This window comes from Microbacterium sp. 22242 (assembly GCF_052045495.1).
Taxonomy (GTDB): domain Bacteria; phylum Actinomycetota; class Actinomycetes; order Actinomycetales; family Microbacteriaceae; genus Microbacterium.
The window spans coordinates 1-227,437 of the sequence record NZ_JBQEOZ010000006.1; the positions used below are offsets into that span (position 1 = coordinate 1).

Annotated in this window: 196 protein-coding genes, 1 tRNA gene, 2 pseudogenes and 1 riboswitch (1 of these 200 cut by a window edge); of the genes and pseudogenes, 95 read left to right on the top strand and 104 right to left on the bottom strand. The window is 70.0% G+C overall.

The window, feature by feature from the left end; all coding sequences use genetic code 11:
* The 3 genes from ACTJJZ_RS08240 to ACTJJZ_RS08250 all read right to left on the bottom strand — a co-directional run.
* Positions 1–1,015, bottom strand: a 1,015-nt coding sequence (locus ACTJJZ_RS08240) for an IS110 family transposase (protein ID WP_440719754.1), incomplete at its 3' end; no start/stop codon positions are given.
* A 231-nt stretch (positions 1,016–1,246) separates the two neighbouring features.
* On the bottom strand, positions 1,247–2,224 hold the full coding sequence (locus ACTJJZ_RS08245; protein ID WP_440720698.1) for an SRPBCC family protein: 978 nt from the start codon (positions 2,222–2,224) through the stop codon (positions 1,247–1,249).
* 1 nt (position 2,225) lies between these two features.
* The gene (locus ACTJJZ_RS08250) at positions 2,226–2,618 is read right to left on the bottom strand and encodes an ArsR/SmtB family transcription factor (RefSeq protein ID WP_440720699.1); all 393 of its coding nucleotides are present in this window, start codon (positions 2,616–2,618) and stop codon (positions 2,226–2,228) included.
* A gap of 224 nt (positions 2,619–2,842) precedes the next feature.
* On the opposite strand from ACTJJZ_RS08250, the gene ACTJJZ_RS08255 reads away from it, so the two are divergent.
* The 5 genes from ACTJJZ_RS08255 (at position 2,843) to ACTJJZ_RS08275 (ending at position 8,356) form a co-directional block, all read left to right on the top strand.
* On the top strand, positions 2,843–3,493 hold the full coding sequence (locus ACTJJZ_RS08255; RefSeq protein WP_440720700.1) for a DUF2510 domain-containing protein: 651 nt from the start codon (positions 2,843–2,845) through the stop codon (positions 3,491–3,493).
* Between the two features lie 391 nt (positions 3,494–3,884).
* Entirely contained in the window at positions 3,885–6,029 is a 2,145-nt protein-coding gene (locus ACTJJZ_RS08260) for an MMPL family transporter (protein ID WP_440720701.1), read from the top strand.
* Positions 6,030–6,063: 34 nt separating this feature from the next.
* Positions 6,064–7,260, top strand: coding sequence for a sensor histidine kinase (locus ACTJJZ_RS08265; protein WP_440720702.1), 1,197 nt, complete (start codon positions 6,064–6,066; stop codon positions 7,258–7,260).
* Positions 7,257–7,874 carry a response regulator gene (locus ACTJJZ_RS08270; RefSeq protein ID WP_440720703.1) on the top strand — a complete coding sequence of 206 codons (618 nt, stop codon included), beginning with the start codon at positions 7,257–7,259 and terminating at the stop codon, positions 7,872–7,874. Before ACTJJZ_RS08265 ends, ACTJJZ_RS08270 begins: the two co-directional genes overlap by 4 nt.
* Before the next feature lie 41 nt (positions 7,875–7,915).
* Positions 7,916–8,356 (top strand): DUF2871 domain-containing protein, encoded by a 441-nt coding sequence (locus ACTJJZ_RS08275; RefSeq protein WP_440720704.1) that lies wholly within the window; start codon positions 7,916–7,918, stop codon positions 8,354–8,356.
* Positions 8,357–8,537: 181 nt separating this feature from the next.
* Here the strand turns inward: ACTJJZ_RS08275 and ACTJJZ_RS08280 are convergent, their stop codons facing one another.
* Entirely contained in the window at positions 8,538–8,837 is a 300-nt protein-coding gene (locus tag ACTJJZ_RS08280; RefSeq protein WP_440720705.1) for an antibiotic biosynthesis monooxygenase family protein, read from the bottom strand.
* 100 nt (positions 8,838–8,937) lie between these two features.
* Between ACTJJZ_RS08280 and ACTJJZ_RS08285 the strand changes: the two genes are divergently transcribed.
* The 7 genes from ACTJJZ_RS08285 (at position 8,938) to ACTJJZ_RS08315 (ending at position 16,163) form a co-directional block, all read left to right on the top strand.
* Positions 8,938–9,576 carry a TetR/AcrR family transcriptional regulator gene (locus ACTJJZ_RS08285; protein ID WP_440720706.1) on the top strand — a complete coding sequence of 213 codons (639 nt, stop codon included), beginning with the start codon at positions 8,938–8,940 and terminating at the stop codon, positions 9,574–9,576.
* Positions 9,573–11,246 (top strand): DHA2 family efflux MFS transporter permease subunit, encoded by a 1,674-nt coding sequence (locus tag ACTJJZ_RS08290; protein WP_440720707.1) that lies wholly within the window; start codon positions 9,573–9,575, stop codon positions 11,244–11,246. The genes ACTJJZ_RS08285 and ACTJJZ_RS08290 overlap by 4 nt, the downstream gene beginning before the upstream one ends.
* Positions 11,247–11,339: 93 nt before the next feature.
* Complete coding sequence (locus ACTJJZ_RS08295) at positions 11,340–11,852, top strand: DUF3817 domain-containing protein (RefSeq protein WP_440720708.1); 513 nt, start codon at positions 11,340–11,342, stop codon at positions 11,850–11,852.
* 38 nt (positions 11,853–11,890) lie between these two features.
* Positions 11,891–12,379 (top strand): hypothetical protein, encoded by a 489-nt coding sequence (locus ACTJJZ_RS08300; protein ID WP_440720709.1) that lies wholly within the window; start codon positions 11,891–11,893, stop codon positions 12,377–12,379.
* Positions 12,380–12,481: 102 nt separating this feature from the next.
* A complete protein-coding gene (locus ACTJJZ_RS08305) occupies positions 12,482–14,437 on the top strand; it encodes an ABC1 kinase family protein (protein WP_440720710.1) in 1,956 nt (651 codons plus the stop codon).
* 818 nt (positions 14,438–15,255) lie between these two features.
* Positions 15,256–15,762 (top strand): Lrp/AsnC family transcriptional regulator, encoded by a 507-nt coding sequence (locus ACTJJZ_RS08310; RefSeq protein ID WP_440720711.1) that lies wholly within the window; start codon positions 15,256–15,258, stop codon positions 15,760–15,762.
* 68 nt (positions 15,763–15,830) lie between these two features.
* Positions 15,831–16,163: a hypothetical protein gene (locus tag ACTJJZ_RS08315; protein WP_440720712.1), complete on the top strand. Its 333-nt coding sequence runs from the start codon at positions 15,831–15,833 to the stop codon at positions 16,161–16,163.
* A 60-nt stretch (positions 16,164–16,223) separates the two neighbouring features.
* Here the strand turns inward: ACTJJZ_RS08315 and ACTJJZ_RS08320 are convergent, their stop codons facing one another.
* From ACTJJZ_RS08320 to ACTJJZ_RS08330, 3 genes are read right to left on the bottom strand one after another with little or no spacing between them, the layout of a single operon-like run.
* Complete coding sequence (locus ACTJJZ_RS08320; RefSeq protein ID WP_440720713.1) at positions 16,224–16,802, bottom strand: DUF6262 family protein; 579 nt, start codon at positions 16,800–16,802, stop codon at positions 16,224–16,226.
* A complete protein-coding gene (locus tag ACTJJZ_RS08325) occupies positions 16,792–18,945 on the bottom strand; it encodes a tyrosine-type recombinase/integrase (protein ID WP_440720714.1) in 2,154 nt (717 codons plus the stop codon). Before ACTJJZ_RS08325 ends, ACTJJZ_RS08320 begins: the two co-directional genes overlap by 11 nt.
* The gene (locus ACTJJZ_RS08330) at positions 18,942–20,060 is read right to left on the bottom strand and encodes a tyrosine-type recombinase/integrase (protein ID WP_440720715.1); all 1,119 of its coding nucleotides are present in this window, start codon (positions 20,058–20,060) and stop codon (positions 18,942–18,944) included. The genes ACTJJZ_RS08325 and ACTJJZ_RS08330 overlap by 4 nt, the downstream gene beginning before the upstream one ends.
* A 120-nt stretch (positions 20,061–20,180) precedes the next feature.
* On the opposite strand from ACTJJZ_RS08330, the gene ACTJJZ_RS08335 reads away from it, so the two are divergent.
* On the top strand, positions 20,181–20,918 hold the full coding sequence (locus tag ACTJJZ_RS08335) for a GmrSD restriction endonuclease domain-containing protein (protein ID WP_440720716.1): 738 nt from the start codon (positions 20,181–20,183) through the stop codon (positions 20,916–20,918).
* A gap of 62 nt (positions 20,919–20,980) precedes the next feature.
* Positions 20,981–21,451, top strand: a complete 471-nt coding sequence (locus ACTJJZ_RS08340; protein WP_440720717.1) for a hypothetical protein — start codon at positions 20,981–20,983, stop codon at positions 21,449–21,451.
* 45 nt (positions 21,452–21,496) lie between these two features.
* Here ACTJJZ_RS08340 and ACTJJZ_RS08345 read toward each other — a convergent pair whose 3' ends face one another.
* Together ACTJJZ_RS08345 and ACTJJZ_RS08350 are read right to left on the bottom strand one after the other, a co-directional pair.
* Entirely contained in the window at positions 21,497–23,287 is a 1,791-nt protein-coding gene (locus tag ACTJJZ_RS08345; protein WP_440720915.1) for an ABC1 kinase family protein, read from the bottom strand.
* A 143-nt stretch (positions 23,288–23,430) separates the two neighbouring features.
* Positions 23,431–24,027, bottom strand: coding sequence for a PadR family transcriptional regulator (locus tag ACTJJZ_RS08350; protein ID WP_440720718.1), 597 nt, complete (start codon positions 24,025–24,027; stop codon positions 23,431–23,433).
* A 226-nt stretch (positions 24,028–24,253) separates the two neighbouring features.
* Between ACTJJZ_RS08350 and ACTJJZ_RS08355 the strand changes: the two genes are divergently transcribed.
* Positions 24,254–25,039: a ribonuclease H family protein gene (locus ACTJJZ_RS08355; protein WP_440720719.1), complete on the top strand. Its 786-nt coding sequence runs from the start codon at positions 24,254–24,256 to the stop codon at positions 25,037–25,039.
* A gap of 25 nt (positions 25,040–25,064) precedes the next feature.
* Positions 25,065–25,361, top strand: a complete 297-nt coding sequence (locus tag ACTJJZ_RS08360; protein ID WP_440720720.1) for a DUF503 domain-containing protein — start codon at positions 25,065–25,067, stop codon at positions 25,359–25,361.
* Positions 25,362–25,480: 119 nt separating this feature from the next.
* Here ACTJJZ_RS08360 and panB read toward each other — a convergent pair whose 3' ends face one another.
* From panB to ACTJJZ_RS08380, 4 genes and pseudogenes are all read right to left on the bottom strand, one after another.
* A complete protein-coding gene (gene panB / locus ACTJJZ_RS08365; protein WP_440720721.1) occupies positions 25,481–26,350 on the bottom strand; it encodes a 3-methyl-2-oxobutanoate hydroxymethyltransferase in 870 nt (289 codons plus the stop codon).
* A gap of 173 nt (positions 26,351–26,523) precedes the next feature.
* Positions 26,524–26,874 (bottom strand): annotated as a pseudogene (panD, locus tag ACTJJZ_RS08370) (aspartate 1-decarboxylase); the annotation flags it as partial.
* Positions 26,874–27,725 (bottom strand): pantoate--beta-alanine ligase, encoded by an 852-nt coding sequence (gene panC / locus ACTJJZ_RS08375; protein ID WP_440720722.1) that lies wholly within the window; start codon positions 27,723–27,725, stop codon positions 26,874–26,876. The gene panC and the pseudogene panD, both read right to left, overlap by 1 nt.
* A complete protein-coding gene (locus ACTJJZ_RS08380) occupies positions 27,722–28,585 on the bottom strand; it encodes a DUF2520 domain-containing protein (protein ID WP_440720723.1) in 864 nt (287 codons plus the stop codon). The genes panC and ACTJJZ_RS08380 overlap by 4 nt, the downstream gene beginning before the upstream one ends.
* Before the next feature lie 324 nt (positions 28,586–28,909).
* Between ACTJJZ_RS08380 and ACTJJZ_RS08385 the strand changes: the two genes are divergently transcribed.
* From ACTJJZ_RS08385 to ACTJJZ_RS08400, 4 genes are all read left to right on the top strand, one after another.
* Positions 28,910–29,140, top strand: coding sequence for a FitA-like ribbon-helix-helix domain-containing protein (locus tag ACTJJZ_RS08385; protein ID WP_440720724.1), 231 nt, complete (start codon positions 28,910–28,912; stop codon positions 29,138–29,140).
* On the top strand, positions 29,137–29,529 hold the full coding sequence (locus tag ACTJJZ_RS08390) for a type II toxin-antitoxin system VapC family toxin (protein WP_440720725.1): 393 nt from the start codon (positions 29,137–29,139) through the stop codon (positions 29,527–29,529). The genes ACTJJZ_RS08385 and ACTJJZ_RS08390 overlap by 4 nt, the downstream gene beginning before the upstream one ends.
* A gap of 785 nt (positions 29,530–30,314) precedes the next feature.
* The gene (locus ACTJJZ_RS08395) at positions 30,315–30,881 is read left to right on the top strand and encodes a hypothetical protein (RefSeq protein WP_440720726.1); all 567 of its coding nucleotides are present in this window, start codon (positions 30,315–30,317) and stop codon (positions 30,879–30,881) included.
* A gap of 47 nt (positions 30,882–30,928) precedes the next feature.
* Entirely contained in the window at positions 30,929–32,551 is a 1,623-nt protein-coding gene (locus ACTJJZ_RS08400; protein ID WP_440720727.1) for a TIGR02391 family protein, read from the top strand.
* 120 nt (positions 32,552–32,671) lie between these two features.
* Here ACTJJZ_RS08400 and ACTJJZ_RS08405 read toward each other — a convergent pair whose 3' ends face one another.
* From ACTJJZ_RS08405 to ACTJJZ_RS08425, 5 genes are all read right to left on the bottom strand, one after another.
* Entirely contained in the window at positions 32,672–33,775 is a 1,104-nt protein-coding gene (locus ACTJJZ_RS08405) for a DNA cytosine methyltransferase (RefSeq protein ID WP_440720728.1), read from the bottom strand.
* Between the two features lie 96 nt (positions 33,776–33,871).
* On the bottom strand, positions 33,872–35,704 hold the full coding sequence (drmB, locus tag ACTJJZ_RS08410; protein WP_440720729.1) for a DrmB family protein: 1,833 nt from the start codon (positions 35,702–35,704) through the stop codon (positions 33,872–33,874).
* On the bottom strand, positions 35,685–38,873 hold the full coding sequence (locus tag ACTJJZ_RS08415; RefSeq protein WP_440720730.1) for a helicase-related protein: 3,189 nt from the start codon (positions 38,871–38,873) through the stop codon (positions 35,685–35,687). The genes drmB and ACTJJZ_RS08415 overlap by 20 nt, the downstream gene beginning before the upstream one ends.
* Positions 38,870–40,387 carry an NERD domain-containing protein gene (locus ACTJJZ_RS08420; protein WP_440720731.1) on the bottom strand — a complete coding sequence of 506 codons (1,518 nt, stop codon included), beginning with the start codon at positions 40,385–40,387 and terminating at the stop codon, positions 38,870–38,872. Before ACTJJZ_RS08420 ends, ACTJJZ_RS08415 begins: the two co-directional genes overlap by 4 nt.
* Positions 40,384–45,150, bottom strand: coding sequence for a sacsin N-terminal ATP-binding-like domain-containing protein (locus ACTJJZ_RS08425; RefSeq protein WP_440720732.1), 4,767 nt, complete (start codon positions 45,148–45,150; stop codon positions 40,384–40,386). The genes ACTJJZ_RS08420 and ACTJJZ_RS08425 overlap by 4 nt, the downstream gene beginning before the upstream one ends.
* 101 nt (positions 45,151–45,251) lie before the next feature.
* On the opposite strand from ACTJJZ_RS08425, the gene ACTJJZ_RS08430 reads away from it, so the two are divergent.
* The 4 genes and pseudogenes from ACTJJZ_RS08430 to ACTJJZ_RS08445 all read left to right on the top strand — a co-directional run bounded on the left by ACTJJZ_RS08430 (position 45,252) and on the right by ACTJJZ_RS08445 (position 49,309).
* Complete coding sequence (locus ACTJJZ_RS08430; protein ID WP_440720733.1) at positions 45,252–45,653, top strand: very short patch repair endonuclease; 402 nt, start codon at positions 45,252–45,254, stop codon at positions 45,651–45,653.
* A 230-nt stretch (positions 45,654–45,883) separates the two neighbouring features.
* A pseudogene (locus ACTJJZ_RS08435) lies at positions 45,884–46,201 on the top strand (nucleotide pyrophosphohydrolase); the annotation flags it as partial.
* A 113-nt stretch (positions 46,202–46,314) separates the two neighbouring features.
* Positions 46,315–48,057 (top strand): DNA/RNA helicase domain-containing protein, encoded by a 1,743-nt coding sequence (locus tag ACTJJZ_RS08440; RefSeq protein ID WP_440720734.1) that lies wholly within the window; start codon positions 46,315–46,317, stop codon positions 48,055–48,057.
* Between the two features lie 127 nt (positions 48,058–48,184).
* Complete coding sequence (locus tag ACTJJZ_RS08445) at positions 48,185–49,309, top strand: nuclease-related domain-containing protein (RefSeq protein ID WP_440720735.1); 1,125 nt, start codon at positions 48,185–48,187, stop codon at positions 49,307–49,309.
* 48 nt (positions 49,310–49,357) lie between these two features.
* Here the strand turns inward: ACTJJZ_RS08445 and ACTJJZ_RS08450 are convergent, their stop codons facing one another.
* The 8 genes from ACTJJZ_RS08450 to ACTJJZ_RS08485 all read right to left on the bottom strand — a co-directional run bounded on the left by ACTJJZ_RS08450 (position 49,358) and on the right by ACTJJZ_RS08485 (position 54,465).
* Complete coding sequence (locus ACTJJZ_RS08450) at positions 49,358–50,215, bottom strand: PKD domain-containing protein (protein WP_440720916.1); 858 nt, start codon at positions 50,213–50,215, stop codon at positions 49,358–49,360.
* 38 nt (positions 50,216–50,253) lie between these two features.
* Positions 50,254–50,835 (bottom strand): hypothetical protein, encoded by a 582-nt coding sequence (locus tag ACTJJZ_RS08455; protein WP_440720736.1) that lies wholly within the window; start codon positions 50,833–50,835, stop codon positions 50,254–50,256.
* Positions 50,836–50,979: 144 nt separating this feature from the next.
* A complete protein-coding gene (locus tag ACTJJZ_RS08460) occupies positions 50,980–51,105 on the bottom strand; it encodes a hypothetical protein (protein ID WP_440720737.1) in 126 nt (41 codons plus the stop codon).
* Between the two features lie 23 nt (positions 51,106–51,128).
* Positions 51,129–51,731, bottom strand: coding sequence for a dihydrofolate reductase family protein (locus tag ACTJJZ_RS08465; RefSeq protein ID WP_440720738.1), 603 nt, complete (start codon positions 51,729–51,731; stop codon positions 51,129–51,131).
* Positions 51,732–51,823: 92 nt separating this feature from the next.
* A complete protein-coding gene (locus ACTJJZ_RS08470) occupies positions 51,824–52,885 on the bottom strand; it encodes a carboxylate-amine ligase (RefSeq protein ID WP_440720739.1) in 1,062 nt (353 codons plus the stop codon).
* A complete protein-coding gene (locus tag ACTJJZ_RS08475) occupies positions 52,886–53,173 on the bottom strand; it encodes a CDGSH iron-sulfur domain-containing protein (RefSeq protein WP_440720740.1) in 288 nt (95 codons plus the stop codon). It lies immediately after the preceding gene.
* Positions 53,080–54,177 carry an iron-containing redox enzyme family protein gene (locus ACTJJZ_RS08480; RefSeq protein WP_440720741.1) on the bottom strand — a complete coding sequence of 366 codons (1,098 nt, stop codon included), beginning with the start codon at positions 54,175–54,177 and terminating at the stop codon, positions 53,080–53,082. Before ACTJJZ_RS08480 ends, ACTJJZ_RS08475 begins: the two co-directional genes overlap by 94 nt.
* A gap of 78 nt (positions 54,178–54,255) precedes the next feature.
* Entirely contained in the window at positions 54,256–54,465 is a 210-nt protein-coding gene (locus ACTJJZ_RS08485) for a hypothetical protein (RefSeq protein WP_440720742.1), read from the bottom strand.
* Positions 54,466–54,677: 212 nt separating this feature from the next.
* Between ACTJJZ_RS08485 and purL the strand changes: the two genes are divergently transcribed.
* From purL to ACTJJZ_RS08520, 7 genes are all read left to right on the top strand, one after another.
* Positions 54,678–57,026: a phosphoribosylformylglycinamidine synthase subunit PurL gene (purL, locus tag ACTJJZ_RS08490; RefSeq protein WP_440720743.1), complete on the top strand. Its 2,349-nt coding sequence runs from the start codon at positions 54,678–54,680 to the stop codon at positions 57,024–57,026.
* 33 nt (positions 57,027–57,059) lie between these two features.
* Complete coding sequence (locus ACTJJZ_RS08495; protein ID WP_440720744.1) at positions 57,060–57,284, top strand: hypothetical protein; 225 nt, start codon at positions 57,060–57,062, stop codon at positions 57,282–57,284.
* Positions 57,285–57,339: 55 nt separating this feature from the next.
* A complete protein-coding gene (locus ACTJJZ_RS08500; protein WP_440720745.1) occupies positions 57,340–58,467 on the top strand; it encodes a LacI family DNA-binding transcriptional regulator in 1,128 nt (375 codons plus the stop codon).
* 145 nt (positions 58,468–58,612) lie between these two features.
* Positions 58,613–59,992 (top strand): APC family permease, encoded by a 1,380-nt coding sequence (locus ACTJJZ_RS08505; RefSeq protein WP_440720746.1) that lies wholly within the window; start codon positions 58,613–58,615, stop codon positions 59,990–59,992.
* A gap of 7 nt (positions 59,993–59,999) precedes the next feature.
* Complete coding sequence (locus tag ACTJJZ_RS08510) at positions 60,000–61,622, top strand: amidohydrolase (protein ID WP_440720747.1); 1,623 nt, start codon at positions 60,000–60,002, stop codon at positions 61,620–61,622.
* A gap of 135 nt (positions 61,623–61,757) precedes the next feature.
* Positions 61,758–62,591 carry a hypothetical protein gene (locus tag ACTJJZ_RS08515; RefSeq protein ID WP_440720748.1) on the top strand — a complete coding sequence of 278 codons (834 nt, stop codon included), beginning with the start codon at positions 61,758–61,760 and terminating at the stop codon, positions 62,589–62,591.
* Positions 62,591–63,547 carry a Gfo/Idh/MocA family protein gene (locus ACTJJZ_RS08520; protein ID WP_440720749.1) on the top strand — a complete coding sequence of 319 codons (957 nt, stop codon included), beginning with the start codon at positions 62,591–62,593 and terminating at the stop codon, positions 63,545–63,547. Before ACTJJZ_RS08515 ends, ACTJJZ_RS08520 begins: the two co-directional genes overlap by 1 nt.
* 106 nt (positions 63,548–63,653) lie before the next feature.
* Here ACTJJZ_RS08520 and ACTJJZ_RS08525 read toward each other — a convergent pair whose 3' ends face one another.
* Both ACTJJZ_RS08525 and ACTJJZ_RS08530 read right to left on the bottom strand, forming a co-directional pair.
* On the bottom strand, positions 63,654–64,244 hold the full coding sequence (locus ACTJJZ_RS08525; protein ID WP_440720750.1) for a TetR/AcrR family transcriptional regulator: 591 nt from the start codon (positions 64,242–64,244) through the stop codon (positions 63,654–63,656).
* 67 nt (positions 64,245–64,311) lie between these two features.
* Positions 64,312–65,649 (bottom strand): MFS transporter, encoded by a 1,338-nt coding sequence (locus ACTJJZ_RS08530; protein ID WP_440720751.1) that lies wholly within the window; start codon positions 65,647–65,649, stop codon positions 64,312–64,314.
* A 227-nt stretch (positions 65,650–65,876) separates the two neighbouring features.
* Here ACTJJZ_RS08530 and ACTJJZ_RS08535 point away from each other — a divergent pair, with 227 nt between their 5' ends.
* Positions 65,877–68,132 carry a glycoside hydrolase family 3 C-terminal domain-containing protein gene (locus ACTJJZ_RS08535; protein ID WP_440720752.1) on the top strand — a complete coding sequence of 752 codons (2,256 nt, stop codon included), beginning with the start codon at positions 65,877–65,879 and terminating at the stop codon, positions 68,130–68,132.
* 55 nt (positions 68,133–68,187) lie between these two features.
* Here ACTJJZ_RS08535 and ACTJJZ_RS08540 read toward each other — a convergent pair whose 3' ends face one another.
* From ACTJJZ_RS08540 to ACTJJZ_RS08560, 5 genes are all read right to left on the bottom strand, one after another.
* Entirely contained in the window at positions 68,188–69,690 is a 1,503-nt protein-coding gene (locus ACTJJZ_RS08540; protein ID WP_440720753.1) for a lipase maturation factor family protein, read from the bottom strand.
* A gap of 193 nt (positions 69,691–69,883) precedes the next feature.
* Positions 69,884–70,267, bottom strand: coding sequence for a RidA family protein (locus ACTJJZ_RS08545; RefSeq protein ID WP_440720754.1), 384 nt, complete (start codon positions 70,265–70,267; stop codon positions 69,884–69,886).
* Positions 70,268–70,298: 31 nt separating this feature from the next.
* A complete protein-coding gene (locus tag ACTJJZ_RS08550; protein ID WP_440720755.1) occupies positions 70,299–71,030 on the bottom strand; it encodes an IclR family transcriptional regulator in 732 nt (243 codons plus the stop codon).
* A gap of 3 nt (positions 71,031–71,033) precedes the next feature.
* Complete coding sequence (locus tag ACTJJZ_RS08555) at positions 71,034–72,620, bottom strand: N-acyl-D-amino-acid deacylase family protein (RefSeq protein WP_440720756.1); 1,587 nt, start codon at positions 72,618–72,620, stop codon at positions 71,034–71,036.
* Between the two features lie 17 nt (positions 72,621–72,637).
* Positions 72,638–73,891: an alanine racemase gene (locus ACTJJZ_RS08560; RefSeq protein WP_440720757.1), complete on the bottom strand. Its 1,254-nt coding sequence runs from the start codon at positions 73,889–73,891 to the stop codon at positions 72,638–72,640.
* A gap of 70 nt (positions 73,892–73,961) precedes the next feature.
* On the opposite strand from ACTJJZ_RS08560, the gene ACTJJZ_RS08565 reads away from it, so the two are divergent.
* Together ACTJJZ_RS08565 and ACTJJZ_RS08570 are read left to right on the top strand one after the other, a co-directional pair.
* Positions 73,962–74,882: a sugar kinase gene (locus tag ACTJJZ_RS08565; RefSeq protein ID WP_440720758.1), complete on the top strand. Its 921-nt coding sequence runs from the start codon at positions 73,962–73,964 to the stop codon at positions 74,880–74,882.
* Between the two features lie 55 nt (positions 74,883–74,937).
* The gene (locus tag ACTJJZ_RS08570; protein WP_440720759.1) at positions 74,938–75,540 is read left to right on the top strand and encodes a bifunctional 4-hydroxy-2-oxoglutarate aldolase/2-dehydro-3-deoxy-phosphogluconate aldolase; all 603 of its coding nucleotides are present in this window, start codon (positions 74,938–74,940) and stop codon (positions 75,538–75,540) included.
* A 185-nt stretch (positions 75,541–75,725) separates the two neighbouring features.
* On the opposite strand, the gene ACTJJZ_RS08575 is transcribed toward ACTJJZ_RS08570, so the two are convergent.
* Positions 75,726–77,078, bottom strand: coding sequence for an MFS transporter (locus ACTJJZ_RS08575; RefSeq protein WP_440720760.1), 1,353 nt, complete (start codon positions 77,076–77,078; stop codon positions 75,726–75,728).
* 130 nt (positions 77,079–77,208) lie between these two features.
* Here ACTJJZ_RS08575 and ACTJJZ_RS08580 point away from each other — a divergent pair, with 130 nt between their 5' ends.
* Together ACTJJZ_RS08580 and ACTJJZ_RS08585 are read left to right on the top strand one after the other, a co-directional pair.
* Positions 77,209–77,934 carry a helix-turn-helix transcriptional regulator gene (locus tag ACTJJZ_RS08580; RefSeq protein WP_440720761.1) on the top strand — a complete coding sequence of 242 codons (726 nt, stop codon included), beginning with the start codon at positions 77,209–77,211 and terminating at the stop codon, positions 77,932–77,934.
* Between the two features lie 20 nt (positions 77,935–77,954).
* A complete protein-coding gene (locus ACTJJZ_RS08585; protein WP_440720762.1) occupies positions 77,955–78,392 on the top strand; it encodes a rhodanese-like domain-containing protein in 438 nt (145 codons plus the stop codon).
* A 219-nt stretch (positions 78,393–78,611) separates the two neighbouring features.
* Here ACTJJZ_RS08585 and ACTJJZ_RS08590 read toward each other — a convergent pair whose 3' ends face one another.
* From ACTJJZ_RS08590 to ACTJJZ_RS08600, 3 genes are read right to left on the bottom strand one after another with little or no spacing between them, the layout of a single operon-like run.
* The gene (locus ACTJJZ_RS08590; protein WP_440720763.1) at positions 78,612–79,541 is read right to left on the bottom strand and encodes a glycine betaine ABC transporter substrate-binding protein; all 930 of its coding nucleotides are present in this window, start codon (positions 79,539–79,541) and stop codon (positions 78,612–78,614) included.
* The gene (locus tag ACTJJZ_RS08595) at positions 79,534–80,481 is read right to left on the bottom strand and encodes an ABC transporter permease (protein WP_440720764.1); all 948 of its coding nucleotides are present in this window, start codon (positions 80,479–80,481) and stop codon (positions 79,534–79,536) included. The genes ACTJJZ_RS08590 and ACTJJZ_RS08595 overlap by 8 nt, the downstream gene beginning before the upstream one ends.
* The gene (locus ACTJJZ_RS08600; RefSeq protein ID WP_440720765.1) at positions 80,478–81,770 is read right to left on the bottom strand and encodes a quaternary amine ABC transporter ATP-binding protein; all 1,293 of its coding nucleotides are present in this window, start codon (positions 81,768–81,770) and stop codon (positions 80,478–80,480) included. The genes ACTJJZ_RS08595 and ACTJJZ_RS08600 overlap by 4 nt, the downstream gene beginning before the upstream one ends.
* A 480-nt stretch (positions 81,771–82,250) precedes the next feature.
* Here ACTJJZ_RS08600 and ACTJJZ_RS08605 point away from each other — a divergent pair, with 480 nt between their 5' ends.
* Positions 82,251–83,588 (top strand): DUF222 domain-containing protein, encoded by a 1,338-nt coding sequence (locus ACTJJZ_RS08605; protein WP_440720766.1) that lies wholly within the window; start codon positions 82,251–82,253, stop codon positions 83,586–83,588.
* 218 nt (positions 83,589–83,806) lie between these two features.
* Here ACTJJZ_RS08605 and ACTJJZ_RS08610 read toward each other — a convergent pair whose 3' ends face one another.
* Positions 83,807–84,958 (bottom strand): class I SAM-dependent methyltransferase, encoded by a 1,152-nt coding sequence (locus ACTJJZ_RS08610; RefSeq protein WP_440720767.1) that lies wholly within the window; start codon positions 84,956–84,958, stop codon positions 83,807–83,809.
* 55 nt (positions 84,959–85,013) lie between these two features.
* Here ACTJJZ_RS08610 and ACTJJZ_RS08615 point away from each other — a divergent pair, with 55 nt between their 5' ends.
* Positions 85,014–86,972 carry a DUF5107 domain-containing protein gene (locus ACTJJZ_RS08615; RefSeq protein WP_440720768.1) on the top strand — a complete coding sequence of 653 codons (1,959 nt, stop codon included), beginning with the start codon at positions 85,014–85,016 and terminating at the stop codon, positions 86,970–86,972.
* Between the two features lie 45 nt (positions 86,973–87,017).
* Here the strand turns inward: ACTJJZ_RS08615 and ACTJJZ_RS08620 are convergent, their stop codons facing one another.
* Positions 87,018–87,710 (bottom strand): M15 family metallopeptidase, encoded by a 693-nt coding sequence (locus tag ACTJJZ_RS08620; RefSeq protein WP_440720769.1) that lies wholly within the window; start codon positions 87,708–87,710, stop codon positions 87,018–87,020.
* An 87-nt stretch (positions 87,711–87,797) separates the two neighbouring features.
* On the opposite strand from ACTJJZ_RS08620, the gene ACTJJZ_RS08625 reads away from it, so the two are divergent.
* Together ACTJJZ_RS08625 and ACTJJZ_RS08630 are read left to right on the top strand one after the other, a co-directional pair.
* The gene (locus tag ACTJJZ_RS08625; protein ID WP_440720770.1) at positions 87,798–88,511 is read left to right on the top strand and encodes a response regulator transcription factor; all 714 of its coding nucleotides are present in this window, start codon (positions 87,798–87,800) and stop codon (positions 88,509–88,511) included.
* Positions 88,504–89,652 carry a sensor histidine kinase gene (locus ACTJJZ_RS08630; protein WP_440720771.1) on the top strand — a complete coding sequence of 383 codons (1,149 nt, stop codon included), beginning with the start codon at positions 88,504–88,506 and terminating at the stop codon, positions 89,650–89,652. Before ACTJJZ_RS08625 ends, ACTJJZ_RS08630 begins: the two co-directional genes overlap by 8 nt.
* Positions 89,653–89,837: 185 nt before the next feature.
* Here ACTJJZ_RS08630 and ACTJJZ_RS08635 read toward each other — a convergent pair whose 3' ends face one another.
* Positions 89,838–90,125: a hypothetical protein gene (locus ACTJJZ_RS08635; RefSeq protein WP_440720772.1), complete on the bottom strand. Its 288-nt coding sequence runs from the start codon at positions 90,123–90,125 to the stop codon at positions 89,838–89,840.
* A 355-nt stretch (positions 90,126–90,480) separates the two neighbouring features.
* Between ACTJJZ_RS08635 and ACTJJZ_RS08640 the strand changes: the two genes are divergently transcribed.
* The gene (locus ACTJJZ_RS08640; protein WP_440720773.1) at positions 90,481–90,795 is read left to right on the top strand and encodes a hypothetical protein; all 315 of its coding nucleotides are present in this window, start codon (positions 90,481–90,483) and stop codon (positions 90,793–90,795) included.
* Positions 90,796–90,868: 73 nt separating this feature from the next.
* Here the strand turns inward: ACTJJZ_RS08640 and ACTJJZ_RS08645 are convergent, their stop codons facing one another.
* Positions 90,869–91,723 carry a helix-turn-helix transcriptional regulator gene (locus tag ACTJJZ_RS08645; RefSeq protein ID WP_440720774.1) on the bottom strand — a complete coding sequence of 285 codons (855 nt, stop codon included), beginning with the start codon at positions 91,721–91,723 and terminating at the stop codon, positions 90,869–90,871.
* Positions 91,724–91,826: 103 nt separating this feature from the next.
* Between ACTJJZ_RS08645 and ACTJJZ_RS08650 the strand changes: the two genes are divergently transcribed.
* On the top strand, positions 91,827–92,588 hold the full coding sequence (locus tag ACTJJZ_RS08650) for an SDR family oxidoreductase (RefSeq protein ID WP_440720775.1): 762 nt from the start codon (positions 91,827–91,829) through the stop codon (positions 92,586–92,588).
* Between the two features lie 130 nt (positions 92,589–92,718).
* On the opposite strand, the gene ACTJJZ_RS08655 is transcribed toward ACTJJZ_RS08650, so the two are convergent.
* Positions 92,719–92,916, bottom strand: a complete 198-nt coding sequence (locus ACTJJZ_RS08655) for a hypothetical protein (RefSeq protein WP_440720776.1) — start codon at positions 92,914–92,916, stop codon at positions 92,719–92,721.
* Between the two features lie 91 nt (positions 92,917–93,007).
* Here ACTJJZ_RS08655 and ACTJJZ_RS08660 point away from each other — a divergent pair, with 91 nt between their 5' ends.
* The gene (locus tag ACTJJZ_RS08660; RefSeq protein WP_440720777.1) at positions 93,008–93,811 is read left to right on the top strand and encodes a nuclease-related domain-containing protein; all 804 of its coding nucleotides are present in this window, start codon (positions 93,008–93,010) and stop codon (positions 93,809–93,811) included.
* A 25-nt stretch (positions 93,812–93,836) separates the two neighbouring features.
* Here the strand turns inward: ACTJJZ_RS08660 and ACTJJZ_RS08665 are convergent, their stop codons facing one another.
* The 8 genes from ACTJJZ_RS08665 to ACTJJZ_RS08700 form a co-directional block, all read right to left on the bottom strand.
* A complete protein-coding gene (locus tag ACTJJZ_RS08665; protein WP_440720778.1) occupies positions 93,837–94,613 on the bottom strand; it encodes a DeoR/GlpR family DNA-binding transcription regulator in 777 nt (258 codons plus the stop codon).
* Entirely contained in the window at positions 94,610–95,503 is an 894-nt protein-coding gene (locus tag ACTJJZ_RS08670) for a class II fructose-bisphosphate aldolase (RefSeq protein WP_440720779.1), read from the bottom strand. The genes ACTJJZ_RS08665 and ACTJJZ_RS08670 overlap by 4 nt, the downstream gene beginning before the upstream one ends.
* Complete coding sequence (locus ACTJJZ_RS08675; protein WP_440720780.1) at positions 95,500–96,519, bottom strand: 1-phosphofructokinase family hexose kinase; 1,020 nt, start codon at positions 96,517–96,519, stop codon at positions 95,500–95,502. The genes ACTJJZ_RS08670 and ACTJJZ_RS08675 overlap by 4 nt, the downstream gene beginning before the upstream one ends.
* A complete protein-coding gene (locus ACTJJZ_RS08680) occupies positions 96,516–97,565 on the bottom strand; it encodes an ROK family protein (protein ID WP_440720781.1) in 1,050 nt (349 codons plus the stop codon). The genes ACTJJZ_RS08675 and ACTJJZ_RS08680 overlap by 4 nt, the downstream gene beginning before the upstream one ends.
* Positions 97,566–97,576: 11 nt before the next feature.
* Positions 97,577–98,491, bottom strand: coding sequence for an SIS domain-containing protein (locus ACTJJZ_RS08685; RefSeq protein ID WP_440720782.1), 915 nt, complete (start codon positions 98,489–98,491; stop codon positions 97,577–97,579).
* A 304-nt stretch (positions 98,492–98,795) separates the two neighbouring features.
* Complete coding sequence (locus ACTJJZ_RS08690; protein ID WP_440720783.1) at positions 98,796–99,095, bottom strand: chorismate mutase; 300 nt, start codon at positions 99,093–99,095, stop codon at positions 98,796–98,798.
* Between the two features lie 184 nt (positions 99,096–99,279).
* Positions 99,280–99,711, bottom strand: coding sequence for a carboxymuconolactone decarboxylase family protein (locus ACTJJZ_RS08695; RefSeq protein ID WP_440720784.1), 432 nt, complete (start codon positions 99,709–99,711; stop codon positions 99,280–99,282).
* A gap of 16 nt (positions 99,712–99,727) precedes the next feature.
* Positions 99,728–100,117, bottom strand: coding sequence for a MerR family transcriptional regulator (locus tag ACTJJZ_RS08700; protein WP_440720785.1), 390 nt, complete (start codon positions 100,115–100,117; stop codon positions 99,728–99,730).
* Positions 100,118–100,297: 180 nt separating this feature from the next.
* Here ACTJJZ_RS08700 and ACTJJZ_RS08705 point away from each other — a divergent pair, with 180 nt between their 5' ends.
* Together ACTJJZ_RS08705 and ACTJJZ_RS08710 are read left to right on the top strand one after the other, a co-directional pair.
* On the top strand, positions 100,298–101,506 hold the full coding sequence (locus tag ACTJJZ_RS08705) for an AI-2E family transporter (protein WP_440720786.1): 1,209 nt from the start codon (positions 100,298–100,300) through the stop codon (positions 101,504–101,506).
* A gap of 67 nt (positions 101,507–101,573) precedes the next feature.
* Positions 101,574–102,197, top strand: a complete 624-nt coding sequence (locus ACTJJZ_RS08710) for a histidine phosphatase family protein (RefSeq protein ID WP_440720787.1) — start codon at positions 101,574–101,576, stop codon at positions 102,195–102,197.
* A 158-nt stretch (positions 102,198–102,355) separates the two neighbouring features.
* On the opposite strand, the gene ACTJJZ_RS08715 is transcribed toward ACTJJZ_RS08710, so the two are convergent.
* Positions 102,356–103,759, bottom strand: a complete 1,404-nt coding sequence (locus ACTJJZ_RS08715; RefSeq protein ID WP_440720788.1) for an aspartate aminotransferase family protein — start codon at positions 103,757–103,759, stop codon at positions 102,356–102,358.
* Positions 103,760–103,808: 49 nt separating this feature from the next.
* Positions 103,809–105,308 carry a CoA-acylating methylmalonate-semialdehyde dehydrogenase gene (locus ACTJJZ_RS08720; protein ID WP_440720789.1) on the bottom strand — a complete coding sequence of 500 codons (1,500 nt, stop codon included), beginning with the start codon at positions 105,306–105,308 and terminating at the stop codon, positions 103,809–103,811.
* A gap of 354 nt (positions 105,309–105,662) precedes the next feature.
* Here ACTJJZ_RS08720 and ACTJJZ_RS08725 point away from each other — a divergent pair, with 354 nt between their 5' ends.
* Complete coding sequence (locus ACTJJZ_RS08725) at positions 105,663–107,279, top strand: PucR family transcriptional regulator ligand-binding domain-containing protein (protein WP_440720790.1); 1,617 nt, start codon at positions 105,663–105,665, stop codon at positions 107,277–107,279.
* A 33-nt stretch (positions 107,280–107,312) separates the two neighbouring features.
* On the opposite strand, the gene ACTJJZ_RS08730 is transcribed toward ACTJJZ_RS08725, so the two are convergent.
* The gene (locus ACTJJZ_RS08730; RefSeq protein ID WP_440720791.1) at positions 107,313–107,780 is read right to left on the bottom strand and encodes an Lrp/AsnC family transcriptional regulator; all 468 of its coding nucleotides are present in this window, start codon (positions 107,778–107,780) and stop codon (positions 107,313–107,315) included.
* 294 nt (positions 107,781–108,074) lie between these two features.
* Here ACTJJZ_RS08730 and ACTJJZ_RS08735 point away from each other — a divergent pair, with 294 nt between their 5' ends.
* Positions 108,075–108,845 carry a dienelactone hydrolase family protein gene (locus tag ACTJJZ_RS08735; protein ID WP_440720792.1) on the top strand — a complete coding sequence of 257 codons (771 nt, stop codon included), beginning with the start codon at positions 108,075–108,077 and terminating at the stop codon, positions 108,843–108,845.
* Positions 108,846–108,944: 99 nt separating this feature from the next.
* On the opposite strand, the gene ACTJJZ_RS08740 is transcribed toward ACTJJZ_RS08735, so the two are convergent.
* The 7 genes from ACTJJZ_RS08740 to ACTJJZ_RS08770 all read right to left on the bottom strand — a co-directional run bounded on the left by ACTJJZ_RS08740 (position 108,945) and on the right by ACTJJZ_RS08770 (position 115,368).
* Positions 108,945–109,862 carry an ABC transporter substrate-binding protein gene (locus ACTJJZ_RS08740; RefSeq protein ID WP_440720793.1) on the bottom strand — a complete coding sequence of 306 codons (918 nt, stop codon included), beginning with the start codon at positions 109,860–109,862 and terminating at the stop codon, positions 108,945–108,947.
* A gap of 35 nt (positions 109,863–109,897) precedes the next feature.
* Positions 109,898–110,632, bottom strand: coding sequence for an ABC transporter permease (locus tag ACTJJZ_RS08745; protein ID WP_440720794.1), 735 nt, complete (start codon positions 110,630–110,632; stop codon positions 109,898–109,900).
* Complete coding sequence (locus ACTJJZ_RS08750; RefSeq protein ID WP_440720795.1) at positions 110,629–111,315, bottom strand: ABC transporter permease; 687 nt, start codon at positions 111,313–111,315, stop codon at positions 110,629–110,631. Before ACTJJZ_RS08750 ends, ACTJJZ_RS08745 begins: the two co-directional genes overlap by 4 nt.
* 1 nt (position 111,316) lies before the next feature.
* A complete protein-coding gene (locus tag ACTJJZ_RS08755) occupies positions 111,317–112,243 on the bottom strand; it encodes an ABC transporter ATP-binding protein (protein ID WP_440720796.1) in 927 nt (308 codons plus the stop codon).
* Positions 112,244–112,256: 13 nt separating this feature from the next.
* Positions 112,257–112,589 (bottom strand): DUF427 domain-containing protein, encoded by a 333-nt coding sequence (locus tag ACTJJZ_RS08760; RefSeq protein ID WP_440720797.1) that lies wholly within the window; start codon positions 112,587–112,589, stop codon positions 112,257–112,259.
* A gap of 221 nt (positions 112,590–112,810) precedes the next feature.
* On the bottom strand, positions 112,811–114,229 hold the full coding sequence (locus ACTJJZ_RS08765; protein ID WP_440720798.1) for a dihydrolipoyl dehydrogenase family protein: 1,419 nt from the start codon (positions 114,227–114,229) through the stop codon (positions 112,811–112,813).
* Between the two features lie 140 nt (positions 114,230–114,369).
* Positions 114,370–115,368 (bottom strand): LacI family DNA-binding transcriptional regulator, encoded by a 999-nt coding sequence (locus ACTJJZ_RS08770; protein ID WP_440720799.1) that lies wholly within the window; start codon positions 115,366–115,368, stop codon positions 114,370–114,372.
* Between the two features lie 161 nt (positions 115,369–115,529).
* On the opposite strand from ACTJJZ_RS08770, the gene ACTJJZ_RS08775 reads away from it, so the two are divergent.
* The 7 genes from ACTJJZ_RS08775 to ACTJJZ_RS08805 all read left to right on the top strand — a co-directional run bounded on the left by ACTJJZ_RS08775 (position 115,530) and on the right by ACTJJZ_RS08805 (position 123,495).
* Positions 115,530–116,354, top strand: a complete 825-nt coding sequence (locus ACTJJZ_RS08775) for an ABC transporter permease (RefSeq protein WP_440720800.1) — start codon at positions 115,530–115,532, stop codon at positions 116,352–116,354.
* A complete protein-coding gene (locus ACTJJZ_RS08780) occupies positions 116,351–117,148 on the top strand; it encodes an ABC transporter permease (protein WP_440720801.1) in 798 nt (265 codons plus the stop codon). Before ACTJJZ_RS08775 ends, ACTJJZ_RS08780 begins: the two co-directional genes overlap by 4 nt.
* The gene (locus ACTJJZ_RS08785) at positions 117,145–118,137 is read left to right on the top strand and encodes an ABC transporter ATP-binding protein (RefSeq protein ID WP_440720802.1); all 993 of its coding nucleotides are present in this window, start codon (positions 117,145–117,147) and stop codon (positions 118,135–118,137) included. The genes ACTJJZ_RS08780 and ACTJJZ_RS08785 overlap by 4 nt, the downstream gene beginning before the upstream one ends.
* Before the next feature lie 23 nt (positions 118,138–118,160).
* A complete protein-coding gene (locus tag ACTJJZ_RS08790; protein WP_440720803.1) occupies positions 118,161–119,243 on the top strand; it encodes an extracellular solute-binding protein in 1,083 nt (360 codons plus the stop codon).
* Positions 119,240–120,388 (top strand): adenosine deaminase family protein, encoded by a 1,149-nt coding sequence (locus tag ACTJJZ_RS08795; protein WP_440720804.1) that lies wholly within the window; start codon positions 119,240–119,242, stop codon positions 120,386–120,388. Before ACTJJZ_RS08790 ends, ACTJJZ_RS08795 begins: the two co-directional genes overlap by 4 nt.
* A gap of 184 nt (positions 120,389–120,572) precedes the next feature.
* Positions 120,573–122,183 carry a LuxR C-terminal-related transcriptional regulator gene (locus ACTJJZ_RS08800; RefSeq protein WP_440720805.1) on the top strand — a complete coding sequence of 537 codons (1,611 nt, stop codon included), beginning with the start codon at positions 120,573–120,575 and terminating at the stop codon, positions 122,181–122,183.
* Between the two features lie 220 nt (positions 122,184–122,403).
* The gene (locus tag ACTJJZ_RS08805; protein WP_440720806.1) at positions 122,404–123,495 is read left to right on the top strand and encodes a flavin-containing monooxygenase; all 1,092 of its coding nucleotides are present in this window, start codon (positions 122,404–122,406) and stop codon (positions 123,493–123,495) included.
* A 59-nt stretch (positions 123,496–123,554) separates the two neighbouring features.
* On the opposite strand, the gene ACTJJZ_RS08810 is transcribed toward ACTJJZ_RS08805, so the two are convergent.
* A complete protein-coding gene (locus ACTJJZ_RS08810) occupies positions 123,555–124,748 on the bottom strand; it encodes a lactonase family protein (protein WP_440720807.1) in 1,194 nt (397 codons plus the stop codon).
* 1 nt (position 124,749) lies between these two features.
* Complete coding sequence (locus ACTJJZ_RS08815) at positions 124,750–126,036, bottom strand: adenylosuccinate synthase (protein WP_440720808.1); 1,287 nt, start codon at positions 126,034–126,036, stop codon at positions 124,750–124,752.
* Positions 126,037–126,259: 223 nt separating this feature from the next.
* Between ACTJJZ_RS08815 and ACTJJZ_RS08820 the strand changes: the two genes are divergently transcribed.
* The 12 genes from ACTJJZ_RS08820 (at position 126,260) to ACTJJZ_RS08875 (ending at position 138,395) form a co-directional block, all read left to right on the top strand.
* The gene (locus tag ACTJJZ_RS08820; protein WP_440720809.1) at positions 126,260–127,333 is read left to right on the top strand and encodes a hypothetical protein; all 1,074 of its coding nucleotides are present in this window, start codon (positions 126,260–126,262) and stop codon (positions 127,331–127,333) included.
* A gap of 113 nt (positions 127,334–127,446) precedes the next feature.
* Entirely contained in the window at positions 127,447–128,448 is a 1,002-nt protein-coding gene (locus tag ACTJJZ_RS08825) for a DMT family transporter (protein WP_440720810.1), read from the top strand.
* A 524-nt stretch (positions 128,449–128,972) separates the two neighbouring features.
* Positions 128,973–129,347 carry a DUF4190 domain-containing protein gene (locus tag ACTJJZ_RS08830; protein WP_440720811.1) on the top strand — a complete coding sequence of 125 codons (375 nt, stop codon included), beginning with the start codon at positions 128,973–128,975 and terminating at the stop codon, positions 129,345–129,347.
* 573 nt (positions 129,348–129,920) lie between these two features.
* Positions 129,921–130,886, top strand: a complete 966-nt coding sequence (locus ACTJJZ_RS08835) for an AAA family ATPase (protein ID WP_440720917.1) — start codon at positions 129,921–129,923, stop codon at positions 130,884–130,886.
* Between the two features lie 209 nt (positions 130,887–131,095).
* On the top strand, positions 131,096–132,013 hold the full coding sequence (locus ACTJJZ_RS08840) for a DUF58 domain-containing protein (RefSeq protein WP_440720812.1): 918 nt from the start codon (positions 131,096–131,098) through the stop codon (positions 132,011–132,013).
* Positions 131,997–132,488: a hypothetical protein gene (locus ACTJJZ_RS08845; RefSeq protein WP_440720813.1), complete on the top strand. Its 492-nt coding sequence runs from the start codon at positions 131,997–131,999 to the stop codon at positions 132,486–132,488. Before ACTJJZ_RS08840 ends, ACTJJZ_RS08845 begins: the two co-directional genes overlap by 17 nt.
* Positions 132,479–133,465: a vWA domain-containing protein gene (locus ACTJJZ_RS08850; protein WP_440720814.1), complete on the top strand. Its 987-nt coding sequence runs from the start codon at positions 132,479–132,481 to the stop codon at positions 133,463–133,465. The genes ACTJJZ_RS08845 and ACTJJZ_RS08850 overlap by 10 nt, the downstream gene beginning before the upstream one ends.
* Positions 133,462–134,511 carry a vWA domain-containing protein gene (locus ACTJJZ_RS08855; RefSeq protein WP_440720815.1) on the top strand — a complete coding sequence of 350 codons (1,050 nt, stop codon included), beginning with the start codon at positions 133,462–133,464 and terminating at the stop codon, positions 134,509–134,511. The genes ACTJJZ_RS08850 and ACTJJZ_RS08855 overlap by 4 nt, the downstream gene beginning before the upstream one ends.
* A complete protein-coding gene (locus ACTJJZ_RS08860) occupies positions 134,508–135,323 on the top strand; it encodes a hypothetical protein (RefSeq protein ID WP_440720816.1) in 816 nt (271 codons plus the stop codon). The genes ACTJJZ_RS08855 and ACTJJZ_RS08860 overlap by 4 nt, the downstream gene beginning before the upstream one ends.
* A complete protein-coding gene (locus ACTJJZ_RS08865; RefSeq protein WP_440720817.1) occupies positions 135,317–136,459 on the top strand; it encodes a hypothetical protein in 1,143 nt (380 codons plus the stop codon). The genes ACTJJZ_RS08860 and ACTJJZ_RS08865 overlap by 7 nt, the downstream gene beginning before the upstream one ends.
* 81 nt (positions 136,460–136,540) lie before the next feature.
* Positions 136,541–137,275 carry a Pr6Pr family membrane protein gene (locus tag ACTJJZ_RS08870; RefSeq protein WP_440720818.1) on the top strand — a complete coding sequence of 245 codons (735 nt, stop codon included), beginning with the start codon at positions 136,541–136,543 and terminating at the stop codon, positions 137,273–137,275.
* A gap of 79 nt (positions 137,276–137,354) precedes the next feature.
* Positions 137,355–138,395: a zinc-dependent alcohol dehydrogenase family protein gene (locus tag ACTJJZ_RS08875; RefSeq protein ID WP_440720819.1), complete on the top strand. Its 1,041-nt coding sequence runs from the start codon at positions 137,355–137,357 to the stop codon at positions 138,393–138,395.
* Positions 138,396–138,405: 10 nt separating this feature from the next.
* Here the strand turns inward: ACTJJZ_RS08875 and ACTJJZ_RS08880 are convergent, their stop codons facing one another.
* Positions 138,406–139,515, bottom strand: coding sequence for an FUSC family protein (locus ACTJJZ_RS08880; RefSeq protein WP_440720820.1), 1,110 nt, complete (start codon positions 139,513–139,515; stop codon positions 138,406–138,408).
* A 241-nt stretch (positions 139,516–139,756) separates the two neighbouring features.
* Here ACTJJZ_RS08880 and ACTJJZ_RS08885 point away from each other — a divergent pair, with 241 nt between their 5' ends.
* The 3 genes from ACTJJZ_RS08885 to ACTJJZ_RS08895 all read left to right on the top strand — a co-directional run bounded on the left by ACTJJZ_RS08885 (position 139,757) and on the right by ACTJJZ_RS08895 (position 143,076).
* Positions 139,757–141,130: an MFS transporter gene (locus tag ACTJJZ_RS08885; protein WP_440720821.1), complete on the top strand. Its 1,374-nt coding sequence runs from the start codon at positions 139,757–139,759 to the stop codon at positions 141,128–141,130.
* Positions 141,131–141,157: 27 nt separating this feature from the next.
* The gene (locus tag ACTJJZ_RS08890) at positions 141,158–142,345 is read left to right on the top strand and encodes a Gfo/Idh/MocA family protein (RefSeq protein ID WP_440720822.1); all 1,188 of its coding nucleotides are present in this window, start codon (positions 141,158–141,160) and stop codon (positions 142,343–142,345) included.
* A 113-nt stretch (positions 142,346–142,458) separates the two neighbouring features.
* Entirely contained in the window at positions 142,459–143,076 is a 618-nt protein-coding gene (locus ACTJJZ_RS08895; protein WP_440720823.1) for a TetR/AcrR family transcriptional regulator, read from the top strand.
* A gap of 62 nt (positions 143,077–143,138) precedes the next feature.
* Here ACTJJZ_RS08895 and ACTJJZ_RS08900 read toward each other — a convergent pair whose 3' ends face one another.
* The 10 genes from ACTJJZ_RS08900 to ACTJJZ_RS08945 form a co-directional block, all read right to left on the bottom strand.
* Complete coding sequence (locus ACTJJZ_RS08900) at positions 143,139–144,263, bottom strand: Gfo/Idh/MocA family protein (RefSeq protein WP_440720824.1); 1,125 nt, start codon at positions 144,261–144,263, stop codon at positions 143,139–143,141.
* Positions 144,260–145,084, bottom strand: coding sequence for a sugar phosphate isomerase/epimerase family protein (locus ACTJJZ_RS08905; RefSeq protein ID WP_440720825.1), 825 nt, complete (start codon positions 145,082–145,084; stop codon positions 144,260–144,262). Before ACTJJZ_RS08905 ends, ACTJJZ_RS08900 begins: the two co-directional genes overlap by 4 nt.
* Positions 145,085–145,316: 232 nt before the next feature.
* The gene (locus tag ACTJJZ_RS08910; protein WP_440720826.1) at positions 145,317–146,285 is read right to left on the bottom strand and encodes a BadF/BadG/BcrA/BcrD ATPase family protein; all 969 of its coding nucleotides are present in this window, start codon (positions 146,283–146,285) and stop codon (positions 145,317–145,319) included.
* A gap of 75 nt (positions 146,286–146,360) precedes the next feature.
* On the bottom strand, positions 146,361–146,903 hold the full coding sequence (locus ACTJJZ_RS08915) for a hypothetical protein (RefSeq protein ID WP_440720827.1): 543 nt from the start codon (positions 146,901–146,903) through the stop codon (positions 146,361–146,363).
* A 3-nt stretch (positions 146,904–146,906) separates the two neighbouring features.
* Positions 146,907–149,273, bottom strand: coding sequence for a glycosyl hydrolase (locus ACTJJZ_RS08920; protein ID WP_440720828.1), 2,367 nt, complete (start codon positions 149,271–149,273; stop codon positions 146,907–146,909).
* 382 nt (positions 149,274–149,655) lie between these two features.
* Positions 149,656–150,687, bottom strand: a complete 1,032-nt coding sequence (locus tag ACTJJZ_RS08925; RefSeq protein ID WP_440720829.1) for a glycoside hydrolase family 113 — start codon at positions 150,685–150,687, stop codon at positions 149,656–149,658.
* The gene (locus tag ACTJJZ_RS08930) at positions 150,684–153,236 is read right to left on the bottom strand and encodes a glycoside hydrolase family 2 protein (RefSeq protein ID WP_440720830.1); all 2,553 of its coding nucleotides are present in this window, start codon (positions 153,234–153,236) and stop codon (positions 150,684–150,686) included. The genes ACTJJZ_RS08925 and ACTJJZ_RS08930 overlap by 4 nt, the downstream gene beginning before the upstream one ends.
* Positions 153,233–154,114 carry a carbohydrate ABC transporter permease gene (locus ACTJJZ_RS08935; RefSeq protein ID WP_440720831.1) on the bottom strand — a complete coding sequence of 294 codons (882 nt, stop codon included), beginning with the start codon at positions 154,112–154,114 and terminating at the stop codon, positions 153,233–153,235. The genes ACTJJZ_RS08930 and ACTJJZ_RS08935 overlap by 4 nt, the downstream gene beginning before the upstream one ends.
* Positions 154,111–155,079, bottom strand: coding sequence for a carbohydrate ABC transporter permease (locus ACTJJZ_RS08940; protein ID WP_440720832.1), 969 nt, complete (start codon positions 155,077–155,079; stop codon positions 154,111–154,113). Before ACTJJZ_RS08940 ends, ACTJJZ_RS08935 begins: the two co-directional genes overlap by 4 nt.
* A 31-nt stretch (positions 155,080–155,110) precedes the next feature.
* Positions 155,111–156,421, bottom strand: a complete 1,311-nt coding sequence (locus ACTJJZ_RS08945) for an ABC transporter substrate-binding protein (RefSeq protein ID WP_440720833.1) — start codon at positions 156,419–156,421, stop codon at positions 155,111–155,113.
* Between the two features lie 332 nt (positions 156,422–156,753).
* Here ACTJJZ_RS08945 and ACTJJZ_RS08950 point away from each other — a divergent pair, with 332 nt between their 5' ends.
* Entirely contained in the window at positions 156,754–157,842 is a 1,089-nt protein-coding gene (locus ACTJJZ_RS08950) for a LacI family DNA-binding transcriptional regulator (RefSeq protein ID WP_440720834.1), read from the top strand.
* Entirely contained in the window at positions 157,832–160,024 is a 2,193-nt protein-coding gene (locus ACTJJZ_RS08955) for an alpha-galactosidase (protein WP_440720835.1), read from the top strand. The genes ACTJJZ_RS08950 and ACTJJZ_RS08955 overlap by 11 nt, the downstream gene beginning before the upstream one ends.
* A 114-nt stretch (positions 160,025–160,138) precedes the next feature.
* On the opposite strand, the gene ACTJJZ_RS08960 is transcribed toward ACTJJZ_RS08955, so the two are convergent.
* Both ACTJJZ_RS08960 and ACTJJZ_RS08965 read right to left on the bottom strand, forming a co-directional pair.
* Positions 160,139–162,250, bottom strand: a complete 2,112-nt coding sequence (locus tag ACTJJZ_RS08960; protein ID WP_440720836.1) for a carbohydrate-binding module family 20 domain-containing protein — start codon at positions 162,248–162,250, stop codon at positions 160,139–160,141.
* A gap of 210 nt (positions 162,251–162,460) precedes the next feature.
* Entirely contained in the window at positions 162,461–163,504 is a 1,044-nt protein-coding gene (locus ACTJJZ_RS08965; RefSeq protein ID WP_440720837.1) for a LacI family DNA-binding transcriptional regulator, read from the bottom strand.
* Between the two features lie 183 nt (positions 163,505–163,687).
* Between ACTJJZ_RS08965 and ACTJJZ_RS08970 the strand changes: the two genes are divergently transcribed.
* The 3 genes from ACTJJZ_RS08970 to argG all read left to right on the top strand — a co-directional run bounded on the left by ACTJJZ_RS08970 (position 163,688) and on the right by argG (position 165,840).
* Positions 163,688–163,921 carry an AbrB/MazE/SpoVT family DNA-binding domain-containing protein gene (locus ACTJJZ_RS08970; RefSeq protein WP_440720838.1) on the top strand — a complete coding sequence of 78 codons (234 nt, stop codon included), beginning with the start codon at positions 163,688–163,690 and terminating at the stop codon, positions 163,919–163,921.
* On the top strand, positions 163,905–164,321 hold the full coding sequence (locus tag ACTJJZ_RS08975; RefSeq protein WP_440720839.1) for a PIN domain-containing protein: 417 nt from the start codon (positions 163,905–163,907) through the stop codon (positions 164,319–164,321). The genes ACTJJZ_RS08970 and ACTJJZ_RS08975 overlap by 17 nt, the downstream gene beginning before the upstream one ends.
* A gap of 70 nt (positions 164,322–164,391) precedes the next feature.
* Positions 164,392–165,840 carry an argininosuccinate synthase gene (gene argG, locus ACTJJZ_RS08980; RefSeq protein WP_440720840.1) on the top strand — a complete coding sequence of 483 codons (1,449 nt, stop codon included), beginning with the start codon at positions 164,392–164,394 and terminating at the stop codon, positions 165,838–165,840.
* A 165-nt stretch (positions 165,841–166,005) separates the two neighbouring features.
* On the opposite strand, the gene ACTJJZ_RS08985 is transcribed toward argG, so the two are convergent.
* Positions 166,006–167,049, bottom strand: a complete 1,044-nt coding sequence (locus ACTJJZ_RS08985) for a serine hydrolase domain-containing protein (RefSeq protein WP_440720841.1) — start codon at positions 167,047–167,049, stop codon at positions 166,006–166,008.
* Between the two features lie 101 nt (positions 167,050–167,150).
* Here ACTJJZ_RS08985 and ACTJJZ_RS08990 point away from each other — a divergent pair, with 101 nt between their 5' ends.
* The 5 genes from ACTJJZ_RS08990 to ACTJJZ_RS09010 all read left to right on the top strand — a co-directional run bounded on the left by ACTJJZ_RS08990 (position 167,151) and on the right by ACTJJZ_RS09010 (position 174,531).
* Positions 167,151–167,819, top strand: coding sequence for a TetR/AcrR family transcriptional regulator (locus ACTJJZ_RS08990; protein WP_440720842.1), 669 nt, complete (start codon positions 167,151–167,153; stop codon positions 167,817–167,819).
* Positions 167,816–168,880, top strand: a complete 1,065-nt coding sequence (locus ACTJJZ_RS08995) for a hypothetical protein (protein ID WP_440720843.1) — start codon at positions 167,816–167,818, stop codon at positions 168,878–168,880. Before ACTJJZ_RS08990 ends, ACTJJZ_RS08995 begins: the two co-directional genes overlap by 4 nt.
* Positions 168,877–170,772 (top strand): YhgE/Pip family protein, encoded by a 1,896-nt coding sequence (locus tag ACTJJZ_RS09000; RefSeq protein WP_440720844.1) that lies wholly within the window; start codon positions 168,877–168,879, stop codon positions 170,770–170,772. The genes ACTJJZ_RS08995 and ACTJJZ_RS09000 overlap by 4 nt, the downstream gene beginning before the upstream one ends.
* 253 nt (positions 170,773–171,025) lie before the next feature.
* Positions 171,026–173,710 carry a penicillin acylase family protein gene (locus ACTJJZ_RS09005; protein ID WP_440720845.1) on the top strand — a complete coding sequence of 895 codons (2,685 nt, stop codon included), beginning with the start codon at positions 171,026–171,028 and terminating at the stop codon, positions 173,708–173,710.
* A 38-nt stretch (positions 173,711–173,748) separates the two neighbouring features.
* Positions 173,749–174,531, top strand: a complete 783-nt coding sequence (locus tag ACTJJZ_RS09010; protein ID WP_440720846.1) for an alpha/beta fold hydrolase — start codon at positions 173,749–173,751, stop codon at positions 174,529–174,531.
* Positions 174,532–174,570: 39 nt separating this feature from the next.
* Here ACTJJZ_RS09010 and ACTJJZ_RS09015 read toward each other — a convergent pair whose 3' ends face one another.
* Positions 174,571–175,461, bottom strand: a complete 891-nt coding sequence (locus ACTJJZ_RS09015; RefSeq protein WP_440720847.1) for a DUF2510 domain-containing protein — start codon at positions 175,459–175,461, stop codon at positions 174,571–174,573.
* Between the two features lie 108 nt (positions 175,462–175,569).
* Between ACTJJZ_RS09015 and ACTJJZ_RS09020 the strand changes: the two genes are divergently transcribed.
* The gene (locus ACTJJZ_RS09020; protein WP_440720848.1) at positions 175,570–176,022 is read left to right on the top strand and encodes a MarR family winged helix-turn-helix transcriptional regulator; all 453 of its coding nucleotides are present in this window, start codon (positions 175,570–175,572) and stop codon (positions 176,020–176,022) included.
* Positions 176,022–177,443: an MFS transporter gene (locus ACTJJZ_RS09025; protein ID WP_440720849.1), complete on the top strand. Its 1,422-nt coding sequence runs from the start codon at positions 176,022–176,024 to the stop codon at positions 177,441–177,443. The genes ACTJJZ_RS09020 and ACTJJZ_RS09025 overlap by 1 nt, the downstream gene beginning before the upstream one ends.
* Positions 177,444–177,608: 165 nt before the next feature.
* Here ACTJJZ_RS09025 and ACTJJZ_RS09030 read toward each other — a convergent pair whose 3' ends face one another.
* The 8 genes from ACTJJZ_RS09030 to ACTJJZ_RS09065 form a co-directional block, all read right to left on the bottom strand.
* On the bottom strand, positions 177,609–178,469 hold the full coding sequence (locus ACTJJZ_RS09030; RefSeq protein WP_440720850.1) for an endonuclease domain-containing protein: 861 nt from the start codon (positions 178,467–178,469) through the stop codon (positions 177,609–177,611).
* A gap of 398 nt (positions 178,470–178,867) precedes the next feature.
* Positions 178,868–179,257, bottom strand: a complete 390-nt coding sequence (mnhG, locus tag ACTJJZ_RS09035) for a monovalent cation/H(+) antiporter subunit G (protein ID WP_440720851.1) — start codon at positions 179,255–179,257, stop codon at positions 178,868–178,870.
* Positions 179,254–179,523 (bottom strand): monovalent cation/H+ antiporter complex subunit F, encoded by a 270-nt coding sequence (locus ACTJJZ_RS09040; protein WP_440720852.1) that lies wholly within the window; start codon positions 179,521–179,523, stop codon positions 179,254–179,256. Before ACTJJZ_RS09040 ends, mnhG begins: the two co-directional genes overlap by 4 nt.
* Positions 179,520–180,182, bottom strand: coding sequence for a Na+/H+ antiporter subunit E (locus tag ACTJJZ_RS09045; RefSeq protein WP_440720853.1), 663 nt, complete (start codon positions 180,180–180,182; stop codon positions 179,520–179,522). The genes ACTJJZ_RS09040 and ACTJJZ_RS09045 overlap by 4 nt, the downstream gene beginning before the upstream one ends.
* A complete protein-coding gene (locus ACTJJZ_RS09050) occupies positions 180,179–181,744 on the bottom strand; it encodes a Na+/H+ antiporter subunit D (protein ID WP_440720854.1) in 1,566 nt (521 codons plus the stop codon). Before ACTJJZ_RS09050 ends, ACTJJZ_RS09045 begins: the two co-directional genes overlap by 4 nt.
* On the bottom strand, positions 181,741–182,301 hold the full coding sequence (locus ACTJJZ_RS09055; RefSeq protein WP_440720855.1) for a Na(+)/H(+) antiporter subunit C: 561 nt from the start codon (positions 182,299–182,301) through the stop codon (positions 181,741–181,743). The genes ACTJJZ_RS09050 and ACTJJZ_RS09055 overlap by 4 nt, the downstream gene beginning before the upstream one ends.
* A complete protein-coding gene (locus ACTJJZ_RS09060) occupies positions 182,301–185,258 on the bottom strand; it encodes a Na+/H+ antiporter subunit A (protein WP_440720856.1) in 2,958 nt (985 codons plus the stop codon). Before ACTJJZ_RS09060 ends, ACTJJZ_RS09055 begins: the two co-directional genes overlap by 1 nt.
* A gap of 58 nt (positions 185,259–185,316) precedes the next feature.
* Positions 185,317–186,423: a LacI family DNA-binding transcriptional regulator gene (locus ACTJJZ_RS09065; RefSeq protein WP_440720857.1), complete on the bottom strand. Its 1,107-nt coding sequence runs from the start codon at positions 186,421–186,423 to the stop codon at positions 185,317–185,319.
* 58 nt (positions 186,424–186,481) lie between these two features.
* On the opposite strand from ACTJJZ_RS09065, the gene ACTJJZ_RS09070 reads away from it, so the two are divergent.
* Entirely contained in the window at positions 186,482–187,705 is a 1,224-nt protein-coding gene (locus ACTJJZ_RS09070) for an MFS transporter (RefSeq protein ID WP_440720858.1), read from the top strand.
* 151 nt (positions 187,706–187,856) lie between these two features.
* Here the strand turns inward: ACTJJZ_RS09070 and ACTJJZ_RS09075 are convergent, their stop codons facing one another.
* The 6 genes from ACTJJZ_RS09075 to ACTJJZ_RS09100 form a co-directional block, all read right to left on the bottom strand.
* Entirely contained in the window at positions 187,857–190,028 is a 2,172-nt protein-coding gene (locus ACTJJZ_RS09075) for a beta-galactosidase (RefSeq protein WP_440720859.1), read from the bottom strand.
* Positions 190,021–190,719: a hypothetical protein gene (locus ACTJJZ_RS09080; protein WP_440720860.1), complete on the bottom strand. Its 699-nt coding sequence runs from the start codon at positions 190,717–190,719 to the stop codon at positions 190,021–190,023. Before ACTJJZ_RS09080 ends, ACTJJZ_RS09075 begins: the two co-directional genes overlap by 8 nt.
* A gap of 79 nt (positions 190,720–190,798) precedes the next feature.
* Positions 190,799–192,460, bottom strand: a complete 1,662-nt coding sequence (locus ACTJJZ_RS09085) for an ABC transporter substrate-binding protein (protein ID WP_440720861.1) — start codon at positions 192,458–192,460, stop codon at positions 190,799–190,801.
* A gap of 56 nt (positions 192,461–192,516) precedes the next feature.
* Positions 192,517–193,449 (bottom strand): carbohydrate ABC transporter permease, encoded by a 933-nt coding sequence (locus ACTJJZ_RS09090; protein ID WP_440720862.1) that lies wholly within the window; start codon positions 193,447–193,449, stop codon positions 192,517–192,519.
* On the bottom strand, positions 193,443–194,423 hold the full coding sequence (locus tag ACTJJZ_RS09095; RefSeq protein ID WP_440720863.1) for an ABC transporter permease: 981 nt from the start codon (positions 194,421–194,423) through the stop codon (positions 193,443–193,445). The genes ACTJJZ_RS09090 and ACTJJZ_RS09095 overlap by 7 nt, the downstream gene beginning before the upstream one ends.
* A complete protein-coding gene (locus ACTJJZ_RS09100; RefSeq protein ID WP_440720864.1) occupies positions 194,420–196,765 on the bottom strand; it encodes a glycoside hydrolase family 3 N-terminal domain-containing protein in 2,346 nt (781 codons plus the stop codon). Before ACTJJZ_RS09100 ends, ACTJJZ_RS09095 begins: the two co-directional genes overlap by 4 nt.
* Before the next feature lie 214 nt (positions 196,766–196,979).
* Here ACTJJZ_RS09100 and ACTJJZ_RS09105 point away from each other — a divergent pair, with 214 nt between their 5' ends.
* Together ACTJJZ_RS09105 and ACTJJZ_RS09110 are read left to right on the top strand one after the other, a co-directional pair.
* Positions 196,980–198,008, top strand: coding sequence for a LacI family DNA-binding transcriptional regulator (locus ACTJJZ_RS09105; RefSeq protein WP_440720865.1), 1,029 nt, complete (start codon positions 196,980–196,982; stop codon positions 198,006–198,008).
* Between the two features lie 23 nt (positions 198,009–198,031).
* Complete coding sequence (locus tag ACTJJZ_RS09110) at positions 198,032–199,402, top strand: serine hydrolase domain-containing protein (RefSeq protein WP_440720866.1); 1,371 nt, start codon at positions 198,032–198,034, stop codon at positions 199,400–199,402.
* Positions 199,403–199,409: 7 nt separating this feature from the next.
* Here the strand turns inward: ACTJJZ_RS09110 and ACTJJZ_RS09115 are convergent, their stop codons facing one another.
* The 3 genes from ACTJJZ_RS09115 to ACTJJZ_RS09125 are packed head-to-tail and all read right to left on the bottom strand — an operon-like array spanning position 199,410 to position 202,335.
* Positions 199,410–200,474, bottom strand: a complete 1,065-nt coding sequence (locus ACTJJZ_RS09115) for a Gfo/Idh/MocA family protein (RefSeq protein WP_440720867.1) — start codon at positions 200,472–200,474, stop codon at positions 199,410–199,412.
* On the bottom strand, positions 200,471–201,205 hold the full coding sequence (locus ACTJJZ_RS09120) for a cupin domain-containing protein (protein ID WP_440720868.1): 735 nt from the start codon (positions 201,203–201,205) through the stop codon (positions 200,471–200,473). The genes ACTJJZ_RS09115 and ACTJJZ_RS09120 overlap by 4 nt, the downstream gene beginning before the upstream one ends.
* The gene (locus ACTJJZ_RS09125; protein ID WP_440720869.1) at positions 201,202–202,335 is read right to left on the bottom strand and encodes a Gfo/Idh/MocA family protein; all 1,134 of its coding nucleotides are present in this window, start codon (positions 202,333–202,335) and stop codon (positions 201,202–201,204) included. Before ACTJJZ_RS09125 ends, ACTJJZ_RS09120 begins: the two co-directional genes overlap by 4 nt.
* Before the next feature lie 97 nt (positions 202,336–202,432).
* Here ACTJJZ_RS09125 and ACTJJZ_RS09130 point away from each other — a divergent pair, with 97 nt between their 5' ends.
* From ACTJJZ_RS09130 to ACTJJZ_RS09140, 3 genes are read left to right on the top strand one after another with little or no spacing between them, the layout of a single operon-like run.
* Positions 202,433–203,476: a LacI family DNA-binding transcriptional regulator gene (locus tag ACTJJZ_RS09130; protein WP_440720870.1), complete on the top strand. Its 1,044-nt coding sequence runs from the start codon at positions 202,433–202,435 to the stop codon at positions 203,474–203,476.
* Between the two features lie 58 nt (positions 203,477–203,534).
* A complete protein-coding gene (gene nucS, locus ACTJJZ_RS09135) occupies positions 203,535–204,230 on the top strand; it encodes an endonuclease NucS (RefSeq protein ID WP_440720871.1) in 696 nt (231 codons plus the stop codon).
* 26 nt (positions 204,231–204,256) lie between these two features.
* Complete coding sequence (locus ACTJJZ_RS09140) at positions 204,257–204,931, top strand: HAD hydrolase-like protein (protein ID WP_440720872.1); 675 nt, start codon at positions 204,257–204,259, stop codon at positions 204,929–204,931.
* Positions 204,932–205,149: 218 nt separating this feature from the next.
* Here the strand turns inward: ACTJJZ_RS09140 and ACTJJZ_RS09145 are convergent, their stop codons facing one another.
* The 4 genes from ACTJJZ_RS09145 to ACTJJZ_RS09160 all read right to left on the bottom strand — a co-directional run bounded on the left by ACTJJZ_RS09145 (position 205,150) and on the right by ACTJJZ_RS09160 (position 209,290).
* Positions 205,150–205,353 (bottom strand): cold-shock protein, encoded by a 204-nt coding sequence (locus ACTJJZ_RS09145; protein WP_345188359.1) that lies wholly within the window; start codon positions 205,351–205,353, stop codon positions 205,150–205,152.
* Between the two features lie 578 nt (positions 205,354–205,931).
* Positions 205,932–206,522: a GNAT family N-acetyltransferase gene (locus tag ACTJJZ_RS09150; RefSeq protein WP_440720873.1), complete on the bottom strand. Its 591-nt coding sequence runs from the start codon at positions 206,520–206,522 to the stop codon at positions 205,932–205,934.
* The gene (locus ACTJJZ_RS09155; protein ID WP_440720874.1) at positions 206,519–207,151 is read right to left on the bottom strand and encodes a TetR/AcrR family transcriptional regulator; all 633 of its coding nucleotides are present in this window, start codon (positions 207,149–207,151) and stop codon (positions 206,519–206,521) included. Before ACTJJZ_RS09155 ends, ACTJJZ_RS09150 begins: the two co-directional genes overlap by 4 nt.
* Before the next feature lie 63 nt (positions 207,152–207,214).
* Entirely contained in the window at positions 207,215–209,290 is a 2,076-nt protein-coding gene (locus ACTJJZ_RS09160; protein WP_440720875.1) for an MDR family MFS transporter, read from the bottom strand.
* Between the two features lie 183 nt (positions 209,291–209,473).
* A riboswitch (TPP riboswitch) is annotated at positions 209,474–209,581 on the top strand.
* Between ACTJJZ_RS09160 and thiC the strand changes: the two genes are divergently transcribed.
* From thiC to moeB, 4 genes are all read left to right on the top strand, one after another.
* On the top strand, positions 209,577–211,310 hold the full coding sequence (gene thiC, locus ACTJJZ_RS09165) for a phosphomethylpyrimidine synthase ThiC (protein ID WP_440720876.1): 1,734 nt from the start codon (positions 209,577–209,579) through the stop codon (positions 211,308–211,310). Its footprint overlaps the riboswitch before it by 5 nt.
* Before the next feature lie 6 nt (positions 211,311–211,316).
* A complete protein-coding gene (gene thiO, locus ACTJJZ_RS09170; RefSeq protein ID WP_440720877.1) occupies positions 211,317–212,876 on the top strand; it encodes a glycine oxidase ThiO in 1,560 nt (519 codons plus the stop codon).
* Positions 212,877–212,878: 2 nt separating this feature from the next.
* The gene (locus ACTJJZ_RS09175; RefSeq protein WP_440720878.1) at positions 212,879–213,652 is read left to right on the top strand and encodes a thiazole synthase; all 774 of its coding nucleotides are present in this window, start codon (positions 212,879–212,881) and stop codon (positions 213,650–213,652) included.
* Positions 213,649–214,809 carry a molybdopterin-synthase adenylyltransferase MoeB gene (moeB, locus tag ACTJJZ_RS09180; protein WP_440720879.1) on the top strand — a complete coding sequence of 387 codons (1,161 nt, stop codon included), beginning with the start codon at positions 213,649–213,651 and terminating at the stop codon, positions 214,807–214,809. Before ACTJJZ_RS09175 ends, moeB begins: the two co-directional genes overlap by 4 nt.
* On the opposite strand, the gene ACTJJZ_RS09185 is transcribed toward moeB, so the two are convergent.
* Both ACTJJZ_RS09185 and ACTJJZ_RS09190 read right to left on the bottom strand, forming a co-directional pair.
* The gene (locus ACTJJZ_RS09185; protein ID WP_440720880.1) at positions 214,799–215,434 is read right to left on the bottom strand and encodes a TetR/AcrR family transcriptional regulator; all 636 of its coding nucleotides are present in this window, start codon (positions 215,432–215,434) and stop codon (positions 214,799–214,801) included. The genes moeB and ACTJJZ_RS09185 overlap by 11 nt on opposite strands.
* A gap of 48 nt (positions 215,435–215,482) precedes the next feature.
* Entirely contained in the window at positions 215,483–217,384 is a 1,902-nt protein-coding gene (locus ACTJJZ_RS09190) for an MDR family MFS transporter (RefSeq protein WP_440720881.1), read from the bottom strand.
* Between the two features lie 649 nt (positions 217,385–218,033).
* Here ACTJJZ_RS09190 and ACTJJZ_RS09195 point away from each other — a divergent pair.
* Positions 218,034–218,699 carry a GntR family transcriptional regulator gene (locus tag ACTJJZ_RS09195; RefSeq protein ID WP_440720882.1) on the top strand — a complete coding sequence of 222 codons (666 nt, stop codon included), beginning with the start codon at positions 218,034–218,036 and terminating at the stop codon, positions 218,697–218,699.
* Between the two features lie 51 nt (positions 218,700–218,750).
* Here ACTJJZ_RS09195 and ACTJJZ_RS09200 read toward each other — a convergent pair whose 3' ends face one another.
* The 4 genes from ACTJJZ_RS09200 to ACTJJZ_RS09215 all read right to left on the bottom strand — a co-directional run bounded on the left by ACTJJZ_RS09200 (position 218,751) and on the right by ACTJJZ_RS09215 (position 224,984).
* The gene (locus tag ACTJJZ_RS09200) at positions 218,751–220,601 is read right to left on the bottom strand and encodes a lipase family protein (RefSeq protein ID WP_440720883.1); all 1,851 of its coding nucleotides are present in this window, start codon (positions 220,599–220,601) and stop codon (positions 218,751–218,753) included.
* Between the two features lie 152 nt (positions 220,602–220,753).
* Complete coding sequence (locus ACTJJZ_RS09205; protein WP_440720884.1) at positions 220,754–223,216, bottom strand: right-handed parallel beta-helix repeat-containing protein; 2,463 nt, start codon at positions 223,214–223,216, stop codon at positions 220,754–220,756.
* 198 nt (positions 223,217–223,414) lie between these two features.
* Positions 223,415–224,716, bottom strand: coding sequence for a serine/threonine-protein kinase (locus ACTJJZ_RS09210; RefSeq protein ID WP_440720885.1), 1,302 nt, complete (start codon positions 224,714–224,716; stop codon positions 223,415–223,417).
* Positions 224,717–224,900: 184 nt separating this feature from the next.
* A tRNA-Leu gene (locus ACTJJZ_RS09215) sits at positions 224,901–224,984 on the bottom strand.
* Positions 224,985–225,181: 197 nt separating this feature from the next.
* Between ACTJJZ_RS09215 and ACTJJZ_RS09220 the strand changes: the two genes are divergently transcribed.
* The 3 genes in view from ACTJJZ_RS09220 to ACTJJZ_RS09230 are tightly spaced (at most 51 nt apart) and all read left to right on the top strand, a layout consistent with a single transcriptional unit that may run on beyond the window.
* The gene (locus ACTJJZ_RS09220) at positions 225,182–225,910 is read left to right on the top strand and encodes an FhaA domain-containing protein (protein WP_440720886.1); all 729 of its coding nucleotides are present in this window, start codon (positions 225,182–225,184) and stop codon (positions 225,908–225,910) included.
* Positions 225,911–225,961: 51 nt separating this feature from the next.
* Positions 225,962–226,480 carry an FHA domain-containing protein FhaB/FipA gene (locus ACTJJZ_RS09225; RefSeq protein WP_440720887.1) on the top strand — a complete coding sequence of 173 codons (519 nt, stop codon included), beginning with the start codon at positions 225,962–225,964 and terminating at the stop codon, positions 226,478–226,480.
* An 8-nt stretch (positions 226,481–226,488) separates the two neighbouring features.
* Positions 226,489–227,437 carry the 5' portion of a PP2C family protein-serine/threonine phosphatase gene (locus tag ACTJJZ_RS09230; RefSeq protein ID WP_440720888.1) on the top strand. It continues 296 nt past the right edge of the window, so only the first 949 of its 1,245 coding nucleotides appear in the window; its start codon is at positions 226,489–226,491; its stop codon lies beyond the right edge, outside the window.

Consider the following 227,437-nt stretch of genomic DNA (forward strand, 5'->3'; position numbering starts at 1 on the left):
GTTTGAGGCAGCGGATGATGTCTTTCTTGGAGAGGCCTTGTTCGGTGCGGCGGCGCATGTAGGCCTGGGTTCTGGGGTCCCAGCGGAGTCGGCAGAGAACGATCCTGTAGAGGGCGGCGTTCGCTTGCCGGTCGCCGCCGCGGTTGAGGCGGTGCCGGTGTGTCTTGCCGGAGGATGCGGGGATCGGGGCGACGCCGCAGAGCATCGCGAACGCGGCTTCGGAGCGGAGCCGGTCGGTGTTCTCGCCCGCGGTGACCAGCAGCTGCCCGGCGACATCGGCACCGACCCCGTTGAGTTCGAGCAGGGCCGGGTTGATCGTGGTGACGAGAGGGTCGATGAGCGCGTCGAGTTCGTCGATCTCTTCGCTCAGCGCGGCGTGTCGACGGGCGAGGGCGCGCAGCGCGACCTTCGCGGCCTGTTCCGGGTCGCCGATGCGGGATGTGTCTGGTCGCAGTGCCGCGCAGATGCGTAACAGTTCCCGGTCCGTCAGGTGGCGCAGTCGTTCCCGCAGCTCGTCGGGTGCGGTGACCAGCAACGTCTTGATCCGCCTGATGCAGTCCGCGCGCTGGTCGATGGCGCTGCGCCTGGCGACGCGCAGATTCCTTAGCGCTTCGACCTTCCCGGTCCGGTCTTTCGGGACACCAGTGCGCGCCCGGGACAGTGCGGCCCGGGCGGCGGCTTCCGCGTCCAGCGGGTCGGACTTGCCCGCGAACCGGCGGGTCTTGCGGTCGGGGCGGTCGATCTCCAGCAGCTCGACGCCCGCGCCGCGCAGGTGCCGGGCCAGGCCCGCACCGTAGGCGCCGGTGCCTTCGATCGCGGCGATCAGCAGCATCCCGAACGTCACCGCCCACGACAGCAGCGCCGCGTAGCCGGCCTTGTCGGCGGGGAACTGGGCGCAACCCAGCAGCCGGCCCGTCGCATCGATCACCGCGGCCGTGTGCGTATCGCCGTGCGTGTCGACCCCGATAGCGACCTCGACCTGGCCGACCTCGGTTTCTTGTGCGATGGTGGTCATCGCCGTTCCTCTCACTCCAAGGGACAGAACGGCACGCACCGCCGAGAGCGAGCGGACAAGACAGTGATGGGTGCCTGCTGGCACAGGCTCCTATGAGGTCACGAACCCTCGCACGGTGAGTGCAAAGGCAGCCCCGCAGCGAATCGACCGACAGATCCCGTTCAAGACCCGAAGTCAGTCAGTCCAAGAGTCAGGACGACCGCTGCGGGGCTCCCACCACCATCATCACTGTCAGACCAGGACGGCTGCCTCCAGCCGTCGGTACGAGGCCTCCATGCCGTCGACCATGCCGGTGGCGAGGATCATGTCCCGCGTGGCCAGGTCGGGGTATTCGATGAGCACCGTGACCAGCGTCGCACCGTCCTCCTCGTAGAGGTTGAGGTCGTTCAGCGTCGTCGGGCCGTCGGCCCCCTGCATGCGCTCGGTGGTGACCGCCCGGCGCGGCGCGTCGATGAGCAGCGCCTCGCCCTCGAACCCGAACGGCTGGCCGACGGTGTCGCCGACCGGTGCCCACGAGTTCCGGTACGTGTCGCCGACCGCGGTCGGCACCTCGCACTCGGTCATCTCCCACCCGTCCGGACCGAGCATCCACTGCCGGATCAGCTCCGGGTCGTTGTGCGCGCGCCAGACCAGCTCGCGCGGCCCTTCGACGAGCCGGGTGATGCGCACGTGGGTGTCGTCCAGCAGCTCGAGCCGGGTGCCCTTGCCCTGCGCGTAGTCGCGCAGGTCCTGCAGCACGGTGTCGAGCTGGCTCATCGCCATCTTCGTGCCCTCGATGACGCCCATCGCGACGACCTGCTCGAGCGCTTCGACGGTGTCGAAGTGGCTGACCCCGGTCATGCGCGTGCCCTCGGCGGTGGGCGAGAACTCGAGCTTCATCCGCATCGCGGGGAAGCCCTCCATGGGCTGCCCGTCGTCGTCGACGAACGAGTCGAGCACCTCGAACAGCGTGGGCGCCTCGATGCGGGTGAACTCCCACCGGCCGGAAGACTTCTCCCCGCGCGGACCGTCGAGGTGGTACTGCGCGAACCCGCCGACCGTGTGATCGAACGCGGTGAACGTCGCCGGCCACCCGGGAGGGCCCCAGAAGCGCTCGAGCTGGCGGGGGTCGGAGTACGCCGCCCACACGCGCTCCATGGGCGCGGCGAAGTCGGCGACGATCGTCAGGGTCAGGTTCTCGGGATCGGTGATCACGTCGGTGACGGGCATGTCACTCTCCTTCTGTCTCGGTCAGGTTCTTCTCGGTGGTGGGCTGCGAGCCCGGGGCGGGATCCTCGGCGAGCAGGTCGTCGAGGCGGGAGATGCGGGAACGCCAGAGGTCCTCGTAGCGGGTCAGCAGCGCGCGAGCCCGGGCGATCATGTCCGGGTTCGCGCGGACCAGCCGCTCGCGTCCCTCGGCGCGCTTGACGATGAGCTCGGCCGCCTCGAGGACGGCCACGTGCTTCTGCACCGCCGCGAACGACATGTCGTAGTCGCGGGCGAGCTCGGACACGGACTGCTCGCGGTCGATCGTGCGGCGCAGGATGTCGCGCCGCGTGCTCGCCGCCAGGGCCTGGAACACACGGTCGATCTGTTCATCGCTCAGCTCAATTCGTACAACCATTTGGTTGTAGATTAGGCCGGGGTGGACCGCATGTCAAGAACGCGGTGGTAGAAACGCCGAATTGCCGTATGGCTTCATGACGAAGCCCCTCTGGCGCGGCCGTCGCCCGGACAAGGCCCCGACGCCTCGAGCCATGCGCCTGCCGCTAAGCTGGCGGTCCGCGATGAGGACATCGCCTGTCGGGAGGATGGGGAGCACCGACGCAGGGGAAAGCGACGTGACCGATGACTGCTGATCCGCCTCCAGGATGGTATGTCGATCCCGAGGACTCGACCGCGTTGCGGTGGTGGAACGGCGCCACCTGGACCCAGTTCCGGGAGACCGCACCACGGGTCGAGATGCCGAGTCCGCCCGTGGATCCCAGGCCGAGGAGGAGCTGGCGCTTCTGGGAGCGCGGCCCCTCACGCGCTGAACGAGAAGCCGCCCGCCGACGCGCCGCCGAACTGCGCCGCCTGCGCACGCGACGGCAGTTGCTGATCGGGCTGGGCGGGCTGCTCGCCGTCCCGCTGATCGTGCTCGGCATCGTGGCGATCGCCTCCGCCCAGCCGAAGCAGGGCCCGGATCCCGCCGCGGCTGGGGCCGCATCGCGCTCGACGTCCACCCCTCCGCCCACCCCGAAGGCGACTCCGTTCCCGGATGACGCGCTGACCGCGATCGCATTCCTCGGCGCGCCCTCGATGGTCGCGAACGCGGATGCTACGAAGGGCAGAACGGCACTCGACGTGCTGGCGACCCTCCCGACCAAAGGACGGGCAGCCAAGACCGGATACACGCGCGATCAGTTCGGTCAGCGCTGGCTCGACGTCGACCACAACGGATGCGACACCCGCACTATCTACAGTGCACAGCGGACCAAGGTCTTCATTGGCGCATGATTACAGGCCTGCGTGGCGACTACCGCTTGAGGCACGCTGGCTGTGACATGAGCCACGTGATCTTCAGGCAAGGGATCATCGTGCCTTCCGATGGCGTAATAGTCGCGGTGTAGTCGCGATGCTCTGCCGGGATGCTTCGAGCCTGGAACGCAGCACCGTTGGCGTAGCACAGCGGTGAGCATGTGTTGTCGGGATCACATTCGAAGGTGGTCATCCACCTGTGGAGCGCGTTCGACTTCTTGAGTCCGATGGGGAGCCCGCGGGCGGCCCGACCTCGATGCGGAGTACTCGGATCGCCGCGTCCCCCATGCCGTTCTCATCCTTTTGGTTGACAAGGACTTCACTCTTGTTCGCGATGTGCGGCAGGGCTGCGGCTGGTGGGGTGGTTTGTATGCCAGATTCTGTTCTTCGATCACGCTTCTCAGACAGGTTGACCTCTCGCCGGGGCGCCTGGATCTCTCTAGGGCTCGTCCTTCTCGTCATGGTGCTGCTGTTCGGCGCCTTCGGCTCAGCGAAAGCACCGGAAGGCAATGCGCAGGCACCGGCCAGCAGCGAATCTGCGCGGACGGCTGCTCTATTGAACGAGTTCCCGAATGCAGATCGTCAGTCCGTGATCGTCGTTGCCTCACGAGAAAACGGCAAGAAGCTGTCGGCCGGTGAGATTGCGAAGTTGAAGGATCTTCTCCCTGTTCTGAAGACTCATGCCGACGCAGACCCTTCGGGTCCCATGGTGAGCGAGGATGGGAAGGCGGCGTTGCTGGTGGCGCCGATCAAGGTCGGCGCCACCAACACGGACACGGCCGAGACCGTCAACGACATGCGTGCTGCTCTCGCTGGTCATTCCGTGGACGGTGTGAACCTGCATGTGACAGGTGGGCCCGCGTTCGGTGCTGATGTTGCTTCCGCGTTCGAGGGAGCGAATTTCACGCTGCTGCTGGTGACGATCCTGATCGTCGCTGTTCTGCTGATCGTGACGTACCGTTCGCCGGTGCTGTGGCTGATCCCGCTTGTGACGGTTGCTCTGGCTGATGGGCTTGCGGGGCGGATGACCGCCGCTGCGGGGGCGGCGTGGGATCTGCAGTTCGATTCGGGCATCATCAGCGTGCTGGTCTTCGGTGCCGGAACGAACTATGCGCTCTTGCTCATCTCCCGGTACCGGGAAGAGCTGCTGCTGTCCGAGGATCACCGTCAGGCGTTGAGCACGGCATGGCGTAAGACTCTTCCCGCGATCGTCGCATCGAACGTGACGGTGGTCCTGGCACTGTTGACCATGGTGCTTGCGGTGATTCCCGGCACGCACGGTCTGGGCGTCTCCAGTGCGATCGGCCTGCTAATCGCCTTGGCTGCGGTGCTGTTCCTGCTCCCGCCGCTGCTGGCTGTCTGTGGACGCAAGGTGTTCTGGCCGTTCGTGCCGCGCCCCGGGCAGGCGAAGCCGCAGGGGCGGTTCTGGCGGGCAATCGCGTCCCGCGTCACCCGTCGCCCCGTGCTGAGCCTGCTGGGGGCGGTCGCGCTGCTGGCCGTCATGGGTGCGGGCCTGTTCGGAACCTCCGTGGGGCTGAACCAGGTCGAGAAGTTCCGGGTGCAGTCCGAGTCCGCGACAGGTCTGGAAGTCCTCTCTGAGCACTTCGCTCCTGGGGAGGCGCAGCCCATCTTCATCGTCGCCAACAGCGACGAGACGGATGCGGTGTTGACCGCGGTCGGCGATGTCGACGGCGTGGTCCGGGCGAATCCAGCTGGGCAGACCGATGATGAGTCTCTGACGAGGATCATGGTCACCAGCGAGTATGCGCCCAGCACCCCGGAGAGCCTGGACCAGATCACGCAGCTGCGAGATGCGGTGCATGCGGTGCCCGGTGCGAATGCGGTGGTCGGTGGTGCGGTCGCAACGGATCTGGATGCTCGAACTGGCAATGAACAGGATCTCTTCCTGGTCGCCCCTCTGGTCCTTGCTGTCAGCTTCCTCGTCCTGCTGATCCTGCTGCGCTCGCTCATCGCGCCCGTGCTGCTGCTGATCGTGAACCTGGGCAGTGCGATGGCGGCAATCGGTGCGGGAGCCTGGCTGAGCCGTGTCCTCTTCGACCAGCACGCTCTGGATCTGCAGGTGCCACTGCTGGCGTTCCTGTTCCTGGTCGCCCTGGGGATTGACTACACGATCTTCCTCGTCCACCGGGCGCGATCGGAGGCGTCTGTGCACGGCACGAAGGCGGGCATGGTGGAGGCGGTTGCTCACACCGGTGGTGTGATCACCAGCGCGGGTATCGTGCTAGCGGCCGTGTTCGCCGCTCTCGGGGTGCTGCCGCTGGTCACCCTTGGCCAGCTGGGTCTGATCGTCGGTGTTGGGGTGATCGTCGACACCCTGGTGGTGCGCACGGTGATCGTGCCGGCGATCTTCGCTCTGGTCGGCGATCGGATCTGGTGGCCGGGGAAGCTCTCCGGGCCGCGGAGGTCCGCGATGGCGGATGAGGCGCTGCCGGGTGAGGTGCAGCAGGGAGAATTGACTCATGAGTCTCGTGAGCGTGCCACTGTCACGCAGTGAACAGGTGGGGCCGGCTNGCCCCACCATCCGGGCCATGGAGATCGGTCAGCATCTGATCGCTGCCGGGCTGACAACGGTCGGCGTGATCCGGGCTATCGGCGCCGGGGCCACGCCGGTACTCGCGATCGTGACCGGCGTGGCGATTCTCGGATGGCACACCGCCGGGGCCCTGCTGATGACACGCACGCAGTCCACCCGTGCCGTCGTGCTGTGGCTCATCGGCTTCGCGGCTGTCTGGATCGCGGCCGTCGCGGTCTCTCCCGAGTTCGTCTGGCTCGCCTTCTTGCTCTGGCTGCTTGCTGGGCACCTGCTCCCGTTGCCGTGGGGCCTGGTCTTCTCCGGTGTCGTTCTTGCCATCGTGATCGCCGGCCCCATCGCACACCACGGGACCACGAACTACGCCAACGTGTTCGGCCCGCTCATCGGAGGGGTATTCGCCTTCGGGATCTCCCGCGGTTATCTGCAACTACTGCGAGACGCAACCGAACGAGAGCGTCTGGTCGCTTCTCTGACCCGAGCGCAACAGGAGATGGCCGACTTGCAGGACGAGCTCGCGCTCGCCCAGCGACAGGCAGGCGCTGTCGCTGAACGCACTCGCATTTCCCGCGACATCCATGACACCATCGCGCAGACGCTGTCCTCGATCCGGCTGCTCGCGCATGCGGGCGCCACCCGCAGCACCGACGCCGACGCGATAAGAAGCTTCACCCAACTGGAGAGCATCGCCGGGGACGGCCTCGGAGACGTTCGGCGCATCATCTCCGCACTCGTCCCGGCAGAGCTCGAGGAGAACGTCCTCGCTGACGCCCTCGCGCGGATGCTCGCACGTGCAGGGGATGACGGCCCACTCCAGACGGAACTCCACGTCTCTGACACCCTCCCCCTTCTGCCCACCTCTGTCGAGGTGGCGTTGCTGCGCACGGCACAATCTGCACTCGCCAACATCCGCCTGCACGCCCACGCCTCGCGCGCCGTGGTGAGTCTGGTCGACGACGACCACACGGTGCGACTGGATATCAGCGACGACGGCACCGGCTTCGACGCCGGCGCGTGGGAGACAGACGCAGGCACCGGCTCATCCAGCTACGGGCTCCGATTCATGCGATCACGGCTCCGTGAACTGGGCGGCGCGCTCTCGGTCGAAAGCGCTCCGGGCGAGGGCACCACGGTGTCCGTGATGTTGCCTATTCACCCCGAGTCGGGCCACCATGCCCGTGAGGAGAAGTCATGACCACTACTGTGCTGCTCGTTGATGACCACCCCGTCGTCCGCAGTGGACTGCGTACCGTGCTGGACACCGACACCGTGCACGTCGTCGGGGAGGCAGCCACGGGGGAAGAAGCGATCATCCTCACCGGTCACCTGCGCCCAGAGGTCGTGCTATGCGATCTGCGGCTGGGTGAGGGAATCAACGGTATCCAGACCACTGCGGCGCTACGGGGGCTCGACCCTGCGCCCGCCGTCCTTATCCTGACCACGTTCGACCGTGACGCGGACATCCTCGGCGCGATCGAGGCGGGCGCTGCCGGCTACCTGCTGAAAGATGTCGCCCCAGAAGTCATCATTGAGGGCATCCACCGCGCCAAGGCTGGTGACATGGTCCTCTCTCCGGAACTGGCCACGCGCGTTTTGGAGGGCGTGCGCAACCCGCTCCCGAAACTCACGGACCGTGAGATCGACGTGCTGCGACTCCTGGCCACGGGCGCGACCAACAAGCAGATCGCGAAAGCCCTGTTCGTGACCGAGGCTACTGTGAAGAGTCACACCGCCCACATTTTCACCAAGTTGGATGTGGACACCCGATCCCGTGCCATCCACCTGGCCCAACAGGTCGGAATCCTCTGACCACCTGCTGCCATCGTGCGGCCATCTGAAAGGGAACCTCCATGAAGAAACTGTTCTACGCCTCATTCGCGTACATGATCCTCGGAGTCTCATCCGGCCTGTTCTACCGCGAGTTCACCAAGGCCAACGACTTCACCGACGCGACCTTCACCCAGCTCGCCGTCGTGCACACCCACCTGTTGATCCTGGGTTTCCTGGTGCTGTTGGTCGTCCTCGTGCTCGAGAAGGTCTTCACGATCTCGCGCAGCGCGAAGCTGTTCGGGTGGTTCTTCTGGCTCTACAACGCCGGTCTGATCCTCACCGCCGCCATGATGATCTGGCACGGCATGCTGACTGTGCTGGGTGAGGAGTCCACGTCGATGATCGCCGGTATCGCCGGGCTGGGACACATCCTGATCACCGCCGGGATGATCGTCTTCTTCATCGCACTGGGCAAGGCAGTCTTCCGACCGGCAGCTCAGGCTCAGCCTGTTCAGGCGTAGTCAGTCAACGTCGAGACGCTCGAGGTGTCACCCTCGAGCGTTCGGTGGTCCTCATCTGATGGGACGCGATTGATGGTGCTCCCGGTTTCGTCGGGGAGCACCATCAATGTCTGGATCGGTGTCCGAAGCCTCGCCCGCTGTGGTCTCGCGGTGGCTTCTCGTGGAGGCGGATCCGAACCGGTCAGTCGAGCAGCTCGAGCACACTTTCGAATTCCCCGGAGCTGAAACCGGTGGCGATGGACTTGCGCTCGGCGCTGTGTGACTGGTGGAACGCAGGAGAGGAGAGATACGTCTGATAGGCGGTTTCATCCTCGAACTCCATCAGAGCCATGTACGCGCGGCCGCTGTTGGTCGGGCGCAGGAGAGAACGACGCAGACCGGGTACGTCAACGAGGGTGTCCTGCATGCTGGCAGCGAAGCCCGCCTCGAATGCTTCTGCGTTGTCGGCGGCGACGGTGAATTCTGACACGACCATGAACATGGGTACTCCTTTGAGAGGCGAACTGAACGGTGTTTCGACTACCATGGTGACATGGTGTTACCCAGCAATACACACTGTCAAGATGAGGCGGAAGTGTGAGATGAGTGCTGTCGATGACACTGCCGGCAACGGAGGTGAGGTGGTGGATGTGGATTGGGGCACGACGGTCACTGTGCACAAGCACCGTCAGTTGCAGCGCATCGCCGAGACCGCTTTCGACTTGGCGGCGCGCGACGGCCTGTCGAACGTGTCGATGAGCAGTCTGGCTCGTGCCGTCGGGATATCGCGGGCCACGTTGTACAACTACGTACCCGACGTCGCCACTGCCGTGCGCGCCCATCTGGTTACCCGAGCCGAGGCCTTCCACGCTGCCGTGGCGGCCGCGGTGGCAGAAGAGGACGGGCCGCAGGCGCAGCTGCGCCGGTATGTGCGAGAGCAGGTCATGTACGCGGCAGGCGAGGATCATCGCGCCGCGGCGGCACTGGCGGAGGCGGACCGGACGACGCATGGCGAGGCGAGCACGACCGCGCACCTCGCACGGCAATCCGGCGTGCTCGAGGACATCCTGGCCCACGGCATGAGCGAGGGCGTGTTCCGCGAGGCCCCGGTCGCCGTGCAGGCGGCGCTGACGGGGCGCGTGCTGTACGGCGCAGACGACCTGCTTCACCGCCTCGGCTTACCCGAGGACACGGTGGTCGAGGCGGTCACGAGGTTCATTCTCGAGGGGATCAATCGATGAACGCCCACACCGACCAGGTCGCTGCACCCACGCGCCGAGAATGGGTGGCGCTGGGGGTTCTCGCCACCGGGCTCGGGCTGATCGTGCTGGACGGCACGATCGTGGGCGTCGCCCTGCCGACGATCATCGACGATCTGAAACTGGACCTCACCGATGCGCAATGGGTCAACAGTCTGTATGCGGTACTGCTGGCGGCCCTGCTGCTGTCCACGGGAAAGCTATCGGACCGGTTCGGGCGCCGGCTGCTGTTCCTGATCGGTCTGATCGTGTTCATGGGCGGCAGTCTGCTGGCCGCGGTCGCGGACGGTTCGGGGCCGCTGATCGGGGCACGGGCCGTCCAGGCGGTGGGTGCGGCGTTTATCATGCCCTCTACCCTCTCGACGGTCAACGCCGTGTTCCGCGGGCGCTACCGGGCGGCGGCGTTCGGCGTGTGGGGCGCCGTGATCTCGGGGGCCGCGGCCATCGGCCCACTGGCCGGCGGGATGCTGACGCAGTGGGCGTCCTGGCACTGGATCTTCCTCATCAACCTGCCGCTCGGGTTGATCGTGCTGGTGGCCGCGATCCTCACGGTTCCCGAGACACGCACAGGTAAGACACGCCCCGGCGCGGATGTGGACGGCACCCTGCTCAGCGCCATCGGATTCGGGACCCTCGTGTTCGCGGTCGTCGAGGGCCCGGATCTGGGCTGGTGGACTCCGAAGGCCTCATTCACGTTCTTCGGCTGGGAGTGGGGCAAGGACGCCGCGCTCTCACCGGTCCCGGTAGCACTGGCCATTGCGGTCGTGGCGATCACCCTGTTCGTGATCTGGGAGCGGCATCGCGAGAAGGTGCAGCGCGTGGCCATCCTGGACCTGCGACTGTTCCAGCTCTCCACGTTCTCGTGGGGGAACATCACCGCGGCGATGGTGGCCATCGGCGAGTTCGCCATCCTCTTTGTGCTCCCGCTGTATCTGGTCAACGCCCTGGGCCTGGATGTGCTTCAGGCCGGACTGGTGCTGGCCGGGATGGCGCTGGGTGCGTTCGCGTCCGGTGCAGCCGCGCGCGTGCTGGCTGCCCGCATTGGCGCCCCCGGTGTGGTGATTCTCGGCTTGAGCATGGAGGTCGTGGGCATCTTCGTGCTCGCCGTCATCCTGCGCGGCGACACCTCCGGATGGATCATCGCGCTTCCGCTGGTGCTGTATGGGCTCGGCCTGGGCCTGGCATCGGCGCAACTGACCGGCACCGTACTGAGAGACGTGCCCGTGGCATTGTCGGGCCAGGGCTCAGCGACGCAGAGCACCGTGCGGCAGATCGGGTCCGCGTTGGGAACGGCGTTCTCCGGTGCCGCGCTGTCCGCCGCACTGGCAATCACGCTGCCGAAGGCCCTGGAAGGTAGCGGGGCGTCCGCCGCGCAGGTCACCCAGCTCGCCGACGCCACGCGCAACTCCGCCGGGACGACGATCACCCAGTTCCGTATGCAGGGCTCAGCGTCACCGCTCGGCCCGCACACCGACGACGTCGTGCGCGCCCTATCCGACGGCTTCGCGACCGCGACCACCTGGGCACTGCTGATCTCATCAGTGTTCTTGATCCTGGGCCTTGTCGGGGCCGCATTCCTGCGCCGCGTCAGCTCCCACGAGACACCGGCGGACAGCATTCCCACCGCAACCGATAGCGGCGCCGATGACTGACCACTGCCCCCTCGTCCCCTCAATCACTGTGACCGGGCAGACACGAACGAATACCGATCACCTGTCCTCTCACCAAACCGAATCGAGTCCCTCATGAGCGTCGACCAGAAGCAGCTCACACATCCGCCAATCATCCGCCGCATCACCCCACGCAGCTGGTACCGCACGGTCGCCATCGCCGAGTCCATCACCTGGACGCTGTTGATCATCGGCATGCTCCTCAAATACGTCGCAGGCCTGGGCACGCTGCCCGTGCTGATCGGCGGTTCCATCCACGGTTTCGTGTTCATCACCTACGGCATGACCGCCGTGCTGATCGGTGTGAACCAGCGGTGGACCGTCGCGCAGATCATCGGGGCCGTCGTCACCGCGATCGTGCCCTACGCGACCATCCCCTTCGACCGGCGTCTGGAGCGACGCGGCATGCTCGAAGGCGAATGGCATCTGGAACCCACCGATGACCCGCGGGACCAGGCGTGGACGCGCCGATTCCTGCGCTGGATGCTGCTGCACCCCCTCGCCCTGTTGCTGGCGTTCGTCGTCGGCATCGCGGTCATCATGACGACACTGCTGATCATCGGCCCTCCCGGAGGCTGGGCCCAGTGATTTCCCTGCAGCTCTGACTGACCCGAAAAGAAGCCACCATGACCACCACTCCCGCCCCCACTCCGTTGGCACGCAGTGCCTGGACCCACCCGGTCGCCCTGCCGTTCGCGATCATGGGCACCATCGCGGTCGTTGGAGGCAGTCTGCTGTCCGCCGCCCTGGCACCCACCCCCAGCTACCACGGCAACTGGGCAGTCGCCTACATCGTCCTGGTCGCTGGGGTCGGACAGATCATTCTGGGCGTCGGGCAAGCAGCCACCACCGCAGGCAGGGTCCACCCGGCGATCATCACTGTCCAGGCGCTGCTCCTGAACCTGGGCGCTGCGGCAACCGTGGCTGCCACGGTGGGCGATATCCCCGTGCTGCTGTACGTGGCCGCAGCCATGCAGATCATCGCGCTGATCAGCTTCCTGTGGGTCACCCGGCACGGCGCGCACGGGCTCCCCCTGCTGGCACTGCGCATCATGGCCGTGCTGCTGATGATCTCGACACCCGTCGGAATCGTCCTGCAATCACTTACACACTGACTCGTCATATCACGTGAATCCTGAGTAGGCGGAGGCCTGCACGGCGGTGCGCCCGCCGCCGGACCAACCCGATGGGAGCATGACGGCATGGACGTTACAACAATGATCATCGACATCGCGTGGATGAGCGCGGCAGCCATCGCCGCGATGATCATCATCGGTGTCTTCGTCCGCCGCGTGCTCGGCGTCCGTGTCGGGACAGTCCGGGTGATCCTCGCCGGACTGGTCGGGCTGGGAGCAGAAATCGGGTTCGAGGCGCGGGTCGTCTGGCCCGGCGGGGAATATACGCCGGCGCTGATCCCTGTGCAGCTGAGCATCATCCTGCTTGCGGCCGTCGCATTCTTGGTGATCGTCGATATCGCCATCCCTCAGGGCACTATCACCCGAATCGACCAGTGGATCCCCGGCATTCGACGCACCGCCGGCCGCGCACGACGCTACTCCCAGTTGATGAAGCTGGCCTTCCGATACAAGCTCATCCCCTTCAAACTCGACACGGCACCGACCACCGTCGCCTCTCAAGAACGGCGCCGACAGGCCATTGCGCTCAAAGCTGCTCTCGAAGAGGCCGGCGGCGCGTTCATCAAGCTGGGCCAGATCCTTTCCACACGCACCGATATCCTGCCCGCTGAATTCATCGACGAGCTGGGCACGCTGCAGCAGCGCGTGCCGGCCGAGTCGTGGGAACGGATCCGGACCGTACTCAGCGAGGAACTGGACGGCCCTATCGAGGAGTACTTCTCCTCCTTCGATCGCGAGCCCGTTGCCTCCGCATCGATCGGTCAGGTCCACCGCGCGACCCTGGTCACCGGCGAACATGTCGCGGTGAAACTGCAGCGACCAGGAATCATTCCGCTCGTGGAACGTGACGTCGAGATCACTCGCCGGTTGGCTGCCCGGTTGACACAGTCCGCAGCCTGGGCGCGCCAGTTCGGTGTGGAAGACGTCGCTGAGAGCATCGCCGCGAGTCTTCTCGACGAGCTCGACTACCGGGTCGAAGCCTCCAACCTCACCGCACTGACGGCCGCACAGAGCACGCACCCCGAAGATGAGCACCTGCGACTCCCCCGCCTGTTCGAGGACGTATCCTCGCGGCGCATACTGGTGATGGAATTCCTCGACGGCGCCACCCTCAGCGATCCGACCGCTGCCGCCCGGCTGGATTCGGAGACCCGCTCCGCCCTCGCACAGCAGCTCCTGGCCGCTGTGCTCGGCCAGATCATGGACGACGGGGTGTTCCACTCCGATCTCCACCCCGGCAACGTCATGATCACCCCTCAGAATCGGCTGGCCTTGCTCGATTTCGGTTCCGTCGGAAGACTGGACTCGCAGGTACGCCGCCAGATCACCAACCTGCTCATGGCGGTGACACACAACGACGCAGTCGCCTTCGCCGATGCCCTCTTGGCCTTCGTCGAGATCCCCGATGACCTCGACGAGCCAGCACTGCGCCGGGACATCGGCCAGTTCATGGCCCGCTACCTCGGCCCCGGTGCCGCCCTGGATGCTGCCGCCTTCTCACGCGTGATCTCCGTGCTCGGCGCCTACAAACTCGCCGTCCCCCCACAGCTGACCGTCGCTGCCCGCGCCATCGGCACGGTGGAGGGAACATTGCGGGTGCTGAGTTTCGACTTCGACTTCGTTACCGGCTCCGCCGACTACGCACAGCAACGCATCAAGGAGGCACGCGCCCCGCAGGCTGTGTTCCGAGCCGGTGTCGATGAGCTGACCCGTCTGCTCCCGGTCGCGCGCGAGCTGCCGCACCAGGTCGGGCGCATCGCACAGTCCCTGGCCGAAGGGCGGATGAGCGTGAACATCCGCCTCCTCGCCGACCGTCGAGAACGCACGGTCATGCGACGCTTCGTCAACCTCGCCGCCGTGACCTTCCTCGCCGGCGTGTTCGGAATCATGGCCACGATGTTCCTCATCAGCTCCGGCGGCCCCCAGGTCAGCCCGACACTGGGGCTCTACGACGTGTTCGGATACCTGCTCGTCTTCGCATCCGGCGTCCTCACCTTCCGTGCCGTGTTCGACATCTTTGGACGCGACCGAGAATGACACCTATGATCAGCAACCGGCCGGCCGGCACGCCCGCCTCGGCGCGGGCGCGCGCTGTCCGGTTCGGTGGTCCCGGCGAGTCGGGTGCGCCTCTAGGACAGGGGCGACCACGACCAACCTGACGGTCACTACCGAACACAACCGGGGTCAATGAACCATGGAAGTCATTGTGCACTGGTGCTGAACTCGGAGGCACTCCAGCGCCGCAGGATGCGGCGATACCGGCTGCGGGCGGGCCGAGGGACGCGCTGTACCGGCAACTGCGCTGCCCGCCGAGCGTTCGAACTGACTATCCTCGCCGCACAGAACACCAACACCCGTAACGCGCAGTCGAACCATAAGATGAGGGTGGTGGCGGTCGCACGCCGCCCGTGCACGGCGGGCTGCTGGCGGAGGTTCGCGTGGGGACGAGTCCGCCACTCCCCGCGCTGGGCGGCCAGCATCCGAAGTGGTGCACCAACGCCAGTGAGCGACGGCTGATCTCGCGCATTGCCCAACCTCACCGCGATCGCCTTTCCGACCGGAGCGTTCGCCTCGTGGTGATGATGCCGCTCATCAGCGGCGGTTCCGACCTGCGTGGGCTGCGACAGGTGGCCAGCAGGGGAGCGGCCGGCCTCTCGCGCCGCGCCGTCCGACGGTCGACTGCCCTAGTGGGGATATGTCGGCCAGGGGCGGCCTCGTGAGCCTCCCCCTGTCAGTACGCATGTGCTCCTACTGACCACCTGATCATGATGTAAGCGTGTCATGCTTCAGAACCGCAACTGTGCCTCCTATCGTTGATCAGAGTGTTCAATGGAGCGCTGTGACAGCCCTTGGAGGTGGTCGAACTGCCGTCACTCGATGAACTCGACCGCAGGATCCTCGTCGAACTCGATGAAGACTCCCGCATGCCCGTGGCGATCCTCGCCCACCGTCTGAACGTGGCACGAGGGACCGTTCACGCTCGGCTGGCGAAGATTGAGAAGCTCGGTATCCTGCGCCCGAACTCCACGCGGGTGCGTTCGTCCGAGCTCGGTCGCGCCATCAGCGCGATGGTGCGCGCCGAAGTCGACCAGCACCGGATCGGTGAGGCGATCATCGCGCTGGAGACAGTCCCCGAGGTCGTCGAATGCTTCGCACCGGCTGGAGACACGGATCTGATGATGCGTGTAGTCGCGACCGATCCTGAGGACCTGTACCGGGTGAGCGAAGCGATCCGCCTGTGCCCCGGAATCCAGCGCACCACCACCAGCGTCTTCCTCCGGCAGGTGATCCCATACCGCATGATCCAGCTACTGGATACGCCCGTCACTGCCACTGTGATAGAACCGGGTGAGCTCAGGTGATCTCAAACCCAGCGGACCCACGGGAGGAAGACGTGACGGGGAAACACTCCGCGGAGTTGCGACGGATCGTGGACCGGATCGAGCCAGAGTGGCCAGCAATCATCGATGTGCGTTCAGGATGGTATCCGCTTCTCGCCCAGCTCGACGCGCGTCTCGCCGCACTCGCACCCGACTACGTCGTCCAGCAGGTCAAGTCGAAGTTCGGTGCGCTGTGCTTCTACGCCCGACCTGCGGCGGACCCGTCGGTGTACGACGAGGAATTCAACGAGACGATTCGCGCCACCGAATGGGAGAGCACCAGTACCTGCGAGGAGTGCGGGGCATCGGCGAAGCAATACACGATCCGACTGTGGGTCTGGACACTCTGCGACGACCACCTGCAGGCGAAGCTGACCGGCTGACCGGCTGACCGGCTGACCGGCTGACCGCGGGGATCATCCTCGGCAGCAAGCATCCGCCTCTCAGATCGCGGACTGCCCGACAGGCGTGTGCATCATCCGTTTGACAGCGCCGCGAGCGGCGTCCAATTCACTCCGGAGCCGGTCACGGTCCTGCACTGTCCGCGCCAATTCGGAACGGGCCTCACGCAGCTCGTCGTGCAGGAGGTCGCGTTGCCGTTCGGCGCCCTCGGCGCGTTCGAGCACGGACGCAGCGTCCCGCTCCTCCACTGCTGAGCCCAGCCCGCGGCGTACATGCTGGCGCAGATTGTCGCGTTCTTCGCGTAGCCGACGCACCTCATCACGCGCGTGTGCGAGGTCCGCCCGCAGCCCCGCCGCATCCGTTCGCCGGGGCGGCGTTGACGCCGCGACTGCGGGCGATTGGGCTCGTGCGCTCTCGATGTGTGCCCGGACGACGGTGTTGTTGTAGGCGAACCATGACGAGACCCCGGCGAGTCGCTCGACCTCGGCGAAGGTGACCGCCTGACCGGCGGCGGTGAGTCGTTCAACGGCTGCCAGGCACGCGTCCTGCTTCCTTGCCCCGTCTCGTCGGCGAGCTTCGGTCAGCCGCCTGACACGGGGGTCGTCGCTCTCAGCGGGCATCGGGCCGCCTTCCCACAGAGTCGAGAGGAATGAAAGTCGCAGCTCCCCGCTCGCGCCGCACGATCTTGGAGGCCATCGCCAACTCGTCTTGTTCGTCCACGGGAAGGTCGCTGACCATCGCTCGTAGGGCGGCGGCGATATCGCTGAAAGCGGTGATCTGCTCGTCGATGTTCGCGATGATCCACCCTGCGGCGTCGGAGGCAAAGGCGAGTTCCTTGTCGACGCGCAGCTGAGCGACGTGCGCGTCGATCGCTTCCAGGTAAGACGGATCGGGGCGGAAGAACCCGCAGCCCGCACATTGGAACCGGAGCGGGCATGCCTTTCCGCCGGCCTGCACATTCTTCGGCTCTGTGCAGTTGCCGAACGGCACCGCAATGCTCGACCGCTCATAGGCCAGCGGTGAGGCGAACGGGGCACGGTGCCCGTGCCGGTCGGTCGCATACTTGGACAGCAGCCGGACTGCTTCCTGCTTCCGCTTCAGCGAGACCTTGTAATACCCCATCGTGGTGGCCAGGTCCCGATGATCCATCAGCTCGCGCAGCACATCCACCTTGGTGCCGTTGTCCGCATGGCGTTGCGCATACGCGTGCCGCAACCCGTACGGCTCGATGTCCTCACGGCGGAAGCGTTCCGCATCCGGGGACAGCGAGTCCGGGAAGGGCAGCGCATCGACCCAGTCCCGGAAAACACGGGCGAACTGGCCGGGGCGCAAGTGCCCGCGACGCTCCCTCCCGCGCGCGCCAGGGGCAGGAAACAGGAACGCCTCGGCCCCCTGGGGTACAAGCAGCGAAGACACACGCTTGGCCCAGTCGTTCACGATCAGCGCGGTCGACGGGTCGATGGGCAGACGCCGTCCCAAGCGGCCCGCCTTGCGGTTGTCGTAGACGAGACACGGATCGCCGTCGTGGTACTCGACCGCATCCCGCTTCAGACTGACGATCTCGCTCGGACGGCGGCCGGTGTCCCGGATCAGCTGATAGACCACCTGATACTGGGCGGCGTAGTCCTCCGGCCGCCACCCGTTGTTGCTGAACGTCGAATCCGCCCCTAGCAACTCGAGATACCCGTCGAGATGCACGATCCATTCCTCGGGAATCGCCCGACCAAGCTCATCCTCCTGCGACCGCACCGAGGGAAGTCGACGATCCGGTGGCAGCGCGAACGTCCCGGGGACCTCATCCATCAGCCCGGCGGTACGGCCGAACTGGATCAGGCCGCGCCAACGGCCGATCAGAGACTGACGGTGCGAGAGCGAGTAGATCTCCTGTGATGACGGATTGCGGGCTGCGGCAAGGGCGTCGAACACGACCGACATGTCCGCCATCATCAGCTGCTCGGGGTGCTCTCCGTGAGGACGTCCGGTAAGGGCAAGGCTCGCGATCTCGGCAGCGTGCAGCGTCTGCCGGGCGTCAGCGACCGTGGGGCGGACCGCTCGCGCCCACCCCAACACCACATCGCGAAGCCACGCCTGCCGGATCACGGTGAAATCCAGGTGCCCCTTCACTGCCCGGTACGTGCGGTCGCGGGCCGAGAACAACCCGACCAGGGCGCAATCCCAGACCTCGCCCTCGGTTCCGTCCCTCCCGGCGTGGACGGAGCGGAGCCTACGCACGTGCGTCTGCACAGAACGCAGGTAGCTCACCCACAAGGCTTTGCCAGTCGGAGCGACATCCAGGATCGACTCGGCCCGCCCGATCTGCTTGACCATCGCGGTGACCGCCCGCGGCCGGAGAGTGTTGCTGTCCTTCTCGCGCTGCTGCAGTCCGTAGAGGATCTCACTGCGCACCACCGGCGTCACATCCGCCAGCGAGAACACGAACTCGGTGGGAGAGTCCAACCGAAACCGTGGGTTGTACTCCGCATCGAAGTCGCCATCCGCCATCGTCCACCGGGACTTCCTCTTCCGGCACGATTGACAGCGCACCCGGGTGCCACCGTCGACGATCACCGAACACGACGGCGTGATGCATACCGAGACGGCCGTGCGCGGATTGGCCGGGTCGCCGGTGAACATCATCGACCCCGAGTCCCACTCGCCCGCCCGCCACGTGGCCAGGAGTGCCTCTTCCAGGAACTCCGGCCACGACCGGCGTGATGCTCCCACTGGCCCATGCCGCGGGGCAACAACCAGCTCGGCGCTCACGCCGTCGCCCTCGTGATTGCGGTCACGGCTGCTCGCATCCGCTCATGCGACGGGTGCAGGTAGACCCTCGTGGAGTCCGCATGCGCGTGACCGAGGAGTTCCTGAACGACGTCGACTTGCGTGCCGTTCTCGACCCAACCAGTGGCGGCAGTATGCCGGAACATGTGCGGCGTCACACGCACACCGCACCGCTTCGCCAACCGTTGCACCATCTGGTACACGTTCGAGTACGTCAGCGCGTGCCCACGCCGCGGACCCGAATAGCTGACGAACACGTAATCGCCCGCACCGTCTACCCCGCACCGGCCGTCCCGCTCGAACCGGTAATCCCGATAGGCAGCCACCAGTCCAACGTCCACAGGCACCGTCCGTGGATGGTAGCTCTTTGCCAGCACACCGTTCTCATTCCGGTCACGGCGCCGAACGTGAACATGCGCGCCCGCGTATCCACATCCCAGCGACGTCGAGTCGGGCAGGAAGTGGATGTCCTCAAACCGCAGGCCCAGTGCCTCGCCAATCCGCAGACCGCCCTCGAGCATGATCCGCAGCAGAAACAGATCCCGCGCGGTCCTCGCAGCATCCAGCATGACTCGCTGATGAGCGGAACTGATGATCTCGGGGGCTCGCTCGGCGACCTTTGTCCGCAGCACACTCGCCCGCACCGTGCGCATCTGACCACCCCGATCACGAGTGCGTGCGGTCGCCCCGGCCGGCATCCACTTCCGTTCCACCAGCTGCAACGGCACCTCGGCGGGGATATGACCCGCCGCAGCCGAGTACCGAATGAACTCACACACCGCCGTCAGCGTGATCGACACCGTCGATCGTGACGGTAGCCCACCACCGCGCACCGGCGTCGTCTCGACGTCTCGCTTGAACCGAGCCATATCGATGATCGTGGCCCGGCGCCACTCCACGCCCTCCCGCACGCACCACGTCAGAAACCGTGCGATCGGCCGCAGATAGGTCTTCACGGTGTTCGGAGAACGATCCGCAGCGTACAGCGCATGGACGTACTCCAATGTCTCGGGGTGGATCGCATACGAATCCTCGTCGATCACCAGATGGGTCGACCTGCCGTCGGACAACTCCGCCCGTTCCACGATCCAGCCCATGCCCCCGACGTTAGAGCCTGTCCCTCACATCTATCGGATAGCCATGAGTCACGGCGTGTCGACCCACTGTCCCAGCTGTTGCTGAGACCCGAACGCGGACTGTAGATAACCCGCAACGACATGCTCGGCGCGCAGCTCACGAACGTCGTCCGCCGCGGATCCTGCGTCGTCCTGTCCGGCACACTCGCGGATCCGTACACCGGAACGTCCATCGTCTTCCAGCGCGGCCAGGGCACGTCCGAGCTCGTGCAGATCGATCACGTCGTGTCGCTGTCGGATGCGTGGCAGACCGGGGCACAAGCACTCACCGCCGATCAGCGCCGCACCTTCGCCAACGATCCGCTGAACCTCCAGGCGGTACACGGTGCGGTGAACGAGCAGAAGGGCGACTCCGACGCGGCGACCTGGTTGCCGAGCGCCAAGTCCTACCGCTGCGCCTACGTCGCGCGCCAGATCGCCGTGAAGGCGACATACGGGCTCTGGGTCACGCAGGCCGAGCACGACGCGATGGCTCGCATACTCGGGTCCTGCTCCGGCGAGCCGGCGGATACCTCGGCGTTCGCTCCGGTCCCGCCGGCACCGACCGTCGCGCCGCCTGCCGCACCGGCCCCGCTCGTGCAGGCGCCAGACCCGGCACCAGCGGCACCGGCACCAGCACCAGCACCAGCACCAGCACCAGCACCGGCACCAGCACCAGCGGCACCAGCGGCACCAGCACCGGCGGCGCCACCGTCTCCCGACGTCTATTACGCGAACTGCGATGCAGCCCGTGCGGCCGGCGCTGCTCCGCTCTACCGGGGGCAACCGGGATATCGAGCGAAACTCGATCGCGACGGCGACGGCGTCGCCTGCGAATGACGTTCGCTCCTCGTCTCGTTGCACGATCGACGCGTTCGCGATCACGGCCTATCCTGGCCCGCATGGACGAGAACCCGGATCCGCACGTCGTCGCCGCCGGTCTGCTGCCGACCCCGTTCACGGCAGACGAGATCCGCGCTGCGCTGCGTGACGGGGCTTCGATCCGGCTCCGGACCGAAGCACCCGACGGCACGGTGACGGAGCGGATCAGCCGCTACTCCGCCGGGGACGACGAGGGCGTGCTGCAGGAGAACCATCCCGTGGGCGCCCCCGAAGCGGCGGTGGGCCAACGGGTCGCCTGGCGCGAGCTGCAGGCGCACGCCGCCTTCCCCATCGATCGCACCAGGGTGGGCGCCGAGACGATCGAGCATCCTCTCGGCCGGCTCGAGTGCCTGCGGTACGACGTGCACGACGACGACGGCGGCGCCGTGTTCTGGTTCGCACTCGCGCACCCCGGGATGCCCATCCGCTTCGAGACGACGGGCGCGGAGGGCACCACGCGCACGACCGTGCAGGAGATCGTGACGGGCTGAGCGCCCGACCCCCGGAGGGATCGCGCCGCCAGCCGTGACTTGTCGCTAGCGCGGACCCCGGCGGAACAGTCCAGCGAACAGCGTGTGCAGCAGCGGCAGCACCGAGACGCTCATCAGCACGACGCCGAGCACCGGGTTCACGGTGAGCAGCAGCACGCCGCCGATCAGCAGGGACCCGAACAGCAGCGCCGAGATGCCACGGCGGATCAGGCCGTCGATGCGGTCGAGGCGCCGTTCGACGCGCGAGGTGTCGAACGTGACGGATCCGTCGTCCACGCGCGTGATCAGGTCGTCGATCCGCTTCGGCAGCCGCCACAGCGTCGCCGCGTTGGACACCGCCTGCTGCGCGAACTCCTGCACGAGATTGCCGCTCTCGTCCGCCAGCAGCCTGGTGGCGTAGGGCTCGATCGACTCCCAGATGTTGAACTGCGGATCCAGCCCGCTGCACATGCCCGAGGTGAGCGAGACGGCCCGGATGAGCAGCAGCAGCCCCTCCGGCAGCTGCACCGGCAGCGAGCGCATCGTGTCGCCGAACTCGACGGCGAATCCCTGGAACTCCCGTGGATCCACATCGCGCAGCTCCGCGAAGCCCATGCCGCCGAAGCGGGCGAACAGGGCGGTGAGCGCCCGTTCCAGCTCGCGGTTCTCGGCGGACGGCATGAGCACGCCGATCTCCTGCGCGGCGGCGACCATGCCCTTCCCGTCGCGCGACGCGGCCGCGATGAACAGGGTCCGCAGCCCGCGCCGGATCCCGTCTGGCACCTCCGCCATCATCCCGAAGTCGATGAAGGTGAGCCGCCAGGCGGGATGGCCCGCGCCGATCGCCGCGGAGGCTCCGGTCGCTGGGCCCGCCGAAGCATCCGCCCGGACGCCGGTCGCCGTCCCCGGCCGAGCACCCGCCGCTGAGCCCGCCGAGGCGCCCGGCATCCCTGCCCCGCCCGCCACGTGCGGCGTGACGAAGATGTTCCCCGGGTGCGGATCCGCGTGCACGAACCCGTGCGTGAAAAGCTGGTCGAACATGACCTCGGCGAACACGCGGGCGACCTCGGCGGGGTCGATGCCGGCCGCGCGCAGAGTATCGGTGTCGTTGATCTTGATCGCGGTGACGTCGGAGAGGGTGAGCACGCGGCGAGTGGTGCGTTCCCAGGCCACGAGGGGCGCGTCGACCCGCGGGTCCCGGGCGAAGTTCTCGGCGAACCGCTCGGCCGCAGCGGCCTCGTGCAGGTAGTCGATCTCCTCGAGGCTGGTCTGCGCGAACTCCTCGACGAGCGCGGGCGCATCGACGCGCGCCGCGATGAACCTGATCCGCCGCAGCCAGCCCGCGACGCGGCGCAGTGCGGCGAGATCCGTCGCGACCACCTGGTCGATGCCGGGGCGCTGCACCTTCACCACGACCTCGGAGAATCCGGCGTCCGCGGCGTCCAGCTCCGACAGCCGCGCGCGATGCGCCTGACCGAGCGAGGCGGCCGCCAGCGGCACGTCCTCGAACGAGGCGAAGGCGCGCGCGAGGGGCACCCCCAGCTCGGCCTCGGCGAGCGCGCGGATCTCGGCGACGGGCACCGGCGGCACTTCGTCCTGCAGGCCCGCGAGCTCGGTGGTGATCTCGGGCGGCAGCACGTCCAGGCGCGACGACATGAACTGGCCGACCTTGATCATCAGCCCGCCGAGCTCGACCGCGAGCCTGTGGAAGCGCTGCGCGAGCACGCCCATCCGGCGCTCGCGGGAACGCTCCGCGACGCGCGCGAAGCCGATCCGCGGCAGCACGAGCTCGTACCACCACGTCTGCGCGAGCACACGCGCGGCGAATCCCAGGATCCGCCGATAGCGCGCACGCAACGGAGGACCGGCGTCGCCCGCCGTGCTCGGGCGAGACCTCGAGGTCGGAACCGGCGTCGATGCGGCCTGCGCCGACGCCGGAGGAGCTCCCGCTCCCTGGTCCTGACTCAGGAACCAGTCGCCTGCGCCCTGACCGTCCGCCATCAGTCGGCGAGGATCGCGTACAGGCGGCGACGGGCCTCGTCGAGCACGTCGATCGCCTGCTGCACCTGCTCCGGCGTGCCCGTGCGCGCAACCTGCGCCGCAGCACCCGCGAGGTCGACCCCCGCCTTGGGCAGTGCCCCGAACGACGCCGAGCCCGCGCGGGCGCCGGAACCCTCCCACGGCGGCGTGCCGGCCTCGTCGGCGACCGCGCGACCAGCCTCGGTGAGCGAGTAGGTCTTGCGGCCGCTCTGCTCGGCGGCCTCGAGGAGTCCTTCGTCCGCGAGCAGCTGCAGCGTCGGATACACGGATCCGGCGCTCGGCTTCCACGAGCCGCCGCTGCGCTCCTCGATCTCCTGGATGATCTGGTAGCCGTGCATGGGCTGCTCGGCGAGCAGCGCCAGCACGGCCGCCCGCACGTCGCCGCGCGCCATGCGCGGAGTCTGCGGACGCTGGTCGAAGGCGGAGCGCAGGTGCTCCATGGCCTCCCAGAGGCCCGCGGCAGGGTTCATCCCCGGGCGCCCGCCGCCGAAGCCGCGTCCGCCGCCCGGACCGAACCCCGGACCACCGAACCCGTGCGATGCGTAGGTGTTGTTCATGACGATCTCCTCGATTCCGCCCATCCCCGAGCGATAGTCAACGATATGTCGCTATGTATCGGAAGGGAAGAGCGGATCATCAGGCGAGCTTCTCGAAGACCATCGTCGCCTGGATCCGGTCGCCGCCGCCCGGATCCGCCTGCACCGCGCGAAGCCCATGACGAATGCACGATTCGGAACCGATGCCACGCCCGGACCGCGTCTCGCCACGCCCTACGGTGGAAGCATGACGATCACCGCCGCGGCAGACGGTTCCGCCCTGGGCAACCCCGGGCCCAACGGCTGGGCCTGGTACATCGACGACGAGAACTGGGCCGCCGGCGGCTCCCCGCACGGCACCAACAACCAGGGCGAGCTGCAGGCCGTGCTCGAGTTGCTGCGCGCGACGGCCGGAATCGCTGACGAGACCCTCGTGATCGAGTGCGACAGCCGCTATGTGATCGATTCCGTGACCAAGTGGATGCCCGGCTGGAAGCGCAAGGGCTGGCGCAAGTCCGACGGCGGGCCGGTGCTCAACCGCGACCTGCTCGAAGGGATCGATGAGGCGCTGCGCGGACGCGACGTGTCCTTCACCTGGGTCCGCGGCCACGCCGGCCACGCGCTGAACGAGGCGGCCGACCTGCGCGCCAACGCGGCCGCGACCGCGTATCAGAAGCGACGCGAACCCGATCGGGGGCCGGGATTCACCGGCGGTCCCGTCGTGGTCTCGCCGTCGGCGGCCGCGCCAGAGCCGGCCGCCGCACCGCTGCGTGACGCCGTCGCCACAGGCGCGCTGCGACCGTCGTCGGTGGCTACCTCGCTCGGCGCGTCCGCGCCCGCACCCGCCGGACCCGCCGCGGTTCCGACGCTGTGGGTCGAGGCCTCCGACCTGCTCGACGGTCTGGAAACCCCCGCCGCCGCGACGCCGATCGATCTGCGTCTCTCGCTCAGCGCCGAGGAGCACGCGCGCCTGCGCGACCGCGCCGACGCGCAGGGAGTGAGCCTGGAGGAAGCGCTGCGCCGCCTCATCTGAATGCTGCGGGTGCGACACTGGCGGCATGTGGATCGGATGGATCGAGTTCGACATCCTGCTCGGCGACGTGCACTCCCTGAAGGAGAAGCGCAGCGTGATCCGGCCGCTGATCGCCGAGCTCAGCCGGCGCACCGAGGCCGCGGTTGCCGAGGTCGGCGCGCAGGACCTGCACCGTCGGGCGGTCCTCGGCGTCAGCGTCGTCGCCGCGTACGCCTCGCACGTGCGCGACGTGCTGGATCAGGCAGACCGGCTGCTGGCCGAACAGCATCCGGAGATCACCGTGCTCTCCGCGCGGCAGGGTCTGCACAGCAGCGAGGACTGAGCTCCGGCCTGTCGAAGGAGCCAGGCCCAAGACCGAATTTCCGGTCCTGACCCTGCAGAGGCCGGATCCGCGGCTCGCCGTCTCCGGGCGGCCCGCCGCGGGCGCGGATCCTGCTCCCCTCATCGCTCCGCGAGCAACTCCCGCAACCTCGCGGCCTCCTCCGTCGCCATCGAATACGCGTGCTCGGGCGCCGGATAGACGTGGGCCCGCACCTCGTCGGCATACGCCGTGACGCCGTCGATCGCGGCGGTGCGCAGATCCGCGTAGCGCTTGACGAACTTCGCGGCCGGGCCCGCGTAGATCCCGAGCAGGTCGTGGAACACGAGCACCTGTCCGTCGGCGCCGGATCCCGCCCCGATCCCGATCACGGGGATGTCGAGCAGGGGCATGAGCGCGTCGGTGACCTCGCGGGGCACCGCCTCGACGACGATGAGCGCGCAGCCTGCGTCCTGCAGAGCGAGGGCGCTGTCGATCACCGCGAGCGCAGCCTCGGCGGTGCGGCCCTGCGCGCGGTAGCCGCCGAGTGAGGTCGCGGTCTGGGGCGTGAGGCCGACATGTCCGACGACCGGGATCCCGGCCTCCACCAGCGCCCGGGCGCGCTGCACCGAGGTGCCGCCGCGCTCGATCTTGACCAGGTCGCAACCCGTCTCTTTGACGAAGCGCTGCGCCGTCGCGACGGCCTGCGCATCCGAGGCCTCATACGATCCGAACGGCAGATCCGCCACCAGCAGCGGCTTTGTGAGCCCGCGCCGCACCGCTTTCGTGAGCATGATCATCTCGTCGACCGACACCGGCACCGTGCTGTCGTAGCCGAGCACGGTCATCGCGGCGGAGTCGCCCACGAGCACCAGGTCCACGCCGGCCGCCTCGACGATCTGCGCGCCCGGGTGGTCGTACGCGGTGACCATGACGATCGGCTCGCCCGCGGCCTTCTTCGCGGCGAGGTCGCCCAGGGTGAGCCGCCGGGTGGGCGCGGCGTGCGCGCTCATACGAGGGCCTCCGTCCCGGTCACCGAGCCCGCCCAACCGCCCGATACGAGGGCCTCCCCGCCGGTCGCCGAGCCCGTCGAAGCGTCCGGCATCACGGCCTCCCCGCCGGTCGCCGAGCCCGTCGAAGCGCCCGGCATCAGCGCCTCCGTCAATAGCGTGTCGACGGCGTCGTCGACCTGGATGATCCCGTTCGAGCGGTCGACGTGCACCACCGTGGGCGCGTAGCCGGCGAGGTCCTCGGGCGAGTAGTCGGCGTAGGAGATGACGATCACCGTGTCGCCCGTGTGCACGAGACGGGCGGCGGCGCCGTTGACCTGGATGACGCCGGATCCGCGCTCTCCGGCGATCGTGTAGGTCTCGAATCGGGATCCGTTGTCGACATCGACGACGTGCACCTGCTCGTGCGGCAAGATGTCGGCGGCCTCGAGCAGGTCGGGATCGATCGTGATGGACCCGACGTAGTGCAGATCGGATCCGGTGATCGTGGCGCGATGGATCTTCGACTTCAGCATGGTGCGTCGCATCAGGCGCTCGCTCTCAGGAGGTGGTTGTCGATCAGGCGGGCGGCGCCGACGCGCGCGGCCACCGCGAACAGGGCTTCGCCGTCGAGGCGGGTGACCGGTTGCAGGGTCTCGGCGTCGCGGAGCTCGAGGTATTCAGGGGTGATGCCGGCGCCGGCGAGGACGGCATGAGCGGCACCGGCGATCGCTTCTGCGTCGCGCTCCCCCGCCTCGGCCAGCGCCTGCGCGGCGTCAAGCGCCCGGTTCAGCGCCGTGGCCTGCTCCCGGGCGGCCGGGTCGAGGTAGACGTTGCGCGAGCTCATCGCGAGCCCGTCGGCCTCGCGCACGATCGGGCACGCCTCGATCCGCACGTCGAGGTTCAGGTCGCGCACGAGCCGGCGGACCACGAGCACCTGCTGCGCATCCTTCTGCCCGAAGTACGCGACGTCGGGGCTGACGATGCCGAACAGCTTGGCGACGACAGTGGCGACGCCGTCGAAGTGGTGCGCGCCGCGACTCGCGCCGTCGAGGACGTCGGTGATCCCGGCGATGTGGATCGTGGTCGCGAAGCCGTCGGGGTAGATCTCGGCGGGCTCCGGGGCGAACAGGATGTCGGCGCCGCTCTGCTCGGCAAGCCCTGCGTCGCGCGCCTCGTCGCGGGGGTAGCGGCTGAGGTCCTCGTTCGCGCCGAACTGCGTGGGGTTGACGAACAGCGAGACGACGACGAGGTCGTTGTCCCTCCTGGCCGCCCTCATCAGGGACAGGTGGCCCTCGTGAAAGGCGCCCATGGTCGGGACGAGACCGACAGTCTTGTCTTGGCGCTTGGCCTCACGGACGGCCGCGCGGACCTCGGCGATGGTCCGGATGATCCTCATGCGCGGGTCCTCCCGGTCGGCCGGTCCTCGTCCGCCTCATCCGGGGTCGTTGAGCGCACTTCCTCGCGCTCCCCGGTTCCTGAGCGAGCGAAGCGAGACGAAACCCGGTCACCGGCAGACTCGGCGAGCGCCCGGGTCTGCGCAGTCAGCGCGTCGACGAACCCCAGGAGCTCCGAGGCGCCGTCCTCGATCGCACGCCTCTGCCTCGCGACAGTCTCCTCGTCGCCGCGTGCGATCGGTCCGGTGAGAGCTCGAGCCGCGCCGACCGCGACCCAGTTCTCGACCGTCTGCCGCACGAGCGGGGCAAGGACCGCGCGGGCCTCGTCGGATCCGATCCCCGCAGACACCGCGACCTGTTCGCCTGCGTCGAGCACCGTGAGCAGCAGGTTCGACACGATCGACGCGGAGGCGTGATAGCCCGCACGGTGGGCGTCATCGACCCGGAACGGCTGCGCACCCAGGGCCCGCGCGATGCTCTCCGCAGTCGCGAGCGCCTCCTGTGTGCGTCCATCGATCGCGGCGCCGATGCCGTGGAAGACGTCAGGCATCTCGGATCCGGTGAAGGTCTGCAGCGGATGCATGCTGAAGTCGACGTCGTCGAGGCCGGTGGCGCCGGAGACGTGGCCCACGAGTCGTGCGCGCGGGCGTGCTGCTGCCGCCACGTCGTGGACCGCAGCGTCCGGCACGCACAGGAGGGCGACGTCGACCTCCGGAATCGCGGCGTCGCGACGGAGCGGTCCGCGCACATCGAATCCGGCCTCGGCGAGCCCACGCGCGAGCACCGTTCCGAGCCGTCCGGCACCAATGACAGCGACGGCGCGCCCGGACGCGGGAGCGGCATCGAAGGAGGTGGAAGTCATAGTTGGACCCCGGTCGGGATCGACGGCCGGGACGGGTCGAGTATCCGCCTGGGACGGGATCCTGGCCAAATCAGAGATCATTTCAACAAGCTTAGATAGACCTGAGATACATTTTCTGTCCCCTATATGGTTATCATTATTGCTATATTGCTCCCGCATCAAGCACGTGGGGCGAGGCGAGGTTCGTTCCGCACAATTCACGTTCGTGACGACTTCTCTGTCCGTTCCGTTCGTGACGCGTCGGGCAATCCCACGCCTCGCCCACGACGAACGCATGGGACTCAACCACTACCAGATCGAATAACGCGCATGCATACTGTAAGCATGCCGAACGTGCTGATCCGCGACCTCGATCCGGCAGTGCACTCCGTGCTGTCGGCACGGGCCGAAGCGCGTGGACAGTCCCTGCAGCAGTATCTGACCGGGGAGCTCACCCAACTCGCGGCACGGCCGACGTTGAGCGAGATGCTCGCAGAGCTGGAGCAGCGACCGGCTCAACATATCCCCCGCGAGGCGATCCTGAAGGCGATTCGAGACGGCCGGCGCGGCCGATGATCGTCGTCGACGCCTCGGTCGTCGTCGAGCTGATCGGTGAGCACGGCTCCGCACCCCGACTGCATGATCGCGTCATGGGCGAGACACTCCTCGCCCCCGACTTTCTGCCCGTTGAAGTGGCTTCTGCTTTGCGTGGATTGAACGTCGGCGGGCACCTCAACGATGCCGCTCTTGGCATCGCCATCGATGATCTGCTCCGCCTCCCCATCGACTTGCACCCATCGCTGCCGCTGGTTCCCCGGTTACTCGCCCTCCGGCACAACTTCTCCGCCTATGACGCGAGCTACGTCGCGCTCGCCGAGGCGTTCCGCTGTCCCCTGCTGACTCTCGACCGGCGGCTGGCTGAGGAAGCAGCCTCACATTGCGATGTCGACCTCCCTCCCGCGTGAACGCGACGACTGCATTCGCCTGAACAGCCGACGGAGCGCGGCGCGGATGCGGCTCCCCCACTCCGCAATAGCCGCCACGATAGCTGGATCGATATGGTGGGGCGCCTGGCAGTCCGACGGGTTCGACGGCCTACTGCTCAGGAAAGCAATGGTCGTCGTCAGGGAACACCCTGATGCTCACACCGGGCCACCTCTCGAGACCTTTCCGCCAGCCCGCCAGATCCTCGGCCCCTGTGACCTGGTAGTCGCGGCCGCCCTGCAGCACGAGGATCGGTACGCCCAGCGCCGGGGCCGTGGCGACCTGGTCAAACGCGCGCAGGTCGAGCCAGTACGAGCCAGGCCACCCGAACAGCAGGTCGGCACGGGCGCCTCAGGGGCCAAGTGTCGGATCCTCGCTCCGCGCAATCACGTCGGCCACGCCGTCGACCGCGCCTGAGCCACCGGCTGCTGGCTCGACGCCGGCAACGTAAGCAGCGATGCGTGCCGCCGCGCGCGGCAGCGGAACGGTGTCGGCGGATAGCATCACGACCCCCGCGATCGATGAATCCGCCCCGGCCACTCGCAAGGTGGTCTTTCCGCCGCCGCTGACCCGGCCACGAAGACGCGGGCGGCGTCTTCAAATCCAGCCGCAAGAGGAGAGCGCATCGCCGAGGAGCCAACCGGACGCACCACGTCGGCTCGCGTGGCGGCGAACGGTATCGTGGCATGCTGGCGGCATGATCCCGCGCTACGCCATTGACGTCGACTCGAGACTCCCCGTCGAGGCCAGTTATTGGATGCCGAACATGACGGAACTCGAGGAAGAGGACCAACTCGGCGATTTCCATGATGTCTGGCTGATCAAGACAGACGTCAGTGAAGCTGCAGCAGTAATCGAGGCTGAGTCCGAAGCCATTCAATGGCTTGATGCCAAGGCGGAGAATCCCCTGGAGTTCGACGAGTGGGCAGATCAGATCGAATACGAGCAACCCGATGTCCCAAGCGACGAAGCCCCAGATTTCTTCTCTTCGCCGCAAGCGTGGCACGGGGTCGAGGGGCTTGAGCTGGGTGTAGCCGGTATTTCCTATGCGTTGAACAGCATCGGTGCCATCACCGCCGCAAGCTGCCGATCCCATGCGGCCTCACACCGCAAGTGGTCCGAGTATCCTGTTGTACTCTTCGCGATCGGTGCCGGACGTGCAAGGCTCTTGCGGCCATTGGCGGAGCGCACACAATGCGGGTTCGAGATCAGCGCCGACAGGCCTCAATTCCTCGTCCTCTACGCTGCCTCGGTCACCGAGCTAATGTCTCTTGCTCGGCAGATCATAGATAATGCAGCGGCCTTCGCGCCCCTACCTCCCCACAGCATCTGAGTGGTGGGAGTGACAGGATGACGGAGCTAAAGCTCACGTTCGACCCGATGACCATCGAACATCTTGGATTCAAGATGTACTCTCATCTGCCGAATGCCGTCGCCGAGTTGATCGCAAACTCGTACGACGCAGATGCCACGCACGTCAACGTGATCATCGCCGACGACGGCCGCTCAATCTCCGTCAATGATGATGGCCACGGAATGTCAATCGAAGAGATTCAGAACAACTACCTTCGTATCGGCCGGAACAGACGCTCCTCTGGCTCGGGGGACGTTTCCGAGTCGGGACGTCGCAAGGTAGCTGGCAGGAAGGGCTTGGGCAAGCTTTCGGTGTTCGGAATTGGTAACACTATCGTCGTCGAATCGAAACGAGAAGGGTCGACGCAATCGAGTAGAGTCACCATGGTATGGGAAGACATCAAGGATGCTGCAGACGCAGAGTATCGCCCACGCGTCGAGATGATCGACACATCGGGCGCGTCGCACTACACCAGCATCCACGTTTCTGACCTCAGCAGGAAAAGCGAGATCAGGCCACAGCTTCTTGCCGAGCAGTTGTCTCGCCTATTCAACTACGCCGACGACGACTTCATCCTGGATGTGCGTCGCGGAAACGATCGCATCACGGTCGATCGCCGTCTTCGCTACTCATCATTCGACAACGACGCTACTTGGAGTGTCCCCGCAGATTTCTCCAGGTCGGGCGACAGTTCGCCGCGGTCCACTGTCACGGGCGAAATCTTCGCTTCCAAGCGTCCGCTTCCGCCGCAACTCCGCGGTATCACGTTGTACGTCAGAGGACGGATGGCGAACGAGCCGGAGTTCTTCGGCGTTCCCGATTCATCGCAAGCGTATGCATACTTGACCGGCTACCTTGATGCAAATGATCTGGACACTGACGCCGATGTCATCTCGACCGATCGGCGATCAGTCAGCTGGGAGTCGGACGGCACCGCAGAACTTCAAACCTACTTCTCAGCAATCGTCCGGGAGGCTGCGCAGAAGCATCGTTCTCTTCGCGCCGTTCAGAACAAGAAAAAGATGCAGATCGACGCCGGCGTTGACGTGGATGCCTGGACAGCTTCGATCCGAGGGAAGGAGGCCGCAGCGGTCAAGCGCGTCCTCGAGACATTGACATCACCCAACAATGAGATCGAGGACGAAGACCGCAAAGATATCGTCGACAGCCTACGAGAGATCGCCCCTGACTACGCCGATCTGCACTGGCGCGCGTTGCACACATCAGTTCAAGAGGCCGCCGAGCTGGAGTACAAGTCGGGGAACTACCACCATGCAGTCGTGGAAGCAATCAAGCGCTATGTGAGAGATGTCCGCACGGCCGCCGGAGCTTCCGCCGACATGGACGAGCTCGCGGTGCTTCAAAGTTCGTTCTCAACAAAAGGTAGCGATGCCCCCCTGGTCGATGTAGTCGCCGACTTTTCGGCCTCGGGCCTTTCCCCACGCACGAAAAAGTCCATACGAGACGCACAAAAGGCCCTATCAGAGGCCGCGTGGAACGGTTTCCGAAACCCGATTCAACACGAGGAGATCCGCGCGCTATTGCAGAGTGGCGTCTTCACATACCAGGACTGCCTGGACGCCCTGAGCCTAATATCGCACCTACGACGCCGATTGGGTGCCATCGAGGTACCCGGGCCCATTGACTGACCCCGTTGATCCCTGGAGGGCCCTAATGCGAACCAAACAAGTTCTTTCGGCTACTTCAACATTCGGCTATGCCCCAGCGTCCTGACCCAACGCCCGGCAGGCACTGCGCCACTGCCTGAGTCAAAAGCGCTCGAGCAGCTTGCGCGCGATTGCTTCACCGAGCGGGATCGGCACGGCGTTACCGATTTGCTTGGCGATCGCGGTCTTCGAACCCACGAACTTGTGCTCCGGCGGGAACCCTTGAAGCACGGCAGCTTCGAGATGGGTAATGGCGCGATTCGCCTTCGGATGCAGGTAGCGCCCTTTCTCAGGCTTGAAGAACTCGGTTCGGATGGTCACGGCAGGCTTATTCCAGTGCAGGCGGCCCATGACATCGGCGGATCCCGTCTTATGGTCCACCCAGCATCTCGGCAGGAGCTCGGGCTTCCTCTCCGCGATGTCGAACCGGTTGCCCCCCTTCCTGATCACTTCGAATCGATCCAATGAAAGCTGCGTGTAGCGTCGGGTCAGATGCAGTTCATCTCGAGTGAACGGACCGGCCATTGGCCGCCCGTCCACGACGATCGAACGACCGTCCGGGAAATCGATCCCGTCTGTCTCCTCGACGATCCCTGCTTCCTCGAACGCCTGTTTCACAGTCCGGTGAGCACCTGCGTGTGTCGGCTCCGGCCACCCCGGGAAGGGCAACGTGCGCCGGTGCCCGATGATCACGGTCCGTTTGCGCGCCTGAGGCGCACCATAGTCAGCCGCGTTCAAGACCCGATGCTCGAACGTGTAGTGCTGCAGTCGACCTCCGGGCTCGGTCTCTGCTTCGAAGAGACGGTACTGCGGTGATTTTGCGAAGGCAGCCACATTCTCCACGACGAAGTACTTCGGCTTTGCGCGCACGATCGTCTCCATGTACTCGCGCCAAAGGGAGTTCCGCTCATCCTCCTCGTCCTGCTTTCCCAGCGTGGAGAAGCCTTGACACGGCGGGCCACCCACGATCAGATCCGCCCCTGGGACTTTCTCGGTCTCCAGCCACTCTTGAATACTGCCCGCGAAAACGATGCCCTCGCCGAAGGTGGCTTCATACGACGCAGCAGCCGCAGTGTCCCACTCGACCGCGCGCACAGTCTCATACCTGTCGGATGCCGCACGAAACCCCGCTGTGAATCCACCTGCCCCAGCGAAGAGGTCAATCACGAGGATCTTCGCCGACTCGGCTCCGTCGTCTGAGACCACCGCAACAGGCGCGTCGAACTGGCGAACTCTACTCTCCACTCCATACAAAATAGGCCCCGCCCTCCGCGTGTTGCATCCGGCACGCCGGCGCGAGCATCAAAGCGTTCCGATCGAAGCGCGAACGGCCGGCAGCACCCCGGCCAGGAGCCCGGTGACCTCGCTCCCACCGAGTACAAGTTGACGATCAAGCATCCGATTGCCCGTCTCACAGGAAGTCTCGCTGACGAGGGCGCAGCCGTGACAAGCCGAGAGATTCAACCGGAATGACCCTTGCCGATCGCTCTCGATACACACCGGGTCATTCGAACAAACGTCGGCATCGTCCAGCGCGGCGATAAGCAGGGGGATCAACAAATCCGGGGCGCCGAGACGAACAAGGCCGCCCAGAGTACCCTGCGCGTCGCCCGCTGCGGTGTAGATGAGAATGCCTGCCGTGTTGTCAGGGCGTTCAGTGCTTGCGTAAACCCTTTCTTGCAGGGACGCCGACGAGTAGCCACTGGCGAATGCGAGGCGCCGTATCAGCAGATGAGCGATCGTGTGCAGTGCTATGAAACGAGGTTCTGGGATGTCGAAACGCGAACGAGCCCACTCCAGCTGATCACGACGGTCCATGAGGATGTGCGCACGGGCCTGCACGTCCGGAAGGGACTCCCATGCCTGAAGTGCCTCCTCATTGAACTGCAGGAAGATGCCCTCGCCGAACAGCTCCAGCGATGGATAGACCGGACGCTGTTTCGGATCCTGACCCAGGTCGGCGCTGATGAATGATGAGCTCAGGCTGTGCCTGCGGAAGCCTTTGAGAGCGCGCACCTCACGGACGCGGTGCACCTGTCCGATCCCTGCGATCACGCCGCGAACTTCGGGCGGATCGGAAGTGATTAACGCGTCGGACCAACCATCGACGACGAAGTCGCTGACTTCCCGATCTTTGCCGGCGACGATCTTCTTCACGAACGCAGCCCACTCGCCGTCCTTGAGCACATGCATCCCAGCGTCAGCCGTGTGCTCTTCTCCCCCGGCGACGGACAGGACCATTTCCGCGCCGACGCCGACCTCCTCCGCGATCCAACCGGCGATCATCTCCGACTTCGGCCCACCGTTGTCATCGACCAGTCGCTGGAAATAGTCGTGAGCCCGGATCTTTGCGCTCAGAGCTTCCGACCGCGTCTTTTCCTCAGGGATGTCGAGCGCAGACACGCGGTCGGCGATGTAGTTGCCGGTCGCTCCACGCTGGACCGCGACGAGGTCCGCATCGCACGGCTGAGACACCGAGTCCTCTGGTTCCCAGGGTTGGCGGCCTTCACATCGGATGCCGTCTCGATGCTGCGCGCCGTCGACCACGAGATCGGACAGAGGGCGCGAACGCTTGCATCCACCACAAACGACTCGAAGCGAGGTGAGGCCTTCGCCGCTCGTGTTCGAACGCACGAAGCGAAGCTCCTTATACGCGCGACAGACACGAACCTCCTCGGTTACCCCCTTGTCGTGTCCGCGGTGCGCCCACATGAACCAGGGCACATCCTGCACGTGGCTGCCCGTCCGGCAGACTGCGACGTATCGCATCGGAACGAGTACCCCGCCGCAGTCGCACCGGTTGCGGAAGCGCCCCTTGTCGATCGTCGTCAGCTTGGAGAGCTTGAGGCATCGCTCACAAAAACGCCATGCCGGAAACCGCCAATAGGGCAGGCTGGCAGTCTGTTGCCCGGCTCTCCCGGCATGTGACGGGGCCTGGCGGAGCACCGGACGCGGGCGCCCGAGCTGCACAAGTTGGTCGACCAGTCGATCGCAGTGGATTTCCGGCGCAATCTTCCGGTCCCACCACGAGGTGTCGGGAGCTATAAGCGACTCCCCCCGGATATCGACGATCGCACCGACCCCGAACGGAGAAACCGTCTCCGACAGGCGGAGATCATGACGGATCTTCTGCACGCCGCACCTCCCGCTCGGGTTCCTGCACTTCGACCGCGACGTTCGGCTCAACGGAGCGCATCGAATCGCCAACCAGCCATTCATTGCCCATCTGCCCAAAGCGCTTCAGCAGCGCCCGGTCTCCCGCCTCGCGGTGCTCGTATCGGAGCCGTTCGCCAGCGTCGCGGGCCTCGCGCGCCTTCCGATCCCACTCCCGCAGAAGCTGCCAGACTTGGTCACCGACTGCGTTCTTCTCGTCTTCCTCAGACTCTCCGACCAGATCGAGGAAGCGGTTGATCAGCGACTCCACCGTGGCTCGGAGGCGATCCTCGGAGAGATCGAACGCGCCTGCGTCGCCGTCCCCAGCAAGCACCGGTACCGCATGCCGAAACAACGCGATCAGCGCGCCAGCCAGCGAGCGATCTCGGGAGGACAGGGACCACGGAGTGACGCTCGTCGGCTCGACGCTCCGATACAGCGCGTCGTGGTATCCGCGGAAGGTTTCGAAATGCGATCGGTCGCGTGCACGGTTCGACCGGAATAGGGTCATCACAATGCCGTTCACCGACCCGCGACCAACTCGGCTCGTGGCTTGGATGTACTCCGCCGTCGTCTTCGGCTGTCCGACCATCAGCATCAGGGCAAGGCGCTGAACATCGATTCCGACTGACAGCATATTCGACGACAACACCGCGTCAACCGCGTCGTCGGAGTCGTCCGCGCTGATTCGGAGCTGTCGCAGGTCCTTCGGCAGTTCTTCCGGCCCGCGACGACTCGTCAGCTCGAGCACCCGGTCCGCGCGTACTGTCCTCAACCCGAGCCCGAGCCGGTCTGCCCGAGTTCCAAGACGCCCGTTGATGTCGTCGAGGAGCAGGGCCCCCGTGCGTCCCAGCTCCCGAAGGGAATTGTGGTACATCACGAAGGTCCAGTAAGGGTCGATGTGGTCACCGATACGGTCGGTGCCGATCAGGACGCCTGGCAGCTCGAGCAGCGGCGAGGCCGCGGCAACGAGAGCGGTGGCCTGCGACACGCTCTGCGGCATCATCCCCACATACAGTCGGCCCTCGCCGTTGGCTACCGGGCTGGCAAAGAATGTGGTGTCGTCGTCGATCCCGGTGGGCGGATAAAGTGCCACCTTCCGACCGTACAGACCCTTCACCTGTGCGCCGGACGCGCGGATCGTCGCGGTCGAGGCGACGATCTTCGGCGTGGAGTCGGCGCTGTTCAGCAGCAGTTGGATCATAGCGTCGAAGACCGCGACGGTTGTGCCGAGCGGACCGGACAGGAGATGCAGCTCGTCCTGGATGATGAGCGACGGCTTCCGATAGGGAGTGTCGATGCCCAGTAGCCGCCCGGCGGAATCCTTGAATTGGAGGCGAGCGAATTTGTCGACCGTAGCCAGCAGAAAGGTCGGCGGCTCTTCGTAGAGCAGCTCGTCGACTACGTTCATCGGGAGATCGCGTTGCGAGAACTCGCAGTCCGGGTCCACGCATCGGAAGGCCACGTCATTGCCAGCTGGACGTACCCCGTACAGTCGGCGCGTGTCGTCCTTCTTGAGGGGGACGAGCTCAGTCAGGCACCAAGGACACTCCGTGATCTGGAACTCATTCGCATCCTGCGGATGTTGAGCCTTGTAGAGCCGGTCAAGAGCGTACTTCGCGTCGGCGCGTGTGCCCGGCGTCGCTTCATTCCCCACCCAGAGACCGATCGAGAATCGTGCCATCCCTCTCACCCTCTGGTCCGTCGCGCGGAGCAACTCCATCGCACAGATCAGGGACGCGGCACGCTGGAACTGCTGCGAGGTGAGCAGGCGCAGGGTGTAGCGCGTGATCACCGCTGTCCCGCCACCGATCGGGCCATGTTCGAGCCGGCGGAGGAAGATCACAACGGCGGCGAGAGCCAGATACGCCTCGGTCTTGCCGCCTCCAGTCGGGAACCAGATCAGATCTACCAGTGGCCGATCAGGGTGGGTGTCGTCGACGGTCGATGCGAGCGACACTAGGAGGAATCCGAGCTGGAACGGACGCCACGCGGGCACCGGGTCCTTCTCGCCGCGACCGAGCGCGGCCTGGCGCATCTGGAGGCGCATCGCCGACATTGCGAGTGCGAACGCCGATCGGAGCGCAGCCGACTTCGGGTCCGCGAGCAGGTCGATGCCCTGCCGCATCCGAGCCGCCGTGATCCCCGCGCGATCGGCGATGGACTCGGCGTCCGCACCGAGATCTGAAGCCTGCGCATGCTGATCAGCGACCCACTCGGAGAAAGACTCGACGAAAGATCCCAGCGCTTCCAGCACCGGTGCCGGTTCAGAGTCGATTGTCGCGAGGAGCGCGAGATCGAGCGCGGGTCGAGCGCGGCCGTCGAGCTGGTCCCCGCCGGTCTGCGCGAGCGCAGGTACAACGAAGTGCGGCACCGGGTTGAGTCTGACCCGGACGCAGTTTCCCGCCTCATCGGTCTCCCAGTCTGCGGCCATACCGTGGCCGACCGCGAACACCTTGCGACTCCGGTACCTCAAGCGCAGTTCGGCGGCCTCCGGGTCGACGTCGATCGTACGGGACACGTCATACTCGAGAATACTGGCGTCGTCAGCCGGTCGTGCCGATAGATCCACTTGAAACATCATGAGCGGAATATCGGTCCGGTCCTCGCCCGTCGTCCTCGTCCGAAGTCGAACATGAAGCGTGACGAGCCAGTTCGAGGGCCCGTATGGCCGCCAGCGGGAGCCGATCTCGAATGGAACGTCGCCGGCGTCCAACTGCCGCAGCTGAGCCGTTCCCCGGGCAAGCTCGATGTTCCGGAACTCATGGCCAGCGCGTTGCCATCGCTGTGGCCCGTCGTCCTCGATCAGCGCATATGTTCCGGCGGAGAAGTCGCAGATCACGGATTCGGAGTCGGTGACGAAGGAAATCGCGGCGGAGGACGGTCGCCAGTCCTCCGCGATCGGATTCGCATCGTCCTCTTCGACATCGCCTTCTTCGACGTCGGCCATGACGAGTTGCTGCGGGTCGTTCTCGCCCGCAGCAACACTGCCCTGCGCCGCGACCTCATCGTCGGCGGGGAAGAGCATTCCGACCGCGTATTGCAGCGAGGGGCGATTCTCGATGAGCACCTCATCTTCGCCCTGCTCGGGTCCGACGTAGGCCGCGCGCATATGCTCCAATGCGCGCGCTTGAGCCTGCGTAAGCGTCATACCGTCACTCCCGCCCTGCGCGCCAGCGCCTGCAGCCTTCTACGATCGGCGTCGGCGTAGACGACATGGAGCGTCACGCGAGCGCGCGTCACCGCGACGTACAGTGCCGCGAGTGCGGAATTCGAGTACTCCGTCGGAAGCTCGCAGACAATGACATGCTCCGCCTCGAGTCCCTTCGCGACCCTGGGACTGAGGACCCGGATTCCGTCGACGACTTCATCCAGCGACTCGGCCGCGGTTGCAGGAATAATCCATATGTCGGCCGCCTTGACGCCGTCCTTCTTGAACGACTTCGCGATTCGTATCGCCTGAGCCCGCGACTCCCCCTCGGGTATGGTCTCCCACTGGATGCGCTCGCCGTTCACAATCCCCGAGTCACCGACATCGGCGCCCAAGTACTCCTGGACCATGTGGACGATCGCCCGAGTGTTGCGGACGTTCTTGCTCAGGTCGTACTCGATGCCTTCGGTACGGACAATCTCGAAAACATCCTCATCGAAGCGGCCATCGACATGAGCCTGGTTGTTCTGGTCGAGGAACATCCTCCATCGCCCCGCCCCTCGGCCGCCTATGACGACCTGATCGAGCAAATCCATGGCATCGGGGGACATCAGATCCTGCGCCTCGTCTACGAGCAGTACGTCGAACTGCGAAGAAGGGTCGATCACATCGAACTCGCGCACCTCGACCGCTCGTCCGGTCAAGCGCGGTTCGAAGAACGTCCGAAGTCCGGGAGACCTGAACGTCACCAGGACGGATTTCCCCGCCTCCGCCTCCTGTTTCGCCGCCTCTGCGAGAACTACGGACTTCCCGGTGCCTGCGCCGCCGAACACGAGAATGCGCGGGTTCTTCGATAGACCAGCGAGAACTCTCGCCTGCTCTGCGGTAGCAGTGTTCTGCTCGTCGATCACGGCGCCTCGCTGTGCGTCGATGATGGGCAGCCTCGAGAACTCGCCGAACAGTCGCTCCCTGAGGTCATCGACACGAGCCATAGGCGCGCCTCTCGGAGCAATCCGCGCCGTACGGGCCACTGCGTCGAGCGCGGAGGTCAAGGCGTCGACGGTCATCGACTCCTTGGCCAGCCAGTGCGTGGCCTTCCAAGCGACGTCCGTCGGCGGACGTCCGATGTCCGGAGTAACGGCGATCGCCTCCGAGGGATACCAGCCGAGCCCGTCTTCCTTGAGGATTTCCCTCAGCGCAAACATCGCGTCTCGGGCCTGGTCGATGGGCGAGGACTTCAACTTGTGGTTGTCGCCGTGCCTGTCGATGGTGTACCACGCGCCATCGAACTTCTTCACGCCACCGCCCTTCACCTCGGCGATGACCGCGACGCCCTTCCAGAGGATGACGAAGTCGGCCTCTGCCATCTGCTTCCCAGGGGCGGTCCGCAGCTTGACCGAATGGAACGCGACCGCGTCCGCGCTCGGCACGGCGGAGAGGAGTCGCGCCAGCTTGCGTTCAGCGTCGCTCTGCGCGGTGCGTTCGACGTCCTGGAGGTCTGGGCTGAGGATCACGACTGCTGCTCCTGCCACAGCTCTTCGTACTCGCGGAATCCGAGGAGGTCGTTGATGTCCGTGCTGCCGAAGTTGTCCTCCATATCAACGATGAGACACTCGTCCTTCCCGCCGTTCCTCGGCCCGCGCAGACCGCGGCCAGCCATCTGGATGTAGGCGTTAGGGCTGAACGTGGGACGCGCAATGTAGAGCGCGGTGACGCCCGGCGCGTCGAATCCTTGTGTCAGTAGATCGCAGTTGGCGAGCACCTGGATCTCGCCGTCTTTGAAGCGCTTGATCACGTCGCGCCGTTCCTGCCGGCCGGTCTGACCGCTCACGGAGGCGGCCTCGAGTCCTCGATACCGGAGCGTTGCCGCAAGGACCTGCGCAGAAAGGACGTTCGGGGTGAACACAAGAACCGATCGCGCTCGCTCGGGTTCCAGAGTCATGATGCTGTCGACTAGGATTCCCATCCGCGCGTGATCTGCAGCTACTCGGTCGAGCACTTGACCGCTGACGCGGTTTGTCCGCTTCGCCTCGCGAGCCTCGTCGTCCGAAAGCCTGACGACTACGCCTGGAAGAACCGTGTGCTTCACGCGCGCTAGCATTCCGCGCGCTACAAGTTCCTGATACGGGTTCTGGTCCTCTCTGAACGCGCTGATCTTGGTTCTGCCGAACCTGGCTGCAAGTTGATCCGTCGCCTGCACAGATGTCCCTTTGAAGGGTGTGGCGGAGAGACCGATCAACGGCCGCTCGAATCTCCTTCCGTCGACTCCGAGCCACGAGAGAATTCGCGTGTATCGAGTAGATATACCAGCTACGTGGCCCTCATCGATGACGACAGCAGTCGGCCGACTGAGCCAGTCGTACTCCGGGCTGCTGAGTAGCACTTCGAGCTTCGCGTCGGTAGCGACAATGACGCCGTGGGCGGTGTCGGGTTGTTGGACATCGTTGCCCTCCCATAGCCGTCCGAGGGTCAAAGGCATGTCGACCTGCCGCTCCGTGCAGAGACCACGCCAAACCTCGCTGAAGGTCTGCACAGCCTGTTCGCAGAGTTCCTGGGACTGAGCGATCCAGAGGACCGGTCCCCTCAGTTCGCCGTCGATGAAGAGCTGAAGGAGAGTTTGCGTCGCGACACGTGTCTTGCCCGCGCCTGTCGGCAGCTCTACCATCGCTTTGGCGCGACGGTCTGTGTCGTCACCCTCGAGCAGCGTAGAGCGGAGCTGCGCGCTGATACGCGACTGATAGTCATGCAGCTCAGGCAGCACCGTTGCACCCGGTACGACGAACTCGGCGGCCTGGCGCTGCGCTCGCTGTCCGGCGAATTCCGACCCGAAACCCATCTTTCGCAGCCAGGTGATGGTCGCCGCGCCACCTGCCCACTGCGTCGGCACGTCGGGGAATCCCTCCCGTCGGAAGAGATCAGCCAGCTCCCGAATGGTGTCTTTTCCGTAGACGGACAGGCAGAGCTCCGCAGCCGACGTACTCTTGGAAACGAGGCCCTGCGCCTCCAACCCCTGCCAGAGCCCCTTGGGGAGCTTCTCCCGCAGATCGTCCGCACCGAAATAGACCTCGAGGCGATCTGCGTTCGTCGTTGCCGAAAGCGCCTCTTGCCGGATCAGCTCCAGGTGTTGAGCGAGGCCGACCTCGAGCACTCGCTCGAGGTCCGCTTTGTTGAGACCGAGGTCGAATGCTTCGCTGACGAGTCGCAACGACTCCCTCTCCGGGATACCGGTCGCTACGACGAAGTCCACGCCGTCTCGGTATGAGTCGAGCGACTGGGTTTCCACGCCCGCCTCGGTTGTGACCCATTTCGCGATGGACTCAGCGCGGGAGAACGTCGCGCTTCCCAGGTCTTCCTTGCTGGGCCACCCTCGGAGTCCGGTGAAGACGTCGAGCAGCCTCTCCGGGTCCTGCTGGCCATCGATTTGCACCGAAAAGGCGAACGAGTCCTCGAATCGCTTGCATCCGACTTCATCGACGAGCAGTTCGGCGTCCATGTCCGTTGCCCGCAGGTAGGGGCGTTGGTGCTGCGCCAGGTAATCGCGTTGCTCCTCGTCCACCGCGATGTACACGGTCCCCGTCGCACGTGATTCGATCACGCGTCCGACACGAGCAGGCACTCGCGGGGGACGCCCGTCAGGGTAAGCCAGAGGAGCGGCGTCGATGATGAAGCGCACAATCACCGAGTCCGTCAGCTGAGGCGGCAGCAGCTCGATCGCGAGCGCGTTCCGTAGGACTTCAGGCGGGATCGACGACACGTCTTGCGGCAGGTGCAGCGCGTCCACGATGCTGCGTGGTCCCTCGTAGAGCGGCAGCAGATCTCGGTACTCGACGAGCGACGGAGCGACGACGTGGGCGATCGGTCGGAACCCGCGGGATGTCTGAAGCAGTCCCGCTCGTTCGACCGCCCATCGAACCGGCGATTTCACGCGATATGAGACTCCGGTGGCGGTGTCCTCGCAGTCCCAGGGAGCGTCGCCGAACTCCAGTAGACCGCGCGTCCAGCTCTCGCGGATCTGGTCCGTTGCGTCTGAGGCCTGGAGGATCATCAGCACCGAGAATGGGCCGGCAGAACTGCCTTGGCTGGGGTAGAGCGATATCTGCTCGATCGGGCGTTCGCCGGGCGTGAGTTTGCTGTTCAGGTCCGCGATGATCCAATCCCGATACTCGTCAGCGGCTGCCTCATCCTCGAAGTCATAGTCGCGCCGCGGGGAGTTCACGACTCCGATTTCGTGGGCGAGCGCGGGAACGCACCTGTGCCGATCGAGGAGGACTCCTCCGTCGGCGCCGGGCAACTCACCGTCCAGATCGAGAACCTGCTGGGGCCAGTGCCAGCCTCCGTCCCGCGTCGGCACCAACACCTGCGCAGTTGGCGTTGCGCGAACAGCGCTCACAGCGTCGCGAGTGCTGACGCCGAGTGCGGCATCCCAGAACTTCGCCTGCTGCGCGGCACCGTGGTCGGTCGTCAGTTTCGCGATGCGGGCGTTGAGGATAGCGATGGGATCGAGATCGCGGAATCCGGCGGAGCGAAGGATTCGCTCCATGTCCGGATAGTCGAGGAACTCGGGAGCGACAAACACCGCACCCTCGATCTCCAGGTCATCGGCTTTCGAGAGGAAGACGAGCGACCTGTCTGCGAGCGCGCGCAGACCGTCGCTCGTGGGGATGACACGAGCCTTGTCCGCTTCCTCAGCCCCACGATTCGCCATGACTACCTTGACTGCGTTGGCCGCTGATTCGACGTCGTCTCCCGCGGCCCATTCGCGAAGCCAGGACTGGATGCCGCGCTTCGGTACGAGCTCGAGCGCACGCTTCATATCGCGGCTGTCCTCGTCGAAGCGGTCCGGGCTCACGCTCACCGCGAACAACTGGCGAAGTCGGGCGACCCGTTGGCTGGAGCTGTAGCAACGCCAGTGCGGCACATCATTCTTGGTGTTCGGTGACGCGATCCATGCTTCGTGGGCGATCTCGGGAATCTTCCATTCGCATGTCAGATCGAGGGGCCTGAGCTCCTCCGGACTTCGCAACACACCACTGCCGTCGGGTATCAGCGCCGCTGCGACGGCCAGCGGCGGAACGAGTGCGCACAGGACCTCGTCGCCGAAATAGATGGCTTCCCGACCTCGCGCCGGAAGGTAGTCGAGGTGGGCGGCGGGATCCTGTTCGCTGCTCATTCGTGGGAGCAGCTCGACGAACATGTCGGCAAGGGTCGCGAGAATCTCACGGTTGTACCCGTTTCGCAACAGCGTGGTGCGGTCGTCATTGACGCTCCACGGTGCATTGAAGAAGGCGGTGGCAGACGTACGGTCCTGCAGCGGGAAGTAGCTCCAGAACTGGCCTACCTGAGTGCCGGCATCCCCCGCCTCCGGATTGGCTCGGCGGGGTCTGACGGGCATCGCGATGCTGACCTTGATCTCGTTGCGGGAGACCGCTTCGCCGACCTCTCGTCGAGCGGCCGGGCTGGGCGCATGCATCCGCTCATTGATGAGCCATTCGTCACCCGTCGAGTCCGGGCGCTCGATCTTGAACCGGCCGTCTCCAAGGTTCTTCGACACGTGACTTGTCGCGAACCCTCGATCTCCGAGGACGGTGAGCCTGACCTCCCGTACTGCGCTGACGAACAGGAGGAACTCGGATGTGAAGGTCTCCATCTCTCGACGGATTCTCGCGGTATCGACCACACCCGGCAGACGGACTATGGTGGTCGCCCATTCAGCGAGGTTCTTTGCGATCGGATCCTCCTCGAAGAGCCGATCCGCGTCGAGCAGGGTGGCTGTGCGGAGTGCTGGGAGCCGCCGGTCGGCGGAACCGATCCCCTTGATCGCTGACTGTGCTTTGGCGGAGTTGAACTCGAACGACACAGAACGGCTCAGAACCTGCGGCGACTCGGTGACTGCCAGCACAGACTTGAATCCAAGTCCGAACCTACCGATCTCGTCTCCTCGCTTGCCGCTGAGATGGGCATGCGTGATCGCGACGAGGCCGTTCTTGGAGAACGGCCGGCCAGAGTTCGCGCAGTACAGAACGTTCGCAGCCGGGTCCAGCACGATCTCTACTCGCCCCAGGCCGCCCTCCATTGCGCTGCCGGCCATCGCGTCGGCGGCGTTCTGAACAAGCTCCAGAAGCGTACGGTTCGCATATCCGCCCGTGCGGATGGACTCCTCGTGATTCGCATGCTCGGTGATCAGTGTGGGCTTGGCGACGTACGCGGCGATCGCACTCTCGAACTGCGTATCGATCTCGCGCACCAGCGCCACATCAGGAGCCCAAGTCTCCGTCATATCCAACATTCCCCCTGCACCCAATCGCTCGCGTTCTCCCTCCGGAACCCAAAGTAGCGGCACCCGGGGACTTTCCGCCGCTGTTCGACTAAGGTGCCTCCATGTCCTGGGCGAGCATCGAAGAGTCGAGGCGGTCGATGCTCGCGAACCGCAGGCGCGACACTTCACCCGAACTCGCCGTACGACAACGCATCCATGCTGCAGGGTTGCGGTACCGTGTCGACTTCCCGCCAATTGGCGGTCGGAGACGAGCCGACATCGTGTTCACGAAGCGCAAGGTGGCGGTTTTCATTGACGGATGCTTCTGGCACGGGTGCCCGATCCACGCGACCTTCCCGAAGCGCAACAGCGAGTACTGGTTGCCTAAGCTGCAGCGCAACATCGAACGCGACCGAGACACTGATGCGCAGCTTCAGGATGCTGGATGGATCGTCCTGCGATTTTGGGAGCACGAAGCACCAGACGCGGTGGCTCAGCAGATCGAACATGTTGTGGTGGGCTGACAATAGCCAGCGGCTCCTTCGTCTCTCCAACACGTCGCGTACGGCGCGCAGATACGAGCCTTCAGTAGCTGAACCGTCGACTCGACCCGCAGCGAACCGTCGGTACGAAGCCAATCGAGCGGTGTCACGACTGGACTGTTCGGTGGCACGGTCATGCGAAGACCCGTGACAACGAGGTCGATCCGCCGATTGTATTCTCTGGATGATGCGCCTTTGCTACGGTCGCTTCCATGCCGTCCCCCGCGACTCTCACTGCTCTCCGTGTCTTCGTCGAGGAGCGGGACTGGGATCAGTTCCATACCCCGGAGAACCTCGCCAAGAGCATCGCGATCGAGTCGGGCGAGCTACTGGAGTGCTTCCAGTGGGGAGCCGACTTCGACCAGACGCGCGTCGAGGAGGAACTGGCCGACGTCGTCACGTACTGCATCCACCTGGCGAACCGGATCGGAGTCGATCTGGACGAAATCGTGCTGCGCAAGCTCGAATCGACGCGGGCGAAGTACCCGGCGGAGCAGGCGCGGGGTCGGATGGTGAAGTACACGGAACTCGCGGCTGAACGCGAGGCCAGCTCGAAGCGGGCCGACACCCATACTGAGTCCGGCTCATCGACGAGCGCCGTGCCCACCCACGAGCCAGATCTCCCCGCGGGTCCGGACCCCGCATGACCGGCTTCCGCATCGAACGCGTCCCGTTCCGGCGCATCCCACTCGACAGGCACGCCCGAACCGACGGACACCTCTCCAACTGGCCCGTCGTCTATGTCATCGACGGCGCCCGGCGGCGCGCGAAGCCGGGGCTCTACGTCGGCGAGACCGTTAACGCACACCAGCGGATGGTGCAGCACCTCGGCGGACCCAAGAAGGATGCGCGGCTCGACACGGTCCGCGTCATCATCGACGAGCGCTTCAACAAGTCGGTGTGTCTCGATCTGGAGTCGCACCTGATCCGGTGGTTCTCCGGCGACGCGCAGTACGAGGTGCTGAACAGCAACGCCGGCCTCACCGCGAACGCGCAGTACTTCGATCGCGAGCTGTACCGGCAGTCGTTCCGTGATGTGTTCGACGAGCTGCGCGCCGAGGGTCTGTTCACGCGGGGCATCGCCGACATCGAGAACAGCGACATGTTCAAGCTGTCGCCGTTCAAGGCGCTGTCGGACGATCAGAACATCGCCGTGGACGGGATCCTCAAGGCGCTGGTGGAGGATCTCACGCCGCCCGAAGCGGAGTCGACGCTCGTGGTCCAGGGCGGACCGGGCACGGGGAAGACCATCGTCGCGATCTTCCTCATGAAGCTGCTCGCCGACATCGACGCACACAGGCCGAACGACGACCTCGAACTCGACTCGATCTTCACCGACTACTTCCTCGAGGGGAACCGCGGCCCCTTGTCCGGGCTGCGCATGGCACTCGTCATACCGCAGCAGTCGCTGCGCGAATCGGTGAAGCGCGTGTTCGCCAAGACCCCGCGACTGGATCCGACGCAGGTCATGACACCGTTCCAGCTCGCGGAAGCGGACGCTGACTTCGACCTCGTCTTCGTCGACGAGGCGCATCGGCTGGGCCAGCGGGCGAATCAGGCCTCAGGCGTGCAGAACGGCAAGTTCCGCGACATCAACGTCGCGCTCTTCGGCGACGATGACGCGAGGTACACGCAGCTCGACTGGATCCGGGCACGCAGCCGCCATCAGATCCTGCTGATCGATGAGGAGCAGAGCGTACGTCCGCACGATCTGTCACCGGCAACGCTTCGGGAAGAGGTCCGCGCGGCGCAGGAGGGTGACCACCACTTCCACCTCATGACGCAGATGCGCGTCAAGGCCGGTGCCGATTACGTCGGGTTCGTGAGATCCGCGCTGCGCGGCGAGGATCCGCCCCGTCCGGACTTCGGCGACTACGACCTGCGCTTCTTCGATGACCTCGGCGCCATGCGGACTGCGATCCGGGACGCCGATCAGTCCGCCGGGCTGTCGCGTCTCGTCGCGGGATATGCCTGGGACTGGGTGTCGAAGAAGGATCCGGATGCCTTCGACATCGAGCTCGACGGCGAGCGGATGCGCTGGAACAAGGCCGAGAAGGACTGGATCAACTCGCCCGGCGCGCTCGAGGAGGTCGGCTCGATCCACACCGTGCAGGGCTACGACCTCAACTACGCCGGCGTGATCATCGGCCCTGATCTGCGGATGGATCCGGCGACCGGACGGATCGTCGCCGATCGCGCGAACTATCGCGACAAGAAGGGCAAAGAGAACACCGGCCACCTCAAGGGCGCGTTCACCGATGAGGACCTCCTCACCTTCATCCGCAACATCTACGGCGTGCTCCTGACCCGTGGCATGCGCGGGACGTATGTGTACGTGTGCGATCCCGCGTTGCGAGAGCGTCTACGGCAGGTGTTCGGCAACTGAGCCACGGGACACTCCGGACCCCTGCGTCCCTCTTCGTTGCGGGGTCCGCGCCGACATCGGACATCCGGTCTGCGCCACGCGCGGGCGACGCGCCGGGAAAGTCGGCGGCCGCTGATTGGCTGGACGGATGGAGAATTCCACGCTGGTCCTGATCATCGTCGTCGCGGTGCTGCTCATCGCGCTCGCTCTCACGGCCTGGGGGATGACGCGGCGCACCCGGAGGGCGAGGGAAGCGCTCGAGGCGGCGCAACGCGACCACTCTTCGCAGGCGAGCGCGCTCTCGGAGCGGCACGCCAGTGAGACGCGGCAGCTCCAGCAACAGCATGATGCAGCGCTCGCGGAGCTGACGGCGCGGAGCACCGCGCAGTCTCAGCAGCTCAGCACTGAGTACGAGGCGCAACAGTCCCGCCTGCAGACCGAGCGCGACGCAGCCGTGCGAATGAGCGCGGAGGCTCAGCGGCTCGCCGGGCAGGGCATGCGGTGGGAACTCGCCTCGCGGGAGCTCCTGGTCGATGCATGCACGGCGGCGGGGCTCGATGCGATCGTCGCGACCAACATCGTGTTCTCTCCGCATGACGACGAGGCGGCTGCTCCGTACTGCGTCCAGTTGGACCATCTCGTGATCACGGAGAAGGCCATCACGGTCGTGGACAGCAAGAACTGGAAGGGTCTGATCTTCGACGGCAGGAAGCCGTCGTCGATGGCGGGAGCACTGTCGGTCCTTTTCGACGAGGCGGCGCTGCCCACTTCGTTCGCTATTTCGCTGCGACGCGATGGCGCCGGATCCGTCTCGGTGCGTTCGAAGTTCGGTGCGGAGTCCCCGGCGTTCCAGGTTCGACGTCAAGCCAGGCGGTTCCACGGTCATCTCGCCGCGCGGCACGGATCAGCGCCGTACCTGCAGACGTGCGTCTTCTACTCTCATCCGGATGCGCGCGTGTGGACGGACGGTCTGGACGAGGGCGAACGCGGCCGCGCGACGCGCATCGCCTCGGCGCGCACGATCCAGAAGGTTCTCCTCGATGCGCAGTCGGCCGGGTCCGCCGCGCCCTCCTCGCATCAACTGACACAGTTGGTGGACACCGTCCGCGAACTCGGCGCGGATCTCCACGGCACGGGCCGGTTCGCCTCCGAATTCGTCAGCCCCGTCGCGCTCACCCTGCGCGTCCCACCCCGCGGTGCGCGTGTGGTCCCGTCGACGCCGCCCCCTTCGACCAGCGGCCCGCGGATGACGGCCCGGCGCGCCACAGTCTGAGCTGTCCGGCGCCCTGTAACTGTTGTGCGGGCCACTTGAGGTGTGATGTCAGCAACCGGGAGCGGTGGGGCGCTCCGGGCACGTGTTCTGAACGAGAGCGGTGTGCGCCTTTACGACGCGGATCTGTTGGCTCGCGGACGGGCCGTTCAGAGTGCCGTTGACGGGGATCCATCCGGTACCGATATCGATGTCGGCGGTGTAGGTGACCGTCGCCGTCACCGTGTACGTGCCAGGTTCCTTGTAGACGTGGCTCGTGTCAGTAGGTGTGAACTGCGCCTGGCCGCTCGCGTCCCATGCCGTTCCTGGCGTGGCGCTGTCTCGGCGCTCCCCGTCGCCGTAGTCGAACGAGTAGTTCACGGGCGTGAAGCGGATCGTCAGCGTGCGGCCGAGGATCGTGCCGGGGATCGTCTCGGTCCTGGCGCTGCTGAGGAAGTTCGCGGGAAGGCCGACGACGGCGATGTTGTCGGGCTCGCCCGCGACTGTCGCGTTCGTAGGGACGAAACGGGCGACGTCGGTGATGGTGATACTGCGGCCGGGAGTTCCGGGTGCCTCCGGTGCCGGAGGGATCGGCGTCGCGGGCTCATCGACCCGAACGCCGCCGAGACAGCTTTGGTACTCGTGGACGTCGTCGCGGCAGGTGTCCGTGATGGGGCGCGGTTTCGGCGGTTCGGAAACGTCAGAAGCGCCTGGCTCTGCAGGCAGCCCAGAATCGTCATTGTTTTCTGTCCCGTTGCTGCCGGGGCTCTGGCTTGTCTCGGTATCGCCGATCTCCACGGCACCGCCGTCAGGAGGACATTTGCCTGCCTGAACCTTTGCCCAATCACATCTTCCTGCGTGCACCACAACCGCGGCCGCCACTGGCGCGGCCGCCGCGACCATAGAAGCGGCCAAGAAGATGGTCAGCACCAAACGGCCAGTCGCTTCAACCCCGCGCTCCCGACGACTCATTCGCACGACGCAGCACTTCCAGAAATTCGTACGATCTTCATCGCAGCCTTAACGGGCAACGTTTCGATATTCAGCGCCACGTTTGATGAACGATCGGTTGGAGTCACGTCCTGGCCCTCCGCATTGATCACTCGACTCTTCGAGACATCTACGCAGGCGGCGCTCTTAACAGAGTGCGATTTTGGATCAAACTCCTTAGCGCTAAACGACAGCACCGTAGTTGACCCCTTGATGTGCGTGCCATCAGACTGCTGATCACGGACAGACTGGATGTCATCCTCGAGCGCGGGTCCTGCAAGAAATTGCTGAGGGTCCGTGCTCTCATCGCCCGCCTGCGCGGCATTCTTTGCGTCGACGAATTCGCGGAAAACCTGTTCGGCGGCCTTGAACGCATCGGCCTCGCTCGTGAAGAGCGGGGTCGGGGTGGGTTTCGGGGCGGGGCCGGGAGTGCAGCCGGCAAGCCCTACCGCGGCGGCAACCAGCGTGGCCGCGATCGCCGTGCGAAGCGCGGCGGACGGCCGCGCTGCACGCCGGGCGGAGAGCGACGACGCGCCGGGGGAAGCCTGCCGAAGAGTCACCCTCTCACCGTAACCAGATCGGTCGCGGCGGCGCAGGAGTTGTCCACAGGTGCAGCTTCCCGAAGGCACTGCGTCTCATCTCCGTCGACCTTCGGCGTGCTCGCTCAACGCCCTCACGACCACAGGCGGTCGACGCGCCAAGCCCTACTTCCGGCGCCGCACCACGAGCACGATGAATATTGCGACGAAGACCGCGACGAGCGCTCCGGCGGTGATACCCATGACGCCTCCAAGCCGCGCCTGACGCGGCACGAGCTTAGATTGTCGCATACCGACCTCGGCGCGCGCCCGGCTCACTCCCCGCGCACCGGCGCATACTGCAGCAGCGTGTTGGTGGAGTCGGGTATGAGCGCTGCACCGACCGGTCGCAGTCGGGCCGCACTGCGGAACGCCGGCACGCCCTCGCCGATCGCGACCGGGCCGACCACCAGGTCGAGGCGGTCGACGAGCCCCTCGGCCAGCAGTCTGTTCCACAGCGCCGCGCTCGCGAACACCACGATGTCGCCGCCGTCCCCTGCCTTTTCCGCGGTCAGCACGGGAACCAGATCCTTGCCGCGCACGACCCGCGTGGTGCCGTGCCACGGGTTGTCCTCGGGAACGACGTACCCGTCGCTCACGACGATCTTCGGCACGTCGCGGTACAGCCGGCTGAACTCTCGGTTCACTGCGCTGAGCGCGGGATTCGACGGATCCTCGGGGACATCCGCGATCATCGGCCAGAACGAGCTGAACAGCTCGAACGATGCGCGGCCGAGCAGCACGGTCGACGCCCCGCGCATGAGTTCGAGGTTGTGGGCGTCGAACCCGGCATCGAGGTTCAGCACGAGCGGGTCGCCTCCGACCCCGGCGAAGAAGCCATCGAGCGTGATGGCGTTGGACACGATGAGCGAGCGCATGAGCGTTCCCTTCTCCGACAGAGGCGTGCGTACACGGTGCGGAGACACCGGATCCGGAGAACCTACTGGTCGAAGAGAGGATTCTCCAGGATTCAGCGGATGAGGAGCTCGCGGTACAGCTCGGCGAGCGCGGGGAGCCCCGACCGCTGCGCATCGCGCTGGAGGTCTGCGCCGGTCCGCGGTCGTGCGAAGAGGTCGTCCACCGCGCGCACCTCGTCGCTGCCGTTCAGGTGGGGTGCGATGCGCTCGCGCAGCGTCGCGAGCACGTCGGACGCGGGCGCGAGACGCCCCGTGCCGGGATGGACCAGGGTGCCGCGCAGCCCGTGCCTCGCCGCATGCCAGAGCGCCGCGTCCCACGGCGCGCGGTCCTCCGACGAGGGTGTGCGGAACGCGTCCGCCGCGTCGACGAGCGCGCGGATGACGACCGCGAGGGCGACAGACGACCCGGCGTCCAACTGCGCGTCGCAGACCCGGATCTCGAGGGTCGGGAACTCGGTGGACAGGCGCACGTTCCAGTTCAGCGCGCGCACATCCGAGGTGGCGCCGATGCCCACCAGGGCGGCGACCGCCTGATCGTACTCGTCGACGTCGTGGAAGACCGGCGGGATCCCGAACGTCGTCCACCGGCGCGAATGGATGGCCCGCCAGCTGACGTAACCGGTGTCCTGTGCGTTCCAGAACGGCGAGTTGCCGGAGAGCGCGAGCAGGACGGGCAGCCAGCGGCGCAGCGTGTTGGACGCACGGACGCCGGCGTCGCGGTCCACCCCGACGTGCACGTGCAGCCCGCTGATCTGATGGTCGTCTGCGAGCGCCGTGACCTCGGAGGAGATGTGGGAGTACCGGTCACCGGGGCTGATCATCGCGGACGCGCTGCCGGCCAGAGGGGTCCCCGTTCCCGCCGCCACGACGCCCGCGTCGGCGGCCCACGCGCCGAGGCTCCGACGGAAGCCGAGCAGCGCTTCGCGCGCCTCGGAGAGGCTCGCGCACACGGGAGTCGCATATTCGACCTGGGAGCAGAGGAACTCCCTGGCGACGGTGCCGTCGAGCCGGGCACCGTCGAGTGCCGCGACCGCCTCATCGGCCCGCTCGACGGGCCTCAGGGTCGCGGGGTCGAGGAGCAGGAACTCCTCTTCGATGCCGAAGGTGCTCGCCATTCACTCTGTCCTGAACCCCGCAGCCTTGTGCGTGCCGTCGCAGAAGGGCTTGATGGTGGACAGTCCGCACCGGCAGAGGGCGACCGTGCGTCGTCGCGTCGCGATCGGCGCCCCGCCCGCGTCCACGAGTTCGATGTCGCCGCGCGCGATCAGCGGACCATCGGGATAGGGAGTGATGGTCGCCGGAACGCGCCTCATGCGACGGCCTCCGGGATCCGCAGGGAGGACTCGCCGTTCTGCCAGCGCTCCAGCATGTGCGCGCCGACCCGGCCGTCCACAACGAGGCATGCGGCCGCGCCGAACATGATGTCGGGAAGCAGCTCTGGCTGATCCTCGGCGAGGGCGCCGGCCAGGTCGCGTCCGGCGATCTGCTCATGCACCGCGTCCGCTTCGACGTGCTCGTCGAAGTAGTCTGTGACGTCGTCGCCGAAGCCCAGACGACGCAGCCCGTCGCCGTAGAGGCGGTTCGGGATGGACGAGGTCATCTCGAACGCCGCGAGATGCCCCACGATCGCGCCCAGCAGCCGCCGGTTCAGCCCGAACAGCGACATCGTGTTGAGCGAGCAGAGGGTGACCGCGGGCACATCGTCGACGTAGCCGCCATAGCGGTCGTCGAGGCCTGCACCGCGCATCGCCTTCGCGAAGATCTCGGCGTGCACCCGGTCGAGTCGGCCTCCGCCGTACTCGTCGGCCTGGATCTCGACGAGCGCGGCCTTCGCCCTGCCATGCAGCCGCGGGATCGCCCACGAGTGCGGATCCGCCTCGCGGAGCGTGTAGATCGACCGCTGGACCAGGAACTCCAGCGCCTGCTCGCGCGTGGCTTTCTTCGCCACATACCGGGAGAGACTCGGCCCGGAATCGGCCGACGTCAGGGCGAACAGGGCCGAAGCCACCGCGCCCTGCGCGCACGCGGGGAGCGGATCCGCCGGCACGAGGTCGCGCAGCGCCCTCTCGAAGGGCTCCTCGAGAAGCATCCGCACCTGGATCAGCTGCGGATCCCACTCGCGATGCGCATCGAACGCGGGGACGGACCCGTACGCGGAGGCGTACAGCGCGTAGAGGGAGATCTGGACGTCGTCGTCGCGCAGGATGTCCACAGCCTCCGCGACCGCCCGTTCGGCGAGCGCGACGAGGTCGCCTCCGGCCTCCGCCCCGGTGAGGGCGTCGAGCAGAGCAGCGCTCAGGGGGCCGCGCGCGGCGAAGGCCGCAGTCGGTGCGGCCTTCGGCGTCGGCGTCGCAGTAGGCGTCGGTGCAGGGATCGTGGTCGGTGCGGCGATCGGCGTCGCGTTCATGGTGAGCTCCTGGCAGGGGTCGTCGGCACGGGCGCGGAGTGCGGCTCGCGCCCTGTCACGGGCGTGCGCGGATCCGGATCAGGCTTCCCGGGTCCCGGTGTCGGGCTCGGCGTCCGTCTCGGTGCCGGTCTCGGCGGCGAGCCGGTCGGCGTCGGCGCTGTCGACGCGGTCCTCGTTCTGGTCCGGGTCGAGCTTCTCCTCGCCATCGGCATCCTCCACGAGCGGCGGATCGGAGAGCTCGTCCTCAGGATCTTCCGGGACCAGCGGCATCGGAGGGTTGTTCGTCATGACATGCTCCTTCGCATCGGGCTTCCGGTCTGCATGGGCGTCCGCCCAGGACGCCGCGACCGGGCGCACGGCACACGCTATGCCGCGCGCCCGTCGCCGTCCGCACCCTTGTCACCGAGACGCCGGCGTGCTAGCTCAAGCCCCGGGGGATCCGGCGCCTCGACCGCCAGTAGACTGGATCCGCCCCGCCTCCCCTCGCTCCAGGAGCCCGCGTGACCGCCAACACCCCTGTCCACACGCACGTCCCCGACTCCGTCGAGAACGCCCTCGCGACGCCGGAGAAGGAGCAGCCGTACGCGGCGCTCGGCCTCAAGGACGACGAGTACGCGCGGATCCGCGAGATCCTCGGCCGCCGTCCCACGTCGGGCGAGCTGGCCATGTACTCGGTGATGTGGAGCGAGCACTGCTCCTACAAGTCCTCCAAGAACTACCTGCGCCGGTTCGGGCAGAAGGTCTCGGACGAGATGAAGAAGCGGCTCATGGTCGGCATGGGGCAGAACGCGGGCGTCATCGACGTGGGTGAGGGCTGGGCCGTCACCTTCAAGGCCGAGTCGCACAACCACCCGTCGTTCATCGAGCCGTTCCAGGGTGCCGCGACCGGCGTCGGCGGCATCGTCCGCGACATCATCTCGATGGGCGCCCGCCCGGTCGCCGTCATGGACGCCCTCCGCTTCGGCGCGATCGACGACCCCGACACGGCCCGCGTCCTGCACGGCGTCACGGCCGGCATCAGCTTCTACGGCAACTGCCTGGGACTGCCGAACATCGGCGGCGAGACCGTGTTCGACGCGGTCTACCAGGCGAACCCCCTCGTGAACGCGCTCGCGGTCGGCGTGCTCCGCCACGAAGACCTCAAGCTCGCGAACGCCACCGGCGTCGGCAACAAGGTGGTGCTGTTCGGCGCCCGGACCGGCGGCGACGGCATCGGCGGCGCGTCGATCCTCGCCTCCGACTCGTTCGACTCGACCGGTCCGACCAAGCGCCCCGCGGTGCAGGTCGGCGACCCGTTCGCGGAGAAGGTGCTCATCGAGTGCTGCCTCGAGCTGTACCGCGAGGAGCTCGTCGAGGCTATCCAGGACCTCGGCGCCGCGGGCATCTCCTGCGCGACGAGCGAGCTGGCCGCCAACGGCGACTCCGGCATGCACGTGTCGCTCGACAACGTGCTGCTGCGCGACCCGTCGCTGACCGCTGAGGAGATCCTCATGTCGGAGTCGCAGGAGCGGATGATGGCGATCGTCGCCCCCGAGAAGCTCGACGCGTTCCTCGCCGTCGTGAAGAAGTGGGACGTGGAGACCTCGGTCCTCGGCGAGGTCACCGGCGACGGCCGGCTCATCATCGACTGGCAGGGCGAGCGGATCGTCGACGTGGATCCCTCCACCGTCGCCGTCGACGGCCCGGTCTACGACCGCCCGGTCGCCTACCCGACCTGGATCGACGCGCTGCAGGCCGACGCCGCGGAGCTGCTCCCCCGCGACAACGACCCGGAGGCGCTCACGCAGCAGTTCCTCGCGCTGCTGGAGAGCCCGAACCTCGCCGACACCCGCTGGATCACCAACCAGTACGACTACTACGTGCTGGGCAACACCGCCCTGAGCTTCCCCGACGACGCCGGCATGATCCGCGTCGACGAGGAGTCGGGCCTCGGCTTCTCCATCGCGACCGACGCGAACGGCCGCTACAGCCAGCTCGACCCCTACGCGGGCGCGCAGCTCGCGCTGGCCGAGGCGTACCGCAACGTCGCCGTCACCGGCGCCGAGCCCACCGCGATCACCGACTGCCTGAACTTCGGATCCCCCGAGAACCCCGAGGTCATGTGGCAGTTCGGCCAGACCGTCGACGGGCTCGCGGACGGCTGCTTCGAGCTCGGCACGCCGGTCACCGGCGGCAACGTCTCGTTCTACAACCAGACCGGCGACGTGCCGATCCACCCGACCCCGCTGGTGGGCGTGCTCGGCATCATCGACGACGTCTCCCGCCGGATCCCGTCCGGCTGGCAGGACGAGGGCCAGAACATCTACCTGCTCGGCACCACGGCGACGGAGCTTTCCGGATCCGCCTGGGCCGACGTGATCCACGACCACCTCGGCGGCCTGCCGCCCAAGGTCGACCTCGCCGCGGAGAAGCGCCTCGCCGGCCTCATCGCCGCCGCGCGCGACGAGTGGCTGATCTCCTCCGCGCACGACCTCAGCGAGGGCGGCCTCGGCCAGGCCCTCGCCGAGGGCGTCATGCGCTTCGGCGTCGGCGCCCGCGTGTGGCTGACCGAGCTCATGGAGCGCGACGGCGTGGACGCCGCGACGGCCCTGTTCTCGGAGTCGACCGGCCGCGTGATCGTGACCGTGCCGCGCGAGGACGACGTGAAGTTCTTTGGGCTCTGCGAGGGGCGCGGCTACCCGGTGCTGCGCATCGGCGTCACCGACAGCGGCAGCGCGGAAAACGGCGGAGCCGCGCAGCTCGAGGTGCAGGACGTCTTCACGATCTCGGTCGACGAACTGCGTGAGACGTCGCAGCGCACCCTCCCCGCCGTGTTCGGTCCCACCGTCGCGGAGCCGGCCACGGTCTGAGGCACGCCGTCCGGGGCCAGCCAAGGAGAACGCATGAACAGCACGCCCGACCCTTCGCTCCCGACGCCCCGCTCCAGCCAGCGCTCCGCGCCGTCCGGCGCCTCCGGCGCGCGCGGACCCGGCTCGGAGACCACCGAGGACCTTTCGCTCTACACGGAGCGCCGGCAGCGCCGGATCCGCATCACCGCCTGGGTCGTGATCGTGGCGCTGATCATCGTCGGCGGCGGATCCACGCTGCTCGCGGTCCTGTTCAACTGATCCGCGAGCGCGGAGCCGACCGGCGGCGGCCGTCGTCGCGCGATAGGTTCGGAGCATGCGACCCGACCGTGCGGTGACCCTCCAGGACATCGCCGACCGCCTCGGCGTGTCCCGGTCCACCGTGTCGTTCGCGATCACCGGCCGCGGCCGCGTGTCCGAGGACATGCGCCGGCGCGTGCACGCCATCGCTTCCGAGCTCGGCTACCGGCCCAATGCGACCGCGCGCAACCTGCGCGGAGCCCGAACCGGCATGATCGCGCTGCGCCTGCCGCCGGACAGCACGTCGATGTCGTACTACATGGAGGCGACGTTCGGGATCGTCGAGGAGGCGGACCGGGCAGGGATGATCGTCTTCATGCTGCCGACGGAGCAGCGCCCCGAGGGGTTCGACCAGCTCCCCGCCGACGCCGTGATCGCCCTCGACCCCGCACTCGACGACCCGGTCGTGCGCAGCCTCCTGGCCGGCCGCGTGCCGGTCATCACCGGCGAGCCGGTGCCCGACGGCCTGCCCGCACCGCGCGGCGAGGTCACCAGCGATCACGAGGCCGCGGTCCGCGAGCTCATGGACCACCTGCTCGAGCGCGGGATGCGCCGCCCCGCGATGGTGCTGCCGGATCTGCAGAGCCACTGGGCCTTCACCGTCCGCGACACTTTCGTGGCGTGGTGCGCCGAGCACGACCAGCAGCCGACGCTCGTCACGCTGCCGCACCCGGCCGAGAACGCATTGATCCACGACGCCGTCTCCGACCTCGTGCATGAGCAGGATCACCCGGTCGACGCGATCCTCGCCGTCTCCGACGGGACGGTGCTCAGCGTCGTCACGAGCGCCCAGCGCCTCGGCCGCCGCGTCGGCGAGGACCTGCTGGTGGCCGCCTTCGTCGACTCCGAGGTGCTCGCCCTCGCGCACCCGTCGATCACCGCGATCGACCTGCATCCGCGGGAGTTCGGCCGCCGCTGCGTTCAGGCCGCGCTCGCGGCGATCGACGCGAACGGTCAGGGCGGCGGCCTCCTGCGCGAGCTCGTCCCGGTCACCGTGCAGCGCCGGGCGTCCACGCGCGGCCCGGTCACGGTCGGCCCGCCCGTCCCGGGCCGGCCCATCACGGGCCCCGGCCAGCCCGTCCCGGGCCAGCGGATCACGGGCCAGCCCGCCGGCGCCCCGCCCCTCTCCGGCGAGCACGCGTAGCGGACGGCTTCCTGAGAGCTTCCGCAGAGCGCTTGCACCTGCTTTATCGATATTGCTACTCTGTCCCGAGTCGTCGACACCCGACCGACCACCCGACGATGACGTCGATCCGCCCACCCGCACCGTCCGCGGAACAGGAGCCCCGATGACCTTCCCCGCCCCCGGCGAGCCGCTCGCCGCCGCCACCGAGTTGACCGCCCAGGTCACCGAAGGCCGCTTCAAGCGCGTGCTCGGCGTGCCGTCGCTGGTGCTGTTCGGCCTCGTCTACATGGTGCCGCTCACCGCCTTCACGACCTACGGCATCGTCACCCAGCTCACCGGCGGACGCGTGCCGATGACCTACGTCATCACCCTCGTCGCGATGGTGTTCACGGCCCGCTCGTACGCGCGGATGTCGGTCGCCTACCCGTACTCCGGATCCGCCTACGTCTACACGCAGCAGAGCTTCGGCGGCGCTCTCGGCTTCCTGGCGGGGTGGGCGCTGCTGCTCGACTACCTGTTCCTGCCGATGATCAACTACCTGATCGTCGGGCTCTACCTGAACCAGACCTTCCCCGCGATCCCGAACGCCGTGTGGATCATCGCCGCGGTCGTGATCGTGACGATCCTGAACGTCATCGGCATCGTGTCCGTCGCCCGCGCGAACTTCGTCGTGATCGCCGTGCAGGCGATCTTCATCGTCGCGTTCGTCGCGCTGACGTTCGGATCGGCGACCGGCCACCACGTGAACCCGCTGCTGCCGTTCACCGGCGACGGCACGGTCGCCGGGATCGGCCCGCTGTTCCAGGGCGCCGCGATCCTGTGCCTGTCGTTCCTCGGGTTCGACTCGGTCTCGACGCTCTCCGAGGAGGCGAAGGACTCCCGCCGCACCGTCCCCCGCGCGATCATGATCGTCACGATCGGCGCCGGTCTGCTGTTCATCCTGCTCACCTACCTCGCGCAGTGGGCGTATCCGTCGAACAAGTTCAGCTCGGCCGACACGGCGAGCATCGAGGTCGTCGCGTCGCTCGGCCAGCAGTGGCTGTCGACGCTGTTCATCGCCGGGTTCGTCGCCGGGAGCATCGGATCCGCCCTCACCTCGCAGGCCTCGGTGGCACGGATCCTGTTCGCGATGGGCCGTGACGGCGTGCTGCCCCGCGCCGTGTTCGGGCGCCTCAGCAAGCGGTTCGGCACGCCGGTCATCCCGATCCTGCTCGTCTCGCTGGTCTCGCTGTACGCCCTGTTCGCCGACCTGCTCACGGTCTCGAACATGATCAGCTTCGGCGCCCTCATCGCGTTCTCTTGCGTGAATCTCGCGGTCATCAAGCATTACTTCGCCGACCGGGCCGAGCGCGGCGGCCGGCACGCCGTGAACAACCTGGTGCTGCCCGGCATCGGCTTCGGCCTCACCGTGTGGCTGTGGACGAACCTCACCGGCATGACGTTCGCCGTGGGCCTGTCCTGGCTCGCGATCGGCTTCATCCTGCTGCTCGTCATCACGCGGTTCTTCCGCCGCCCCACCCCGACCCTCGACCTGAAGGAGTGAGCGCGGGATGACCGTCGCAGACACGATCGTCCTGGCCGCACGCGTGCGGACGATGGCGGGATCCCCCGGCGTCGAGACGGCCGGATCCGGATCCCCGGACGCCATCGCGATCGCCGGCGGCCGGATCCTCGCGGTCGGGCCACGGACCGAGATCATGCCGCTCGCGGTCGAGGGCACTCGCGTGATCGAGCATCCGTCCGCGACGATCGTGCCGGGTCTCGTGGACGCGCACAGCCACCCGATCTACAGCCTCGGCATCGTGCGCGGGCTCTCGCTCACCGGGGTGCACACGCGCGCCGAGCTGCTCGACGCGCTCGAACGGGGGCGTGCGGCGCAGGACGGCTCCGAGTGGTTCTTCGCGTGGGGCCTCGACCCCAGCGCGTTCGAGGGACGTCCGATCGGCAACGCCGAACTGCACGCCGTGCTCGGACCCGACCGCCCGGCGTACATCAAGATGTTCGACGCGCACTCCGGCGTGGCCTCCGCCGCCGCGCTGGATCGCGCCGGCATCGCGGCGCCGTTCGCCAACCCTGACGGATCCGGTGCGGTCGGCGACACCGAGGGGCGTCTCACCGGGCACCTCGTCGAGTTCCCCACGATGGAGCTCGTGGAGCGGATCCTGCCGCCGCTCACGTTCGACGACCGGGTGCGCCTGCTGCGCGGGCTGCTCGAGGACATGGCGGCGGCCGGGATCACGACCGCGCACGTGATGGACCTGAAGGATGCGGACGGGCTGGCGCTGCTCGACGCGATCGAGGCGGACGGCGAGCTGCCGGTCCGGCTGCGCATCTCGCCGTGGTGCGAGCCGAGCACGACCGACCCCGAGGCGGCCGAGCTCATCGCGCTGCAGGGCCGCGGCGGACGGCGTTACCGGATCGAGGGCGTGAAGCTCTTCATCGACGGCACGGTCGAGGGCGGCACGGCCTGGCTCGCCTCCCCCGACGCGGAAGGCGAGGGGCTCGCCTCGACCTGGCCAGAAGCCGATGACTACGCGGAGCGGATCCGGCTCTTCGACGAGCAGGGGATCCCGACCGCGACGCACGCGATCGGCGAGCGCGGGATCCGATTCGTCGCCGAGACCCTCGCGGCGCTGCCGGCCGGCGGGGTGCCGCATCGGATCGAGCACATCGAGTCGGCCGAGGACGACGTGATCGCGCTCATCGGCGCGAGCGGCATCGTCGCGAGCATGCAGCCCACGCACTGCACGCACCACGTGCGGCCGGACGCCAGCGACGACTGGTCGCGGCGGCTCGGCCCCGAGCGGGCGGACCGTGCGTGGCGCACCGGCGACGTGCGGCGCAGCGGCGCCGTGCTGGCGCTGGGCTCGGACTGGCCGGTCGCCGCCTTCGATCCGTGGGAGATCATGGCCGACGCGCAGACCCGCCGCTCCACCGCGCACCCCGGCTCGGGCGCGGTCGGAGCGGACCAGGCGCTCACCGCGATCGAGGCGCTCGAAGGCTATACGACGCACGCGCACCGCGCGGTCGGCTCCGACGGCGGCACGCTCGTCGCGGGCGCTGTCGCCGACCTCGTCGTGGTGGACACGGATCCGCTCACGGCGAGCCCGCGGGAGCTGCTCGGCGCACGCGTGCTGCTGACGATGGTGGACGGGATCCCGACGCACGAGTGAGCGCGACGGACCGCCGCTGCCCGGCATCCGCCGGACGTGACGTTCGTCAACTCCGCAGCCCGGATGCTTCGCCGGCTGAACTGAGCAGACTCATCAACACCCGTCGCGCGGGGGCGGAATAGGCTGAGGGGCATCATGGACCCTCTCCAGGAGATCCTCCAGTGGCTGGGCCACTACTGGTGGCTCGTGTTCTTCCTGCCCGGGCTCGGGTACGCGGGCCGATACGGCCTCTCCGGTCGCCGACGGCGGCGCCGCCTGGAGTCGCGGCAGGAGGAGGCCCCTGCCGCCGGCTACTACTCGGCTCCCCGGGCCATGGCGCCGCCCGTCATGACCCCTCCGGTGCCGCCCCGCGCGGATCCCGCCGCGCAGGCAGCAGCGAGGAAAGAGCAGCTGCAGCGGCTGTTCGCGGAGCACGACGAGATCACCGCACGCTGGCTGGACTACGAGCTGGATGTCGCCAAGGTGATCGCCTTCCCCGCGATGAGCGACGGGCGCCAGCCGTTGACCGCCGCCTTCCTGCGAGCCAAGAAGTCGGCAGACGCGCAGCGCCCCGGCTCGGCCGATGCGCAGCTCACCGAACAGCACCTCACCGAGTACCGCGAGTCGGTCGCCAACTACGCCGTGGCCTTCGAGGTCGCAGAACGGGATGCCCGGCGCCTGCGCGATTCGTCGTTCGCGCCCGACGAGCGCCGACGCCTCGAGCGAGCACAGCACATGCTGAAGCTCGCGGTGGACGAGTCGGCCACCGCCGCCGAGCGCCAGAGCGCCTATCGCCGTGTGCGCGAGGAGCTGAACGGCTTGATCGGCCTGTCCGACGCGGCAGTCGAGAACCTGGAGAAGAAGGTCGCGCTGCAGCTGGAGCCATCCGCCACGTCCTCGCCGGAGCCGGCCACGCCCACCGCGCCGGATGGCGCGCCCGCTCCCGCTCCGCAGCCACGCCCCGAGCCTCTCCCGCGCCCCGAACGCTGATGCGCGTCGGGCTGATCGGCGCCGGCGGCATCGCGGCCGCCCATCTCGACGCCTGGCAGGCGCTCGGCGCCGAGTGCCTGATCGCGTCGCGGACCCGCCCCGTCGCGCTCGCCGAGCGGTTCGGCGTCGAGATCGTGGACGACGTGGACGCCCTGATCGACCGGGTCGACGTCGTCGGGATCCTCGCGCCCACCCCGACGCATCCCGACCTCGCCCTGCGCGCGATCGCTCGCGGCCGTCACATCGTGTGCGAGAAGCCGCTCGCCGCGTCGGCGGCCGAGGCGCGGCGGATCGCCGACGCCGCAGAGGCGGCCGGCGTGCGGCTGTTCCCCGCCCACGTCGTGCGCTACTTCGACGCCTACCGGCGGATCAAGCACGACGTCGACGCGCGAGCGATCGGACCCATCCGCACCCTGCGGCTGAGCCGCTCCGGCGCCGCGCCGACCCCGGCGTGGTTCTTCGACGAGCGTGCCGGCGGCGGGCTGATCCGCGACCTGCTCATCCACGACATCGACCAGGCGCTGTGGCTCGCAGGCCCGGTCACGACGGTCTCCGCGACGCAGGATCCGCCGAGCGCCGAGGGCCGCCTCGCGGCGCCCGTCACGGCGACGGTCGAGCTCGCGCATGCCGGCGGGGCCACCACCCGGGTCGACGGCGGCTGGCTGCGCGAGGGCACTCCGTTCCGCACCACGATCGAGGTCGTGGGCACGAACGGCACGCGGGAGCACGACAGCGCCGCGGGATCGGCGAGGCCCGGCGACGTCGGCGATCTTCCCCCGTCCACCGGGGAGCAGCCGTATCGGGCACAGCTCGCGGACTTCGCCGAGGCGATCCGCACGGGCCTGCCCGCGCGCGTGAGCCCCGCGGACGGAGTGGCGGCGGTCGCCGTCGTCGACGCCGCGTACGCCTCGATCGCGGCGGGAGAGCCGGTCGGCGTCTCGGCCGACGGGTTCTGAGCTGGCCGAAGGGCGGCGCTTCGTCCCTTCGACAGACTCAGGGACCGACAGGGGGTCAGGATCAGGGGCCGACAGGGGGTCAGGATCCAGGGACCGAGGTGCCGGATCAGTGGGCGACGGGCCCGGAGCTCGCGACCAGCCCCGACCAGAGCCGGCGCAGATGCTCGACCATGTCGAGGCCGTGGTCGTTCAGCCACTGCAGCTGCAGGCCGTCGGCGGCGGCGAGCACCAGGTCGACCGCGAGCGGGACGTCGACGTCCGGCCCCATCTCCCCGGCGCCCTGTGCGCGCTCGATCACGCCGGCGAGCTGCGCGCGCACCCAGTCGTAGCGCTGCAGGAAGAAGGCGTGCGCCGGATGCTCGGGCATGCTGGCCTCCGCCGAGAACTCGACGTACAGCCGCACCAGCCCCGGCACGGAGGCGTTGTGCCCGATGATCTTCAGGAAGCCCTCGAAGGTCGGATCCGGCACGAAGAATCGCGCGTGGTCGCGCAGATCCCGGGTGCGCAGCACCTCCTGGTAGAGCTCCTCGCGCGATTCGAAGTAGTGCATGAGGCCGGCCTGGCTGAGCCCGACCCGATCCGCGATCTCGCGGTTCGACGCCTTGCGGCACCCCCTCGCCGCGACGACCTCGAGCGCGACGGAGAGGATCTCCTCGCGCTTCGCCGCCCCCTTGGCGTACGGCCCCCGCCGCCTCATCCGTCCAGCCTAACCGTCGGGTCGTTCCCCGGTCCGCGAACGGCGAACCGGGGAACGAGGACGCGCCCTATCTGACCTTCTTGATCGGGAAGATCACGACGGCACCGATGAGCGCCAGCACACCGCACACGGTGAACCACAGCTGATAGTTGTTGCCGCCCTTGTCCCCGACGTACACCAGGATCCCGCCGATGAGCGGGGCGAAGGTCTGCGGCAGGGCGTTGGCGATGTTGAACACCCCGAGATCCTTGCCGGAGTCGTCCGGGTTCGGCAGCACGTCCACGACGAGTGCCAGATCCACCCCGACGTAGATGCCGTAGGCGATTCCCATGAGCGCCTCGAGAATGTAGAACGAGGGCACGTCGTGGATATGGATCAGCGCGTAGGTGCCGATCGCGAACAGCGCGGTGGAGACCCAGACGAACACCTTTCGTCGGCCGAGCTTGTCGGAGAGCCACCCCGCGAGGAAGCTCGCGCCGACCAGGCACACCGTATTGATCAGCACGCTGAGCGTGATCACGCCCGCAACGTCCGTCTTGGCGACATGCACGTGGTTGATCAGGTAGAAGACCCGGAACGCTGTGAACCCGAAGCTCGCGAACGTGATCAGGAAGCGGGACCACCAGGCCAGAGCGTAATCAGGGAACTTGATCGGGCTCACCCAGAAGGTGTTCCACCACTCGTAGAAGGTCGCGCGCGGCGGCTTCATCGGCAGGGCGCGGTCCGGAAGCACGAAGGCGAAGATCGTCATCGCTGCGATCGCGAGGATCGAGGGCGCGATGAACATCAAGTACATGTTCGTCTGGAAGATCTGGGCGACGAAGGTACCGCCGAGGATTCCGACGTTCTGCGCAATACCGACCGCGGCCGTGATCTTGCCGCGCTGGAACTTGGGGACCTGGTCGGCGATCGTCGCGATGAAGGGCGCGAGGGTCATGTTGGCACCCAGCTGCGCAAGCGACCAGCCGACCGTCGCCATTGTCAGGCTGGGCGCGGCGGCCATCACGACGAACGCGATGGTCATGATGATCGTGCCGAGCACGATCCAGATGCGCCTCCGACCCCAGCGAGAAGTCGTCCGGTCGGAGAGCCGACCGAATACGACGTTCGCGATCGTCGCGAACAGGGCACCCCATCCGCCGAGGACGGCTGCCGCGGCATTGCCACCGGTCGCCGGGATAGCGCCCTGATTCTGCAGATCGATGATCTTCAGACCGATGCCGACGATCGCGGGTCCGAGCAGTGCGACGAAGAAGACGAACTGGGCGATGATCAGCCAGGTGACGTACCCCTTCTTCGCGGGCTCGGTCGGCTCCTGCAGCCAGTGATGTTCATGGCTGACCGTTGCGCTCGCGACAGTCATCCCCGAGGGGGTGCCTGCGGCGGATCCGCTGACAGAACTCATACCTGCCTCCTTTGGCCGGTGCCCGGGGAGGAGAGCGGACGCCACACTGCGCCGCCGGAAGCTCCGTCCTCGTGCGTGAAAACCTATAGCGATCAGGTTTCCGCCGCAAGGCATTCCCGGGAGTGTTGCCGGACGGGGTCACGCGACTCCGCGGAAGCCTTGTCCGCGAAAACCTGCACGGCTATGGTTTCCCCCAGACGATCCGCCGATGACGACTGGAGCCTCCGATGACCGAAGCGACGAGCCCGAGGGCCGCCGATCTCACGCTCGAGGAGAAGGCGGCGCTCACCAGCGGCGCGGACTTCTGGACCACGAAGGCGATCGATCGGGCGGGCGTGCCCTCGATCATGCTGACCGACGGTCCGCACGGCCTGCGCAAGCAGGCCGCCGGCAACGACCACCTCGGGCTCAGCGCGAGCGTGCCGGCGACGTGCTTCCCGCCCGCGGTGGGCCTCAGCGCGACCTTCGACCCCGAGCTCGCCGAGCGCGTCGGCGTCGCTCTCGGCGTCGAGTCGGCGATCGAGGACGTCGCGGTCATCCTCGGCCCCGGCATCAACATCAAGCGCTCCCCCCTCTGCGGACGCAACTTCGAGTACATGTCGGAGGATCCGATCGTGTCGGGGGCGATGGGCGCGGGCCTCGTCACAGGGATCCAGTCGCAGGGCGTGGGCGCGTCTCTCAAGCACTTCGCCGTGAACAACCAGGAGACCGATCGCCTGCGCGTCTCGAGCGACGTCGATCCGCGTCCGCTGCGCGAGATCTACCTGCGCGGCTTCCAGCGGGTGGTGCAGGACGCGCAGCCGTGGACGGTGATGTGCTCGTACAACCGGATCAACGGCGTCTACGCGTCGGAGGACCCCTGGCTGCTCACCCAGGTGCTGCGCGACGAGTGGGGGTTCGAGGGGATCGTGGTCTCGGACTGGGGCGCCGTGAACCACCGGGTCGCCGGGATCCTCGCCGGCATGGATCTGGAGATGCCGTCGAGCGGCGGGCGCACGGACGCCGAGCTCGTCGCCGCCGTGCGGAGCGAACGCCTCGACGAGGTGTGCCTGGACGTGGTCGTGGACCGGCTGCTCGACCTCGTCGGCAAGGCGCAGGCCCGTCCGGCCGCGACCGGACCGCTCGACGTCGACGCGCACCACGCCCTCGCCCGCGAGGTGGCGGGCCGCGCGATCGTGCTGTTGAAGAACGACCCCGTGCGATCCGCCGAGGGCGAGGCCCGCGGCCCGCTCCTCCCGCTCGCCCGCGACGCCAGGATCGCCGTGCTCGGCGAGTTCGCGCGCACCCCGCGATACCAGGGCGCCGGATCCTCGCAGATCAACCCGACCAGACTCGACACCGCACTCGACGCGATCCGCGCCGTCGCCGGGGACGTGCCGTTCGCGGCCGGCTTCGACATCACCCCCGAAGGCGTCTCGGACGCCGAGACCGACAGCCTGCGTGACGAGGCCGTGGCCGCGGCCCGCGACGCCGACATCGTGCTGCTGTTCCTCGGCGTGCCCTCGCAGGAGGAGTCGGAGGGGTACGACCGGGAGCACATCGACCTGCCCTCCGCGCAGCTCGCGCTCGTCGACGCCGTGCTCGAGGTCAACCCGAACGTCGTGGTGGTGCTGTCGAACGGCGGAGTGGTGGCGCTCCCGTTCGCCCGCAAGGTGCCCGCCCTGCTGGAGGCGTGGCTGCTCGGTCAGGCCGGGGGCAGCGCGACCGCCGACGTGCTGTTCGGCGACGTGAACCCGTCCGGCCGGCTGGCGGAGACGATCCCGCAGCGGCTGGAGGACACCCCGGCCTACGGCAGCTTCCCCGGCGAGCACGGACACGCCCGCTACGGCGAGGGCCTGCTGGTCGGCTATCGCTGGTACGACGAGAAGCAGCTCGCCGTGCGCTACCCGTTCGGGCACGGCCTCTCGTACACGACGTTCGCGTACGGCGACGCGGCCGCCGCGGTCCGCGAGGACGGCGACATCGTGGTCATGGTGCCCGTCACCAACACGGGGACGGTCGCGGGCCGCGAGGTCGTGCAGGTGTACACGTCCCTGCCCGGATCGGCGGTGCAGCGCCCGCCGCGGGAGCTGAAGGCCTTCGCGTCGGTGCTGCTGGCGCCCGGGGAGACCACCTCCGTCTCGCTGCGGATCCGCCGCTCCGAGCTCGCCTACTGGGATGTCCGGGTGGACCGCTGGATCGTCGAGGGCGGCGAGTACATCGTCGACGTCGGCGCCTCCAGCCGGGATCTGCGCATCTCGACCACGATCGGGGTGGAGGGCGACGAGGTCGCGCTGCCGGTGTCGCTGGACTCGTCCTTCGACGAGCTGCTGCAGGATCCCGTGGTCGGCGGCGAGCTGCGCGCGATGATCGAGGAGCGCTTCGGATCCGGCGAGAACCAGATGCTGAAGATGCTCGGCAACTTCCCGGTCGGCCGTCTGGACGGGTTCCCGCTCCCGCGGGAGGAGATGGTCGCGCTCGTCGAGCGGGCGCAGCAGGGCTGAGCGGATCCCGGCCCGGGCCAGCCGGGTCCGGCGGAGCTGAGCGGATCCGGCGGGGCTAACCGGGTCCGCCCTCGTCCTCCCCGGTGCCCAGCGAGAGCGGCCGCACGACCAGCCGACGACGGTCTCGCACCCACACCGCCCCGGTCTCGCGTTTCTCGGCGCGCGTGGAGAAGCGGTAGCGGTACGCCACGGCGCGCACCTGACGCGGGCGCTCGCCGCCGAACGGATCGTGTCCGAGCAGCCGCAGCGTGCGCGGATCCGCCTCGAGCAGCCGCACCAGGAGCATCGCGAACCAGTCCTCGTACATCCGGCCCAGGGGCAGGAACCACATCAGCCAGTCCAGCCGCAGGTGGTACGGCGCGAACTGACGGGGGGTGCGGCGCAGGTCGCCGGGCTTGCCCTTGAAGCCGTATTCCCGCCACTCCGCGGTCGCCGGATCCGCGTCCATCGTGCCCTCGATGACGATCTCGATCCGCTCCTTCGTGACCGTGCCGAACGCCCCGTAGGCGTTCGCGAGCTGCCAGCGGTTGAACGAGGCGTTCATGGCCTGGGTGCGGGAGAACAGGTTGCGCACGGCCGGTACCGAAAGCCACACATAGAGCAGGCCGACCGCGGTGGTGACGACGAGCCAGGGCAGCGACAAGCCGTCGATCGTCCACGGCAGCGCGGTCGCCAGGTGGTGAGGCGGGCCGAGGGGCAGCCCGATCGCGGAGAACGCGAGCACGATCGTGGCCCAGTTCAGCCAGGCGAAGTTGCCCGTGATCACCAGCCAGAGCTGGGTCGAGAGCACCACGACCGCCCCCGCCGCTCCGACGATCGCCGGCACGGGCCCGGGGATCCACAGGCCCAGGATCGGGGCGAGCAGCAGCCAGGGAGCGCCGAGCTGCGCGACATGGTTGCCGATTACCTCGAGGCGGTGGAACCAGGCAGGCAGCAGATGGGCCTGCCGGCTGAGCGGGCCCGGCATGGGCTGCGTCTCGTGGTGGTACATCAGGGCGGTGAGGTCGCGCCACTCGCGTCCGCCGCGGATCTTGATCATGCCGGCGCCGAACTCGAGCCGGATCACGAGCCACCAGAACAGCACGATGATCACGGTGGGCGGCGGCTGGGTCGCGGATCCGAGGAACGCGGCGAGGAATCCCGCTTCGAGCAGGAGCATCTCCCAGCCGAAGCCGTAGAAGGTCTGCCCGATCGAGGAGATCGACATGTAACCGAGCCACAGCAGCAGGAAGCAGGCCATCGGCACCCACGGTGCCGTGAGCTGGGGCAGCCCCGCCACGAGAGCCAGGGAGACCGCGATGCCCGCGACGCAGAGGGCGACGAGGCGGCGGTCGGTGTAGCGGACGCGGAGGAACAGCGTCGGCCGCAGCATCCGGCGGGCGCGGGCGGAGTTGCCGGCCCAGGCGAGCAGCTCGGGGGCGGGCAGCAGCCCGCGTTCGCCGAGCAGCGCGCGGAACTGGTTCAGCGTGCTGACGAAGGCGACGAGGTACAACGCGGCGATGCCCCTCTGCAGCACCTCCCGCGCGAATCCGAAATCGACCGCCGCGAAGCCGTCCATAGCGGAAGGCTACGCGCGACGCCCGGATCGGGACAGGCGGGTTGACAGACCGCTTCAGCGCCTCATCCGGGGTCGTTGAGCGGGCGAAACGAGACGAAACGCGGATCCTGCGGGGTGCCGCGTCTCGTCCCGGTCGCCTGCGGCGTCCTCGCTCGACGACCCCGCGAGAGACAGCCTGCTTCTTCAGTCCGCCTCAGGACTGGGGCAGGGCGGCGACCACGTCGATCTCGACGAGGATGTTCGCCAGCTGCGAGCCCACCGTGGTGCGCACGGGGTACGGGGCCGTGAAGAACTCCTGGTACGCCTCGTTGAACTCGGCGAAGTCGGCGAGATCCTGCAGGTGCACTGTCGACTTGACCACGTCGTCCATGGTCAGACCGTGCACGGCGAGCACCTTCTGGATGTTGCGCAGCACCTGGCGGGTCTGGTCTCCCACGTTGTCCGCGATCGCGTGGTCGTTCGCGGCGTCCTGCGGGCCGAAGCCGGCCGTGTACAGGAATCCGTTCGCGACGACGCCGTGGCTGTAGGGCCCGGCGGGGGTGGGGGCGCCTTCGGCGTAGAACCCGGTCTTGGGCATCTTCTTCTCCTTCTTCTCGGTTCGGTTCGGTTCATCCCAGCTGGTGGGAGATCTCTGCGGCGGTCTCGCGCAGGAGGGGCACACGCTGCTCGAGCTGCTCGCGGCTCTGGGCGGCGCGCAGGGCCGTGAGCGACAGTGCGCCGACGACGCCGGCGGACGTCACGATCGGCACCGCGACGCAGCCGACGAAGTCCTCGAACTCGGCGTCGTCGAACGCCCAGCCGCGACGTGCGGTGCGGGCGAGATCGGCGTCGAGGGCGGCGCGGGTGGTCAAGGTGCGGGCGGTGTGCGGATGCCAGTCGCAGTCGGCGAGCACGGCGTCGCGGCGGTCGGCCGGCAGCTCGGCGAGCACGGCCTTGCCGATGCCGCTGCAGTACGGCAGCACCGCGGCGCCGACGCGGGAGTACATCCGCACGCCGGCGGCGTCTTCGACCTTGTCGGCGTAGACGATCTCGTCGCCGATCAGCGCGCCCACGTGCACGGTGTTGCCCACGATGCGGTGCAGGCGCCGCACGTGCGCGAATGCGGCGCCGCGCAGGTCGAGCCGTTCGAGGGCCGCCCCGCCGAGCACGGCGAGCTTCATGCCGAGCGCGTAGCGTCCGTCTGCCTGCTTCCGCACGAAGCCGACGTGCTCCAGGCTCTGCAGCTCGCGGAACATGGTGGTGCGGTGGAGGCCGAACTCGGCGGCGAGCTCGACCACCGACGAGGGCTCGCCGGCGAGCGACGCCAGGATGCCGGCGGCCCGAGTGACGCTCTGCGACATGGGTCAGGCACCTCCCCGGCGCAGGCCCCGGCCGGGGAGCGCCCCGGTCAGCTCGCCCCCGGCGAGCACGCGGACACCGGCGACGAAGACGTCGTCGATGCCGACGGCGAGCTCGCCCGGGTTCTCATAGGTGGATCCGTCGGCCACGTTCTCGGGATCGACGAGCAGCAGGTCGGCGATCGCCTCCGCCTCGACGACGCCACGGCGGCCGAGGCGGAAGCGCCGCGCCGGCTGCGCGGAGAGGTGGTGCACGGCATCCGCCCACGACCACGTGCCGAGCTCGCGGACGAACTCGCGCAGGTAGCGCGCGAACGATCCCGCGGCGCGCGGATGCGGGTGGGCGCCGATGAAGATGCCGTCGGATCCGCCCACGTGTCCGGGATGCGCGAAGATGCGCGCCAGCTCCGTCGCGGGCCGCGGGTTGCGCACGGCCATGACCGCGCTGCTCTCCATGCGCGAAGCGGCGAGCACGTCGAGCGCGAAGTCCATCGGATCCTGGACCGCGCGGGCGGATGCCGCACGCAGGGTCAGTCCGTGCGCCCAGGCGTACTCGGATGCCGCGATGTGCGCGAGCGTGATCATGTCCGGCCAGTCCGGCCCCAGGCTCGGGCTGTTCGAGGCGCGCCGGACGCACGCCGCGTGCAGGGCCTGCCGCCCGCCGGCGTCGCGGATGCGGGCGACGGCCTCGTCGGCGGTGAGGGCTGAGACCTCCGGCGGCAGCAGGGGCATGCCCAACAGCGTGCAACCGCGGATGTACGGGTACGCGTCGAAGGTCGCGTCGACGCCGGCCTCGGCGAGCGCGTCGAGCTGAGACAGCACGATGTCGGCGTCGGCATGCAGGTGCGAGACGTGCACGGGCAGCGGGGCGCCGGCGAGCCGGGCGGCGAGACGCGAGATCTCGGCCATCTCGGTGATCCCGGCCGCCGTGTTCGCCTCGTATCCGCCGCGCATGTGGCTGACGTACACGCCGCCGGCCGCGGCCACCGGCCTGCACAGCGCGGCGATCTCGTCGGCGTCCTGGAAGATGCCCGGCACGTAGTCCAGCCCCGTCGACAGGCCCAGCGCACCGTCGGCCATGCCCTGCGCCACGAGCTCGATCATGCGGGCGCGCTCCGCGTCGGAGGCGGGGCCGCTGCGCCGGCCGCACACCTCGAAGCGCACGGTGCCGGCGGGCACCAGATACCCGGCGTTGAGGGCGGACGCGCCGTCGACCGCCGCCAGCAGCTCGGCGACGCCGCCGCCGCGGTAGACCGGGTGCGGTCCGTTGATCGCGGCGAAATAGCTGCTCGCGTACGCGCCGTCGCCGGGGGCGTACGAGACGCCGTCCTGTCCGCCGATGATCGTGGTCACGCCCTGGCGCAGCAGCGCCCTGGTGACCTCGGGGTCGCGCAGCAGACCGTCGGCGTGCGAGTGCGCATCGACGAAGCCGGGCAGCACGAGCCGCCCGGATGCGTCGATCACCAGGTCGCCGTCGCGCGCCTCGATCTCGCCGACCCCGGTGATCGCCGGGCCGTCGACGGCGACGTCGGCGCGCGCGGTGCCGGACGGCGTGACCACGGAACCACCGCGCAGGACTGTACGACCGGACATGACGCTCCTCGGAGGCCTCAGAAGTAGGTGCGGACGAGGCTGGTGACCACACCGGACTCGAGGGAGTCGACGACGGGCAGCACGCGCCACTTGTCGAAGGCGGTGCAGGGGTGGGAGAGGCCGAAGCGCACGACCGACCCGACGGCCAGCGGGTCGTTCGACCGCACGTACGAGTGCTGGTCGTTCATGGCCGAGACGCCGGCCTCGACCGGCTGCCAGGGCCCGGCGAGGTCGGCGGCGACGGCACGCGGGATCGGCAGCCCTTCGTCATAGGGCAGGTCGCGCTTGCCCGCGTCCACCAGGGAGAGGCCGGGCTCGGGGCTGGAGACGACGCGGGCGATGCCGTGCATCGCGCTCACGAAGCGGGGCCCCTCACCTGGTCCCCCTTCGTCGAACGGCGAGATGCCGCGGTAGAACCCGTCGTCGTGCACGATGTAGGCGCCGGAGCGCAGGGTGAAGCGGGTCCGTCCGTCGCGCTCGGCGGCGGCCCAGACGTCGGCGACGATCTCGAAGTAGGCGCTGCCGCCGGCGGTGACGTACACCTCGCCGTCGTCGTAGAGCGGCGTGATCGCACGATGCAGGGCGAGCTGCGTCTCGAGGTAGGTGCGCACGGCGGCGAGGCCCTCGGGCGAGCGGTCGTGCGCGAGACTGCCCTCGTAGCCGGCCACGCCGGCCAGCCGCAGCACGTCCGACGCGGCGATGCGCTGCGCGATCGCGACGGCCTCCTCGACCGAGCGCGCACCCGTGCGCCCGCCTGCGGCGCCCAGCTCGACGCACACATCGATCGGGCGTGGCAGCTCGACACCGTTCAACGCGCTCTCCATCGCGTCGACGGTGACGAGCGAGTCGGCCCAGCAGACGAACCGGAAGCCGGGGTCGGCGAGCTCGCCGGCGAGCCAGGTCAGCGCTCGGGCGTCGACCGCGGCGTTGGCGAGCATGATCGAGTCGAGGCCGAGGTCGCGTCCGGTGCGCACCTGCCCCATGGTCGCGAGGGTGATGCCGAGCGCGCCGGCATCGGTCTGGCGCTTCCACAGCTCGGGGGCCATCGTGGTCTTGCCGTGCGGCATGATCTCCAGGCCGCGCTCGGCGCACCATGCGGCCATGGTCGCGACGTTCGCCCGCATGCCGGCGTCGTCGAGCACGATCAGCGGCGTCCAGAACTCGTCCAGACGCGGCTTCGTCGCGAGGAAGGCGGATGCGGTCATTCCGATCGCGCGCGCCGGGATCCCCTTGTCCCGCGCCGTCAGCAGTTCGTCGTCCCGATGGTTCATCTCACGCCTTCCATCCTTGTTGTGCACATGCCGCAACATCAGTTGCACTCTGCGCACACGCCGCCTCATCATGGTAACCGTGTTCGAGACCTCCGCACCACGCCTGATCGCCATCGGCGAGACGATGGCCCTGATTACCCCTGCCCACGCGGAGGCGCTCGCCACCGCCCGGGACGTGCGGCTGCTCATCGGCGGCGCCGAGTCGAACGTGGCGATCCACGCCGCGCACCTCGGCATCCCGACCGCCTGGGTCAGCGCCGTCGGCGACGACGCGCTCGGGGTGCGAGTGCGCGACGAGGTCGCCCGCCACGGCGTCGACGTCGGCTGGGTCGTCGACGACCCCACCGCGCCGACCGGCGTGTACTTCAAGGACCCGGGTCACGGCGTGCTCTACTACCGCCGCGGCTCGGCCGCCTCCGCGATGGGCCCCGCCATCGTCGCCGACGTGCCGCTCGAGCAGGCCGATCTCGTGCACGTCTCCGGCATCACCCCCGCGCTCTCGCCCTCCTGCGCCGCGCTCATCGACACCGTCTTCGACCGCGTCGGCGCCGGATCCGGCGTCGTGAGCTTCGACGTCAACCACCGCGCGGCCCTCTGGGCGCCCGAGGCGGCCGGTCCGGCGGCGCCGACCCTGCTCGCGCTCGCACGCCGCGCCGATCTCGTGTTCGTCGGCCTCGACGAGGCGGAGGGCCTGTGGGGCACGGTCGACGCCGATGCGGTGCGCGCGCTGATCCCCTCCCCGCAGCTGCTCGTCGTCAAGGACGGCGATGTGGGAGCCACCGAGTTCCACCGCACGGACGGCGCGGATGTGCGGACCTTCGCACCCGCGATCAAGACCGAGGTCGTCGAGGCCGTCGGCGCGGGCGACGCGTTCGCCGCCGGCTACCTGGCCGCCCATCTGCAGGGCGCCGAGGCCGCAGAGCGCCTCGCCGCCGGTCACCGCCGGGCGCACCTCGTGCTGCAGTCCACCGGCGACCTGCTGCCCGACTGAGAAGACCGCGCCGCGCCGAGCGGGCGCAGCGAGACGAAGCGAAAGGCCCCCGACCATGACCGACAACTCCGCATTCGACGAGATCTTCCGCGATGTGCCCTTGATGGCGATCCTGCGCGGAATGGGAGTCGAGCGCACCCTCGCCACCGCGACCCGCGCCTGGGACCTCGGCATCACGGCCGTCGAGGTGCCCGTGCAGACGCCGACCGACGTCGAGGCCCTGCGCGTGCTCGCCGAAGCCGCCCGCGAACGCGGTCTGACCGTGGGAGCGGGCACCGTCGTGTCGCTCGAGCACGTGCGCCAGGCCGCCGAGGCGGGCGCCGCGTTCACCGTGAGCCCGGGCCTCGACCTCGACGTGGTGCGGGCCTCGCACGAGGCGGGCCTGCCGTCGCTGCCCGGCGTCTCGACCGCCTCCGAAGTGCAGCGCGCGCTGGGCGGCGGGCTCACCTGGCTGAAGGCGTTCCCGGCGTCGCTGCTGGGCACCGGCTGGTTCCCCGCGATGCGCGGCCCCTTCCCGCAGGCGAAGTTCGTCGCCACGGGTGGCATGGACTCCGGCAACGCCCGGGCGTACCTCGACGCGGGCGTGCGGGTCGTCGCCGTCGGCTCCGCACTGGAGGACGAGGCGCAGCTTCCTGCGCTGGCCGAACTGCTCGGCTGAGCGCGCCCGGATCCGATCCCGCTCCCGGCGTTCCGCGTCGGGGGCGGTATCTTCTGCGCGGGACGGCACACCGAGCGTCGCCGCGCAGCCGGGGACGACAGCGCGCCCTGCCGCCGCACGCACGGCCCGTCCNGGCAGGAGGGGTCGTGCGCCCGTCGGCAGGGCGCGCACCGGGGTCATGACGATCAGGCGTCGGCCCCGACCCGCGGGGCGATGACCAGCTCGTGCAGCCGGCCCGCGCCCTCGACGTCAGGCCGGATGGACGCGAGCATCGTCGCGATGACGCCGACGATCGCGATCACCGCGGCGTAGATCACGACGGGCCAGATCGCTCCTCCGGCGGCGGCGACCAGCGCCGTGCAGATGAAGGGGGCAAGACCACCGCCGAGGGTGTTCGAGATCTGGTAGCCGATGTTGACGCCGGTGGTGCGCGCCTCCGGGTCGAACATCTCCGCCAGCATCGTCGCGAGGGTCGCCTGCATCGCGACGCCGAACACGACGAAGCCGAGGATCTGGCCCAGCCAGATCAGCCACATGTTGCCGGTGCTGAAGAGCATGAAGGCGGGGTAGACCATCGCGGCGAATCCGAGGCAACCGATGATGTACACCGTGCGACGACCGATCCGGTCCGAGATCGCGCCCCAGAGCGGGGCGACGACGATCTGCAGCAGACCCACCAGCATGGTTCCCGCGAAGCCCATCCACGCCGGCAGGTGCTTGTTGCTCACCATGAAGGCGAGGCCGTAGGTGAGCACGACGTAGCCGGCGATCGACTGCGGCAGTCCGATGAGGATGCCCATGATCGCGTTCTTCGGGTGACGGAACGTCTCGACGAGGGGGTTCGGCTTCTTGCCGGTGGCGTTCAGATGCAGGGCCTGGGTCTCGGTGAACTCATCGGAGTCCTCGAGGTGGCGGCGCAGGATCACGGCGGCGATCGCGAGCACGATCGAGAACACGAACGGGATCCGCCACCCCCACTCGATGAACCACGAGCCGGGCGTCAGCCCGAGCCCGGCCATGAGACCGCCGGAGACGACGTTGGCGATGCCGGCGCCGCTGATCAGGAAGGCGCCGTACAGCCCCTTCTTGCCGATCGGCGCGGCCTCGACGACCATCGTCGCCGCACCGCCCATCTCACCGCCGACGAAGAAGCCCTGGAACAAGCGGCACACCAGGAGCAGGATCGGCGCGGCGATGCCGATCGCGTGGTCCGGCGGGATGAGGCCGATGGCGGTCGTCGCGAGCCCCATGCCGATCACGGTGCTCATCAGCACGACCTTGCGGCCGACGCGGTCGCCGATGAAGCCCCAGATGACGCCGCCGACGGGACGCAGGAAGAATCCGACCGCGAATGTCGCGAACGACGAGAGCTGAGCGACCACCGGGTCGTCGGAGGAGAAGAACACCGCGGGGAAGACCGCGGCCGACGCGAGACCGTAGAGGTAGTAGTCGTAGTACTCGATGAGTGTGCCGATCGCGCCACCGGCGACGGTCTTGCGCTGGTGGGGCGTCAGGCCGCGTGATGCGCCTCTAGCCATGGGAGCCTCCTTGCTCGGGAACTGCGGGAGAGATCGGGGTCAACCCTCGACGTGACAGGCTGTCGTCGCTAAGATAGCCGCGATGTAGACAGTATGTCTACTGGTTGGACTTTTTGTAAAGTGGAGGTGGATGATGGCGACTCCGGCGACGATGGAAGCCGCTGCGACCGCGCTGGCGGGCGATGCCGCCCGCCAGACGTACGAGAGCGCCGAAGAGGTGCTGTGGCTGTACCGCCCGGTGATGCGGGCGCTGGCCACGGCCGCCGGGCCCTCGGTCGAGGTCGTGCTGCACAACCTCGACGGCGCCGACGTCGATCTCGGGCACACCATCATGGCCATCGAGAACGGCCACGTCACCGGTCGCGCCGTCGGCGGGCCATCGACGTCGCTGGGCCTCGATGTCATGAAGGACAGGCAGAAGGACCACGACGCCTTCGGGTACCGCGGCTTCACGAGCGACGGCCGCGAGCTGCGCTGCTCGTCGGTGTACTTCCGCAACGCGGCCGGCGACATCATCGCCTCGTTCTGCATCAACGTCGACCTCAGCCCGATCCAGCAGGCCAGGAACATGCTCGAGGCCCTGCTCCCCCTGGCGGGCACGGCTGACAACGGCCCCCGCGAGCACTTCGGCAGCGACCTGGTGTCGGTGATGGACTCGATGATCACCGAGGCGATCGCCGAGATCGGCCGTCCCGTCGAGCAGATGTCGCGCGACGACAAGATCACGGTGCTCGAGCGTCTCGACCAGCGCGGAGCCACCCAGATGCGCAAGTCGATCGAGACGATCGCGAAACGGCTGAGCATCTCGCGGGTGACCGCGTACGCCTATCTCGACGAGGCCCGCACCCGCGGCTGAGCCGGAGGAGGATGATGCAGATGAGCGCAGAAGATCTCGCCGCAGCAGACGGCGGATCCATCGCCGCGCGGCTCGCGCACGTCGACGCGCGCCTCGCGTACGAGATCGACGTGGTCGCGGCGGCACAGGCCGTCGAGGCCGGCCGCGCCGTGCTCGTCGACACGCGCCGCCGGGAGTCGTGGGATCACGGCCACGTCGCCGGCGCGCTGCACCTGCCCACGCAGGGCCTGGCTGCGCGGATCGACGAGCTCCCCCGCGAGCGCACGCTGATCGTCTACGGCTGGGGTCCGGGCTGCAACGGCGCGACGGCGACCGCCCGCATCCTGCTCGCCGCCGGTCTGGACACCCGCGAGCTGCTCGGCGGGTACGAGTACTGGGCGCGCAACGGCTACGCGACCGAGGCGGGCGGGGTCGTCACGCGCCGCACGCCCGATCCCCTGGTCACCGCCGAGGTCTGAGCCGGCGGCAGGCGGGCGGGGTCGTCACGCGCCGCACGCCCGATCCCCTGGTCACCGCCGAGGTCTGAGCCGGCGGCAGGCAGGTGAGTCCTGCCTCCACACCGCGGGAGCGCGACGCCTGCACGACGACGCGACGCCTGCACGATCCGATCGCGGATCCGGTCGTGCATCCGTGTCGGGGTCGTGCAGGCGTCGCCGCTGCGTGGGTGGGAAGCGGGCCTACTTCTTCAGCCAGGCGAACTCGTCGCCGTACTTCTTGATCCACGCGTCGATCGCCTGCGGCTCCTTGCCCTCGCCGAACTCGTTCACGACCGTGTCCTCGAGTGAGCCGTACTGGGCGTCGTCGAGCTTGATCTTCGAGATCAGCTTCGCCGCATCCGGGTGCTTCTCGGCGAAGCCCTTCGATCCGAGGAAGTGCAGGCCCTCGGGCTTGCCCATCGCGCCCTTCGGATCCTTGAGGTCCTTCACCGGGAAGGCGCTGTTGGCCCAGAACGGACGCCACAGCGTCACCGCGATGTCCTGCTTCTTCTCGGTCGCCGACTTCAGCTCGGTGAGCATCGCGGCGGTCGAGGATGTGACCAGCTGGTACTCGCCGTCGAGGCCGTACTCGGGCATCATCTTCTGGGTCTGGGCGGTGAGACCCGCGCCCGGCTCGATGCCGATGATCTTGCCGCCGAAGTCCGCACCCTTGCCCTTGAGCTGGTCGATCGAATCGATCTTCGTGTAGGTCGGGACCGCGATGGTGAGCCGGGCGTTGCCGTAGTACGTGTCGAGGTCGTCGATCGAGCCCTTGTACTTGTCCATGTACGCCTTCTGGGTGACCTCCGGCCACGCCGACGGGAAGATGTCCACGTCGCCCTGCGACAGCCCCGCGTAGAGCGGGCCGGCGTCGGAGAGCGTCTGCATCTTCACGTCGTAGCCGAGCTTGCCGAGCTGATCCTGCAGCAGGTACGCGGTACTCAGACCGTCGGTCCAGCTGGGCAGGAACCCGATCGTGATCGTGCCCTTGCTGCCGGAGCCTGAGCCGTGCGAGGGCGCCTTGCCCGCCAGCTCGAGCGTACCGCCGGCACCGTCGCTCGCGCAGCCGGCCAGGGCCAGGGCGGCCGCGACGCCGAGCGCCGCGAGGGTTGCGATCCTGCTCTTACGCATGCTGCAGCTCCTTCTCTTCGGCGGACAGTTCCGGGGCCTGTCCGGCGAGCGCGGCCACCGCGGCCAGGCGCCGGGCGGCACGGCGGCGTCTCAGGATCCCGAGCAGAGACGCGGGGTGCTCCCCCAGCGAGCCCAGAGACGCCGTCACGCGGTCGAGGAAGACCGCGATCAGCACGACGCCCAGTCCGGCCTCGACACCCTTGGCGATGTTGACGGTGGAGATCGCCTCGACCACCAGCTTGCCGAGCCCGTCCGCACCGGCCATGCCGGCGATCACCGCCATCGACAGCGCGAGCATGATCACCTGGTTGACGCCGGCGAGGATCGTCGGCATCGCGAGCGGCAGCTGGATCCCGCGCAGGATCTGCCCCGGCGTGGCGCCGAACGACTGCCCGGCCTCGACCGTCTCAGAGTCGACGCCGCGGATGCCGAGCTCGGTGAAGCGGACCCCCGGGGGCAGGGCGAAGATGACCGTGGCCACGAGGCCGGGCACGACGCCGATGCTGAAGAACACGATCGCGGGGATCAGGTAGACGAAGGCGGGCATCGTCTGCATGAAGTCGAGCACGGGCTTGAGCACCGCGCGCACGGTGGCGTTGCGGGCCGACCAGATGCCGAGCGGGATCGCGATCGCCACCGCGACCGCTCCCGCGACGAGCACCAGCGCGAGCGTCTGCATCGCGGCGACCCACAAGCCCATCGCGACGATCAGCCCGAAGGAGATCACGGTGCCGATCGCCAGGCGCCAGGAACGCACGAGCCAGGCGACGAGCGCCGCGATGATGATCACGACGTAGAACCACGGCATCAGCAGCACGAAGCTCAGACCGTCGACGAGGAACGACACCACGGTCGAGATGACGTGCAGCAGACCGTCGAGGTTGGCCTTGATCCAGTCGACCGCGACAGCGACCCAGGATCCGATGGGCAGGACGTTCATCGGGTGACCTCCTCGTTCGGCGCGTCCGGGGTGGACGACGTGGTCGTTGTCGTTCCGGTCGTGGGCGCGGTCCACCCGTCGTCGAGGATGGCGTCGACCTCCGCCTGCGGCAGCGGCAGCACCGGCAGGTTGATCTCGCCCGTCGCGCCAGGGCCGGGGCCGAGGGCGGCGAGCAGGGTGATGCGCGGGATGACGCCGACAAGGCGGCCCTCCGCATCGGCGACCGCGAGAGGCAGCGGCGACTCGATGGCCGGGATGAAGAGGTTCATCAGGACCTCGTTCTCGTCGACGACCTGCGAGGCGGGCTTGAGCACCGAGGTGATCCTGCTCTCGCCGCGACGGATCAGCTTGACGACGTCGCGGTCGGTGACGATGCCGATCAGCTTCCGGTCGCGGCCGACGACGTACGTCGCGGACATGAACGCGTCGCGCATCTGCTTGAGCGCGGTGCGCGGACCGGCGCTCTCGGAGACGACGGGGCGCGGGCGCTCCATCACGTTCGCGGCGGTGAGCACGCGGGCGCGATCGACGTCCTGCACGAACTGCTCGACGTAGCTGTTGGCCGGGTCCGTGAGGATGTCCTCCGGCGTGCCGATCTGCACGATGCGGCCGTCGCGCATCACGGCGATGCGGTCCCCGAGGAACATGGCCTCGTTCAGGTCGTGCGTGATGAAGACGATGGTCTTCTGCAGCTTCTGCTGCAGCTCGAGCAGCTGCTCCTGCATCTCACGGCGGATCAGCGGATCCAGCGCGCTGAACGCCTCGTCCATCAGCAGGATGTCGGTGTCGGCGGCGAGCGCACGGGCGATGCCGACCCGCTGCTGCATGCCGCCGGAGAGCTCGGACGGCAGCTTCTCGCCCTGCCCGTCCAGGCCGACGAGCGTGAGGATCTCCTCCGCCTTGGCCAGGCGCTCGGCCTTGCCGATGCCCTTCAGCTCGAGCGGATACGCGACGTTCGCGGCCACGGTGCGGTGCGGCAGCAGCGCGAAGTGCTGGAACACCATCGACACCCGGTCGCGACGGATCTCGCGCAGCCGCGAGGCCGGGATCCCGGTGATCGGATCCCCAGTGACGAGGACGGATCCGTCCGTGGCCTCGTGCAAGCCGTTGAGCATGCGGATGATCGTCGACTTGCCGGATCCGGACAGGCCCATGATCACGAAGATCTCACCGCGGTTCACGGTGAAGCTCGCGTCGATGACGGCGGCGGTGCCCGCATCGAGTACCTCGGATCGGGTCTCGCCGGACTTCAGCCGGCGGACGGCCTGGTTCGGATGACGACCGAACACTTTGAACAGATGGCGCGCTTCAAGAGCGGTTTCGGACACGTTTCCCCCGCGGCCTCACCGAATCGGGAGGCGTGCATCGGTCACGCCCGGGTGACGATCACAGGGCCGCTTCGAAAAAGCCGTGCTGGCGGCGCAGGAGGAGGATTTCGGATCCTCGACAGAGATCATCGACCGTACGCCCACGCCTCTTCGTGCACAGCAGAATCGAAAGAAGGACGCGACCGCGGACTGGTCTTGGGCCGTGAGGCCCGCGTTCCAACGTAACGAGATGCTGATCCGGAGGCAAATCCGGGAGCCAGTGCTCAGCATGTGCGCGGTCGGCGGGGCGGTGATCCCGCGCAGGCCTGATGGGGTCGTCGACGTGGCGTCCGCGGCCGGCCTGGCCCGCCTACGGCCCTCCGAGCGCCATGCGCGGCGAATTCACAGCTCCAGAATTGGACTTTATCGAACAAATCTTCGATTGTTTGGTAGACTGGGGGCATGACCAGCACCCTGGATCCGCTTTTGGAGGCCATTCGGCTTCTGGCGCGGGTGTGGGGTGATGCGGCTTCGGGGGCGGATCTGTCGCGGGCGCAGCTGGTGGCCGTGAATGATGCGTTGGGGCTCGTGAAGCGGTCTTCGGACGCGGTGCTTGTGGAGGTCGCGGCGGGGATCGCGCGGGAGTCGCGTCGGGAGCTGGGGCCGGCGTCGTTGGCGAGGCAGCAGGGCTTCCGGTCGCCGGCGCAGTTGATCGCGACGACCACGGGCGCGTCGACTGGGGATGCGGCCCGGCTGGTGAAGGTCGGGGAGGCGATCGCGCCGCGGACGAATCTGATCGGTGAGAGGCTGCCGGCGAAGTTCCCCGCCGTGCGGGAGGCGCTGTCGTCGGGGCGGATCGGCGCGGTCGCGGCGAGCATGCTCGTGACGTTCTTGGATCGGATGATCGTGAAGGCGGGCCGTGGGGCTGTCGGCCGGGCGGAGGAGCTGCTGGTGGAGAAGGCGCCCGGGTTGTCGCTGGACGAGGTGCGGCGCATGATCACCCGGATGGAGGCGCACCTGGATCCTGACGGTGTCGCACCCCGCGAGGACGAGCTGCGGGCGCGGGCATCGCTGACGATGTTCGAGCGCGACGGGATGCTGCACCTGAACGCCGTGCTCGATCCGGCGCGAGGCGCGCCCGTGCAGGCCGCGATCCGCGGCTACGTGTCGGCGGAGTTCGCCGCGAAGCGCGACGGCCGCGACCCGGACGCACCCGACGCCGACCACAGGACCGTGGGACAGCTCCAGGCCGACGGCCTCCTCCACATCGCCGAGCATGCCCTGACCTGCGAGAGCAGGGGAACGCTCAACGGCGCGACCGTGGTCGTCCGCGTGGACGCGAAAGACCTAGAGACCGGCGTCGGGCACGGGCTCATCGACGGCATCGAGCAGCCCGTCGGCATCGACACCGTGCGACGGATGGCTGCCGGTGGCGGCGTCATCCCCTGGGTGTGCGGGAACGACGGAGAAATCCTGAACTGGGGACGTCGCCGCCGTCTGTTCAGCCGGGCTCAACGCCTCGCCCTCGTCGAACGCGACGGCGGCTGCGCGTTCTGCGGCCTCCCGCCCGGAATGACGAAAGCCCACCACGTCGACTGGTGGAAACGCGACCACGGCAGCACCGATCTCGACAACGGGGTCCTGCTCTGCGAGACCTGTCACCACCTCATCCACGACAACGGCTGGGACATCCGGGTCGACGGGATCGGCGTCCGGGCGAAGGTCTGGTTCCTGCCACCACCCGGCTCCGGAGCACCACCCCGCCTCGGCGCACGCTCCCGCACCGAACTCAGCGCCTGATCCGTCGCTCCCGTGAGCCGCGACGGCGTCGGCACAGCGACGGCCCGCCGGGCTCGCGCCGGCACGGCGGCCCGCCGGGCTCGCGCCCGCGCCGATCGGGACGCAGCATGGTCAGCAGCGCCGCACGCCGGGCCCGCACCCGCACTGATCGAGGCGCAGCACGGTCAGCCGCGCCGCGCGGTCCCTCCCGCACCCGCGCCGTTCGAGGCGCGGCACGGTCAGCGCCGGACCGACCGGGTGACCGTGAATTTCGGGGTGCGAGTGAGCTGCTCGGTCCTGCCGACGGCGGCAGAGAGCGCGCGGCGGTGATCGAGGTGCGAATTGAACACAGTCCACACCTCACCGCCCGGCCGCAACAGGCGGGCGGCCGCATCGATCAGCCGGCGCCCTGCGCCCTCGTGCACACTGGCGCCGAGATGGAACGGCGGGTTCAGCAGGATCAGGTCGACGGATCCGCTCGGGATCGCGGACCCGGCATCACCGAGAGCCACGGTCACCCGATCGGCCACGCCGTTCACCGACATCGTGTCGCGGGCCGAGCGCACAGCCGCCGCCGAGCGGTCGGTCGCGATCACGCGCGCCTCAGGCACGGCGAGAGCGAGGGACGCGGCGAGAGCCCCCGTCCCGCAGCCCAGGTCGACGGCGGTGAAGCCGTCGCGTCGAGAGAGGGCGGCGAGTTCTGCGGAGCGCTCACGCATCGCCTCGAGCAGGACGCGGGTGCCGATGTCGATCCGCTCACCGGCGAAGGCCCCGCCGTGCGCGCACAGCGTGAGCCCGAACTCGGGGTGGGCCGCCGACACCGGGAACGGCGGGCGCTCCGGCAGTGGCAGCGGATCGGCGACGACGATCAGGCGCGACTTCCGCTCGGCGCGCTGCGGCTGCACGAGCCCGAAGAAACGGGCGAGCACCTCGTTCTGCGCCGGCGTCATGTGCTTGACGCGCCCGCCGGCGAGGAGCACGACGTCGGGTGCGGCCCAGCGGGCGACCGCGTCGGCGATCTCCTCGAGCTCGGCCAGGCCCTTCGGCAGCTGCAGCAGGACCAGTCGCGCGTCGTGCAGCAGCTCCTCGTCCAGCTCATGCGCCGCGCATCCGGTGATCCCGAGCTCGGCCGCGTTCCGCTCCAGCGCGCGCCGGCCCGTCACCAGGTCCTGGTGCACGCGGATCCCGGCCAGGCCCGCGGCGAGGAGCGGCAGTGTGAGCGCGCCGTACCCGTCGCCGATCACCGTGATCGCGGATCCGGATAGTCCTCGGTCGGCAGCGGCGGACAGCGCCCGGGCGACGAGCAGCTCGTCGGTCGCGTCCCACGCCTGCAGGCTGGGCGCCTCGACGTCGGGGAACCGGCGCAGGCGCGGGTAGGGGAAGTCGGGCACCCGATCAGCGTACGGGCAGGGCCGGCCGGTGCGGCCCGGGGGGATACTGGAGCGGATGAGTGCAACGCTGACCGTCACCGAGGTGGTTCTCCCCACGGCCGCCCTCGGACCGGTGAACCCGCTCCCGGCCGTCGCCGCCATGCCGCAGGCGCCGTACCGTGCCTCGACCGAGGGACTGCCCGCGGAGATCGCGGCGAACATCCGGTACGGACAGGTCTCCTCGATCCACCCGTACCTGCTGCAGGACGGCTACGGCCGCGAGCGCACACCAGCGCCGATGCGGGTCGCCGTGCTCGAGAACGACCGGCTGCGCGCGGAATTCGCGCTCGACCTCGGCGGCAGGCTGGTGCGGCTGCTCGACAAGGCGACGGGCCGCGACCTCGTGTACCGCAACGCGATCCTGCAGCCTGCCAACCTGGCTCTGCGCGACGCCTGGTTCTCCGGCGGTGTGGAGTGGAACCTCGGCATGCGCGGGCATTGGCCGCTCACCGCCGCGCCGCTGTATGCGGCCGAGATCACCGGCGCCGACGGCGAGCCGATCCTGCGGATGTGGGAGTACGAGCGGGTGCGCGGGCTGATCCTCCAGCTCGATGCGACGCTCGACGCCGGCGCCGCCGCGCTGCACGTGCGGGTGCGCGTCCGCAATCCGCGCGATCGCGAGACCGGGATGTACTGGTGGACGAACATCGCCGTCGCGCAGGCGGAGGGCAGCCGAGTGTTCGCCCCCGCGACCAACGCCTATGTGACCGGTTACGACGGGCTTCTCCGCACGGTCGATCTGGCGGAGGCCGACCCGCGCCGTCCGGCCACGGCCCCTGCCGCTGCCGACTTCTTCTTCGACCTGGCCCCCGGGCTGGCGGCGGACCCGTCGGCCCGGCCATGGATCGCGGCGCTCGACGGAGACGGATCCGGCCTCGCGCACGTCTCCACCGCTCCGCTCACGGGACGCAAGCTCTTCGTGTGGGGCGACACGGTCGGCGGACGGCGCTGGTGCGAATGGCTCGGCGGAGACACCGGCGCGTACTTCGAGATCCAGGCGGGCCTCGCGGCCACGCAGTACGAGCATCTGCGGATGCCCGCCGGCGCGACCTGGGAATGGATCGAGACGTTCCTGCCGCTGACCGTTCAGGATCCTCTCCCCGGCGGATGGGCGGAGGCCTCCGGGTTCGTCGGCGAACAGGTCGCGCGGGCGGCGGACGGGCTCGGATCCGCGACGATCGCCCGACTCGAGACCGCGGCGGACGTCGCCCCGGGCGCTCTGCTGTCGGTCGGATCCCCCTGGGGCGCGCTCGAGCAGGAGCTCGCGGCGCGCACCGGGTCGCCCTGGTCGGGGCTGCCAGGGGTGCGGTTCTCCCGGGAGGGCACCGACGGCGCGTACTGGGCCGCACTGCTCGACGGCACGGCCACGGAGGCGTTCGATCGGGCGGACGCCAGGATCCCGCCCGCCTCCTACACCATGGGCGAGGAGTGGGATCGCCTGCTCGCCGAGGCACCGGCCTCCTGGTTGACCCACTATCACCGCGCGGTCATCGCGCATGCGCGGGGCGAGCACGGCACGGCGGTGTCGCATTACGAATCCTCGCTGCGGCAGCGGCGCACGCCGTGGGCGCTGCGCGGGCTCGGTCTCGCTCTGCGGCAGTCGCACGGAGGCAGCGCCGCGCAGGCGGCCGGCGTGGCGCGGCTCGTCGAGGCGCGCGAGCTCGCCCCCGAGCTGGCGCCGCTCGCCCTCGAACTCGCCGACGCCCTGCTCGCGGACGGCAGGGCGCAGGAGGCCATGACGCTCGTCGACGGCCTGGTGGCGGAGCTGCGCGCGCTCGGCCGGTTCACGGTCGTCGCGGTCCGCGCCGCCCTCGCCACAGGCGATCGGGAGACGGCAGGACGGATCCTCGAGGAGGGCTTCGAGGTGCCGAATCTGCGGGAGGGCGAGCTGAGCCTGTCCGCACTGTGGCGGGAGACGTTCCCCGACCGCCCCGTCCCGGCCCGGTACGACTTCGAGATGAGCCCCGGGGACTGAGTCGCCGGGCGCCGCCGCGATCTCCGCGGCATCGAGAACAGGCAGTCAGCCCTGCATCCTCGGGTCCTCGGACGGATCGCGATACCTGGGCGGGCAGCCGCCATCCTTCGCGGACGGGCTGAGCTCGAAGTGCCAGGCCTCGTTGTCGTAGGTGCGGCACAGCCCGAACCGCGCTCCCTTGCGGTCGAGCCAGTCCGCCGCCGCGTACGGTGCGATGTCGACCGCCTCGCCCTTCACGTGCGCCGAGGTGGCAGGGGTGCCGACCCAGCGCCCCGCCTCCTGCTCGGATCCGTACTTCTGCACGGCCTCGCGGAGCAGCCACGCCTGATACGCGCGGGATCGCCACCCGCTCGCGATCCGGAGCGTGATGCCGTCCTCCGCTGCCGCCGCCGAGGCGTCGCCCAGGGCGTCCCGCAGGGCGGGATCCAGGCGGGTCACGGCCGGCGCGGATCCATCGGCCGACGACACCGAATCGCCGTCGGGGATGTATCCGTCCTCGGCCGTGGGCATGCCGCCGTTGCGCGCCGAGGCGGATCCTGCGCCGTCGCCGGTGATCGGCTCGGCGACGACCGCCCCGCTCCGCTCCGCGCTCGCGGCCGCGGTAACCGCGGTCATGGCGCCGCCGAGGAGGAGCCCGACCGCGGCCATGACCAGCGTGAGGCGCAGCGGCCTGATCCGGCGCGCGGCGGTCGGCCGGGCGGGGCGTGGCGTGCGGAGAGGGACGGTCTTCGTATCCATGCGCTCCACCCCATCGCGCGGCGCGTTGCGAGGCCGTATGCGCTTCTCGATACGCCCGCGATATGCCCGCCTGCATAGGCTTCTGGCATGCGCGTACTGATCGTCGAGGACGAGCCCTCGCTGGCGGGAGCCGTCCGCGACGGCCTGCGACTCGCGGCGATCGCCGCCGACATCGCCGGCGACGGGAACACCGCGCTCGAGCTGCTGGACCTCAACCCCTACGACGTCGCGGTGCTCGACCGCGACATCCCCGGGCCGTCCGGCGACGACATCGCGCAGGCGATCATCGCCTCGGGATCCGGCACGCCGATCCTCATGCTGACCGCGGCCGACCGTCTCGACGACAAGGCCACCGGGTTCGAGCTCGGCGCCGACGACTACCTCACCAAGCCGTTCGAGATGCGGGAGCTGATCCTGCGGATCCGCGCCCTCGCCCGCCGCGCGCCGCGGTCGACGCCGCCCGTGCACGAGCTGGCCGGGATCCGGCTCGACGCGTTCCGCCGCGAGGTGTACCGCGACGGTCGCTACGTCCCGCTGACACGCAAGCAGTTCGCCGTGCTGCAGGTGCTCGTGGAGGCCGGCGGCGGAGTCATCAGCGCCGAGGAACTGCTCGAACGCGCCTGGGACGAGAACGCCGACCCGTTCACCAACGCGGTGCGGATCACCGTCTCGGCGCTGCGCAAACGGCTCGGCGAGCCGTGGCTGATCCGCACCGTCCCCGGGGCGGGGTACCGGATCGCGGCGGCCGATGCGGGCCAGTCCGAGAGCGCCGACGTGGCCTCCAAGGCCGCCCATGCGTGACGGCGGTGCGCGCCCGTCCACGCCGGGGACGCCCGTGCAGCCCGTGCCTCGGCACCGCGCGCCGGGCGTCTCGGTGCGGATCAGACTCACGCTCAGCTACGTCACGCTCGTCGTCGTCGCGGGAGCGCTGCTGCTGGGCGTGGTGGCCGTGTGGCTGCTGCGCTACATCCCCGAGGGCAGCGTCTACAGCAGCGACCCCATGGCCGGCACCAGCTGGGCGCCGAACCGCACCGATCTGATCCGCGCCTTCGTCCCCGCGGCCGGCTGGGCGATGCTCGCGCTGCTCGCGGTCGGCGTGCTCGGCGGCTGGTTCCTCGCCGGTCGCGTGCTGCGGCCGCTCGGAGCGATCGCCGAAACGGCGGGCGCGGTCGGCCGCGGTGCGCTCGACGCGCGCATCGCGCTGCCGGGTCGCGACGACGAGTTCCGTCAGCTCGCCGACGTGTTCGACGGCATGCTCGACCGGATCCAGGGCGACGTCGAGCGCGAGCGCCGGTTCGCCGCGAACGCCTCCCACGAGCTGCGCACCCCGCTCACGATCACGCGCGCGCTGCTCGACGTCGCGGAGGCGGATCCGGATCCCGACGTCCCGCAGCTGCTCACCCGGCTGCGGGCCGCGAACACGCGGGCGATCGACCTCACCGAGGCGCTGCTGCTGCTCGCCCGGCTGGATGCTCGGCCACCGCAGCGCAGTCCGGTCGACCTGTCCCTCGCGGCCGAGGGCGCCGTCGAGCTGCTGCACGACGTCGCCGCCGTGCATGACGTGCGGCTGGAGGCCGAGGGCGATCCGGTCGTCATCGCCGGGGACGCCGCGCTGCTGGATCAGCTCGCGCTCAACCTCGTGCAGAACGCGCTCGTGCACAACCTGCCGTCCGGCGGCGAGGCGACCGTGCGCACGACGAGCCGGGACGGCCGCGGGGTGCTGATCGTCGAGAACAGCGGCGCGGTGCTGGACCCCGCTGCGGTCGCGACGCTCGGAGAGCCGTTCCAGCGCGGCGCCCGGACTCGCGAGGGTGCGCACAGCGGATCCGGTCTGGGCCTGGCCATCGCCGGGTCGATCGTCGCGGCGCTGGACGGCTCCCTCACGCTGACCGCTCGCCGCGGCGGCGGTCTGCGCGTCGAGGCGAGCTTCCCTCTCACCTGAGCCCGCTCGGCGGCGTCCTCTCACGAAGGCGGACGGCACCGCCCCCGGCCGAACGACCGCGGCTCCTCCGGTCGTCGAAGGGCGCCCGCCCTNTCAGGGCGGGCGCCCTTGCCCCCTCCGGTCTTTCCCCCGCTCGATCCATAATAAGCCGACCGGCTTGATTCAGCTGCCGAAGCCGCCGCCCGTCACGGCTGGATGAGCGTCGCTCCGGCCGTCCACACGACGAACACGGCGCCGAAGCCGATAGCCGGGACCCACCAGGCCATCTGGCGCCGGACCAGCAGCACGATCGAACCGGCGACCGCGGCGAGCAGGCAGAGGAGCGGCCCGTAGCTGAAGAGCACCCTGCCGAGGGGCACCATTCCGCACTCTCCGGGCGCGCAGACGTCGTGCGCGAGGCCCGCCGCGAACTGGCTCATGAGCCACACGATGCCCGCGAAGAACGCGAGCATGACGTCGAGGGTGATCGTCACAGCGACGTTGGCCGCCGAATGCTGCCGGGGCTGCCCGGTGCTACCGGGATGGGGCAGGCCCGCGGGGTATGCCGGGCCGAGATAGGACTGAGGGCCGGAATAGGCCTGCGCTGCAAGCGAGGACTGAGCCCCAGGATCGGGCAGCGGCGCCGGGGCCGCTCCGGGTGGATCGGAATGTTCCTCTGGCCGGGGTGGGATTGCGGACACGTGCCTCTCCGATCTTCAGGTCGTACGACTCGACCGCGGCGCCATGCGCGCGGGCCGGCGCGATCCGATCGCGGAGCCGGAACAGGCCTCCCGACGGATCCGACACCATACTAAGTCGATCGGCTTGATTCGGGATACGATCCGGTTCATGAGCGAAACGCCTGGCACCGCCCGGACGAAGGGGACCGGCCTGGAGATCGCGCTGTGGTGCCTCCTCGGCGCCTGGGTCGGATGGATCGTGTGTTCGATCGCCGCGCTGACCGGTGCGGCCGGCGGTTGGCCTCCCTACGCCGGCGTCTACGACGTCATCCTCCTGGCCCTCACCGGCGACAGCACCGTGGTCTGGGCGGTCTGGGGATCGAGGGTGTTCGGCGCCACCATGGTCCTGATCGTCGTCGGGCTGGCCTCCTGGTACGTGTTCCTGCGCCGGCCGGACGAGAGGCGGGGAGACGCGGCCGCATGAGCCAGGGCCGACAACGCACAGGGCCGTCCACGGAGACCGGCATCCGGGGGCCGACGCGCTCCCGACCCGGACCTCAGCCGCGCTCGGCGGCCTCGTCGAAACGCTGCGACCCGATCACCGAGAGCAGCTGCAGCTTCTGCCAGCCCTCCGATTGCGGCGGTGCCGTGAGCACCAGCAGCGCCTGGGATCTGTCCTCGGTGAACAGCGCCTGACAGTCCAGCTCGATCTCGCCGAGCTCGGGGTGGACCAGGGTCTTGTGATCCTCGAACCGGACCGCGACCTCGTGCCGCTCCCAGAGCCCGGCGAACTCGGTGCTCGCCGAGAGCAGGGCGCGCACCAGCTCCCCCGCCCGGGAGCGGGATCCCTGCGCTCCGTAAGCCGCGCGGAGTCCGGCGACCTGAGCGCGGGCATGACGCGGCCAGTCGGCCTCGGGGTAGACCCGCCGCGAGCCCGGATCGGTGAACCAGCGGTAGACGTCGCTGCGGGCGAGCCCGGTGCGGACCGACGGATCGCCGAGGAGGGACTGCGCCAGGCGGTTGGACACGAGCGTCTCGCCGAGGTCGGACAGCACCAGCGCCGGGGTGTCCTCGAGCCGGTCGAGGACGCGCAGCAGCGCGGGCGCCACGTGCGGCAGCGGGCTGAACCGATCCGGCGCCGAATGCCCGGCCGTGCGGAAGAGATAGTCGCGCTCGTCGCTCGTGAGCCGCAGGGCGCGCGCGAGCGCCGCGAGCATCTGCTCGCTCGGCTGCGGTCCGCGGCTCTGCTCGAGGCGCGTGTAGTAGTCCACGGACATGCCGCTGAGCTGGGCGACCTCCTCGCGGCGCAGACCGGGTGCCCGGCGCCGGGCGCCCTCAGGCAGTCCGACATCGCCCGGGCGCAGCGCCTCGCGGCGGCGGCGCAGGAAGTCGGCGAGAGCGGTGCGGTCCATGAGGTCCATTGTGCGGCGCACGGCGGCCGGCGAACCAGGGACTGCGGATCCCCCGATCGACCGGTCTCTTCTGCCGTGGACGGATCCTGCCGATCCTGAGGTCATGAAAATCTCCGGCAACACCGTCTTCATCCCCGGCGCGACCAGCGGCATCGGTCTCGCGCTCGCCCTTCGCCTGCAGGCCGCGGGCAACACCGTCGTCATCGGCGGCCGCCGCGCCGAGCTCCTCGCGCAGCTGCAGGCCGAGCACGGCTTCGACACCGTGCGCATCGACACGGCCGACGCCCCGAGCATCCGCGCGGCCGCCGCCGAGGTCGTCTCGCGGCACCCCGATCTCGACGTGCTCATCGCCATGGCGGGCATCATGCGCGTCGAGGACTGGCACGACGGCGGCTTCCTCGCGGATGCCGAGGCGATCGTCACCACCAACCTGCTGGGCCCGATCCGCCTCATCGCGGCTTTCATCGAGCACCTGCGCAGCCGCCCCGCCGCGACCATCGTCACCGTGTCCAGCGGGCTCGCTCACACGCCGCTGCGCGTCACGCCGAGCTACAACGCGACCAAGGCCGCGATCCACATGCTCTCCGAGTCGATCCGCCTGCAGCTCGCCGACACGAGCGTCCAGGTCCTGGAGCTGGTCCCGCCCGCCGTCGCCACCGAGCTGCTGCCCGGCCAGAGCCGGAGCCCGTTCGCGATGCCCCTCGACGACTTCGTGGACGAGACCATGGCTCTCATCGACGCCCGGCCGGACGCGCATGAGATCCTCGTCGAGAACGTCAAGCTGCTGCGCTTCGGCGAGGTGCGCGGCGACTACGACCAGACCGTCGCGACCCTGAACCGGCTGGATCCGCACGGCAACGCCTGACCCGCGCCGGACGTTCGTCGGCCGGGTCAGCCCGGGCGGATCGCATAGCGGTGGTGATCCGTGCCGGCGCGAGGGGCCCGAGAACAGGCAGCCGCCGACAGCGGAGTGGTGCGCCGACCGACCGCGGTCGCTACGCTCCAGAAATGACCACGGCGGATCCTCCCGGCAGGCAGATGCGGCTCAGATATCCCGGCCGGTGCCGGAGGTGCGGGGTCGCGCTCGCCGCGAGGACCACCGCCGTGTACGAGCCCTCATCGAAGACGGTGCGCTGCATCGCGTGCCCGACCGCGGAGGAGAGACCGGACGGATCCGAATCCGGGTCGCGCACCGACCCCCTGCCTCGTGCGGCTGAGACAGACCCTTCCGCCGGCCGGAGCGATCAGACCGAGCAGCCGATACCGGCCCAGCCGGGCGCCCCCGTGGACGGTCCCGGCGCCGTGATCCCCGACGCGCTCCGGTTCCGCGCCCCCGGCTCTGCCGTGATCGCCGAGACGCTGCGCGTGCACGCCCAAGACCCTCCGCTGTCGGCGATCCAGCGGCTGTTCGGCAGAAGCCCGCTCTCCACCGATGCGCAGGCGTGGTACCTCGGTGCTCTCGGCGAGCTCGAGGTCGGCGAGATCCTGGACGGCCTCGGCGACGAATGGCACACGATCCACTCGGTGCCGGTCGGCCATCGCGGCAGCGACATCGATCACGTCGTGATCGGCCCCGGCGGCGTCTTCACTGTCAACACGAAGTTCCACGAAGGGGGCAGGGTGTGGGTCGGTTCGCGCCGCATCCTCGTGAACGGGCAGCGCACCGAATATCTGCGCAACGCGGAGTTCGAGGCGTCACGAGCGGCGAAGATCCTCGGCGGCGCAGCACGGCGGCCCGTGAGCGTGACGCCGATCCTGGCGATCGTGTCGGCGAGGGGCATCCAGATCAGGGAGCGGCCGGAGCGCGTCGAGGTCGTGCGCGCCGACGCTCTCGCGCGCAGGCTCGAGCGAGCACCACGGACTCTGGACGCCGCGGAGATCGCTGCCCTCGTGCACGTCGCCGTCGACCCCGCCACGTGGTCCGCGGTCCGGCCCCCCGTTCCCGACCTCACCGCCTTCGCCTCTCTTCGCACCTCGGTCGCGACGGCCAGGCGGCGTCGGCGGGTGTGGGCCGCGGGTGGACTGATCGCGATCCTGGCCGCCTTCGCCGTGATCGCGGGTCCGGGGCTCGGGATGTTCCCCGGCTGACGGAGGGCGGAGGCGAAGCGCGCGCTCAGTCCGCCAGGACCACGTCGTATCCGGCGTCGCGGAGCGCGATCCGGTCGTCCTCGTCGAGGCCGTCGTCGGTCAGGACGGTCGGGAAAAGGTCCGATCCGCCGACCGTTGCGAAGGCCGTGGCCCCGATCTTCGACGAGTCCGCGACGATCACGGCACGGCGGGCACGGGTCGCCATCATCCGGTTCACCGCCGCCTCGCGCTCGTCGTGCGTGGCGGCGCCCGAGACCGGATCCAGCGCGTTCACGCCGATGAAGGCGATGTCGAGACGGATCCCCTGCAGCAGCTGCTCGACGAAAGGCCCGACCAGCTCGTAGCTGCGCGAGTGGATCACGCCGCCGGTCACGACGACCTTGATGTCGGGGCGGGTGGCGAGCTGCGCCGCGATGTTCACGGCGTTCGTGACGACGGTGAGTCCGTGCTCGGCGAGATCCTCGCGGGCGGCGAGCGCGGCGGCGATGGCCGTGGTGGTGGTGCCGCCGGAGAGCCCGACGACGGACCCCGGGGCGACGAGCTCCGAGGCGGCGCGCGCGATCCGCTCCTTCTCGGAGGTGCGATGGTGGCTCTTGTACCGGATCGGCAGCTCGTAGGCCACGGACTGCGCGACCGCGCCACCGTGCGTGCGGGTCAGCAGGCGGCGTTCGGACAGGCTGTCCAGGTCGCGGCGGATCGTCGCGGCCGAGGCGTCGAAGCGGTCGACGAGCTCCTCCACCGACACGTCGCCCTGGGCGGCGATCAGATCGAGGATCGCGGTCAGCCGGTTGGCGCGGTTCATGCCTCGACGGTATCCGATCCGGCCACGACATCCTGCAGCGCGAACAGGCGCAGCAGCCGCGCGGCCTCGCCGGCGACCGCGTCGCGCGCCGGGGTGAGGTACTTGCGCGAGTCCACGAGGCGCTGATCCTCCTCCAGGCGCGCCCGGATCGCCCGGGTGAAGAAGCCGTTCAGATGCGTCGAGACGTTGATCTTGGTCATCCCCACGGCGACCGCCGCGGTGATCGTGTCGTCCGGGACTCCGCTGGACCCGTGCAGCACGAGCGGCACATCGGCGCCGTCTGCGCCCGCGCCGCGGAGGGCCGCACGCAGCCGTGCGATGAGGTCGAGATCGAGGGCGGCCGTGCGATCCGTCATCGCGTGCGAGGATCCGACGGCGACGGCGAGGGCGTCGACCCCGGTCTCCGCGACGAACGCGCGCGCCTCCTTCGGGTCGGTGCGCACGCCCGGCGCGTGCGCCCCGTCCTTCCCGCCGACCTCGCCGAGCTCGCCCTCGACGTAGACGCCCGCGGCGTGCGCGCGCGTCGCCACGTACGCCGTGAGCGCGACGTTGTCGTCGTACTCGAGCTTGCCGCCGTCGAACATCACCGATCCGAGGCCGAGCGCGATCGCCTCATCCACGAGCTCGGGGCGCTCGGCGTGGTCGAGGTGCACCGCGACGGGCATCGCCGCGCGACGGGCGACGGCGAGCGTGGCCAGCGCGATCGGCTCGAGCCCACCGTGGTAGTCGGCGCAGTTCTGCGAGATCTGCAGGATCACCGGCAGCTGCGCCTGCGCGGCGGCGGCGACGAGGGCCTCTGCGGATTCGAGATGGATCACGTTGAAGGCGCCGATGCCGACGCCGCGACGGGCGGCGTCCTGCACCAGATCGCGGGCGGAGACGAGGGTCATCGGGGGTCCTTTCGCGGGGCGGCCTGGGCGGGTGGCCGGAGTTCGGTCACGGCCGGTCGGTCCACGATCAGCGCGGCCTCGAGCGCAGGCCAGGAGTCGTGGATCTCGCCGGCGAGAGGCATGAGCACGGCGGCGGCCGACCACGCGGTCGCCCGGCGCAGCAGGATCTCGGGGTCCGTCTCCCCCTGCGCGAGGAGCACCGCGCACGCGGCGACCGCTGCGTCGCCCGCGCCGGTGGGGTTCCCCGCGAGCGGTACCGCGAGCCGGGCGCGCACGATCTCGTCGGCCGTGATCGCGAGCATGCCGTCCGCACCCCGGGAGAGCAGCACCAGCCGTGCGCCCCGGTTCAGCAGCATGCAGGCGCCGGACAGCGGATCCGCGATCCCGGTGGCCTCGGCCAGCTCCGCCGCGTTCGGCTTCAGCACGGTGGCGCCCGCGTCGGCAGCTGCGAGCAGTGCGGGCCCTGAGGTGTCCACGACGACGGCCGCCCCGGCGTCCCGCCCGATCCCGATCAGGGAGGGAAGCAGCTCATCGGGTGCGCCGGGAGGGAGGCTGCCGGAGACGACGAGCACGGGCTGAGACCCCGCCCGGGCGGTCGGGCGAGTCGCTCCGGCAGGCTCAGGGATCGGATGTGCGAACGCTCGCCGCACGGCATCGAGCAGCGCCTGCCATTCGGCGTCGGTCGGGTTGACGCCGCGCTCGTTCACGACGGTGGTGTCGCCGAGGTGCGCATCGACCAGCGCGACGCTGCGGCGGGTCGCTCCCTGCACCGGCACCAGCGCATGCGGCGTGCCCGAGGTGGCGAGTTCCTCCGCGAACTCGGCACCGGTCGCCCCGCCCCCGGTGGCGATCGCGAGGACCGCGGCGCCCTCGGCATGCGCGACCCGGGCGACGTTCAGCCCCTTCCCGCCCGCGCGGGCGACGCCGGTGTCGGCCCGGTGCGTGCCGCCGGGCAGGATCCGGTCGACGTGCCAGGTGAGATCCAGCGCGGGGTTCGGCGTCACGGTGACGATCATGCGAGGCTCCTCGCCCGCAGCGCCGCGCCGAGGATCCCGGCGTTGCCGCCCAGTTGCGCCGGCACGAGCTCGGGGATCCGGTGGAAGCTCAGCCGCGCCTTCAGGCGGCTGCGCAGCTCGTCGAACAGGGCGCCGCCCGCGCGGGAGAGGCCCCCGCCGATCACCACCGCCTGCGGCGCGATGACGGCGGTGAGCTGCGCGATCGAGAGGGCGAGCGCGTCCAGCGCCTCGTCCCACACCCGCGCGGCCGCCTCGTCGCCGGCCGCGGCCCGGGCGATGACCTCCTTGGCGCCGTCGACCGCCACCCCGCTGCGCTCGGTGTAGCGCCGGGCGATGGCGCCGGCGGAGGCGATGGCCTCCAGGCAGCCGCGCGCACCGCACGCGCACACCGGAGCGTCGGCGACGGGCGAGTGCCCGATCTCGCCGGCGTAGCCGCCCGAGGTGAACGGCGCTCCGCCGATGAGCAGGGCGCCAGCGATCCCGGTTCCGATGATCAGCACGATCGAGTCGGGGTACGGACGTGCGCCGCCGAGCACGTGCTCGGCCCAGCCGCCCGTGCGCACGTCGTGGTCGAAGGCGACGGGCAGTCCGAACGCGTCCTCGGCGAGGGCGCGGATCGGCGCGTCCCGCCACCCCATGTTGCTCGCGAAGACGCCGGTCCCGGCGGCCTCGTCGACGATCCCCGGCACGACGAGCCCGACCGCGGCCGGATCCACGCCCGGATGCTCCGCCCGCAGCTGCGCGCCGAGCTCGACCAGCCGGGCGATCAGCCGCTCGGGGAGGTCGGCTCCGGGCGGGGGCGTCGGCGTGCGGCGCAGCCCGAGCGCGGTGCCGTCGGCGTCGAACAGCGCCGACTTGATGTCGGTTCCGCCCACGTCGAACGCGAGAACCGGGACTCCCGCGCCGAGTTCCGCGGCGCGTCCGGCGCCGACGTCGGCGTGGGGATCCTGCGGGACACCGGACTCCGCCCGAGACGTCACGTCTGCGGCGATCTCTCTCGCGGGATCCGGGGTCTCGCGGCCGGCGCCGTCGGCGGGAAGGGTCATCGCGGATCCGCTCAGGCGTCGAGGATGACGGATCGGGTGAGGTTGCGCGGCTCGTCCGGGTTCAGGCCCTTCGCGAGGGCGCGGTCCAGCGCGACCCGATGCAGGCGCGCGAGGTCGGCCATCGGATCGATCGCGTGCTGCACGAAGCGGCCTCCGGTCGCGGCGACCTGGGCGTCCAGGCCCTCCGGCGCCACTCCGAACTGCCAGGTGATGCGGCCGGGCGCGGCGATCGCGATCGGGCCGTGCCGATAGTCCATCGCAGGGTACGACTCGGTCCACGACTGCGAGGACTCGCGCATCTTCAGCGCAGCCTCGTGGGCCAGGCCGATCGTCCAGCCCCGGCCGAGGAAGGTGTACTGCTCCGCTTCCGCGAGCGTCGTGTCCACGTCGGCGATCGCCGTGCGGGCGTCGGCGATGGCGCCGGTCAGGTCCTCGCCGAGCGAGGCCCGGAACAGTGCGAGCGCGGTGGTCGCGAAGCGGGTCTGCACGACTGACTTCTCGTCGGCGAACGGCAGCAGGATCGCGTCGTCGACCATGCTCACGAGCGGCGACGTCTCGTCGCCGATCACGCCGATCACGCGCATCGAGGATCCGGCGGCCTTGAGCCCGGCGACGAGCTCGAGCACCTCGGTGGTGGTGCCGGAGCGGGTGAGCGCGACGACCGCGTCGTAGTCGCGGTCCAGGAACGCCTCGCTCGCGGCGTAGGCGTCGGTGATCCCGAAGCCCGCGCTCTCCCGGAGAGCCGCGTAGGACTGGGCCATGAACCAGGACGTGCCGCAGCCGATGACGGCCACGCGCTGACCCTTCGCGGGCAGCAGGCCCTGTTCGGCGCGCATGCCCGCCGCCCGCTCCCACGTCTCAGGCTGCGACTCGAGCTCGGCCCGCATGTGCGCTCCCGGCGCGAGCGCCTCCGTAGAATCCGTCATTTGCTTCGTCCTCCTCGGAGAGCGGCTGGGTGCCGTGCTAGTGCGTGAACATGCATGATCTTACGCATAACAATCACTTTCCGTCACCCCTGACAGCGCAACGGGCACGTTCATCCTCCTCGGATCGCGCGAGCACAGCGAGACGAACCGCGGCGAGCCGCGAGGAGGGACGGCGCGGGGGAGGGGCTGATCGCGGAGCGCGTGCAACCCCGCGTCCCTTCGACAGGCTCAGGGGCCGGGAGACGGCTCAGGGACCGGGAGGCGTCAGGCTCAGGGACCGGGACGGCTCGGGCCGCGAGGAGGGTCAGCGGGACTCGGCGGCCTCGGTGTGGTGGCGGATGACCTCAGCGACGACGAAGTTGAACCACTTCTCGGCGAACTCCGGGTCGAGGTGCGCGTCCTCGGCGAGCGCGCGCAGCCGGGCGACCTGCTGCTCCTCGCGGCGCGGATCGGAGGGGGGCATCGCGTGCTCGGCCTTCAGCACGCCGACCTGCTGCGTGCAGCGGAAGCGCTCGGCGAGCATGAAGATGAGGGCGGCGTCGATGTTATCGATGCTCGCGCGCAGCCGCAGCAGCTCGGCCTGGGGATCCGTCTCGCCGCCCATGATGCTCCTCGTCTCGCGGACCGGGATCGTGCATGATCCCGGGTCACTCCGACGATAGCAACCCCGAGTGCGGCCGCCCCGATCCGTGACGGCGGGCCCGTGACGGGCGGCGCCGACCGCGGCGCCCCGCTCACGCCTGCCGCGCCGAGCCGCTGCGGAAGCTCCGCGCTCCGGCTGGCCTGCATCAGTCGATCGGCGCGACGCCCCCTGACGACGAGGCGGGCACGAGGCCGCGTTCGGCGAACACCTTCTTCGCGACGAACGTGGCGTTCAGCGCGCGCGGGAAGCCGCAGTAGACGGACGAGTGCAGGAGCGCCTCGACGATCTGCTCCGGTGTCAGGCCGACGTTGAGCGACGCGTTGACGTGCACCTCGAGCTGCGGCTCGCAGCCGCCGAGCGCGGTCAGCATCCCGAGCGTCACGAGCTGACGGTCGCGGGGTGCGAGCCCGGGGCGCGAATAGATGTCCCCGAATCCCCACGCCACGATATGGTGCCCGAGCTCGGGAGAGATGTCGGCGAGCGCGTCCATGACGTTCGCCCCTGCGTCGCCGTCGATCGCGTCGAGCACCGCCTTGCCGTGCGCGAACCGCTGCTGCCGCTCCTGTGTTCCGGTCATCTAAGCATCCCTTTCGTCAGTGTTCCCGGGGCGACGCCAGGTCGCTCCGATAGATGGTGATCTTCTCGGCGAGCGCCCGTTCGTGGGCGCGGAGCAGGGCGATCCGCTCCTGCAGCGCTTCCCGGTGCTCCTCGAGCATCGCGAGTCGCTGCTCGGTGCTCACGGCACCCTGCGCGCGCAGTCGCGCGTACTCGCGCATCTGCACGATCGGCATCCCGGTCTCCCGGAGCCTGATGAGGAAGGCGAGCCAGGTCACGTCCGCGGCGGAGTACCGGCGCTGGTTGCCGGCGGTGCGCGCCACCGGACGGATCAGCTCGGCGCGCTCGTAGTAGCGCAGCGTGTGCGCCGACAGCCCGGTCGCCGCGCTCATCTGCGCCACCGTGAGCGCGGTCCCGTCCTCTGTCATGTTCTCAGGCTAGAAGTTCGAGCGCGCTCGAAGTCAAGCGCGGCATCGAGCAGCCGGCCGGCCGATGAGGCATCGCCGCTCGGGAGCGGGTCACGAACACCATCGCCGGGGAGAAGGGTGCGAGAAGACGACGACCGCCCACAGGGATCCCCTCGGGAACGGTTCGCATACAGTGAAGGCATGACGGCCGAAGACCCGCGACGCATGCATGGCGCCCCCGACGACGGCAAGATCGGCAGGAGGCGAGGACGCAGGAGACGGCTCGGCCGCGCCCGGCCGGTGGATCACCCGTCCCCGGTCGTCGAGGCCGACCCGCCCACGAGATCGATCTGGGCCCGGATCGACCGGCCGTTCGTCTTCGGCTTCCTCGTCACGCTCGGCGGGCTCGCGGCAGTGCTGCTCGGCTTCGCACTGCGCAGCCTCTCCGAGGTGCTCATCTACATCGCGTTCGCCCTGTTCGCGGCGCTCGGCCTCGATCCGATCGTGCGCTGGCTCGAGCGGCATCGGGTGAAGCGGGCGCTCTCGGTCGTGATCGTGATCCTCGGATTCGCGATCGTGCTCGCGCTGGTGGTGATGTCGATCGTCCCGATCGTCGTGACGCAGATCGCGCAGTTCGCCACGTCGTTCCCGCAGACGATCGCCGCCTTCCAGCACACCGACCTGTACCACCTGCTCGAGAAGCAGTTCGGGCCGAGCCTGCACGACCTGGTCACGCAGCTGCAGTCGCAGGCGCAGAAGTTCCTCAGCGATCCGCAGCAGCTCTCCCAGCTCGGCGGCGGCGCGCTCAAGGTCGGCGGAGCGATCGCGTCCGGCCTGTCCGGGGCGCTGATCGTGCTCGTCCTGACGCTGTACTTCCTCGCCACGCTGCCGGGGATGCAGAAGGGGCTGCTCCGGCTGGCGCCGGCGCGCAACCGCAAGGGCGTCAACGACATCAGCACGCAGATCATCGAGGCCGTCGGCGGTTACGTGATGGGCATGGTGATCCTGGCCTTCATCAACGCCGTGATCGTGTTGATCCTGTACCTCGTGTTCGGGCTGCCGTTCCCGCCGCTGATGGCCACGCTCGCGTTCCTCATCACGCTGATCCCGCTGGTCGGCCCGCTCCTGTTCCTCGTGCTCGGATCCGTCGTGGCGCTGTTCGTCAATCCGCTGTCGGCGCTCCTGTTCGCGATCATCTACCTCGTCTACATCCAGATCGAGGCGTATGTGATCACGCCGCGGGTGATGAACCGGGCGATCTCGATCCCCGGCTCCCTCGTGGTCATCGGAGCGCTCGTCGGCGGCACACTGCTCGGCCTGCTCGGCGCGCTGATCGCCGTCCCGGTCACCGCGTCGGTCCTGATCATCATCAACCAGGTCTGGATCCCGCGGCAGGACGCCAGGGTCTGACGGCTCGGGTGATCCGGGCCGGCACCACCCCGACGACGGCCGTGGGACCCGTGCTTAGGCTGGGGTCATGACGCGGATCTGGGTGGTGCGACACGGGCAGACCATGCTGAACGCGGTGGACCGGGTGCAGGGGTGGTCGGACTCCCCGCTCACGCCGCTGGGCCGGGAGCAGGCGACGGAGCGCGGCCGCGACTTCGCCGCCGCGGGCATCGTGTTCGACGCGGTGCACTGCGGCGACGGCATGCGGCACCGCGAGACGGCAGCGGGGATCCTGGCCGCCGCGGGCTCCCCCCTGCAGCCGCAACCCGACTGGCGCTGGCGCGAGATCAGCTTCGGCTCGATGGAGGGCGCGCTCGGCAGCGAGCTGTTCCACCTGGTCCAGGCGCACGCGACCGCACCGGATCCGTTCACCGCCGCGCTGGAGACGCTGGCCTCCTCCGATCCGCTCGCGGAGACCCCGGCCACGGTCGCCGAGCGCGCCACCGCAGCCCTGGAGGATGCCGCGAACAGCGGATCCGAGGTCCTCGTCGTGACGAGCGGGATCACGATCATGGAACTGCTGCGGGGCATCGGCACAGACCTGAGCCGCGTGGCCGTCGGGCCGGCGAACCTCTCCGTGACCGAGATCAGCCGCACCGACGCCGCCTGGCTCGTGGACCGCATCGCCAGCACGGATCCCGTCGCCGGCTGAGAAGCCCCGGGCACAGCGCGTCCCTCCCCTGACTTGGAGATGGGACCCCCGTCGAGTGCACCGTTCTCAGGATGGATGGTGCCGCGCTGACGGGGAGCCGCGGTTTTCCGCGGCTCCCCGTCAGCCTCGAGCGCATCCGTCCTGAGAACGGTCACGCCTCAGACGGTGTAGCCGTCCGCGACGTCGAGGGCCTCGTCGAGCACGGCGAGCCCGTGGACGAGCTCGTCCTCGGTGATGACGAGCGGCGGGGCGATGTGCGTGCGGTTGAAGTGCGTGAACGGCCAGACGCCGCCCTGCTTCGCCGCAGCGGCGAACGCGCCCATCGGGGCGGCGTCGGCACCGGCGGCGTTGAACGGCACGAGCGGCTCCCGGGTCTCCTGCGAGCGCACCAGCTCGACGGCCCAGAACAGGCCCCGGCCGCGCACCTCGCCCACGCTCGGGTGCCGCTCCGCCCACGAGCGCAGGGTCGGCTCGACGATCCGGGATCCGAGATCGCGCACGCGCTCCAGGATGCCGTCCCGGCGGAACACGTCGAACGTCGCGACGCCGGCCGCGCAGGCGAGCGGGTGGCCCGAGTAGGTGAGGCCGCCCGCGAACGGCACGGTGTCGAACGCCGAGGCGATCCGGTCGGAGATCACGACGCCGCCGAGCGGGACGTAGCCGGAGTTCACGCCCTTGGCGAAGGTGATCAGGTCGGGCTTGGCGTCGAAGGCGTCGATGCCGAACCACTCGCCGAGCCGGCCGAAGCCGACCATGACCTCGTCCGCGATGTAGACGATGCCGAAGCGGTCGCACAGCTCGCGCACGCCCTGCAGATAGCCGGGCGGCGGGATCAGCACCCCGTTGGTGCCGACGACCGTCTCGATGATGATCGCGGCGATCGTCTGCGGTCCCTCGAGCAGGATCGTCTGCTCGAGATGCTCGAGCGCGCGCTGCGACTCCTCGGCGAGCGTCGTGGAGTGGAACGCCGAACGGTACAAGTACGGGCCGAAGAACCGCACGGTGCCACTGTCGACGCCGTCGTTCGCCCAGCGCCGTGGGTCGCCGGTCAGCGAGATCGCGGTCGCCGTCGAGCCGTGGTAACTGCGGTACATCGAGAGCACCTTGCGCCGCCCGGTCACGGTCCGCGCCATGCGCACGGCGTACTCGTTCGCGTCGGCGCCGCCGTTGGTGAAGAACACCTTCTCCAGGCCATCGGGCGCGACCTCGGCGATGAGTCGGGCGAGCTCGCCGCGCACGTCGTTCGCGACCGACGGCTGGATCGTCGCGAGACGACCGGCCTGCTGCTGGATCGCCGCGACCAGATCCGGCTGCTGGTGCCCGAGGTTGAGGTTCACCAGCTGACTGGAGAAGTCGAGATACGCGTTGCCCTGGTAGTCCCAGAAGGTCGACCCCTCGCCCGCCGCGACCGGCAGCGGGTCGATCGCGGCCTGCGCGCTCCAGGAGTGGAACACGTGCGCACGGTCGTCCGCGCGCACCTGCGCCTCGGCCTCGGGGGCCGGCAGCGGGTGCCGCACGCCGTGTCGGTCGGTGAGCGCGACTGCTTCGGTGGTGACGGTCATGATCCGGATCCTCTCCGCGTCAATGCTTGCTCGATCAGTGGTTGCTCGATCAGTGGTTGCTCGGGAAGCCGAGGTCGACCGGGGCCGGGGTGTGGTCGGGCCAGCGGGTGGTGACGACCTTCGACCGCGTGTAGAAGTGGATCGACTCGGGGCCGTAGATGTGCGAGTCGCCGAACAGGGAGGCCTTCCAGCCGCCGAACGAGAACGCGCCGATCGGCACCGGGATCGGCACGTTGACACCGACCATGCCGACCTCGATGTCGAACTCGAACTGCCGAGCCGTGCCGCCGTCGCGGGTGAAGATCGCGGTGCCGTTGCCGAACTGGTGCGCGTTGATGAGCTCGACGGCGTCGGCGTAGCTGTCCACGCGGACGACCGAGAGCACCGGGCCGAAGATCTCGTCCTCGTAGAGCTTCATGCCGGGCTTCACACCGTCGATCAGGCTGATGCCGGTGAAGAAGCCGTTCTCGTCGAGGCGCTCGCCGGCGGCGACGCGCTTCGTGCCGTCCAACACGACGGTGGCGCCCTCGGCCGCAGCTCCCGTCACGTACGACTCGACACGGTCGCGGTGCTCGCGGGTGATCAGCGGTCCCATCTCGCTCGCCGCGTCCGTGCCGTCGCCGATCCGCAGGTTCTGCACCTTCTCGGTGATCGAGGCGATCAGCGGCTCGGCGACATCGCCCACGGCGACCAGCACCGAAACGGCCATGCAGCGCTCCCCGGCCGACCCGTAGGCGGCGGACACCGCGGCGGCCGCAGCGCCGTCGATGTCGGCGTCGGGCATGACGACCATGTGGTTCTTGGCGCCGCCGAGAGCCTGCACGCGCTTGCCGTTCGCGGAGGCGCGCTCGTAGATCGCCTTCGCGATGGGGGTCGATCCGACGAAGCTGACGGCCTTCACGTCGGGCGAGTCGAGCAGCGCGTCGACGGCGACCTTGTCGCCCTGGACGACGTTCAGCACGCCGTCCGGCAGCCCCGCCTCCTGGAACGCCTTCGCGAGCCAGACCGACGCGGACGGATCCTTCTCGCTCGGCTTCAGGACGACCGTGTTGCCGCACGCGATGGCCGAGGCGACCATCCACAGCGGCACCATGACCGGGAAGTTGAACGGCGTAATGCAGGCGACGACGCCGACCGGCTGCTTGACCGAGTGCACGTCGACGCCGCGCGCGACCTGCTCGGCGCGCTCGCCCTTGAGCAGGTGCACGAGACCGGCGGCGAACTCGACGTTCTCGATGCCGCGGGAGACCTCGCCGGCCGCGTCGGAGAGCACCTTGCCGTGCTCGCTCGTGACGATCGCGGCGATCTCCTGCGAGCGCTCGGCCAGGATCTGGCGCAGCCGGAAGAAGACGTCGGCGCGCTTGATCAGGCTGGTCGCGCGCCAGGCACGACCGGCCGCCGTGGCCGCGGCGATCGCCTGCTCGACCTCGGCGGTGCTCGCGAATGCGACCTGACGGTGCGCCTCGCCCGTGGCGGGGTTGTACACCGGGCCGGTGCGCTCGGCTTCGGCCGTCTCGGCGCCGTTCACGAAATGCGGAATCAGGGTCACGGTGTGCTCCTCGAGTGCGGGGTGGGTCGGGCGGCATGCGGTGCGTGCCGACGGGATTCGGGAGTAGCTCGTCTGCGAGAAACCACTTCTGGCATGAGACACCACTGCAGACGTGGGGTCTCATGCTGGATCTGGTTTCTCGCGGTCGCAGCCGGACACTCTGGTCGGATGCGCCCCGGGCTTGCTCTCCCATGCTGGCAAGGTGGAGGATGGATCCGTGCCCGCAGATCGTCTGGACTTCGCCGCAAACCGGACAGATCGTCCGGACGCCTTCTCGCCGGTCCCCGCACCCGTGTCGACGGACCGCCATCCCTGCCCTTTCCGCCGCCGTCCCACGCGCATCGGAACGCCGGGATGAGCACCTCCGCCGGCCGGGTGGGCCGCGCGGCGGGCGTCGAGAGGGCCCTGCCGACGGTCGCGGACGCCCTCCGGGTCGCGTCGCTGCAGGCGGGGATCCCCGAGGTGCTGGCCGGATCCGTCGACGTGCCGGTGCGCTGGGTGCACGTCTCGGACAGCGACCGCGTCGCCGCCCTCCTCGACGGCGGGGAGCTGCTGCTCACCACCGGCGCGGGCTGGCCGGGCGCGACGGCGGCCTTGGAGACGTTCGTCGAAGAACTGGCCGGCGCGGGCCTCGCCGGCATCGTGCTGGAGCTGGGCACGCGGTTCACAGTCGCGCCGCCCGCGCTCGTCGCGGCCTGCCGCGCGCGAGACCTCGCACTCGTGACGCTCGACCGCGAGGTGAAGTTCGTCACGGTCACCGAGGAGGTGCACCGCCGCATCATCGCGGGCCAGGTCGAAGCACTGCAGGAGCGTCAGCGGCTGCACGAGCTGTTCACCGGGCTGAGTCTGCGCGGGGCTCCGATCGAGGTCGTGGTGCGGGAGACGGCGCGGGCGCTGCGCGCGCCGGTCGTGCTGGAGGATCTGGCGCACGAGGTCGTGGTCGCCGACGCGTTCGACCTCACCGACGCCGAGGTGCTCGCCGGCTGGGCAGGGCGGTCGCGCCGCCTGCCGCCGGACTGGACGCGGGTTCCCGTCGCCGCCCGCGGGACGCAGTGGGGCGAGCTCGTCGCACTGCCCGGGCCGACGCACCCCGCAGGTCCGGCGACGGTGCTGGAGCAGGCCGCCACCGCACTCGCGCTGTCGCGACTGGCCGACGGCGACGACGCCTGGACCCGGTTGCGCGCGGAGGGGCTGATCGCGGCGCTGCTCGGGGAGCGGTATGTGACCATCGCCGATGTCGAGGCGAGACTGGAGGCGTCAGGGTTCCCGGTCCGCGGCCGGACGCTGTTCCTGGCGATGGGATCCCCGTCGGAGGCGACAGCGGGCGGCGTCGGCGCGAACTCCGGCGACGTCCTGCACGCACCCCGTCGCGCTGCACACGAATCGGCCGGTTCCCTGCATGATCCTCTGCGCCCTGCGCCGAATCCAGCACCGGGAGGGCCCGGCGGATCGGAGGACCACCGGGTCCTCTCCGCCGATCTCGGCGGCGAGCGGATCCTGCTCGTGTCGCTGCCCGCAGGATCGGACCTTCCCGAGCGGATCCTCACCCGGCTCAGCTCAGGGGCCGTCAGCGAGCCGGTCACGGGCGCCGCCGGCCTGCTCGCCGCCCTGCCCGTCGCGCAGCGCCTCGCCCGGCAGGCCGCACGCGGGGAACTGCTGCGCGTCGCGGATCGACCGCTCGCCCGGCTCGCCGCCGAGCTCAGCGGCGACCACCGCCTGCAGGAGCACAGCGCGCGCCTGCTCACCCCGCTCATCCGTCACGACGACGCGACCGGCGGCGACCTGCTCCGAGTGCTGCGCGCGGTGGTCACGCACCCCGGCAACCGCACCGCGGCCGCGAGCGCGTCGCATCTGTCGCGGTCCGTGTTCTACCAGCGCCTCACGCTCATCGCGGAGCTGCTCGGTGCGGACCTCGACGACGGAGAGACACTGTCGGCGTTGCACCTGGCACTGCTCGCGCACGGGCGCTGACCGCGCCGATCGGCGGGGGAGGGTCAGTGCAGGTCAGCGGGTTCCCCAGTTGTACAGATCCTTGTACCGGCCCGCGTAGAGAAGGCATTCGGTGTGCGTGACGCCCGCGACGGTGCGGATTCCTGCGGCGATCAGCTCGACCAGATCCTCATCGCTCTCGCAGACGGCCTCGGCGAGGATGTCGAAGGATCCGAGGGTCACGTTGACGTATGCGATCTCCGGAATGTTCGCGATCGCCTCCGCCGCGACCCGCGGATCGCCGTCGACGCGGATCCCGAGCATGGCCATGCGGGAGAACCCGAGCTGACGGGGGTCCGTCACGGCGACGATCTGCACGATGCCGCTGTCGGTGAGGCGCTGCACGCGCTGGCGCACCGCCGCCTCGCTCAGGCCCACCGACCGCCCGATCTCCGCGTACGGCCGGCGTCCGTCCTCCTGCAGCAACTCGATGATCCGCTTCGAGACGTCGTCCAGCACGGGCAGCTTCGGCTTGTCACTCACGCCACGATCCTGACATCGGAGAGAGCGCACTTCAACAGATATCGCAGAATGCGTCCCCGATTCTCACTGATTTCGTCGCCCGACACCGGCTCGCTCCGTGTCCATGCGGCCGAGTGAGGAGCCGGCGGGCTCGACCGGCGGCTCCGGAGGTGCTACCGTCGCGGATGCCGTGCTGGCACGAGAAGAGGAGGTGATCCCATGAACGAATCGACGTGGGTGCTCCTCTCCGAGGTCACGGTCGGGCGATAGGTCGTCCGGGAGCGCCGATCACGAGCACTCCCGAAAGGCACGACCATGAACACCATCACTGAACTGCGCTTCACCTCCGAACGACCGCGCGACGACGGCATCGTCGAACGCGACCTCGTCGTCAACGGCATTCCCGGCATCCTGTGGACGCCCGGATCCGCTTCCGCATCCGCGCCCGTCCCGTTGATCCTGCTGGGCCATCCCAGCGGACCCGGACTGGCCCGCATGCGCCCGCGCCTGGACGGCCGCGCCCGCGCAGCGGCCGAGCTCGGCTTCGCCTCTGTGGCGATCGAGCTGCCCGGCAACGGCGACCGACCGGCCCTGCCCGACCTCGAGAGCGCCAGGGCCGAACTGAGGCAGGCGCTCGACGCCGGCGAGCGGCCGAGCGAGGAGGTCATCGACCGCCTCGTGCTCCCGCTCGTCGACAAGGCGGTGCCGGAGTGGCGGGCCGCCCTCGACGAGCTGCTCGCCCTCCCCGAGATCGGCGGCCCCGTCGCCTACTCGGGAGGCGTGCTCGCCATCGGCATCCGGCTCGCCGCCGTCGACGAGCGCATCGTCGCTGCCGGGCTGTTCGCGGGCAGCTACGTGCCGCTGAGCATGTTCGACGAGGCCCGCCGCGTCACGATCCCGCTCCACGTCCTGCTGCAGTGGGACGACGAGGGCAACGACCGCCAGCGCGCCCTCGACGTGTTCGACGCGTTCGGTTCCGCGGAGAAAACGCTGCAGGCGAACCTCGGCGGCCACACCGGCGTCCCCGCGCACGCCGGCGAGGATGCCGGGCGGTTCTTCGCGCGGCACCTGACGCCACGTCGCTGACGTCACATCGCTGACGTCACATCGCTGACGCCGCCGCGCTGACGCATCAGGGCGGCCCCGGGATCCGATCCCGGGGCCGTCCTGGCCGGAGTCCCTGCGTCAGCTCAGGCCCTGATCCTTGAGCCAGGCCTTCGCGATGTCCTCGGGTTGCTTCTTGTCCGCCGTGCTCTGCACGTTGAGCTTGACGAGCTCCTCCGTGGTGAGCTTGGCGCTCACGGCGTTGATCGCCTTGGAGACCTTGTCGGCGACGTTCGCGCTCACGATCGGCACGATGTTCGACGGCAGGATGAGGTTCTTCGGATCCTTGAGCGCGACCAGGTCGCCCTTGGCGAACGCCGGGTCGGCCGAGTAGATGTCCGCGACCTGCACGGTCCCGGCTCGCAGCGCCTCGAGCGTGGTCTGGCCCGTGGCCGAGAAGGCCAGGTCGACGCCGTAGTCGGTCTTCGCGGCGGCGGGGCCGTACGGGCGCTTCTCGAACTCGGGTGCTCCGCCCACGGTGACCGTGCCCGGGAGCTTCTTCAGATCGGCGATCGAGTCGAGGCCGTACTTGTCGGCGTTGGCCTTGGTCACCGTGTAGGTGTCCTGATCGGCGGCCTTGGCGTAGTCGAGGGCCGCGAGGCCGGACGGCAGCGCCTTCTTCAGCGCCGCGTACACGTCGTCGGAGCTGTTGGTGTCGGCCTTGCCGCCCAGGTACTCCAGCAGGTTGCCGGTGTACTCCGGGAACAGGTTGATCGCGCCCGACTTCACGTCGGGCATGTAGGCGTCGCGCTGGCCGATGTTGAACTTGCGGTCGACCTTGAGGCCGTCCTTCTCCAGCGCCTGCGCGTAGATCTCGGCGATGATCTCGTTCGAGTAGTACGCCTGGGATCCGATCACGATCGTGCCGGCGGATCCGGATCCGCTCGACGCGGTGGGCTTGTCGAGCGGGTTGCTGGAGCTGCACGCACTGAGCGCGAGAGCGACGGCTACCGCGGCCGCTGCTGCGGCGGCGATGCGGGTGATGCGAGCGGTGAACATGGTGTGCCTCTCTTCGGTGGGGGAGTCGGTGCAGGTCAGGTGCGGGCCGCGCGCAGGGCGCGACCCGTCCGCGAGCGGGGCTCGCCGGCGGCGCGTCCGCCGCCCGCGCGCACCCCGGCGGGGACGGCGGCGCGCTGGGCGATCGCGAAGAGGAGATCGGCGACGAGGGCGAGCGCCGCGACGAGGAGCGCTCCGGCGAGCACCTCGTCGAAGCGGCCGAGCGGGATGCCCTGGATGATCGGGTAGCCGAAGCCGCCGAGATTCACATAGCCGGCGATCGTCACGGTCGCGATCACCTGAAGGGTCGCGGCGCGCAGTCCACCGATGAGCAGCGGCAGACCGAGCCGGAACTCCACCTTCCAGAACACCTGCCACGGCGTCATCCCCATGGCCTTCGCCGCATCGATCACCCGCGGGTCGATCGCCTCGATGCCGGTGTACGCGCCGGCGAGCAGCGACGGGATCGCGAGCAGCACGAAGGTGACGAGGGCGGCGGCAGGCACCTGCAGCACGCCGAACAGCAGCACGAGCAGGATCAGCAGCCCGAACGACGGGATCGCGCGCGCGGCGCCCGAGATCGCGACCGCGACCTCGCGCCCTCGGCCGGAGTGTCCGATCAGCCACCCCGCGGGCACGGCGATCAGGGCGGCGACCAGCACCGAGACCACGGTGTAGAGCAGGTGCTGCCCGAAGAGGACCGGCAGCGCATAGGATCCGGTCCACTGCTCGGGGTCGAGCAGCCAGCGGATCGCGTCGGCGAAGAGGTTCATGCCGCGACCCCCGCCGCCACGGCCGGCCGGGAGCGCCGGGCCCTCGCGGTGCCGCTGCGCTGCCACGGCATCAGCAGCCGCCCGAGCAGCACCAGCAGCAGGTCGATCACGACCGCCAGCACGATCACGGCCAGCACGCCCGCGAAGACCTCCTCGATGAGCCGACGGTCCAAGCCGTTCGTGAACAGGTAGCCGAGGTTCTCCACCCCGACCAGGATGCCGACGGTGGCCAGCGCGATCGTGGAGACGGCCGCGACGCGGACTCCGGCGAGGATCACGGGACCTGCCAGCGGAAGATCGACCGTCCAGAACCGCCGGCCGGCGCCGTAGCCCATCGCGGTCGCCGCACGGCGGACGTCGTCGTCGACCGAGTCGAGGCCGTCGGCGACGGCCCGCACGAGGATCGCGACGTTGTAGATCGTGAGCGCCACCACGAGGTTCGGCGGCTCGGTCGCGGAGTATCCGAGGAAAGCCGGCAGCAGGATCAGCAGCGCGAGCGAGGGGATCGTGTAGAGCAGGCCCGTGAGGACGATGAGAGGGGCGCGCACCAGGCGATACCGCCAGGCCACCCATCCGAGGGGGACCGACACGACGACCCCGAGCACGAGGGCGAGCATGCTCTGCTGCAGATGCAGGCCCGCGCGATCGAGGATGAGCCCGAGGTTGTCGATGATCCAGGTCACGTCAGCCGCCCGCCACCTCGTCGGCCGGCTGCGGCACGGAAGCACTCGTCGATGCCTCGCCGGCGCCGACCGCATCGGCGGCCCGCGGCGGATGCGCGTCCTGCAGCGAACCCGGGGACTGCACGAGGGTCCCCTGTGCGCGCCCGTCGGCGTCGACGATCACGGTGCCGTGCGGCGTCTCCTTCAGGCGCAGCGCCCTGCGCCCGCGGTCGGATCCGATGAAGGCGGCCACGAAGTCGTCGGCCGGAGCGGCGAGGATCTCCTCCGGCGTGCCCTGCTGCACGATGCGGGCGGCCTTGTCGAGGATGACGATCCGGTCTCCGAGCAGCAGGGCCTCGTCGATGTCGTGGGTGACGAACACCACGGTCTTGCCCAGCTCGCGCTGCAGGCGCAGCAGCTCCTGCTGCAGCTCCGTGCGCACGATCGGGTCGACGGCGCCGAACGGCTCGTCCATGAGCAGGATGTTCGGATCCGCCGCGAGACCGCGAGCGACGCCGACGCGCTGCTGCTGGCCGCCGGAGAGCTGGCTCGGATAGCGGTCGGCGAGGTTCTGTGCGAGGCCGACCGTGTCGAGCAGCTCGCGGGCGCGCCCGTGCGCCTCGCGCCGGGCGACGCCGTTCAGCCGCAGCACCGTGGCGACGTTGTCGATCACGCTGAAGTGCGGCATGAGGCCGGAGTTCTGCATCACGTAGCCGATGCGACGACGCAGCGCGACCGGATCCCCCTGCAGCACGCTCTCGCCGTCGATCTCGACGGCGCCCGAGGTCGGCTCGACCATGCGGTTGATCATGCGCAGCAGCGTGGTCTTGCCGGATCCGGACGAGCCCACCAGCACGGTCGTCTGCCGCGCCGGGATGACCAGGCTGAAGTCGTCGACCGCGCGTGTGTCGTCGGGGAACGTCTTCGTGACGGAGCGGAACTCGATCATGTCGGGCCCGCGCTCAGGGGAGCGCGCCCTCCTCGGGGACGTCGCCTTCGCGGATGGTGACGGCGCGGTCGAAGGCGACGTAGCCGGAGAAGTCGACGCCGACGCGCTCGATCGCCGTGGGATAGGGGTGCGGGTACGCCCAGGCCAGATCCTTGTGGTCCTGCTCGCCCAGCCGGATCGAGTAGTACTGGCACTCGCCCTTCCACGGGCACGTGTACGGCGTCGGGCTGTCCTGGAGCACGCCCTCCGCGACCGAGGTCGGCGGGAAGTAGCGATTGCCCTCGATGACCACCACGTCGGCGTCGTCGGCGTTCGCGATGACGGTTCCTTCGAATACTGCTTGCATGCTCGTCCCTCCGGGGAATCGATGCGACACGTTCTTCTCCGCGTGCGGCGCGACACCGCCCTACCGACAGTACGCGGGGCCTCCGACATCAGAAACAGGCAGGCCGTCCTCCGGATTCCCCCGTGCCGGATCCGGTCCTCGTTCGAGGAGCGATGTTCGTCCTGTCCCTGGCCGGAAGCGCGCAGACATCGCTCCTCGAAACCGGCCGGGCGCGCGGGGCGTCAGGCCGACGGACGTCCGTAGGCCTCGAGCAGGCGCAGCCAGACCTCGCTCATGGTCGGATACGACGGCACGGCGTGCCAGAGACGGGCGAGCGGCACCTCGCCGGCCACCGCGACGGTCGCCGCGTGGATCAGCTCGGCCACGTCGTCGCCCACCAGGGTCACGCCGAGGATCACCTGCCGGTCCTCGTCGACGACCATGCGGGCGCGCCCGCGGTAGTCGTCGGCGTGCAGCGAGGCGCCGGCGACCGAGGAGAACTCCACGTCGACCGCGCGGACCCGGCGTCCCGCCTTCCGCGCCGCGGCCTCGGTGACGCCCACGGCCGCGACCTCGGGCTCGGAGAACACGACCTGCGGCACCGCGGCATGGTCGGCGGTCGCCGCGTGCCGGCCCCAGGCCTCGTCGTCGACCGCTGCGCCGCGGGCGCGCGCCGCGACCACGTCGCCGGCGGCGCGGGCCTGGTACTTGCCCTGGTGCGTGAGCAGCACGCGGCCGTTCACGTCGCCCACCGCGTACAGCCAGTCGACGCCGGGCACCCGCAGGGTGTCGTCCGTCGCGATCGAGCGCCCCGGCTGCAGCCCCACGGTCTCGAGGCCGATGTCCTCGCTGCGCGGGGTCCGCCCGGTCGCGGCGAGCACCTCCGCAGCGCGCACTTCGCCTCCGTCGGTCGTGATGGTCACCCCGTCCGCGCCGCGCACGACCGACAGGGTCTCCACGCCGGTGCGCACGTCGACGCCGAGCTCGCGCAGCCGATCCGCGACGAGTTCGCCGGCGAAGGGCTCGACGGATCCGAGCAGTCCGCTGCGCGCGAGCACCGTGACGGTCGACCCGAGCGCGGCGTAGGCGGTCGCCATCTCGACCGCGACCACGCCGCCGCCGATGATGGCGAGCGAGGCCGGGATCTCCTCCGCGCTGGTCGCCTCTCGGCTGGTCCACGGCTTCGCCTCGCGCAGGCCCGGGATCGGCGGGATCGCGGCGTCGGATCCGGTGCTGACGGCGACCGCGTGCCGGGCGGTGAGGATCCGCTCCTCCCCGTCGGGGGTCGTCACGGCGACCTGCCGCTCGCCGCTCAACCGGCCGTGCCCGCGGACGAGGTCGATGCCGGCGGAGTCGAGCCACTTCACCTGTCCGTCGTCGCTCCAGTGGCTGGTGAACTCGTCGCGTCGTCGCAGCACCGCAGCCACGTCGAGGGCGCCGGTCACGGCTTCGGCCGCTCCGCCCACGTGCTGGGCCGCGTGCAGCGCCTGCGGCGAGCGCAGCAGCGCCTTGGACGGCATGCACGCCCAGTACGAGCATTCGCCGCCGACGAGCTCGCTCTCCACGATCACCGCGGTCAGCCCGCCCTGCACGGCGCGGTCGGCCACGTTCTCGCCCACCGGACCGCCGCCCAGCACGATCAGGTCGTATTCGTCGGTCATGCGATCCGCCTCTCGATCAGGGTGGGCGCGGAGCAGAGCGTCCGCCCGGCCACCTCCCACCTTTCCAGAACGGGCGGCGCGCGGCGCGGATTCCTCCCGATCGTCGGACCGGAGGCGCTCGGGGATCCTGCGCGGGCGCCTCAGGATCGCGGAGCGCCGGCCTCGGCATCCCCGAGAGCGGCAGAGGACAGTGCCCGCCCGAGGTCCAGCGCGACATCGATATGCACTCTGCCCGCCGGCGCATCCGGGGCAGCGATCCGGCGGATGAGCATCTCCGTGCCGATGCGGCCGAGTTCCTGACCGTCGGCGTCGATCGCCGGGGCGTCGTCGCGTCCCAGCGCACGCTCGATCGCGCGCTCCGAACTGACCAGCGGAGGCTGCTCGCCCGCGACGAAGTACGCGAACTGCACGCCGAGGCCGAGCGCGGTCGCATAGGGGACCACGGCGGTGGGAATGCTCTCGCGTACCGCGGCCGCGGCCTCGATCCCGGCGGCGATCGTGGAGTCATAGGGCCCGAGCACCGTGAGCTCGGCCTCGGTTCCGGCCACGGCGGCGCGGACCGCGGCGGTCCGCTGACGGTCCTGCCACGATCCCGCCGGCCCGCCCAGATAGACGATCCGGCGGTGACCGGCGGCGATGAGGCCCGCGACGAGGGCGCCGAACGCGGAGGACGAGTCGGCGATGACGGAGGGGATCCCCTCGATCTCGCGGTCCACGAGCACAGCCGGAGCGTCTCCCAGCGCGGCGCGGATGAACTCGTCCGAACCGCGCGGCGCGAGCACGACGAGGCCGTCGGCCTGCCGTCTCAGCCGCTCGAACGCGGGGATCTCGGAGGCCGACTCGAGCGGGTGCACCACCACCGTGAGCTGGTATCCCTCGGCATCCGCCCGGGTCTGGGCGCCGGCGATGATGGGCGTGAAGAAGCTGTTGTCGAGGGTCGGGACCACGAGTGCGAGGATCCCGCTGCGGCCGCCCGCGAGCAGCCTCGCGGCGTTGTTCACGACGAAGCCGAGCTTCTCGGCGGCGGCGTGCACCCGCCGGGCCGTCTCGGCCGTCACGACTTCGGGGCGCGTGAAGGTGCGCGACGCGGTGGCCTTGGACACGCCGGCGAGCCGCGCCACATCCGCGATCGTGGCCATGGGTGCTCCTTCTCTTTCGGCAAGCTTACCGAGTCGGATCCTGCAACCGGTTACCTAAATTCCACAGGGCGTGAGAAGCCTGATCCGTAACAGTTGATCCTTCTCATTGCATGGCGCAATGTAACCGGTTACAGTACTTGCAGACGATCAAGGGAGATTCGATGCGGAGCAGACTCACGCCGACACTGCTGTTGCTGCCGGGGCTCGCGTTCCTGCTCGTCGGGTTCCTCATCCCCTCGCTCGCGATGCTGTTGGCACCCCCGCGCACCAAGACGCTCGACATCTTCGCGCGCATGATCACGATGCTCACGGATCCCTACGACCTCGCGATCATCGGACGCACCCTGCTGCTGGCCCTCGTCGTCACCGCGGTCTGCGTGGTGCTCGGCTTCCCGATCGCCTACCTCCTCGCGCGCACCGCATCGAAGTGGTCCGGCGTGCTGCTCGCGCTGGCGATCTTCCCGCTCCTGCTGAGCAACGTCGTGCGCACGTTCGGCTGGCTCGTCGTGCTGGGCTCGAACGGGGCGATCGGCCAGCTCCTCACCGGCCTCGGGCTGGTCGACAAGGCGCCGCAGCTGCTGTACACACCGCTCGCGGTCGTGCTCGGCCTCACCCAGCTGTTCCTGCCCCTCGCGATCATCACCTGCTATTCCGCGGTGTCGCAGGTCGACGCGGGCCTCGATGACGCGGCGCGCGGACTCGGGGCGTCGCGCACGCGCACCTTCTGGGACGTCGTGCTGCCGCTCTCCCTTCCCGGCCTCGTCGTAGGCTCGACCCTCGTCTTCGCCGGATCCGTCACGGCGTACACGACGCCGTATCTGCTCGGCGGATCCGCCAACCGCGTGCTCTCCACGCAGCTGTTCAACTACGCCAGCGTCACCATCGACTGGGCCGGAGCCAGCGCGACCGCCCTGATCATGACCATCCTGGTCTTCGCGGTCTCGGCGGTGTCCTCGGTGATCGGCCGGAAGGGGGCCACCTCGTGAAGACCTCGCGCCCCGTCGCCACGGCGTTCGCCGTCGCCGGCTACATCGTGATGATCGTTCCGATCCTGTTCGTCGTCGCCGTCTCGTTCACGGAGGGATCCACCCTGCAGTTCCCGCCGCACGGATTCTCGCTGCACTGGTTCGGCGCCGCGCTCGGGTATCAGCCGTTCGTGGGGTCGCTGGTGACGAGCCTCGAGATCGGCCTCATCGCCACCTTCCTCGCGCTGCTGGTCGGCGTGCCGGCCACGCTGGCGATCCACCGCGGCAGGCTCCCCGGCAAGGGGATCGTGGAGGGCCTGTTCCTCTCGCCGCTGATCGTGCCGGAACTGGTCGTCGGCCTCGCGCTGTTCCAGCAGCTCATCGTCGCCTTCCGGGTCGACAACTGGTTCGTCCTGCTCATCGGGCACACGGCGCTGCTGCTGCCCTACGCGGTGCGTGTGACCGGTGCGGCGGTGGCAGGCGCGGATCCGTTCCTCGAGGAGGCGGCGCGCGGTCTCGGCGCGTCCCCCTGGCGGACGTTCTGGACGATCACCCTGCCGATCCTGCGCCCGGGGATCTTCTCCGCCGCGCTGCTGAGCTTCATCACCTCGTTCAACAACGTGCCCCTGTCGCTGCTGCTGCAGAGCCGGACGACCCGCACCCTGCCGGTCACGATGCTCGACTACGTGCAGCAGAGCTACGACCCCATGGTCGCCGCGGCATCAACCCTCATCCTCGCCGTCACGATCGTCATCGCCATCCTGGCCGAGAAGACCGTGGGCTTCGCCAAGATCTTCGGAGGCATCAACAAATGAACGCCGCTGCCCAGTTCGAATCGGTCACCCAGGTCTTCGGCGACTTCACCGCCGTCGACGGCATCGACCTCGCCATCCCCGCCGGCAAGCTGACGACGCTTCTGGGCCCGTCCGGATGCGGCAAGACGACGTCGCTGCGGATGCTCGCCGGCTATACGCGACCGACCAGCGGGCGCATCCTGATCGACGGCGTCGACGCCACCCGCACACCGCCGGAGAAGCGCGGGCTCGGAATGGTCTTCCAGTCGTACGCCCTGTTTCCGCACATGACCGTGGCGGAGAACGTGGCCTACGGCCTCAAGCTCCGCGGCATGGGCCGGAGGGAACGAGACGTCCACGCCACAGAGAGCCTCGAACTGGTCGGCCTCGCACACCTGGCGCAGCGCAGGCCGCGCGCCCTCTCCGGCGGCCAGCAGCAGCGCGTCGCGCTCGCCCGCGCGATCGCCATCCGCCCGAAGCTGCTGCTGCTCGACGAGCCGCTTTCGAACCTCGATGCGCGCCTGCGCGTGCAGATGCGCGCGGAGATCCGGCGCATCCAGCACGAGACCGGGCTGACCGTCGTGCTGGTGACCCACGATCAGGACGAGGCTCTCGAGATGAGCGACGAGATGGTGCTCATGCGCGCGGGGAGGATCATGCAGCAGGGGGCGCCGTCGGACGTCTTCAGCTCCCCGGCGAACCGCTTCGTCGCGGACTTCCTCGGCTACGAGAACTTCGTGCAGACCGCGGAGGGACTGGTGACCGTCCGCCCCGAGCACGTGGTCGTCGTGGCCGGCTCGGCCCCTGCGCCGGGAGGGCTGTCCCTGCCCGGCACCGTGCGCGACATCGCCTACCGCGGCGTCGACATCCTGACCACCGTGGAGGCCGAGGGGCCCGAGCCGATCCTGCTGCGCTCGCACGTGCGGGCCGAGGGCGCGCCGCGGCTCACTCCCGGACAGGCCGTGACCGTCACGGCCCGTGCCTCTCACCTCATCCCCGTCACCGACTGACCTGCTCCCGAAAGGAACACATCATGAACTCATCTCGTCTGCGCGCTGCGGCGGTCGTCGCCGCCGTCGCAGCGGCGGCTCTCACCCTGGCCGGCTGCAGCTCCTCCCCCGCGCCCGCGGCGTCCAGCGCGGAATCGAAGACGCTCGTGGTCAGCACGTTCTCCTTCGGATCCGACCAGTTCACGCAGGCGGTGATCGACCCGTTCACCAAGAAGACCGGGATCAAGGTCGAGCTCGACACGGGCGCCAACGCCGACCGGATCTCGAAGCTTCAGCTCGCCGGCGGCGTCGATCCGGGCGTCGACGTCATGCTGATCAGCGACTTCTACGCCGCGATGGGCCAGAAGGACGACCTGTTCCAGAAGGTCGACGCGACGAAGGTCCCCGAACTGGGCAAGATCGCCGAGTTCGCCAAGGAGAAGAGCTACGACGGTCCCGCCTACAGCTACCAGCTGAACGGCACCATGTACCGGACCGACGTGCTCGACAAGAAGCAGGCCGAGGACTGGAACCTCTACGGCGACAGCGCCTATGCGGGCAAGCTCGCCCTTCCCGACATCGCCGTGACGGCCGGTCAGCTGACCATCAGCGGCGTCGGCACCGCATTCGGCAAGGGGCCGTACGACGTGGACACGGCCTTCAAGACGATGCACGGCTGGGCGCCGGGGATCCTGCAGTTCTACAGCTCCTCGACCGAGGTGACGAACCTGATCGCGCAGAAGGAGATCGTCGCCGCCGACGCGCTCAACGGCTTCGCGACGAAGCTCATCGCGTCCGGCCAGCCCATCGCATGGACCGCGCCGTCGAAGGGCGCCTACATGGCGACCAACCGCGCGATGATCCCCAAGGGCGCCGCACACACCGACGCCGCCTACAAGTTCATCGACTACCTGCTCAGCGCGGAGGCCCAGAGCGCATCGGCCAGGATCGTGGGCGATCTGCCGGTGAACCTCGGCGCGGAGATCCCCGCGGACGCCAAGGCCGTCGTCGGCGACATCGCCGCCGACCCGATCGCCGCCGGGTACAAGACGCTCGACCCGACCAAGATCGTCCCCACCCGCAACGAATGGGTCGACCGGTTCGCCCGTGAGGTGTCGTCCAAGTGACGCCCGCCGTCTCCGCGGACTGGATCCGGAAGCTGCCGAAGGCCGAGCTGCACTGCCATCTCATCGGCACCGTGCGTGCGGCGACCTTCGCCGACCTGGCTCGCCGAGCGCGGCTGGATCTTCCGGCCGAGCCCGAGCGGATCTTCGCGGACATCAACTCGCTGCCACCCGACCCTTCGCTCTATGCGGACACCGTGATCCCGGTTCCCCTGGAGCGGTCCCCCGACGAGCCGGAGGTCTCCTATTCCCTGTTCCAGGCCTCCAAGTGGGTGATCGAGTCGCTGCGCGACGCGGACGATCTCACCCGCATCGTCTACGAGGCGTTCGAGGACGCGCACCGGCTGAGTGCGGTGCGACACCTCGAGCTGTTCTTCGACGACGTCCCTGAGCACCTCTCCGCGCTGGGCTACGCCGGAAGCGTGGCCGCGTATGCAGAGGGGATCCGACTGGCCGAGCGCGACTTCGGCATGACAGGGCGGCTGATCAAGGGCATCGACCGCTCCAAGAGCGGGGACGAGGCACTGGCCCGGGTGCGCGAGGTCGTCGACAACCCGAACGAGTACGTCGTCGGCATCGGGCTGGACAACCTCGAGACCGCCGGCCCGCCGGAGCGCTTCGCCGACGCCTACCGTCTCGCCGGGCAGGCCGGCCTGAAGCGCACCGCGCACTCCTCGGAGCACACGCCCAGCGCGCAGAACACGATCACGTGCCTCGACCTGCTCGGCTGCGATCGGATCGACCACGGCTACTACGTGCTGGAGGATCCCGAGGTCGTGGCGCGCGTCCGTGACGATCGGGTCGCCTTCACTGTGGGCTCCACCACCTCGCGACGTTCCTGGCGGCCGTGGCGGCGCGCCTCGATCAGGGCGATGCTCGATGCGGGGCTGAACGTCATCCCCTGCTCCGACGACCCCGGCATGTTCCCGACGACTCTGACGAACGAGTACGCGATCCTGAACGAGCAGATCGGCGCGACACACGAGCAGCTGAGCCGCATGGCCCTGCGTGCCGTGGAGGCGTCCTGGCTGCCGGACGCCGAGCGCGCGGCTCTCCGCGCGGAGGTCGAGGCTGCGCTCGTCGAGCTGGATGCCGCCCTTCCGGACGCCGCCCTTCCGGACACCGCCCTTCCGGACACCGTCCGGTAGGGCGGCGCGGACGGCGCACGTAGACGCGTGATGCCCGAGCGAGGATCCGTCCCGCTCGGGCATCATGCGTCCGCCCGCGCCCGCGGCACGTCCGCGCACATGCCGAGGGCAACCGGCGGGATCCGCACCGCCCGCACGGGCATCTGCCCTTGTCCCCGCTTCCGGCCGGGAACATACTGTGCGCATGACGATCCGGGGCGCGACGGTCGTGGACTGGACCGGGCGGTTCGACCAGCTCGTCGCCCGGGAAGCCCTGCTCGACGCGGCGGAGCTGGACGAGCTCGGCCAGGCGGCCTGGTTCACCGGCCGGGACGACGTGAGCCACCGCGCCTGGGAGCGCGCCCACCTGCGCCATCTCGACGACGGCGATCTCGCCGCCGCCGTGCGCTGCGTGTTCTGGCTCGGTTTCACGCTCAGCGAGCACGGGGACCAGGTGCGGGCGCGCACGTGGATGGGCCGGCTGTTCGAGCTGTGCGCGCGACCGGACGCGGATCCGCACACCGACGCCTACCGAGAGCTGTGCAGCGCCGTCGGCCGCTTCGCGCAGGGCGACCTGGAGGGATCCGTCCCGCTCTACCGGCGGGCCGCGGAGCTCGCCATTGCCGTGGACGACGGCGACCTGGATGCGCTCGCGACGATGGGCCTGGGCCGCGCGCTCGTGCGTCTGGGTCAGGTCGAAGAGGGGTTCGGCTGCCTCGACCGGGTGATGCTGATGATCGGATCGGGCCGGGTGAGCGACCGTGCCGCGGGGCCCGCGTTCTGCGCCGTGGTGGCGAGCCTGCTCGCCCGGGGCGACCTGGAACGGGCGCGGGTCTGGACCCGCGACCTCGGCGAATGGTGCGACGCGCAGCGCGGGCTGGAGCCGTTCCGCGGCGAGTGCACGCTGCACCGCGCGACCGTCATGCAGCTCGGCGGCGAATGGGGCGAGGCGGCGAAGGCCGCGGAGCAGGTGTGCCGCAGCGAGAAGCGGGTCGAGACCCTCGCGAACGCGTGGTACCGCGCCGCGGAGCTGCATCGCGTGGCCGGCAGGGCCGCTCCGGCGCGCGACGCGTTCCGGCAGGCGGCGGCGCTGGGCCGCGAGGTGCAGCCCGGACTCGCCCTGCTGCACCGCGACGCCGGCGAGCTCGACACGGCGTGGTCCGGTCTGACCAGGGCGCGCGCGATGACACTCGGCCCCGCCGCGCGCGCGGAGGTGCTCGCCGCGGCAGTGACCGTGGCGCTCGAACGCGGACGCCTTGCCGAGGCCCGAGACGCCGCCGCGGAGCTCGCCGAGTGCGCCGCGGCCTTCGGCACCCTGTCGCTGCGGGCGCAGGCATCCCAGGCGCAGGGCGAGATCGCGCTGCGGGAGGGGCGCAGCGCCGAGGCGCTGCCGCTGCTGCGCGCCGCGTGGCTGGACTGGCGACGGTTGGACGCGCCGCACCAGGCGGCGCTCGTGCGCGTCGCGATCGGATGCGCCGCGCGCGTCGCCGGTGACGAGGAGGGGGCGCAGCTCGAGTTCGACGCCGCCCGTGTCGCGCTGGAGGGGCTCGGCGCCGTGCCGGACCTGGCCCGGCTGGAGCGGCTCGCCACGACCACGCAGCGCGGACCGGCGGATCCCGGTCTCAGCCGTCGCGAGCGCGAGGTGCTCGAGCTCGTCGCCCGCGGCTGGTCGAACCAGCGCATCGCCGAGCACCTGTTCCTCAGCGACCGCACGGTGGCCCGGCACGTGGGCAGCATCCTCAGCAAGCTCGACGTCCCCTCGCGCTCCGCGGCGACGGCGTACGCCTTCGGGCACGGGCTGGTCACCGTCGCCTGACATCGTCGCGGGTTCCGAACTCAGTCGATCCTGCGCACGACGGTCGCGAACGGCCTGTTGAACTCGACATCGACTGAGTTTCGGACGGTTGCCGCTCGAGCCGGAGGCCGGATCCGGATCCGAATTGGTCATTTCTGCCGATGCCGGGCGATCGCCCGTCGGCCTACCGTGCAGAGAAGCCGGAGATCCGCAGAGCCCGATCCCGGAAGAGGAGGCCATCATGTCCATCACGACACTCGACCTGGCCATCGTCGGCGCAGGTGCGGCGGGGCTGCACACGGCCCGGCGCGCCCAGGAGCGCGGCGCGCGGATCGAGGTCTTCGATGCGCACGCGCGCATCGGCGATTCCTGGCGCGAGCGCTACCGCTCGCTGCGCCTTTTCACCCCGCGGCGCTGGGTGGAGCTGCCCGGACTGCGCCTCGACATCGGCGTGTTCGACTACCCGACGGCGGCGCAGCTCGCCGATTATCTGGAGCGGTACGCGGCGACGTTCGAGATCCCCGTGCGCACGGCCACGCGCGTGCAGCGGCTCTCGGCCGAGCCCGACGGCCGGTTCCGCCTCGAGCTCGACTCCGGCGAGGAGATCGTCGCGGGAAAGGTGGTCGTCGCCGCCGGCGCCCACCACCGTCCGATCCTGCCCGCGTTCGCGTCGGAGCTGGATCCGGCGATCCGCCAGGTGCATTCGGTCGCCTACCGCGGTCCGGAAGACCTCGCGGCCGGGCCGGTGCTCGTGGTCGGGGCCGCCAACTCCGGCACCGACATCGCCCTGGAGGCGGCGGCGAACGGCCACGACACCGTCATCGCCGGGCGCCATCCGGGGCAGGTCCCCGGGCGCATCGACACACCCGTCGGCAATCTGATCAGCAGCATCTTCATCCGCCGGCTGCGCAACCTCACGATCGACACCGAGAAGGGGCGGCGCGCGTGGGAGCGGCAGCGCGGCCACGGCGTGAACCTCGTGCGCAACCACGTGGCGGATCTGCGCAAGGCGGGTATCCGTCAGGTCGGGCGCGTGGCGGGCGTCGACGACGGCCTTCCCGTGCTCGAGGACGGCGAGCGCCTGCGCCCCGCGACGGTCGTGTGGTGCACGGGGTCGCGGCCGATCCTGGACTGGATCGACCTGCCCGGGTTCGAGGACGAGAACGGGATCCGGCACGAGCGCGGGCTGTCCACGACCGTTCCGGGCCTGGCGTTCATGGGCCTGCCGTTCCAGTACTCCATCGCCTCGCCGACGCTCATGGGCATGGGCCGCGACGCGGAGTACGTGGTGGAGCACCTGCTGCGGCCTGCGCCTGTCCCGCTGGCCGCGTAAGAGCTGGGCGGCACCCGCGCAACCGCCCTTGCGCGACGCCCCGCCGGATACGCGGCGCGTCAGCGCACGTGCAGCAGGTGCGTGGGAGCGGGGGCGGCGGTGCGGTGCCGGACCCGGCCCGGGGCGCCCGTGCGGTCGTCGAGGTCGAGGACGCTGACCTGGTCGGAGCGCTGGCCCGCGACGAGCAGCGCGCCCTCGTGCAGGAGGTGGAAGCGCGGCCAGTCGACGCCCGCGTCCGCGAGGGCGAGGGGCTCGACGCGATCGCCGGATCCGCGCACGCGCAGCGCCGCCATGGTGTTGCTGCCGCGCACGCCGGCGTACAGGGTCTCGCCGTCGCGCGAGCGGCTCAGCTCGGCCGGGTGGTCGTGGCCGGGGGTCAGGATCGCGGAGACGGCGGTTCCCGCGACGACGCTCCAGCGGCCCTCGCGATCGGCGGCCAGCGTGAACACCTCGCAGGAGAGCTCGGTCACCACGTGCAGGTGGCCGCTGGGGTGCACGACCATGTGCCGCGGGCCGGATCCGCGCGGCAGCACGACCTCGTGGTCGAGCGTCAGCCCCGACGGCGCGGGGCGCCAGATCCGCACCAGGTCGTACCCGAGGTCGGTCGTCGCGATCCGCCCGTCCGCCAGGAACGCGGCGGCATGCGCGTGCGAGACGCGCGGGTCGCCGTTCGGGTCGAGGCGGTTCGGATCCGCGGGGTAGGGGTCCACGGCCGCGGTCGACGGCGAGACCGAATCCACGTCCCGAAACCGACGATCATTTCCTCGGTCTCGGGACGGAAGTTCGGTTTCACGGCCACCGGCCGGGTCCGGGGCCGCCTCGCCGTCGCCGAACAGCGCCCGCCGGAGCTCCGCGGCCTTGTCGCGCCCCTCGGGCACGAGGGATCCGTCCGCGCCAAGCCCGATCCGCACCACGCGGCCGTCGCCGTAGCAGCTCGCGACGAGGAAGCGGCCCTGCGGATCCACCGCCAGATGGCACACGAGCTCCCCGGCAGCGACCGGCTCGCCGAGCGGACGCAGTGCGCTCTCGCCCGTGCGCGCGAACGCGGCGACCTCGCCCGCTCCCTCGAGGGCCGCATACACGACGTCGAGCGCGGGATGCTGCGCGAGCCACGACGGCGACGGCGCGGGCGCGACGGCTCCGCGGTACGCAAGCGCGGTCGGGCCTTGGCCGTCATCGACGGCCAGCAGACCGATCCCGTCGGCCTGCCCCTCCATCTCGGGGCCGTAGCCGCCGACCCAGAAGCGCGTCATGTCAGTCGACGAGGTCGTGACGCACGACGACCTGGTCGCGCTCCGGGCCGACGCCGATCACCGAGATGCGGGTGCCGCTCATCTTCTCGAGCGCGAGCACGTAGTCCTGGGCGTTCTTCGGCAGATCCTCGAAGGTCCGGGCGGACGAGATGTCCTCGCTCCAGCCGGGAAAGTACTCCAGGATCGGCTTCGCGTGATGGAAGTCGCTCTGGTTCACCGGCACGTCGTCGAAGCGCACCCCGTCGACGTCGTAGGCGACGCACACCGGGATCTGCTCCAGCCCGTCCAGGATATCGAGCTTGGTCAGCACGAGGTCGGTGATGCCGTTCACGCGGGTCGCGTAGCGGGTGATCGGCGCGTCGTACCAGCCCACCCGGCGCGGACGCCCCGTCGTGGTGCCGAACTCGAAACCGCGCGCGCGCAGCCAGTCGCCCTGCTCGTCGAAGAGCTCGGTGGGGAACGGGCCGGATCCGACGCGCGTCGTGTAGGCCTTCACGATGCCGACGATCCGGTCCAGGCGGCCGGGGCCCACACCGGATCCGGTCGCGGCACCCCCGGCGGTCGCGGAGGACGAGGTCACGAACGGGTACGTGCCGTGATCGACGTCGAGCATCGTGGCCTGGCCGCCCTCGAACACCACGACCTCGCCGCGCGACAGCGCCTCGTCGAGGAGGTGCCCCGTGTCGGCGACCATGGGCCGCAGCCGCTCCGCGTAGGAGAGCAGGTCCTCGACGATCTCGTCGCACGTGATCGCGCGGCGGTTGAAGACCTTCACGAGCAGGTGGTTCTTCTGGTCGAGCGCCCCCTCGACCTTCTGGCGCAGGATGTTCTCGTCGAAGAGATCCTGCACCCGGATCCCCACCCGGTTGATCTTGTCGGCGTAGGCGGGGCCGATGCCGCGCCCGGTGGTGCCGATCATGCGCTTGCCGAGGAAGCGCTCGGTGACCTTGTCGAGCGTGCGGTGGTACTGCGTGATGATGTGCGCGTTGGCGCTCACCTTGAGGCGGGAGGTGTCGATGCCGCGGGATCCGAGCGCCTCGAGTTCGTGGAACAGCACCTCGAGGTCGATCACGACGCCGTTGCCGATCACCGGGGTGACGCCGGGCGAGAGGATGCCGGAGGGGAGCAGGTGCAGTGCGTACTTCTCGTTGCCGACCACGACCGTGTGGCCCGCGTTGTTGCCGCCGTTGAACTTGACGACCCAGTCGGTGCGCTCCCCGAGCAGGTCGGTGGCCTTGCCCTTGCCCTCGTCGCCCCACTGGACGCCGACGATCACGATTCCTGGCATGGGTTCATCCCCCTTGGATACGGCCATGGCCGCCGTGCTTTCGCCGGGTTTGCACCGGCCGATGAGCTCGCCCGATCGGGCGGAGCCAGTCTATCGGAGGGGTCCGTCGTCGTTGCGGGAGCGGTCCCGCCGCGGCCACGACCGACAGGGAACGGTCAGAGAGGGGTCGTTAGGGTGAGACCCGCGGTGCCGCACCACGGACGGCGCTGCCGGAGACACGACGATGACAGAGCCGACGGAGCAGCCACCCGCGGGCCCGAGCGCGATGCCCGCCGCAGCCACGCGCCGCGAGGCGCGCCTGCGCAGGGAGGCGCTGACCCGCCCGCTGTTCGACGTGCCGCCGCTCGCCGCGCCGCTGGTCGCGCCGGACGCCGACGCACCCGCCGCCCCGACCGTCGAGGCCGGAGCGCGGACGATCCCGCTGCCCCTCCCGCCGATGACCGAGTCCGGCACCGCGCCTGCGGCACTGGCCCCGCACCTGTCGCTCGCCGCGCCGCTCGTCACACCTGCTCCGCTCGCAGAACCCGCTCCGTCGCCGCGCCGCGAGGCCCGCCAGCAGCAGGCGGCGACCGTACTGGCGGCCGAGCCGATCGATCCCGCGACGGCGGACGGATCCGCTCCGCGACGGCGCCGCGCTGTCGTCTGGTCCGGCATCGCCGCCGCCCTCGTGCTGATCGCCGGACTCGGATCGATCGGGCCGTGGTTGCTGCGCGCGCCGGAACCGCCGGCCGCGGAAGACCAGCACGTCGACGCGCCCCCGAACCCGATCGCCGGGCGGGGCCTCGAGGGCGCGGGGTCGCCGTCCGCCTCCGCCCCGCCGCGCACGCCCCCACCGCCCCCGGCGAATGCCATCCCGCCCGTCGAGACGGCCATCGCCCCGATCGCCGGGGATCCCGTCGATCCCGTCGACACCGGCGACACCGGCGACACCGGATCCTCCGCGCCCGCGCCCGCACCGGCGCCGGTCCCCGGAGACGCCGGGCCCGCGCCCGCCCCGCCCGCAGCGCCCGCTCCGCTCGCCTTCACCGGCCTCACCCGTAACGAGACGGTCGGCCTGCTCGGGATCCGCCTGCTCCAGAGCTACACGCTCAGCCTGACCGGCCAGCCCGGATCCGCGGTGTCCGTGACGTACCGCTCGACGAACGTCGGATCCGTGACGTTCGACGGTTCCGGCCGCGCGTCGCTGACCTTCGGAGAGGGCCTGGTCGCCCTGGATCTCGGCGACCCGCTCGTCCGCGCCGCCTACACGGACGGCACGCCCGGCGAGCCCATCGAAGCCCGCCGCAGCGACATCTGACCGCGTCGACGTGGCGGCCGGTCGGGCGGGCCGCGGCATGCTGGCAGGATCTCGGCGACGGATGGCGGTCGCTGTTCTCGACCGATGTCCGCGGCCCCTGCCACGATCGGAGGATGACCGAGGCCACGCCGAAACAGACCCGGCCCGCACGGGGCGATGGCGCGACCCCACCGCCCCGCAACCGAGCCCTCGTCCTGACCGCGGCCGTGGTGACGGTCGTGCTGTGGGCCTCGGCGTTCATCGGCATCCGCGGCGCGGGCCCGCACTTCGACCCCGGCGCCATGGCCCTGCTGCGCATGGCGGTGGGCACCGCGGCGCTCACCGTCATCGCACTGCGGCGCGGCGTCCGCCTGCCGCCACGACGCCGGTGGCTGCTGGTCGCCGTGTGGGGCGTCGGGTGGTTCTGCGTCTACAACCTGGCGCTCAACGCCGCCGAGCACACCCTCGACGCCGGTACCGCGGCGATGGTGGTCAACCTCGCCCCGCTCATGGTCGTCGTCTTCAGCGGACTGTTCCTGCGCGAGGGCTTCCCGAAGCCGCTGCTGATCGGGGCGCCGATCGCCTTCGTCGGAGTCGTGCTCATCGGCCTGAACCCTTCGGGGAAGACCGGGGCCGTCGACATCGCCGGCCTCCTGCTCGCGCTGCTGGCCGCCGTCATGTACGCCGGCTGCACGCTGCTGCAGAAGCACCTGCTGAGCGCGGGGGCCGACTCGACCACGCTCACCTGGCTGGGAGCGGCGGTCGGGACGGTCGCGCTGCTGCCGTGGTCGGGCAGCCTCGTGGGCGCACTGCGGACGGCCCCGCTCGACGCGACCCTGTGGGTGGTCTACCTCGGCGTCTTCCCCACGGCGATCGCCTTCACCACCTGGGCCTATGTGCTGCAGCGCAGCACGGCGGGGCAGACGTCCGCGACCACATACGTGGTGCCGGCGATCGCGATCCTGCTGTCGTGGCTGATCCTCGGCGAGGTGCCGACCGCGCTCATGTTCCTCGGCGGCGCGCTCTGCCTGCTCGGCGTGCTCATCGCGCGGTTGCGGTGGCGGCGCCCTCCCGGCGAGCGAGCAGACGGCATCGTGCGAGCCGCAACGCCAGGAGCACCAGAACCGCCCCGATGACCAGGCGGAGGGAGCGGGTCCCGTGACGAGGATCGTTACGACGCCGGCCATGCCGAGCCGAGCTGCTGCAGCCGCAGCCACACGGGGCCAGGTTCACCAGGCCGACCCCGGTGCGCCCCGGCCGCGGCGCGAATGAGGTCGACGGCGACGATGCCTGCGCCGAGCGCGGCGAGGGTGAGGATCCGGTGCTGCTCGTCATCTCCCCGGCTTCGCGTGGCGGGAAGAGGTCCTCGCCGGTGTCGACAAGCTCGTCCCGCATCGCCGAGCAGGAGGCGAACGCCGCGCGGCGCCCATTCGTCTCCTACGCGGTCACGGACGACCGGCTCGTCACCGGCCCGACCCGCCGGATCCGCGAAAGGAGAACGCGCAGAAGGTCGCGGCACTGCTCTGACGGACCTCCGGCCGGTGTCGCAGATTCGCGGCGACGAGCACGCGCTCGGCGCGACTGCGCTAGGAAGGAGAGGCGGCAGCACAGCACCGCACCGCACCGCACCGCACCGCACCGCACCGACCCAGGGGGAGCCATGACCTATCCACAGGACCCGCAGCCCGGACTGCCGTATCAGCAGGCACCGCCGTATCCGATGGCACAGCACCCGGCGACCGGCCAGCCGTACTACCCGATGCCCACCCACCTCGTGGTGCCGGAGCCCAAGGGGATGAGCATCGCCTCCATGGTGCTGGCGCTCGTCTCGATCGTGTTCGGCTTCACGTTCCTCGTCCCGATCGCGGCGCTGATCCTGGGCATCGCGGGCCTGCGCAAAGAGCCTGCCGGGCGCGGCATGGCGCTGGCCGGCGTGATCGTCTCGAGCTTCATCCTGCTGGTGTGGGTGCTGATCCTGATCGTGTTCTTCGTCGTCGGGCTCTCGGTGTTCGGGGTCGCGGTCTCGATGACCTGAGCCGGCGTCGCCACCGGAGGCAGGTCGGCGCAGGCCGGTGACACCAGCCCGCGTCGTAGGCCACGAGCACGGCCTGCACGCCGCACACCCCTGTGAACCTGGGCACCCCCGATGGGTAGTCCTCCCCATCCGATCCGGGTGGCATGGTCAGCCTCGGCGGTTACGCTGGCAGGGTTGCGCGCGACCGGATCGCGCGCGCCAGAACCACAGGGGGATCCGCTCGTGAGCCAGAACATCGACGCCGCGTACGCCGCGCAGACTCCGCCCCCGCCTGCGGGCATCGTCAGCCCTCCGCCCGCGATCCCACCGGCGCCTCCCATGCCGCCCGGGCCGAGCATCCGTCGCGAGCAGCCGGGGTCAGTGCAGACTCCTCCCGCGGAGGTCCCTTCGACAGGCTCAGGGACCGGGGCCGCCGGTTCAGGGACCGGGGCCGCCGGTTCAGGGACCGGGGCCGCCGCGTCAGGGACCGCGGCCGGCTCACCTGCCGGTCAGGCCGGAAACGCGGCGGGGCAGGCCTCCGGGGCCGCGTCCCAGGCCGCGGCCGCGGCCAAGCCGGCCCCGACCGAGGCCGAGATGGCGCGGGCGCGGCAGATCCTCGGCATCGTGTCCACCGCCTACTCGACCCGCATGGTCGGCCAGGAGCGTCTGCGCACCAGCCTGCTGCTCGCGCTCATGGCCGGCGGGCACATCCTGCTCGAGTCGGTGCCGGGCCTCGCCAAAACCACCGCCGCGAGCACTCTCGCCGACACCGTCAAGGCCGACTTCAAGCGCATCCAGTGCACGCCCGACCTGCTGCCCAGCGACATCACCGGCACGCAGATCTACGACGCGGCGAGCGGCACGTTCCGCACCGTGCTCGGCCCCGTGCACGCGAACTTCGTGCTGCTCGACGAGATCAACCGCTCGAGCGCGAAGACGCAGAGCGCGATGCTCGAGGCGATGCAGGAGCGGCAGACCACGATCGGCGGCGAGATCCACCGCGTGCCGCGGCCGTTCCTCGTGATCGCGACGCAGAACCCGATCGAGCAGGAGGGCACGTACGAGCTGCCCGAGGCGCAGATGGACCGCTTCCTGCTCAAGGAGATCGTGGAGTATCCGAGCCCCGCCGACGAGCTCGAGGTGCTTGCGCGGATCGACTCGGGCGCCCTGGATCCGGACCGGCACGCCTCCACGACCATCTCGCTCGCCGACGTCGAGCAGCTGCAGGACATCTCGTCCCGCATCTACGTCGACCCCGCGATCCGTAACTACATCGTGTCACTCGTGTACGTCACCAGGAACCCGGTGCCGTACATCGGGGAGACCCTCGGCGGCTACATCAAGTACGGCGCCAGCCCGCGCGGATCCATCGCGTTCCTGCAGGCCTCGCGCGCGCTCGCGCTGCTCGCCGGACGCTCGTACGTGATCCCCGAGGACGTGCGGAACCTCCGTCACCTCGTGCTGCGCCACCGCGTGCTGCTCACGTTCGAGGCCGAGGCCGAGAACGTGCGCAGCGAGGACATCATCGACGCCATCTTCGGCGCCGTGCCCACCCCCTGATCATGCGCCCGCTCGCCGCTGCCCGGACCCTCGGAGATGGATTTCGCATCTCCGAGGTGCCTGTGAGCGACGTTTTCCATCTCCGTGGCCCGCGCGCCGCATCCCGGAGATGGATCTCGCTCATCGGGGGCGCTTCGGAGCGACGTTTTCCATCTCCCACCGGTCGTTGAGCCCAGAGCGCACCGACCGAACGAACTGAGGATCCATCCATGGCCAGCCTGCTGACGCCGGTGAAGGGCAAGCTCTTCATCCAGTCGACGCGCAAGTCGACGCACGCGCTCGACGGCGCGTACGCGTCGCTGCTGCGCGGGCACAGCCTCGACTTCGACGATCTGCGCGCCTACGAGTACGGCGACCAGATCCGCGACATCGACTGGAAGGCGACCGCGCGGCTCGGATCCCCCGTGGTGCGCCGTTCGCTGGCCACCCGCATGCACACCGTGCTGTTCGCCGTCGACACCGGCCTGTCCATGACCGCGCTCGCGCACGACGAGAAGCCCAAGAAGGAGCTGGCGATCCTCACGGTCGGCGTGCTGGGCCTGCTCGCCCTCCGCCACGGCGACGACTTCTGCCTGGTCAGCGGCGATTCCGAGGCGGTGGGCCGGCGCGAGATCGGCCGCTCGGAGGCGGCCCTCGAGCACACCCTGCGCACGATCGACCGCGCCGTCGACGCGGCCTCAGCGCCCTCCGACCGCGATGCGCTGCTGAACTACATCGCGCGCACGATCGCGCGGCGCATGATCGTGGTCGTGCTGACCGATGACACTCCGGTCAGCGCCGAGACCGAGCGGCTGCTGCGCCGGCTGCGCGTGCAGCACGACGTGCTCTGGATCACGCTGCGCGACGCCGAGCCCGTGCTGGACCCGTCGACGGGCTCACGGGCCGGGAAGGACGGCGTGCAGCGCTCCCGCCGCGACGTCGCCTCGCACTGGGCGATCCCCGAGTTCATGCAGGGCGACGCCGAGCTCGCGGCCGAGCTGCACGCGATGGACGCCGCCGAGACGGAGCGCACGGAGACGCTGCTGCGCCGGCTCGAGATCACGCATGTCGCGCTCGCCGAGCAGGGCCAGGCCGTCGGCGCGCTGCTCGAGATGCTGGATGCGAGGTCGCATGTCCGGAACGGATGAGCTGTATCCGCCCGCGCAGTACGGCTGGGGCTGGATCCTGCTCGCGATCGGCATCCTGGCCCTGATCGCCGGGATCGCCTGGCTCGTCGTGGTGCTGACCCGCCCGCGCCGGTCGCTCGCGTTCGCCGCCGCCCCCGTGCCGCAGCCCCTGCTCACCGCCGACGCCGCGACGGCGCTCCGCCAGGAGTACCTCGGCGCGATCGCGCAGATCGAGGCCGACTACCGCGCCGGCACCAGCGACGCCCGCCGCGCCAACCTCGATCTCAGCCGCGTCGTGCGCGGATTCGTGAACGAGTACAGCGGCATCGAGGCGCCCGTCCTGGCCCTCGACGACCTCGTGCGGATGGGCGTGCACCCCGCGCTCATCGACGCGATCGGCCGCAACTACTACCCGAGCATCTTCCGGCGCACCGCCCCGGTCGACCCGCTCGTGGGCGCCGAGGCCGCCCGTCAGGTGGTGACCACGTGGTACTAGCCAACGCCTGGATCCTGTTCGCCGTGCTCGGCGCGGCGCTCGTCGCGCTCGTCGTCGGCGTGCTGCTCGGGCTGCGCGGCCGCGGCGGGGGGACCGCGGCGGGCGGCGCGCCGGTCGCCAGGGCGGAGCGGATCCGCACGCTGCCCGCGTTCCGCCGTGCGGTCCGCCGGCGCCAGGCGGCGCTGGCCGCGATCGTCGCGCTGGGGATCCTCGCGGTCGTGCTCGGCGGCGTGGTCGCCGCGCGGCCGGTCGCGCAGAAGACCGTGCAGCCGGTCTCCACGAGCCGCGACGTCATGCTGTGCCTGGACGTGTCCGGATCCATGACCGACGTCGACAAGGAGATCGTGTCGATCTTCGACAAGCTCTCCGACGGCTTCAAGGGCGAGCGGATCGGGCTGACGATCTTCAACAGCTCCGCCGTGCAGGTCTTCCCGCTCACCGACGACTACGCGTTCGTGAAGGATCACCTGCGGAGCCTGATGAAGGGCTTCGACTACTCCACCGACGTGCCCGAGCAGTGGGTCGGCACCATGAACGGGGTGGGCGCCTCGCTCATCGGCGACGGTCTCGCGTCGTGCGTGATGCGCTTCGACCACGCCGATCAGAAGCGCGCCCGCTCGATCATCCTCGCCACCGACAACGAGCTGAACGGATCGCCGATCGTGTCCCTCGAGGAGGCCGCCGACTACGCGGCGTCCAAGAAGATCCGCATCTACACGATCAACCCGGTCGAGGGCGTGGACGAACCGAACAGCAAGACCCTCGCCGACGCCGCCACCACGACGGGCGGCAAGGCCTACGCGCTGCGGGAGACCACCACCGTGAGCGACATCATCAGCGAGGTGCAGAAGCAGGAGGCGTCGCAGCTCAAGGGCCAGGCGACCGTCATCTGGACGGACGTGCCGCAGCTCTGGATCGCTGCGCTGATCGTGATCGCGCTGGGTTTCGTCGTGCTGCTGTGGCAGGTGCGACTGTGATCCTCCAGCCCGTCATCGCGCCGTTCCTGGCGATCCTGCTCGTCCTGCCCGTGCTGGCGGGCGCCGTGTGGATGCTCGTGCGCGCGGTGCGGGCCCGCGGCACCGGCCCGGCGGTCTGGGTCCTCCGGGTCCTGCTGGTGCTCGCGTGCGGGGTGCTGCTGCTGCGGCCGGGCGTTCCCGGCGGGCAGGTGCGCACGCTCGCCTCGGCCACGGACGTCGTGATCGCCGTCGACACCACCGCGAGCATGGTCGCCGAGGACTGGAACGGCACGCATCCGCGGATGGACGGCGTGCGGCAGGACGTGCGGGGCATCGTCGCCGCGTATCCCGGCGCCCGGTTCGCGCTGATCACGTTCGACGCGACCCCGGTGCTGCGGCTGCCGCTGACCACGGACAGCACCGCGCTGGTGTCCGCGGTCGACGTGCTGCAGCCCGAGGTGACCCGGCAGTCGAAGGGCAGCTCGATCGGCATCGCGAACCAGCTCGTCGCGCAGACGTTGCAGAACGCGCAGAAGTCCTCTCCGGATCGCGCCCGCCTGGTGTTCTACCTCGGCGACGGCGAGCAGACCGTGTCGACGAACCCGGAGTCGTTCGCGGACGCCAAGAAGCACGCGTCGGGCGGTGGCGTGCTCGGCTACGGCACGGCGCAGGGCGGCCCGATGCGCGAGACGACGGGCGCGCTCGGCGACGCCTCCGGATCCGACGCGGGGGGCGGCGACTACATCCAGTACCAGGGATCCGACGCCCTGAGCCGGATCGACGAGAAGAACCTGCAGCAGTTCGCGAGCGAGCTCGGCGTGAAGTACCAGCACCGCAGCGCGACGCAGAAGGCGGTCTTCCCGCCCGCTCCGAAGTCGACCACGGCCTACCGCGAGAACGATCCGCTCACCCAGCCGACCGACCTGTCCTGGATCGCGGCGCTCGTCGTCGTGCTGCTGCTGTGCCTCGAGATCGCCCGGGCGGCCATGCTCGTCGTGCGGATGCGCGGCCTGTCGGTGCGGCCGGAACCCGCGGCATCGCCGAAGCAGGAGGGAGGGGAGGCATGACCGAGACGCTGACCGGCCCCGTCGCGGAGCCGTCCGAGGCCGCTCCCGACGCCACGGCCGCGCACGCGCTGCTCCGCAGCAACCGGCGCCGCCGCCTGGCCCGGCGCTGGATCGCGTGGGGCTCGCTGCCGCTGCTGCTGGTAGCGGTGCTGTTCGTCGGCAAGCTCCTCAGCCTGTACGCGTTCGCCTACCAGTCGATCACCGCCTATGTCGCGGGCGACTACTCCGGCTCGATCGCCGCCGCGGAGCGCCTGGACCCCGCCAACTGGTTCGAGCCGTACAAGGCGCCCTACGACCAGGGCGTGGGCCTCGCCGAGTCGGGCAAGCTCGCCGCAGGCCAGAAGAAGTTCGAGGAGTCGCTGAAGCTCGCCCACGGACTCGAGGTGTGCGCGGTGCGCTTCAACCTCGCCCTGGTGCTGGAGCGCGAGGGCGACGCGGCGGCCGACAAGCAGGATCCGACGACCGCGGTCGCGTTCTACGCGAAGGCCCTCGAGGTCAACGCCGACATGCCCAAGGAGTGCGACAGCAAGCAGGCGCAGGAGCAGTCGCCCGATCCGCAGCGCGACATGAGCCAGTCGAACAAGGATCAGCAGGACCGCCTCAAGCAGAAGCAGCAGGAGCAGCAACAGCAGCAGCAGAACCCGGATCAGGGCAAGGACAAGCCGAAGGATCAGCAGCAGCCGCAGCAGCCCGATCAGGGCAAGCTCGACGACCTGCAGAAGAAGCTGCAGCAGGGCGAGCAGGAGCGGCAGCAGAACCAGAAGGACGGCAACGACGACGGCGGCAGCACCGGAACGGACAAGCCATGGTAGAGCGCAGCGATCCGCCCCGATACGTGTCCGACTCGGCCGGAGCCCCGCCGCTCCCGCCCCCCGGCGGCTACCGCGGCGCGCGGCGCGCGCTGCTGGGCCAGGTGCCGCTTGCGGCCTCCACCCCGACCCTCCCGGTCGTCGCGGGAGCCGGGCGCGAGACGGAACGCGGCGACTCCTGGAGCCCGTCGACGGCGCCGCGGGCAGCCAGGAGAAGCCCGCTCGGCTGGATCGCGCTCTCGGCCGTGGTCGCGTTCGCGCTCGTGTGCGTGATCCTGCTCGCGGTCGGCAACGCGGACGCGTTCTTCGGCGCCACGATGCTCGTGCTCCAGCTCGTGGTGCTCGGCCTCGTCATCGCCGCCCTCGCGACGAGAGCAGGGCGGACGCTCGGCGCGGCCGCGCTCACGGTCGCGCTCGTCCTCAACGTCGGCACCCTGGGCGCGCTGAGCGCGGTGCGGGTCGCGGCGACGGGATCCTACGCCGGTCACAAGACCGACAAGCAGAAGCTCTGGGAGGCGTACCCGGGCATCAAGGACAAGGATCCGCAGCGCTTCCTGAGCCAGCAGTCGCTCGAGAAGCTGCAGTCGCTCGCGGACGAGACGATGTCCGACGTCCGCGCCCAGCTCACCGCGAAGTACGGGTTCACCTGGGTCACGGTGAGCGACGCCCAGGACCGGCCCGAGCGCAACGGCTACGGCGGCGAGTCGATGCTGGTGCGGTACGGCTCGCCGGTGTGGGCGACGACGCAGCCGGTGACCGGCTACGACCACAAGCTCGAGGTCATGCAGACGATCGAGTCGGTGATCGAGGAGCACGGCTGGCGCGGCATGATCGCGTTCAACGATCCCGCCAGCGGCGTCGACCCGAGCGTGATCCCGAAGATGTACGGCGGCGCCACCCCCGAGACCCAGGTCGACTGGGAGTGGTTCAGCGACGAGGACCCCGATCCGGGCTGGTTCTACGCGACCATGACCGACCTGGCTAACGACAAGACCGGCGCCTACCGCGCCTCGCGGGAACAGACCGCGAAGCGCACGGGCGAGCCGCTGGAAGGACTCCAGCTCGCGGTGGTGGGCCGGTACATGCTGAGCGAGAAGAAGACCGACGACTTCACGCAGGCGCTGAAGAAGTACCCCTGATCTCGGCTGTGCCGCCTTACCGCCTTCCGGCCGATCCCCGAGGGTGACCGGTGAGGATGCAGGGGCCGCTATCGTCAAGGAATGCAGATGCCCGCGCCGGAGCGCACCGCGAATCGCACGTCACGTCTCGGCATCAGCCCGGCACTGTGGGGCGTCGTGCGTCTCGCGGGCGCCGCGCTCATCCTGCTCGCCGTGAGCACGCAGGTCACGATGTCGGTGCAGAACGCGCTCGCGGCCGCGACGCCGGCGGCACGGCACCTGCCGACCGTGATCGCGAACCTCCTCAGCTACTTCACGATCCTGTCGAACGTCGCGGCCATCGTGGCCCTTCTGCTCGCGGGAGTCTGGGCGCTGCGCAACGCCCGGAGCCGCAGCGTCGAGCCCCGTGGCCTGGCGATCCTGCTCGCCTGCGTCTCGACGTACATGATCACGACGGGCATCGTCTACAACCTGCTGCTGCGCAACGCACCGGTCGGCATCTCCGCGCCGTGGGTCAACGAGGTGCTGCACGTGGTCGGCCCGCTCATCCTGCTCGCCGACGTGCTCTTCGCCCCGCAGCGGCGCTGCCTGGGCTGGGGCGTGCTGGGCGCCGTCGCCGCGTTCCCCCTCGTCTGGGTCGCCTACACGCTGATCCGCGCGAATTTCATCATCGCCCCGCTCACCGGTGAGCACTGGTGGTACCCCTATCCGTTCCTGAATCCGCATCTGCCCGGCAACAGCGCGCTCACGGTCGTGCTGTACGTCGTCGGCATCGCTATCGTGATCCTGGCGGTCGGCGCCGGCGTGATCGCGGTCTCGCGCAAGCGCGGGCGCTGACGCTCCGCCGGGCTCGCCCTGCCCCGAGGGCGGGGCGCCCCCGTGACGCCCGCGCTCTTCCAGCTGGCATGATGAGGCCATGCGTGCTGTGGTGATGGATCAGGTCAGGGCCCGTCCCGAGGTGCGCTCGGTCGCGGAGCCGAGCGTCCCGGCGGACGGCGTGCTGGTGCGGGTCATGGCCACGGGCCTGTGCCGGAGCGACTGGCACGCCTGGGCCGGACACGACGACATCGCCCTGCCGCACGTCCCCGGCCATGAGCTGGCCGGCGTCGTCGTCGTGACCGGGCCGCAGGTGACCCGGTGGCACCCCGGCGATCGCGTGACGGTGCCGTTCGTCTGCGGCTGCGGCACGTGCGAGTGGTGCCGCTCCGGCAACGCGCAGGTCTGCCCCGACCAGCAGCAGCCCGGCTTCACGCACTGGGGATCCTTCGCCGAGTTCGTCGCGCTGCACGCGGCCGACGTCAACCTCGTGCGGATCCCCGACGACGTCGACTTCGCCACCGCGGCCAGCCTGGGCTGCCGTTTCGCGACCGCCTTCCGAGCCCTCGCCGGCCGGGCGAAGGTGCGCGAGGGCGAATGGGTGACCGTCGTCGGCGCCGGGGGCGTCGGCCTCAGCGCAGTGATGATCGCGCAGGCGCACGGAGCCCGCGTGATCGCGGTGGACCGCAACCCGGAGGCCCTCGCCGTGGCGCGACGGCTCGGCGCCGCGCACACCCTCGTGGCCGACGGATCCGACATCCCGTCCGCCGTGGCGGAGCTGACCGGCGGCGGAAGCCACGTCTCCGTCGACGCGGTCGGCAGCGAGCAGACCTGTGCCGACGCGATCCTGAGCCTGCGCCGCCGCGGGCGCCACGTGCAGATCGGACTCCTCCCGCCCGTGGACGGGCATCCCCGGGTGCCGATGGACCGCGTGATCGGGTGGGAGCTCGACCTGCTCGGCAGCCACGGGATGGCCGCCGCCGACTACCCCGCGATGATGACGCTGATCGAACGGGGGCTGCTCGCCCCGCAGCAGCTCATCGAGCGCACCATCGGCCTCGAGGAGGCGGCGGCGCTGCTGCCCGAGTTCGACCGGGCCACCGTCGCGGGCATGACCCTGATCGACCCGCGCCGTCCCTGACCGCCCGCCGTCACCGGCGGTGCGGAGACGCCCGTGGGTGGACGACGCCCGACGCCGCGCCCAGCACGGCGCCGATCAGGGTGTCCACGACGCGCTCGAGGATCAGGTCCCAGGGGAGACCGCCGCCCGTGCCCGCCGCGGAGGAGATGATGAAGAGCACGAGCGGTGTGATGAAGACGAGCGCCAGCGCGTAGTTGCGCACCACGAAGATCTCGACGGTGAACTGGAGCCCCGCGAGCAGGAACGGCAGCAGGAGAGGCGGGATCGGGACGGATCCGAGCAGCGCGAAGAGGCCGGCGCCGACCACCGTGCCGAGGAATCGCTGGCTTCCCCGGATGAAGGCGACCCGCCTGCCGACGTTGACGCCGATCACGGCGATTCCCGCGCACACGGTCCAGTACGCCCGTTGCGGGTCGACGAGCAGCATGCTGAGGAGAGTGCCCGCGACGGCCACGAGCGCCACTCTCAGCAGCAGCGCCCTGGCGTCGGGATCGAGCCGCGGCCGACGTGCGATCTGCGTCCGTGCCGGTGAGGCGGCACCGCCGCGAGGCCGGGCGATCAGGAACGCCACCACGGCGATCCCGTAGGCGATGAGGGCGCCCACGGCGAGCGCGCCGAGGAAGAGCGGCGGCTCCACGAGGCGGTGGCCAGCGGAGACGGCGGTGAGGTGCGTGGCGAGTCCGTAGACGAGCACGAAGAACACCGGTCCCGGCGGGCCGAGCCGGTATCCGTAGTGCAGTGCACCCGTGACCAGGGCGACGACGACGAGGCCGATCGCGGCGGCCGCGGGGTACGGCGCGAGCGCTGTACCGGTCGCTGCGCAGAGCAGGATCGCGACGACGACGACGGGCAGCAGACGGATCCGCACCAGCGGAGCGGTTCCGACCAGATAGATGGCCGTGAAGGCGCCGCTCGCCGCCATCACCCCGACGGCCGGCCGCCCCAGCACCGTGAACAGCGCCACGGGCAGGAACATCGACAGCGCGGCCTGGAGCGCGATGGGCCAACGCGGGGACGGCGCCGGGGCGAGCAGGAAATGACTTCGCGCCCACACCCGGATCAGCGCGGTCGGCGGGCGCGGGGCGGGAGGATCGTGGGGAGCCGGATCCGGTTCCGTCATGTCCGCTTCCGCCTTCCCTCGGGCCCGGCGGCCCCCGCCCAGCCTACGCGGGAGGATCACGGGCGCCCGTCCGCTCAGGCGCTGCCCACGAGCTCGGCAGTCCCGATGCCGGCGAGTATCGCATGCCTCGCCGACGGTTGACAATGAATCGTTTCAGGCTTACGCTCGTCCTTAACGGAAAGCGCTTACTTTCGAGTCGAGCCGCTTATCATCAGTACGGTCGACGACGACAGGAGACGACATGTCCGAGGCCACCACGTCACCCGACGCCCGGCGCATGCCACGCCGCGCCGCGATGAGCGGCTGGGTCGGCAGCGCGCTCGAGTACTACGACTTCTCCGTCTACGGGGCAGCGGCCGCGCTCGTCTTCCCCCAGGTGTTCTTCCCGGGCGAGGATCCTGCGATCGCGCTGATCTCCTCCCTCGCCACCTATGGCGTCGGTTACGTCGCGCGGCCCCTGGGCGCCTTCGTCCTGGGCAACTTCGGCGACAAGCACGGCCGCAAGCGCGTCCTCGTCTTCGCGATGATGGTGATGGGGCTCTCCACACTGCTGGTGGGCCTTCTGCCGACCTATGCGCAGGTCGGCGTGCTCGCACCCGTCCTGCTCGTGGTGCTGCGGCTGATCCAGGGCTTCGCCGTCGCCGGCGAGCTGGGCGGCGCGAGCGCGATGATCGTCGAGCATGCGCCTGCCGCGAATCGCGGCTTCCTCACCAGCTTCAGCCTGCAGGGCACCCAGGCCGGCAGCATCCTCGCATCGGCCAGCTTCATCCCGCTGTCGACCTTCCTCTCGCATGACGCCTTCCTCGCCTGGGGGTGGCGCATCCCGTTCCTCCTCAGCGTCGTCGTGATCGTCGCGGGTGTGATCATCCGATCGCGCGTCGACGAGACACCGTCCTTCCGCCGGGAGCAGAGCGAGCACGCGGTGGCGCGCGTCCCGGTCGCGCAGCTGTTCCGCGAGAACGGCGGCACCGTCCTCCGAGCCGTCTGCATGGGACTGGCGAACGTGATCGGCGTGACCGTGGTCGTCTTCGGCACCGCCTACGCGACCCAGCCGGCGTACGGGGTGAAGATGAGCCCCTCGGTCTACCTCTGGATCCCCGTCGTCGCCAACATCGTCGCCATCATCCTCATCCCGATCTTCGGCCGGCTCTCCGACCGGATCGGACGTCGCCCGCTGATGATCTGGGGCCCCCTGAGCGCCGGTGTCCTGTCCTTCGCCTACCTGTTCGTGGTGCAGGCCCGCAACATCCCGCTGACCGTCGTGCTGGCCATCCTGATCTTCGGCATCCTGTACCAGCTGTGGAACGCGACCTTCGCGAGCTTCTTCCAGGAGCTCTTCCCCACGCGCACCCGCGTCACCGGCTTCGCGGTCTCGCAGAACATCGCCCTGTTCATCACCGGGTTCCTCCCCGCGATCTTCACGGCGATCGCTCCTCCCGGAAGCCCGTCGGTCCCGCTGATCATCGGTGCGCTCACCCTGGTGTTCTCGCTCATCTCGGCCTTCGCCGCGTGGCGCTCGCGCGAGACGGCGAAGCTGGAGCTCGAAGCGCTGGAGACCACGCCGATCGTGCACGTGAGCCGGGGCCGGCGCGACTCGCGCGGCGGCGACGCCTGACCCGTGCACGGGGAGGAGGGAACGGACGTGGGCGGCAGACCGGCTCGAGTAGCGCTGATCGGCGCCCACGGCTTCGGCCTCGTCCATCGCCAGAACCTCGACAGGCTGCAGGGGCGCGGCCGCGCGACGCTCGTCGCCGTGGCCGAGCCCAGCCCGCTGGAACCCGGCGAGCTCCCCGCCGGCGTCCGCGCCTACCGCGACGCGGATGCGCTGCTCGCCGGAGAGAGCGACCTCGACGTGGTCATCGTCTGCACGCCGCTGCACACGCACTTCGATCTGGCGGTCAAGGCGCTGGCGACGGGAGCCGACCTCTATCTCGAGAAGCCGCCCGTCACCTCGCTCGAGCAGTTCGACCGGCTGAGGGCGGCCGCCGCGGACGCGGACCGTCTCGTACAGGTGGGCTTCCAGAGTCTCGGCTCGCACGCCCTCCCCTGGCTGAGATCGGCGATCGACGGCGGGGCGCTCGGCGACATCCGGGCGATCACCGCGGCAGGACTGTGGACGCGGAACCGCGCGTACTTCGCGCGCTCCCGCTGGGCGGGCAAGCGGACCCTCGACGGCGTGGACGTGGTGGACGGCGTCGCCACGAACGCCCTGTCGCACGCCGTCATCACGGCGCTGAACGTCGCCGGCGCCCGACGATCCTCCGACGTCTCGCGCATCGAGGTGGACCTTCACCGCGCCAACCCCACCGAGAGCGATGACACGACGGTCGTGCGGGCATCCCTGCCCGGGGCGGCAGCCGACGTCACCTGCGCACTCACGCTCTGCGGACCGGGCGAGGCCGAGCCCTTCGTCACCGTTCACGGCTCGGAGGCGACAGCCACCTTCTTCTACGTGCGGGACGAGGTCCGCGTCGACGCCGGCGACTCGTCCCGCACCACCCGCTTCGAGCGCACCGACCTGCTCGAGAACCTGCTGGACGCCCGCGACGGCCGCGCGAGCCTGCTGAGCGCTCTCGACGACACCGAGGCGTACATGGGCGTGCTGGAGACGGTGCGAACGAGCGCCCCGCCGCACCCGATCGCCGCGGAGTTCGTCGACCGGGTGGGTACGGGGGGCGAGGAGCGGATCGTGATCCGCGGGATCGAGGAGGCGGTGCTGCGCGCGGTCGCCGCGCAAGCGACGTTCACCGAGTTGGGACTGCCGTGGGCGGTCGATCCGGACCGCCGGGCCGAGACGATCGCAGCCGACGGCCCGACGCCGGACGAGTGACGGGCGGCATCTCGTAGGCCGAGCTGCGAAAGCGTCATGGGCCGAGCTGCGAGAGCCTTCCCTGCCGCGGCATCCCCGCCGGCGACGACAGGCCGTCTCGCTATCATCGGGTGATGGCCGATTCCTCCGCAGCACCCCGCAGCGCCGGCCGCTACCGCAAGGGCATCGCCCGACGCCAGGAGATCCTCGACAAGGCCATCGAGGTGTTCGCGCGGCGGGGGTCGCACAAGACGAGCCTGCGCGCGATCGCCCAGGAGGTCGGCGTCACCCACGCGGCGCTGACGCACTACTTCGGCTCTCTGGAAGAGCTGCTCGTGGAGGTCTACCGTGCGTCGGAGAGCGCGACCGACGCGACCCATCCGGTCCCCGCGGACGCCCGCCCCGCCCTGTCGATGCGCACGGCCGCGGAGCGCAACCGCCGCATCCCGGGGCTGGTCCAGCTGTACTCGACCCTGGTGTCGACGGCTCTCGAGGATTCGCACGCGGCCGCACAGGAGTTCATCACACAGCGCTTCAGCCGGATCCGGGCCGGGATGTCGGCGCAGGTACGAAAGCTGCAGGCCGCGGGCGAGCTGCGCGCCGACCTCGACCCCGATCTCGTCGCCGCCCTCGTCGTCGCCGCCTCGGACGGGCTGCAGACCCAGTGGCTGCTCGACGACACCATCGACCACGAAGCCGCACTGGAGATGCTGGACTCGCTGCTCTCCGGCGACGGCACCACCGGTCCCTGAGCAGGAGCCTCCCGGGCGCGTGGCCCCTGCTCGGGGATCGACAAGCTCAGGGACCGACGGTCTCAGAGAGTGGCGGTGAACGGGTCGAAGCCCTCCGGCAGCAGCGGCACCGGCGCCGCCGTGCTCGCCACCGCGACGGTCCGGCCTGTGCGCGCCGACTCCTGGGCCGACAGCAGCACGTCCAGCACATGGAAGCCGAGCTCGCCGGAGGCGACGTGCGGCCGGTCCGCGGCGATCGCGCGCACCATGTCGAGCGCGCCCAGCCCCCGGCCGATCTCGATGTCCTCGTGGGCGATCTCCACCCACTCCTGCTCGAACGACATGCCGTCGCGCAGCACGCCGAGAGGCGTCACGTACGCGATGCGGCCGGCGAACTGGTTGGGATCCGGGATCACGATCGTGCCCTCGGTGCCATGGATCTCGACGACGCCGTGACGCTCCAGCGCGGAGTCGAAGCTCAGCAGGCTCTGCGCCTGCGCGCCCTGCTCGAACGCGGTGACGATCTGGATCGTCGACGGCACCTCCACCGGGAACAGCGTGCCGGCGTTCGGGCCCGTGCGGATCTCGCGCTCCTCACGCGCCTTGCTGCCGACCGCCGCCACGCTCGCGACCGGGCCGAGCAGGCTCACCAGCGCCGAGAAGTAGTACGGCCCCATGTCGAGCAGCGGACCGGCGCCCTCGGCGAAGAGGAATGCGGGGCTGGGATGCCACAGGTCCGGCCCCTGGGTCTGGAACGCGGTCTGCGCGAACAGCGGACGTCCGATCACGCCGCTCTCGATCGCCCGGCGGGCAGCCTGGAAGCCCGGACCGAGCAGGGTGTCGGGGGCGGAGCCGACGCGCAGCCCTGCGGCGTCGGCCTCGCGCAGCAGCTCGGCGGCGCCCTCGCGGTCGAGGCCGAGCGGCTTCTCCGTCCAGACGTGCTTGCCCGCGGCGATCGCGGCCCGCGAGACCTCGACGTGCACGGCGGGGATCGTGAGGTTGATCACGAGGTCCACGCCGGGATGCGTCAGGACGTCCTGAGCGGATCCGAAGGCGGGGACGCCGTACTTCTCCGCCTGCGCCTGGGCGCGGTCGAGCAGCAGGTCGCCGACGATGAGCACCTCGGTGTCGGGGAACCTGGCGAGGTTCTCGAGGTAGGTGTCGCTGATGACGCCGACGCCGATGACGCCGATCCCGACCGCGCTCATCGGGCGAATCCGCCGTCGGTGAGGAACGCGTAGCTCGCGGCGATGTCCTCGAAGACGTCACCCGGCGCGTTGTCGTACTCGATGATCGCGTACTGCACCGCCGACGCCGCACGCAGCGCGTCGGCGAGCGGCACGTCGCCGCTGCCTGCGTGGCGCTGATCGAGGCTGTCCGAGCCGAACTCGCCGGCACCCGGGGCGAACGGGTTGCTCTCGGGGGCTGTGCCGTCCTTGACATGGACGGCGACGAGGCGGTCGCCCAGGCGCGAGACGAGGCCGGGGACGTCCTGGCCGCCCACGAGCGCCCAGTACAGGTCGAGCTCGAGCGCGATCCGCGCATCGGTGAGCGCCACGAAGCGCTCGTAGGCGCTCTGGCCGTCGAAGTCGGCCACGAACTCCTGGGCGTGGTTGTGGTACCCGACGGCGAGCCCGAAGCCCGCCGCGGTGTCGGCGAGCGCGTTCAGCCGGTCGGCGATCTCGGCGACGCCGTCGAGCGTGAACCAGCGCTCGGGGGCCACGAACGGGTCGATGACCGTGGTCATGCCGAGCTTCGCGGCGGCCTCGAAGACGACCTCGGGGGCCGGCGTGGGAATGGATCCGTCCGGCGTCCACAGCTCGTCGGAGAGCAGCGGCGCGTGTCCGGTGGGCGAGGCGAGGCCCGAGGCGTCGAGGGCGGCGCGGATCTCGTCCGGCCGGCGCACGAAGTCGAACGCCTCCACGTTGCGCAGTCCGATGGCGGCGAGCTTGTCGAGCGAGCCCGACATGTCGGCGGAGAACTCCGCCGCGAGTGTGTACAGCTGAACCGAGGTTTCCGGCAGGGCCACGTCGACCTTCCTTCTCTGAGAGGGGACGGGCGCGCTCGGCCCGTGCGGTCAGAGTAGCAGAAACCTCCATGTGGAGGTAATGGCTGATGCGCATTCTGTTCCATGCCGCGCGCATCGCTCTCGGGGTCGAGCCCTGTCCGTCCGCAGACATCACCGGCGACGGATACGCCCTCGTCGGCAGCGTCGGCGGCGGCGGCGTCGTCGGCGGCGGAGGAGGGGTCGGCGTCAGAAGTCAGGCCGTGACGTGGACCGCCTGGGCGCGCAGAGGACTCTCGTGCGACACGGAGGGAAGGAGCATCGCACCGTCCAGGGGATCAGCGCGGACGACTCTGACGTCGGCCCCTGGAAGGCGACGCCGCACGGCGTCCACGAATGCATCTGCGAGCACGACGGATCCCCACGCCCCGCCCACTGCCCGCACGTGCACGCTCTCCCCTGACGCCCCCGCTCCGGCTCTGTCACGACCGTCCGGCCCGATCTCGCCCACGCGGCGCAACCCGCTCGCCACGGAGTGTGCGAGCTCATCGGCCGCCGCGGCGGAGATCGCCGCCGCGACCTCGTCGCCCGCTGCCGCCACCTCGGCCACGGTGCGCGCGTACGCGGCCACACGGCGCACCCGGTCCTGATCGGCCTGCAGCTCGATGTAGGCGTCCTCCAGCACAGGGAACTCGGCACGCACCACGTCGGTGAGCGCCGTGGCGGGGCCCCGTCCGTCGTTCGCCCGCAGCACGGCGTCCAGCGCCGCGCGCCCGATCCAGAAGCCGCTGCCCGCGTCGCCGAGCAGGTATCCCCAGCCGTCGACTCGAGCGATCTCCGTGCGGCCCACGGCCAGGGTCACCACTCCGGTGCCGACCGCGACCACCGCGCCCCGGTTGTCGCCGAGCGCCCCGAGGAACGCGGTGATCGAATCGTGCGCGATGCTCAGTGCGCGCGCCCCCGAACGGGCGGCGACGCTCATCAGCTCCTCCGCGTCCGTGGCGGCGGCGGTGAGCCCGGACACACCGATCCCGACCGCCTCCGCACCGAGACCGCGTCGTCCGGCGTCGGCCAGCACCGCCCCCAGCTGCGGCATCAACGGGATGTCGGTCCGGATTCCGGAGGTGCTCCAGTCCGTCACGTCTCCTCCGGTGGAATGCCGGATCTTGATGCTGCTCTGGCCGGCGTCGACCGCCAGGATCGAGCGGGGTGCTGCGGTGGTCATGCTCGTCGCATTCCCTTCATGGTCGCGGGAACCGGGCTCCGCGCCGAGTCGCGCGCGAGCCCGGTTCCGTCTTGGTCAGCGGACGCCGATGGCCGAGATCTCGGTGCGGCCCTCGTTCACGAACAGGTTGATGCCGCGCACCTGCCCGAGCAGCGCCCGGCAGTCCGCGCTCAGCGTGGTGAGGTCGATGGTCACGGCGCCCGATCCGGTGTGCGCGCCTGGGCCGGCCCAGGTCGCCGGCGCGGTCTCGCACCAGGTCCAGTCGGGGCCGAGCTGCAGGGCGGCCTTCATGCCGACGCCGGTGGTCGCGGGCACGTCGATGACGAGCGTGGTGCGGCCGGAGAAGTCCTGCCCGCCCGGTCCGCTCACCCAGTCGCCGCCGGACGCCGCCTGCACCACGAGCCGGCCGTTCTCGGCCGTGGCCGTGCCGCCGTTGGTCTGCCAGTCCGGCACCGCCCAGCCGTGCGCCCCGTCGGAGAAGTCGACCACCGGGACGGGGCGCGACGCCCGCACGATCACGTCGGTGCGCTGCAGCCAGCGGGCCAGCTCCGCACGGGAGATCCGCCCGTTCGCCCCGAACTGCGTGGCCGAGACCGGCTCGACGACCTTGGCCGACACGGCCTAGGCGACGGCCGGAGCCGACGCGGCCGGCACGTCCTGGAACGAGGGGCCGTTCGACACGACCGGCTTTCCGGCGAGCGCCCAGAGCGCCTCGGTCACGGCCAGCCGACGCGCGGACGCCGGGGGGGACGCTGTGACACCCGCGGCCTTGCCGTACGCGGCGAAGGTCCGCGCGGCCTCCTCGTCTTTCACCGACCTGGTCGGATGGAAGGATCCGTTCTTGTCGCCGAGGTCGATGACGGTGTCGTGCAGCCACTGGATCGCCGCGTAGTCCGCATTGTCGCGCGGCACGTCGCGGTAGGTCGTGGGCGGCGGGGTTCCCGGCACGGCCCTCAGGCCGTCCAGCACGACGGATCCGCTCGTCGCCCCGCCGTCGACCGCGTTCACGTACACGTTGAACTGGGTGACGGTGGCGAGCAGGTCGGGAGTCAGGGCGGCGCCGGCGTGCGCGGTGTCCCACGGCGCGGGATGCCAGTCGGCGAAGGGGATGTCGACGAGCGAGGCCGTGGTGCCGGCGAGCGACGGGTACGCCTCGAACGTGACGCCGCCGGCGACGACCTGCAGCACGAGCTTGTCGTTCGAGCCGTCCGGGTGGATCCACGCCTGGAAGTCCGAGAACGGCGACCAGTCCGCGGTCAGCTGCGTGCCGAACCCGGTGTAGCTCTGCGAGGCGAACGAGTAGTCGAACTTCAGCGCCTGCGTCCCGTCGCCGACCGGGGTGGTGGCGGAGGCGTGCACGAGCGAGATGGTGTTGGAGTTGTACTGCACGTAGGCGCTGCGCAGCGCCGCGTCGTCGCCGTAGCCCTCGAAGTCGTCCACCTCGCCGGGCGCACGCACGGGCGCGGCCCCGACCACCGCGGTCGAGTGGGTCGTGGAGACCTCGGCACCCCCGGCGAACACGTGCAGGGTCAGGCCGTGGGTGGCGTTCGTGCGCAGCGCGTCCGGGACGGTCCAGGTGCCGGTCCACCACAGCGTGCCCGGCGCCGGGGCCGTCAGCGCGATCTCCTGGGTGGTGCCGTCCACCGTGACGGTGACGCGGTCGGCCGCGTAGCCGCGGACGGACGCGCGGATCTCCTGCGTGGATCCGGCGACCCGGGATCCGTCGGCGGGGCTCGCCAGGTGCGCGACCGGCTGGGTGGGGACCGCGTCGACCGTCCGGGTGAGCACGTCGGCGGGCAGGTCGTGCGCGAACAGGGTGTACGGGTCGTCGTAGTAGGCCTGGAAGTCGGGCAGCATCTCGCCGCTCGTCGGGATGTACGGAGTGGTCGTGCCGCCGAAGTCGGCCCAGGTGAGCATGTAGGCGGAGCGGGAGGCGCGCGGATCCGCCTTGATCGCGTTCAGCACGTCCATGTACCAGTGCACGTTCTTGTTCTGGCCGTCGGGCTGCACGCCGCCGGTGATCCCGAACTCGGTGAAGGCGCTGATCTTGCCGCGCGCGTCGGCGAGGTCGGCGATCATCCCCAAGTCGGAGACGAGGCCGGACAGGAAGGTGCTGTCCGCCGCCGCGTCGTACGTGTCGTAGCCGAGCACGTCCACGAAGTCGTCGCCGGGGTACGTGCGCAGGTACTGGTCCGCGTTGCCGCCGAAGCCGCCGCCGGGCGAGAACGCGTAGAGCAGGTTGTGCACGCCCTTCAGGTCGCGCAGGTACTCGACCGTGTAGCGGTACAGCTCGGCGTACTCGCCGGGGGTGCCGAACGCGGCGCCCCACCAGAACCACGACCCGGCGTTCTCATGCCACGGCCGGAACACGATCGGGATCGCGTGCCCGTTCGCGTCGGTCGCGTGGGTCGCCGCGACGGCGATGAGGTCGAGGAACGCGTTCAGGTCGGCGTTGTGCGCGCCGCCCGGCAGCACGGCCCGCAGCGCATCGCCGGAGGTGTCGTAGAAGTCGCCGCCCGTGGCGAAGTTCGGCATGTGCGCGCTGAGGGTGGCGATCCCGCCCAGGTCGTGCGCCTGCCGGATCGAGTTCGCGAGGGTGAGCGCGTTCTGCTCCTTCGTCGCGTTCGGATCCCCCGGCTTCTCCTTGCCCTCGATGATGAGGGTGTCGAAGCCGAACACGGCCGGGTAGTCGCCGGTCGCGGCCTTGACATCGCTGGAGGTGCCGTCGGGCGAGGCGAAGGTCGTGCCGTAGTCGGTGTCGTGCTGGTGCCCGAACAGGATCCCCGTGCCGCGCACGTCGCGCAGGTACGAGAACAGGCTCCGGGTCTCGGGGGTGGCGTCGCCGTCGACCAGATCGGCCGGTGCGGAGGTCGTGGTGGCAGGCACCGCTGATGCGGCGGCGGCAGCCGAGGCGCTCGTCGGGATCAGCAGCCCGGCGAGCAGGACGGTCGCCGTCGCGAGGGCGACGGCACGGGGGATGCGACTCATCGTCGAGTCTCCTTCTGTGAGGGGTGGGGTGATTGGGCGTTCATTGGGGGTGGATCGTGGTCGCGGGTCGGAACGCTGTCGCGGTTTCGGTCGCGGTAGAGATGGATTTCGCGGCTGCGAGGGCCCGGGGAGCGACGTTTTCCATCCCTCGGGCCGTGCCAGCGCTTCGGGGAGATGGATTTCGCGGCTGCGAGGGTCCGGGGAGCAGCGAAATCCATCTCCTGGGAAGTCTCTGCGAGGAACTCAGGGCACCGTTGGTCCGGGACCCGGTGGACGGATTCGGATCCTGATCCGCGACGGATCCGGATCCGCGAACCGCACCGGGGCCGGATCCGCGGGCAAGGCGGGATCCGAGAGGCTCGGGATCCGGAATCCGGACGGGTCAGGATCCCGGGACGGACACCGGCCGGGTCTTCGCGCGATACGTCTCGCGGAGGAACTCCCCGGCCGGCTTGCCGTACGGGCAGTAGTCGTCGTTCGTGCCGGCCTCGGCGAGCGGATACAGCCGCGGGGGCCAGTCCCACAGCATGAACCCGCGCATCCACGGACGGCGGTCGCAGGCGTCGACCATGGCCTGGTAGTAGCGCAGCTGCTCCGCTCCCGACGGTGCCCCGGGCAGGCTCCAGTCGTTCGGCTTGTCGGGCGATCCCTCGCGGGACGGGCAGCCGGCCTCCATGAAGAAGAACGGCTTGCCGTGCTGCTGCACCACTCGCTCGATGCGATCGAGCTCGGCGTCCCAGCGGTCGATCGGGTAGTACCCGCTCGAGGTGATCACGTCCACCGCGTCCCACCAGGCGACGTGATCCTCCTGGTACTTGTCGCAGTTGTACGCGACGACGCCCGAGTACACCTCGCGCACGGCGGCCACCAGCGCCCGCCACTCGGCCTCGCGGCCGTCGGCGCGCACCATCTCGCAGCCGATGCAGAGCATCTCGCACCCCTCGGCCTCGGCGATCCGGGCGGCGTGCAGGATGAACTCGGTGTACGCGGCGAACCACTCGCCCCAGCTCGGCTCGCCGGGCACGTCCCAGTCGAAGAAGCCGATGTAGGCGCGCCAGGTGCCGTCGCTGACGTTGACGACCGGCTTCAGGCACACCTTCAGTCCGTGCGCCTTGGCCTCCCGGATCGCCCAGACGATCTCGTCCTCGGTCACCGTCGGGGCCTGATCCCACGGCATGGTCACCGACTGCGCGGTCTCCTGCTCGACGGCGTACGCGATCGCCGTCCAGTTCACGCCTTGCTCGGCCATGAGCCGCATCGACTCGGCGGCCTCGGGCGTCGCCCAGGTGCCGCGCACGCCGGTCCAGCCCCAGGTCATCCCCGCGACATACGGATCCAGCACCGCGTTCGAGGAGCGATGCTGGTCGCTTCCGGCCCCGTTCGGCAGCACACTTCGCTCCTCGAACGGGGTCATCGGGCCACCAGCTCGTTCGCGGTGCGGATCACGCGCGGATCCGTCAGCAGCTGCGGGTCCAAGTCGGCGCGATGACGCACCCGGAACACGGCCGTCTCCCCGGGCAGGAGCGTCACGAGGCCATGCTCGGTGACCGCGTCGGGATCCGCCTTGTCGACGAGCAGCGTCAGGTCGCGCAGCAGCGTGGTCGCCGTGATCCGCACCTCGCTGCCCCCGTCCACGGAGCGGGTCTCGGCCGTGTACCCCGCCACCGGGAGCCCCGAGTCGCGCGGTTCGGCGAAGTACCGGAAGCCGCGCTCGACGGGGACGGATCCGCCCGGCACGTCGGCGACCAGCAGCTCCGCCGCGGGATCCCCCGGCACCGCGACCGACGCGTCGAGCGGGACCGTGAGGGATCCGCGCGCGGGCACCGACACGGGCACGGTCTGCGCCGCGAGCTCAGTGCCGTCGAACGCGAGCCGACGGACCACCAGCGAGCCCGCCCACGCCGCGCCGGTGTCGTTTCCGAGCACGGCGGCGAGGCCCTCGCCGCGCGGCTGGATCGACACGACGCGCGGCGCGAACGCGGCCTTGAGCGCGTACCAGAGCGGCTTCAGCCGCTCATCGCCGTCGATCGCGGCCCACGAGGTGACCGGCCAGCAGTCGTTGAGCTGCCAGACGACCGCGCCCGCGTTGTGCGGGGCGAGGGAGCGGAAGTGGTCGAGCGCGAACCGCACGGCGTGCGCCTGGTTCAGCTGCATCGCCCAGTGCCAGTCCTCCATGGCCGTCGGCACCCGGAAGTGCGGCAGCAGCCCGGTGGTGAGCTTGACGTTGCCCTCCATCGCCTTCTGATGCACGACCATGCCCGGGGATTCGGGGGTGAGCGGGCTGTCCGAGACCGACCGCACGAGCGTCGACCAGGCCGGCGGGCCCTGCCAGCCGAACTCCGCCACGAACCGCGGGCGGTGCTCGGCGTAGGTCGGGTAGTCGCGGCGGTTCCACTGCTCCCACAGGTGCATGGTGCCGTGCGGCTCGGCGTTCGGGTGCGGCGTCGAGCCGTCGGCCTGGGCTGGGCTGAAGGGACTGCCCGGGCTGTACGGCACGTGCGGGGCGAGCTCGCCGACGAGCCGCGGGAACAGCTCGTGGTAGTAGTACGCGCCCCAGCTGGCGCCGTCGAGGTACTGCTTCCACCCCCAGTCCTCGTGCCCCCAGAGGTTCTCGTTGTTTCCGGTGAGCAGCACGAGCGAGGCGTGGTCGGCCAGGCGCACGATGTTCTCCCGCGCCTCGGCCTCGATCTCGCTGCGCAGCGGCTCCTCCTCGGGATACGCGGCGCACGCGAACAGGAAGTCCTGCCAGGTCAGCAGGCCCAGCTCGTCGCACAGCTCGTAGAAGTCGTCGGACTCGTAGATCCCGCCGCCCCACACCCGGATCAGGTTGAGGTTCGCCGCGAGCGCCTGCCGCAGCCGCCGCTCGTAGCGGGCGCGGTCGACCCGCACCGGCAGCGCGTCGTCGGGGATCCAGTTCACGCCCTTCACGTAGACGGGCTGACCGTTCACGACGAGCGTGAACGGCGTGCCGTCGGCGTCGGGGCGGGTGTCCCACTCGACCGTGCGGAAGCCGACGCGGCGCACGACCGCATCCAGGTCGCCGCGCACGTGCGGCGGCTCCTCGCGGATCGACACGAGCACGTCGTACAGCGGCTGGTCGCCGTAGCCGGCCGGCCACCAGCGCTCCAGGCCCGCCGCCTCCACGGCGACGACGGCGGTGTCGGATCCTGCGGGCACCAGGGCCTCGCCACGGGATCCCCCGAGGGTCGCGGTCACGGCGAAGGCGCTCGGCGCGTCCGCCGAGGAGCGCTCGACGCGCACCGCGGCCTCCACCCGCCCACCGCCGACCGTGGGGGTCGCCGCGATCCGCACCTCGGCGAGGCGCGCGATCGACCACGACTCCAGCCGCACCGGGCGCCAGATCCCGCTCGTGTACGTCGCGATCCCCCAGTCCCAGCCGAAGTTCGCGGCCGACTTGCGGATCGCCTCGTACGGCAGCGGGTAGGGCCGCGGCCGTGCACCGAGCTCGAGGCTCTGCGCGTTCGCGTACCGGATCGGGGAGCGGAACGCCACCTCGAGCACGTTCTCGCCCTCGACCAGCGCCGCCCTCGCGTCGACGCGGTACGCGCGGTGCTGGTTCGCGGCCTCCAGGACGACGCGGCCGTTGAGCCGGACCGTCGCCACCGTGTCGAGGCCGTCGAAGACGAGGTCGTGGCGCTCGTGACCGTCCGGCGACCACGTGAACCGCGTCTCGTACGTCCAGTCGACGAGGCCGATCCAGGCGAGCAGCGCCTCGTTGTCGTCGAGGTACGGATCTGGGATCAGGCCGGCGGCGAGCAGATCGGTGTGCACGCAGCCGGGCACGGTCGCGTCGACGGATCCGTCGCCCAGCGCGTCGCGGAGGTGGTCCGGGACGGGGCCGTCGGCCGCGCGCAGCCGCCAGCCCTCGTGCAGCTCGCGCCTGTGCGTGCGCATCGGGCCGGACTCCACGACGGTGCCGGCGAGTTCGGGGGTCAGGGTCATTTCACGGCTCCCGCCATCAGGCCACGGTAGATCCACTTCTGCAGCAAGAGGAAGGCGATCAGCGACGGGATGATCACCAGCAGGGTGCCCGCCGAGATCACCTCCCACTGGGTGTTCGTCGCGCTCTTGAAGTTGTAGAGCGTCGTCGACACCATGCCCTCGCTGGGCAGGTAGAGGAACGGTGTGTAGAACTCGTTGTAGATGCCGATGCCCTTGATGATGACCACGGTCGCGATCGCGGGCTTGAGCAGCGGCAGGATGATCCGCCAGTAGATCGTCCACCGGTTCGCGCCGTCGAGCATCGCGGCCTCGTCGAGCGACTCCGGGATCGACTGCATGAACTGGATGAACAGGTAGATCGCGATGATGTCGGTGCCCGTGAACATCAGGATCAGGGCGCCCTTGGTGTCGTACAGGCCGAGCCCGTTGATGAGCTGGAACGTCGCGACCTGGCTGGTCACGGACGGCACCAGGGTGGCGATCATGAACAGAGCCGTGACCAGGCCCTTGCCCCGGAACCGGAACCGGTCCAGCGCGTAGGCGGCCATGGATCCGATGAAGATCGTGCCGACGAGGGAGACGGACAGCACGATCGCCGTGTTCACGAAGCCCTCGAGCATGTTGCCCTTGACGAAGGCGGTGACGAAGTTGCCGAGGTTGAACCAGTTCTGCGGCGGTGTGAGCGCGCTCGTGCGGTGATACTCGATGGTGCCCTTGAAGCTCGCGAACAGGATCGCGACCATCGGCAGCAGGGTGCAGAACGCGGCGAGCAGCAGGCTCACGTACTTGGCGGTCTTCGCGCTTGCTCCGCGGAAGCGGATCCAGGCGAGGCTGGGCGTGCGGCGCCCGTCCGCACGGCGGGATGCGAGAGTGCTCATGCGAGATCCACCTTCTCGTCGGGGAAGAGCTTGCGTTGGATCCAAGTGACCAGCAGCACGATCACGAGGAGGACGACCGCCATCGCGGAGGCGAGGCCGACGTGCGTGTACACGAACGCCGTCTGCACGGTCTTGATGACGAAGGTCGTGGTGCCGTTCGCGCCGCCGGTCATGATGAACGGCGTCTCGAAGGCGGCCAGCGATCCGGAGATCCCGAGGATGAGGCTCAGCCCCACCACCCGCCGGATGCCAGGGAAGACGATGGCCCAGAACTGCTGCCACTTGCTCGCGCCGTCCAGGTCCGCCGCCTCGAACAGCTCGGCGGGGATGGACTGGATCGCGCCGAGGAAGAGCACGAAGTTGAGGCCCGTGTAGCGCCAGACCGAGGTGCTCGCCAGCGACCAGTTCGCGATCGACGGATCGCCCAGCCACTGCGGCGGGTGAGTGACGCCGAACCAGCTGAACACGATGTCGAGCGATCCGCCCTGCTGGAACACGTACTGGAACATGAACGCGATCGCGACGCCGTTGATGAGGTACGGGAAGAACAGCACGCCGCGGAACAGGTTCGAGAACCGGGTCGAGAAGCTCAGGATCGAGGCGAAGTACAGGGCCAGGGCCATCTGCACGAACGTCGCGAGGAAGTAGTAGACGCTGACCAGGAACACCCGGAAGATGTCGGGGTTCGTGAACACCTGGACGTAGTTGTCCAGGCCGATGAAGGTCTTGTTCTGGTCGAACCCGTCCCAGCTGGTGAGGCTGTAGTAGATCAGGTTGACGGCCGGCCAGTAGGTCAGCAGCAGGAGCAGGCCGAGCGCGGCGGCCAGGAAGAACCACGGGGTGAGCCGGGTCAGGATCCGCCGACGCCCCGTGGGCTCCGGGCGCCGCACGAATGCGCGGCGCCCGGAGACGGCAGGGATGGCGGAGGTGCTCGCCGGCGCGGTGCTCGGTGTCGAGATCGCCATGAGATGTCCTCCGGGATGTGGATCGGATCGGTTACTTGACCAGCTGCTTGACCGCGGCGCTCCACTTGGTGTTGAGCTCGGCGAAGTAGCCGTCCTTGGTGCCGTCGGCCGCACCGCGTGCGATGTCGACGAGCTTCTGGCGGTACACCTGGCCGTAGAGGTCGATCTGGGCCTGATTGGCGACGTCGCTGAGCAGGCTCTCCTTGCCCTTGGGCGCCGCGGCCGGCTCGATGAGCTTCACGCCCGCGTCGGAGAGGCCGGTGAGGTTGGCCGGCAGCGGGGAGTCCTTCAGCGTGGAGACCATGCCCTGGCTCTTCGTGTAGTCGCTCTTCTCGGTGAACCAGGTGATCCACGCCATCGCGGCCGCCTTCGCGGTGGAGTGCTTGCTGATGCCGTAGGCGTAGTCGCCCGCGTTCGTGGCGTACTGCACGCCCTTCACGTTGGCGGGGAACGCCATGTACCCGATGTCGTCGGCGGAGGCGCCGGCCTTCACCGCGGCGGCCTGCATCTGCGAGACGGCCCAGGATCCGAGCACCATCGCGCCGATCTTGCCGGCGCCGAGCTGGGTCTTGGATCCCTCCCAGTCGGTGGACAGCGGGTCCGGCTCGGTGAGCTTGTCGTGCACCGAGTCGAACAGCAGCGAGTCGATCGCGTAGATGTCGGTGCCCTCGGTCCACGGCTTCGGGTTCTCGGCCATGTGGATCGCGGCGTCGGGGTCGTCCGTGATCGCACCGAGACTGCCCATGCCCTGGGACAGCGGCCAGCCGTCCTTGTAGTTGGTGTAGAGCGGGATCGCGTCGGTCTTGCTCTTGATGAGCTTGAGGTCGTCGAGCCACTCCGTCTCGGTCGTCGGCAGCTTCGTGATGCCGGCCTTCTCCCAGACCTTCTTGTTGTAGACGATGCCGTTCGCGTTGCCGCCGGACACGATGCCGTACTGGGTGCCGCCGTACGAGGCCTGCGCCGTGTAGCGGTACTTGCCGCTGTAGTCCGTGGTCTTGCCGAGCGGCTCGAAGAACTGCGCGAGCTGGCTGGGCTTCACGGCGGCGGGGATCGCCAGGACGTCGCCGTACTTGGTGCCGTTCAGGCGGGTCTTGATCGCGTTCTCGTAGTCGTTGACGCCCTCGAACTTCACGGTCACGTCGGGGTAGGCCTTGTTGAACTCGGCCGCGTACTTCTTGAAGGTGCCGTCCGAGACGAGGTCGGTGCGCTGGGTGAGGACGGTGATCGTGCCCGTGGGCTTGCCGGTGATCGAGTTGGCCGCGCTGCCGCTGGACGAGCAGCCGCTGAGCGCGATCGCGGCGACGGCGACGGTCGCGGCGAGGGCGATTGCCTTCTTTGCCATGGTGACTCCTGTCGGGTTCTTCCTTGAACGAGTGGGTTCGTCGGTGAAACGGGGGTTTCGGGGGTGGTGCTGCGTGGTCCCGTAAGATTAAGCGCATAATCTCCGAGAGCGCAAGCCCTATGTCAACGCTGTCTTGCGGGCCTCGATCCGGGATCGAATCGTTTGATACAGCTCTCGACCTGGGTTTTCCCACCCGTGAACGCCGGGCCGGGAGCCACCGCTGTCCGAGAAATGTCCTTCGATGGACACCCGCGGTCGAGATTGCTAGGCTCGCCGATCAACCCCGCCCCGCACCGCTGATCCTCCGCTCGTCCCCTCTCTCAAGGAGCCCGATGGCCATCCAGTCCCGTGCCACGCTCGACGACGTCGCGCGTCTCGCGGGGGTCAGCGCGAAGACCGTCTCGCGGGTCTACGCGAACCGCGACCTGGTATCGCCCGAGACCGTCGAGCGGGTGCTGAGCGCCGCCGAGCGTCTGCGCTTCCGGCCCAACACCCTCGCGCGCAACCTGCGCCGGGGCGGATCGACCCAGACGATCGCGTTCGTCATGGGCGAGCTGGGCAACCCGTTCTACTACCGGGTCGCCGCGGGCATCGAACAGGAGATCGCGCCGCACGGCTACGCGCTCGTCGTCGCGACGACCGACGACACCGCCGACGGCGAGAAGCGCGTCGCCGACGCCCTGCTCCAGCAGCGCGTGGACGCGCTGCTGATCATCCCGGTCGCGGACGATCAGTCGCACCTCGAGGGCGAGCGACACCTGGGCACGCCGGTCATCGCGATCGACCGCCCCGCACGCAACCTCGTCGCCGACTCGGTCGTGCTGGAGAACCACCGCGGCGCCTATGAGGCCACCACGCACCTGCTCGCCCGCGGCCATCGCCGCATCGCCTACGCCTGCAACCCGGCCGCCGTGTACACGCAGGCGGAGCGGCTGCGCGGCTACCGCGAGGCGATGGCCTCCGCCGGCATCGCCGAGACCGCTCGGTGGGAGCGCCTGGTCGACGATCGCGAGGCGGATGCCGAGGCCGTCGTCGCATCCCTGCTGGAGCTCGACGACGCGCCCACCGCGATCCTGACCGGCAACAACCGGATGACGATCGGCGCCGTGCGGGCTCTGCGCGGGCGCGCGGATCCGCCGCCTGCGCTGATCGGCTTCGACGACTTCGACACCGCCGACGTGCTGGGCGTCAGCGTCGTCGCGTACGATCCGGTCGAGCTCGGCCGGCAGGCGGCCCGGCTGGCGCTCGAGCGGATCGGCTCCCCGACCGGCTTCACGCAGCAGGTGCGACTGCCCACCTGGCTCATCGAGCGCGGCACCGGCGAGCGGCCGGCGCCGCCGCCCGCTGACGCCGACCCGTCCGCAGACCCCCGACCCGCCGCAACCCCCGACCCTCCGCAGGAGAGCCCGCATGACCACTGATCTGATCGTCCTGGAGGCGCACGGCGCCTCCGTCGTCATCGACACCGCAGGACCGGGCCTGCCGGCGGTGCTGCACTGGGGCGCGCCGCTCGGCGCGGGCCTGGCGCATGACGCGGCGGCGCTGCGCGCCGCGCTGAGCCGGCAGACGCCGCCGGCCACGCTCGACGCCGCGTGGGAGGCGACCCTCTCCCCGCAGGAGGCGGAGGGCTGGTCCGGCCGACCCGGAATGCAGCTGCGCCTCGACGGCGTGCAGCTGCGCCCACGGTGGCGCGTCGAGACGTCCGCCGCCCCGGCACCGGAGCGACCCGGCACCTCCACGACCGCACCCGAATCGGCACCGGCACCGACACCGAGCGCCTTCGAGACGACCGCGGTGGACGATGCGAGCGGGCTGCGGCTCACCGTGCGGATCGGACTCGAAGCGGGCGGCGTCGTGCGCGTCGAACAGGCGCTGCGACACGAGGGCACGGCCGGGCGCATCGAGGTCGACTGGCTGGAGAGCACCCTGCCCGTGCCCACCACCGCCGATCACCTGCTCACCTTCGACGGACGCTGGACGCGCGAGAAGCGCCCCGTCGTCACCGCGATGCCGGCCGGATCCGTCGTGCGGCAGTCCCGCCGCGGGCGGCCGGGACACGACGCGCCGGCGCTCTTCGCCGCCTCCGTCGGCGCCCCGCGGTTCACCGACGGGCCGGTCTGGGCCGCGCACGTCGCGTGGTCCGCGGACGTCACCTATCGCGTGGACCGGATCACCGACGCCCTCACCCAGCTCGGGGGCGGCGAGCTGCTGCGGCCGGGCGAGGTCGTGCTCGAGCCCGGGCAGGACCTCTCCGCACCCGATGTGCTGTTCGCATATTCCGCGAACGGCATGGATGGCGTCGCTGCGGCCTTCCACACCTGGCTGCGCGCGCGTCCCGGCCATCCCGCGTCCGCGCGGCCGTTCGTGCTGAACACCTGGGAGGCGGTCTACTTCGACCACGACCCGGCCCGTGTCACGGCCCTCGCCGAGCGGGCCGCCGCCGTGGGGGTGGAACGCTTCGTGCTCGACGACGGCTGGTTCGCCGGCCGCCGGGACGACACCACCAGCCTCGGCGACTGGGTGGTCGACCGCACGATGTGGCCGGAGGGGCTGACGCCCCTCGCCGCGCGGGTGCACGAGCTCGGCATGCAGTTCGGACTGTGGTTCGAGCCCGAGATGGTGAGCCTCGACTCCGACCTGGCGCGCAGCCACCCGGACTGGCTGCTGCACGATCCGCGGCACCTGCAGCACGACCCCCGGCTGTCCTGGCGGACCCAGTTCGTGCTGGATCTCGCGAACCCAGGCGCGTACGCGCACGTGCTCGGACAGATCTCCGCCCTCGTCGGCGAGCTCGGCATCGACTTCATCAAGTGGGACCACAACCGCGATCTCGTGGAGAGCGTGCACGACGGCCGGCCGGGCGTGCACGCGCAGACCCTCGCGCTGTACCGGCTGCTCGACGAGCTGCATGCCCGGCACCCGCGCCTCGAGATCGAGTCGTGCTCCTCGGGCGGGGCGCGCACGGATCTCGGGATCCTGCAGCACACCGAGCGGGTCTGGGGCAGCGACTCGAACGATCCGGTGGAGCGGCAGGACATCCATCGCTGGACCGGTCTGCTGCTGCCACCCGAGCTCGTCGGCGCGCACGTCGGCCCCGCCGAGTCGCACAGCTCGGGTCGGGTCACCCCGCTGTCGTACCGGATGGCGACGAGCCTGATGGGCTCGGCCGGCCTGGAGTGGAACATCCTGGACTGCTCAGCCGAGGAGACCGAGGCGATCGCCGCCTTCGGCCGGCTGTACAAGGAGCTGCGGCCGATCGCGCACACGGGGCGCACCGTGCATCCCGTGCTGCGGGATCCCGCCTGGCGGGTCACGGGGTTCGTCGCGCCCGCGCAGGAGGCAGCCGTCGTCGTGGTGGCCACGGTGGCGAGCCTCGAGGACGCCCGCGCCGAGCGGCTGCGGATCCCTGGCCTCGACCCGCTGCGTCGCTACCGGGTGCGGGTGCGCCGCGAGATCGGCGCGGCCGCCTACGGCTGGATCGCGCCCGGCTGGTTCACGGCCGGGGAGGTCGAGCTTCCCGGAGCGGTGCTCGCGGAGCTCGGGCTGCAGCTGCCCACGCTGTGGCCGGTGCAGGCCTTCGTGCTGCACGTCGAGGCCGTCTGATCCACCCCGTGCTGATCGGCCCCGCGCTCATCGGGCCTATGCTGATCGGCCCCGTGCTGATCTGCCGTGTGGTCGCCCGGTCCCCCTCCCCCAGGAGAGGAACCGGGCCGTCTCTCAGCGCCAGGTGTCGTCGAGCGTCATGGTGCCGCCCGATCCGGTGGTGACGCTGCGGTTCGGGTCGCTCTCCCAGGTGACGTTGCCTGATGCGTCCTTGCGGATGTACTTGTACTCGATCGTGGTCGAGCCGGGCAGCGTCACCGCGCCGGTCCAGGTGCCGTCGCCCGTGTCGGTCAGCGGGATCGCCGCGTCCGGGCTCCAGTTGCCGAGGGCGGGCACGCCGCCCACGATGTACGCGGTCTGACCAGGGTCGAGCGTCGCGTGCAGCGTCACGGAGGCGTCGACGGTCGCCCCGGCGTTCCAGCCGTCGTTGAACGCGAGGGCTCCGTCGGCCGGCACCGTCGCGGTCCGGTTGGGGCGCGACTCCCACTCGACCGCGCCGTCCGCCGACACCTTCGCGTACTTGTACTCGAACGAGGTGCCCGCGGGGATCGCGGCCGAGCCGTGCCACACCGGGTAGGACGCCGAGGACAGCACGAGGCCCTTCGCCGGGTCCCACGAGCCGAGCGCGGGATCGCTGCCGACCACGACGAGCTTCTGCCCCGCGTCGACCGAGGTGTACGCGGTGAAGGCGACCGAGGGCGCCGGCGCTGCCGTGGCCTTCGAGACCAGCGCATCCTTCGAGATGGCCAGGGCGGACAGGCCGGGGACGGTCGTGGCGAGGGATCCGTCGGCCGCGACCGTGACGGACGGCCCGGTGCAGTGGTTGCCCACGACGTGGCCGGTGACGAGGTTGCAGTACTCGCCCGCGGCCAGGCCGGTGTCGAACGTGCGGGTGAGCGAGGCGCTCTCCTTGTTCACCACGACGTAGCCGGCGCCCTCGCGGGCGAACGCGATCGCGTCGGATCCGTCGCTCCACCAGCGCGTCACCGCGGTGCCGGCCGTCGTGTTGCGGAAGCCCACCATGCCCACGGTCGAAGCGGCGCGGTCCTGGCACAGCCAGCCGCCGACGCCCGACGTCGCGGTGTTGCACGCCACCGGCAGCACGTTGCCGTCGGCGTCGGATGCCGGGCCCGCGTCGGTGCTGGTGAAGTGGTAGCTCGACAGCACGAGCGGGTGCCCGTACGGCCATGCCAGCTCGAACACGGTCGCGAGGTCGTTCAGCGCGCCGTCCTTGTAGGTGACGGATCCGCCCGACGTGTCCCGCTCGGTGTCGTGGCTGTCGGTGTAGACGACCGAGGTGTCGGAGGCGTTGAAGCCCCACGCCTCGCCGAAGAGGTTGAGCCAGGAGAGGGATCCGGTCTTGAAGACACGCGAGATCTGCGTGCCGTAGCGGTCCTCGATGACGCTGCCGACCGGCAGGTACTCGCTCTTCTGGATCGGGCCGCCGTCGAGCACCTCCTGGTAGATGTACGCGGGGCGGGAGAGCTTCGCGGTGATCGCCTGCAGGTCGGTCGCCGGGATGTGCTTCGCGGCGTCGAAGCGGAACCCGTCGACGCCGAGCGCGAGCAGCGAGTTCAGGTAGCCGGCGAGCTTCGTCTGCACGGTCGGCTTCTCGGTGGCCAGGTCCGACAGGCCCAGCAGCTGGCAGTTCTGGATCTCCCAGCGGTCGTTCCAGTTCGCGATGTCGTCGTCGCCGTTGCGACCGCAGTGGTGGAAGTCGTCGTAGCCGTACAGGCCCGGGTAGTCGTAGTAGCCGTACGTCGAGCCGTCGCTGCCGACGCCGCCGTCCTTCTGCCCGCTCATGTGGTTGAGCACGGCGTCGACGTAGACGCGCACGCCCGCCCTGTGGCAGGAGTCGACCATCTGCGCGAACTCGGTGGGGCTGCCGTACCGGCTCTGCAGCGAGTACGACACCGGCTGGTACGCCTGCCACCAGGGGTAGCCCTGATCCTTGAGCTCGACATGCGCCTGCGGCGGGGAGACCTGCACCGCCCCGTAGCCGTCCGGCCCGAGCACGTGCTTGCACTCCTCGGCGACCGACTTCCACGGCCACTGGAACAGGTGGGCGGTCACGTCCTTCGTCGCGGGACCCGCGCCGGCGGGGGCGGATCCGGCCGAGGCGGCGGGGGTCGTGCCGGCGGCCGCGGCGGGGGCCGCCAGGGCGGGCGAGGCGATCAGCGCGACGGCCACGATCGCCGTCGCGAGTCTGCGGGGGAAGAGTGTCATCGTCGACTCCTTGAGGGGGCGCGTCGAGCACGCGCGGCCGAGCACGAAGCTAGCACCGCATCCGGCCGTTGTGCAAGCGCTTCCATGAAACGGTACGCCCGGGTCCGGAGATCCGGATCCATCCCAGTACAACAGGCATGGCCGCTCTGCAAGCGTTTCCACCTTGCCGGGCCGAGAGCTGGCTGTCCCGTCGAGTCGGGGCGGCGCCGATCAGCGCGCGGCCGGAGCAGGACCGGTCGAACCGCGCGGGGCCAGAGCCGGGGTGGCGTCGAGGAAGGCGCCCGCGGATCCCTCGTCGATCACCTGGAAGAGCCGTCGGGCGACGTGCGCGCCGAAGCTCACCACGTCGTGGCTGAGCGAGGTGAGCTGAGGGTAGGTGTGCTGGCACAGCACGGAGTCGTCCCAGGCGATGATCGAGAGGTCGTCCGGCACCCTGATGCCGAGCTGCGCGACCGCGCTGAGCGCGGCGACCGCCATGATGTCGTTGTCGTAGATGAGCGCGGTCGGCGCGTGCGGCGCCGCGAGCGCCGCGCGGGTGACCGCGACGCCCTGGCCGGCCGTGAAGTCGGTGTTCAGCACGATCGGATCCGCTCCGAGGGCGCGCATCTCGTCGAGGAAGGCCTCGGTGCGCAGCTGCGTGTGCGCGAGGTCGACGAGCCCGGTGACGCGGGCGATGCGGCGGTGCCCGAGCCCGACCAGGTGCTGCACGGCCTGGCGCGCGGCGGCGGCATCGTCCGTGCCGACCGAGGCGAGCCCTCCGGCCACACTGGGGTGACCGACGACGATCGCCGGGAACCCGGGATTCTTCTCCAGGTAGGCGATGCGCGGATCCTCTTCGCGCACGTCGGTCACGATCACGCCGTCGACCCGGCGGGCGTTGCGCCAGGTCCGCAGAGTCTTCAGCTCCTGCGCGATGTCCGGCACGATCTGCAGCAGCAGGCCGTAGTCGCGCAGAGAGAGCTCGCTCTCGATCCCGGCGAGGAACTGCATGTAGAACGACTCGACGCCGAGGTTGCCGGGATCGCGGGCGAGCGCGAGCCCGATCGTGTGCGTCTTGGCGCCGGCGAGCGCACGCGCGGCGCTGGTCGGCGCCCAGCCCAGTTCGTCGGCGATCGCGAGGATCCGGGCCCTGGTCGTCTCCGAGACGCCCTTGCGCCCGTTCAGCGCGAACGACACCGCGGCGGAGGAGACCCCGGCGCGCGCGGCGATGTCGTCGACGGTGACCGCGCGCTTCGCCTGCTTGCCGATACCCACGTCTGCACCCTATCGGCCACGGGAGGGCCAGGGATCGATGGGCCCCTGCGCCGCCAGCGCCGGGCCGATCCCGCCGATCATCCGCCGGCGAACCGGGGCCGTCGCTGCGAGGCCGCCGACGTACGCGGGCCCCGAGAAGCCGGCAGCCGTCGCTTCATGCCATCGAAATGGTATTCTGATGGCATGAGAGCGACCATGGACAAGGCAGGGCGGATCGTGATCCCTGCAGCGCTCCGCGAGCGGCTCGGCATGACGCCGGGACCGGTGGATCTGATCATGGACGGAACGGGGATCCGGATCGAGATGCAGACCCACGACAACGTCGTCCGAGACGAGGACGGCCGGCTCGTCATCACGGGTGGACCCGTGATGACGGCTGACGACATCCGGGAACTGCGCCTTGCCGACCAGCGCTGACCTGCTCCTCGACACCAGCGCCGCGCTCGCCCTTCTGCGCGACGTGGACCCCGCGCACCTCGCCGTCGCCGGTCTGACCCGGACGCTGACGCTGGGGCTCGCCGGCCATGCGCTCGTCGAGACGTTCTCGGTGCTGACCCGTCTCCCCGGATCCGCCCGGATCCGGCCCGACCGGGCTGCGGAGCTCATCGAAGAGACCTTCCCCGCGTCGGTCGCCCTCCCGGAGGCAGACGCGCTGCACGCCGCGCGGACATTCGCCGACGCGCGGATCGCCGGGGGATCCGTCTACGACGGCCTGGTCGGCCTGGCGGCCAAGGCTGCGGGCACCACGCTGCTCTCCTGCGACCGCCGCGCACTGCCCACGTATGCGGCGATCGGCGTCGATGTCCGGCTGATCTGACCCGCGCGGCGAACGGGCCCGGGCCGCCCCGCGTCGAAACCCGCGAAACGCCGCCTCTAAACTGGTTTCCATGTCCAAGGTCCTGCAGTCCCTGCCCGTCGGCGAGCGCGTCGGCATCGCCTTCTCGGGAGGGCTCGACACCTCCGTGGCCGTCGCGTGGATGCGCGACAAGGGCGCCGTGCCGTACACCTACACCGGCGACCTCGGCCAGCCCGACGAGGACGACATCGACGCGATCCCCGGCCGCGCGCTCGAGTACGGCGCCGAGGCCTCCCGACTGATCGACTGCAAGACCGCGCTCGTCGAGCAGGGCCTCGGGGCTCTCGCCTGCGGCGCGTTCCACATCCGCTCCGGCGGCAAGACCTACTTCAACACCACACCGCTCGGGCGTGCCGTCACCGGCACCCTGCTCGTGCGCGCCATGAAGGAGGACGGCGTCGACATCTGGGGCGACGGCTCCACCTACAAGGGCAACGACATCGAGCGGTTCTACCGCTACGGCCTGCTCGCGAACCCGCGGCTGCGCGTGTACAAGCCGTGGCTCGACGCCGACTTCGTCACCGAGCTCGGGGGACGTGCGGAGATGAGCGAATGGCTCGTCGCGCACGGCTTCCCCTACCGAGACTCCGCCGAGAAGGCGTATTCGACCGACGCCAACGTCTGGGGCGCCACGCACGAGGCGAAGACCCTCGAGCACCTGGACGTGTCGCTCGAGACCGTCGATCCGATCATGGGCGTGAAGTACTGGGATCCGTCCGTCGCGATCGAGACCGAGGACGTCACGGTCACCTTCGAGAGGGGGCGTCCCGTCGCGCTCAACGGCGTCGAGTACACGGATCCGGTCGAGCTGGTGTTCGAGGCGAACCGGATCGGCGGCCGCCACGGCCTCGGCATGAGCGACCAGATCGAGAACCGCATCATCGAGGCGAAGTCCCGCGGCATCTACGAGGCGCCCGGCATGGCGCTGCTGTTCATCGCCTATGAGCGCCTCGTGAACGGGATCCTGAACGAGGACACCCTCGCGACCTACCACGAGCAGGGCCGGCGCCTGGGCCGCCTGATGTACGAGGGCCGCTGGCTCGAGCCGCAGTCGCTGATGCTGCGCGAGTCGATCCAGCGCTGGGTCGGATCCACGATCTCCGGCACCGTCACGATCCGGCTGCGCCGCGGCGACGACTGGACGATCCTCGACACCGTCTCGCCGAACCTGTCCTACGGCCCCGAGAAGCTGTCGATGGAGCGCGTGGGCGACGCCGCCTTCGGTCCGGTCGACCGGATCGGCCAGCTCACGATGCGCAACCTCGACATCGCCGACTCGCGCGCCCGCCTCGAGCAGTACGCGGGGCTGGGTCTGGTCGGCGGCGCGACGGGTGAGCTCGTCGGCCGGGTGACCGCGGGCGAGTCGGCCGAGATCGCCAGTGCGGTCGAGGGCACCACGCTCGCCGAGACCGAGGAGGCCCTCGCCGACGCCGTGGACGCGGCCAGCGAGGGCGCCGCGTTCGACTCCGGCACCGACTGACCCGGACGCGCCTTCCCGCAGCTTATGGTCTGGTTGGAAAAGGTATTAGCTTATTTTGCTAGGAAATAAGCGATTCCCTTTTTCGCAGGGTCGCCGTCAACTGGGGGCTCCGGCTGCTCCTCGGCTGATCCCGCTGCGGCGGAGCCGGCTGACCCGCGGACCCGGTCATTCCGCGGAGTAGGCCAGCCGTGCGATCGCCTGGGAGAACCGCACGCGGAAGGGGCCGAGATCGGCGCGGTCTCGGCGGGGATGCACGCGGTTGGTGAGCAGCGTCACCGCGACGTCGCGTTCGGGCTGCACCCAGAACATCGTGCCGGTGAATCCGGTGTGCCCGATCGCGTGCACGTCGCCGAGGAAGCCGGGATCCGCGATCCGCAGACCCAGGGAGTGCGCGAACGGCGCCGGGACGGCGGGCGGCGGAGCGGCGGTCGTCGCGAGCGTCCAGCCCCGCGGGCCGAGCAGCCGGTCGTCCCGGTAGCTCTCCGCGAAGGCGAGGACCTCGTCGACCGGGGCGAAGATCCCGGCGTTCGCGACCGCGCCGCCGAGCGACCAGGCGAGCTCGTCGTGCACCGATCCCTGGACGAGCCCGCGGCCGAGGGAGGACGCGTCCTCCTCGGTGGCGACCGCCCCGGCGGAGTCGACGGGCCCGTAGCCGGTGCGGCGCAGGCCGAGCGGCTCTGTCACGAGGGTGCGCACGAGGTCCGGCAGCGCGACCCCGGTCAGCGCCTCCGCGACCGCGCCGGCCGCGATGAACCCGACGCAGGAGTAGCGGAACACCGCGCCGGGCGCGCTCTCCAGCGGCGTCGACAGCACCCGCCGCCGCAACTCGGAGGCGGCGATGCTGCGGTCCTTCCAGAGGAGCTGCTCGGCAGGGAATCCGGCGGTGTGCGTGAGCAGCATCCGCATCGTGATCCGCTCGTGCCCGCCTCCCGAGCCGACCGGGAGGATCTCCGCGACGGGAGCATCCGGATCGAGCCGTCCGTCGTCGACGAGTCGCAGGATCGCGGCGCCCGCGTACGCCTTCGTCATCGAGGCCAGGTCGAAGAGGCTGTCGGTCGTCGTCGGCGTCGGGTCGTCGAGCCCGTGCCGGCCCACGACCGCGAGGGCGCGCGCGTCGCCGATCCGCACCCCTGCGGCTCCCGCCGTGTACAGCCCGTTCCGCGCGCCCTCCTCGAGCAGCGCGGCGAGCGTCTCGCTCAGCGCCGTCATCGCCCGGCCCGAGCGCGGTGTGCTGTCATGGACCGACTCTACGAGACGCGCATTCCGCTAACTTGCACAGACTTGTGCAAGTTGCGCGTATACTGGTCCTCATGACCGATGCTTCCGCGCCCCGCCGTCCGCGTCGTGACGCCGTCGAGAACCGGGCGGGGATCCTCGCCGCGGCCTCGCAGACCCTCGCACTGGATCCGCACGCCTCCGTCGACCAGATCGCCCGCGCCGCCGGCCTCAGCCGGCGCGCCCTGTACGGGCACTTCGACGACCGCACGGCGCTCGTACGCGAGCTGATCCGATCCGGAGCGCAGCGGTTCAACGCGATCGCGCAGCAGGTCGACGACGCCGACAGCCGGGTCGCGCTGGCGCGGCTCACCGCGGATCTCTGGCGCGAGGCCGCGCACGTGCAGGTGGCCGCGGCGATAGCGCTGGACGAGGCGCACGTCGAGGAGACGGCCGAGGCCCTCGCCCCGCTCCGCCGCAGGCTCGCCGCGATCGTCCGCCGCGGGCAGGACGACGGCGAGCTGCGCCAGGACATGACGGCGCAGACCCTCGCCCGCCTCATCGAGGAGAGCGCGCGCACCGTGGTCACGCGCACCGACGCCTCCTCCCCTGTCGCGGGCGGCATCGCCGTGCGCGCCGTGCTCAGCATCGCCGGGCTGTCCTGGCGGGAGACGGATGCGCTCCTCGCCGATCACCCCGAGCTGGCGGCGGCGGGCCCGGCCGATACGCTGGCCACGATTCCCGCCGAGGAGGACCGCGCATGAGGATCGCAGTGCACGAGGTCAGCAAGGGCAAGAAGGGGCAGGCGCTCCCGCCGACCTCCTTGGAGATCGAGACCGGGCACGCGCGCTTCGTACTGGCCGAGACGGAGCTGCGGCCGACCGTGCTGGGCCTGATCGCCACGGGCCGAATGCGCCCTGACTCCGGCGAGGTGACGATCGACGGCGCGAGGAACGCCAAAGAGCTGCGCCGCCGCATGGCGCTCGTCGACGCGCCGGAGGTCAGCGACCCGCACCCCGGCGTCACCCTCGCCGGCGTGGTCGGCGAGGAGCTGATGTTCGCCGGGCTCCCGGCCTCGCCGCTGCACGCCCGGCGCTGGCTCGAGCAGATCGGCTTCGCCGAGCTCGCCGGCCGGCCGATCGGCACGGTCAAGCCGTCCGTGCGCGTGCGGGTGATGGCGGAGCTGGCCGTGCTGCGCGACGACATCGAGGGCTTCGTCCTGGTGTCTCCGGACCGCCACGGCGGACGCCCCGAGGGCTGGTGGCGGATCGCCACCGAGTTCGCCGATCGCGGCTTCGCCGTGCTCGTGATCGTCGGCGGTTCCGCCGCCGCCGTGATCGAGCGCCTCCCCGAGGCTCTCGAGACCGACTACCCCTCCAACGCGACGGTCCCCGTGCGCCCGCTCGCGGACTTCACCGGCTCCACCGCGGTGATGCCCGTGCCGGCGGAGGACGAACCGCTCACGGACGTCGTCGACCGCGAGACGGAACGCGGGGGCGACTCGATCGTCGAGCCAGCCGACCGCGAGACGGAACGCGGCGGCGGGACGGCGCAAGACGCAACGGCGCCGGACGACACGGCACCGGACGACGCGGCACCGGCGGCGGAAGGCGACATCGCGGGCCCTGACCACGCGGGTCCCGACCGCACGGACCCCGCCCACGCAGGCGATCCGGCGCCCGATGACGGCCCTCGAGCCGAGCGCAGCGATGGCTCCCCGCATCGCGGAGCGGATCCGGACGCAGACCCGGCGGCGGCCCCGGCCCCGAACCCGGACCCGGACCCGTCCGCAGAGACCGAAGACACGAACGGAGCAGAGCGATGAAGGTCCCCGCGATGATCGCGGCCGAACTCCGCCGGCTGACCGCGACCCCGATGGCCGTGATCGCCCTGATCGCGCTGATGTGCGTGCCGATCCTGTACGGCGGCCTGTACCTGTGGGCGAATCAGGATCCCTACGGCAAGTTCACCGAGGTCCCGGTCGGGCTCGTCGTCAGCGACGCCGGGGCGACGACGAACGGCACCACGACGAACTATGGAGAGAAGGTGGCCGACAACCTCGTCGAGGGTCACGCTTTCGACTGGCAGCGGATGAGCGCCGACGGCGCCCGCGCCGCCCTCAAGAACGGCGATGTCGACTTCACCGTGACGATCCCGACGACGTTCTCCGCGGCGTTGCTGTCGGCCTCGGGCACGACGCCGCACCAGGCCAGGATCGAGCTCGAGACGAACGACGCGAACAACTACCTCGCGTCGTCGATCGGTTCGGGCGCCGTCGAGAAGATCCGGCGCTCGGTCGCCGAGATGGTCGGACAGGAGGCGGCGGAGAAGCTGCTGACCGCGCTCAGCGATGTCCGCGACAAGCTGTCCGAGGCGACCGACGGAGCGAGCAAGCTGCTCGACGGCGCGAACAGCGCGGTGGCCGGCAGCGGGCAGCTCGCCGACGGCACGGCCCAGCTCGCCGACGGCGCCGCCCAGCTCGCGAACGGCACGCAGCAGCTCGCCGACGGATCCCAGCAGCTCGCCGACGGCGCGGCGACCCTGGCGGACGGTGCGCAGCGGGTGAGCGACGGCAACCGGCAGCTCGCCGGATACGCGGACCAGGCCGGATCCCTCGTGCAGCAGGCGACCGACACTCTGCCGCAGGCGCGCAGCGACATCGCCACCGCGCTCGCGAATCGGGGCATGTCGCAGGCCGACATCGACGCGGTGCTCGCGAAGCTGGATCCGCTCGCCGACAAGCTGCGCGACGGCAACGACACCGTGCAGGGGGCGGTCGGCAAGATCGACCAGCTCGCCGACGGCAGCGCACAGGTCGCCTCCGGCAGCGCGACCCTCGCGGACAAGTCGCAGCAGCTCGCCGACGGCGCGAAGACCGCGGCGTCGGGCGCCGCCGCGCTGAGCACGGGTGCGGCGAGCGCGCGCGACGGCGCGAAGAGCCTGCATGACGGCCTCGGCACCCTCGCCACCGGCATCGGCACGCTGCGCGACGGCCTCAACAGCGGCGTCGACGCGATCCCCTCCTCCACCCCCGAGCTGCGCGAGCAGCAGGCGAAGACGATCGCGAACCCGGTCGACGTGGGAAGCGGAAAGGTCGCCGCCGCGAAGGACTACGGCCAGGGCCTGGCGCCGTTCTTCGCCGCGCTGGCCGGCTGGATCGGCATCTACGCGCTGTTCCTGATCATCAAGCCCATCTCGCGGCGCGCGGTCACCGCGCTGCACTCGCCGATCCGGATCACGCTGGCCGGCTGGCTCACCCCGGCGGCCTTCGGGGCGCTGCAGATGGTCGGGCTGCTCGGGGTGCTCGCGTGGGCGCTCGGGTTCACCTTCCAGAACGGCTGGGGCGCGCTCGGGATCATGGTGCTCGCCTCGGCGACGTACGCCGCGATCATCCTCGCGCTGAACGTCTGGCTGGGATCGGTCGGCCAGTTCATGGGCCTCGTGCTGATGGTGCTGCAGCTGGTCACCGCGGGCGGCACCTTCCCGTGGCAGACGCTGCCCGGACCGCTCGCCGCACTGCACCACGTGCTGCCCATGGGCTACGTCGTCGACGCGATGCGCCAGCTCATGTACGGCGGGCAGGTGTCGCGCGCACTGGCCGACATCGCCGTGCTCGGCACCTGGCTCGTGGGCGCGCTGCTGCTCGCGATGATCGGCGTGACCCGGATGACGCACACGCGCACCCTGCGCGACCTGCAGCCCAGCCTGATCGGGTAGCCGCGAGCCTGCCGCCACGGCCCCGGCACACTTCGGCGGCCGACCGTTCTCAGGACGATCTGCCCGACCGCGCCGTTGCGCGCGTGTCTTTCCGGGCTTCTCGAAAAATCGTCCTGAGAACGGTCAGGGCCCGGGGCCGCCACCGGAAGACGCGCCGCGACCCCCGGCGCGCGGCGCTAGGATGCGAGGACGTTTCACTGGGGAGACGCGATCCTCGGGATCGTGAGACTCCGTGCCACCCGAAGGAGCAGCGATGTCGTCAGTCGCACCCGGCAAGCCCCGCCGACGCGTGGGGCGCATCATCGGACGCACGGCGTACGGGCTCGTCGCGGGGATCCTGGTCCTCGCCACCGCAGCCGCCCTGGTCCTGGTGTGGACCGTGCAGCGGTCCTTCCCGCAGACCTCGGGCGAGCTCGCGCTGAAGGGCCTGCAGGCCCAGGTCACCGTGCAGCGCGACGACCGCGGGATCCCGACGGTCAGCGCCGACAACACCCACGACCTGTTCTTCGCCCAGGGCTTCGTGCACGCGCAGGACCGGTTCTGGGAGATGGACTTCCGCCGGCACGTCACCAGCGGTCGCGTCGCCGAGCTGTTCGGCGCCTCGCAGGTGGGCACCGACGAATTCCTGCGCACGCTGGACTGGCACGGCATCGCCGAGAAGGAGGTCGCGGCGATGGACGCGACCACCCGCGGCTACTACCAGGCATACGCGGACGGCGTGAACGCGTACCTCGCGGACCACAGGGGCGCGGAGGCGTCCTTGGAATATGCCGTGCTCGGCATGAGCAACTCCGACTACGAGATCGAGCCGTGGACGCCCGCCGACTCCGTCGCCTGGCTGAAGGCTATGGCCTGGGATCTGCGCGACAACATCGAGGGCGAGACCACGCGCGCCCTGCTCGCCCCGGCGGTCGACACCGCGACCATGAACGAGATCTACCCCGCGTACCCCTTCGCCACGAACCCGGTGATCGTGCCGACGATCACGCCGATGACGCAGAGCGAGGGCGGTAAGGGGGCGGACGCGGCAGCGCGCACCTCGAGCCCGGGCTCCGCCGACTACAGATCCGGATCCGGAGCCGATCCGACCGCACCCTCGGGCGGCGGCCCCGCGCCGGCAGCCGTGCGATGGACCACCGCTCCCAGCACCCTGGCCGCGGTGCAGACGCTCCTCGGCAACCCCGGTGAGGGCATCGGATCCAATTCGTGGGTGGTGTCCGGATCCCTCACCGCGAGCGGCAAGCCCCTGCTCGCCAACGACCCGCACCTCGGCGCGGCGCTGCCCTCGGTCTGGTATCAGATGCAGCTGCGCTGCCGCACGGTGACCAAGGCCTGCCCGTTCGACGTCGCCGGATTCTCCTTCTCCGGACTGCCGAGCATCGTGATCGGGCACAACGCCGACATCGCGTGGGGTTTCACGAACCTCACCACCGACGTCACGGACCTCTACGTCGAGAAGGTCGACGGCGACAAGTACTGGCGCGACGGGAAGCTCGAGCCGCTGACCACGCGCACCGAGACGATCAAGGTCGCCGGATCCCGGGACATCCGTCTCACCGTCCGGTCCACCGCGCACGGCCCGATCGTGTCCGGACTGACCGACGGCTTCACCGCGCTCGCGAAGACTCCGATCGTGGGATCGGCCGCGCCGGCTTCGCCGGGGGGAGAGACCGGAGTCGCCCCCGACGCCGCCACCGCTGCGCTGCCGGGGCAGTACGCCGTCAGCCTGCGCTGGACGGCCCTGGATCCTGGCACGACCTCGACCGCGATCTTCGCCATGAACACGGCGAACGATTTCGCGGGATTCCGGCACGCTGCGTCGCTCTTCGACGTGCCGGCGCAGAATCTGATCTACGCCGACACGAAGGGGAACATCGGCTATCAGACGCCGGGCCGGCTGCCGATCCGCGGCGCGGGCAACGGCTACTTCCCGCAGCCCGGCTGGTCGAGCGCGTACGACTGGACCGGCTACATCCCCTTCGACCAGCTGCCGGTCTCGTACAACCCCGACGACGGCTACATCGTCACGGCGAACAACGCGATCGTGCCGGACAGCTATCCGTACTTCCTCTCCAAGGACTGGGACTACGGCTACCGGGCAGCGCGCATCACGGAACTGATCCAGCGCACCGCGAAGCAGCACCCGCTCACCGCGCAGGACATGCGCGACATCCAGTTCGACCAGCAGAGCTGGATCGGCAAGCAGCTCTCCGGCGCGTTCACCAAGGTCCCGCTGCACGGGGCCGGCGTGAAGCGGGCCGTCGCGATGCTGACCTCCTGGGACGCGCAGGCCACAGCCGACTCCCCCGCTGCGGCGTATGCGAACGTGCTCTGGCAGAACCTCGCGAGGAACATCTTCCAGAACCGCGAGACGCCCCTGCCCATGGACGGACAGGGCCGCCTGTTCACGGTCGTCGGCGCGATGCTCGACAAGCCGGACGATCCGCTCTGGACCAACCCCCGGATCGGCGTCTCCGGGCGTGACGAGATGCTCGCGCTGTCGGCGGAGCAGGCATACGACGAGCTGGTGAAGGCGCAGGGCTCCGACCAGAGCCGGTGGAACTGGGGCGACCTGCACGCGATCACCCTCACCCAGCAGACGCTGGGCAAGAGCGGCATCGCGCCGATCGAGTGGCTGTTCAACCGCGGCCCGTACCCGGTCGGCGGCGGATCATCCCTGGTCGACGCCACGGGCTGGCAGCTCGGCGACTCGTACGCGACGACAACCGTGCCGTCGATGCGGATGGTGGTCGACCTGTCGAACCTCGACCACTCGAGCTGGATCCACCTCACCGGCGCCAGCGGGCACGCCTTCAGCCCGCACTACACGGACCAGACCGACGACTGGCGGCAGGGGCTGCAGAAGCCGTGGCCGTTCACGAAGGAGGCCGTCGACGCCGCCACGGTCGACACCCTGACGCTCACCCCCGCCGCCTGAACGGGCGCGGACGTGCCCCGATGTGATGGAGTGGTCCGGTGACCGCCCCCGATCTGACGCCCGCGTTCGACGGAGCCGTCACGGCGTTCACCGCGGGATCCGCCGTGCTGATCGCCGAGACCGCCGGTGCCGGTGCCGGTGACGGTGACGGTGACGGTGCCGACCGGATCCTGCTCGTGCACGGTCTGGGCATGGGGCGCAGCGTCTTCGGCGACCTCGTGCATCGCCTCCCCGGTGTGGTGACGGCGGTCGACCTGCCCGGGTTCGGGGCCGCGCCGGAGCCCGAGGTCCCGCTCACGATGCCGCAGCACGCCGACCTCATCGCGTCCTACCTCGTCGCCTCGGGCGCCGCGGCGGTCACCGTCATCGGCCATTCGATGGGCACGCAGGTCGCCGCGGAGCTCGCCGTGCGGCACCCCGACCTCGTCCGCGCCGTGGTGCTCGCGGCCCCGACCGTCGACGCCGGGGCGCGCCGCGTGGTGCGGCAGGCGCTCCGGTTCCTCCGCGACACCGCATCGATCGACCCGCGGGTGGTCGTGCGCGGAATCAGGGAGTATCTGCGCGCCGGCCCGCAGCTCGTGAGGAAGATCCGTGCCACCGTCGCGCACCGCCCCGAGGAGCTCTACCCGCGGATCTCGGCGCCCGCGCTGATCCTGCGCGGCGAGCGCGACCCGGTGTGCCCGCGCGCATGGTGCGCCGCGGTCGCCGCCGCGATCCCCGGCGCCGAATCGGCGGAGCTGCCCGGCTGCGGCCACGAGACGATGATCCGCAACGCCGGCCCCGCCGCGGCCCTGGTCTCCGGCTTCCTCGCCCGCGTCTGAGCGGCGGCGCGATCGCCGACGGATCTCGCCGCGCCCGGATCAGCCCTGGTGCGGGGCCGGCGCGGCCGGTGGCGTGGCCGGCACGAGCAGGAGGCGGGCCTGCGTCCGCGACGAGATCAGCAACGCGATCCACAGGAGCACGAACAGGATCCCGAGGACGATCGCCGTGACGCCCGCGAACAGCATGTCGGAGTCGTCCGCGGCGCCCGCCGTCAGCAGGACGCCGGCGAGGGCGCAGAGCACGCCCATCCCGAGGAAGATCCAGACCATGATGCGCGTGGCGAGGATCGCGCGGCGCCCGTGGAAGGTCGGACGGATCCCGAAGCGGGTCACCACGTACTCCGCCCAGCGGGTGCCTGTCCACCACCGCGACCCCGTGCGCGCGACCGGATACCACCCGGCGCCGGCGCCCTCCTGCTCCCCGGGGAGGGGACGGACGAAGTCGGGGAAGACCGGCGCCGTCGCCGGCGCCGGCATCCTGCGCAGCGCCGACGTGCGTGCCGCGATGACGAGCCAGAGGGCGCCGAGCGCGATGAACGGGATCCCGCTGCCGAAGTAGCCCGTGGAGAACGAGATCAGCAGCTGCGACACCCCGACCAGCAGGAACAGGCCGCCGAGCACCCAGGCCGTCGCGGGCTGCTCGGCGGTGACGCCGTCGGTGCCGGGCCTGCCGTCCTTGATCCGGAATCCGGTCCAGTGGCGTCCCTCCCACCAGCGCAGCACCGCCGTCCCCGGCGCCGGATACCAGCCCGGGGCCGGAGCGGTGAGAGGGGACTGCGCGGCCACGGGGGCTCCGGCTGCCCCGGCGAAGCCGCCGCCCGTCGGGGCGGGCGGGGACACGTCGCGTTCATGGGCGGTCCACTGCCCGCCATCCCACCACCGCTCCCGGCCAGGAACCCCCGCGTCGTACCACCCCGGCTGCGCGCTCATGCGCTCCCCCTTCGTCCAGGACGACCCTATCCGGGAGCCGCGGGCTGGCTGGTCGTCGCGCCGGCCCTGTCGATAGCCAGTTTCACCTGTGCAGTTTAGGCTGTAGAGATGCCCGAGGTCCCGCCGCTCACCGACGCATCCGCTGCGAGCCCGGCGCAGACCGCCCTCGACCTGCGCACGGTCGTGGCGCGCTTGCTCCGCCGCTTCCGCGAGGCCGGGGCGGATGAGGCGCTCACGCCGTCCCAGGCCTCGGCGCTGGCGCGGCTCGGCAAGGGCGGCGTGTCGACCGTGAGCACTCTCGCGGCGGCCGAACGGGTCCGCCCGCAGTCCATGGCCGCGACGGTCGAGGCGCTGGAGCGCGCCGGGCTGGTCACCCGCAGTCAGGATCCGAACGACGGGCGGCGGCAGATCCTCGATCTCACCGAGACCGGCTGGGCGCGCGTCGAAGGCCAGCGGGACGCTGCGGCGGCCTGGCTCGAGCATGCGCTGGCCGAGCTCGCCCCTGAGGAGCTGAGCACGGTCGCGCGCGCGATGGCCGTACTGGCGCGGATGCTGCCCTGATGCGAGTCCCGCGCGTCCGGATCGCCGGCCCCGCTCCGGAGGGTCGTTTCGACCGCCGGCTGCTCGCGCCGATGATGGTCGGCACGATCCTGAATCCGATCAACACCGCGATCATCGCGGTGGCGCTCACCCCGATCGGCATCGCGCTCGGCGCCCCGGCGAGCGAGACGGTGTGGCTGGTCTCCAGCCTCTACCTCGCGACCGCGATCGGGCAGCCGCTGGTCGGCCGGCTCGTCGACGTCTTCGGCGTGAGGCCGCTGTTCCTGCTCGGCGCCGCTCTCGTGACCGTGGCCGGGGCGATCGGCCTGTTCGCGCCCGAGAGCCGCGACAGCGTGTGGTGGCTGGTCGCCGCCCGGGTGATCCTGGGCCTCGGCACGTGCGCCGGCTACCCCGCGGCGATGCACCTGATCCGCGCCGAGGCCGACCGCACGGGCCTGGCTTCGCCCGCCGGGATCCTGACCCTGCTGTCGGTGACGACGCAGACCGTCGCGGTGATCGCGCCCGCCCTCGGCGGCCTGCTGATCGGCGCGTGGGGCTGGCGGGCGACGTTCGCCGTGAACATCCCGCTCGGTCTCGCGTCGCTGCTGCTCGGTGCACTGTTCTTCCCGCGCCGCACCGGTCTCGAACCCGCGCCCGAGGACCGACCGCGCATCGACGGGATCGGCATCGTCCTCTTCGCCGTCGCGATGCTCTCGCTGCTCGTCTTCCTGCAGAACCTGTCGCCCGCGCTGCTGTGGCTGCCGGCCGTCGCGGCGGTCGCCGGTGCCGGGTTCGTGTGGTGGGAGCGGAGGACGCCGGATCCGTTCATCGACGTGCGCGTGCTCTCCGGCAACGTGCCGCTGCTGCTCAGCTACGTCCGCTCCCTGCTGACGGCGACGATCTCGTACACGTTCGTCTACGGCTTCACGCAGTGGCTCGAGGACGGGCGCGCCCTCTCGCCGACCGCGGCCGGACTCGTGCTGCTGCCCGTGTTCGCCACCGGTGTGGCCGTGGCGATCACGTTCGGCCGACGGCCGGAGGTGGTCTGGAAGCTGCTGGTCGGATCGACCGCGCAGCTCATCGCCGGCGTGCTCGTGCTGTTCATGACCGGATCCTCGCCGATCTGGTTCCTGGTGCTGGCGATGCTGATCCTCGGCATCCCGCAGGGCCTGAACAACCTTGCGATCCAGAACTCGCTGTACTTCCAGGCCGAGCCCGACCGGATCGCCTCATCGGCCGGGCTGCTGCGCACGTTCTTCTACCTCGGCGCGATCGTCTCGGCGGTGATCTACGGCAACGCCTACGGCGCCAGGGCGAGCACCGCGGGACTGCACGTGCTGGGCTGGGTGGTCGTCGGAATCGCCCTCGTCTTCCTGCTCATCACAGTGCTCGACCGGTCACTCGCGAGGATCGGGAAGGACACGCCCTCCGCCGGTCGCTGAGCGCGGAGCGCGGAGGGCGTAAGAAGAAACGGGTCTCTGCCGGATCCCGAGGCCGGGATCCCGGCTATTCGGCAGAAGCTCCACACCGTTCTCAGGACCGATTCTCGGGTCGGCCGGATCAGGCGCTGGATATCGGGCTTCTTGCGCATTTCGTCCTGAGAACCGTCACCGTGCGCGGCGATGCTGCGGTCCCAGAGCTTCCAGGATTCGTGCGATCGCGGCACGGATCGCTCCGGAGTCGTCGAGAACGTCGGCCGCGGTGAATCGCACGGTGACATAGCCTTGCGCGGCTGCTTCGACGTCACGATGCCGATCCTGCACCTGTTTGTCCCAGCCTTCATGGAAACGTCGCCCGTCGCATTCGATGATCAGCCAGCCGTCGATCAGAAAGTCCACGCGGCCCACATCGACGATGACGACCTGTGTGCGAACGCTGACGGGAAGCGTGCGAAGGATCAGACGCACCAGCGTCTCCGGACCCGATTCCGCGGACCCGTCGACCATCCTCTTGAGGATCCGGAGGCGTTTCGGCAGATTCCGGAAGACGGCGTCGACCTCGTCCACCGTGAGCAGCCTCAGGTGCAGCAGACTGTCGATCGTGGCGACCGCCGCCCGCGGCTTCTGGCACAGCACGGCATGGATGGCGGCATCACGTACCGACACGGCGTGATCGCCGAGCGGTTCCTCGGTCTGCACGCGCCAGTGCACGACGGCGTCTGCGCGGAAGCGCCCCGCGTTCGGCGGCACCCTCACGTGCAGACCCGGCTTGTCCTTGACGAAGACCCCGAGCAGTTCAAGCAGCGAGAGGCAGTCGAGACGACCCCCCGAACGGACGGCGGCGAGAATAGCCGCGGGTACGTCCGAACGGAGATACCGGCCGCGACGTGCGTGCACGAGCACGCCGGCCGCGACGGCCGCCCGGATCCGCGCGCGGTCGAACCCCTGCTCCGTCAAGTCGGCGGCAGAGAAGACCGACGGTGAGCGGAGTCGCCTCAGCGCGATGGCACTCTCGTCGACATCACGCATCCGGCAAGCGTGTCGGATGCGCCGTCCCCGTGACAGGCGCACTCCGTGACCTGTGCACAATCGGGCCGGGATCACCGCTGTGCAGGGCGTTCCGGCCCGACGCGGGCCCGCCATGGCGCTCGCCCGACGAACCGTTCTCAGGATGGTTTCGCCCTTCTCGCCGATTTGGGCTCCGAAGACGCGGTACCGCGAAATCCATCCTGAGAACGGTAGCCGGCGCCACGCACGCCGGCCCACCGCGCACGCCCCGCCGATCCGCCGGGCCGCACGCCCCGCCGCCCCGCCGCCCCGCCGATCCGCCGGGCCGCACGTCCGCCGGCCCGCACGTCCGCCGGCCCGCCCGGCGACCCGCTGTCCGGCCGCGGGCAGGGAGACAGCAGCTGACGCGCACACCGGGCTCAGCCCGCCCCGGGGGGAGTCCCCTTCGACTCGGCGAGCTCGTCGACGACGAGCGAGCGCTGATCGATCGTCCCGTTGCGATACGCCTGGCGGCCGACCATGTGCGCCGAGAGCGGCGCGGTCGCGAACTGCATGAGCACGACCGGCGCGACCAGCAGCAGCCCGAGCACGATGCCGATGATCGAGCGCTGCGACAGGGCGATCGCGAGGCAGATCAGCAGCAGGCCGAGCACCTGAGGCTTGGTCGCGGCGTGCAGCCGGGTCGGCACGTCGCGGAAGCGCAGCAGCCCGATCGCCGCGGTGAGGCAGAGCAGCGCGCCGATCAGCACGAGCACCCAGACGGCGGCGTCCACCACGGCGTCCGGGATGCGCAGGTCGAAGAGGTTCATGACGGACCGTTGTCCCTCCGTGCGACGTACCGCGCGACCGCGATCGAGCCGAACACGCCGACCGCCGCCACCACGATCAGCACCGGCAGCGTGCGGGTGTGATGGTTGATCGCCATGTCGGCGCCGAGCACGCACATCACCTCGGTCAGCAGCACGTCGCTCGCGACCGCCCTGTCCAGGATCGAGGGGCCGATCGCGATCCGGATCACGGTGAGGATCGCGGCGATCCCGAACACGATCATGATGACCAGCAGCAGCGGATTCATCGGCGCTCCTCCCCCCTCGAGGCGGATCCGGAGGCGGATCCGGAAGCCGATCCCGAGGCGGATCCGGAAGCCGGTCCGGCCGTGGATCCGGGCCGGCCCGACCCGCGATCGTCCGCCCGCAGCGCGCGCATCTGGGCCGGCGAGCCGAGCGCCCGCACGATCCGGCGCTCCCAGCGCAGCACTCCTTCGCGCTGCCGTTCGACGTCGGCGCGCGAGCGCACCCCGATCACGTGCAGGTACAGCGTGCGGGTGTCCCGATCCGCCTCCACGACGAGCGAACCGGGGATGAGCGACGACGTGACCGCCACGTGCGTCATCACGAGGTCGTCGGCGTAGCGCAGCGGCACCGCGATGATCGCGGCACCGGGCGCACGGCGCGGGTCCAGCACCTGAACCGCGACGCCCAGCGACCCCTGCACGACGGCGGCGAGGAACTGCACGACCAGGATCGCCGCCCACCACAGGTTGATCCGCCCGGACAGCTCGACGGTCGGCAGCCGGAACACCCGCGTCACGAACACCGCCACCGCGATCCCCGTCACCGCGGACAGCACGGTGAACTGGCCCCACAGCAGCATCCACAGCACGATCAGCCAGAGCAGGAACGGCAGATGCAGGCCGATCTCGCGCCACGCGCTGCGCTTCGCGAACGGGCTCATGAGCCGTCCCCCTGCCCGCCGTCGGTCTGCAGCATCGCCAGCCGCACGGGCTGCAGCAGGGTGGATCCGATCCGCTCGCAGAGACCGAAGACGGGACCGGCGAACACCGTCAGGGCGAGCGTCACGGCCACCATGCCGCCGGTCGCGAAGGTCATGATGGGCGGGATGCGGCGGCGCTCCTGCTGCTCGTCGGCCGCCGGGGCGCTGCCGAGGTGGGCGATCCGCTCGTGGTCCTCCGGCGCCTCCTCCTTCTCGCGCCAGAACGCCAGGTTCCATGCCCGCATGAGCGCGTAGAGCGTCAGCAGCGAGGTCAGCACGCCGCCCACGATCAGCACCCAGATGAGCGGCGTGGCGACCTGCGCGGCGGCCTGGAACAGCGCGAACTTGCCGATGAAACCGGAGAACGGCGGCAGCCCGCCGAGGTTGATCGCCGGCACGAAGTAGAGCACCGCGATCAGCGGAGCGGCCTTCATGAGGCCGCGCACCTTCAGGATCGACGTGCTGCCCGCGCGTCGCTCGACGAGTCCCACCGCGAGGAACAGCGTGGTCTGCACGATGATGTGGTGCACGATGTAGTACACCGTGGCGCCGATCGCGGCGGGCGTGGCGATCGCCAGCCCGAACACCATGTAGCCGACGTGGCTGACCAGGGTGAACGACAGGATCCGCTTCAGCTCGGCCTGCGCGACCGCACCGAGGATGCCGATCAGCATCGTCGCGAGCGCCACGATCATGAGCAGCGTGTCGATGCTCGACACGCTGAACAGCTGCGTCTCGGTGCGGATCAGCGCGTACACGCCCACCTTCGTGAGCAGGCCGGCGAAGACCGCGGTGACCGGGGCCGGGGCGGTCGGGTACGAGTCCGGCAGCCAGAACGACATCGGGAACACCGCGGCCTTGATGCCGAACGCGACCACGAGCATGAGGTGCAGCACGAGCTGGGTGCTCGGCGGGATCTGCCCGATCCGCTCCGCGATCTGCGCCATGTTCACGGTGCCGAGCGCCGCGTAGATGAGCGCGATCGCGACGAGGAACAGCACCGATGACACCAGCGACACGACGATGTAGACGGCTCCCGTGCGGATCCGGGACTCGGTGCTGCCGAGCGTGATGAGCACGTACGAGGCGACCAGCAGGATCTCGAAGCCGACGTAGAGGTTGAACAGGTCGCCGGCGATGAACGCGTTGAAGATGCCGGCGGCGAGGATCAGGTACGACGGGTTGAAGATCGAGATGGGGGTGTCCTCTGGCCCGTCCGCGGCGCCCTGGCCGATCGAGAACAGCAGGACCGCGACCAGGACGATGCTGGAGACCAGCACGAGCAGCGCGGCGAGCCGGTCGACGTACAGCACGATCCCGAACGGCGCCGGCCAGCCGCCGACCATGACCGCGATCGGATGGGTGCGGTCGACGACGACGAGCAGCGTCGCCGCGATGATCGAGACCAGCGCGAGCGTGACGACCGTGACGATCACCTGCACTCGGGCGTTCCGCCCGAACACCAGCGTGACGGCGGCGCCCAGCAGCGGCAGGGCGACCAGCAGCGGGACGAGCGCGTTCATCGGTCGTCCTCCCGCCCGGTCCGCGAGTCCGTGGAGCGGCCGTCCGGACGGTCCACCGGGGCGTCGTCCACGAGCCCGTCGAGATCGCCGGAGCGCAGCACCCGGATCGGCGAGGTGACGACGCCCACGAAATCGGTCGTCGCGTCCTCGTCCTCGAGGTCGACCTCGTCGTCCATGAGGTCCTCCTCGATCACCGTGCGCCCGCGCAGCGCGATGTCGGCCTCGTCGTCCTCGACGGTGTCGGCCTGGCCGAGCTGCCAGGAGCGGTAGATCAGGGCGAGCAGGAAGGCGGACACGGCGAACGTGATGACGATGGCCGTGAGGGTGAGCGCCTGCGGCAGCGGATCGCTCAGTCCGTCGGTCCCTGAGCCCGTCGACGTGCCGAAGAACGGCGCCGCACCCGGCCGGCCCATCACGACCAGCAGCAGCAGGTTGACCGCGTTCCCGAGCAGCAGGAAGCCGATCAGCACCCGGGTGAGGCTGCGCTCGAGCATCGCGTAGACGCCGCAGCCGAACAGCACGGCCATGATCACGATGAGCACCAGGGAGACGTCCATCAGATGTCCACCCCCCGCGCCCGCATCTCGGCGGTCTGCCGGTCGACCTCGGCGCCGAGGCTGCGCAGCACGTCGAGCACCAGCCCGATCACCACGAGGTAGACGCCGATGTCGAAGATCGTCGAGCTGACGAACTCGAGGTGGCCGAGGACCGGGACGTCGGCCTCCCAGACCGCGCTCGTCAGCGGGCCGAGCCCGAACAGCAGCGGCACGACGGCCGATCCGACCGCGAGGATGAGGCCGGTGCCGAGCAGGCGTCCCGCGTCGGTGGGCGCGGCGGCGCCCAGCTCCCAGCGCCCGCCGGCGATGTACCGCATGAACAGCGCCATGCCCGCCACGAGGCCCCCGGCGAAACCGCCGCCAGGGGCGTTGTGCCCGGCGAACAGCAGGTAGATCGAGACGACGATGATCGTGTGGAACAGGATCCGCACGATCACCTCGAGCAGGATCGAGCGGTTCTCCGGCTTCACATTGCCGCCGCCGACCAGCCACGCCCGCGGCGCGGTGTCTCCCGCCGTCTGCACGCGCACGCCCTGCGTGGTCTCCACGAGCGGCCGGCGCCGTGCCCGCCGCGGCCCCTCGGGAAGTGCCTTCATGGCGGAGAGCCGGTCCGCGCGATGCGTGACGAAGACGAGCGAGGCGACGCCGGTGGCCGCCAGCACCAGCACCGACAGCTCCCCCATCGTGTCCCAGCCGCGCAGGTCGACGAGCGCGACGTTCACCACGTTCTTGCCGTGTCCGAGGTCGTACGCGAGCTCCGGGAACGCCTCCGAGATCGGCGCGGCGACACGGGATCCGGTCGCGACGATCGCGACCAGCGCGATCATCACGCCCGCAGCGACGCCGAGGATCGCGCGCGGCACGCGGCCGACCGAGGCGTTGTGCTCCCCCATCCGCGACGGCAGCCGGCGCAGCACGAGCGCGAACGTCACGAGCGTCACGGTCTCGACCAGGATCTGCGTGAGCGCGAGGTCGGGCGCTCCGCTGGTGCCGAACAGCACGACCATGCCGAGTCCGGTGACCGAGACCAGCACGACCCCCGTGTAGCGCTTGCGCGCCCGGGTGGCGAGGATGCCCGCCGCGATCATGATCGGCGCCACGACCAGCTGCATCGGGGTGTGCCAGGCGCTCAGACGCGCGTCCGCCGGGCCGCCCGCGAGCAGGGCCGTGGCCTCGGCGGCGATCACCACGACGAAGATCGTGCCCACGTACACGGGCAGCGATCCGCGCTGGGTGAACGCGGTCGTCGCCACCGACAGCCGGTCCAGGCCGCGCATCGCGAGGTAGTACGCGTCCTGCGCGGTGAAGGGCAACAGGCGACGACGACGGTCCCAGCCGATCCGCTGCAGCAGCAGGAAGAGCGCGAGGCCGATCAGGATCGCGCCGACCGAGAGGAACAGCGCTGGCGCGAAGCCGTGCCAGAGCGCGAGGTGCCCGGGCGCGAGCTCCTCGCCGTCGAAGCCGAGGGCCGTGGCGTCGTCGGCGTAGCCGTACAGGGCCGCGTCGATGGCAGGAGCCGCAGCGCCGAGCACGATCGTCCCCGTAGCCAGGAGGACCGGCGACACCAGGAAACCGAACGGCGGCATCGGCCATTCCGTGTCGGGCAGGTACCCGCTCCGCGCCCCGGGGCGGCGATCGCGCTTCCGCCAGAACGCCCCCCAGAGGAAGCGCGCACCATATGCCGCGGTGAGAATAGACCCGAGGATCGTCCCGGCGAGGGCGACGATCGCCCAGGGCGAGCCGCGCAGGGCCTCGTCGTAGAGTGCGGCGAGCGTCGCTTCCTTCGCCACGAAGCCGATGGTCGGCGGGAACCCGATCATGGATCCGATCGCGAGGAATCCGGCGGTCGCGAGCAGTGGCGCCTGGCGCCCGAGTCCGGAGATCTCGGTGAGGTCGCGGGTGGAGAGCTGGCGGTCGATCACGCCGACGATGAGGAACAGCGCCGACTTGAACAGCGCGTGGCTGATCACGAGCGCGAGCCCGGCCAGGATCGCGTCCGAGGTGCCGTAGCCGAGCACCACGGTGAAGAAGCCCAGCTGACTGACCGTGCCGAACGCGAGGATCCGCTTCAGGTCGGTCTCGCGCAGCGCCTGCACGCCGCCCAGCAGCATCGTGAGCACGCCGAGCGAGATCGTGATCGGCCGCCAGGGGCCGGACATCGCGAACACCGGGGCGAAGCGCGCGATGAGGTAGATCCCCGCCTTCACCATGGCGGCCGCGTGCAGATAGGCGCTCACCGGGGTGGGCGCCGCCATGGCGCCGGGCAGCCAGAAGTGGAACGGGAAGATGGCCGACTTGCTCAGCGCACCCACCAGCAGCAGCACGATCGCGGCGTCGGCGAGCGGGCCGGCGGGGGCGTGCGCGAGGATCCGGGAGATGCTCGAGGTCCCGGCGTCGACGGCGAGGAACACCACGCCGACGAACATCGCGAGCCCGCCCAGGGTCGTCACCAGCAGGGCCTGCAGCGCGGCACGGCGGCTGCCGCCGCGGCGGTGATAGTGCCCGATGAGCAGGTATGACAGGATGCTCGTGACCTCCCAGAACATCACGAGCAGCACGAGGTCGTCCGTCGTGACCAGGCCGTACATGGCTCCGGCGAAGGCGAGCAGCACCGCCGCGAACTGCCCGATCCCGGCCTTCGCGCCGCGGAAGTACCAGCGGCAGTAGAGCAGCACCAGGGCGCCGACGCCGGTGACGATGAGCGTCAGCAGCCAGCTCAGCTCATCCATCCGGAAGGAGAGCGCGAGGCCGAGCTGCGGGATCCAGTCGACGGACTCCGCCGGGGTGCGCCGCGGATCCGCCGCGCCGGCGAGCACCTGCGGCGTGAGCAGGAGGGCGTGCGCGAATGCGGCCGCGGGCACGAGCGCCGCCACCGCGAACGCCCTGGCTCCGATCGCCGCGACCAGCAGGGGCAGCAGCAGGGCCGCGAGGGCGAACACGCAGAGGAGGATCAGCATTCTCGGCTCCTCTGGCTCGTCGGTCTCAGCGACTCAGGCGGGCGGGCGTGCTCCCAGGCTACCGGTCGGCGCCGGCCTGCTCTGCGTCGGCCGGTGCGGGACCCGTGGTCGTCCCCTCCCGGAACGTGCAGGTGAACCGGATCGACGCGGCCGGCTGGCCCGCGAGCATGCGCGCGACCGCGTCGCCCGCGGCGCGCCCCTTCTCCACGGCCGGCTGCACGGCGGTGGTCAGCACGTGCTCGCCGAGCCCGTCCACGGCGATCCCGTCGAAGCCCGCGACGCTGACGTCCTGCGGAACCCGCAGGCCCGCCTCCTCGGCCGCGCGGATCACGCCCGCGGCGAGCAGGTCGCTCTGCGCGATCACCGCGGTCGGGCGGCTGGCCGGTTCGGCGAACAGGAGGCGGCCGGCGAGCACGCCCTCATCGATCAGGCTGCCGCCGGCGGAGACGACGCGTGCGTCCGGGAACACGGCCAGCGTGCCGTCCAGCCGCACCCGGGTGACCGGCGTGGTGATGTCGGCGATCCGCTCCGGCGTCGCGTCGCCGCGCTCCCGCCGGCCGTCGAACGGCAGCGTGACCACCGCGACCCTGCGATGGCCGAGCGCGCACAGGTGGTGCGCGATCTGCGCGGCCGCCTCGCGGTTGTCCAGCTCGATCCGCGGCACGTCGTCGCCCGCATCGCCCTCGATGACGACCACGGGCAGGCCGCGCGAGCGCACGGTGTCGAGCGTCTCGCGCATCTGCGGGCTGCAGCCGATCAGCACCGCGGCGTCGATCGGCGCGGTGCCGAGCGTCGGGGCGTCGGGGCCGGCGTCGGGGTCGTCGCGCAGCAGCAGCACGCCCGCACCGAGCTCGGCGAGCCCGTCGGTGAGGCCGTCCATCATCGCGGTCTTCACCGGATCCAGGAACGCGGTGCGCAGGTGCTCCTCGAGCGCGACCGCGACGATGCCGCTCCTCCCCCGCCGCAGCGACGTCGCGCGCGGGTCGGGGCCGGTGTAGCCGAGGCCGGCGGCGGCCGCGAGCACGCGTTCCCGCGTGGCCTCCGCGACCCGCGCCTTGCCGCTGAACACGACCGACGCGGTGGAGGGCGAGACCCCGGCCACCCGGGCCACGTCGGCGATGGTGGCCCGCCGACGGCCCTTCGCGGGATCCGGCTCGACGCTCATGGTTCGACAATACATCGTTGCGAAATCAGAGATCGAATCGATTCGATACACTGACGGCATGGACACCGCCCTGACCCGCTCCCAGTTCGTGCGCTGGCGCGCGGCGATCTTCGCGATCTTCCTCACCAGCGGTCTGTCCATCGCGACCTGGGCCTCCCGGGTGCCCGACATCAAGGTGGATCTGGGCGTCGACAACGCCCAGATGGGCCTGCTGCTGCTCGGCATGGGCGTCTCGTCCATCCTCGGCATCTCGACCAGCCCCGCCGTGATGGCCCGCACCGGCGCCCGGCTCGGCATGCTGCTCACGATGCTCAGCTTCGCCGTGGGGGTCGCCCTGATCGGCCTGGGCACCAGTGTGCTCGGATCCCTGCCCGTGGTGATCGCGGGGCTGGTGCTGTTCGGCTTCGGCAACGGATCCCTCGACGTGATGATGAACGTCGAGGCGACCGCGATCGAGCAGCAGATGGGCCGGACGATCCTGCCGGTGTTCCATGCGTTCTTCAGCTTCGGCACCGTCATCGGCGCCGCGCTGGGCGCCCTGCTCGTGCAGCTGGGGCTGGACGTCGGCGGGCACGCCTTCCTGATCGCCGCGGTGATCGCACTGGCCGCGTTCGCCTGCTATGCGAACGTGCCACTGCGCGAGTCCGCCCTCGATCCGTCCCCCGCCGAGAAGCCGCGCTGGCGGGAGCGGATGCACGTCGCGCTGGAGGCCTGGCGCGAGCCGCGCACGTACTTCCTCGGCATCGTGATGCTGGGCATGTCGTTCGCCGAGGGCGGTGCCAACGACTGGCTCGCGCTCGGCGTCTCGGAGGACCACCACGCCGGTCCGGCCGCGGGGGCCGCCGCGCTGGCCACGTTCTCCGTGGCGATGACCGTCGTGCGCCTGTTCGGCGGTCCGCTCGTGGACCGCTTCGGGCGCGTCGTGGTGCTCCGCGTCCTCGCGATCACCGCCGCCGCCGGCATCCTGCTCTTCATCCTCGCGCCGAGCGCGCCGCTCGTCTTCGCGGGTGCCGCGCTGTGGGGGATCGGCGCCTCGCTCGGCTTCCCGCTCGGCATGTCGGCGGCGGCGGACGACCCCGCCAAGGCCGCTGCCAGGGTGAGCGCGGCCGCCACGATCGGCTACATCGCCTTCCTCGGCGGGCCGCCTGTCCTCGGCTTCATCAGCAGCCACATCGGGCTGCTGAACACGCTGTTCATCCTCGTCGTGCTCGCGGCGCTCTCCGGCCTGTTCTCCGGCGCGGCCCGCCCGCTCCGCGAGGACCAGAAGGTCTCCGCGGGCTGAGCGCGACGCCCGCAGGACCCTGCGACGTCTGCACGACCGGATCCGCAGATTCATCGTGCATCCGTCGCGCGATCGTGCAGGCGTCGCGGGAGGATCCGGGAGCAGGCGTCCGGAAGGATCCGGCGCCGCAGCATCCGGGCGCGCCCTCGTCTCAGCCCGCCGCCGTGGTGTCCAGCACGACGACGTCCGTCGGCTGCAGGGTGAGCACAGCTCCTCGCGCATGTCGCGCGCCGGTGAGCAGGTCCGTGCCGTCCTCGTGCAGGGCGATCCCGACCGGATCCGGGCCGTGGTGCAGCAGGAACTCGAGCCGCCGGCCGTCGGGCGCGATCCGCACCGCGTGCTCGAGGCCCGCGACGTCCGCATACGGTCCGGTCAGGCCGTGACGATCGAGCGCCCGTCGCACGATCGCGCTGAGCCCGGACTGCGCGAGCTGCGTGCCGATATACCAGACCCGGCCGTCCTCGCCGTGCTCCCCGGTGACAGTGCGCCGGGTCACGGCGGCCTCGCCCGCGTAGAAGTCCTCGCCGTAGCGGGCGACGACCTCGGCGTCCTCGGCGACGAGCACCTCGAAGAGCATGCTTGCGTCGCACTCCGCCTCGGCCAGTGACACGGATCCCTCCGAGAACCGCACCGGGTTCGCCTCGCCCGGCGGCGCGGAGTCGGTCTCGGCGACACGCACTCCCGCGAGCGCGCGCAGCGGGCCTGGCGCGTGCAGGAGGAATCGCCGGTCGTCCTCGTCCACGCGCCCGGACAGGTAGCCGGTGAGCACGGTGCCGCCGCGGCGCGCCACGGCATCGAGCCGCTCCGCGATGTCGTCGGCGATCAGGTGCAGCAGCGGCGCCGCGACCACGTCGTAGCCGCTCAGGTCGGCGGTCACCGGCACGACGTCGAGCTGCGCCCCCGCCTCCCAGAACGCGCGTCCCCACGCCTCGATCGTGGGCAGGTAGCGCAGCAGCCGGTTCGGCCCGTCCGCCATCTCCACCGCCCACCACGAATCCCAGTCCACGATGAGCGCGCACCGCGCCGGGGTCCGCGCCCCGAGCGTCGCGGAGCCCACGCGGCCCAGCTCCGCGCCGAGCCCGGCGACCTCGCGGAACGTGCGCGTCTCGAGGCTGCCGGAGTGGTCGAGGACGGCGCCGTGCATCATCTCGCAGGCGCCGCGGGACTGCCGCATCTGGAAGAACAGCACGGAGTCCGCCCCGTGCGCCACCGCCTGCCACGACCACAACCGCATCACGCCGGGACGACGCACCGGGTTCACGTCGCGCGAGGCCGTGACCGACGGCGTCTGCTCCATGAGCCAGAACGGCGCCCCGTCCTTGATCCCCCGCAGCAGATCGTGCGCGAGCGCGCTCGCCCAGGGGGCGCGCAGGTCGCGCGGGTAGTTGTCCCAGGACGCGAAGTCGAGCACCTCGTTCCAGCGGTGGTAGTCCAGCGGCTCGTAGAAGCCCATGAAGTTCGTCGTCGCGGGCAGGTCGGAATGCTGCCGGATCGCGTCGCGCTCCTCGACGTACTGCCGGATCGCGTTGTCGGTCGAGAAGCGGTGGTAGTCGAGGGTGATGCCCTGGAACGCCGTCTTGCCGGGCCCGCCCCAGTGCTCGGTGAGCGCGCTCGGCGGCTCGATCTCGTCCCAATCGGTGAACCGGTGCGACCAGAACGTCGTGTTCCACGCCTCGTTCAGCGCCTCCAGCGTCCCGTAACGACGGCGCAGCCAGGTCCGGAACTCCGCGGCGCAGAGGTCGCAGTAGCAGCGCCCGCCGTACTCGTTTCCGATGTGCCAGGCGACGACGGACGGATGCGAGCCGTAGCGCTCCGCGAGCCTGCCGGCGACCTGCGCGGCGAGGCGGCGGTAGTCCGGCGAGCTCCAGCACGCGTTGTGCCGCTGGCCGTAGCGGTGCCGGCGGCCCTCGTGATCGGTGCGGTTCACGTCGGGATGGGCCCGCGCGATCCACGGCGGCAGCGCACCCGTGCCGGTGCCGAGGCAGATCAGTCGGCCCTCGTCGGCGACGCGCTGCACGATCGCGTCGAGCGCGGTGAAGTCGAACACGTCCTCCGCGGGCTGGGTGAGAGACCAGGTGAACACGCCCACCGTGAGCAGGGTGACACCGGCGGCATCGAAGGCGGCGTGATCGGCGTCCCACACGTCCTGGCCCCATTGCTCGGGCGAATAGTCGCCGCCGAAGGCGATGTGGTCGAGCCGTGGCAGCCGGGCGGGGAGGTCCCGCGGCCGCGGGGCGCGCCCCCGGGCCGGGGCCGGCTCGGCGGCGAGCGCCGCCTCGGCGTCCACCGCACCGGCGTGCAGCGTGGCGGTCGGGTCAGTCATGGCGGGTGAACCTCCGTGCGACGTGCGCGGTCAGCGGGCGTGAGAGCAGTGCGAGCAGGCCGGCGAGGACCCCCGCGAGCAGCAGCACCGCGAACACCGAGAACAGCAGCGCGAGCGTCGCGGCGACCAGCACGAGCGACAGGACGCCGAGCGAGTATCGCCACTGCGGCAGGATCAGCACGAGCGCGATGCGGGCGGCGTCCCGGGTGCGGAACCGGAACCCCGCGGTGAGCGGGAGCATGATCCCCATCCAGACGATGAGGACCGCCGCGACCACGAGAAGGACCGGCCGGACCATGCCGGCCCCCGGAACCGCATCGAGATGCACCAGGTTGAAGGCGAGCACGGCGAGCAGTGCGGTCGCCGGCGCCGCCCACACCAGGGTGGCGCCGAGATCCCTCCGGTAGGCGAGGGCGAACGCCCGCGCGGGCGACAGGTCGGGCGCACGCCGCCACGCCTCCACCGCCGCGATCGCGGCGACCAGGGTCGGGGCGAGCGGCAGCATCGCGAGCACGAACAGCGGCACGTTCGAGGAGTCCCGTCCGAGCACGGCGATCACGGCGATGGACGGGAGGGCGCCGAGCAGCAGCATGCCCTCCAGGACGAGCATCCGGTACAGCGCGGCGGACCCGCGCGAGAGCGGACCGGCGCCGATCTCGTCCGCCGCGACCGCTGGTGTGGGTCGGATCATCGGTGACTCCTGTCCGTGCATGTCATCTGCGGAGGATGCGACGGCCGGCCGCGCACACGGCGCGACCGGCCGTCCTGGATCACTTCGAACGGGTCAGCGCGGCGTTGATGGTGTCGAGGAGCTGATCGGATCCGAGGCTCTTGAGCTGCGCCACGTACGCGTCCCAGTCCTTGTCGATCGACTTCTGGCCGGTGATGAACCCGGCCGTGGCGGTCCTCACCGCGTCGGTGAGCTGCGTCTGCTGCAGCGAGGTCTGCTCCAGCTCCGCCTCGTTCAGACGCGCCGCCGGCGGGACCGGGAGCTGCTTCTTGCCGTCCAGCTGCTTCTGCGTCCACTCCTTGATCTCCGGCGTCATCATCGACTGGGTGAGGTCCTTCGAGGATCCGTTGGCGAGCGAGAAGACGCCGTTGCTGTAGCCGAAGTCGGCGTTGAGCTTCTTGGGGGCGCCGGGGTTGATCGAGCTCCAGCCGATGTCGGAGTTCAAGGTGCGGGTGCCGTCGGCGGCCTTGGAGTACGTCTCACCCTGCACGCCCCACAGCGCGAACTCCATGCCCTCGTCGGAGTAGTACTGCCAGTCGAGGTACTGCAGCAGCGCCTTGAAGTAGGGCTTGTTCGCGGCCTCGCTGCCGATCATGACGCCCGACGTGAAGCGTCCGGACGCGATGTTGGATCCGGCGGGACCGGCCGGCACGTTCAGCAGGCGGATCTTGACGTCGCCCTTGCCGGCGCTCGCGAGCTTGGCGCGGTAGTCGGAGAGCGCCTGCGTGTTGCCGGAGATGGCGGCGCTCTGCCCGGAGATGAATTTCTGCACGGCCTGGTCGTCGCTCTGCGTGATCTCCGGGTCCAGGCCGCCGCTGGAGACGAGTCCCGCCGCGTACGTCATCAGCTTCTTGTACTGCGGGCTGGCGCCGGTGAACACGTACTTCTTGGCCTTCGCATCCCACTGGGTGTTCGCATAGGTCCAGCCCGCGAGGGTGCCGTAGTTCGGCGACATCACGCTGAGCAGCGATCCGAGCGGGGTCTGGTCGGTCCAGCGATCGCTCATCCCGTACGCGATCTGCGGGTTCGCCTTCTTCACGGCGACGAGATCCTTCGCGAAGTCGTCCCAGGTCTTCGGATCCTCGGTGATGCCGGCCTTGGCCCACATGTCCTCGTTGATCATGACCGAGTACTGCACGTCCGGCACCTCACGCAGACCCGGCAAGACGTAGATCTTGCCGTCGTCCTGCTTGTGGGTGTCGAGCTCGGCCTGCAGTCCCCAGTCCTTGATCTTCTTCTCGAAGTTGGGCATGTACTGGAAGTAGTCCGAGACGGGCAGGATCGCGCCGCCCGAGACGTACTGCGTCTCGGTGCCGGCGTACGTGACCGAGATGATGTCGGTCGCCTCTCCGCCCCCGATGAGCAGCGCCTTCTTCTTGTCGTAGTCGGCGAGCGGGATGTCGGTGCGGGTGAAGGAGACGTTCTGCTTCTTCTTGAGGTTCTGGAACACCGACCAGTCGTCCTTGACGGGGTAGTTCGGATGGTCGCGGTACATCAGCGAGAAGGTCTGCGGCTTCGTGGCCTTGAACGTGGTGCCGGCCTTGTAGTCGGTCATGGCGCCGACCGATTGGGCGGCGTCGATCGTGACGCCGTCTGCGGAGGACGTCTTCGCGGACGGGTCGCCGCCGGAGCAGGCGGTCAGTGCGAGCGCAGCGACGGCGACGCCGGCCACGGCCGCCAGGCGGATGCGGGTGAAGGACATGAGGTTTCTCTCTTTCGGGGGAACGTCGTCGTTCGACGGGCGAGGGATGGTGGCGATCAGCCCTTGACGGAGCCGAGCATCACGCCGGAGACGAAGTAGCGCTGGATGAACGGGTAGAGGCAGATGATGGGCAGCACGGTGAGGAGCATGGTGACCGACTGGATGTTCGCGGAGATCTGCACCGCATCCGCGGCGCCTCCGGGGTCCTGGGTGCCTGTCGCGGCCGCGATCAGGTTGCGCAGGTACACGGTGACCGGGAACAGCGACTTGTTGTCGAGGTAGAGGAAGGCGCCGAACCACGAGTTCCACTGCGCGACCGCGTAGAAGAGGGTCATGGTGGCGAGGACCGCCTTGGACAGCGGCAGCACGATCCGGAAGAAGATCCCGTAGGTGGACAGTCCGTCGATCGCGGCGGCCTCCTCCAGCTCGGCGGGAAAGTTCTCGAAGAACGACTTCATCACCAGCAGGTTGAACACGCTCAGCGCGCCCGGCACGACGACGGCCCAGATCGAGTTGCGCCAGCCCAGGAAGCTGGCCACCAGGATGTAGTTCGGGATCAGTCCGCCGCCGAAGAACATCGTGAACACCGCGATCCCGACGAAGAAGCCCCTGCCCTTGAGGTGCGTGCGGCTGAGCGCGTAGGCGTAGGTGGTGGTCAGCGCCATCGAGATGATCGTGCCGACGACCGTGTAGAGCACCGTGTTGCCGTAGTTCTTCCAGAACATGCCGTCACCGAGCACGACGGCGAAGGTGTCGACGTTGAACCCCATCGGGATCAGGTTGACCTTGCCTGCGGCGATGTACCCCTCCGAGGAGAAGGCCTTGGCGACGAGGTTCAGGAACGGATACAGCGTCACGACGCAGATCAGCAGCAGCACGATCGCGTTGACGACGCGGAAGACGCGGTACCCCCACGACTCCCGGATGACGCCGGTCTCGGACCGGACCCTGGCGATGTCCGGCTTCGCGGGAAGAGCTTCGGTCACCATAGCGAGGTACCCACCAATCGACGGGAGATGGAGTTCGCGCCCAGCACGAGGACGAGGCCGATGACGGCCTCGAACAGGCCGATCGCGGCGGCGTAGGAGAACTGCGCCGACTGGATGCCCACCCGGTACAGGTAGGTCGAGATGACGTCGGCCGTGGAGTAGATGAGCGGATTCTGCAGCAGCAGGACCTTCTCGAACCCGACGGCCATGAAGGATCCGATGTTCAGGATCAGCAGCACCATCATGGTGGGACGGATGCCGGGCAGCGTGATGTGCCAGGTCTGCTGCCACCGGTTCGCGCCGTCGATGCGGGCGGCCTCGTACAGCTGGTCGTCGATCGTCGTGAGCGCGGCGAGGTACAGGATCGTGCCCCAGCCGACCGTCTGCCAGACCTCGCTGGAGACGTAGACGGAGCGGAACCACTCCGGCCGCTGCATGAACGGCACGGCCGTCCCGCCGAACGCCTCGACGATCTGGTTGATCGTGCCGGTCAGCGAGGTGAGCTGCAGGACGAGGCCTGCCACGATCACGACCGACATGAAGTGCGGGAGGTACGAGATCGTCTGCACGATGCGCTTGAACCTGCTGGAGCGCAGTTCGTTGAGCATCAGCGCGAGCACGATCGGCAGGGGGAAGCAGATGATCAGCGTGAGGCCGCCGAGGAGGACCGTGTTCCCGAAGACGGTCCAGAACTGCCCGTTGGTGATGAACATCTGGAAGTAGGTGAAGCCCACCCACTCGTCGCCCAGGATGGATCCACCGGGCCGGAACCGGCGGAACGCGATCACGTTGCCGATCATCGGGATGTAGCGGAACACCAGCAGGAACAGCACCGGCAGGACCAGGAAGGAGTACAGCCGCCAGTCGCGGGCGAGCGCCCGACGCCAGGTCACCCTGCCGGCACTCGTCCGGGTCGCGGCTGCGCGGCGCCTGCGCCCCGTGGCCGCCGTGACGATGGCTCTGGTCTCGCTCATCGCGCGCTCCTTCCCGCGAGCAGTGCCTGGACCGTGGCCGTGCTGAGAAGCGTGCGCGCGGAGCCGACCGTGCGCGCCGGCCCGGTCAGTTCGAGCGGGACGACTGCGTGCACGTCGGCGCTCGAACGCGCCACGCGCAGCTCGACCGCCCCTGGCTCGACGATCATCTCGCCGCCGATCCCGGCGAACGAGGTGAGGTCGGCGTGCGCCGCGAACTCGACCCGCGCGGTCTCGCCCGGGGCCAGCGACACGCGCTGGAAGCCGATGAGGCGCGACTCCGGCCGGGTGACCTGGGCGACCTCGTCATGCAGGTAGAGCTGCACGACGTCGTCGATCGCGCCCTCCTCGTCGTTGGCGAGATCGACGGTGATCCTGACCTCGCCATCCACCGCCCATTCGGTGCCGGAGACCTCGACCCGGCCCCAGGACAGCGCGCCGTAGGACAGTCCGTGCCCGAACGGGTACAGCGGCGTCGGGTCGATGTTGGACGGTGCGTCGGCGCGGCCGAGCGGCGGGGCCAGATAGCCCGCCGGCTGAGAGCCGGGATGCCGCGGGATGCCGATGGGGAGGTGACCGGACGGGTTGACCGTTCCGGTGAGCACCTCGGCGATGGCCTGACCGCCTCGTTGACCGGGGAAGAAGGCCTGGACCACGGCCGCGGCCCGGCCGGCGAAGGCGCCCAGCGCATACGGTCGGCCGGACAGCACGAGGATCACCGTGGGGGTGCCGGTCGCGAGCACGGCCTCGATGAGATCGTGCTGCTCTCCGGGCAGACGCAGGTCGGCCGCGTCGCAGCCTTCGCCCGATGTGCCGCGCCCGAAGAGGCCGGCCCGGTCGCCGACCGCGACGACCGCCACGTCGGCGACCGCGGCCGCGGCGACCGCTGCGGCGAAGCCCTCCCGCCCCGGCCGCATGACGTCGCAGCCGGCCGCGTACGCGATCGCACCGGGGTGCTCCGCCTGCAGCGCCGAGAGCACGGAGGGGATGTCGATCCCGATCTCGTGCTCCGGGTGGTGCACGCCGACGTGCAACGGGAAGGAGTAGCAGCCCAGCATCGCCAGCGGGTCGTCCGCGACGGGGCCGACGAGCGCGAGCCGCGCGCCAGGGCGGAGCGGCAGGATCCCCGTGGGGTTGTCGGCGAGCACGATGCTCTCGCGTGCCAGGCTGAGCGCGGTCTCGCGCTGCGCGGCCGTGTCGAACTCGAGGGCGGTGGGCGCTTCCGGCTCCCAGTCCGCGTCGAGAAGGCCCAGCTCGGCCTTCTGGCTGAGCACGCGCTCCGCGGCGCGGTCGACGAGCGCCTCATCGACCGCCCCGGAGCGCACGGCCTCGCGCAGCGGCGCGCCGAAGGCGGACACCGACGGCAGCTCGACGTCGATGCCTGCGGCGAGCGCGAGCCCGGCCGCCTGGCCATCGGTCCCGGCGACGCGGTGCAGAGTGCGCAGGAACGCCACGGCGAAGTAGTCGGCCACCACGACGCCCTCGAAGCCCCAGTCGTCGCGGAGCAGTCCGGTGAGCCGGCCGGCGTCGGCCGCCGCCGGCACCCCGTCCACTTCGGCGTAGGAGTTCATGACCGAACGCGCGCCGCCCTCTCGCAGCGCGGTCAGGAAGGGCGGGTGGAAGACGTCGGCCATCTCGCGGGGGCCTGCCGAGACCGGGGCGTGGTTGCGGGCGCCCCGTGAGGCGGAGTAGCCCGCGAAGTGCTTGAGCGTCGCGACGGCGCCGGCGGACTCCATACCGCGCACGTAGGCCGCGCCGATCGCGCCGACGAGATAGGGATCCTCCCCGATCGTCTCCTCCACGCGCCCCCAGCGGCTGTCCCGCACGACGTCGAGCACCGGGGCGAGCCCCTGGTGCACGCCGGCAGCGCGCAGCGAGGCGCCGATCTGCGCCCCCATCTCCTGCACAAGGACCGGGTCGAACGCGGCGCCCCACGAGAGCGGCACCGGGTAGGCCGTGGCGCGCCAGGCGGCGAAGCCGGCGAGGCACTCCTCGTGCACCTGGGCCGGGATGCCGAAGCGGTTCGCCGCCATGATCCGGCGCTGCGCTCTCGCGACCGACTGGGCGCCCAGGACGGGATCCACGGGGCGGGTGCCGTAGGGACGGACGAGCTGGCCGAGTCCGTCGACGATGGCGTCGTCGAATGAGGGCGCGGCGTCGTTCATGTCGTCCTGGAAGGGGGCGACGTCACCGCCGGAGGCGTCGGCGCCGACCCAGAGGCCGACGAGCTGGCTCGTCTTCTCCTCCAGGCTCATCGCGGTGACCAGAGCACGGGCCCGGTCGGACGCGGAGAGCGCCTCGTCGTGCCAGGCGCCGCTCAGCCGCGCCGAAGAGGTGTCAGTCATGTGGCTCACTTCATTGTGCTTTCCGACCATCGAGCTTTCGAAACTCTCGGATCCGATATCGAAAGAACTGCTGCAACTCACAGTAAATACGTATTAGACCGATGTCAACAGTCTCCGTGAGTTCATTTCTGCGGGGAGACGGGCGCCGGTGCGATAGTCTGTCCGATACTTTCGCGTGCGCCTGTCGTTCGTGGCGACCATCGGAGGAGGGCCCGTGAGCAAGAACCGCACCACGATCGCGCAGATCGCGGCCGAGGTGGGCGTCTCCGTCCCGACCGTGTCGAAGGTGCTCAACGGCCGCGCCGACGTGGCCGAGGCCACCCGGCTGCGCGTCGAGGCCGCACTGACCGCCCACGAGTACCGCAAGCCCTCTGCCGCGCGGACGACCGGGGCGAACGCCTCCCGGCCCCGGCTGCTGGATCTGGTGTTCCACGAGGCGCAGAACCTCTGGGCGCAGGAGATCATCACCGGGGTGGAACGCACGGCGGGAGCGGCACGCGTGGGCGTGGTGCTCTCCGAACTCGGCGGTTCGCACCGCCCGACCCAGGAGTGGATGGACGACGTCTCGGCACGCCGGCCCCTGGGCGTGCTGCTCGTGCTCTCGGATCTCGACGACGTGCAGCGGCACCAGTTCAGCTCGCGCGCGGTCCCCTATGTGGTGCTCGACACCCAGGGCACTCCGCCCGCCGACGTGCCCACCGTCGGCTCGAACAACTGGCATGGCGGATTCATCGCCACCCGGCACCTGCTCGAACTCGGCCACACCCGCATCGGCGTCGTGATGGGACCGTCCGACGTGCTGTGCTCCCGCGCGCGGGTCGACGGCTACCGCAGCGCCCACGACCAGGCCGGGATCGCATCGGATCCCGGCCTGGTGCGCTGGGGCCCGTTCGAGGCTCCCAGCGGCTATCGCCACGCTCTCGAGCTGCTCTCCCGCCCCGACCGGCCGACCGCGATCTTCGCCGGATCCGACTACGTCGCGCTCGGCGTCGCGCGCGCGGCGCGCGAGCTCGGTCTGCGCATCCCCGAGGATCTCTCCCTCGTCGGCTACGACAACCTTCCGATCACCGAGTGGCTGAACCCGCCGCTGACGACGGTGGACCAGCCGCTGCGGGAGATGGGCAGCCTCGCGGCGCAGATGCTCATCACCCTCGCGGAGGGCGGATCCCCCGCCTCCACGCGCGTCGATCTGATGACCGAGCTCGTCGTGCGCGATTCCACCGCGCGCCCCGCCACCGTCTGAACCGCGATCATCCAGGAGCGACCATGCGACACACCCTGCCCACCGCCCCGCCCGAGCAGCACGGCCTGGACCCCGAATCCGCGCACCGCACGATCGCAGAGCTCGAGCGGGCCGGGCTGGACCCGCACGCGCTCGTGATCGCGCGGCACGGTCACGTGCTGTCCCGCACCGCGTGGGAGCCGTGGTCCGCCGACGGGGCCGCGCTGGTGTACTCGGTGTCGAAGACCTTCACGGCGATCGCGATCGGGCTGCTCGAGGCCGACGGTCGCATCGACCTCCATGCGGGTGTGGATCGCTATCTCGCCCTGCCCAATCCGCACGGCATCACGGTCGCGCACCTGCTCACGATGAACACCGGACACAGCCGCACTCAGACGCTGACGCTGCCCTTCGACGTCCGCGCCCTGCTCACCATCGCTCCGGAACACACGCCGGGGACGCACTTCGCCTACAACTCCCCCGCGACGTTCGCGCTCTCCGCGATCGTCACGGCGGTGAGCGGTCTCTCCCTCACCGCGCTGCTGCAGGATCGGCTGTTCACGCCGCTCGGCATCGGACCGCGCTGGTGGGCGCGGCATGAAGGCCTCGATCAGGGATTCTCGGGGCTGCATCTCACCGTCGACGACCTCGCCCGGATCGGGATCGCCCTCGCGGACGGCGGCCGCTTCCAGGGGCGTCAGGTCATCCCCGCCGCCTTCGTCCACGAGGCGACCCGCGCCTGGTCCGACACCCGCGAGCCGGACCAGGACCCCGACGGCGACTGGGCTCTGGGGTACGGATATCAGCTGTGGCGCAGCAGGCACGGCTTCCGGCTCGACGGCGCGTACGGCCAGTTCGCCCTGGTGATCCCCGAGCGCGGCATCGTGATCGCCTACCAGGGCGCGACGGACCGCACCCAGGAGACTCTCTCGACGCTCTGGCGGCTGGTCGAGTCGTTCGCCGATGTCCCGGTGACCGCGGAGCACCGGGATCCGGAGCCGCACGAGCACGAGCGGGACTCCTGGGAAGCCCGTGCGCTGCTCCTCCCGGCGCCGGAGGCCGTGCCGGATGCGACCGACTGGTCGCTCGAGGATGCCGGCGACGGAGGCTGGGAGCTCGGGATCCCGGGCAGCGACCGTCTGGTCCGCGTCGAGCAGGGCCGGTGGCGGCGCGACGTGCTCCCTCTGGGCGACGGGGTGCTGTCGATCGCGGTCCGCGGCGAGCGCTCCACGGAGGGCGAGGCGCTGGTCCACGTCGTGATCCCCACGTCGCCGCACCGGATGATCCTCCGCCGCGACTCCGCCGGCCTGCATCCGGCCTGGCACACCACGCCGCTCTGGCATCCGACGGTCGGAACCCTCGTCGTGCCCGACGAGGTGGCGCGTCCTGCGGCGCCACCTCGCGGATCCGTCTGAGCAGGGCTCACCCGGCGAGCACCACCGCGTCCGCCTGTGCGTGCAGGCTCAGCTCGGCCGCCGCGAAGGCGTGCTCCTGGGTCATCGCCGTCTCGGTGCGGTCGAGGCAGTCGCGGATGAGCTGCCCGAAGAACGGGAAGCCGGTGCGTCCGTTCGCATCGAACCGGTACTGCCCCTGCTGGTTCACGAGCAGCACCTGGCCGCCGCCGTTGTCAGTGCCGATGTCGATGTACTTGCGCAGCTCGATGTAGCCGTCGGTGCCGAGGATGAGGGTGCGCCCGTCGCCGAACACGCCCAGCCCGTCGGGCGTGAACCAGTCGACGCGCACGTATCCCGAGGTGCCGTTGTCCAGGATGACGTGGGCGTCGCCGAAGTCCTGCAGACCCGGCGTCTCCGGGTGCGCGTAGTTGGCGACCGCCGAGCTCGCCGGCCTCCCGCCGGTCGCGCCGGTGAAGTACAGCATCTGCTCGAAGTTGTGACTGCCGATGTCGCAGAGGATCCCGCCGTACTGCGCCGGATCGTAGAACCAGTCCGGGCGCCCGGATCCGACGCGGTGCGGGCCGAAGCAGACCACCTGCAGCACCCGGCCGATCGCGTCCTGATCGATCAGCTGGCCGGCGAGGATGGCCGACTCGGTGTGCACCCGCTCCCCGTAGTAGACCGCGTACTTGCGGCCCGTGCGCGCGGTGGCCTCGCGAGCGGCGGCGAGCTGCTCGAAGGTGGTCAGGGGCGCCTTGTCCACGAACGCATCCTTGCCCGCCTCGATCGCGCGCAGGCCGATGCCGGCCCGCTCGGAGGCGATGGCCGCCGTCGCCACGAGCCGGATCTCCGGATCGTCCAGCACCTCCTGCTCCGACGCGGCGACGCGGGCGCCGGGATAGCGCTGGGCGAACTCGGCGGCGCGCTGGGGATTCCGGTCGTAGACGAGCCGGACCGTCGCGCCGGCGCCGATCAGGCCGTCGGTCATGCCGAAGATGTGCCCGTGATCGAGCCCCACCGCGGCGAAGGAGAACTCGCCAGGCTGCACGACGGGCGTCGGCAGCGGGGCGAACGTGAACAGGGAGTCGGTCATCGGGGATCCTCTTCTGCTGTCTCTGTGGTGTCGTACGTGCGGATCCGCCCGCACATGCCGAACAGGCGCTCACCCTCACCCGGTGCCGCCTCGTGCACCCGGGCCTCGCCGAGATGGGTGGCGGCGCCGCGCGCGATCGCGTCGACCAGGGCCGCGCTGCGCTCGGCCTGCGCCAGCGGTCCCTCCCGCACGATGTCGGCCCAGGCCGCCGCGCGCTCGCGCACGAGTGCGGCCGCGTCGGCGTAGAATCGCTCCAGCGGGCCGCGGTCGCCGGCCTGCACCGCGTCGCGCAGCTGCCCGAACCCGGCCACGGCCAGATCGCGTCGTCGTGCCGCGCGGTCGGCTCGGCCCTGCTCGGCGCCGAGCGACGCCGCCGCCGCGTACGCCGCGGGGTCGGCCACGACCTCGGCGGGGAACGTCATCACGGCGTCGCCGGCCTCGGGCAGGCCCGCATTGCTCATCAGCACCATGACCTGCAGTCCGCCGCGATTGACGGCACGGTGGATCGTGCCAGGGGTGAACCAGACGACGGATCCGGCGTGCAGCGCGGTCTCGCGGAAGCCGTCGGCGTCGATCGTCTGCAGGGCGCCATCGCCCGCCACCACGAGATAGGCCTCGGTGGATGCCAGGTGCATGTGCGGACTGCCGCCGCACATGCCGTCCGGCGCCTGCCCGGAGTAGATGTCGAGGTGCGAGAGCGAGGTGCCGCCGGGAAAGGTCGAGCTCGTCATGACGCCACCGGCGCCAGGATCGAGCCCTGCTTCTCGAAGAAGCGCGGCGCGTGCGCGACGAGGTAGCCGGACCGGTAATAGGGATCGTCCGCGGCGAGCGGCAGCGAGACGAACGAGCGCTCGATCCCGGCCTGGTACACCGCCGTCACGACCTCCACCGCGTTGCGGCCGTCCTGGCCGCTGGAGACCGGAGCGCGACCTTCCAGGATCGCATCCAGCACGTCCCTGACCTGCCCCTGATGTCCATGATGCGCCAGCGGCGTCCTGGCCGCGGCGAACTCCTCGATCCGCGCCACCAACTCACCGTCACCGCCCTTCTCGGGGAATCCGGTCGAGCCAGAGCGCTCGGCGCGCACGGCCCAGGACTGGGACACCCGAGCCTTCGCGCCCTGGATCACGATCTCCTGCTCCTCGCCATGATGCACCACCGAACTGGTCAGCTGGGCAAGGCCCCGCTCGTACCGCAGCACCGCCACCGACAGGTCCTCGACCTCGCTGTTCTCGTGCTGAGTGTTCGCGAGCATCGCCGTGATCTCCTGAGGCCGGCCGAGCAGCCAGAGCAGCAGGTCGATGTGATGGATGGCATGGTTCAGGGTGCAGCCGCCGCCCTCCTTCTCCCAGGTGCCGCGCCACCACAGGTCGTAGTACGGCAGGCCGCGCCACCATGCCGAGTCGACGCGCACGTGCGAGATCGAGCCGAGCAGCCCCGAGTCGACGACGTCCTTGAGCAGGGCGAGGTCGTCGCGGAACCGGTTCTGCGCCACGACCGACAGCAGCTTCCCCGACCGTGCCTGCGCGGCCAGCATCGCATCGCACTCCTCGAGCGAGGGCGCCATCGGCTTCTCCACGAGCACGTGCACGCCGGCGTCCAGCGCGGCGATGCTGAGCGCCGCATGCGTGCTCGGCGGCGTCGCGATGCTCACCAGGTCGAGTTGCGCCCTCGCGATCATCTCGATCGGATCGTCGTAGCCGATCGCGCCCGCGAGCGAGAACGACTCGGCCTTTTCCGCGGCCTTTCCTGGCACGACGTCGGCGAGACCCACGATCTCGCAGTCCTCGGCGAAGGCGAGATACGCGCGGATGTGCGCATCCGCGATCCCGCCCGTTCCGATGATTCCCACCCTGAGCATGCTTCCTCGCATTCTAATACGTATTACTAAGACGTATTAGATACGGTAGTCTCGGGAGACAGCCGCGTCAAGCGGATTTCTGCCAGAAAGGGGACGCATGACGGAGGACCGGTCGCACCGGCCGACGAGTCGCGACGTCGCGCGACTCGCCGGGGTCTCGCAGTCCACCGTCTCCTTCGTGCTCACCGGGCGGAACGGGATCTCCGAGGCCACCCGCGAGCGCGTCCTCGGCGCAGCGGCGCAGTTGAACTACCGGCCCAATCTGGCGGCCCGCTCGATGCGCACCCGGCGCAGCGGGCGGCTGGCGGTGCTGATGCCGATCACCGCGCTGAACGACTCCACGATCCTCGAGGGCGCCGCCTCCGCCGCCCAGGAGGCCGGATACACCCTCGAGATCGTCAGCCTGCCGCCCTCCCCCGACGAACGCGAGCAGCGCCTCACCGAACTGATCGGCTCCGGTCAGTACGAGGGCTTCCTCTCCTTCACCGCGATCAGCAGTTCTGCGCGAGCAGCCGACCCTTCCGGTCCCGTCGTGCTCTCCCTGCTCGAATTCGACGACAAGATGCACATGACCGGCGCGTTCATCGACGCCCAGCCGATCGTGGAGATGATCGAGCGGCTCGCGGCGCTGGGCCACCGCAGGTTCCTGCACATCGCGGGCCCGCCGGAGTATCCGTCCGCCATCGCGCGGCGCGACGCGTATGTCGCGACGATCGAGCGCCTCGGCCTGGAGTCGCTCGGCGTGCTCGGCGGCGCGTGGAGTGGAGAGGTCGGCTACAGCGTCATCGAGGATCTTCCCGAGAGCGCCGTCCCGCTGGCCGTGATCGCCGCCAACGACGTGAGCGCCACGGGCGCCATGCGTGCGGCCACCCTGCGCGGCTGGACGATGCCCGGCGATATGAGCATCACCGGCTGGGACGATCGCGGTGCGAGCGCGTTCCTGGTCCCCTCGCTCACCTCGGTCGTGCAGGACAGGGTGCGCCTCGGCGAGCATTCCATGCGGCGGCTGATCGCCGCCGTGCGCGGTGAGCCGGATCCGGAACCCGTCACGGGCTATCAGCACATCGTCTGGCGGGAGTCCGTGGCTGCGCCCGCGCCCCGCCCGCCCGACCGTTCCTCAGACGCGGCCGCCCGCGGCTGACGGCGGACTGTCGCGTTCGACGGCGGCCGGTCGCGGCGGGGCGGGCTAGGCTCGTCGAGTGCGTCTCGTCATCGCCCGCTGCGCCGTGGACTACACCGGCCGGCTCAACGCCCATCTGCCCCTCGCCACGCGCCTGCTGGTGCACAAGGGCGATGGCAGCCTGCTCGTGCACTCGGACGGCGGCAGCTACAAGCCGCTGAACTGGATGAGCCCGCCGTGCCGTCTCGAAGCCGAGCTGCCCGGCGAGGAGGAGGGCCTCGCCGGCGTCACGGAGGTGTGGCGGGTCACGCATCAGAAGACCGGCGACGCGCTGCGGGTGCAGATCTACGAGATCCTGCACGATTCCGCGCACGAGCTGGGTATCGACCCCGGCCTGCAGAAGGACGGCGTCGAGGCGGATCTGCAGCGGCTGCTCGCCGAGCAGGTCGAGCTGATCGCCGAGGGCGCGACCCTCATGCGCCGCGAGTACCCGACCGCGATCGGGCCGGTCGACCTGATGGTCCGCGACGCGGACGGCGTCGCGATCGCCGTCGAGGTGAAGCGCCGCGGCGACATCGACGGCGTCGAGCAGCTCACGCGCTACCTCGAGCTGCTCGGGCGGGACCCCCATCTCGCCCCGGTGCAGGGCGTGTTCGCCGCGCAGGAGATCAAGCCGCAGGCGCGTGTGCTCGCCGAGGACCGGGGGATCCGCTGCCTGGTCCTCGACTACGAGGGCATGAAGGGCATCGAGTCCGGCATCCCGCGGCTGTTCTGAGTCCATATTCCTTGAGAGGCATGAACATGGCCGCATCCCCCTACTCCTGTGTCCTCTGGGACGTCGACGGCACGATCGCCGACGCGTCGGCGGGGATCCTGCCTCGCCTGATCGAGGTGTTCGCCGCCTTCGGCCTGCCCGAGCCCTCCGCGGACCGGCTGGCGCTGTGGATCGGCCCGCCCATGTTCGAGTCGTTCCAGGAACTGGCCGGCCTCTCCCCCGACGACGCACAGCGCGCCGTCACGATGTACCGCGAGCTCGCGGCCCGCGACGGCTATGCGGCCTCGGTGCGGATCTATCCCGGAGTGCCGGAGGTGCTGCACGCCGTGGCAGCCGCGGGCATCCCGCAGGCCACCGCGAGCTCCAAACCGGAGAACCAGGTCGCCGCGATCCTGGAGCACTACCGGCTGACCGCTCCTTTCGCGGCCGTCGTGGGCGCCAGGGCGGACGTCCCCGGGCAGCACGACGACAAGGCGGCGGTCATCGCGCGGGCGCTGCAGGAGCTCACCGCGGCCGGTCTGGACCTCAGCCGCCCGGTGCTGATCGGCGACCGCCACCACGATGTCGAGGGCGGAGCGCGGTTCGGCATCCCGGTCATCTTCGTGGACTGGGGCTTCGGCGCCCCCGGCGAGGCGGCCGGCTCGATCGCCGAGGTGTCCGCACCGGACGACCTGCTGCGGATCCTGCTGCCGCAGGCCTGAGCGGCGGCCCGGCCGTCCGGAGGATCGCACCGAGCCGCCGCGGACCGCGAGACCGAAGTCCTCTCCCGAGACCGCGCTTCTCATCGGCGGTCTCGCGACGCAGGTTCGGTCTCGCGGTCAGAGCGGGGGGCGCGACGGCGAGCTCGGGAGCGCGACCACCGGGGCAAAGAGAACTCCCCCGGTGCCGAGGCGCCGGGGGAGTCAGAAGTCCGTGTCGCTCAGAGCGGACGGATGTTCTCGGCCTGCAGGCCCTTGGGGCCCTGCGCCACATCGAACTCGACGCGCTGGTTCTCGTCGAGCGAGCGGTAACCGGACGAGGTAATGGCGGAGTAGTGCGCGAACACGTCAGCCCCACCGTCATCGGGGGAGATGAAGCCGAAGCCCTTCTCCGAGTTGAACCACTTAACCGTGCCCTGAGTCATGTACTGCCTTCTTGCTTGGGCTTACGTCCACGCAGACGCGTAGACGAACCCCACGCTATCTGAAAGCAGCCGTTTCGCAACACCTCGCGTGACATGGTGACACAAACGTTGCATGACACGACTCGACATTCGGAGCTCGGGACGGGCCGATCCGGTAGGAACGGACGGCGCTCAGCCCGTGAGAAATGGTGCGGGCCCCCACCGCGGGGGGAGCGATGGGGGCCCAAGGACGACCGGAGGGTGCGTCTGAAATCAGTGTAACCCACGATCCTGAGATTTGTCCCCCAATTGGGGGACAAGTCCGCAAAAGTTTGTCCCCCAAAAGGGGGACAAATCGGGACCCCGGGCGTATCATCGCAGTACATCGGAATACTGGGGGAGGAAGCGGCCCCCTCGGGGGATCCATTGGGGACTGGATGCGCCGAGGGGGCCAATGCACGCACGGCCGCCGGTCTGGGGAAACCTTCCGCCCTCGCTGGGGACTCGGGCGGCAGCGGCCGTCATGACGTGCGCGCCTCAACCCTAAGCGAGGGCGAGGACGATGTCCAGAGCGTCCGGCGCGTCAGCGGCAGACGCGGTCACGCCCGCGCGGCACGCCACTCCTCGGCGAGCAGCGCGTAGGCCATGCCGTCCATCCACTCGCCGTTGCGATGCAGGGCCGTGGCCCGGCTGTGCTCTTCCCGCCGCATCCCGAGGCGCTCCATCATGCGCCAGGACGGCTCGTTCGCCGCGAAACAGCCGGCGCTCACCCTGCGCAGCCCGAGCTGCTCGAAGCAGATGGCGATCACGGCCCGCACCGCCTCGGTCGCGTAGCCGCGGCCGTGGTGGGCCGGATCCATCACCCAGCCGAGCTCGGCCTGCACCCGCTCCGCCTGCGCACGCACCTCTGCCTGGGACCAGGCGTCCTCGATGCGCAGCATCAGATCGCCGATGACGTCACCCGCCGCGGACTCCACGATCAGCGAGATCCGCAGCCGGTCGGGGTCGGTGAAGTACGCGCGGAAGGTCTCGGGATCGCCGGGCGCGGCGCCGAGCCAGCGGTTCACGTCCTCGATCCGGCGGTATCGCCACACCGCATCGGCGTCCGCCGGTGTCGCGCGACGCACCGTGAGGCGCTCGGTGCGCAGCGGCCAGTCGATCCGTTCCAGGAGGTCGGGGGAGTGGGTCACTCGTCCAGCGTAGGGACCGGATCCGACATCCGCGCCGTGCGCACCGCGACCAGCCCGTCGACGGCCGCGAGCAGCCGCTCGGCGCCGGGCCGATCCGGGGTCGATCTGGCGTGCACCAGCACGTTCATCGCGGCGAGCACGAGCGAGACCGCGCTGACGGCCTGATCGTGGTCCGCCGCGCGCTGCTCGGCGAGGTCGATGAACTGCTCCCGCACGGATCCCATCCACTGCGAGAACGCCGGCAGCAGCTCGGGCCGCTTCATGAGCAGCTCCTTGATCCGGTGCCGGTCCATGCCGTCGTCCATCGAGGATCCGACCAGCTCGCACAGCGCCGGCACGATCTCGCCCTGCGCCACCAGGAACCCGTCGATCACGTCAGGGGCGACGCCGTGCTCCGGAAGGTTCAGGGCCGCCGCTGCCTTGGACGGGAAGTAGTTGAAGAAGGTCCGCGGCGAGACGTCCACCGCCTGGCAGATCTGCTCGATCGTGGTGCCGTCGAGTCCCTGCTCCTCCACGAGCCGCAGGGCGGCCTCGTGCAGGGCCTGCCGGGTCTGCAGCTTCTTGCGCTCGCGCCGGCCCTCGCCGACGGTCTCGCGGATGGGCTCGGGAACGCTGTCGTCGATGCTCATGATGTGCTCCTCACAGGGTCTGTGCGGAGGCCGGGGCGGGAGATGCCCGCCCCGGCCCGCCGCTCAGGCCTGCTGCGTCCTGATGGTTCCGGTCTCGCTGACGCCCGCGTCGTCGGCCCGCTCCTGCAGAGCGGAGCGCGTGCGCAGGGGCGGAGCCTTGAAGAACAGGCTGAGCACGAACGCGAGCATGAGCACCCCGAAGCCGACCCAGTAGATGAGGTCGATCGCCTTGGTGAAGCCGACCATGAAGGGCTTGGTGAGCGCCGGATCCGCGCCGTTCAGGAACGACGTGTCGCTCACCGAGCTGCTCGAGCCGCTCGACGCCTTGGACGACGCCTTGTCGAGCTGCTTGGTGATGTCGGGCACGAGCTTGTCGACCCAGTAGCCGCGCTGGTCGGCGTTCGACCAGTCCACGCTCACCGCGCCGTTCACCACCGTCGCGTGCGCCTTGCCCGCGACGGCCTCGAGCGCGGCCTGCTCGGCGCCGGGAGTCGCCGCCGCCACCTGCGCGTCGATCACGCTCTGTGCGGCCGCTGCCGGGACCTGTCCTGCGGCGACCGCCTGCTCGACGCCGGCGGTCACCTTCTCGGTCACGGCCTTGTCGGCGGCGGCCTTCGCGGCGGCGGTGCCCTTGTCGAGTCCCGACTGGATGTTCGCCTGCAGCGGTCCCGTGATCGGGCTCCACAGCTGCTTCATGACGGCCTTGTTCTGCTCCTTGCCCGCGACCGCGGGATCCAGTGCGGCATTCAGCGCGGTGGTCAGGGTCGGCTTGTCGGCCATGCTGTGCGTGATGTTCAGCGGCAGCAGCGTGAACAGGATCGAGAGCATGATCGCGGTGCCCAGCGTTCCGCCGATCTGGCGGAAGAAGGTCGCGGCACTCGTCGCGACGCCCATGTCGGGCGCTGCGACCGAGTTCTGGCTCGCCATGGTCAGCGACTGCATGAGCTGGCCGAGGCCGAGGCCGACCACGAACATGCCGATCATCATGTACCAGACCGGGGTGGCGGACGACACGAACGTGAGCAGCAGGAAGCCGAGCGCCGTGGTCAGCGTGCCGGTGCGCGGGAAGATGCCGTACTTGCCGGTGCGCGACGTGAGCTGGCCCGCCGTCATCGACGAGGTCATCAGGCCGACGACCATCGGCAGCATCGCGAGCCCCGACTCGGTGGGCGTGAGCCCGGCGACGATCTGCATGTACAGCGGGATCGTCATCATGGCGCCGAACATGCCGAAGCCGACGAGCACGCCGATGACGGTCGCCATCGAGAACGTGTTCGAGTGGAACAGCCGGATCGGGATGATCGCGTCGTCCTTCATCGCGATCTCGATCAGCACGAAGGCGAGCACGCCGAGGCCGCCGATGACGTAGCAGGTGATCGCAGCGGCCGAGGCCCAGCCCCACTCGCGGCCCTGCTCGGCGACGAGCAGCAGGGGGACCAGGGCGACGATCACGGCCGTCGCACCCCACCAGTCGATCCGCGGGTTCTTGTGCTTGCCGACCTTCGGCAGGTGCAGGAACGCGATCACCATGCCGAGCGCGACGATCCCGACCGGCAGGTTGATCAGGAAGACCCAGCGCCAGCCGGAGATCCACAGGATCTCGTTCGCGCCGGCGAACAGGCCGCCGACCAGCGGGCCGATCAGCGAGGAGATGCCGAAGACCGCGAAGAAGTAGCCCTGGTACCTGGCGCGCTCGCGCGGGGCGAGGATGTCCGCCATGATCGCGAGCGGCAGCGACATCAGCGCGCCGGCGCCGATGCCCTGGACGGCGCGGAATCCGGCGAGCATCAGCATCGACGTGGAGAACGTCGACAGCAGGGATCCGAGGATGAACACCGAGATGCCGAAGATGAACAGCGGGCGGCGGCCGAAGATGTCGGAGAGCTTGCCGTAGATCGGCACGGAGATCGTCGACGTGATCAGGTAGGCCGTGGTGACCCAGGCCTGCTGGTCGAGGCCGTGCAGGTCGTCGCCGATCGTGCGGATCGCGGTGCCGACGATGGTCTGGTCGAGCGAGGACAGGAACATGCCGGCCATGAGGCCGTAGATGACGAGCAGGATCTGCCTGTGCGTCATGATCGGGGCGGACTGCTTGCGCTCCGCGCGCGTGGCCCCTGCTGTGGTGGTTGCGGTGGACATGACGGCCCTTCGGGTGGTTCTGGACGCCCCGCTCGTCATCGACACCCGTCGGATCCGAGCGCCGACGTTGGCGGCAAGAATGTTGCAGCCCTGCAAGATTACACGAAAGGAAAGGTTGCGCAAACGCAGTTTTGCTATGAGGTGCCTGAGTCCGTGCACCCGGGCATGTTCCGTGTACTGTGTCGGTATCCACACGGGTGCCCTCGCAAGGGCTGAGATCGGGCTGACGCGGCTCGTACCGTTCGAACCTGTCCGGGTCATGCCGGCGAAGGAAGTAGGAGCCCTCATGGGATCTCGCGATTCTGCGCGCACGCTCGCGCATCTGCACGACTCCGCGCACGACCTGCACGTGCCCGTCACCCGGATCGCCCTCGATGCGTCCCCCGACGGGACGGAGAACGCGCCGGTGACGGTCTACCGCACCGAGGGGCCGGGGAGCGATCCGGTCGTCGGCCTGCCCGCGCTGCGCGAGGGCTGGATCGCGGACCGCGACGACACCGACGCCTACCAGGGCCGGGCGCGCGACCTGCACGACGACGGCCGCTCCGCGATCCGCCGTGGCGCCGCCTCCGCCGAGTGGCGCGGGGAGCAGCGACCGGTCCGGCGCGCCAGGGCCGGGCGCACGATCACGCAGATGCGGTACGCCCGCGACGGCGTGATCACGCCGGAGATGCGCTTCGTGGCACTGCGGGAGAGCTGCGATCCCGAGCTCGTGCGCGCCGAGGTCGCCGCGGGCCGGGCGATCATCCCGAACAACGTCAACCACCCCGAGTCCGAGCCGATGATCATCGGCAAGGCGTTCCTGGTCAAGATCAACGCGAACATCGGCAACTCCGCGGTGACCAGCTCGATCGCCGAGGAGGTCTCCAAGCTGCAGTGGGCGACCACCTGGGGCGCCGACACCGTGATGGACCTGTCCACGGGCGACGACATCCACACCACGCGCGAGTGGATCATCCGCAACTCGCCGGTGCCGATCGGCACCGTGCCGATCTACCAGGCGCTGGAGAAGGTCGACGGCGACGCCTCGGCGCTCACCTGGGAGATCTACCGCGACACCGTCATCGAGCAGTGCGAGCAGGGCGTCGACTACATGACCGTGCACGCCGGCGTGCTGCTGCGCTACGTGCCGCTCACCGCCGACCGCGTCACCGGCATCGTGTCCCGCGGCGGATCGATCATGGCCGGCTGGTGTCTCGCGCACCATCAGGAGAACTTCCTCTACACGCACTTCGACGAGCTGTGCGAGATCTTCGCGCAGTACGACGTCGCCTTCTCGCTGGGCGACGGGCTGCGTCCCGGTTCCATCGCCGACGCGAACGACGCCGCCCAGTTCGCCGAGCTCGACACGCTCGCCGAGCTGACGAAGCGGGCCTGGCGGTACGACGTGCAGGTCATGGTCGAAGGGCCGGGCCACGTGCCGTTCCACCTCGTGCGCGAGAACGTGGAGCGGCAGCAGGAGCTCTGCGACGGGGCGCCGTTCTACACGCTCGGCCCGCTGGTGACCGACGTCGCCCCGGGCTACGACCACATCACCTCGGCGATCGGTGCGACCGAGATCGCGCGCTACGGCACGGCGATGCTCTGCTACGTCACGCCGAAGGAGCACCTCGGCCTGCCCGACCGGGACGACGTGAAGACCGGCGTGATCACCTACAAGATCGCCGCTCACGCTGCGGACCTCGCCAAGGGTCACCCCGGCGCGCGCGACCGCGACGACGCGCTCTCGAAGGCGCGCTTCGAGTTCCGCTGGCGCGACCAGTTCGCCCTCTCGCTGGATCCGGACACCGCCGAGGCCTTCCACGACGAGACGCTTCCCGCCGAGCCGGCCAAGACCGCGCACTTCTGCTCGATGTGCGGGCCGAAGTTCTGCTCGATGCGGATCTCGCAGGACATCCGGGATCGCTTCGGCGACGGTGCGGAGCAGGAGCGCATCGCGGGCATGGCGCAGAAGTCCGCCGAGTTCGCCCAGGCCGGCGGCCAGGTCTACCTGCCCATGCCGACCGTCGGATCGCGGTAGGTCCGGATGCCGCGCAACGGCGGCGCCGCTGAGGGCGGCGCCGGGCGCATCGTCGTGGTCGGCGCCGGGATCGTCGGACTCAGCATCGCCGCCCGGCTCGCTCAGGCCGGCCGTCCGGTGGTGCTGTGCGATCCGGATCCGGCGGGCGGCGCCACGTTCGCCGCCGCCGGGATGCTGGCGCCCGTGAGCGAGTACCACTATCAGGAGGATGAGCTGCTGCCGCTGCTGCTGGCGTCCGCCGCGCGCTATCCGGACTTCGTGCGGGCGCTCGCGCCGGCCGGCGACGACGAGCGCGTCACGGGATATCGCCCCGGCGACACGCTGCTCGTCGGGATCGATCAGGGCGATCGGCGCGCGCTCGCGGATCTGCACGACGCGCACACGGCGCGGGGCCTGGCCGCCGAGCCGCTCGCCGCCAGGGACGCCCGCGCTCTGGAGCCGCTGCTCGGCCCGCGCGTCACGAGCGCGTACCGGATCCCGGGAGACCATCGGGTCGATCCGCGGACGCTCGCGGCACGGCTGCTGCGGTCGCTCGAGGAGCACGACGGCGTGCGGATCGTCCGGGAGCGGGTGGCGGCTGTGCGACGCGCGTCGGCGGATCCGGACGCGCCGGTCACCGGTGTTCGCCTCGCCGGCGGGCTGGTGCTGGACGCGGGCGAGGTCGTGCTCGCGAACGCCTTGGGCGCCGGCGCCGTGGACGGGCTGCCCGTGCGGCTCGGCGCGGCGCTGCGTCCCGTCCACGGCGACATCCTGCGGCTGCGCGTGCCGGAGCGGCTGCGGCCGTTGCTCGGCATGACCGTGCGCGCGCTGGTGCGCGGGGAGAGCGTCTATCTCGTGCCGCGGCGCGACGGCACGCTCGTGATCGGGGCGACGCAGCGCGAGGACGGGCTCGACGGCGTCTCGGCGGCGGGCGTGCACCGTCTGCTCCGGGACGCGCAGGAGGTGCTGCCCGCCGTGGCCGAGCTCGAGCTCCTCGAGGCGACCGCCCGCGCGCGGCCTGCGACCCCGGACAACGCCCCGCTCCTGGGCCGCGTGCGCGACGGCCGCGGCGGCGACGTCCCCGGCCTGATCGTGGCGACCGGATTCTTCCGTCACGGCGTGCTGCTCGCCCCGCTCGCCGCCGAGATCTGCGCGGGGCTCGTCGACGGCCGCGCCGACCCGCTCGCGCGGCCGTTCCGCCCCGACCGCTTCGCCGAGGCATCGCTCGCCTCCGTGCCGCCGGCCTCCGCTCAGCCGGCCTTCCGCTCTGTCGACCTCGAGCCTGCCGGCCTCCGCTCTGCCGACCCGGGCACCGTCCGTCGTCTCCGCTCCCGAAGGGATCCTCCGATGATCGTCCTCACCGTCAACGGCGAGCCGCACGCCGCCGCCGCGCCGCTCACGCTCGCCGACCTCGTCGCGGAGCGCACCGGCATCCGCGTCACCGCTGCAGGGACGACCGCCGACGGCGCGGCCCTCGGCATCGCCGCCGCCGTGAATGCGTCGATCGTGCCGCGCAGCGCCTGGGCCGCCGCGGAGCTCGCCGACGGCGACGCGGTCGAGATCGTCACCGCGACGCAGGGAGGCTGAGCATGGGATCGGATCTCCTCGAGATCGACGGCGTCGCGCTGTCCTCCCGGCTGATCATGGGCACGGGCGGCGCGCAGAGCCGTGCGGGCCTCGCCGCGGCCCTGGACGCGTCAGGCACCGAGCTCACCACCGTCGCGATCCGCCGCCACGACCCGTCCGCGGACGGGTCGCTGTTCCGGCTGCTCTCCGACCGGGGCATCCGGCTGCTGCCGAACACCGCCGGCTGCCTGACCGCGCGGGAGGCCGTGCTGACCGCCGAGCTGGGCCGGGAGGCGCTGGGCACGCACTGGGTGAAGCTCGAGGTGATCGCCGACGAGGACACGCTCCTCCCGCACGGAGCCGAGCTCGCCGCGGCGACCGAGCAGCTCGTGGCGCGCGGCTTCTCGGTGTTCGCGTACACGAACGACGACCCGGCGCTCGCGCGTCACCTCGAAGAGCTCGGCGCGGTCGCCGTGATGCCCCTGGGCGCGCCGATCGGCACGGGGCTGGGGATCCTCAACCCGCACAACATCGCTCTCATCGTGGAGCGCGCCACCGTGCCGGTCGTGCTCGACGCCGGCATCGGGACGGCCTCGGACGCGGCGCTCGCGATGGAGCTCGGCTGCGACGCGGTGCTGCTCGCGACGGCGGTGACCCGGGCGCAGGATCCGGTGGGCATGGCGGGCGCCTTCCGGCACGCCGTGATCGCGGGGCGGCTCGCGGCGACGTCCGGCCGGATCCCGCGGCGCACGCGGTCGCTGGCCTCGTCGCCGATGGACGGGCGGCCCGACCTGTGAGCGGGATCGCCGCGGACCCCGGGTCCCTGCCTGCGCTGGTCGCGCCGGCGGCGGCGCTGACGGACGAGGAGGCGGACCGCTACTCGCGGCACATCCTGCTTCCCCGGTTCGGCGCGACGGGCCAGCGTCGGCTGAAGAACGCCCGAGTGCTCGTGGTCGGCGCGGGCGGGCTCGGCTCGCCGGTCCTGCTGTACCTGGCCGCGGCGGGCGTCGGCACGCTCGGCATCGTCGACGACGACCGCGTCGAGCCGAGCAATCTGCAGCGCCAGATCGCGCACACCACCGCGGACGCAGGCCGGCTGAAGGCCGAGTCCGCGCGCGACGCGATCCTGGCGCTCAATCCGCTGATCCGGGTGGAGACGCACCCGTTCCGGCTGACCGCCGGCAACGCCGTCGACCTCTTCGGGCGCTATGACCTCGTCGTCGACGGCGCCGACAACTTCGCGACGCGCTACCTCGTCGCCGACGCGGCGGCGGCCGTCGGCATCCCGTGCGTGTGGGGCGCGATCCTCCGCTTCGGCGCCCAGGTCAGCGTCTTCTGGGAGCCGCACGGCCCCGGCTACCGCGACCTCTTCCCCGACGCGCCACCCGCCGGGGCTGCCCCGTCGTGCGGCGAGGCGGGCGTGCTGGGCATGCTCTGCGGTGCGGCCGGATCGGTGATGGCGGCCGAGGCCGTGAAACTGCTCACCGGGATCGGCCGGCCGCTGATCGGCCGGCTCTCGATGTTCGACCTCGCGGAGGCGCGCTGGCAGGAGCTGCGGATCGTGCGCGATCCCGCGCGCCCGGCGGGCACGGCGCCGGATCCCGATCCCGCGCTCGTCTGCGCGGCGCAGGATGAGGCACGACCGCTCAGCGCCTCGCAGCTGCGGGCGCTGCTCGCGGAGCGCTCCGCCGGACGGACGGCGTTCGCGCTCGTCGACGTGCGCGAGGCGGAGGAGTCGGCACTCGGGCAGATCCCGGGGTCGCTCTCCGCGCCGCTGAGCGGTCTCTCACCCGAGACCGTTCTCGACGGCGTGCCGCGGGACGGCCGCGTGGTGCTCTACTGCAAGGCCGGGGTGCGCGCCCGCGCCGCGGCGCGGATCCTGCGGCAGGCCGGCTACCGCGACCTGGACGTGCTCACCGGCGGCATGACGGGCTGGTCGCCGGCTACGCGGTGACCTCGACGGCGGATCCCGGCGGGGCGAGCAGACAGGCCCTGGCCGCGACGAGCTGCTCCACGCCCTCCAGCAGCCGGGCGGCGCCGGGACGCTCGCCGGCCGCCGAGCCGTCGTGCACCAGCACGCTGAACGCGGCCATGGTCAGGGCGACGGCCGAGATCGCCTCCGCGTCCTCCGTGCGCTCACGGACCAGGGCGACATACTGCTCGCGGATGCCGCCCATCCACTGCGCGAAGGCCGGCATCAGCTCCGGCCGGCGCATCACGAGCGCCTTCATGCGCTTGCGCTGCTGGGCGTCGTCCATCGACGCGCCGATCAGGTCGCACAGGGCCGGCACCAGCTCGCCCTCGGCCGCGCGGAACGCCGCAGCGGCTTCGGGCGAGACCGCCGTGTCGGGGAGGTTCAGGGCTGCCGCCGCCTTGGACGGGAAGTAGTTGAAGAAGGTGCGCGGCGACACGTCGACCGCTTCGCAGATCTGCTCGACCGTGGTGCGGTCGAGCCCGTTCTCGTCGATCAGGCTGAGCGCGGCCTCGTGCAGGGCCTGCCTGGTCTGCTGCTTCTTGCGCTCGCGCCGCCCGCAGGTCTCCGCGTGCGTGTCGGCCGCAGCCTCGTCGATGTCCGTCATCTCACTCTCCTCCAGGGCCGAGGCCGGGATCGCCCGCCCCGGCTCCGCTCAGGCCCTGTGGGTCCTGATGGTCCCGGTCTCGGTCAGTCCGGCCTTGTCCGCCTGCTCCTGCAGGGCGGAGCGGGCGCGCAGCGGCGGAACCCGGAAGAACCAGGTCAGCACGAACGCGAGCAGGATCACGCCGAAGCCGACCCAGTAGAGCACCACGACCGACTGGATGAAGCCCATCATGAACGGCTTGGTGAGGCGCGCGTCGGCGCCGGTGAGGAAGGAGGTGTCGTTGACGCCCCCGTTCGATCCGGAGCTCTCCGCGCTCTTCTCCTTCTTCGCGATCTGATCGTGCAGGGTCGGCACCAGTCTGTCGACCCAGTAGCGGCGCTGATCCTCGTCCGCCCAGTCCACCGCGACCCTGTCGCCCGCGGCAACGCCCCGGTCGAGCTGATCCTGGATGGTCTTCTGGATCGGCGTGACGATCGGGGTCCACTGCTTCTGCATGATCCCGGCGTTCTCCGCCTTGCCGGCGACGGCCGGATCCAGCGCCGCGTCCAGTCCCGCAGTCAGGGTCGCCTTGTCCGCGGAGGCGTGCAGGATGTTCGCGGGCAGCATCGAGAACAGCACCGAGAGCATGATCGCGGTGCCCAGCGTGCCGCCGATCTGGCGGAAGAAGGTGGCCGCGCTCGAGGCGACGCCCATCTCGTGCGGGTCGACCGAGTTCTGGCTCGCCAGCGTCAGCGGCTGCATGAGCTGGCCGAGACCGAGGCCGAGCACGAACATGCCGACGAAGATCTGCCACAGCGGCGTCTCGTACCGGATGAACGTGAGCGCGAGGAAGCCGACCGACGTGAACAGCGTGCCCAGCACCGGGAAGATGCGGTACCGGCCGGTGCGCGCGGTGATCTGTCCCGAGGTGAGCGACGCGATCATCAGTCCGATGATCAGCGGCAGCATCGACAGGCCCGACTGCGTCGGGTTCAGTCCGACCACGATCTGCATGTACAGCGGGATGGTCATCATGGCGCCGAACATCGCGAATCCGACCAGCACTCCGATGACCGTGGCCATCGTGAAGGTGCCGGAGCGGAACAGCTTGAGCGGGATGATCGCGTCGTCCTTCATCAGCGCCTCGATGACGACGAAGCCGACCAGACCGACGAGGCCGGTCGCGTAACAGACGATCGATGGGGCCGAGGTCCAGCCCCAGGTGCGGCCCTGCTCCGCGACGAGCAGCAGCGGGACCAGGGCCACGATCACCGCGACCGCACCCCACCAGTCGATCCGCGGGCCCTTGTGCTTGCCCACCTTGGGCAGGTGCAGGAACGTGATCACCATGAACAGGGCGAACAGGCCCAGCGGGATGTTGATCAGGAAGCACCAGCGCCAGCCGTCGATCCAGAGGATCTGCTTCGCCCCGGCGAACAGGCCACCCACGAGCGGGCCGATCACGGTCGCGATCCCGAACACCGCGAAGAAGTAGCCCTGGTACTTGGCGCGCTCGCGCGGGGCGAGGATGTCGCCCATGATCGCGAGCGGCAGCGCCATCAGCGCGCCGGCTCCGATGCCCTGGAAGGCGCGGAACGCGGCCAGCATCATCATCGACGTGGAGAACGCGGAGAGCGTGGATCCCAGGATGAAGATCACGATGCCGAGGATGAACAGCGGGCGGCGGCCGAAGATGTCGGAGAGCTTGCCGTAGATCGGCACGGCGATCGTGGACGTGATCAGGAACGCCGTCGTCACCCAGGCCTGCTGGTCGAGGCCGTGCAGGTCATCGCCGATCGTGCGGATCGCGGTGCCGAACACCGTCTGCGCGAGGGACGACAGGAACATGCCGGCCATGAGGCCGTAGATCACCAGCAGGATCTGCTTGTGCGTCATGATCGGCGCGGACGCGCGTGAGACGACCGGCTCGACGGCGTCGATCGTCTCGACGGTGTCTGTGGCGGTGGACATAGAGGTCCTTCCGTGGTCGGGGCGGAACGGCGCAGCTGCGGCCGAGGACTCCATCGATCGACACGGGCGCGGCAGGGCCGCAAATCTTGCAACCCTGCAATCTTACATGCTTGCAAGCTTTCCTGCATGCACGAATGCTCAAGAGAGCGTGGGAGGCCACCGCGGAGTTGCCTCGACAGCGGAGGAGCGCGTCGACCGGGCGCCGGTCTGTGGGTGCTGCCAGCCCGAGGCGACACGGAAAACGGCGCGCGGCGCGCACGGTATCGGCCGACCGCCGAAGAGAAACGCGAGACGCGCCGCGCGAGCGCGACGAGGGCCGTCTGGCCGCGGCCAGTCCGCGGGGCGATGAGATCGTCGTCGATCGCGTCGCCGCACTCGCGGTTGCGAGGGGAGATTCCGGCGCCCGGCGGGGTTCCCATCGCCGCCGGGCACCGGACTCGCGCGTGGGGCGCGAGGAGCCGGGCGGCGTTGTGGATGCTGGGGACTGTCCGACCGCCCGTGCGACCGCTGGGACCACGGGCGCGAGACAAAGATACCACCTGGATCTGACATCTGGTATCTGGAATTTCAATTCGATCGAGCGAGTACCCTGGATGTCAGGAGCCTTCCGATCGGAACGGCCCGAGATGGATATCGAGCTGGGGGCGTTGTGCCTATTCCCAAGGGAGACGATCTTCCCTCCCGCACACTGATCCGCGACCGGGTCTACGCGCAGATCAAGGACGCGATCCTGGACGGCACGCTGCGGCCGGGGGAGCGGCTGGACGACGCCGAGCTCCTGGAATGGCTCGGCGTATCGCGCACGCCGGTGCGCCAGGCGCTGTACGTGCTCACCGTCGAAGGGCTGGTCGAGACGTCACCGCAGTCGTACACGCGCGTCGTCATGCCGAAGCGCGAAGACGCGATGGAGTATCTGCGGGCGATCGGCGTGCTCGTCGCCGGCGTCATGGACCTCTCCCTCCCGGCCGCCGACCCCGCCGACATCGATCGCCTCATCGAGAGGATCCGGCACATTTGCGACGCGGTCCGTCGCGAAGACCTCGAGGCCACGCTCGCGGCGTCCGACGCCTACCACTCCGAGCTGCTGAAGCTGTGCCGCAACGTGCCGATGCGGCGCCTGGTCGAGCAGAGCGGGATGTCGCTGGCGTACTACGTCGTGGCGGTCTACCGCTCCCTCGCCGTCGACTGGGAGAGCGTCCTGGCCGGATACGAGAAGATCATCGCCGCCCTCGAGCACCGCAGGATCGAGGAGGCCGCCGCCGTCACCCGATCCCTCTTCGGGGTGTCCGGAGTCGGTCGTCCGATCGTGACCTGAGGCGATCCCCGGTTCCCGCTCCGCGGTTCCGACCGGATGCGCGCACCCCGCTCATTTCGGCTGCTCGCCGCAGTTCGGCGTCGGCGCGACCCCGTTCCAGCGGTCCAGCGTCCACTGCTCGAGCTGCGGGGTGAGCGGCGAGTCGGCCGCGACGAGGGACACGTGCCCGAGCCCGGGGAAGGTGCGATAGTCGATCGGCACGCCGGCGGCGCAGCGCGCCTGCACCCACGCGTCCTGGATCGCCGGCTTCACGAGCGGATCCGCGAGACCCTGCGCCACGAGCACGGGGGCGGGGAACGGCCCGGTCGGCTCCTGCTCCTTCAGCTTCTGCCCGAACGGACCGCTGAGCAGTGCGTTCGGGAAGATCTGGTTCGGCACCTGACTGCCGCGAAGGATCGCGGCGAGACCGTCGCGGCCGTCGAAGCAGAGGTTCCCGATCCGGTCCACGGGGCCGACGGATCCGGGCGTCAGGTGCGCGGAGACGTGGAGGGACGGGAAGACCTGGTCCCAGGTCGCGGCGATGTAGGCCGACACCGTCTTGCCCGCGGTCTCCGTCTTGATCGCCTCGGCGAGCCCGTACAGGTTCGCGGCCGGTGCGAACGCGGCCACCCCCTTGACGGTGAACTCGGGGGCGTAGGAGGCCGCGATCTGCCCCGTCCAGAGCGAGCCCTGACCGCCCTGCGAGTGCCCCCAGATCACGGTGTCGGTCGACACGTGCAGCGCGGAGAAGCCGAGCACCGCTTTCGAGGCGTCCCACACGTTGCGCGCCTCGGCGTCGCCCACGAGATAGGGGTGCGGGCCCTTCGTGCCCAGCCCGATGTAGTCGGAGGTGACCGCGACCCAGCCGTGCTTCGTCACCATGTCGACCATCGCCGTGCCCGCGCCGTCCGCGAAGGGCTCCGCGCTCAGCGAGGGAGCGCAGCCGGGGACGACGCCGGTCGTGCCGTGCGAGACCGTCAGCAGGGGGAGCGGATCCGGTCCGGGATCGGCCGGGGCGAGCACGGTGCCGCTCGACACCGCCGGCGTGCCGTCCGGGTGCGTGGTGGTGTACAGGATCCGCCACGCCTTCGCCCCGGCGGGCACGCCGACGGTGAGCGGCTCGGTGCGGATGAGCACCCCGGGCTGGGACGGCACGTGCGCGGGCGGGGAGTAGAAGGCGTCGGGCACCGGCAGCGGCGTCCCGCCCAGCAGCGAGCCGCTGCCCACCGCGGCGGCCACCGCGAGCACGAGCGCGAGGCTCACCGAGATCGTGCGCACCCAGCGCAGCCACGGCCTGCCCGTCCGGACGCGCACCGCGGGCGAGCGCCGGAGCAACGCGCGCACGACGAGCTGGACACCGGCGAACACGAACCATGCGCCGACGCCGAGCCGGAACACGACGAGCGTGAGCACCGGCCAGAACACGGTGATCGCCGCGACCGCGAGTGTGGCGAGAGCGGCGATCACCGCGGTGACCCGCTGGTCCGCGCCCGGCCGGAACGCGCGCACCGCCGTCGCCACCGCGAACCCGACCAGCGCCACGCCGATGATCGCCGACAGCAGCGGCGCACCGGCCTCTGGCCAGAGCGCCATCCCGGCGCCGAGCAGCACGAGCAGGAAGCCGATGACGCGCGCGACGATGACCGCGGCGGCGCCGGAGCCTCCCGTGCGGTCGCCGCCGCCTTCCCCGGGCGGCAGCAGGAGCGCGATCCCCGCCAGGAGGATCCCGATCCCGGTGACCACCGCGATGGTCTGCACGGTCATCGACACCAGCAGGAACACGACGCCGACGGCCGCGATCGCGATCCCCAGGACGACCCGGAGGGGCGTGCTCAGACGGGCGATGCCCGCGGCTGCGCGGGTGCGGCGCGAGGGCGCTGCCGCACTCGACGGGGATGCTGGGGCGGGCTCGTCAGGAACCACGGCGTCTCCTCCGGTTCGCGCCGTCGTGGCGTCTGCCGCCACCCTAGCGGGATGCGGAACCGCGCGGAGGGAACGAGGCGACACGCGCGTCGATCAGGACACCGGCCCGAGGGTCGACGGCGGGCCCGGTCCACCGGGCCCGCCGCCCGCCGTTACTGCGCCCCGCCGCCGACCCCGACGGCGAGCACGAGCAGCCCCGGTGTCTTGCCGTCCGCGTAGGGCGGCAGCGACGGCAGCGTCACGTAGGCGACCTGCTTGGCTGCGTCGAGGGGGATCGTGCTCTCAAACAGGCTGAACGGACCGTTCCCCTTGCCGGTGGGCGTGTTCCGGTACGCCATCTTCGCGAACAGGGTGTTCCCTGACGCCGGCTGGTTGTAGTAGTAGTCCCCGGCCGCCAGGGTGAAGGTGCTCGTGGATCCGTCGGTGTAGGTGACCGAGGCGGACCCCGACACGGGGGTGGGGTAGGCGTTCACCCCGAACAGCACGAGCCCGAGCGAGCTGCCCTGCCCGTGCACGGCGATGCTCTGCCCCGTCGCCCAGACCGCGTTCTTCTCGCCCGGGGTGAACTGCGGCCAGGTGTATGCGACGGACGCGCCCTGCACGGTCGCCCCCGGGGCGATGCCCTTGACCCGGAGCAGCTCGTTCGAGGACAGGCTGCTGCGGCTGAGCGCGAGGTCGCCGGTGTACGGTGAGGCGCCGTCGGCCGTGATGGCCACGTCGTTGTAGGCCGCCTCGAGCGAGGCGTACAGCGCGTGCACCTGCGCGTCGGCCGAGACGGTGCCGAGCACGCCGTCGGCGGCGGACACGGTCGCGGTCAGCGTCGCCGTGCCGCTCTGCGCGTCGGCCGGCGGGGTGACCGTCCAGGACAGCTCCGCACTCGCACCCGACTTCAGGCCGTCGGGCACGGTCGTCTGGACTGGGGTGACCGTCCATCCGTCCGGCGCCTGCAGCGACGCGGTCGCGCCGTTGGTGGGCTTGGCGCCCCAGAACGTCGCGGTGGCGTGCACGGTGACCGGCAGACCGGCCGCGGCCGTGACGGACGGCATCCGCAGCACCGCCGACGGATCGGTGTGGGCGCCGACGGCCTGATCCGCGCCCAGGTTCACCGGACCCGTCCCGGGGACGGGGACGCCGTTGATGTCCCGCCCGCCGTTGTCCGCGACCGCGACACCGGCGCGGAAGGCCGGCGAGAACTGGCGCAGCCCGAGACCGCCGAGGTCGTCGAGCCCGGCCGGCTTGTGCGTCTCCTCCACGAATCCCGGATCCGTCGACAGGCCACCCGGATTGGTGGTGCCGTCGGCATTCGCCGGCACGCCCGTGACACCGATGAAGAGGTTGTGGTCGAACGACAGTCCCGGCCCTCGCACCTGCACGCCCATGGGCGCGCCGCGGTTGACCATGATGTTGTTGCTGAACGTCACGCCGCGGCTGGTGCTGTTGTCGTCCTGCAGGAAGTACGTCGGCGTCGCATGCTCGTCGACGATCGTGTTGTTGTAGATCCGGGTGTCCTGGATGTTGCCCGGGCAGAGCTGGAACACCCGCGCGGCATCGTCGTAGCTCATGTTGTAGCGGAACACCGTGCCCCAGGTGCGCGCGCCCGAGTACGGGCACACGAGCAGCAGGCCGCCGGCGTTGTCGTGGCTGTAGTTGTACTGGAAGACCGTGTTCTGGGATCCGCCGTCCGCGTCGAACGACATCCCGTCGTGGCTGTTGCCGCCGCCGGACACGTCGTTGTACTGCACCAGGGTGTCGTCGGCGTTGAACGGCCAGATGCCGGCGTTGGCCACGTTGGAGCGGAGCTGGAAGCCCGCGAGCGTGTTGTGCTCGATGACCGCGCCCTTCGTGGTGTCGACCTTGATGCCGTCGCCCGCGATGCTGGTCATGGTGTTGCCGGCGATGACGACGCCCGTGCTCGGCGTCCAGGGTCCGAGGCCGCTGGTGTCCTGCGAGCCGACCTCGGGGCGCTTGTTCCAGGTGGACTTGAAGTAGATGCCCTCGCGGCCGACGTGCGTGATGGTGTTGTCGCGGATCTGCAGCCCGTCGATCCAGGTCGCGGTGGTCTGGCCGCCGATCCCGATCTGGATCCCCGCGGATCCGTTCAGCCCCTTGTTGTCGTCTCCCATCACGTCGTGCACGTTCAGCCGCTGCAGCACGTAACCGCTCGCCTTCCCGAAGTCGGTGAGGGAGAGGCGGATCCCGTTGCGCTGGGTGCCCGGCGACGCCGCGTTGGTGATCTCCAGATCCTGCACCGTGATGTGCTCGATGTCCTTCAGCAGCACCGCGTCGTGCGCGCCGGCGCCGTCGATGACGGGCGCCGCTCCGGTGCCGTATGCGCCGATCACGATCGGTGCGTCGGCGGATCCGGATCCGTGCGGAGTGAGGGTTCCGGTGCACGTCGTGCCGCGCGCGAACAGCAACGAGTCGCCGGGCTGCAGCGCCAGGGCGTTCACCTCCGCCAGGGTGGTGAACGGATGCTCGGCGCTGCCGTCTGCGCCGGCGTCGTCGGCACTGCAGTCGACGCGGTGCTCGGTGCCCGTCGCGGCTGCGGCCGGCAGGGCGCCCCAGCCGGCGAGCGGAAGGGTCAGGGTCACGGCTCCCACGAGGAGGGCCGCCATCCGACGTCTCCTCCCGGGTGCGGCAGCCGGTTGTACGTGTGACGTGCGGGGCATCGCGTTCCTCCTCGAATGCGGTTATGCGCACTTATGCTCGCCGGAACGCGCACTCTCGTTCAACGATGCGATCGGATTCGCACACGTTCGCACGCGAACAGAGCGTGCCGATCGGAATCGTCACCGCACGGAGGGCGGCCCGGATCAGTTCTTGCCGTTCTGCGGCGGATGCCCCGCGTCGCGGTCTTTCCCCGGCCCCTTGCCGGCCTTCTGCCCCTGACCGCCGTTCTGAGCCTTCTGACCCGGACCTCCCGGCTGCGTGCCGGAATCCGAGCTGACCACTGTTCCGCCGCTCGGCTCCTGCGTCCCGTTGCCCGGCACGGGGGAGGGCTGCGGCGTCGGGGTCGTGAGGGACGCCTCGCGCGGCGGGGACGGCACGGACTGACCCGAGGCCCAGAGCCCGCTGAGCGCGGCGCCGCACACGACGACCGCCGCGATCACCCCCAGCACCCCGGCCCGGAACCGGGCGGGTCGTCTCCGCTCGGACGAGGGCACAGCCGCGGGGGCGCTCTCGGCGGTGTACTCCCTGGTCGATCCGGCCGCGTTCGGCGGTCCCGCCTCCACAGGAAGGGCTCCCGCCCCCGGAGGTGCGGAGCCCGCCGGGTCGGACGGATCATCGCCCAGGAGCGCCGCAGCGCACGCCACGTCGCGCGCGGCCGGGCGGTCGGAGGGATCGATCCGCGTCATCCAGGCGACCAGGCTCCCCCATCCCGAGCCGATGGACTCCGGGATCTCGGGGGCCTCGGTGAGCCGGCGCAGCGCGGTCTGCACGCTCCCGCTGGTGGGGAACGCCGGTTCCCCGGTGAGCGACTCGAGGAGCACGAGCCCCAGGGAGTACACGTCGACGGCGGGGGTGAGCGCCGCCGACCGCACCTGCTCCGGGGCCATGTATGCCGCCGTGCCGACGGCGATGCCGGGCGAGGTGCGGCGCGCATCGTCGGGGCCGTAGGCGATCCCGAAGTCGGTGAGCTTCGCCGTCCACCCGCCATCGTTCGGAAGCGGCGCGAGCAGCACGTTCGACGGCTTCACGTCGCGGTGGATGATGCCGGCGTCGTGCACGGCCTGCAGGGCGCCGGCGAGGTCGCACGCGAGCGACGCCGCTTCCCCGCGGGAGAGCGGTCCGTGGGTCAGCCGCGTCGCCAGGGTCGGCCCGTCGACGTACTCCATCGCGAGGTAGCGGGGGTGGGTCGGATCCAGCCGGGCGTCGTACAGCGTGATCAGGGACGGGTGGTTCAGAGTCGCGAGGAGCGCCGTCTCGCTCTGCGCCCGCTCGGCGCCCGCGGGCACGTCCTCCGCGGAGCGCAGCAGCTTGATCGCGACCGTCCGGCCCAGCACGAGGTCCTCCGCCCGGTAGACGACGGAGGTCCCGCCTCGCCCCACGCACGGTCCCAGGCGGTATCGACCGTCGAGCAGGGCCTCGGTTGACTCCGCATCGATCGTGCTCATCGATCACTCCTGACCATGCGGTTCGGGGGCCGCACGGAGGAAACGGTAGGTCGGCGGACGCCCGAGGTCTTCCGCCTTGACGTCGCCCTCGAAACCTGCAAGAGAGGCGGTCGGCCATCCGGAGAATCGGCACCGGAACGCGGAAGAGGCCGGATCCCGAAGGATCCGGCCTCTTCCCGAACGGTGCGCGAGGGGGGACTTGAACCCCCACGCCCTTGCAGGCACTGGCACCTGAAGCCAGCGCGTCTACCTATTCCGCCACTCGCGCATGTCGGTCCTCGCGAACCAACCTCCCGAGAATATCACGGCCGCAGCGCGGCCTCGAACCACCCGTCCCCCGCGCGCGCCGAACCGCGCCGGTCCGGGCCGTGCCGGCGCCCCGCCGCGGAAATCCGCGTCATCCGGGGGATCATTCAGGGCAGGTGGCTACGATGTCCCTACCGATCGGTGAGCCATGGGAGCCCAGTGGGACTACTAGACAGCTTTGAGAAGGGTCTCGAGCGCGCGGTGAACAGCGCGTTCGCGAGGACCTTCCGCAGCGGCATCCAGCCCGTGGAGATCGCGTCGGCACTGCGCCGCGAGATGGACACGAAGGCGGCCGTGGTCAGCCGCGACCGCATCATCGTGCCGAGCACGTTCGCGGTGCACCTCAGCGGCGAGGATGCGACCGCCATGCACGGCCTCGGCCCCGCGCTCATCGACGAGCTGCACGGCCTGGTCAAGGATCACGCCCGCGCGCAGGGCTACAGCTTCGCCGGTCCGGTGGACATCTCCCTCGAAGCCGACGACAAGCTCGCGACGGGCACGGTCCTGGTCGACTCCGCCGCTGCGCAGGATCGCGCGCGCGTCACCTGGCAGGCGGTCCTCTCCACAGGTGGCACCCGCTATCCGCTCACCAAGGCGCGCACCGTGATCGGGCGCGGCAGCGACGCCGACATCACGATCAACGACGCGGGATCCAGCCGCAAGCACGCCGAGGTGCTCTGGGACGGCGATCACGCGATGCTCCGCGATCTCGGCTCGACGAACGGCACCAAGCTGAACGGTCAGCGGGTCCGCGAGGCGCAGCTGTCCAGTGACATGGTCATCACGATCGGACGCACGGAGCTGACGTTCCGGATCGTGCCGGTCTCGCAGGCCCCTCGGGGCGGCCGTGGCGACGACGCCACCCGTGCCTTCGGGGTGAATCCATGAGTGGCCTTCGTCTCGCTGCGCGCGCTCAGGAATCGACGGGGGGCCTTCGGCATGAGTGAACTGACGCTGCTCCTGCTCCGCATCGGCTTCCTCGTGCTGATGTGGTTCTTCGTGTTCGCCGTGGTCTATTCGCTGCGCGCCGACCTGTTCGGCGTGCGCGTGCGCAAGCTGCCGGACGCCCAGGCGGCCGCAACGCCCGCCCCCGCGGCGAGCGCCGCTGCCGCCGCGAAGCCGAAGGCCGCACCGCGGAGCAAGCCGGGCGGCCCTGCGACGACGAGCACGGTGTCCAAGCTCGTGATCACCTCGGGACCGAAGGCGGGGCTCGAGGTGCCGCTGGGCACCGAGCCGATGTCGATCGGGCGCTCGAGCGAATCGGGCCTCGTGATCCGCGACGACTACACGTCCAGCCACCACGCGCGCCTGCTGCTCTGGGGCGACCAGTGGATGATCCAGGATCTCGACTCGACCAACGGCACGTTCCTGAGCGGTGAGCGCGTCGGCGCTCCCGTCGCCGTCAGCATCGGCACGCCCATCAAGGTCGGCGCCACGACGTTCGAGCTGCGGGCGTAACCGCGGCCATGGTCTTCGAGGGCTCGAGCGCCGCGATCTCCCACACCGGGAAGGTCCGCTCCAACAATCAGGACTCCGGCTACGCCGGGGCGAACCTGTTCGTCGTCGCCGACGGCATGGGCGGGCACGCCGGGGGCGACGTCGCCAGCAGCATCGCGATCCACCGCCTGGAGAACCTGGACCACGCCTACCCCTCGACCATGGATGCGCAGGCGTCGCTGCAGGCGGCGGCCACGACCGCCGCGGGCGACATGATCCGCGCCGTGAAGGACCGTCCGGAGCTCGCCGGGCTGGGCACCACGCTCGACGCGATCATCATGGTCGACGACTACGCCGTCATCGGCCACATCGGCGATTCGCGCATCTACCTCTACCGCGACGAGACGCTCACCCAGATCACCACCGACCACACCTTCGTGCAGCGCCTGGTCGACTCCGGCCGGATCACGCCCGAGGAGGCGCGCTACCACCCGCGCCGCTCGGTGCTCATGCGCGTGCTCAGCGACATGGACGCGGATCCCGAGCTCGACATGTTCGTCATGCCGACCCTGCCCGGCGACCGCTGGCTGCTCTGCTCCGACGGCCTGAGCGGCGTGGTCGACGAGGCGCACATGCTCAAGTCCCTGCGCCTGGGGATGGCCCCCGGTCGCACCGCGGACGGGCTGCTGAAGTTCGCGCTGGACGGCGGCGCTCCCGACAACGTCACGATCGTGATCGTCGACGTGGGCGGGCAGCACCCCGTCGTGAGCGGCACCCCCACGATCGTGGGAGCCGCCGCCAACCCGCAGGGCGTCGTCGTCCCGGCCGCCCGCCCGGCGCGGCCCAGCTGGCTGCACCCGGTGCGGCAGGCCGCCAACGAGCCCACGCACTTCGAGCCGGCGGCGGACTATCTCGAGGAGCTCATCGAAGAGGATCACCGCAGGGCCGTGCGACGCCGCTGGGCCTGGATCGCGGGCT

Coding starts and splice junctions, on each gene's coding strand:
- ACTJJZ_RS08245 (WP_440720698.1), bottom strand. CDS start 2,224: ATGCCCGTCACCGACGTGATCACCGATCCCGAGAACCTGACCCTGACG.
- ACTJJZ_RS08250 (WP_440720699.1), bottom strand. CDS start 2,618: ATGGTTGTACGAATTGAGCTGAGCGATGAACAGATCGACCGTGTGTTC.
- ACTJJZ_RS08255 (WP_440720700.1), top strand. CDS start 2,843: ATGACTGCTGATCCGCCTCCAGGATGGTATGTCGATCCCGAGGACTCG.
- ACTJJZ_RS08260 (WP_440720701.1), top strand. CDS start 3,885: ATGCCAGATTCTGTTCTTCGATCACGCTTCTCAGACAGGTTGACCTCT.
- ACTJJZ_RS08265 (WP_440720702.1), top strand. CDS start 6,064: ATGGAGATCGGTCAGCATCTGATCGCTGCCGGGCTGACAACGGTCGGC.
- ACTJJZ_RS08270 (WP_440720703.1), top strand. CDS start 7,257: ATGACCACTACTGTGCTGCTCGTTGATGACCACCCCGTCGTCCGCAGT.
- ACTJJZ_RS08275 (WP_440720704.1), top strand. CDS start 7,916: ATGAAGAAACTGTTCTACGCCTCATTCGCGTACATGATCCTCGGAGTC.
- ACTJJZ_RS08280 (WP_440720705.1), bottom strand. CDS start 8,837: ATGTTCATGGTCGTGTCAGAATTCACCGTCGCCGCCGACAACGCAGAA.
- ACTJJZ_RS08285 (WP_440720706.1), top strand. CDS start 8,938: ATGAGTGCTGTCGATGACACTGCCGGCAACGGAGGTGAGGTGGTGGAT.
- ACTJJZ_RS08290 (WP_440720707.1), top strand. CDS start 9,573: ATGAACGCCCACACCGACCAGGTCGCTGCACCCACGCGCCGAGAATGG.
- ACTJJZ_RS08295 (WP_440720708.1), top strand. CDS start 11,340: ATGAGCGTCGACCAGAAGCAGCTCACACATCCGCCAATCATCCGCCGC.
- ACTJJZ_RS08300 (WP_440720709.1), top strand. CDS start 11,891: ATGACCACCACTCCCGCCCCCACTCCGTTGGCACGCAGTGCCTGGACC.
- ACTJJZ_RS08305 (WP_440720710.1), top strand. CDS start 12,482: ATGATCATCGACATCGCGTGGATGAGCGCGGCAGCCATCGCCGCGATG.
- ACTJJZ_RS08320 (WP_440720713.1), bottom strand. CDS start 16,802: ATGCCCGCTGAGAGCGACGACCCCCGTGTCAGGCGGCTGACCGAAGCT.
- ACTJJZ_RS08330 (WP_440720715.1), bottom strand. CDS start 20,060: ATGGGCTGGATCGTGGAACGGGCGGAGTTGTCCGACGGCAGGTCGACC.
- ACTJJZ_RS08335 (WP_440720716.1), top strand. CDS start 20,181: ATGCTCGGCGCGCAGCTCACGAACGTCGTCCGCCGCGGATCCTGCGTC.
- ACTJJZ_RS08340 (WP_440720717.1), top strand. CDS start 20,981: ATGGACGAGAACCCGGATCCGCACGTCGTCGCCGCCGGTCTGCTGCCG.
- ACTJJZ_RS08350 (WP_440720718.1), bottom strand. CDS start 24,027: ATGAACAACACCTACGCATCGCACGGGTTCGGTGGTCCGGGGTTCGGT.
- ACTJJZ_RS08355 (WP_440720719.1), top strand. CDS start 24,254: ATGACGATCACCGCCGCGGCAGACGGTTCCGCCCTGGGCAACCCCGGG.
- ACTJJZ_RS08360 (WP_440720720.1), top strand. CDS start 25,065: ATGTGGATCGGATGGATCGAGTTCGACATCCTGCTCGGCGACGTGCAC.
- panB (WP_440720721.1), bottom strand. CDS start 26,350: ATGAGCGCGCACGCCGCGCCCACCCGGCGGCTCACCCTGGGCGACCTC.
- panC (WP_440720722.1), bottom strand. CDS start 27,725: ATGAGGATCATCCGGACCATCGCCGAGGTCCGCGCGGCCGTCCGTGAG.
- ACTJJZ_RS08380 (WP_440720723.1), bottom strand. CDS start 28,585: ATGACTTCCACCTCCTTCGATGCCGCTCCCGCGTCCGGGCGCGCCGTC.
- ACTJJZ_RS08385 (WP_440720724.1), top strand. CDS start 28,910: ATGCCGAACGTGCTGATCCGCGACCTCGATCCGGCAGTGCACTCCGTG.
- ACTJJZ_RS08390 (WP_440720725.1), top strand. CDS start 29,137: ATGATCGTCGTCGACGCCTCGGTCGTCGTCGAGCTGATCGGTGAGCAC.
- ACTJJZ_RS08395 (WP_440720726.1), top strand. CDS start 30,315: ATGACGGAACTCGAGGAAGAGGACCAACTCGGCGATTTCCATGATGTC.
- ACTJJZ_RS08400 (WP_440720727.1), top strand. CDS start 30,929: ATGACCATCGAACATCTTGGATTCAAGATGTACTCTCATCTGCCGAAT.
- ACTJJZ_RS08415 (WP_440720730.1), bottom strand. CDS start 38,873: ATGACGCTTACGCAGGCTCAAGCGCGCGCATTGGAGCATATGCGCGCG.
- ACTJJZ_RS08425 (WP_440720732.1), bottom strand. CDS start 45,150: ATGACGGAGACTTGGGCTCCTGATGTGGCGCTGGTGCGCGAGATCGAT.
- ACTJJZ_RS08430 (WP_440720733.1), top strand. CDS start 45,252: ATGTCCTGGGCGAGCATCGAAGAGTCGAGGCGGTCGATGCTCGCGAAC.
- ACTJJZ_RS08440 (WP_440720734.1), top strand. CDS start 46,315: ATGACCGGCTTCCGCATCGAACGCGTCCCGTTCCGGCGCATCCCACTC.
- ACTJJZ_RS08445 (WP_440720735.1), top strand. CDS start 48,185: ATGGAGAATTCCACGCTGGTCCTGATCATCGTCGTCGCGGTGCTGCTC.
- ACTJJZ_RS08460 (WP_440720737.1), bottom strand. CDS start 51,105: ATGCGACAATCTAAGCTCGTGCCGCGTCAGGCGCGGCTTGGAGGCGTC.
- ACTJJZ_RS08465 (WP_440720738.1), bottom strand. CDS start 51,731: ATGCGCTCGCTCATCGTGTCCAACGCCATCACGCTCGATGGCTTCTTC.
- ACTJJZ_RS08470 (WP_440720739.1), bottom strand. CDS start 52,885: ATGGCGAGCACCTTCGGCATCGAAGAGGAGTTCCTGCTCCTCGACCCC.
- ACTJJZ_RS08475 (WP_440720740.1), bottom strand. CDS start 53,173: ATGCCTCGTTGTGGACGGCCGGGTCGGCGCGCACATGCTGGAGCGCTG.
- ACTJJZ_RS08480 (WP_440720741.1), bottom strand. CDS start 54,177: ATGAACGCGACGCCGATCGCCGCACCGACCACGATCCCTGCACCGACG.
- ACTJJZ_RS08485 (WP_440720742.1), bottom strand. CDS start 54,465: ATGACGAACAACCCTCCGATGCCGCTGGTCCCGGAAGATCCTGAGGAC.
- ACTJJZ_RS08495 (WP_440720744.1), top strand. CDS start 57,060: ATGAACAGCACGCCCGACCCTTCGCTCCCGACGCCCCGCTCCAGCCAG.
- ACTJJZ_RS08500 (WP_440720745.1), top strand. CDS start 57,340: ATGCGACCCGACCGTGCGGTGACCCTCCAGGACATCGCCGACCGCCTC.
- ACTJJZ_RS08505 (WP_440720746.1), top strand. CDS start 58,613: ATGACCTTCCCCGCCCCCGGCGAGCCGCTCGCCGCCGCCACCGAGTTG.
- ACTJJZ_RS08510 (WP_440720747.1), top strand. CDS start 60,000: ATGACCGTCGCAGACACGATCGTCCTGGCCGCACGCGTGCGGACGATG.
- ACTJJZ_RS08515 (WP_440720748.1), top strand. CDS start 61,758: ATGGACCCTCTCCAGGAGATCCTCCAGTGGCTGGGCCACTACTGGTGG.
- ACTJJZ_RS08520 (WP_440720749.1), top strand. CDS start 62,591: ATGCGCGTCGGGCTGATCGGCGCCGGCGGCATCGCGGCCGCCCATCTC.
- ACTJJZ_RS08525 (WP_440720750.1), bottom strand. CDS start 64,244: ATGAGGCGGCGGGGGCCGTACGCCAAGGGGGCGGCGAAGCGCGAGGAG.
- ACTJJZ_RS08530 (WP_440720751.1), bottom strand. CDS start 65,649: ATGAGTTCTGTCAGCGGATCCGCCGCAGGCACCCCCTCGGGGATGACT.
- ACTJJZ_RS08535 (WP_440720752.1), top strand. CDS start 65,877: ATGACCGAAGCGACGAGCCCGAGGGCCGCCGATCTCACGCTCGAGGAG.
- ACTJJZ_RS08540 (WP_440720753.1), bottom strand. CDS start 69,690: ATGGACGGCTTCGCGGCGGTCGATTTCGGATTCGCGCGGGAGGTGCTG.
- ACTJJZ_RS08545 (WP_440720754.1), bottom strand. CDS start 70,267: ATGCCCAAGACCGGGTTCTACGCCGAAGGCGCCCCCACCCCCGCCGGG.
- ACTJJZ_RS08550 (WP_440720755.1), bottom strand. CDS start 71,030: ATGTCGCAGAGCGTCACTCGGGCCGCCGGCATCCTGGCGTCGCTCGCC.
- ACTJJZ_RS08555 (WP_440720756.1), bottom strand. CDS start 72,620: ATGTCCGGTCGTACAGTCCTGCGCGGTGGTTCCGTGGTCACGCCGTCC.
- ACTJJZ_RS08560 (WP_440720757.1), bottom strand. CDS start 73,891: ATGAACCATCGGGACGACGAACTGCTGACGGCGCGGGACAAGGGGATC.
- ACTJJZ_RS08565 (WP_440720758.1), top strand. CDS start 73,962: ATGGTAACCGTGTTCGAGACCTCCGCACCACGCCTGATCGCCATCGGC.
- ACTJJZ_RS08570 (WP_440720759.1), top strand. CDS start 74,938: ATGACCGACAACTCCGCATTCGACGAGATCTTCCGCGATGTGCCCTTG.
- ACTJJZ_RS08575 (WP_440720760.1), bottom strand. CDS start 77,078: ATGGCTAGAGGCGCATCACGCGGCCTGACGCCCCACCAGCGCAAGACC.
- ACTJJZ_RS08580 (WP_440720761.1), top strand. CDS start 77,209: ATGATGGCGACTCCGGCGACGATGGAAGCCGCTGCGACCGCGCTGGCG.
- ACTJJZ_RS08585 (WP_440720762.1), top strand. CDS start 77,955: ATGAGCGCAGAAGATCTCGCCGCAGCAGACGGCGGATCCATCGCCGCG.
- ACTJJZ_RS08590 (WP_440720763.1), bottom strand. CDS start 79,541: ATGCGTAAGAGCAGGATCGCAACCCTCGCGGCGCTCGGCGTCGCGGCC.
- ACTJJZ_RS08595 (WP_440720764.1), bottom strand. CDS start 80,481: ATGAACGTCCTGCCCATCGGATCCTGGGTCGCTGTCGCGGTCGACTGG.
- ACTJJZ_RS08605 (WP_440720766.1), top strand. CDS start 82,251: ATGACCAGCACCCTGGATCCGCTTTTGGAGGCCATTCGGCTTCTGGCG.
- ACTJJZ_RS08615 (WP_440720768.1), top strand. CDS start 85,014: ATGAGTGCAACGCTGACCGTCACCGAGGTGGTTCTCCCCACGGCCGCC.
- ACTJJZ_RS08620 (WP_440720769.1), bottom strand. CDS start 87,710: ATGGATACGAAGACCGTCCCTCTCCGCACGCCACGCCCCGCCCGGCCG.
- ACTJJZ_RS08625 (WP_440720770.1), top strand. CDS start 87,798: ATGCGCGTACTGATCGTCGAGGACGAGCCCTCGCTGGCGGGAGCCGTC.
- ACTJJZ_RS08630 (WP_440720771.1), top strand. CDS start 88,504: ATGCGTGACGGCGGTGCGCGCCCGTCCACGCCGGGGACGCCCGTGCAG.
- ACTJJZ_RS08640 (WP_440720773.1), top strand. CDS start 90,481: ATGAGCGAAACGCCTGGCACCGCCCGGACGAAGGGGACCGGCCTGGAG.
- ACTJJZ_RS08645 (WP_440720774.1), bottom strand. CDS start 91,723: ATGGACCGCACCGCTCTCGCCGACTTCCTGCGCCGCCGCCGCGAGGCG.
- ACTJJZ_RS08650 (WP_440720775.1), top strand. CDS start 91,827: ATGAAAATCTCCGGCAACACCGTCTTCATCCCCGGCGCGACCAGCGGC.
- ACTJJZ_RS08665 (WP_440720778.1), bottom strand. CDS start 94,613: ATGAACCGCGCCAACCGGCTGACCGCGATCCTCGATCTGATCGCCGCC.
- ACTJJZ_RS08670 (WP_440720779.1), bottom strand. CDS start 95,503: ATGACCCTCGTCTCCGCCCGCGATCTGGTGCAGGACGCCGCCCGTCGC.
- ACTJJZ_RS08675 (WP_440720780.1), bottom strand. CDS start 96,519: ATGATCGTCACCGTGACGCCGAACCCCGCGCTGGATCTCACCTGGCAC.
- ACTJJZ_RS08680 (WP_440720781.1), bottom strand. CDS start 97,565: ATGACCCTTCCCGCCGACGGCGCCGGCCGCGAGACCCCGGATCCCGCG.
- ACTJJZ_RS08685 (WP_440720782.1), bottom strand. CDS start 98,491: ATGACGGATTCTACGGAGGCGCTCGCGCCGGGAGCGCACATGCGGGCC.
- ACTJJZ_RS08690 (WP_440720783.1), bottom strand. CDS start 99,095: ATGGGCGGCGAGACGGATCCCCAGGCCGAGCTGCTGCGGCTGCGCGCG.
- ACTJJZ_RS08695 (WP_440720784.1), bottom strand. CDS start 99,711: ATGACCGGAACACAGGAGCGGCAGCAGCGGTTCGCGCACGGCAAGGCG.
- ACTJJZ_RS08700 (WP_440720785.1), bottom strand. CDS start 100,117: ATGACAGAGGACGGGACCGCGCTCACGGTGGCGCAGATGAGCGCGGCG.
- ACTJJZ_RS08705 (WP_440720786.1), top strand. CDS start 100,298: ATGACGGCCGAAGACCCGCGACGCATGCATGGCGCCCCCGACGACGGC.
- ACTJJZ_RS08710 (WP_440720787.1), top strand. CDS start 101,574: ATGACGCGGATCTGGGTGGTGCGACACGGGCAGACCATGCTGAACGCG.
- ACTJJZ_RS08715 (WP_440720788.1), bottom strand. CDS start 103,759: ATGACCGTCACCACCGAAGCAGTCGCGCTCACCGACCGACACGGCGTG.
- ACTJJZ_RS08725 (WP_440720790.1), top strand. CDS start 105,663: ATGAGCACCTCCGCCGGCCGGGTGGGCCGCGCGGCGGGCGTCGAGAGG.
- ACTJJZ_RS08735 (WP_440720792.1), top strand. CDS start 108,075: ATGAACACCATCACTGAACTGCGCTTCACCTCCGAACGACCGCGCGAC.
- ACTJJZ_RS08740 (WP_440720793.1), bottom strand. CDS start 109,862: ATGTTCACCGCTCGCATCACCCGCATCGCCGCCGCAGCAGCGGCCGCG.
- ACTJJZ_RS08745 (WP_440720794.1), bottom strand. CDS start 110,632: ATGAACCTCTTCGCCGACGCGATCCGCTGGCTGCTCGACCCCGAGCAG.
- ACTJJZ_RS08755 (WP_440720796.1), bottom strand. CDS start 112,243: ATGATCGAGTTCCGCTCCGTCACGAAGACGTTCCCCGACGACACACGC.
- ACTJJZ_RS08760 (WP_440720797.1), bottom strand. CDS start 112,589: ATGCAAGCAGTATTCGAAGGAACCGTCATCGCGAACGCCGACGACGCC.
- ACTJJZ_RS08765 (WP_440720798.1), bottom strand. CDS start 114,229: ATGACCGACGAATACGACCTGATCGTGCTGGGCGGCGGTCCGGTGGGC.
- ACTJJZ_RS08770 (WP_440720799.1), bottom strand. CDS start 115,368: ATGGCCACGATCGCGGATGTGGCGCGGCTCGCCGGCGTGTCCAAGGCC.
- ACTJJZ_RS08775 (WP_440720800.1), top strand. CDS start 115,530: ATGCGGAGCAGACTCACGCCGACACTGCTGTTGCTGCCGGGGCTCGCG.
- ACTJJZ_RS08785 (WP_440720802.1), top strand. CDS start 117,145: ATGAACGCCGCTGCCCAGTTCGAATCGGTCACCCAGGTCTTCGGCGAC.
- ACTJJZ_RS08790 (WP_440720803.1), top strand. CDS start 118,161: ATGAACTCATCTCGTCTGCGCGCTGCGGCGGTCGTCGCCGCCGTCGCA.
- ACTJJZ_RS08800 (WP_440720805.1), top strand. CDS start 120,573: ATGACGATCCGGGGCGCGACGGTCGTGGACTGGACCGGGCGGTTCGAC.
- ACTJJZ_RS08805 (WP_440720806.1), top strand. CDS start 122,404: ATGTCCATCACGACACTCGACCTGGCCATCGTCGGCGCAGGTGCGGCG.
- ACTJJZ_RS08810 (WP_440720807.1), bottom strand. CDS start 124,748: ATGACGCGCTTCTGGGTCGGCGGCTACGGCCCCGAGATGGAGGGGCAG.
- ACTJJZ_RS08815 (WP_440720808.1), bottom strand. CDS start 126,036: ATGCCAGGAATCGTGATCGTCGGCGTCCAGTGGGGCGACGAGGGCAAG.
- ACTJJZ_RS08820 (WP_440720809.1), top strand. CDS start 126,260: ATGACAGAGCCGACGGAGCAGCCACCCGCGGGCCCGAGCGCGATGCCC.
- ACTJJZ_RS08825 (WP_440720810.1), top strand. CDS start 127,447: ATGACCGAGGCCACGCCGAAACAGACCCGGCCCGCACGGGGCGATGGC.
- ACTJJZ_RS08830 (WP_440720811.1), top strand. CDS start 128,973: ATGACCTATCCACAGGACCCGCAGCCCGGACTGCCGTATCAGCAGGCA.
- ACTJJZ_RS08835 (WP_440720917.1), top strand. CDS start 129,921: ATGGCGCGGGCGCGGCAGATCCTCGGCATCGTGTCCACCGCCTACTCG.
- ACTJJZ_RS08840 (WP_440720812.1), top strand. CDS start 131,096: ATGGCCAGCCTGCTGACGCCGGTGAAGGGCAAGCTCTTCATCCAGTCG.
- ACTJJZ_RS08845 (WP_440720813.1), top strand. CDS start 131,997: ATGTCCGGAACGGATGAGCTGTATCCGCCCGCGCAGTACGGCTGGGGC.
- ACTJJZ_RS08860 (WP_440720816.1), top strand. CDS start 134,508: ATGACCGAGACGCTGACCGGCCCCGTCGCGGAGCCGTCCGAGGCCGCT.
- ACTJJZ_RS08865 (WP_440720817.1), top strand. CDS start 135,317: ATGGTAGAGCGCAGCGATCCGCCCCGATACGTGTCCGACTCGGCCGGA.
- ACTJJZ_RS08870 (WP_440720818.1), top strand. CDS start 136,541: ATGCAGATGCCCGCGCCGGAGCGCACCGCGAATCGCACGTCACGTCTC.
- ACTJJZ_RS08875 (WP_440720819.1), top strand. CDS start 137,355: ATGCGTGCTGTGGTGATGGATCAGGTCAGGGCCCGTCCCGAGGTGCGC.
- ACTJJZ_RS08880 (WP_440720820.1), bottom strand. CDS start 139,515: ATGACGGAACCGGATCCGGCTCCCCACGATCCTCCCGCCCCGCGCCCG.
- ACTJJZ_RS08885 (WP_440720821.1), top strand. CDS start 139,757: ATGTCCGAGGCCACCACGTCACCCGACGCCCGGCGCATGCCACGCCGC.
- ACTJJZ_RS08895 (WP_440720823.1), top strand. CDS start 142,459: ATGGCCGATTCCTCCGCAGCACCCCGCAGCGCCGGCCGCTACCGCAAG.
- ACTJJZ_RS08900 (WP_440720824.1), bottom strand. CDS start 144,263: ATGAGCGCGGTCGGGATCGGCGTCATCGGCGTCGGCGTCATCAGCGAC.
- ACTJJZ_RS08910 (WP_440720826.1), bottom strand. CDS start 146,285: ATGACCACCGCAGCACCCCGCTCGATCCTGGCGGTCGACGCCGGCCAG.
- ACTJJZ_RS08920 (WP_440720828.1), bottom strand. CDS start 149,273: ATGAGTCGCATCCCCCGTGCCGTCGCCCTCGCGACGGCGACCGTCCTG.
- ACTJJZ_RS08925 (WP_440720829.1), bottom strand. CDS start 150,687: ATGACCCCGTTCGAGGAGCGAAGTGTGCTGCCGAACGGGGCCGGAAGC.
- ACTJJZ_RS08930 (WP_440720830.1), bottom strand. CDS start 153,236: ATGACCCTGACCCCCGAACTCGCCGGCACCGTCGTGGAGTCCGGCCCG.
- ACTJJZ_RS08935 (WP_440720831.1), bottom strand. CDS start 154,114: ATGAGCACTCTCGCATCCCGCCGTGCGGACGGGCGCCGCACGCCCAGC.
- ACTJJZ_RS08940 (WP_440720832.1), bottom strand. CDS start 155,079: ATGGCGATCTCGACACCGAGCACCGCGCCGGCGAGCACCTCCGCCATC.
- ACTJJZ_RS08945 (WP_440720833.1), bottom strand. CDS start 156,421: ATGGCAAAGAAGGCAATCGCCCTCGCCGCGACCGTCGCCGTCGCCGCG.
- ACTJJZ_RS08950 (WP_440720834.1), top strand. CDS start 156,754: ATGGCCATCCAGTCCCGTGCCACGCTCGACGACGTCGCGCGTCTCGCG.
- ACTJJZ_RS08955 (WP_440720835.1), top strand. CDS start 157,832: ATGACCACTGATCTGATCGTCCTGGAGGCGCACGGCGCCTCCGTCGTC.
- ACTJJZ_RS08960 (WP_440720836.1), bottom strand. CDS start 162,250: ATGACACTCTTCCCCCGCAGACTCGCGACGGCGATCGTGGCCGTCGCG.
- ACTJJZ_RS08970 (WP_440720838.1), top strand. CDS start 163,688: ATGAGAGCGACCATGGACAAGGCAGGGCGGATCGTGATCCCTGCAGCG.
- argG (WP_440720840.1), top strand. CDS start 164,392: ATGTCCAAGGTCCTGCAGTCCCTGCCCGTCGGCGAGCGCGTCGGCATC.
- ACTJJZ_RS08985 (WP_440720841.1), bottom strand. CDS start 167,049: ATGACGGCGCTGAGCGAGACGCTCGCCGCGCTGCTCGAGGAGGGCGCG.
- ACTJJZ_RS08990 (WP_440720842.1), top strand. CDS start 167,151: ATGACCGATGCTTCCGCGCCCCGCCGTCCGCGTCGTGACGCCGTCGAG.
- ACTJJZ_RS08995 (WP_440720843.1), top strand. CDS start 167,816: ATGAGGATCGCAGTGCACGAGGTCAGCAAGGGCAAGAAGGGGCAGGCG.
- ACTJJZ_RS09000 (WP_440720844.1), top strand. CDS start 168,877: ATGAAGGTCCCCGCGATGATCGCGGCCGAACTCCGCCGGCTGACCGCG.
- ACTJJZ_RS09005 (WP_440720845.1), top strand. CDS start 171,026: ATGTCGTCAGTCGCACCCGGCAAGCCCCGCCGACGCGTGGGGCGCATC.
- ACTJJZ_RS09015 (WP_440720847.1), bottom strand. CDS start 175,461: ATGAGCGCGCAGCCGGGGTGGTACGACGCGGGGGTTCCTGGCCGGGAG.
- ACTJJZ_RS09020 (WP_440720848.1), top strand. CDS start 175,570: ATGCCCGAGGTCCCGCCGCTCACCGACGCATCCGCTGCGAGCCCGGCG.
- ACTJJZ_RS09025 (WP_440720849.1), top strand. CDS start 176,022: ATGCGAGTCCCGCGCGTCCGGATCGCCGGCCCCGCTCCGGAGGGTCGT.
- ACTJJZ_RS09030 (WP_440720850.1), bottom strand. CDS start 178,469: ATGCGTGATGTCGACGAGAGTGCCATCGCGCTGAGGCGACTCCGCTCA.
- mnhG (WP_440720851.1), bottom strand. CDS start 179,257: ATGAACCTCTTCGACCTGCGCATCCCGGACGCCGTGGTGGACGCCGCC.
- ACTJJZ_RS09040 (WP_440720852.1), bottom strand. CDS start 179,523: ATGAATCCGCTGCTGCTGGTCATCATGATCGTGTTCGGGATCGCCGCG.
- ACTJJZ_RS09045 (WP_440720853.1), bottom strand. CDS start 180,182: ATGAGCCCGTTCGCGAAGCGCAGCGCGTGGCGCGAGATCGGCCTGCAT.
- ACTJJZ_RS09050 (WP_440720854.1), bottom strand. CDS start 181,744: ATGAACGCGCTCGTCCCGCTGCTGGTCGCCCTGCCGCTGCTGGGCGCC.
- ACTJJZ_RS09055 (WP_440720855.1), bottom strand. CDS start 182,301: ATGGACGTCTCCCTGGTGCTCATCGTGATCATGGCCGTGCTGTTCGGC.
- ACTJJZ_RS09060 (WP_440720856.1), bottom strand. CDS start 185,258: ATGCTGATCCTCCTCTGCGTGTTCGCCCTCGCGGCCCTGCTGCTGCCC.
- ACTJJZ_RS09065 (WP_440720857.1), bottom strand. CDS start 186,423: ATGAGCGTCGAGCCGGATCCCGCGAAGGGCCGTCGGCGGGCCACCATC.
- ACTJJZ_RS09070 (WP_440720858.1), top strand. CDS start 186,482: ATGGACACCGCCCTGACCCGCTCCCAGTTCGTGCGCTGGCGCGCGGCG.
- ACTJJZ_RS09075 (WP_440720859.1), bottom strand. CDS start 190,028: ATGACTGACCCGACCGCCACGCTGCACGCCGGTGCGGTGGACGCCGAG.
- ACTJJZ_RS09080 (WP_440720860.1), bottom strand. CDS start 190,719: ATGATCCGACCCACACCAGCGGTCGCGGCGGACGAGATCGGCGCCGGT.
- ACTJJZ_RS09085 (WP_440720861.1), bottom strand. CDS start 192,460: ATGTCCTTCACCCGCATCCGCCTGGCGGCCGTGGCCGGCGTCGCCGTC.
- ACTJJZ_RS09090 (WP_440720862.1), bottom strand. CDS start 193,449: ATGGTGACCGAAGCTCTTCCCGCGAAGCCGGACATCGCCAGGGTCCGG.
- ACTJJZ_RS09095 (WP_440720863.1), bottom strand. CDS start 194,423: ATGAGCGAGACCAGAGCCATCGTCACGGCGGCCACGGGGCGCAGGCGC.
- ACTJJZ_RS09100 (WP_440720864.1), bottom strand. CDS start 196,765: ATGACTGACACCTCTTCGGCGCGGCTGAGCGGCGCCTGGCACGACGAG.
- ACTJJZ_RS09110 (WP_440720866.1), top strand. CDS start 198,032: ATGCGACACACCCTGCCCACCGCCCCGCCCGAGCAGCACGGCCTGGAC.
- ACTJJZ_RS09115 (WP_440720867.1), bottom strand. CDS start 200,474: ATGACCGACTCCCTGTTCACGTTCGCCCCGCTGCCGACGCCCGTCGTG.
- ACTJJZ_RS09120 (WP_440720868.1), bottom strand. CDS start 201,205: ATGACGAGCTCGACCTTTCCCGGCGGCACCTCGCTCTCGCACCTCGAC.
- ACTJJZ_RS09125 (WP_440720869.1), bottom strand. CDS start 202,335: ATGCTCAGGGTGGGAATCATCGGAACGGGCGGGATCGCGGATGCGCAC.
- ACTJJZ_RS09130 (WP_440720870.1), top strand. CDS start 202,433: ATGACGGAGGACCGGTCGCACCGGCCGACGAGTCGCGACGTCGCGCGA.
- ACTJJZ_RS09140 (WP_440720872.1), top strand. CDS start 204,257: ATGGCCGCATCCCCCTACTCCTGTGTCCTCTGGGACGTCGACGGCACG.
- ACTJJZ_RS09145 (WP_345188359.1), bottom strand. CDS start 205,353: ATGACTCAGGGCACGGTTAAGTGGTTCAACTCGGAGAAGGGCTTCGGC.
- ACTJJZ_RS09155 (WP_440720874.1), bottom strand. CDS start 207,151: ATGAGCATCGACGACAGCGTTCCCGAGCCCATCCGCGAGACCGTCGGC.
- ACTJJZ_RS09160 (WP_440720875.1), bottom strand. CDS start 209,290: ATGTCCACCGCAACCACCACAGCAGGGGCCACGCGCGCGGAGCGCAAG.
- thiC (WP_440720876.1), top strand. CDS start 209,577: ATGGGATCTCGCGATTCTGCGCGCACGCTCGCGCATCTGCACGACTCC.
- thiO (WP_440720877.1), top strand. CDS start 211,317: ATGCCGCGCAACGGCGGCGCCGCTGAGGGCGGCGCCGGGCGCATCGTC.
- ACTJJZ_RS09175 (WP_440720878.1), top strand. CDS start 212,879: ATGGGATCGGATCTCCTCGAGATCGACGGCGTCGCGCTGTCCTCCCGG.
- ACTJJZ_RS09185 (WP_440720880.1), bottom strand. CDS start 215,434: ATGACGGACATCGACGAGGCTGCGGCCGACACGCACGCGGAGACCTGC.
- ACTJJZ_RS09190 (WP_440720881.1), bottom strand. CDS start 217,384: ATGTCCACCGCCACAGACACCGTCGAGACGATCGACGCCGTCGAGCCG.
- ACTJJZ_RS09205 (WP_440720884.1), bottom strand. CDS start 223,216: ATGGCGGCCCTCCTCGTGGGAGCCGTGACCCTGACCCTTCCGCTCGCC.
- ACTJJZ_RS09210 (WP_440720885.1), bottom strand. CDS start 224,716: ATGAGCACGATCGATGCGGAGTCAACCGAGGCCCTGCTCGACGGTCGA.
- ACTJJZ_RS09225 (WP_440720887.1), top strand. CDS start 225,962: ATGAGTGAACTGACGCTGCTCCTGCTCCGCATCGGCTTCCTCGTGCTG.